Source organism: Streptoalloteichus hindustanus, from assembly GCF_900129375.1.
Lineage (GTDB): Bacteria > Actinomycetota > Actinomycetes > Mycobacteriales > Pseudonocardiaceae > Streptoalloteichus > Streptoalloteichus hindustanus.
The window spans coordinates 1-230,686 of record NZ_FQVN01000003.1; the positions used below are offsets into that span (position 1 = coordinate 1).

A 230,686-nucleotide genomic window follows, 5' to 3' on the forward strand; every position below is an offset into this window, starting at 1 on the left:
CGTTGACCAGAATCCCCAGCGGCCCCAACTCCCGCTCCACCCGGTCCACCACCGACTCCACCGCCGCCACGTCGCTCACGTCCGCGACGAACGGGATGACGCGCCCGCCGGCGGACGTGATCTCCTGGACGGTGGCGGAGAGGCGCTCGTCGCCGAGGTCCACGGCGGCGACCGCGGCGCCCTCGGCGGCCAGTGCCCGGACCACGGCCGCGCCGATGCCCTGCGCCGCGCCGGTCACCAGGGCGACCCTGCCGTCGATTCCCGTGAGGTCCATCTCGTCCTTCCTCGTCACGGGCCGGGCTCGCCGGTGGCGGTGCGCCGCCGGTCGGATCGCGGGCGTGCGGGAGCTCGGTGTCCTCCGGCCCTATGTCAAGGATCTTGCGCTCCGGGCGGGCGGGTCCACATTCCTGTCCCGTTCCTGCCGATCTGCCGCGGGTGGGACAGAAATCCCCGTCGTCGCGAGAAAGTCGTGGGTTTCCCGCGGTGACGGGCGCGGCTAGGGTGAGGTCGCCCCGCTCGACAGCCACCCACCCGGCCGCTCCACGCCCGTTCTCCCGCCCGCCCCTGGCAGGCGCGTGGCGCGGTCCGTTCCACGAAGAGGAGAACAGTGTCCGCAGACACAGATTCCGCCTCGGCGGGCGGAGACGTCCAGGACGGCAGACGGTGGAGCAGACGGGGCGTCGGCGCCCTGTTCGGCGCGGCCGTGGCGAGCACGGCGGTCGCCGGGAGGGCGGCGGCCGACAGCCCGCCGGAACGGGAGTTCCACGCGGAGGCCGGGCCGGGCACGTCGACCGGGCCAACGGGGCCGACTGGGCCAACCAGGGGACGCCCCAACGTCCTCGTCGTCCTCGCCGACGACATGGGCTGGGCCGACCTGAGTTGCTACGGATCTCCCGACATCCGCACACCGCATCTCGACGCACTGGCGCGCCAGGGAGTGCGCTTCACCAACGGCTACGCGGCGGCCGCCCAGTGCTCCCCCACCCGCTTCGCCCTGTACACCGGGCGTTTTCCCGGCCGACTGCGGGGAGGGCTGGCCGAGCCGATCGCCAGCCGTGACGAGCGGGAGGGAATCCCCGCCGACCACCCGACGCTGGCCTCGCTGCTCAGGGCCGCCGGGTACCGGACAGCCATGCACGGCAAGTGGCACTGCGGGTTCCTGCCCTGGTACAGCCCGACGCGGTGCGGGTGGGAGGAGTTCTTCGGCAACTTCGCCGGCGCGCTGGACTACTACTCGAAGGTCAACCACCTCGGCGAGCACGACCTCTACGAGGGCGAGGTCCCGGTGCGCTCGCTCGCCTACTACACCGACGCCCTCACGGACCGGACCGTGGAGTTCCTCCGCCGACCCCACGACCGGCCGTGGTTGCTGAACCTGAACTTCACCACCCCGCACAGCCCGTGGGAGGCGCCGGGCGACACCGCGGTGAGCGAGGAGCTCACCCGCCGCCAGCTCGCCGGCGACAGGTGGGCGATGTTCCACGTGGACGGTGGTTCCCTGACGACCTACGTGAAGATGGTGGAGAGCCTCGACACCGCGCTGGGCCGGGTGTTCCGCGCCCTGCGCGAGAGCGGGCAGGAGCGGAACACGCTGGTCCTCTTCGCCAGCGACAACGGGGGCGAGCGGTTCTCCTACCAGTGGCCGCTCAGCGGCGCGAAGGACTCGCTCCTGGAGGGCGGGATCCGGGTGCCCACGATCCTGCGGTGGCCGGCCCGGGTCCCGGGCGGCCAGGTCAGACACGCGCCGGTGGTGACGCAGGACTGGACCGCCACCATCCTGGAGGTCGCGGGCGTCGTGCCGGCGCCGACCCACCCGCTCGACGGCCGCAGCGTGGCCGGCCACCTCCTGCGGGGAGAGCCGGCGCCGGACCGGGACCTGTTCTGGCGGACGCGGCGGTTCCGGGCGTTGCGGCGCGGCCGGTGGAAGTACTACCGCGGTCCCGCCCTGTTCTCCGGCGAGGTGACCGACCACCTCTTCGACCTGGAGACGGACGTCCGCGAGCAGGCCAACCTCGCCGCGCGGCGTCCAGCGATCCTCGCGGACCTGCGCGCACGCTGGGAGAGAATCGACAGCGAACTGCTGCGCTATCCCTGATTTCGCTCTGGCACAAAGGAAAGGCTCCCCACCTCCGGGTGGGGAGCCTTCCTCGACCGGTGGGTCAACAGAGGCTGGGGAAAGTCGCCGGGCCAGCTTCGGACGTCGTGTCCACAGTGGACTGAACTCAACCGGGGCGGCGTGCCGGAGCCTGGGGGCGGAACAGGAAGTCGAGGCGCTCGACGCGGTCGGGCGGCAGGGCGTGCTCGGCGGGCACGGTGATCGGTTGGGAGCAGTGGGCGCACGACAGCATCGAGGAGAGCTGCCCCGAGGCGAACCCGATCGTCGTCGCGCGGGCGGTCAACACCGGGGCGGTCCGCACGGTCAGCGTGCGGGTCGCGGCGTCGTAGGAGTAGCCGGGTCCGCTGTGGCTGCCGCCGATCGCGGCCCCGTTCACCCAGACCCCGGTCGGCGGGTCGACGTCGCGGAAGCGCGCGGTCCACGAGCGCCGCGTGACCTGCCCCGGGTAGTAGCCGTGCGCCGCGCCGATGGTGAGGTTGCCGGCGTGCCGGCCGTTGTCCTGGTGGTAGCGGATCGGCGTCGTCGTGTGCTGGCCGTGCCGGTACCCCAGGCCCTCCCCCGCGTCCTCGTACAGGTCCAGGGCTCCCGCCCCGCCCTGCGCGACGTCGACGGTCACCGCCGTCATGGGACGTTGGTCGGAGTGGTCCACGTAGTCGGAGCGGGTGGTCAGGATTCCGCCGGCACGAAGGAAAACGGGCATCCTCGACAGGTCCGAGCCGATCGTCGCCGTGCCCGGTCCGGTGTACCGCCGGCCGGTGAAGTAGTCCACCCACGTTCCCGGCGGGAACCAGACCGGCGTCTCCACCACGCCCGTGCCGGGGCGGGTCACCGGCGCCACGAGGACGTCGTCGCCGTAGAGGAACTGGTGCGGGTGGGCGTACGCCTCGTCGTGCTCGGGGTAGTTGAGGTAGAGCGGCCGCACCATGGGCAGGCCGGTGTCGTGGGCCTGCCGGGCGAGCGAGTACGAGTAGGGCACGAGACTGGACCGCAGGCGCAGGAACCGCTCCGCGGATTCCTGCGCTGGGCCGGGATAGTCCCAGGGCAGTCGGAGACCGTGGTTGGAGTGCAGGCGCAGGACGGGTTGGAACGCCCCGAGCTGGACCCACCGCGCGTACAGGTCGTCCGGGAGGCGATCCCCGTTGTGCGCGCCGATGTCGTGGGTGACGTAGGGGTTCCCCGTGTTGCCGTGCGCCGCCGTGTAGGCCGCGGCGAACGCCAGCAGCTCCCAGGAGGAGTTGGTGTCGGCGGTGAAGTGGATGTTGTAGCGGTGCTCGGCCCACGGACCCTGCGGGTACTGCCGGCTCTCGCCGTAGCCCGTGAAACCGCTGCCACCACGGGCATAGGTGAAGCCGCGCAGCCCCCGGTGCTCGTCGCGGAGGGCGTACTGCGCGTTCAGCCAGGTGTCCGGGGTGACGCCGTCGATCTCGACCCGGCTTCCGTCGCAACACCAGTCGTTCCACCACGTCCGCACGCCCTGGTCCTCGAACGGCCGGTGGAGGTCGAAGTAGGCGCGGAGTTGCTGCTCGTCGCTCCAGTCGAAGACGAGGCACTCGGTGGGGCAGTCCCCCTGCGGGAGGTCCTTCCCCACCGTCGCCCGCACCTGGGCGTACTTCGGGTCGCGCGGGCTGATGCTGTTGTGGACGTTCAACGCCACCCGCAGGCCCTGTTTCCTGGCCCAGGACAGGAATCTCGTCGGCTCGGGGAAGAGGGAGGTGTTCCAGTTCCAGCCGTTCCACGCGTCGGGGGACTTGTAGTCGGTGTCGACGACCAGGACGTCCAGCGGGACCCGCTGCCGCCGGAACCGGGGCAGCAACTCGCGCTGGACGTCCGCGGCGGAGTACGGGTGGTAGCGGGAGAACCAGTTGCCGAAAGCCCAGCGGGGCAACAACATCGGTGGCCCGGTGAGGTCGCGCAGGTCCCGCAGGCCCTGCCGGTAGTCGTGGCCGTAGCCGAAGAAGTAGCCGTCCTGGTACTGGCCGGAGTGCGGCGGCCGGGGCGTGAGCGAACCGTCGTCGGACACCAGCGCGGTGCGGGAGTCGTCGAGCAGGTACCAGCCCTCGCGGGAGAGCAACCCGTCGTGCAGGGGCACCGGGCCGGACGCGGTGTCCAGGCTGCGGCGCCAGCCGCCGAGGTTGCCGGGGGACGGCGCGCCGGCCCCGCTGCCGTCGGCGAAGCTGGGGCGGGCCGTGACCGGCCGCTGGCCGGCCGCCAGGTCCACGGAGAGGTTGCCCGGCCCGAACGGCGTCCCGTCCTGCCGGTGGCGGAGGGTGAGCCGCTCGGTGCGGATGACCCGCGTCCCGTCCTCCACCCACGTGTCGAACGCGGCGCCGGGGAAGTCGCGGTTGACGGCGTTGAAGGACAACCGGTCCTCGAACCTGCCCTCCGGCGAGTACTCCAGCCGGACCAGCGTCGGGGACAGCACCATGAACCGGGTGGCGCCGTCGACAACCGTCGACTCCGGCGCCCGCGCGCGGGCGGGCGGCACGGACAGCACCGAGGTCGGTGTGGTGGCCGCCGCCGACAGCACCGTTCCGGGCGATCCGGCCAGGCTCAGCGGGAGCACCACCGTCATCAGCAACGCCAGTGCCCGACCCACAGTTCCGGCGACCCGACCCACCAGCCCATGGTGACACCCAAGCCCGCGCTCCACTCCGGACAGCCGCCCTGGCTGTCGCCGGAAAGGGTTAGCCCGCCGCCGGGTGCTCACGAGCTCGCCAGATCGTCCACTGCGGACTCGATCGCCCGGTGGAAAGTGGGGTAGGCGAACATCATCCGCCGCAGCCGGCTGGTGGGAACCTCCCCGTGCACGGCGACGGCCAGCGCGCCCAGCACCTCGCCGCCGTACGGGCCGACCACGGTCGCGCCGACCAGCACGCCCCGCTCGGCGTCCTCGACCACCTTGACCAGCCCGGGATGCCCGCTCCGGTGGATCCAGCCCCGCGCCGAGGTGGACAGGTCGGTCTGGCCGGTCCGCACCGTCAGCCCCCGCTCCCGGGCGGCGGCCTCGGTGAGCCCGACGGAACCGATCTCCGGGTCGGTGAACGTCACCCTCGGCACGGCGCGGTAGTCGGCAACCTCGCCGTCGCCGTCCTTCCCGTGACCGCCCTCGCCGAGGATGTCGGCGGCGGCGATCCTGGCCTGGTACATGGAGACGTGGGTGAACGCACCCCGCCCGGTGACGTCCCCGACCGCCCACACCCCCGGCGCGAGCCGCATCCGCTCGTCGACCGCCAGGGTCGCGGCCTGGTCGTCGACGCCCAGCACGCCCACCCCGAGCGCGGCGAGGTCGGTGCGGCGGCCGGCGGCCACGAGCAGGCGCTGCGCCTTGAGCTCCTCCCCGGACTCCAGGGTCGCGGTGAAGCCGCCGCCGGCGCCGTCGTGGTCGAAGCGGCGGACCTTCACGCCGGTGCGCACGTCCACGCCCTCGGCCCGGAACACCTCGGTGAGGATGCGGGACGCCTCGGGCTCCTCGGCCGCGACCAGGCGCGGTTTGACCTCCAGCACGGTCACCCGGCTGCCGAACCGGGCGAAGACCTGCGCGAACTCGCAGCCGACCGGGCCGGCGCCCAGCACCAGCAACGACTCCGGCGGGCGCTCGGCGGCCACCGCGTCCCGGTTGGTCCAGTACGGGACCTCGGCGAGGCCGGCCACCGGCGGAGCGGAGGGCTCGGTGCCCGGGTTGAGGACGATCGCACGGCGGGCCCGGAACACCTGCTCGCCGTCGGAGGTGGTCACGGTGGCCTCGCCCGGCGCGGTGATCCGACCCCGGCCCCGCACGAACCGGCCGCCGGCGTCGGCGAACCGCCGGACCGCGACCTCGTCGTCCCAGTCGTCGGTGGCCTCCCGGCGGATGCGGGCCGCGACCGGGCCGAAGTCCGGGCGCGTCTCGGCCGAGCCGGCCAGCCCGTCCACCCGGCGGGCCTCGGCCAGCGTTTCGGCCGCCCGCACCATCATCTTCGTCGGCACGCAGGCGTAGTACGGGCACTCGCCGCCGAGCAGCCGGGCCTCCACCCCCACGACGGTCAGCCCGGCGCGCGCCAGGCGGGAGGCGACGTGCTCGCCCCCCGGCCCCATCCCGACCACCACGACGTCCACGTCCTGCGCCGGCATCTGTCGCTCCTCCCGGGCCGGCCGCCCGCCGGGCGGGAGCACCGGCGGGCCGGCCCACACCGAGCAGCCCAGCACAGCGGGTGGGGGCGCGCAGCGAAGACCCCCGTCCGGGCGCATCACCCGCTTCGGCGGCGGCGGAGCACCGCCCAGGCCTGCGATGCTGCGGGTATGACCGTGGTCACCATTCCGATCCTGCCGAGCCCCGACCTCGACGCCACCGCGCGCTTCTACGCCACGCTGGGATTCACCACCCAGGAGCGGCATCCCGAGTACCTGCTCGCCAGTCGCCCCGACGGCGCGGAACTGCACTTCTACGAGCAGGAGAAGGTGGACCCCAAGACCGACGCCGGCGGGTGCTACCTCCGGTTCACCAGCGCGACCGAGGCCAGGAGCCTGCACGAGACGTGGTCGGCGCTCTCCCTCGACGGCGCCCGCCTGGACGCGCCGGTCGAGACCGACTACGGCCTGCTGGAGTTCGCGCTGGTCGACCCGCACGGCAACCTGGTGCGGGTCGGCGGTTTCCTGGGGCACTAGACGGCGGGTCAGGCCGGGATGGACCGGACCAGGCCGCCGTCGACCACCAGGTCCTGGCCGTTGACGTAGGCCGCGTCGTCCGAGGCGAGGAACGCCACCGCGGCGGCGACCTCCTCGGGGAGGCCGAACCGCTTCGCCGCGACCTGGCCGCGCAGCCGGGCCGCCTCCGCCGGATCCAGCGCGTCCTCCGGGTACATCGGCGTGTCGATGAAGCCGGGGCTGACCGAGTTGACCCTGATCCGGCGGTCGGCGAGGTCGGCGGCCAGCGTGCGCGCCAGGTTGTGCACGGCGGCCTTGGTCGCCGAGTACAGCGAGCACACCGGCAGGCCGCGGTGGAGCGTCCACGACGCGTTGATGACGATCGACCCGCCGTCCACGAGCAGCGGCAGCGCCTTGCGGATGGTCAGGAACACGCCCCGGAAGTTGACGTCGACCACGTGGTCGAAGTCCTCCTCCGTGAGGTCGGCGAACCGCTTGAACACCCCGACGCCCGCGTTGGCGAACACCACGTCCAGCCGGCCGAACCGCTCGGCCGTCGCGCGCACCAGCTCGTCGACGTCCGCGCCGCGGGCGACGTCGGAGCGGACCGCCAGCACGCGGTCCCCGCCGTCCAGCGACTCGACGGCCGTGCGCAGGCGCTCCTCGTCCCGACCGGTGATCACCACCCGCGCGCCCTCGGCGAGCAGCCGCCGCGCGGTCTCCAGCCCCATCCCGCTCGTGCCACCGGTGACCAGCGCGACCTTGTCCGTGAAACGCATCGTGCCTTCCTTCCTCCCCACCGCCTGCGGCGGAATGTCCGTTGTGGACGCCGTGTCAGTAGCGCGTGCCGACCGGCGGCGGCACGGCGTCCAGTTCCGCCAGGTCGTCGGCGGTGAGCACAAGATCCACGGCCGCGAGGTTGTCCCTGAGGTAACGCGGGTTCCTGGTGCCCGGGATCGGGATCACGTGCTCGCCCACGGCGAGGACCCAGGCCAGGGCCACCTGGGCGGGAGTGGCGTCGTGCCGGGCCGCCACCCGGCGGACGACGTCCACGATCCGCTCGTTGGCCGCGATGGCATCGCGCCGGAACCGGGGATTCGTGGCCCGGAAGGCGTTGTCCTCCAAGTGATCCACGCTGACCGTGCCGGTGAGGAAACCCCGGCCCAGCGGGGAGAACGGCACGAGGGCCACCCCGTTCGCCGCGCACCACGCGACCACGTCGCCGGAGTCGTCCGTCCCGGCGTAGGCCGCGTTCTCGTACCCGGGGCCGGGTTGGCCGAGCGCGTCCCTGGTCCACAGCGACAGCTCGGACTGGATCGCGGCCACCGGGTGGACCCGGCGCGCCCGCTCGGCCTCCGCCACGCTGACCTCCGACAGGCCCAGCCGACGGACCTTGCCCTCGGCCACCAACTCGGCCATCGCGCCCCAGGTCTCCTCCAACGGGACCTCGGGGTCGACCCGGTGGCGGTAGTAGAGGTCGATGACCTCGACCCCCAGCCGGCGCGGGCTCTCCTCGGCCGAGGTCCGGACGTGGCGGGGAGAGCCGTCGCGACGCATGGTCCGCGTCGTCAGGTCCTCGACGACGAGCCCGGTCTTGGTCGCGACCACCACGCCGTCGCGCAGGCCGGCGATCGCTTTCCCCACCAGGGATTCGTTGTGCCCGCCGCCGTAGACCTGAGCCGTGTCCACAAAGGACACCCAGCGTCTTGCGGGACACCCGCACCCGGTCGATGTCAGTGAGCGGAGAAGAACCATGGTCGCTCACCGACATCTCCACTTGCGACGGCCTTTCTGATCACAGTCACCGAGCGGTCGCCGTCGCGCTCGGACTCCGACTAGCCCCAGCTCATTCCCATGCAGCCCAAGCCGACCGCGCCCACCTCGGGGCCGTTCGCGCTTAACCGACGTCGTCGCACCACGTCGCCTCCTCGTCGCTCAGACCTGCCAGGTCGGCATGATCCGCAGGTCCGGCACGTTGACCCTGCCCGGCCGGGACGCCAGGAACGCCAGCACGTCGGCCAGGTCGGCGGCGGGCAGCGACGGCACCGCCTCGGCGAACTCGCGCAGCCCGGCTCGGGCCTCCGGGTCGCTCACGTGCTCCCGCAGCTCGCTGTCGATCATTCCCGGCTCGACGTTGGTCACCCGGACGCCCCGGACGCCCAGCTCGGCGCGCAGGCCGGCGGAGAGCTGCGTGACGGCGGCCTTGGTCGCGCCGTAGACGGCGTAGCCGGGGAAGACGACGTCGGCGGAGACCGAGGAGATGTTCACGAGGTCGGCGCGCTCCCCCGCCTCGGCCGTGGCCAGCAGCGCCGGCACGAACGCCCGCACGACCCGCAGGACGCCGGTGACGTTCAGGTCGATCATCCGCTGCCACTCGTCCGTCCGGCCCCGGTCGATCAGGGCCGGCAGCATGACTCCGGCGTTGTTCACCACGAGGTCGACCCGGCCCAGCTCCTCGGCCACGGTCGCGGCCGCCGCGTCCACCTGGTCGGCGTCGGTGACGTCCACCGCCACCGGCAGCGCGACGCCACCGGCCTCGGTGATCGTGGCGGCCAACGCCGCGAGGCGGTCGGCGCGGCGGGCCAGCAGGGCGACCTTCGCGCCGTCGGCGGCCAGCCGCGTGGCGACCGCCGCACCGATCCCACTCGACGCCCCTGTCACGACAGCCACCCGGCCGGCCAGCGGCCCGGACGTCGTGACGGTCACGGCGGACGACGGGTTCGTCATGTTCTTCACTCTCCGGAGGACTCAGAAGTCGTTGTGCCCCACCACAATGCGACCGTCCCAACCGGACAGGGAGATCCGCAGCCACCTAGGACGGCCAAGGCTGGTTCCGCCAGTACCACCCTCCGCCGGCGACGGCGGTGCACACTGTCCCCATGAAGCGAGGGGACCAGTTGGGGGACTTCCTGGCGTCGCGGCGCGCGAAGCTGCGCCCGGAGGACGTCGGTCTGCCGCCGGCCGGCCGCCGGCGGGTGCCCGGCCTGCGCCGGACCGAGGTCGCCCAGCTCGCGGGCGTGAGCGTCGACTACTACATCCGCCTCGAACAGGGCCGCGCCGCCCACCCCTCCTGCGAGGTGCTCAACGCGGTCTCCCGCGCGCTCCAGCTCGACCCCTCCGAGCACGACCACCTGTTGGCGTTGGCGCACAACAAACCCCGACGCCGACCCGCCCAGCAACGCAAGGTGCGCCCGCAGATCCAGCACCTGATCGACGCGATGGACCCAATGCCGGCGATCGCGCTGAACAACCGCATGGACGTCGTGGCGTGGAACCGGATGGCCGCCGCCGTGATCGTCGACTTTGGACGGTTGCCGGCCGCCGACCGCAACATGGCGCGCATGGTCTTCCTCGACCCGGCCGCCCGCGACCACTACCAGGAGTGGCAGAAGGTGGCCGAGGAGACGGTCGCGTACCTGCGCTACTCGGCCGGACAACAGCCCGACGACACGGGAATGGCCGCGTTGGTGGGCGAACTGTCGATGAAGAGCGAGGTGTTCGGGCGGCTGTGGGCCCGGCACGACGTGCGTGACAAGGCCCACGGCAGCAAGCGACTGCGACACCCGATCGTCGGCGAGATGACCCTTTTCTACGAAACGCTGGAACTGCCCGGCGACCCGGGTCTGATCCTGTGCACCTACAACGCGGAGCCGGGTAGCGACTCGGAAATTTCCTTGCGCCTGCTGGACTCTCTCACCGCCCGCGAACCCCGCGACGGCGCTTCCCTTCCGGGAGAGGCGGAATCCCCGGCGAGAAGGACCACGACCACCGGGACCTGAGCCCGCTCAGTCCTCCACGATGGTGATCGAACCGGTGTTGTCGCAGTTCCCGCAACCCTTGCCCTTGCAGTCACCGCACGTGACGGTCATGTCGGCCAGCATCGTTCCCTCCTCTCACAGCCGGAACTTCGCGAGGTGGTCGCGCGCCCACCGAACCCCGAAAAGCCGAAGCGTCTCAGCGCCCCACTCCCCCTCGATGGGCACGTTCTCGAACAACAGCAACGACTTGGCGAAGGTCCCGTGCCGGACGTCCACCTGGCCGGCCGCCTTCGGCCACACGAAGACGAAGTGGGCGTACATGAAAAGCAGGACCTCGTACCCGTCCCAGATTCCACGAAGGGGCCCCTCCGACGGAAAAGGCGCCCGGTACACGGTCGTGGTTCGCCCGTTCCGGTAGGTGAAGGTCTCCGCCCTCACCCCGGGCGGCAGATTCGCCGCGATTTCAGGGAAGTTCACGCCTACAACGATAGGAGCAACGCCCCTGCCCCGAAAGGCCGAGTCGCGTCATCGCATAAAGTCGCGCGCCACCGACCGCAGGAACGCGGCGGCCTCCTCACCCCTGACCGCATGCCCCAGGAAGAACTCGAACAACTCCAGGTGGTACGCGATCTCCTGCGGGTCCCGCAGAACAACCTCACCCGAGAACAACTCCACGGTCACCAACCGGTCGTCATAGACGACGAAGATGTTCATGGGCGGCTCGAGCACCTTCGCGGACTGGAGAATAATTCCGATCTCGACATTCGGCCGCTGCGACACCTCGGCCATGTGGACCGCCTGCCTCGCCATCACCTCGGAGGCGGTTGGTCGCCAACGAACCGCCTGCTCGGTCATCAGGAAGACGAACTTGCGGTCCGGATCATCCAGAACAGCCTGCCGCCGCAGACGAGCCTCAACCAGTCTGTCCAGGTCCCTATCCGACTTCACGGAAGCAATACGGGACAACAGGTCCCGTGCGTACTCGGGCAGCTGCAACAATCCGGTCGGGATAGCGGGCAGGAACTGCCTCACCATCGTGGACTTCTCTGTCAGAGAGCGAAGCTCGTCCTGCTTCCGCCAGATCCCGACACGCGCGTAACTCCGCCACGAGGTGTAATCCACGTTGGCCACACGCGCAAGACCTAACAACTCCTCCACGACCGACGGCGACACCTCAAGCGCCTTGAGAATGCGCTCGACGTCGATGACACTGGGGAGAACGCGGCCAGTCTCGATCCGACTGATCTTCGACTGGCTCATGTTGCAGCGCGCGGCCAGCCGTTGCCCGGACAGGCCAGAAGCCTGGCGGAGGCTTCGCAGCGCCTCCGCCAGGCTTCGTCGTTGGTCTTCCTGCCGCTCAGGCTCGATACTCACCGAACGGAACTGCCTCCGCCAGGGCCAGGTCCCGCCACCGCAGGTACTGATCAATATTTGACGGCGACTCTACCAGTTCCCGATCTCGGAGCGTGCCGTCGGGGTTGAAGTTCAACAGGAGCACAGTGGTCTCGTCAAACAACCAGAAGTCCTGCTGAGGCAGATCCACCTCACGGTCGGTCAGATCGAGAATTCGGTAGTCCTCACCCGCACGAACGTTACGAGGAACACCCCACTCCATCAGGTAGCGCGTGTAATCCGTGAAGGGGCGACGCACGATCTTCACCCGAGTCATGGTCTTGCCCGCGCCGGTGATCTCCTCCACGAGGCGGCGCCACTCCTGGATCGACTCGTCGTCCTTCGGCTGTCCGGCCAGGAACCGGCGCACCCGCTCAGCCTCGCTCGGGATCGTGTAGACCTGGTGTGTCTCCAGCCGGAAAGCCGACTTGACGAAGTTCCGGAAAAAGTTTCTCAAACCTGCCTTGTCAACGGGCACCGTTGGCCCCCTGGTTGTACTCGGCGAACGGAACTGCCTCCGCCAGGGCCAAGTCCCGCCACCGCAGGTACTGGCCAATATCCGCCGACTCCACCAGTTCCGGGTTGCGCGGAGTCCCGTCGGGGTTGAAGTTCAACAGGAGCACAGTGGTCTCGTCAAACAACCAGAAGTCCTGCTGAGGCAGATCCACCTCACGGTCGGTCAGATCGAGAATTCGGTAGTCCTCACCCGCACGAACGTTACGAGGAACACCCCACTCCATCAGGTAGCGCGTGTAATCCGTGAAGGGGCGACGCACGATCTTCGCCCGAGTCATGGTCTTGCCCGCGCTGATGTTGGAACGAACCAGGCCCACCCACTGCTGCGCCGACTCGTCGTCCTTCGGCTGTCCGGCCAGGAACCGGCGCACCCGTTCAGCCTCGCTTGCGATCGTGTACACCTGACGCGTTTCCAGCCTGAACGCCGACCGCACGAAATTCCGCAGGTAATCCCCGAGGTCCACGCCGTCAGCGGGCACCTTCGTCCTCCAAGGCGTACTCGGTGAAGGGCACCGACTCAGCCAGCGCGAGATCACGCCACTGCAAGTACTGGTTGATGCCCGTCGACTCCACCAGCTCCAGATTCAACAGCGTTCCGTCTGGATTGATGTTGACAAGGGCGACGGTCGACTCGTCAAAAAGCCAGAAGTCCTGCTCGGGCAGACCCACCTCACGGTCCGTCAGGTCCAGGATTCGGTAGTCCTCACCGGCCGCGACGTTATCCGGCACCTCCCACGACATCAGGTAGCGCGTGTAGTCGGTGAACGGTCGTCGCACGATCTTCACGCGCTGCATGGTCTTCCCACTCTCCACGTTGGAGCGCACGAGACTATGCCACTCGACATTGCCACCTTGCGGCTTCTCGCCACCGGAAAGGAACAGCCTGAGCTCCTCCACCTCGTCCGGCATGGTGTAGACCTGATGAACTTCGAGCCGAAATGCCGACCGCTCGAACGTGTTCAGGTAGCCCGACAGCTGCTCACCGGTCAAGAGCACGAAGAGCCTCCCGAACAAGCTCGACCGAGATCTGAACCGCCTGCTCGCCTTCGCCCAACTGCAGACCGTCCGCGTTCCGTACCGCGGCCCCCTGCACGACGAGACTTCCCGCGTCGTCCACGTAAACAGCCGGACAGGTCGACTGCTTGCAGTTGCCTGCCACCTTCGTGACCTTCACGTCGCCCCCTTTCTGAAGCAGTGATCGAGAGGCTACGCAGCGTGGTCAGAGGAGGGCAAGATCGGCTGGGGCGTTAGTCGCGTGTTCGCATAGACGTCGCCCGAACGGGTGAGTTGTTGCCACAGTGGACAGACGAGGACGCCCGGTGCGAGGTGCGCCGGGCGTCCCCTTCGGAGGAGCTTGTTCAGTTGGTGGCGGTGGGGCGGAAACCTCGCAGCCGCAAGCTGTTCGTGACCACGAAGACGGAGGAGAAGGCCATGGCCGCGCCGGCGATCATCGGGTTGAGGAGGCCGGTGGCGGCGAGTGGCAGGGCGGCCACGTTGTAGGCGAATGCCCAGAACAGGTTGCCCTTGATGGTTCCCAGGGTGCGGCGGGACAAGCGGATCGCGTCGACCGCCGCGCGGAGGTCGCCCCGCACCAGGGTGAGGTCGCTGGCCTCGATCGCCACGTCCGCGCCGGTTCCCATGGCCAGGCCGAGATCCGCCTGGGCCAGTGCGGCGGCGTCGTTCACGCCGTCGCCGACCATGGCGACCACGCGGCCCTCCGACTGCAACTTCCTGACCACGTCGACCTTGTCGGCCGGCAGCACCTCGGCGATGACCTCGTCGATGCCGACGGTGGCGGCGACCGAGCGGGCCACGGCCTCGTTGTCCCCGGTCAGCAGAACCGGGGTGAGGCCGAGCGCCCTGAGCTGCCGCACCGCCTCGGCCGAGGTCGGCTTCACGGTGTCGGCCACCACGAGCACGCCCCGGGCCTCGCCGTCCCAGCCGACCAGGACCGCCGTGCGGCCCTCGGCCTCGGCCGCGTCCTTGGCCGCCGTCAGGGTCTCGGGCAGGCGCAGGCTCCACTGCTCCAGCAGGGCGGCTCGACCGACGACCACGCCGTGCCCGTCGACCACGCCCTGCACGCCCAGGCCCTGGACGTTGCCGAACTCCTCGACGCCGGGCAGTTCCCCCACCCGCTCGGCCGCACCCTGAGCAACAGCCCGGGCGATCGGGTGCTCGGAGGCGTGCTCCAGCGCCCCCGCCAGCCGCAGCACGGTCTCGACGTCGGTGGACGGGTCGGCGACCACGTCCACCAGCGCCATCTGGCCGGTGGTCACCGTGCCGGTCTTGTCGAGCACGACGGTGTCGACGCGGCGCGTGGACTCCAGCACCTCCGGCCCCTTGATCAGGATGCCGAGCTGGGCGCCCCGACCGGTGCCGACCAGCAGCGCGGTGGGCGTGGCCAGGCCGAGCGCGCAGGGGCAGGCGATGATCAGCACCGCGACGGCCGCGGTGAAGGCGGTGGCCGCTGGCGCGCCGCCGCCGAGCCAGAAGCCGAGGGTGCCCACGGCGAGCGCGATCACGATCGGCACGAAGACCGCCGAGACGCGGTCGGCGAGGCGCTGGATCTCGGCCTTGCCGTTCTGCGCGTCCTCGACGAGCTTGGCCATCTGGGCGAGCTGGGTGTCGCCGCCGACCCGGGTGGCCCGCACGACGAGCCGGCCGCCGGCGTTCACCGTCGCGCCGACCACCTCGTCGCCGGGGCCGACCTCCACCGGCACCGACTCGCCGGTGAGCATGCTCAGGTCGACCGCGGAGCCACCCTCCTCGACCACGCCGTCGGTGGCGACCTTCTCGCCGGGCCGCACCACGAACCGGTCGCCGACCGCGAGCTGGTCGACTGGCACCCGCTGCTCCCGGCCGTCGCGCAGCACCGCGACGTCCTTCGCGCCCAGCTCCAGCAGCGCGCGCAGGGCCGCGCCCGCCCGCCGCTTGGAGCGGGCCTCGAAGTACCGGCCGGCGAGGATGAAGGTGGTGACGCCGGCGGCGACCTCCAGGTAGATGTTGCCGTCGCCGGACATCCGCTGAACGGTCAGGTCGAACCCGTGGCGCATCCCGGGAACCCCGGCGCTGCCGAGGAACAACGCGTACAGCGACCACAGGAACGCGGCCAGCGTGCCCATGCTGATCAGGGTGTCCATCGTGGCCGCGCCGTGCCGCAGGTTCACCCACGCCGCGCGGTGGAACGGCCACGCGCCCCAGAGGATCACGGGCGCGGCCAGCGCCAGGGACAACCACTGCCAGTAGGTGAACTGGAGCGCCGGCACCATGGCCAGCACGATGACCGGGACGGACAGCGCCGCGGACAGAAGAAGCCGGGTGCGCAGCGCCCTGGTCGGGTCCTCCTCCGCCGCGGTCCCCTCGGTGGCGGCCGCGGTCTCCTCGACGCGCGGCGTCGCCGTGTAGCCGGCGGACTCGACGGTCGCCACCAGCTCGTGCGGGTCCATGCCCTTGGGGAAGGAGACCTGCGCCTTCTCGGTGGCGAAGTTGACGGTCGCGGTGACCCCGTCCATCTTGTTGAGCTTCCGCTCGACCCGGGCGGCACAGGACGCGCAGGTCATCCCGCCGATCGCCAGCTCGATGCTGTCCGTCACGCCGGTTCGCTGGTCCAGTGCCGAACTCACCGCGTCCTCCCTGTCGTCCGTGCGCGTGTGCTGGGTCGTGCCCCGGCGTGCCGCCGGGCTGGTCGGTCCCGCCCCGGGGTTACCCGTGGCCGCCGTGCTGGTCACGGTGTTGGTCGCCCGAGTCTGGTCGCTGGTCACCACGCCTCTCCGTTCCGGCGGCGGGCGTTCGCGGCGGGGGCTCCTCGCCCCGGGTGGCCACGGTGAACTCCGCCGTGCGCACCACGTCGCCGTGCTTGAAGTCGAGGAACAGCCGGTAGGTGCCGGCCGTGGGCACCTCGGCGAAGAAGGTCACCTGCGGGCCGGGGGCGGTGCGGCTGTCGCCGGGCGTGCCGTCCGGGTGCACGTGCAGGTAGGCCAGGTCGCCCTGGCGGAGCGCGACGAGGTGCCCGTACGCGCCCAGGTAGGGCTGGAGGTCGGCCACCGGGCGGCCGCCCCTGGTCACGTCGAGGGTGAGCCGGGAGGCGTGCCCGGGGCGGAGGTCGCCGCCGAGCTCCACCCGGTAGCCGTCGACCTCGGCCGCCCTGGTCGGGAACGGCACGACCGGGTTGTAGGCGCCGGGCGCCTGGAGGTCGACCCCCAGCACGACGCCCTGGCCGCCGCGCGGCACGAAGTCCGCGAAGGCCCGGTAGCTGCCGGCGGCGGGCACCGTGACCGGCACGCGCCAGACGCCGTCGGCGGACATCTCGGGGTGCAGGTGCTGGTACGCCGCGCCGTCCCGCCGGACGAGCACGACGTGCATGCGCTTCTCGTGCGCCTCATCGAACTGGGTGACGGCTGCGCCACCCGAACCGGTGATGCGGAAGGCGAACTCCTCGGCGACGCCGGGAGTGAGCGTGGTGCGCTCGGGCACGAACGTGTAGCCGTCCCTGGCCGAGGCGAGGCCGTCCGGCTGGATGCCGGCCGACCCGCCGGGGGCGTGGGGGCCGGGCTCGGCCCCGGCCCCCACGGTGAGCGGTCCGGCGGCGGAGCCCGCCGCCCACGCTCCGGCGAACACGAGCACGAGCGCCGCGCCGTAGGCGGACAGCTTCGCTGCGGTGTTCATCGCCGTGTGCTCAGCTCGCGGCCAGCGCGTAGCCGGCCTCCTCGACGGCGGCGCGCACGTCGTCGTCGCTCAGCGGCGCCGCGCTGGTCACGGTCACCTGGCCGCTGGCCACGTCCACCGCGACGTCGCTGACGCCCTGGATCGCGCGCACCTCCTCGCTCACCGAGCTGGCGCAGTGACCGCAGGTCATACCGGTCACGGTGTAGGTGGTCGTGGTCATGATCGCCTCCTGGGGAATGGGGAGTGGACGGTCGGTCAGGAGCGGACGAGGCGGGCGATGGCGTCGCTGGCCTCCCGCACCTTCGCGTCAGCCACCTCACCACCCTCGGCGATCGCCTGCGCGACACAGTGCCGGAGGTGCTCGTCCACCAACCCCAACGACACCGCCTGCAACGCCTTCGTCGCCGCCGAGATCTGCGTCAGAACATCAATGCAGTACTCGTCGTTCTCAATCATCCGCTGCAACCCGCGCACCTGACCCTCGATGCGCCGCAACCGCTTCAGGTAGTCATCCTTCTCCTGGCTGTAGCCGCGCACGCCCGCCTCCCTCCCTCGTCGTCCGGTCCGTCCGGACCGGACATTTATACCCCTGGGGGGTAAGGGTAGGTCAAGTACCCGGGAGGGGTTCCCCCGCGTGACCGGCGCTACACGGGGCAGGAACACGGAAGGGGCCCCGACCGATGCGGTCGGGGCCCCTCCGGGAGACGCGTGGATCAGGAACGCACGAGACGCGCGATCGCGTCGCTGGCCTCCCGCACCTTCGCGTCAGCCACCTCACCACCCTCGGCGATCGCCTGCGCGACACAGTGCCGGAGGTGCTCGTCCACCAACCCCAACGACACCGCCTGCAACGCCTTCGTCGCCGCCGAGATCTGCGTCAGAACATCAATGCAGTACTCGTCGTTCTCAATCATCCGCTGCAACCCGCGCACCTGACCCTCGATGCGCCGCAACCGCTTCAGGTAATCGTCCTTGCCAGCCGTGTAACCGTGCATGCCCCGGCTCCCGTCCTCCCCGTTCCGCTCCGCCGTACGGTACGCGGGTACCGCTCCCGTCAAAAGCCGTTCGACCGGACCCATCAGGCCAAACGTCCCGTCCGGGACAGTTCCCTCCAAAGTGGACAACCCGGTGTCGGCGGTGGATTTCCCCTCCGGAGCGCCGTGTTCCGGCTCCCGCCCCGGCGTCCCACCCCGACGCCGACGTGATCACGACGCTCCGTGGTCAGCCCCCCGGGGGGCACATCGGGGACGAGAGCGACGAACAGCCATCGCTGGGCCATCTGGACCAAACGGACACCGCCGACCGGGCAGGTGGGTGCGAATGCACAGAGTCCCCCGGCTCTCCCCCATCCGGGTGGTGCCCTCTGCCAAGCTGCAGGCACAGGCCCGAGAACCACTGAGATGGGGGAAGGACGATGAGCAGCGCCGACGAGTGGTTGCGGAGCGCGTTCGAGGAGAACGAACGGATGCTCCGGGAGGCGACCACTCTGCAGGAGGCGATCGGCGGCGCGCGGGGCAACGCCCGCAGCGCCGACGGCATGGTGACCGCCACCGTGGCTCCCGGCGGCGCGCTGGTGTCGCTGGAACTGCACGAGCGCGCGGTCGAGATGGGGTCGCGCCGGTTGCAGGCGGCGATCGTCGAGACGATCCACCGCGCGAACGCGGACGCCGCCGCGAAGCTGGAGGAGGCGGTGCGGCCCTTCGTGGGCGACCGGTTCGACGACGCCATGGCCGCCGCCCAGGCCCAGGTGCCCCCGGTCCCCGGTCTGTCCGACCGGCCGGCGGCGCCCCGACCCGCCGCCGCCCAGCAGTCCGATGACGACGACCTGAGCGAGCAGACCGTCCTGAGGAGCGACTTCTGATGGACTTCACCCTCAAGCCCGCCGCGCTGAGCGCGAAGGCCCGGTACGAGCGCGAGCGCGCGGACGTGATCGACGCGCTGGCCGAGCAGGTGCAGCGCGCCAGGGCCACCGAGGACTGCTTCGGCCTCATCGGCCAGCAGGCCGGTTTCTTCACCGGCTACGACGACATGGTCAGCAAGGTCGAGGAGAACATCCGCAAGGCGGCGGAGTTCCTGCGCACCGCGGCCGACCGCCTCGACGACAGCACCGAGACCTACACCGCTGTCGACCAGGGATTCGCCGAGATGTTCAGCAAGGGCGCCGAAGGGTCGGGTGCGTAACAGTGACGAGTGGACAGCAGTTCTTCGAGCGCGCCGACCCGTGGCAGTCCAGCGGCCCCAAGGTGGACGCGGTCGACAGCTACGACAAGGCCAAGGAGAGCATCAGCAACTTCCAGGACGCCTCGTCGCTGCCCGAGGTCTTCGTCGCCGGCGTCGGCGCGAAGCGGGACGTGCAGGACCTGTTGTCCCACCCGATGCAGAGCTTCTGGGACAACGGGCTCGGTTTCCTCGTCGAGTGGTGCATGACCCCGTTCCGGCCGCTGTTCGAGCAGGTGACCGGCGACCCGGAGCAGATGCGGACCACCGGCGCGGGCTGGGAGAAGATGGCGGAGTTCGTCAACCAGCTCGCCGACCAGGACGCGCGGGAGCAGGAGGGCCTGGCGGCACACTGGGAGGGGCCGGCCGCCCAGGCGCAGGCCAAGCAGAAGGAGGAGTTCCAACAGGGACTGCGCTCGCTGGCCGACTGCTGCAAGCAGCTCAAGGAGCACCTGGACCAGGTCGCCGACTTCTTCGAGGGCCTGTGGGACATCCTCGTGGACATCGTCCGCGAGTTCGTCGAGGGCCTGATCATCACCTGGCTGGCGGCGCTGGCCACGAGCGCGATCTCCTTCGGCGCCTCGGTGGCCGCCGCGTGGGCGACCTCCGTGGCCCGGGTCAGCATCACGTTGTCGCGCATCCTGATGGCGATCAGCAAGGCGCTGCGGTGGCTCGTGCGCGCCCTCCAGGCGCTCAAGCGGCTGTCCACCACCATCCAGGACCTGATCAAGGCGCAGAACATCTGGGTCCGCGCCGCGCTCAAGGCCACCGGCGTCACCAGGGCGGTCCGGACCTACGGCGACCCCATGCGGCTCGTGGTCAAGGGCGCCACCGGTCTGACCGGGATGAAGGCCGGCAAGACGGCGATGCAGAGCGGCAGCGAGCTGGCGACGGACCAGGCCCTGACCGAGGCCGGTGAGTACGCTACGGGCAAGCAACAGCGCAACAACCGCAACCAGGGCAACATGGAGCGTGGGTTCACTTGGTAATCCCGACGGAGGAGGAAGCCGGTCTCGTCCGCGACCTCGCGACGCGGACCTGGCTGCGGGGCGACACCCTGCTCGCGACGGCCGGTTGCGGACCGATCGACAACGAGCGCTTCCGGGTTCCCGGGTTGGACGCCGAGGGCAACGAACGGCCGGTGGGCGGCCGGATCGCCGACGGGTTCATGGACGCGGTCCTGCCCGACGACAGCGTGGCCGGGCACAGCGTCGCCGTCACGGGCCCGCACGCGACGTGCCTCGCCGTCGGGTGTTACCGCGCGGCGCGGCAGCGCAACGCGTGGCTCGTCGTCACGTCCCACCGCGTGGCCGTCCTGCGGTTGCGGGACCTCCAGGGCGACACCGGCGACGCGATGAAGGAGTTCTCCGCGAGCCTGCACGAACCGGAGTCGGTGCGGGGCGTGCAGGGGCTGCGCCAGTTCGGCAAGTTCCTGAAGAACACGGCGGTGGAGGCCGTGCGGGAGGTCCGCCGTCCACCGTTGACCAAACGGCCGCAGGACGCGGCGCTGGTGGCCGAGTTCGAGGTCGGCCGGGCGGAACTGGTGCGGATCGACCGGTGGAAGCCCACGCTGGTGCCGAACCTCCAGCACGGGCCGCGGCACCTCCAGCTCCACTTCGGGGACGGCTCGTGGGCCCGGCTCCAGACCGACGTGGCCGGCGCGATCGCCATGGCGGGTCCGGAAACCGCCTGACGGCAAGGACATCGGGGACGTCCTGCGCGGCGCCGGGATTCACCCGGCGCCGCGCAGGACGTCCTTTCTTCTGCCGCCAACGGTTTCCCCGGGGTCTGGCGACCGCGGGGAACACCAGTCGTGGGAAGGAGATGTCGTGAGCGCGGACCCCGCCGAACTCCACGCCCGGGTCGAGGGCGTGACCGAGGAACTGCGCGCATGGGCGGGCCAGCGGTCCGACATCCGGGCGCTCGCCCTCGTCGGCTCCCACGCCCGGTCTCCGGGGCACGCGACCGCCGAGTCCGATGTGGACATCATGGTGCTCACCACCCGGCTGTCCTGGTACACCGACGGCACCAACCGATTCCCTGGCACCCTGGAGCTGCCGCCGCTGCGGGCGCGGCAGTGGGGCCCGGTCGCGGAGCGGCGACTGCGCCACCGCGCGACCGGACTGGTGGTGGAGCTGAACTTCGCGACCCCGGACTGGGCGGCGACCGAGCCGGCGGTGGACGCCGGCACGCTGCGGGTCATCACCGACGGCCTCCGCGCGCTGCACGACCCGCACGGCCTGCTGGCCCGCCTGGTCGGGACCTGCCGCGCCGTGGCGGGCCGCGAAGGCGGGAACCGGTGAAGTTCTCGGTGATCCGGCGGGAAACCGGGCCGCGCGGCGACGGGGAGCGGATTTCCCAGCGCCGGTCAGCATCACGCCCGGTCGGCCGGCGTCACAGGTAGTTCTCCGGGTGGAGCGGCGGGAACGGCAGCGGTGGGGGCGGGAACGCCGGGCTCGGGTGGCTGGCCGCGGGCGCCGGGACGTCCAGTTCGAGTCCCTCCACGACCAACAGGAACGCGAACGCCACGAGGGCGGCGCCGGAGATCGCCAGGCTGTGGCCCGCGCCGAGCGCGAGGGTCACGGCCGAGGACGGCGGGGTTCCGGTGTCGCCGAGCACCTCCAGCGCCGCGACGCCCAGTCCCGCCCCGAGCACCAACGCGCCCAGCGCCACGATGCCCAGCGGGGCGAGGGCGACGCTGTTCCACATGATCCGTTCCCGGCGGGACAGCGCGACCCTGGCGGAGGGCCGGCGGACGAGCAGCGCCACCACCACGCCACACGCGACGGTGAGCGCGAGCAGGTCGGCGGCCAGCGCGTCGCTGGCCCGGTGCCACCGCGTGGTGACCGTGCTGGCCCCCATCCCGGCCGCCCAGCAGGCGGACAGCAGCGCCGTGGTGATCCGGTGCCGCTGCGGGACGACCATGGTGAGGGCGCAGCAGATCGCCGTCGCGACGGCGGCCTGACCGCTCGGCAGGCTGTTCGGGTCGAGGTCCCGGCCGGCGGCCGAGTCCAGGTGGGGCCGGTCGAGCAGGAACCGCAGGCCCTCGGCCAGCCCGGCGGAGCCGACGACCACCGTCGCCGAGCCGACCCCGAGCGCCATCCGGCCGCGCAGCAGGCCGATGGTGAGCGCGAGCCCCACGGCGAGGCCGAGGGTCAGCACCGTGACGCTCTCCATCGCGTGCGACGCGGCGGCCCGTTCCCCCGCCCCCGAGGTCCTGCCGACCAGGGGGACGTTCTCCAGCCGCTGACCGGCGCTCGTCCACACCGCGACGAGGTAGACCGACACCGCGGCCGCGACACCGGCCACCACCCCCCAGACGGCGCGCACCGTCAACGGGTGGCCGCCGAGCCCGCGGTCCGGGGTCGTCTCCACCAGCACCGTCATCACCCCCTGGCGCCCGCCTGACCGGCAGGCTAACCAGCCGCCGTCACCCCCGCGTCCACGAAGGACGCTCGGCCGCTCGACAACCAACCTGTCGAGCGACACGGCCGGCGGTGGTGTGGGAGACGCGGTCGTCCTCGGAGCGCGCTCCCGGACGGTGACGACGAGACTGTCCCGCACGGCGGTCGGAGTCGGGAGGGACCGTGTGCCGGTGGCTGGCCTACTCGGGCGAACCGATCTTCCTGGACACGCTCGTGGTCCGGCCCAACCACTCGTTGATCGACCAGAGCATGTTCGCCAGGCAGAACTACGTGCCGAACTCCCCGACCACCCGCATGTTCCGGGACGAGGCGCTGCCCACCAACGGCGACGGGTTCGGCCTCGGCTGGTACGGCGAACGCGACTTCCCCGGCCAGTACCGGGACATCCGGCCCGCGTGGAACGACGACAACCTGCACCGGATCGCCGAGCAGGTGCGCTCTCCGCTGTTCCTCGCCCACGTGCGCGCCGCCTACGGCGGGACGATCTCGCGGGAGAACTGCCACCCCTTCTCCTGCCAGCGCTGGCTGTGGCAGTACAACGGCGAGATCGAGGGGTTCTCCCGCGTGTCCCGGGACCTGCGCTTCGACGTCGATCCGGAGCTCTACCCGCAGATCCAGGGCGACGCCGACACCGAGACGTGCTTCTTCCTCGCGCTGTCCCACGGTCTGACCGAGGACGCGCCCGGGGCGCTGACCCGCATGATCGAACGGGTGGAGCGGGCGCAACGCGAGCACCACGTCGACGGCGTGTTCCGCTGCACCGGGGCGACCACCGACGGCGAGACGATCTACGCGTGGCGGTACGCCTCGGACGACACCGCGAAGACCCTGTACTACAACGCGGGCGCCGCGGCGTTGCGCGCGGCCGGCGGGGACGAGATCCCGGTGCCGGAGCACGCGACGATCATCGTCTCGGAGCCGCTGGAACTGCACTACAGCCACCACTGGGTGGAGGTGCCGCCGAACACCCTGGTGATCGCCAGGCGGGGCGGGGAGGTCCACACGCGACCGTTGGAGATCTCCCGCTGACGCCAACCGCGCGGGGCCGCCCCGGCGGTCGCCCTGCGGGCCGGGGCGAGCGGGGCGACGATGTCCCCGCGGGACGCCCGCAGCTCCCACCGCGCCCACGAGCGGGGTGACGGCGCCCGAGGTGTTCGCGGGGGCCGGCGGGCGCGGGATGGAGGTCGCCATGTCCGCTCCGGTGCACGGGGCCGTCGTCGTGGGGTTCGACGGCTCGGAGATCTCCCGCCAGGCCGCGCTGTGGGGCGCGGCGGAGGCGGACAGCCGGCGTCGGTCGCTGCACCTGCTGCACGCCTTCCACTGGCCCGTGGTCGAGCAGATGCGGCTGCGGCTGCCGGCGGGGGTGGTGGCCGAGGAGCCGGTCCGCGAGTGGGTCGAGGGCGCGCTGGCCGACGTGGCCGACCAGTGCCGGGGCGCCCGGCCGGGGCTCGCCGTGACCACCGGGATCGCGGTCGGCGACCCGGTGGACGTCCTCAGCGGCGCCAGCGGGGACGCCGAGTTGGTCGTCGTCGGCCACGCCGGGCTCAGCGCCACGGAGCGGGTGCTCCTGGGCTCGACCGCGGCCGAGCTGGTGCGGCACGCCATCTGCCCGGTGATCGTGCTGCCCGCCGGGGCCACGCCGCCGACCGAGGCGCTGGGCCGCCGGGTCGTGGTGGGCGTCGACGGCTCCGAGGTGAGCCACCGCGCGATCGACTTCGCCTTCGACTTCGCCAGCCGGCACGAGCACGAGCTGGTGGCCGTGCACGCCTGGGCCGACCTGCCGCTGGACGCGTTGGCCCCGGTGCGGGTGTGGGACTTCGACTGGGACGAGGTGCGCTCGGAGGCGACCGAGCTGCTGTCGGCGTCGTTGGCCGGGTTCCAGGAGCGCCACCCGGACGTCCCGGTCCACCGGCTGGTCACCACCGAGCGGCCGATCGAGGCGCTGGTGGAGGCCGCGGCGAACGCCGCCCTCCTGGTCGTGGGCAGCCACGGCCGGGGCGCCCTCGGCAGGGCGCTGCTCGGTTCGGTGAGCCACGCGGTGCTCAACCGGGCCGACTGCCCGGTCGCGGTCCTGCGGCACACCTGAGCGCCCCGCCGCGGGGCCGCTGTGACGCTTTCCGGCCCGGCGCGGTGATCGGGGGCCGGTGTCGGACCGGTGTGCGAGGCTGGGGGACATGGGAACCACCGACCCCACCGACCCCACTGAGGACCCCGAGGTCCTGGCGCTCGCGGCGAAGCTGTTCGGGATGGCCCGCACGGGAGACACCTCGGCGCTCGCGGCCTACGTGGACGCGGGTGTGCCGGCCAACCTCACCAACGACAAGGGCGACACGTTGGTGATGCTCGCCGCCTACCACGGCCACGCCGAGACGGTGGCCGCGCTGCTGGCCAGGGGCGCCGACCCGAACCGGGCCAACGACCGGGGGCAGACCCCGGTGGCCGGCGCGACGTTCAAGGGCGAGGTCGAGGTGGTCCGGGCGCTGCTCGACGGCGGGGCGGACCCGTCGGCGGGTCAGCCCTCCGCAGTGGACACCGCCCGGATGTTCGGTCGGGACGACCTTCTCCGGCTCTTCGGCGCGGAGGGCTGACGCCGAAGATCCCACGAGACGGACCCGACCGGACAGCGCCGTTCGGACTGTGCCGACCGGCGCTGGCTCGCCCGGCGTTTGTGCGGACCAGCGCTGGCTGGACCAGCGCTGGGTGGATCAGCACTGTGTGGATTGGCACCGCGTGGATCGACACTGTGTGGATCGACACCGCGTGGATTGGCGCGGTGTGGATCGACCCGGTGTCGTCTAGACGGCCTGACGCGCGCATCCCCTCGGCAGGAACGGAACGCGGACGCCGTAGGGCAGCGGCACGGGCGCGGCGGGAACCGGGTCGGCGACCTCGAACCGGCCGGTCGCGGCCGAGCGGCGCGGCGTCATCCACTCCTTGACCCAGTGCGTGCGCCAGGCGTGGCGCACCGCCTCGATCCGCTCCGGGTGCAGCCCGCCGTTCCCGACCCTGGTCTCACCGTCCACGTCGATCCCGTGGAACAACGGGTGCCGGACCACCGGGGCGAGCTCGGTGTCCCTCCTGGCCGACGTCCCACCGGCGAGGAGGAACGGCCGGGTCAGCCGGTCGGCCACCCGCAGCACGGGTTCGGTCGGGGACTGCTGCCCCTGGCCGGACTGGCCGCCGCCGGGCTCGGCGTCGATCAGGAACAGGTCGACGCCGGCCCGTTCGTAGTCGGCGACGAGCGCGCGCTCCAGGCAGTCCCCATTCCGGACGCGCAGCACCTTGACCACTGTCACCGGCTCCTCCCACGGGCGGAAGGCCGACTTGAGCGCCCGCACCGCGCCCGGCGACTGGTGTCCGTGCAGCTGCACCCACCGCACGCGGGAGCGGGCGAGGACGTCGTGCAACCACGCCACGTCGTGCACCGTCGTGACCAGAACGGGCCGCAGCCGCCGGGTCGCCCTGACGTGGGCCGACAGTCGCAGGAAGGCATCGGCCGCCAGCTCCGACCGTCCGGGATGGACGGTGCGGAGACCGCCCCTGGCGCCCCCGATCCCGTGTCGCAGCCCGACCAGGTCGACATCCATCCCGGCGAGCAGCTCGACGTCCGCGGTCCTGACCGCGCCACAGATCTTGATTCGCATGACCCCACCCCGTCCGCGCTCAGTTCCGGCCACCGGCGACGTTCACCGGCGCCGAACGGGCCAGGACGGCATGGTCGGCGAAGAGCATCGGGTGCGCGGCGCGCAATCCCTCGATGACCATCCGGTAGGGCAGGTCGACGAACTCCCCGTAGAACCGCAGGAACTCCATGTGCTGTCGGCCCCGCGAGTCGTAGGGGTGGGGCAGTCCGTCCGAGCGGCCGTCGAACTCCGGCGGGGTGATGCCGAGCGCGCGGCACGTCGCGCGGTCGAACGCCGGCGACGCCTTGATCCACCGACCGTCCAACCACATCGACGTCAGGCAGTGGTAGTGCAGGACGTCCCCACCGAGGAGCAGGCGTAATCGCTGGCTGCTCAGGTGGTTCCGGACATCGGTGAGCACGAGCCGACTCGGCACTCCGGCGGCGCGCAGCACCGCCGCGTACAGCACGGCCTTGTGGACGCACATGCCCTGCCCCCGACGCAGGACGGCGCTCGCGCGCAGCCCCCTTCGTGACAGGTCAACGCCGTCGATCTCGTACCGGATGCCGTCCCTGACCGCCTGGTACAGGCGCACGGCGCGCTCGCGCGGGCTCGCGTGGTCCGGCGCGACGCCCCGGACGAACCGGCGCACCTCCCGGGTGTCGAAGTCCAGGAACTCGGTGGGCTGGGACGCGTTGGCGAACTTCTTCTCCCTCATGGGGTCTCCTCCACATCGGACGGCTCGGCTTCCTGCGGGACACCCGCACCCGAGCCTGGGCCGAGGACTCTCGCGATGCGGTCGCGCCTGTCCGCCGGGCGTCTGTTTGGCTGGTGTCTGTTTGGCTGGGGTCTTCCGGGTCGGGGCGCGGTGACGGCACCGCGTGGTTCCTGTTCCGGTCCGTGCCCCGCCGGGTGCCTTCGCCACCGAGACGCACACTGCGAACAGCGCTGAGAACACGGTACTCCCGGACACCCGTAGCTTGGCTATAGGCAAATTGGTCGTCATGTTCTCGTTGCGGCAGAAGAGTTTTCGTCCACCGCGGCCCTCGGGGCCGCCGGAGTGGACGGGATGACGGGACTCTCGGGCGGACGTACATAGTGGGCAGAAGATCAATCTCGGGCCGGTTCCCCGGTTCGGCGAACACCAGTCGCAGCGCGCCCCGTGCCCCCTTCGGACACCCCGCGCGCCGGAATCGCTTCGGCCGACACGGGATGCGCGCCCCGTCGCGCCAGCCCGCGCCGACGCTCTGGCCGTGCTCGCCAACGCGGTTGTCGTGGTTCCCAGTCCCCGCCGGGCAACGCCTTCCCCAACCCGGGCAACGCCTTGATCAAATCTCCGCGCCGACCGCCGCGACCCGCGCGGCCGCACGTCGGGCTCCACCGCCATGGCCAACTCCGTGCCCCCTCGCTCGACGTCCTTGTCCAGAACGGAAAACCGGTGTCGCACCGGCGCGTCCACAACTTTCCAGCGCAATCAAACCTGATCGCACGACCCGGTCAGAAAGTCCACAGTGGAGTGCCGAGGTGCTGGTGGAGGCCGGTGGCGCGAGGCGCCGCACGAGCCGGGAACAGCACACCGACCACCGCCGGGGACAGTCGCACGCCCGCGTCCCGCCCCCGCTGGGGGGGTGGACGCGGGCGTGCGACGCCGTCGCGCGAAGCGGCTAGGGAGTGCCCGAATAGTACGAATCCGCGACGTCCAACGCGACGTCGACCGCGGCCAGACCCCGGCGCAACTCGGCCTCCCGGATCACCAGTGGTGGCACGACGTGCAGGCGGTTCATGTGGACGAAGGGCCAGACCCCCTCGGCCCGGCAGGCCGCCGCCACCCGGGCCATCGGCTCGGCGGCCGGCCCGCTCGCGTTGAACGGCACCAACGGTTCCCGGGTTCCCCGATCGCGCACCAGTTCGAGCGCCCACATCAGGCCCCGACCCCGGACGTCGCCGACCGAGGGATGCCGATCGGCCATGGCGCGCAACGACGGCGCGACGACCTCGGAACCCATGCGCCGCACGTGGTCGAGCACGCCGTCCTCCTCGAACACCTCGATCGAGGCCACTCCCGCGGCGCAGGCCAACGGATGTCCCGAGTAGGTCAGCCCACCGGGATAGGCGCGGTCCGCGAAGGTCCCGGCGACCCGCCGGGACACCACGACACCGCCCAGCGGCACGTACCCGGAGTTCACCCCCTTGGCGAAGGCGATCAGGTCCGGGGTGACGCCCCACGCGTCCACGGCGAACCACTCGCCCACGCGTCCGAAGCCGGCCATGACCTCGTCGCAGACGAGCAGAATCCCGTGCTGGTCGCAGATCTCCCGCAGCCCGGCCAGGTATCCGTCGGGCGGCAGGAGAACCCCGTTGGTGCCCACGACCGTCTCCACCAACACCGCCGCGACGGTGCCCGGCCCTTCGAGTTGGACAACCTCGACCAGATGCGCCAGGGCGCGCTCGCACTCCTGCCGCTCGTCCGTTGCGTGGAACGGGGATCGGTAGGGGTACGGGCCGAAGAAGTGGACCACACCGGGGATTCCGGGCTCGTTCGGCCACCGCCTCGGATCACCGGTCAGTGTGAGTGCGCCAGCCGTCGCACCGTGGTAAGAGCGATAGCACGAAAGGACCTTGTGCCGTCCGGTGTGCAACCGCGCCATCCGCACGGCGTGCTCGACCGCCTCGGCCCCGCCGTTGGTGAAGAACACCTTGTCCAGATCGCCGGGAGCGCGTTCGGCGATCATCCGGGCGAGCTCTCCCCGCACGTCCACCGCGAACTGCGGCGCGACCATGCACAGCCGTCCCGCCTGCTCCCTGATCGCGGCCACCAGTCGGGGGTGCTGGTGCCCCAGGTTCATGTTGACCTGTTGCGACGCGAAGTCGAGGTACCGGTTCCCGTCGTGGTCCCAGAACCAGCACCCCTCGGCCCCCACGACCGCCAGCGAGCTCGCGCCGACCTGCCGCGCCCAACCGCGGAACACGTGCTCCTGGTCGTCGGCGAGAATTCGTTCGCTGCCCGCCACTTCGGCGTCCCCGCGCTCCGCGGGGCGCGGGGAGACGCCCGAACTTGCGCCGTCCTGCGGGGAATTGTCATCCTGGGCGCGCGAATCTCCCGTCGTACAAGCAGATTCGCGCAGGGACACGCGCTGGTCGCTGCTCATGGCCGCCCGTCACCTCCACGGCTTCCAGTGATCCACCCGACGATCGCGGCGACGACCTCGCGGCGGTGTGGCACGAGAAAGAAGTGGTCCCCGGGAAACACCCGGAGCCGGAACCGCCCGGTCGTGGCGTCCGCCCACGCGCTGACGGCGGTCAGGTCCGCGCCCTCGTCCCGATCCCCGATGAGGGCCAGGACGTCCACCGACAGCGGTGGCGCCGGCGCGGGCTCGTAGGACTCGATCAACCGGTAGTCGTTGCGCACCACGGGGAACAGCAGCGCGCGCAGCTCCGGGTCGGCCAACACCTCGGCTGGGGTGCCGCCGAGTTCCGCGAGGGCCTGGCCGAACCGCTCGTCGTCCAGCCGGTGCGTCATGTGCTCCACCGGGGTGCGCCGCTGTTCGCGCGGTCCGACCTGTCCGGACACGGCGAGCAGCTCGACCGCCTCCGGCCGCCGCGCAGCCAGTCGCCGCGCGACCTCGTAGGCCACCGAGGCGCCCATGCTGTGTCCGAACAACACCAACGGCCGCGTCAGGTCCCGCGCGAGGTCCTCGGCGACCGCGTCGGCCAGCTCCGCCATGTCCGAGACGAACGCCTCTCGCGTCCGGTCCTCGCGGCCGGGGTACTGCACGGCCACCAGCTCGACGTCGGCGGGCACCAGGTCCAGCCAGGAGCGGAAGAACCCGCCACCGCCACCCGCGTGCGGGAAGCACACCAGGCGCCGTCGGGCCAGGGGGCGCGGGCGGAACGCCCGGAGCGACCCGCTCCGCCCCGGAGCGGACGTGCTCGCGCCGCTCATCCGACACCCCGCCGCGCCCGGATCCTCGGCTCGGGCCCGGTGACCTCGTCCGGCCCGGCGGTTGAATCCGGTGCGGGGGCCGGGTCCGCCGCGGCGAGCAGGGACCGCACGATCTCTCCCGCCCGAACGGCCACGTTGGACAACAGGGTCGAGCCGATGCCGTGCGTGTGCTCGGTCGCTCCCTGGACGTAGATCCCGGCCGCCACGGACTCCACGGTCACCGCCCGGTAGTCCCGCTCGATCCGGAGCCGGCCCTCCCCGTCGCGCAGGCAGAGCTCGCCGACGGCGCCGAGGACGGTGAGCGGATCGACCGGGCGGTACCCGGTCGCGAAGATCAGCGCGTCGGCCTCGATCACGCTCAACGCCCCGCTGGGCAGGAACTCCACGGTGGCCCGGACGCTGTCCTCGGCCGGCCGCACGTCGACGACCCGCGACGCGTTGACGACGTGCAACCGCCGCTCGCCCCGCACCTTCTCCTGGTACTCCCTGCGGTACAGCTCGTCGATGAGGTCCAGGTCGACCGCGGAGTAGTTGGTGCCCCTGTGGTAGTTCCACAACAGCCGCCTGACGTCGTCGGACGCCTCGAAGAAGTGTTCCACCGCACCAGGATCGAAGATCCGGTTGGCGAACGCGCTGTCGTCGGCCGGCGCGTAGCCGTACCGCGCGAACACCGCGTGGACGTGCCCGTCGGCGAACCGGCTGTGCAGGTGTTGGGCGGTCTCGGCGGCGCTCTGCCCCGCGCCGACGACGACGAACGTCGGATGCTTCCGCGCGGTGAGCGACTCCAGGCGCGGCAGGAGGTCGCAGTTGTGCCAGATCCGGTCGGAGTTCGGCAGGTCCGGCGGGAGGAACGGCCGGAGTCCGGCCGCGACAACGACGTTGCGCGCCCGGCGCGTCGTCAGCGTCCCGTCGGCGGCGCGGGCGACCACGTCGACGCTGTCGACGACGCCGTCCCGTTCGACCGGTCGCACGTCGACCACCTCGCGGTCGTACTCGACCAGGTGGGCGAGCTGGCCGGCGGCCCACACAAGGTAGTCGTGGAACTCCAGGCGGGACGGGAACAACGCCTTGTGGTTGACGAAGTCCGCCAGGCGGCCCCGCTCGTGCAGATAGGCCAGGAAGCTGAACCTGCTGGCGGGATCGCGCATCGTGGTCAGATCCTTGAGGAAGGACACCTGCATCGTCGTGCCGGGCAGGAGCATCCCGCGGTGCCAGCCGAACCGGGGTTGGCGCTCAAGGAACAGCGCGCGCAGCTCGTCGTGCCGCGGGGCCTGCCGGTTGTGCTCCTCCACGGCGATGGCGAGCGCGAGGTTGGCCGGCCCGAAGCCGATTCCCACCACGTCGTACGGCGGACTCTCCGGTCGCGACATCACGTCCTCACTCCCCGTCCAGGTTCCGACGCCACTGGTCCCCCTCCACCGGCGGTCCGCCGCTCCGCGTCTCCACCGGCCCGCAAGCGTGACGGGCGTCGTGGTCACCTGCCGCGGACATCCCGGTGCGGGCCGAAGAGGGTGGCCTCGTCCGGCGTGACCGAGCGGATCGGGCGGGAGACGACGGTGTGGTTGAGGAAGTGCCGCCAGGTCACGTTCTCCGACTGGCTGCACCCGCCCCAGCTTCCGCTGGCCACGGTGGGGGTGAACGCCATCCCGTTGTCGAAGCTGCCGCTGTTGGACAACGTCGTCTGGTTGACCATCACCCTGGCCACCGGCATCCGCTCGGCCAGCGCCAGCACGCGGTCCTGGCGGCTCGTGTGGATGCCGCAGCTGTGGCCCCGGCCGTTGCGGTCGAGCACGGCCATGACCCCGGCGACGGCCGCCTCGAACCCGCGGTAGGTCAGCACGGCCAGCACCGGCGTCAACTTCTCCGTGAGCAACGGATCGGGCCGGTGGGCGTCCGCGACCGGGACGACGAGTACGGCAGTACCGTCCACATCGGACAGTTGAATGCCGGCGCCCGCCGCGATGACCACCGCCGAGCGGCCCACCAGTTCACGGTTCAACGACGTGCCGTCCGGCCACAGGGCCCGCCGCAGCCGGTCGGCCTCGGCGGCGTCGCAGAGGTGGCCGCCGCGCCGGGCGAGCTCGGCGAGGAACTGCCCGGCGACCGTCTCCTCGACGAACACGTTGCTCTCCGACGAGCAGGACGTGCCGTGGTTGAAGCTGGTGCCGACGGCGATCCTCTCGGCCGCGGCGGCCAGGTCCGCGGTCTCGTCCACGATGACCGTCGCGTTGCCCACGCCCGCGCTGATCGCCGGTGTGCCGCTCTCGTAGGCCCTGCGCACCGTTCCGGCCCCGCCCGCGGCGACAACGGTGTCCGCGGCCGACATGAGCGCGGTGACGGCCTCTCTTCCGCCAATCTCCAGGCACTGCACCAGGTCCACCGGCGCGCCGACCCCGTCCAGCGCCACGCGGACGAGGCGCACCGTCTCGGCCGCCGAGCGCCGCGCCCTCGGGTTGGGGCTGACGATCACCGCGTTGCGGGTCTTGAGCATCGGGATGACGTTGCCGGCCACCCCGGAACAGGGCGCGGTGGCCGGACTGGCCACGGCGATCACGCCCAGCGGCTTGGCCAGCCGGCGCAACCCCAGCTCCGGCACGTCCTCCACGACGCCGACGGTGGTCGCGCCGTGCACGTCCCGCATCGTGCCCAGCACCCGTTTGCGGTGCAGGCGGAACAGGTCCTCGGGGTTGCCGAACCCGGTCTCGCGGTACGCCAGCTCCGCCAGGCGCCGGGCGTTGTCCTCCCGGTAGCACTGCCACCCGACGGCGGCCACCACCTCGTCCACCCGCCGCTGCGACCAGAGCGCGGCCTCCGCCTGGGCGGCGCGCGCCCGTTCCACCGCCCGTCCAACAGCTTCCGCTACCACTGTGGCCTCTCCCGGCTCTCTCCTGCGCCTCGGGCCGGCGGACGCGGGGCACGCCCGCCGGGCGTCCCCCTCACTCCCGGCCGCCGGTGTGGACGGTCAGGGCCCCCAACGCCGCGAACCACAGTTCGGCCAGCTCGCGCACGGCCGACGCGGGCAGCAACGCGCCCGGCCACGACCAGCGCACGACGAGCTCGGGCCCCTCGGCGTGGTTGAGGGCGTAGGCGTTGACGTCGAGGGCGTAGCCGACCGGCATGTCCGGGTCCACGCCGTGGCCCAGCTCCGCGTTCTCCTCGGCGAGGCGGAACTCGGAGCGCGCGGTCTCGCCGGTGGCGAACCGGCCCAGGTAGTTGAACTCGATCTGGGGCGTGGGCAGGGCCCGCAGGACCGGCGCGGTCTCCGGGTTGAGGTACCGGAGCAGGCCGAAACCGACGCCGTTGTCCGGAACCGCCGCCAGGTGTCGCCGGACGCGGTCCAGCGCCTCGCCGGCGGCCTCGCCGCCGGCCATGGCCTGGTCGAGGTCCAGCCCGCCAACGTCCAGCCGCACCGGGTGGACGCTGGTGAACCAGCCGACGGTGCGGGACAGGTCGACCTCACCGGCGAGCCGCTCCTCCCGGCCGTGGCCCTCCAGGGCCACCAGCACCGAGCCGTCGCCCTCGTCGCGGCCCCGCCGGCGTCGCCACCGCGCGACGGCCAGGGCCAGCGCGGTGAGCAGCACGTCGTTGACGCCGACGCCGAACGCCGCCGGGACCGAGGTCAACAGGGGCCGGGTGCGCTCCACGGGCAGGTGCAGCGTCAGGTCCTCGACCGTTCCCGAGACGTCCTGCCCCGCCGACAGCGGCCGGTCGCCGAGCACCGGGTCCGGACCGTCCAGAGTGGACTTCCACCAGTCCAACTCGGCCACCCGGTCCGGCCGCCGGGCCGCCTCGTGGACGGCCGAGGCCCAGCGGCGGAACGACGTGCGGACCGGCTCCAGCTCGACCGGACGCCCCTCCCGCACGGCGGCCCACGCGGCGGCCAGATCGGGCAACAGGATCCGCCAGGAGACACCGTCCACCACGAGGTGGTGCACGGTCACGAGCAGCCGGCCCTCCGCCTCCGGTCCCGCGTCGAGCCAGGCGACCTGGACCATGACACCGGCGGCCGGGTCGAGCCGGCCCAGGGACTCCGCGAACTGCGCGGAGATCGCGGCGCGCAGGCCGTCGCCGTCCAGACCCGCCACGTCCACGCGGCGGACCACCGCCTCCGCCCGCACCGTCCCCACGGGCCGGACGTCAAGCAGCCAGTCGTCCCGGTCGGCGCCGGGAACCAGCCGGGCGCGCAGCACGTCGTGCCGGTCCAGCACCGCGCGCACGGCGGCGACCAACCCGTCCCGGTCCAGTCCGGCCGGCGCGACGAGCAGGTTCGACTGGGAGTAGCGGTCGAACGGGCCGCCCGTCTCGGCCAGCCACCGCATGATGGGCGTGGGGGCGAGCTCGCCCAGGGCGGTAGCGGCGTCGGTATCGGCAGCGTCGGCGGTCCGGTCCCCGGCCTCGCCGGCCACCGTCGCCAGCTCGCGAACGCTCCTCCGCTGGAACACGTCCCTCGGCGAGATCGCCAGACCCGCGGCGCGGGCCCGCGAGACGAGCTGGATGGAGACAATGCTGTCTCCGCCCAGCTCGAAGAAGTCGTCGTCCACCCCGACGCGCGCCAGGCCGAGCAGATCGGCGAACAGCTCGCAGAGCACCTTCTCTCGCGGCGTCTCCGGCTCCCCGCCGCCCACCAGCTCGGCGAGGTCGGGCGCGGGCAACGCCCTGCGGTCGAGTTTTCCGTTGGTGGTCAGGGGAAGCGCGGTCAGCGGGACGAACGCGGCCGGCACCATGTGCGACGGCAGCGCGGCGGCCACGTGGTCGCGCAACGCGCCGGCGGCCGGTGTCGCCCCGTCGACCCCGACAGCGCCAACCACATAGGCCACCAACCGCCGGACGCCGGGCTGGTCCTCCCGCACCACGACGGCGGCGCGCGAGACCTCGGCGTGCTCCTCCAGGAGTTTCTCGATCTCCCCCGGCTCGATGCGGAATCCCCGGACCTTCACCTGGTCGTCGGCGCGGCCCACGTAGTCGAGCCGGCCGTCTTCGGTCCACCGCACCACATCTCCGGTGCGGTACATCCGGGAACCGGCCTGGCCGAAGGGATCGGCGACGAAGCGGTGCGCGGTCAGCGCGGCACGCCGCAGATATCCCCGCGTGACACCGGCTCCGGCCACATAGAGCTCTCCGGCCACACCGGGCGGTACCGGGCGCAGTCCCGCGTCGAGCACGTAAACCCGGGTGTTGGCGATGGGCCGACCGATCACCGGGCGGTCGGTCTCGGCAACCCTGGCCACCACGGAGTCCACAGTGCACTCCGTCGGGCCGTAGAAGTTGTACGCCTCGGTGCCCTGGAAGGCCCGCATCCCGGCCCACTGCGAGGCGGGCACCGCCTCGCCGCCCACCCCGAGGACGGCCAGCGGGCACCGTCCGTCCCGGACGAGGCCGGAGGTGGCGAGCTGCGCGAAGTAGGACGGCGAGACCTCGATGAAGTCCACGCCGCGGTCGAGCAGCACCGCGACCTGGAGACGCGGGTCCCCGCGCACCTCGTCGGACAGCAACACGATCTCGTGCCCGCCGAAGATCCCGACCAACGGCTGCCAGGAGGCGTCGAAGGAGAACGACCAGCCGTGCCCGATCCGCAGCGGACGCCCGCCCACCGCCCGGCTCGCCGGCCCGTAGACGTGCTCCTGGTGGTTGTGGAACAGGTTCACCACGTTCTGGTGCGTCGCCACGACCGCCTTCGGCGTGCCGGTCGAGCCGGAGGTGTAGATGACGTAGGCCGCGTTGGTCGGCGACAGCGGAAGACGGCGGTCCGCGTCGGTCGGGTCGCGGTCCGACCGGCCGGCCAGGTCCGCCCGCAGCTCCGGCGAATCCAGTGCCACTGGGGAAAGGCCGGCCACCGGCGGCAGGGACGCCGCGATCTCCGCGGTGGTCAGGAGTGCGACGGGCGCGGCGTCGGAGAGCATGAAGGCGATGCGGTCGGCCGGGTAGTCCGGGTCGACCGGCAGGTAGGCCGCACCCGCCTTCTGCGCCGCCAGCAGGGAAACCACGATGTCCACCGACCTCGGCAGGACCAGCGCGACGACGTCCTCCGGCCCCACGCCCAGGTCGAGCAGCCACCACGCGAGCTGGTTGGCGCGGCGGTTCAGCTCCGCGTACGTCAGCTCCTCATCCTCGAAGACAAGCACCGTGTCGTGCGGGGTGCGCTCGACCTGGCGTTGGAACAACGCAGGAAGCGTGGTGGTGGGGACCGCGAGATCCGCGCCGTTCCAGTCGACGAGCAGCCGGCGGCGCTCCTCGTCGGACACCAGGTCGAGTTCGGTGACCGGCGCGTCCGGGTGCGTGACGATCCCGTCGAGCAGGCGCAGCAACCGCGCCGCGGTCCGCTCGACCCATTCCCGACCCACCAGGTCCGCCTGGTACTCCAGGCCCAGCCGCAACCGGCCGTGCACCACCAGCGGCACGAGCGTCAGCGGGTAGTGCGTCGCGTCGCGGTTCGCCAGCCCCCGCACCCGCAGCGCGCCGGCGGCGTGGTCGCGCTCCAGGCTCTCCGAGATCAGCGGCGCGTTCTCGAACACCACGAGGGTGTCGAACAGCTCGCCGAGCCCGGCCGCCCGCTGGACGTCGGTGAGGCTGAGGTGGTGGTGCGGCAGCAGAGCCGCCTGCTCGGCCTGGAGTCGGCGCAGCAGCGCGGAAACACTCTCCTCGGGCCGGACCCGCAGTCGCACCGGCAGGGTGTTGGTGAACAGCCCGATCATCGACTCCACGCCCGGCACGTCGGAGGGCCGGCCGGACACCGAGGCGCCGAACACGACGTCGTCGCGTCCGGTCAGCCGGGCCAGCAACAGACCCCACGCGGCCTGCACGACGGTGTTCACCGTGACGCCGTGCGCGCGGGCGCGGCCGGCGAGCCGCTCGGTGGCGGTCCCGTCGAGCTCCACCTCCACCTTCTCCGGTCGGGTCGGCACCCGGGTGGGGTCGGCCGACACGAGCAGGGTCGGCTCGGCCAGACCGGCCAGCGCGGTCCGCCACGCGTCCTCCGCCGCCGCCCGGTCCTGCCGACCCAGCCAGGCCAGGTAGTCGCGGTAGGGCGGTGCGGGAGGCAGGTCCGCGTCGAGACCGTTCCGCGCGTAGATGCCGAACAGCTCCCGCACCAGCAGGGGGACCGACCACCCGTCGAGGAGGATGTGGTGGGCGTGGACCACGAGCCGGTGCAGCTCGTCGTCGAACCGGTGCAGCGCGAACTCGACCAGCGGCGGGTTCGCCAGGTCGAACCGCCGGCCCCGCTCGACGTCCAGAACCCGGTCGAACTCCGGCTCCCGGTCGGCCGGCGCGTGACCGGACAGGTCGTGCTCCCGCCAGTGCGGGACGACGGCGCGCGGCACGACCTGCACCGGCCTCGGCACGCCCTCGCTGACGAAGGCGGCCCGCAGGTTGGGGTACCGGCGCAGGAGCCGTTCGGCCGAGGTCCGCAGCACCCGCGCGTCGAGCGGGCCGCGCAGCTCCAGGACGAGCTGCATGGTGTAGACGTCCTGGGCCCGTTCGTCGAACAGCGCCAGGAACAGCAAGCCCTCCTGCAGCGGCGACAGGGGCAGGATGTCCTCGATCCCCGCCTGGGCGCCCATCGCATTCCTCCACCGGTCGGTTCGGACGGGACCGCGCGCCGGCGACCGCCCCTCCCCCACAGCCGGCACCCGGCCGCCCGCGTTGCGGAAAACGCACGCGTGCGAACAGGTGACACCGGCCTCGGCGCCGTGCGACAAACAGCGTCTCTCAACGTCTATTCAGAAAGGAAAACGACAGACTCCCACCCGAGCCGCCCGACAACTTTCCCGCGCAAGCATGTGTTCGGTTTTCGCCGGTCACTCGGCGAGCGCGCGAGCGCGCCGTTCGTCAAACGGCTCAACGAGACCCCCAACTATCGGCGACACAACACAATTCAATCGCCTGGCCGCGCGCTCACGCTAACAGACGCACGAGGGCACGACGCTTGCACCGATCGGGTGACAGAGCGAACGAAGACGGTTTGCCTATACTCGTATAACTGTGATCGACGGCACGGTCACGACACCCTGTGAGCGCTCTCTCCCGCCCCGCGCGCCGACACCTGGGACAACGGCCGCCCCGGTCACCGGGAGCGACGTATCCGCTGGTAGAGGCACCACGAGCAGTCGCGGAGAACGCGACGAGCACCACACCCCGATCCTTTCCGAGAGATTTCACCGACCGCACCGGAGGGCGGCCGGGCGAGCGTACGTTTTTCGAACGCCACCCCCTGGTCGTCCGATCGTCCAACCATTCCAATCCCTGGTTCAGCGCCCCGCGCGAGGACGTCGGGGACGACGAGTCACGGCGTCGACGAGCCGTCCCCCTCACCCAGAAAGGCGTGGTCATCGTGGCCGAGCGAAATGAGCCGCCGACCGGGCGGCTCGCCGAGCAGAAGCGGCGGCTGTTGCGACGCAGGCTCGCCGAACGGGGGCTGGCCGGCGCTGCCCCACCCCGGGGTGTTCCCCGCCGGACCGGCCGCGACGCCCTTCCGTTGTCCTTCGCGCAACAACGCATGTGGGCCGCGCAGAGTATCGACCCCGCCAGCGCCGCGAACAACCTCTGCGTCGCTTTCCACGTCGCGGGCGAGCTGAACCACGAGGCGTTGCGCGTCGCGGCGGAGCGCGTGGTGGCGCGGCACGAGATCCTGCGCACCGTCTACCGGACCGACGCCGACGGCCGGCCCACCCAGGCCGTGCTGCCGGAGCCGACGACGTCGCCCGCACTGCCCGTGGTCGACCTCGCCGACCTCGCCGACCTCGCCGACATCATGCCGGCCGACCGGGAGGCGGCCATAGAGCAGGCCGTGCGGGAGGCGGCCAGCCAGCCCTTCGACCTCACCCGGGACCGCCCGCTGCGGCTGACCCTGCTGCGCCTCGCCGAGCGGGACCACGTCCTCGTGATCGTCGCGCACCACATCGCGCTCGACGAGGCGTGCTGGGAGATCCTGCTGCGCGAGCTGACCGCCTTCTACGGTGAGCACGTCACCGGCGAGCCCGCCGCCCTGCCGCCGCTGTCCCTGCACTACGGCGACTTCGCCGCGTGGGAACAGGAGCACGCGACCGACGAGGCGCACGCCGAGCACCTGGCGTACTGGGCGCGGCGGCTGACCCCGTGGCCCGAGCCGGTCGCGCTGCCCACCGACTTCGCGCGGCCGGCCGTGGCCGCCGAGGACAGCGCCGTGCGCACGCGGCCGGTGCCGGCCGAGCTGCACCGGCGGATCAGGGAGCTGGGCCGGGAGCACGGCGCGACGACGTTCATGGTGCTGTTGGGCGCGTTCTCCGCGCTGCTGCACCGGTACGGCGGCGTCACCGACATCGCGGTCGGGTCGCCGGCGATGAACCGCGACCGGTCCGAACTGGACGGTGTGCTCGGCAACTTCGCCAACACGCTGGTGCTGCGGACGGATCTCGACGGCGACCCGGACTTCACCGAGCTGCTGGGGCGGGTGCGGGAGGTCTGCGCCGAGGGCTACGCGCACCAGGGGACGCCGTTCGAGAAGGTCGTCGAGCACGTCCGTCCACACCGGACAGCAAGTCAGCACGCCCTGTTCAACGTCATGTTCCTGTTGCGCACCGAGCGGTTCGCCGAGTTCCGACTGCCCGACCTGACCCTCGCCAGGATGCCGGTGGGCGAGAGCGCCAACCAGTTCGACCTCACCATGGCCGCCGTGCTCGACGGCGACGAGCTGACCCTGGAAGCCACCTACCGCACCGACCTGTTCACCGAGTCCACTGTGGACCGCGTGCTCGTCCACCTGGAACAGGTGCTGTCCGGTGTGGCCGCCGACCCCACCGTGACGCTCGGCCAGCTCGACGTGCTCGGTCCTGGCGAACGCGAGCGGGTGCTGGTCACCTGGAACGACACCGCGCACGAGACCCCGTCGGCCACGCTGCCGGAGCTGTTCGAGGCGCAGGCGCGCCGAACCCCGGACGCGCCCGCGCTCGTCTTCGGCGAGGACGCGTACTCGTACGCGGAGCTGAACCACCTGGCGAACCGGCTGGCGCACCTGCTGATCCGGCGGGGCGCGAGCACAGAGGACATCGTCGGCCTGGCGCTGCCCCGGTCGGTCGACATGGTCGTGTCCGTGCTGGCGGTGCCGAAGGCCGGCGCGGCCTACCTGCCACTGGACCCGGACTACCCGCCGGAACGGGTCGCGTTCATGCGGGACGACGCCCGTCCGGTGTTGGTGCTCACCACCGCCGGCGCTCTCGCCGAGGACGCGGAGCGCGGTGGTGTGCCGCATCTGGCGTTGGACGCCGACGACACACTGGCCGTACTTCGCGACATGCCGACGGCGAACCCGACGAACGCGGACCGGAGTCGACCGCTGTCGGCGGCCAACGCCGCTTACGTGACCTACACGTCGGGCTCGACCGGCACGCCCAAGGGCGTGATCGGACTCCACAGTGGACTCGCCAACCGGGTGTCGTGGTTCGGCCACGTGTTCCCCGACCAGCGCGAGGCCACCGTGTGCGCCAAGACCTCGCTGAACTTCCTCGACTCGGCGACCGAGTTGCTCGGCGCCTGGCTGCACGGCGGGCGGGTCGTGCTCGCGGACCCGGTGGCGGCGCGGAACCCGCTGGACCTCGCCGAGCTGGTCGCCCGGTCCGGGGTGGACCGGATCACCGTCGTCCCCAGCCTGCTCAACGCGTTGCTGGAGCACGCCGACCCGGCGTCGCTCCGCCGCTGCGGGCTGTGGATCAGCAGTGGCGAGCGGCTGGACCCCGCGCTGGTGCGCCGCTTCGAGGAACTGCTGCCCGACTCCCGACTGCTGAACTTCTACGGGGCGTCGGAGGGCAGCGGCGACAGCCTGTTCGCGCCGTGCGTCGACGGCGACGCCCCGGTCGGCCGTCCGATCCACAACACCAGGGTCGTCGTGCTCGACCCGGCGCTGCGGCCGGTCCCGGTCGGTGTGGTCGGCGAACTGTACTTCGCCGGCGCGGGGTTGGGCCGGGGGTACCTGCGCCGACCCGAGCTGACCGCCGAACGGTTCGTGGCCGACCCGTTCGGCCCACCCGGGTCGCGGATGTACCGCACCGGCGACCTGGTGCGCTGGCGGGCCAACGGCGTGCTGGAGTACCTGGGCCGGGCCGACCAGCAGGTGAAGGTGCGGGGCTTCCGCATCGAACTGGGCGAGGTCGAGGCGGTGCTCGCCCGGCACCCCGCCGTCCGCCGGTGCGTGGTGGTGGCCAGGAGCGACGACCGCGGCGGCGCGCGACTGGTGGCCTACGTCGTGCCAACCGAGCCCGCCGGGACCGCCGGTTCCACTGTGTCCACTGTGTCCAATGTGTCCACTTCCGACAGTGCACGACCGGACGACGTCGAGCCGGCCGAGTTGCGCCGACACCTGGCCGACGCGCTACCGGACTACATGGTGCCGTCCGCGTTCGTGCTCCTCCCGGAGCTGCCGCTCACGCCGAGCGGGAAGCTGGACCGCCGGGCGCTGCCCGCACCGGACCTGTCCCCCACCACCACCGGACGCCCGCCGCGCACGCCCGACGAGGAGGTCCTGTGCCGGCTGTTCGCCGAGGTGCTGGGCCTGCGCGAGGTCGGGGCCGACGACGGCTTCTTCGCACTGGGCGGGGACAGCATCGTGTCCATCCAGCTCGCCAGCCGGGCCAGGGCCGCCGGAGTCCCGATCAGTCCGTGGGACGTCTTCCAGTACCAGACGGCGGAGGCGTTGGCCGATCTGGTGGCGAGAACCCGAGCGGAGACGGCGTCCACAGTGGAGGAGGAAAGCGGTGCCACCGGACCGGGAACGTCCCAGCACAGCGCCCTTCCCCTGACTCCGATCATGCGTGAGCGGCTCGACTCCCGGCAGTCCGCCGTCCTCACGACGCCGGCCGGCCTGACACCGGACGGCTTCCACGCGGCCGTGGCGGCGGTGCTGGGCCGACACCCGGTGCTGCGCTCGCGGATCACCACCGCCGGAGACCCGGGGAGCGCGTCCGGGGTGGAGGTGCTCCCCACCGCCGAGGCTCCCGCCCACGATCGCGCGTTCCGCGTCGACGCCTCCCGAACCGACGACGCGGAGATCGCCGAAGCCGTCGACCGCGCGCGCAAGGCGGAGGAGCCCTCCCCCGGAAGATCCACAGTGGACATCCGGTGGTTCGACGCCGGAGCGGAACGGGACGGCAGGGTTGTCGTGAACGTGCGCGGACTGCCGCTGGACGGGGAGTCCTGGCGTGTTCTGCTGTGGGATCTCGTGCGGTACTGGAGCGCCGCCGAACGGGGTGAGGCCCACAGGCCCGAACCGGTCGCCGCCTCGTTCCGCGAATGGGTGGAGCACCTGCCCCCGGAGCGCACCACCGAGCGGGAGGGCCCAGCCCCAGCCGAGGGAATGGCGTCCACCCTGGACGCGGAGCGTTTCCGTCCACTCTGGACGATTCTGCCGGAGCGCTTCCACACCACGCCCGACGAAGTCGTGCTGACGGGTCTGGCCCTGGCGCTGACCGCCACGGCCCCTCGGAGCGCCCTGGTCGTCGAGGTCGAGCGGACCGGCAGGGGTGCCGTGGGCGGCGACATCGACGTGAGCGGGGTGGTCGGCTGCTTTGGGCACCGGGTCCTCGTGCGACTCGACCTCGGATCAGTCGAGGTCTCCGACGCGCTGAGCGGAGGCGACGCCGCTGGCGCGGCCCTCAAGCGGGTCAAGGAGCTTCTTCGCACCGCGCCCGCGGCGGAGGCCGACGACCTGGACCCGGCCGAGATCAGCGTGCGCGTGGACCTCGTCGACCTCCAGCACGCGGACGGAGCCGCGCTGCCTCCTGGCTGGCGAGTGCTGGACCTGGACCTCGGAGCCGTCCCGGTGCCCCCGGGACACCTGTCCATCGAAGTCCAGGTCCTCGACGGCGGCTCGGGTCCCGCACTCTCCGTCACGTGTCGGTGGGCCACCGGGAGCAGCGCCGACGATGCGGTGCGGGAGTTGGTCGACACCTGGTTCCACGCGCTCGACGGGCTCGCGACCCACGGCGGCCGGGAGGACGCCGGCGGCCACACGCCCTCGGACTTCCCGATGGTGGACGTGAGCCAGTCCTTCCTGGACCAGTTGCGGACCCGCTGGGGGCAGTGACCCCGCATCGGACCGCCAGAGCAGTGTTGCCCCCGACCGTCGGCCGGGGGCAACACTGTCTTTTGTGGACCGTCTGGTTCGGACAGTCGCGATGTCGCCTATCCCTCGGGCCGTCGGCCCGGCAATTCGTCGGTCAGGCCGGGAACGCGGCGTCCGGGTCGGACGCGGCGTTCGACCGCCGTCCCGGCAGGATCAGGGCGCAGAGCGCGGCGACCACGAGCAGACCACTGGCGACGAGCAACGCCTGGGTGTACCCGGAGTCCACGGCCACGCGCGCCACCTCGCCCCGCGCGGAGAGCGAGGCGGTGTGCGCCGCCGAGATCGTCACCAGGGCGGCCAGGCCGAGGGACCCGCCGATCTGGCTCGCGCTGTTGAGCATTCCGGCCGCGAGGCCGGCGTCGCCCGCCGGGACGTCCCCGGTGGCCGCCGCCGCGAGCGGCACGTAGCACACGCCGACGCCCACGCTGGTGAGCACGCTCGGCAGGAGGATCTCGGCCAGGTAGCCGCCGTCCGGCGTCATCCGGCTGAACAACAGCAGTCCGACCGCGCCGACCAGCGTGCCGACGCAGATCAGCACGCGCGGCCCGGCCCGCCCCACGAGACGGGAGGCGATCTGGGCGCTCACCGTGAATCCGGCGGAGAACGGCAGGAACACCAGACCGGCCGCGGCCGCGCCGTAGCCCTGGATCTGCTGGAGGTGCAACGAGATGAAGTAGAACGACGCGTACTGCCCGGAGCAGAGCAGCAGCATCGCGAGGTTCGCGCCGGTCACCGAGCGGTGCGCGAAGATGTTCAGCCGCACCAACGGGTTTCGGGCGATCTTCGCCTCGTACCAGACGAAGCCGACCAGCAACGCGACCGCCACCGCGAAGGTCCCTGTGGTCGTCGCCGAACCCCAGGGGTGCTTGTCGGTCCGCACGACGGCGAGGACGAACGCCATCAGGCCGGAGGTGACGAGCACCGCGCCCACCACGTCCAGTCGGCGCTCACCGGCGCCGGCCGGCTCACGCGGCACCACCCGCGCGGCAAGGACGGTGAACACCATGATGGGCACGTTGATGAGGAGAACCCAGCGCCAGTTCAGGAACTCGGTGAGCAGACCGCCGAGCAGCACGCCGACCGCGCCACCGCTGGCGGCGCACGCGCTCCACACGGCGAGCGCCCGCGCCCGGCTCCGCCCTGGGGGAAACGTGGTGTTGAGGATCGTCAGCGCGCACGGGGCAAGGGCCGCCGCGGCCAGCCCCTGCAACGCCCGGGCCGCCACCAGGTGCCACGACTCCTGCGCGAGACCGCCGGCGAGGCTGGCGAGTCCGAACAGGACGGACCCCGCGCAGAGGACGAGCCGTCGGCCGTAGATGTCGGCGAACCGCCCGCCCAGCAACAGGAATCCGCCGAACGCGAGGCTGTACGCGTTGATCACCCACTGCAGCGCCGAGTCGCTGAAGCCCAACGCGTCGCGCATCGCGGGCAGCGCGACGTTGGCCACCGAGCCGTCCAGGGCGACGGTGAACTGGACGGTGCCCACGACCGCCAGCACCCAGCCCAGGCGTGCGGTCCCGGCCCCGGACTCCGTCTCCGTTGCGGTCATCCCGCTTCTTCTCCTTCGTCGTCTTCTCGTGCTCACGCCGACGGCCGGGGCGGCGGGGGGCGGCACGCCCTCCCGCCGGCCACGGCCGCCTCCGCTCGTACCCGTCCTGTTCGCCGCTCGGGAAGATCCGGGTGTCCCGGCCGCTCAGTCGTCCAGGTCGGCCTCGCCCCTGAGGACCTGGGCCTCGGTGACCCGGCCCTCGGCCAACGCCGCGCGCAGCTTGACCATGTCCTCCGCCGCCCACTCGTCGGTCGTCTTGCCCTGACGCCAGTACCCGGTCGCGCGCAGGCACCCGCGCTCCATGCCGCGCTCCCGCAGCAGGTGCCGGCGCAGGTCGCGCACCACGCCCGCCTCGCCGGCGACCCAGGCGTGCACCAGCCCGGAGGGCCACGTCAGCGACCGCACGACCTCGACCAGCGACGGCGTGCCCACCGCGGAGCGGTGCAGCCACTGGACGTCCGCGGTGGCCTCGGTGGCGAGTTCCTGCTCCTCGTCGGCGTCGGCGACCTCGATCACCGCGCGCACCGCGGCCCCGGGCGGCATGTGCTCCAGGATGGTGGCGATCGCCGGCAGGGCGCTGTCGTCGCCCACCAGCAGGTGCAGGTCGGCGTCGTCCGAGGGCAGGAACCCGCCCTTGGGGCCGGCGATGCCGAGCTGGTCGCCGGGCCGGGCCAGCCGGGCCCACTCCGAGGCCGCGCCGTGCCCGTGGATCACGAAGTCGACGTCCAGCTCGTTGGTCAGCGGGTCGTAGCGGCGCACGGTGTAGGACCGGGCGTGTGAGGGCGGGACGCCCTCCGGGTACCGCAGGCCGTTGGGCGTGAACGTCGGCAGCACCGGCACGCGCTCGCCGGGCGCGGGGAAGATGAGCTTGATGTGCTCGTCCGCCCCACGGCCGCCGGCGAAACCGGTCAGCTCGGGGCCGCCCACCCGCACCCGCGTCATCTTCGGGGTGACCTGCTCGACCCGCAGCACCGGGGCGAGGTAGGTCCTGATCTGCGCGAGCTGGCGCTGGACCTCGGCGCTGAACCCGATGCCGGGCTCGGTCTTCGGCTCGGTTTTCGGATCGGTCCTCGGCCCGGCCATCGGCGCGGTCGTCGGCTCGGTCATGGCGTGTCCTTCCCCCAAGTCCTGTTGTGGGCCTTCACGTGCGGCGCGGTCCGCTCACCCGGCGGCCGCCTTCTCGAACGCGGGCGAGAGCCGCTCGATCAGCCACGGGATGTTCGCGACCGTCGGGTGTTGCAGCGCGCTGGTCACGTTGATGTCGATGCCCAGGTAGGTGCCCCGCCGCACGGCGTTGAGCTGCTGGAACAGCGGGTGCGCCTCCAGCGCCTTCCGCGAGTCCGCCCCCGGGTAGCCGACGAGGACGAGGTCCGCGTCGAGCAGGCCGAGCATCTCCTGGCTGACCGCGCTGCCGGCGGACCCGACCTCCAGCTTCGCCACGGCCGGCGCGGGCGCGATCCCGAACTGGCGGAGGAACTGCGTGGTGTGGTTCCGCTCGTCGCCGATGGTGGCCATCCGGTCGACCGTGTAGGCGAACGTGTAGGTGTAGGTCTTGCCCGCCAGCGCGGAGAACCGGCTCTTCGCCGTCTCGACGGCCTTCTCCGTCTCGGCCAGGAGCTGCCGGGCGCGGTCGGGCACTCCGAGCACCTTGCCGAGCGTCGTCACCCGCTGCTGCCAGGAGTCGACGTTGTAGCCCTGCTCGTAGCCGACCAGCGGAGCGATCTGCGACAGCCGCTCGCGGTAGGGCTGGAGGCTGGGGCCGCCGCCGAGGATCACGTCCGGCCGCAGCGCGGCGAGCTGCTCGATCGACAGGTTGTTCAGGTCGACCAGCTTGGTCTTCTCCCGGTCCAGCCGGCCGGCCAGCCACGGCGGCACCCCGTCCTGGCCGAACTGGTCGCGGAAGGCGGCCACCGGCGTGATCCCCAGCGCGATCACGATGTCCAGGTCGGTCGGCATCAGCGCCACCACGCGGCGCGGCGGCGCCGAGAGCTGGGCCGTGCCGTACTCCTGCTGGACGCTCACCGGGAAGCCGGGGGCCGAGCCCTCCGACGGGGCCGACGTCCCGGCGCCCCCGGTGCAGGAGGCGGCCAGCAACACCCCCGCGAGCATCCCGATCCACCACACCCGGGACCGCTCGGGTGATGTCGTGCGCGTTCGCCACCGCTGTCGTGGCATCGCCACCTCCGTCCAAGGACCGACTATACGCGTATAGTAAGGCTAGGCTAACCTGTACCGAAAGCCCTGTGTCGGAAGTCCCACGGATTGCGGTGAAAATGGGCCGATGAACGCGCAGTCCCGCACCACGGGGCGAACGCCCCGGCTCTCCCGTCGCCGCATCGTGGCGCTGGCCCACGAGATCATCGCCGCTGAGGGCGTGGAGGCCCTGTCGATGCGGCGGCTGGCCCGCGAGGTGGGCACCACGCCGATGGCGCTCTACCACCACGTCCGGGACAAGGACGAATTGTTGTCGCTGGTGATGGAGGCGGTCGCGGAATCACTGCCCCGCCCGCCATTGCCGGAGGACCCGCGCGAACGCCTCATCGCTGTTTGCGTCCTGATGCGGAACGCGTTCCTGGAACACACGTGGGTGGTGCCGATCCTGGCCAGGGGCCACCTCGTCGGCCCGTCGGCGGTGTGGATGACCGAGGAGATCCTCAGCTGCCTGGTGGCCACCGGGCTGACCGTCGAGGAGGCGTTCGGCGCCCACCAGACCATCTGGAACTTCACCGCCGGCGAGGTGCTGGTGACCGCCAGGGCGCGGGTGGAGCCGGAGACCGCGTCCACCGCGCACTTCGTGGAGACCCAGGTCGCCCGGCAGGGCGCCGGGACGCTGCCCGTCCTCGGCGCGCTCGCCGGCCGCTCCCGCGAGCTGGAGGCCCGGTACAGCTACCGCGTGGGACTGGAGCAGATCCTCGACGGCGTCCTGCCGCGCCCCTGACCACCGGCCGGCCGGTGTTTCACCGAGGTGACGCGGCCGCTGAATCGATTTACCCCGACGTCACCGCGCACGCTGCCAGCGGCAACACGGACCGCCCACGCTCGTCGTCATGGCAACGCGCATCCAGCCCCATGCAACCGCCGCCTCGACCTCGGCCCACCGACACGGCCCGTGGCTGCGCGAGGTGGTCGAGCTGGCCGCCCTGTTCGTCACCGCCGGCGTGGCCCACCTGTTCGCCACCGGCGTCGGCCTGCACGCCTGGGGGCCGCTCGCCCTGGTCGGACTCGGCGGGACGATGGTGCTCGCGACCGCCGTCCACCGGTGGTGGCTGACCCGCCGCAGCCGACGCCACGCGGACGCTCCACCGGACGCGGCCGTGCTCTGGCGCCTGCGCGCCGCCGTCGACGACACCCCCGGCCGGCTCGCCGTGCTCGCCGAGAACCTCGCCCAACTGCGGGTGAACATCCGCACGATGCAGGCCCACCCCACCTACACCGGAACCGTCGACGAGTTCCTCGTGCACGCCCCCGCGACCGTGACCACCGACGACCTCGTACGCGCCGTCGCCCGCGCCGGCGCCAGGGACGCCCTGGTCACCCCGGCCGACGTGCACGACCTCAGCGACACCCCGACCAGGACCCTCACCCTCGCCACCCGACTGGCCCGCGCGCCGCGCGAGCTGCCCGCCGTGCTGGCCGCGTTGCTGGGCGCCGACGAGGTGCGCCGGCCGACACCGGAGGAGGCCGAGGACGACCTCGCCGCCGGGCCGGACGGCGCTGTGGGGAGCACGCTGCGCCTGACCACGCGCGACCAGGGCGTTCTGGTGCTGGCCCGGACGGGTATCCCGTTCACCCCCGCCGAGTTCGCCAGGGCGCGGGCGATGGCCGACCTGGCCGCGACGCTCACGCCGGCCGCCAGCGGGACGACCCGCGCCGAGGAGACGATGACCACGATCCGCCGGGCCCGGCCCGACGACCTGTCCGGGGTGCTCGACCTGCACTCCCGGTGCTCGGCCGAGGCGTTGTACCGGCGGTACCGCCAGGGCGGCCCGCCGCCCGAGCGGGAGCTCCGGCGGCTGCTCGCGCCCGAGCTGGGGCACGCCCTGGTCGTCGTGGACGACGCCGGCGAGGTGGTGGCGCTGGCGAACCTGATGTGGGACGGCGACCGCGGGGAGATCGCCCTGCTGGTGCGGGACGACCTGCACGGCCGGGGGCTGGGCGGCGCGCTCGCGCGCCGGCTGGTCGCGGAGGCCGGGTCCGCCGGGCTGCGGACCGTCTACGCGTGCACGTCCACCGAGAACACCGCCATGATCCACACGATGCGCGGCCTGGGCCTGCCGGTCGACAGCCGCGACGAGGGCGGCCAGCTCGTGCTCACGGCGCGACTGGCGGACGCCGCGCCTCGGCGGTGGTGACCGGCGGCTCCACCGGCACGTCGTGCAGGAGCTGGGCCAGCACCTCCACGCCGCGCGCCACCCTCGGCCCCGGCCGGTTGAAGTAGGCCGGGCCGTCCAGCACCCACACCCGGCCGGACCGGACCGCCGGCAGCTCCGCCCAGCCGGGCCGCTCGGTGAGCAACCTCAGCTCGGCCAGCGTGCGGTCCGGGGAGAACCCGCAGGGCATGATCACCACGACGTCGGGCCGCGCGGCCACGACCCGCGCCCAGTCGATCGGCTCGGTGTGCTCGCCGCTGCCGGCCAACAGCGGAACCCCGCCGGCCGCCTCGATCTGGTCGGGCACCCAGTGCCCGGCGGGCCACACCGGGTCCAGCCACTCGATCGCGGCCACCGTGGGCCGAGGCCGCCCCGCGACGTGCTCCCGCACCGCCGCCACCCGGGCCTGCAACCGCTCCGCCACCCCGGCGCCGACCTCGGGCACGCCCAACACCGAGCCCACCCGCACCACGCAGTCGAACACCTCGTCCAACGTCCTGGGCTCCAGGCTGACAACCCGCGTGTCACCCTCCAGCACCCGCACAGCGCCCTCGGCGCTCCGGTACGACACCGCGCACACGTCGCACAGGTCCTGGGTCAGCACCACGTCGGGCCGTAGCTCGGCGAGCCGCCCGGTGTCCAATGTGTACAGCGACGAGCCGCTGTGCCGCGCCCCGCCCACGGCATCCGAGATCTCCCGGCTGCCCATCCGCTCGGCGTCGATCCCACTCGCCGTCACGACGGGCACCGCCTCCACCCGCCCCGGCGGCCAGTCGCACTCATGGGTCCGCCCCACCAACTCGGGCAGCAACCCCAACTCCGCCACGATGTCGGTGGCCGCAGGCAACAACGACACAACCCGCACCGACCCACCCTATGCCCTAATCCACCACCGAGCCGCACATCGGGCACCCCTGTCCGTAGTACACACCCGTCACCCCAGACAACCCGCTTCACACAATCTGGTTCCGCCGTCAGAGAAACAGTCCTTCGCACTCGTCACCACGCCGCCCACCGCCTCCCGCGCTCGGGCGCGCAGGCATAGCGGACCCGCTTCATCCGGAAGGGAATGGCGAATCCTTACGGCGGTTCCCGGCAAACGGCTTGCGGGCGCCTCGCTCACGCGTAATGTGGCGCCATGATCGACTCTTGGGATCCAGCCGGGGCCGGGATTCTCCGGCTGCCCTCCGGCCGCCTCCTCAGGGGCCGAGGTCTGCGAAAACCACTGCCCCCGGGACCGACACCGACCTTCGCCGTCCACCTGCTCGGCAGCACACCCCCTGCCGTCCCGTGGGAGAGCCGCTGGCTGCGCTGGCCCGACTTCTGGCTGCCCACCGACCGGAACCAGGCACGCGAACTCCTGTGGGAAGCCTGGGACCGCGCCGAAACCGAACGCGTGGAGGTCGCCTGCGGCGGTGGCCGAGGCCGGACCGGCACCGCCCTGGCCTGCATCGCCATTCTCGACGGGGTTTCGCCCCGCGACGCGGTCGCCTACGTCCGCCACCACTACGACCGACACGCCGTCGAAACCCCGTGGCAGAAGCGCTACGTCGCCCGCTTCACCGCGCCGACTCTCCAGTAGTCCGAGAGACGGGAGCACGACGAGGCCAACACCGAGCCCCACAGTCCTCAGAGGACTGATCTGGAACCTGGGCCCCAGAACGGGATCCGCCAATTCTTCTGCGGATCAAGGAGTTCTGGCTCGGTGACACCCCGGCAACACCTGCCTGAGCCCCAAACGCCTCGTCGGCTCCCGCTCCGGTCGGCCACCACGCCCCTCAAGAAGAACACCCGAACCCCACGCTCACCTGATCCCCAGGCAGCGAGCGGGAAGCACCCCCGACGAAACCCACAACCAAGGCCACAGACGGCGAGCAAAAGGGTGCGACCCGGCCGGACTCAAGAATTCCCGCACAGCCTCGCGCGAAGCGCCGAGGCCCCAACCCACACCAGGCGGAGGACACAGGAGTTCTCGCGCAGCCTCGCGCGAAGCGCCGAGGCCCCGCCCGCGCAAGGGAAGCCGGCCTCCGGCGAAGCCGTGAGGCCAGAGAAGCCGTACGGGGCAAAAGCGAGCGGCCTCGCGCGAAGCGCCGAGGCCCACCAAAAATGACCAGCCGTTCGTGGGGGGTCTGGGGGCTCGGCCCCCCAAAACAACAGCGAAAGAGCCCTGTACCGACACCTCGGTACAGGGCTCTCCCAGCTCTGTAGCCCCGACGGGATTTGAACCCGCGCTACCGCCTTGAGAGGGCGGCGTCCTAGGCCGCTAGACGACGGGGCCTTGCTCGCTGACGTGGAGAACCGTAACAGACCGCGCGGAGGTGCTCCAAATCGGGGATCTCCGACCGGGGGGCTCGCCCGGTCGGGTGCGGGCCGACCGGGGGCGGAAGGCGTTGTGGCGCAAGGGAAGTGTGGTCAGCGGTCGCGGCGGTCGAGATCCAGGTCACGCAGTTGGCTGCGGGAGGTGACGCCGAGTTTGGGGAACACCTTGTAGAGGTGGTAACCGACGGTGCGGGGGCTGAGGAAGAGTTGGGCGGCGATCTGCTGGTTGGTCATGCCCTGGGCGGCGAACCGGACGATCTGGAGTTCGCGCGGGGTGAGCTGGGACACGGCGGCGGTGGCGGCGACCGGTTCGGCGCCCCGGTGGCCGGCGGCGCGCAGTTCGGCGCTGGCGCGCTCGGCCCATGGGGCCGCGCCGAGCAGGCGGAAGTGGGTCAGCGCGGTGTGCAGGTGCTCCCGGCCGGCCTTGACCCGGCGGCTGCGGCGCAGCCACTCGCCGAACAGCAGGTGGGTGCGGCCGACCTCGAACGGCGAGGCCGGCGACTCGTCCAGGGCCTGGCGGAACAGCCGTTCGGCCGCCGCGCCGGTGGCGACGAGGGCGGCGCAGCGCCGCAGCAGCCCCCGGTGCTGGGGCAGGTCGAGCACGCCGACGCGGTCCTCGAACTGGCGGAGCGCGGCCCGGGCCTGGGCGTGCTCGCCGGCCCGGGACAACGCCTCGACGAGGTCGGGCAGCACCAGCCAGGAGACCATGAAGTGCTCGGCGGGCTGGCCGGGCGCGAGCACCTCGCGCAGCAGGGAGGCGGCGTGCGCGGGCTCGCCCTCGCCGAGGGCGCACATCCCGAGCGCCCAGTGCGCGGTCGCGACGGCGGAGGCGATGCGCCGGGGGACGGCGGAGCGCAGCGACCCGTCGGCCAGCTCGCGGCAGCGGGCGAAGTCGCCCCGGACGGCGGCAACCCAGGCGAGTTGCGCGCGCAGGTGGCAGGCGGCCCCGAGCTGACCGGTGTCGTCGGCCAGCGCCAACGCCTCGCTGGCGTTGGCGATCGCGCTGGTCCACCGCCCGGTGGTGAGCTGGAGCGCGGTGAGGGGCGCGACGGCCATGGGCAGCGCGCCGGCGGCCCCGCGCGTCCGGAGCATCACGACCGCGCGGTCGTGCCCGTCCAACGCCGCCTCGGCGTCGCCCAGCAGTTGGGGCAGGAACGTGGGCGGCCAGACCCAAGGCTTCGGGTCCGAGCCCTGCAACCAGGCCAGCAGGCCGGCGTCGAGCACGTCGGCGGAGGCGGCCGTCTGCTCCCCCGCCGGCAGGCCGCCGAGGAACCGCAGGTGCTCGCGCAGTTCTCCGGCCGGGCCGCTCAGGACGGGGTCGAGCTGCCCGATCAGGCCGCTGATCTCGACCAGGGTGGCCGGGTCGCTGCCGACCCACGCCGAGCGCGCCGCCATGACCAGCATCTCGCCGGCCAACGTGGCGTCGGCCCGCATGACCAGGCGCGCCCCCTCCACCAGGATGCGGCAGGCGGTGGCCGGCGAGCTGCTGGCGTGGGTGATGGCGCCGCGCACGCGGGCGGCCCTGCCCCGCAGCGCGGGGTCGGTGGTCATCGACTCGGCCCGGTCGAGCAGCATCCCGGCCCGGCTGGCCTCGGCCGCCGACCACGCGCACTCGGCGGCCTGGACCAGCCAGCACGCGCGGGCCTTCGGCGACGACGCCAGGGCGGCGGCGCGCTCCAGCGCGCTGGTGGCCGCCGCCACGCCGCCCGCGCGCCGGGCGCGCCCCGCCACCTCGGCCAGCTCCTGGGCGACGCGGTCGTCGCTGCCGACGACGGCGGCCGCGCGGTGCCACACCCGCCGGTCGTCGTGCGGGTCCAGCGCCCCGGCCAACGCCAGGTGCGCGGCCTGGCGCTCGGGGAAGCTCGCCGCCTGGTAGAGGGCCGAGCGCACGAGGGGGTGCCGGAACCGCAGCTCCCGGCCGTCGACCGAGATCAGTCCGACGTCCACGGCCGGCGACAGCGCCTCCAGCCCACCGGGTCCGGCCCCGGCGGCGGCCAGGACGATGGACAGGTCGCCGCTGTCCTCCGCGGCCGCCAGCAACAACATCGCCCTGGTCCGCGCGGGCAGCCGGGTGGCGCGGTGCAGGAACAACCGTTGCAGCCGCTCGCTGAGCGGGAGGTGCTCGGGCAGCGGAGCGCTGCCCTGCAACTGCTCCGCGCTCAGCGCCGTGGGCAGTTCGAGCAGCGCGAGCGGGTTGCCGGCGGCCTCGTGCAGCAGGCGTTCCCTGGTCGCCGCCGCGGTGCCCGGCATGGCCTGGGCGAGCAGCCGCTGGGCCGCCGCCGCGGCCAGCGGCCCCACCCGCAGTTCGGGCAGGCCGGGCGCGCGGAACGGCCGGGCGTCGTCGTCCCTGGCGGCCAGGACGAGCGCGATGCCGTCGGCGTCGAGCCGCCGGGCCAGGAACAGCAGGACGTCGGCCGAGGCGCCGTCCAGCCAGTGCGCGTCGTCCACGAGCACCAGCAGGGGTCGGCTCTCGGCCGCGTCGGCGAGCAGGGTCAGGACGGCCAACGCCACCAGGAACCGGTCGGCGGGGGCGTTCTCCAACCCGAAGGTGGCCCGCAGCGCGGCGGCCTGCGGGCCGGGCAACCGGTCCACCCGGTCCAGCAACGGCCGCAGCAACTGGTGCAGCGCGGCGAACGGCAGGCCGGCCTCGGTCTCCACGCCGGCCGCGCGCAGCACGCCGACCTTGGTCGACGCCTGGCGGGCGAGGTCGTTGAGCAACGCGCTCTTGCCGATGCCGGCCGCGCCGCGCAGGACGAGGGCGCCGCTGCGGCCGACCAGGGCCCTGCTGACGAGCTCCGCCAGTTCCCGCTGCTCCCGCTCACGACCTACCAACACGAAGCGTAGTTTATCCACTACAGGGTGAATGCCAGTCGGGTGACTGATGACAGGTGGTCGCGGTTGCTCCGTTCAGGCGTAGTCGCCACTGCACAGGCTGGCACGGACGTCCCATTGCAAGACTCGTCAACAGCCAGATGCTTGCAACAACTGTCACTGCGAAGACTGGTACCCGCCACCACCACGGCGAGGGGAGGGCGGTCCAGCGGTGCGAACCTTCCGACCGACCTCGCGTGTCCTCCGGTGGCCGGTTCCGCGTGCGTCCGCCCCGCCCGGCGTCCCCTGCGCCGCCCACCCCGCTCGCGTCCCCCGCACCGCCGTCCGACCTGGAGGTCGACACCCGTGAGCCTCGACGCCCTGGTTCCTCCCCAACGCACACCTGGCTGGAGGAGTCGCGGGTCGCAGTCCCCACCGCGCGTCGACGTCCTCACCGGGTCCCACCCGCCGCACGAGGTGGAGCGGGTCGTCGACGACTCGGCCGGCGAGTTCGGGGCGGAGCCGGCCCGCGCGTGGCGCGACCGCCCGTCGCCCGGCACGACCACCGCCACCTTCGTCCTCGACGTGGACGGCGAGCGGGTGGAGGTGCACGTCGTCCCGCTGCACGGCGGGGCGCCGGAGACCGTGCGGGCGGTCGTGCCGCCGGTCTCGCGCTGGCAGGTCGTGATCCACGTCGCCGGTCAGCCCGGCGGGCGGGCCGAGGCGGTCGCGCGGTGGCTGGGCGCCGAGCTGCGGCAGCGCGGCGCGAGCTTCACCGACGCCGAGCTCAAGACCCTGTGGTCGGCCATGCCGCTGCTGGCCCACTACGCGACGCCCGAGCCCGCACTGGCCGACTGGGCGCTGGTCTTCCGCGACGCCTACACCGAGAACAGCGTCGGGTTCCTGCTCGCCGCCGAACGGGCCGGCCTGCGGCGCGAGTGGATCTACGCGTTGTCCACCGGCGACCAGACGCTGCGCAGGGACCGCGTGCACGCCTGGTTCCTGCGGCGCGGCTACCGCAGCGACGTGCTCGACGACCGGGTGACGGGCGGCGGCCTGGTCACCCCCGCCGACAGCCGGCAGGCCAGGGCCACCCGGGCCTCGGTGGAGGAGTTCACCCGCAGGGCGCACGCCGCCGGCCGGCGCGTGCTCGTCATCGACCACGGCGGGGCGCTGTCGGCCGGCGCCGGGCTCGGCGTGGGCCGACCGGACGCCGCCGTGGAGCTGACCTCCGCCGGGCTGGCCCGCGTCACCGCCGCCGACCCCGGTTTCCCGGTGTTCGACCTGGCGCACTCCCGCCTGCGAGCCCAGCTCGGGCACAGCGAGATCGCGGACGCGTGCCTGCGGCGGCTGCGGTCGCTGCTGCCCGGCGAGAAGTTCGTCGGCCGGCGGGTCCTGCTCGTCGGCTACGGCGCCCTCGGCTCCCGGCTCGCCGAACGCCTGAGATCCACCGGCTGCCGGGTGCTCGTCGTCGACCCCGACATCGGCGCGCTGGTCCAGGCCGCGGAGCGGGGGTTCGAGACGGCGCGCACGGTGCGCGCCGCGCTCGACCGGTCCCGGCCGTTCCTGGTCGTCGGCTGCCTGGGCAGCCCGGTGCTGGACCCCGCCGAGCTGTCCCTGCTGCCGGACGGTGTGCTGCTGGCCGGTTTCACCCCGCAGGACTTCGCGCCGCTGTCCGACGGCCGGGGCGAGCTGGCCGCGACGGCCGTGCCCGGGGTCGGGGTGCGCTACACGTCGGCGGGCGGAGCTGGAATGCTGTTGCTCGGCGACGGACGGTGGCTGGGCCTGTTCGAGGACGAGGGCATCCCGAACCGGGGCTCGGACGTGTTCCGGGCGGGACTGCTCATCGCGGCGCGGGAACTGTGCCGGCAGGCCGCCGACCTGCCGGCGGGCGTGCACCTGCGCCCGGTCGACGAGGCACTGGACGCCGCCGGCCTGTTCGACGCCTACTACGACGAGTACCTCGCCTGATCCCCGATCCCCAACCCCCGATCAGAGCACCGGTCAGATCGCCGGTCACCGCTCGGTCACCGCCGGTTCCCCCGTCCGGCCCCGCACCCGATCCCCGCCCGCTCTCTGCTGATCCCCGGCCCGCTCCCGAGGTTTCCGGAGACCCGATGACCACCAGGCTGGTCCCGTCCGCCACCCACGACCGCTCGCTCCGCCTCGCCGCCGTCCTGGACCGGTGCGCGATGAGCTGGGAGCGCACCGGCGTGCGGCACTTCGCCGAGCTGGCCCGGCGTCTGGTGCGGCACGCCGAGCCCCGCCCTGGAGACCACGTCCTGGACGTCGCCTGCGCCGCGGGGGAGGCCCTGGTGCTCGCCGCGGGGGCCGTCGGCCCGTCCGGGACGGTCATCGGCATGGACGTCTCGGCGCACATGACGCGCCGGGCCGCGCGGGCGGTGGTCGACCACGGCCTGGCCAACTGCTGGGTGGCGACGGGGGACGTGGCGGCGGGGCCGCCGCACCCGATCCCGTTGGCGGACGGCGCTTTCGACGTCGCCATGGCCGGGATCGCCACCTGCCTGTCGCCGTGGCCGGAGCGGGTGGCGGCGCGCTGCGCCGAGCTGTTGCGCGCGGGCGGCCGGTTCGCCCTGCCCTGGTGGGGGCTGCCGGACCCGAGGTGGATCGCCGCGCTGGACGCGAGCGTGCGCCACCACCAGGCGGAGTCCGCGCACTGGCTCGCCATGGATAGTCCTTTTTGGACGGTCGAGTCGGTGCACGAGATGCTGCGCGCCGCCGGGTTCGCCTCGGTGCGCACCAGCGAGGAACCGTTGCTGACCCGCTTCACCGGCCCCGAGCAGTGGTGGGCGTGGGTGTGGTCGACCCCGGCCCGCGAGTTCTTCGAGAGCCTGCCGCACCACCTCGTGCCGGTCATCCACCGCGAGGTCTGCGCGGCGCTGGCGGCCCTGCGCGAGCCGGACGGCAGCCTGCTGTGCCGCTCGGTCGCGCGGTTCACGGTGGCCACGACGCCGCGCTGACGCGACCCGCCCCGCGACCGGCACGCTCTGGGAAAAGGGTGACGGAAAAACCGCGCACCGCACCCGTCCGACCGGTTGCGCCGTGGACCGAACGACTGAACACCTCTTCCGAACCATCCATTTCCCGTGGCCCGTTCGGCCCCATTCTTTCGGAAAACAACTGCCACCGCGCGCCGGGGTGGTGATCATTCGCGGTGACGTCTCCTCGACAGATCTTTCCGTTGGGCCGAACCGGTGAGCCCGAAAGCCGAGCGCCCCCCTTTCGGCCCAGCCCCGGTGACTGCCCTGGCCAGACCCCGCACGTGAAGCCAGCCACCCCGCCTCCGAAGTGGCAGCTCAGCGCGCCGAATTCGACCGCAGCCGCCTGGGCCACACTGCTCCAGTCGAGCGATTCAATGGCTATACGTGTATACAAGAGGAGGGGGCGCACTATTGTCTGCGGCGTCGGAACGCGACCGACGGGGCCTTTGCCGATCCCACGGCGAACAGTGGTCGCGTGCCACCGCATCCGACTGCTTTGGGGGCTACCGAATGGGTTATCTGCACCGCGTCGTCGAAGGCCTGAAGGCCAATGCCGGAGGCGAGGCGCTCGTCTCGGCCGACCGCCGGCTCACCGGCGCCGAGACGCTTGAGGAGATCCACCGCACCGCACGCGCCCTCGCCGCCCAGGGCCTGCGGCCCGGCGACGGCGTGGTCACCCTGCACGGCAACGGGGTCGAGGCCGTGGTGCTGCGGATCGCCGTCCAACTGCTGGGCTGCCGGTACGCCGGGCTGCGGCCCGTCTTCGCCACCAGGGAGAAGGCGAACTTCCTCGCCGAGGCCGAGGCGGCCGCGTTCGTCTACCAGCCGGACATGGCCGACGAGGCCGCCGAGCTGCTGCGCGAGGTGCCGACCCCGCGCGTGCTCTCGCTGGGTCCCGCGCCGCTGGGCGAGGACCTGGTCGCCCTCGCCGGCGCGCAGTCCGCCGAGCCGGTGGAGTTCACCGCCGACGAGCGCGCGGCGACCGCCGTCGGCTTCACCGGCGGCACCACCGGGCGCGCCAAGGGCGTCTGCCGGGCGCCCTTCGACCTGGAGGCGTGCCTGGACGCCTCGCTGACGATCTTCGGCGAGGGGCCGTGGCGGTTCCTGGTCTGCATCCCCATCGCCGACCTCGGTGGGGAGATGGCGGAGTGGACGCTGGCCGCCGGCGGGACCGTGGTGCTGCGGGAGGACTTCGAGCCGGCCGACATCCTCGCCACCATCGGCGCCGAGCGGACCACGCACGTGTTCTGCGCGCCGGGCTGGGTCTACCAGCTCGCCGAGCACCCCGCGCTGGCCGACGCCGACCTGTCCTCGTTGACGCAGATCCCCTACGGCGGCGCGCCCAGCACGCCGGCCAGGATCGCCGACGCGCTGGAGAAGCTGGGCCGCCCGCTCCTGGTCCACTGCTACGGCTCGCAGGAAGGCGGGTGGATGACCTGGCTCTCCGCCGAGGACCACGTCCGCGCTGACCGCTACTTGCTCAACTCGGTGGGCAAAGCGCTGCCCGGCACGGAGATCGCCATCCGGGACCAGGACGGCGCGGACCTGCCGGTCGGCACCGTCGGCGAGGTGTGCGTCCGCTCGACGATGCTCATGCGCGGGTACTGGCGGCTGCCGGAGCTGACGGCCAAGACCGTGCGCGACGGCTGGCTGCACACCGGCGACCTCGGCCGGCTGGACACCGAGGGCTACCTCTACCTCGTGGACCGCGCCAAGGACGTGATCATCGTCGAGGCGTACAACGTCTACTCGCAGGAGGTCGAGCACGTCCTCACCGGCCACCCCGACGTGCGGTACGCGGCGGTGGTCGGCGTGCCCGACCACGACACCACCGAGGCCGTCTACGCGGCCGTGGTCCCCGCCGAGGGCGTCGGGGAGATCGACGTCGACGAGCTGCGCGCGCTGGTCCGCACCACCCTCGGCCCGGTGCACGAGCCCAAGCACCTCGACGTCGTCGACACGATCCCGACGACCCCGCGCGGCAAGCCGGACAAGTCGGCGCTGCGCACCCGGTGGCGCGCGGCGCAGCGCGCCTGACCCCGGTCCGGCCGCCGGGCAGCGCCAACGCCGGGCGCGCCGGACCCACGGCTCGCACACTTCCACCCGCGTGCCGACCGCGTCGGTCGGCAACGAGGGGCGACCCCGCGCGCGCCGCGCGTCCGCCCGGCGGGGCCGGCGCGCGCAGACTCTGGAGGACCTGTGTCCACTCAGGACTATCGCGAGGTGCTGGAGGAGATCCGACCGCGGCTGGTCGACCCGGCGGAGCGGGTCAGGGACACCCTGCCCGACCGCGTCCGGGCCGCCTTCGCCGCCCTGCCGAGGATCGGCGACCCGGACGACCCGTGGCTCGGCCAGCCCGAGCCGGACCGCTCGTGGCTGCGGGAGTACGAGCGGCTGCCCTCGGGGCCGACGGACGCGGACGAGGTGCTGCGCGCCGCGACCGCCGGCCTTGCCGGCCAGTTCCGGTGGTTCGCGCCCACCGCCATGTTCAACATCGGCCCGGCGCCGCTGGTGGACTCGATCGCCATCCGCGCGGTCGTCGACACCTACAGCCCCAACGCGTTGTGGGACTTCTGCTCCTCCGGCGTGCTGGCGATGGAGCGGCAGCTGGGCCGACAGCTCGCCGCGCTGGCCGGCTGGGCGACCGAGGAGGCGGCCGGCGTCACCACGTTCGGCGGCAAGACCGGCCTCACCTACGCGGTGCGGCTCGGCCTCAACCGCTGCTCACCCGGTGTGTCGAGCCGGGGGGTGGTGGCCACGACCGGGGGCCGGACCCCCGTGGTAATCGCCACCGACCACGTGCACGACTCGCTGGAGCAGGTGTGCTCGCTGCTCGGGCTCGGCTCCCGCGCCGTGGTGCGGGTGCCCAGCGCCGGGCCGGAGGTGCCCGTCGACCCGGGGGAGCTCGGCCGGGCCGTCGCGGACCTGGTCGGGCGGGGCGTGCCGATCGCGTGCGTCGTCCTGTCCGGCGGCGACATCGGCCAGAACGCGATCGACCCGGTGGGCGCGGTCGTGCGCGAGCTGGACCGGGTGCGCGCCGAGCACGACATGGCCTACCGGCCGTTCGTGCACTTCGACACCGCGGTGAGCTGGGTGTGGTTGTTCTTCCGCGACTACGACTTCGCGGGCAACCCGCTGGGCGTCGACGCGACCACCCTGGCCCAGTTGCGGACCGCGACCGCCGCGATCGCGGAAGTGTCCACAGCGGACTCGATGACGGTCGACTTCCACAAGACCGGCTGCGTCTCGTACGCGGCGACGGTGTACGTGGTCAGGGACGCGGCCGAGCTGTACTCGGTCAACGAGGACGAGCCGCGGCCGCACGAGTGGCGGCCGGAGGGCCAGAACCTGGTGCACCACACCATCGAGCACTCCCGCAGCGGCGCGCCCGTCCTCGCCTCCTGGCTGGCGTTGCAGAGCCTGGGCGTCGACGGTTTCCGGTCCTACCTGGCGAACATGCTCGCGACCAACAACAGGTACCGGGAACTCCTCCCCCAGTACGGGTTCGAGCTGCTGAACCCGGCCACCACCGGGCTGTGCTCGATCTACTGGCCGGTCGCGCCCGGTGGCCCGACGACGTTCGACGAACTGCTGGCCTCGAACTCGACCACGATCGACGACGCCAACCGCTACACCTACGCGCTGTACCGCATTCTCGGCGGTTTCGAGGGAAACCCGTACGCGAGGGTCGTCCTCGGCTACCTCCCCGCCCAGGGCCGGGGACGGGACGGCGACCCGGTCGCCGGCCTGCGGCTGCTCCCCTGCTCGGCCTTCACCGACCGGGACACCGCCGAGCTGCACGCCCAGCGGATGGGCGAGGTGAAGAAGGGCTTCGACGTCGCCGTCCGCTACCGCGAGGGGCGACTGGGCCGCGTTCCACTGGACCACGTCCCCGAGTGACCACGGCTTGGGATTTGTTGGCACAGCAGCGGAATACGTTCTCGGCCAGCGTAGAGCGCGTCATGCCGCCGGTGCGCCGAACGATCAGGCCTCAGCTGTCTGCAAAAGGACCAAAGACGGTCGATGCCTGGTTTCGGCCCACGCACCACGTGACCGGTTGCCGCGATCCCTCCACTGTGGAGGGATCGCGGCAACCGGGATGCTGACGGGTCACGCCGGCCCGCGATGCGAGCACGAGCACCGCCGCCGAGGGTGGGCCAGACCGAGGGTCTGACCGCACCACCGGCCACCACTCCAGCGGCGCGTGATCACCAGGGGCCGGGCGGCTGGGCCGAGCGGACCGCCTCGCGCAGGGCGTCGATCGTCGCCCGGACCGCCGGCACCCGCACGTGGTCGGGCCAGGCGACGATCGCGATCTCCCGGTGCGTCGTGGGGCTCAGCGGCCGGACGGCCAGGTCGGTCCGCCGCACGCTGCTGAGCACCAACGCGGGCGCGGCCGCGACGCCGAGGCCCTTGGCGACCAGGCTCTGCACGGCCACGTTGTCGTCGGTGGAGAAGGCGATGTCCGGGGTGAAGCCGGTCTCCTCGCACACCCGCACGAGGTGCTGCTGGCAGCGGGGGCAGCCGGCGATCCAGGACTCCCCCGCCAGGTCGGCGAGCCGCACCGAGGTCCGGTCCGTCAGCGGGTGCCCGCCCGGCAGCAACGCCACCAGCGAGTCGGACACCAGCGGCACGCGGACGAGGTCGGCGGTGTCGTCCCCGTCGTCGGCGTCGCCGGGGTAGGAGAACGTCAGCGCGAGGTCGCACTCCCCCTCCCGCACCAGCCGCACCGACTCCGGCGGCTCGGCCTCGGTCAGCGACAGCCGGATGCCCGGGTGCCGGGCCCGCATCGTCGCCGCCGCGCTGGGCACCATGGTCGCGCTCGCGCTCGGGAACGAGACCAGCCGGACGTGCCCCGACTGGAGGTTGGCCATCGCGGTGAGCGTCGCCTCGGCGGCGGCCACGCCGCTGAGGATCGCCTGGGCGTGCCGCACCAGCTCCCGCCCCGCCTCGGTGAACACGATCCGCCGCCCCGCCCTGGCCACCAGCGGCGTGCCGTAGCAGCGCTCCAGCGCCTTCATCTGCTGGCTGATCGCCGGCTGCGTGTAGCCGAGGTTCCGCGCGGCGGCGGAGTACGAGCCGGTGCGCGCGATCTCCCGCAGCACGCGCAGGTGGCGGAGCTCCAACATTCGTCAACCATTACCACGGCTTGGAGAGGGCGGCCCAGCCCGCACCCCGGCTAATAGGTCGCCCACCTGCTCCTATAAGCCGCGCTTGGGGAGGAGGAGGTGAAGGGTAATTGGACCGCGCGCGCGACGCGCCGCCATGCTCGGAGCCAGAACGCGGCGAACGGAGAGCGAAATGCTGACCCCGGCGATGCGGGAGTTCGTGGCCGATCTGGAGCGAATGCATTCCGCTGATCTCGACCCGGAAGCCAGGGCGGAACAGGCGGCGCGACGTCTCGGGGAACTGCTGCGGAACGAGAACGTCCTGGACGCTCGGCACATGGAGCCCGACCCGAAGGCATATCGGCAGCACCTGGTCCACGTGGACCCCGAAGGCCGGTTCTCGGTGGTGGCGCTGGTGTGGCTGCCCGGCCAGGAGACGCCGGTGCACAGCCACGTCTGCTGGTGCGTGGTCGGCGTGCTCCGGGGGCGGGAGCACGAGGTGCGGTACCACTTCGACGCCGAGGCCGGCGTGCTCACCGAGACCGGAGCCGAGTGGAACGACCCGGGCGAGGTCTGCTGGCTGGTGCCGCCGGACGAGGACATCCACAAGGTCAGGAACTGCGGCGACGCGCTGGCCGTGTCGATCCACGTGTACGGCGCGAACATCGCCGAGCGGGGGACGAGCATCAACCGGGTCTACGACGAGCCGGTCCGCGCGCACGCCTGAGCCCCCCCGGGCCGACGCCTCACCGGTTCGAGAGCGTCGGATCGCCTTGTCGGCGCAATATCGGCCCAACAACGTCACCCAGCGTCCGACAGCTCACCCCGAAAAGGGGATACGCCACTCGTGGCGAGGTCCGCCGTCAGGCGGATAGAGTCAAGCCCTTCCGACCTGGCGCACGGAAGGTGAAGACCGGTGGTAGGGCGCTGCCTGGACGCGGCGGGATTGCGCGACCCCCGTCTGCGGTCCGCCTACGGGGAATGTTTTCGGATCGGCCGGGAACGCGACTGCGGATACCGCGCTCTCCTGTTCTGGTTACCGCCGGTCAAACGACCGTACTATTCCGCGCTCGGCGCGTTCATCACCTACACCGACGACATTCTGGACGACGTCCGGGTGAGCGTGGAGCTGCGCGCCGAGCGCTACGACCGGTGGCTGCGCCGGCTCGGCGCGGTGCTCGCCGGCCAGCCCACCGAGCCCGCCCGCTCCGAGCACGAGCGCCAGGGCGAGCTGCTGGCGCGGGCGTGGGCGCACACCATGCGGACCTGGGACATCCCGGAGGACGCCGTGCACGCCGCGCTGACGGCGTGGCGGGCGGACCTCGACGCCATCGAGTTCGCGACCTACGGCGAGTTCGAGCGGTACGTGCACGCCGTGTCGTCGACGACCGCGGGCTGGGCCAACACCATGCTGGAGCCGCGCAGCGAGGACGCCGCCCGGCTGCTCGTGCCGATCAGCGTCGCGCTGCAGCTCATCGACTGCGTGCACGACCTCGTGGAGGACCTGGCGCTCGGCCGGCTGTACCTGCCCCTGGAGGACCTCTACCGGTTCGACCTGGAGCGCATCGACCTGGAGCGGGCGGCCCGCGAGGGGCGGTGCCCGCCCGGCGTGCGGGCGCTGTTCCGCTTCCAGGCGGCCCGCGCGCGCCGGTTGGTCGAGCAGGGCTGGGGCTACTGGGACCTGGTGCACCCCGCGAACCGGGAGTTCCCCTGGCTGTTCACCCACCTGTCCCTGCTGTTCCTGGACGAGCTGGAGCACGTCGACTTCGACGTGTTCGCCCCGACCGGGTGGCGGGACACCGCGCGCCGCGTCCGCGTGGTCGCCCGGTCCTACCTGCGTGCCGTGTGGTCGCGGCGGGCCGGCGCGTTCGGCCGCCCCACGCCCACCTCGGCGGGGTCGTGAGGCGCACGCCAGGCGGTCCGGCGGGCCCATCCCCTGTCCACAGTGGACATTCATGCCGGCGGGTCGGACGTCCTCGTCAGAACCCCGCGACGTGGCTCGGGTCGTCACAGGTGACCGGGGTGCGGGCCTCGGCGCGCAGGGTCACGGCCGGACCGGACCTCGTGCGCACCGTCTGCCAGATCGAGTCGCCCCTGCTGGCCACGATCAGGTTCGTCACGTGCCAGTACTCCATGGCGTCCTCGTCGTCGAAGTCGACGACCCGCCGGTCGTTCGGCGGCACCACCGGCAGGTCGGCCGCCCTGGCCTCCAGCTCCCCGCCCAGCCAGTTCGCGACCTCGTCGGGGCTGTGCAGCACGACGTAGCGCCGGCTGCCCTCCACGAAACCGTGCCAGTGCACGCAGTCCTCGACCCACGTCGACTCGATCGCCCGGGTGTGCAGCGGGGGCCACGGCGGAACGAACTCGGGATATCCGTCCACGCGAGGTTGCATCGGTCACCGGCCGGGTCGGGTGAAGCCCGGACCGGGGAAGATCGCCCAGGTGTCGGCGACCGGTGCGGACGACGGCGGCGGCCGGACCGCGCCGGATCGACGCGCCGTCACCGCCGGCTCGACCGCCCCGGTGCGGCCGGCCAACGCCCGGCGCAACGCCTCGTGGCGGGGCGCGTCCGCCGGAGCCGAGCGGGAGCCGCACAGCGCCGGAGCCGCCGACATTTGGTCCACTGTGGACACCAGCGCCCTGACCGGCGGAGCGGGCGTCCGCCGAGTGGCAGAACGGCGGCCACGCGGCGTAACCTCCGGCCGCTGGGTCGCCCACTGTCCACCGAGGCCGAGGAGGTCGCCGTGTCCGCTGCCACCCCACCCGAGCGGGTGGTGCTGCTGGACGAGCACCGACGTCCGGTCGGCACGGCGGACAAGCGGGAGGTCCACCACACCCGCACCCCGCTGCACCTGGCCTTCTCCTGCTACGTCTTCGACGGGCGCGGCAACGTGCTGGTGACCCGCAGGGCGCTGGCCAAGCGCACCTGGCCGGGCGTGTGGACCAACTCCTTCTGCGGCCACCCCGCGCCCGGCGAGGCCCTGCCCGACGCGGTGCGCCGCCGCGCCCGGCACGAGCTCGGCCTCGACCTGGCCGGCGTCGAGCTGGTGCTCCCCGACTTCGCCTACCAGGCCACCGCCCCGGACGGCACGGTGGAGAACGAGTTCTGCCCCGTCTTCCGGGCCGACGCCGCCGGCGATCCGCTCGCCAACCCGGACGAGGTCCTGGAGTGGCGGTGGATCCCCTGGCCCGAGCTGGCCGCGCTGGGCAGGGTCGCGCCGTGGACGCTCAGCCCGTGGGCCGCCGAGCAGCTTCCGCTGCTGGCCGAGGCGTTCGCCGACTGACAGCACCGCCAGGGGGCCACCCGGCGACCGTCAGGGACGCACGAGGTCGTCCAGCGCCGAGCGCCACAGGAACTCCGACAGGTCGGCCTCGGTCGGCGTCTGGTCACCCACCACGTCCCACAGGCAGGCGCACGAGGACAGCCCGCTGTCCAGGACGCACAGGACGACGCCCATCGCCCGCACCGCACTGGCCGTGGCCGTCACCCCGGCCCTGCCGGGCACCGCGATGTGCTCGGCCACCCGCGCGACCGCGAACCGCTCCAGCGTCGAGTTGCGCCGGAGCCGCAGCGCCTGTCGCACGACCGTGGCCGTGGCGACCCGCCGCCGGGGCCGCAGGCCCACCAGCACCCTGGCGACCAGCGCGAGCCGGCGGCAGCACGGCGCGCTCGGACCGGAGCGCAGGGTCTCCCAGATCGGGGCGCCGACCACGGCGACGAAGCGCTGGTGCGCGGCGCGGCGCCAGGCCACGCTCGCCGCTCGTTCCGCCACCGTGACGACACGGAACCGGTGCAGGTCGACCACGCCGTTCGTCGGCGTCGTCGGGGCTGTCGGCGGGCCGACACCGTTCGCCGACACCACGGTCGCCGGGGACGGTGTGGCGGGTTCCTCGCCGGAACCAGCCCCGGAACCAGCGCCGGCCTCGGCGTCGAGCTGGGCGTGGAGATGACAACGGCCCGTCGCCGGCGTCACCCGCCGGCGGCAAGGCCAACCCTTTCGGGTCGGGGCCTCGCACAGGTGCACCACCGCATGGTCGCACCGCGTGGCGTCGCCGTCATGTGCCGAACGTCGGCGAAAGGGGAGCAATCCGGGACTGGCGGCCACGCCGGCGGGCGTTCCCCCGTTCGCCGGCTGGCGCGGGCGCCGCCGGTCGTGATCAACCCGGTCAGGCCCGGACAACGCTGGTCCCGGGACCGCCGGCGACCGCCCCCGGCAGGGAAATGCGGGGCGAACCGAACACGAACAGTGGTGAACGTTGGGCCAGCCGGGAGCCGCGATCTCACCCCTTCCAGCGCCACCACCCTGCGTAACGAACCGAGCGCAATGGTTGAGAATGTGATGTGCATCGCAGAACCTCACGGCGGTGCGGTGGACGCGCCGGGACCCCGCGAGCCGGGGCAGCCCGACCGACGAGAAGGGAAGCGACAAGGCCATGTCCGCTCAGCAGTGGTCGACCCAGTGGTACGCGTTCAGCGCCGGCTCCACCGGGATCACGGGCGAGCCCCGGCGCGGGTGGGAGCCGGTCGCGGTCCAGGACTCCGTCGACCCGCTGACGCGGTGGGTGAGCCGGACCGCCACGGACGCCCCGGCCGTCGTCGAGGACACGACCCAGCTGTGGGAGACGCGGAACGCGTTCTTCACCGCGTGGGCGCGCACGAACACGTGGGGCGGCTTCACCACCGCTCTCAGCCCGCGCCGCTGACCACCCGACCAGCTTCGCCGGCACCGCGAACCACCAACCAGCCGGCGGAGAAACTGATCTTGGGCGCCGGCCGTCCCCGCCGCACCGCGCCGGAGGGGCGAGCGGGGATGGCCGGCGCCAAACCGCGACGCGTTGTCGTTCCGCGGAGCGCAGATCGTGCCCCCCACAACGAGCACGACGCCGACCCGGCGCTGGTCACGATCTCAGCGATCCCCGCGGAGCCGGTAGTCGGCACCACCTGATCTCCATCGCCCCCGGCAGCCCCTTGGCTGCCACGCTCACCACGCCGTGGTCGAACACTGCCGCGGACGCTTTCCTGTCCGCCCCGTCGCCGCCGGGTGCGCGACCGGCGAAGCCTCTACCACTTCCCGCACCATGATCGACAAAAAACGCCCGTTCGTGGAGCCAGTTGTCCACAGGCGTCGGAGTTGTCCCCAGCTCCGCGCTGGTCCCTGGGTTCGTGGGCGGTGACTGGATAGGCTGGAGCAGGGCTCGCCCCCCAGGGCGGGTGGGGGCTGTCCTCGTGGAGTGGGCGGATCGCCCGGCCCGAGCGGTTCCGCGCCGTCGTCACGATGGCGAAACCCGCCAACGCCGGACAACGCCGTCGGGATTCACCGACGACGCCCGCGCCGGTGGAGCCGACCGTCCACTTCGGACTCATGTCGTGGCCTGCCGGGATCCCGGTAACAGAATCCCGGCAGCACCACGGACATCCGGGCGGACAGCCGGACAAGTTGATCGCAGGGCGCTGCGCCATCTGGCCGAAGGCCTTGGCGCCAGCGGGTTCCGCTCCTCAGACGAGCTTGCGGACGCGCAGAGTGCGCAGGCGGTTCAACGCCGCCGCGACCTCGTGCCGACGCGGCACCACGAAGTCGTCCAGTGTCCGCTCCGCCAACACCGACACGCCGTCCGCGCCGAGGTCCGCGTCGAGCCGGTCCAGGACCTCGGCCAGCGTGGCCGTCCCGTCGAGGTGGCCGGCCCGCACGCAGCGCAGGATCGCCAGCCCGATCCCGGTGACCTGGCTGGGGTCCACGACCTGCTCGACCGCCCGCAGGTCCACATCGGTCTCGCCGAGGGTCAGCGCGTCCCGCCCCCTGGCCCGGACCCGGACCCGGCCGCCCGACTCGGCCTCGACCGAGTCGGGATCGGGTACCCGCCGCCGGGGACTGCCGAACCCCGCGCTCTCGACGTGCCGGCCGGTCGGGGTGGCGGCCACCTCCCTGGCCCGCTCGGTGACCTCGACCGGGCGGTAGGCGTCCATCATCACCACCCGGTCGGCCACGTCCAGGTAGTCGCCGGAGCCACCCACCACGAGCACCGTGGACACGCCGTGCTGCCGGTGCAGCGGCCGGACCAGGTCCACGAACGGCGTGAGCGGTTCCCTGTCCTTGGCCACCAACGCCTGCATCCGCGCGTCCCGGATCATCAGGTTGGTCGCGGCGGTGTCCTCGTCGACCAGCAGCACCCGGGCGCCCGCCTCCACCGCCTCCACGATCGACGCGGCCTGCGAGGTCGAGCCGGACGCGTTGTCGGTGGAGAAGTCGGTGGTGTCGGCGCCGGTGGGCAGGTGCGCGACGAACGGGCTGACGTCCACCCTGGTCACCCGCCGGCCGTCCTCGGCGCGGATCTTCACCGTGTCCGGCAGGGACACGACCAGCTCGCGCCCGTCCCCCGGCACGTGGTCGTAGACCCCCTTCTCCAGCGCGCGCAGGAGCGTGGACTTGCCGTGGAAACCACCGCCCACCACCAGCGACACGCCCTCCGGCACGCCCATGCCGGTCACCCGGCCCCGGTGCGGCAGCTCCACCTCGACCCGCAGCGACTCCGGAGACGCGAAGGGCACGCCGCCGCCGGGCAGCGGCCGGTCGTCCACACCGCTGCGGCGCGGCAGCACCGCGCCGTCGGCCACGAACGCCACCAGGCCCAGTTCCGGCAGGGCGCGCCGCAGCGCGTCGGTGTCCTCGACGGAGTCGACGAACGCCCGCGCCTCGCCCTGGTCCAGGGCCGCCCAGCGCAGCCCCTCGGCGACCGCCGCGGGCAGCTCGCGGCAGAGCATCCGCTCCGCGGCCCGGCCGTCGATCACCCGGCCCCGCCCCGGCAGGTCCATGCCGAGCCGGAGCACCACCCGGCCGTCCTCGACCCGGCAGGAGGAGCGGTCCAGCACCTCCTGGCCGCCCACGTCGAGCCGGAAGCCGTGCTCGGGCAGCAGCCGGCCGACCTGGCGCACCAGGTAGCCGGCCAGGGCGCGGGCCCGCACGGGGGTGCGCCACAGGTCCTCGGGCAGCTCGGCGACCTCGGCCGGCACCACGACGGCGAGCCGGCTCGGCGGGGCGTAGGGGTCGGCCTGGACTCTGGCCACCTCCAGGACGTGGCCGGGGAACCGCCACCGGCCGGTCAGTCCCCGGTACTGCCCGTACCGCCCGCCGTCGAGCCGACGCAGCTCGTCGGCCAACGCGGTGTGGTCCCCGCCGCCGCGCTCCCCGGTCACCGGGCCGGTCGACGCGCTGTCCCTTCGGGGCGCGCCCGGCCGGCGGCCACGCGCTCCCCAGCCACGATTCGTCACGCCCCAGTAGTACTCGATGCGCGGAAACGGCCGCTCGGCCGGCCGGGCGGCGGACCCCCGAGCGTCCCCCAACGCCGTTCCATCCCGCCGCCCAGCCGTCCGGCCGGCGACGACCGGTGACCACCGCGATCCCCCGTCGGTGGCACGTCTGTCGCCGCCGAGGCGACAGTAGGGGACGGTGTGACCACCCTCCGAAAGTGGAGGGTGCGGGATACCCCCGATCGGCGGGACTCGGACGCGGTTCGGGGAGGGCGCGCGAACGAGCCGCGCGCCCTCCCCGGACCGAGTGATCATCAGACGCCGGCGAGCTCCTGGACCCACTCGCGGAAGTGGGCCACATTGGCGTAGGTGGTGAACGACGAGCGGTCGCTGGTCGAGGCCACGCCGACCTGGTAGGTCTCCCCGTCGGAGCCCTCGGCGAACATCGGGCCGCCGGAGTCACCGCCGGCGGCGATGCCGTTCACGCGCCGGGCGCAGACGTTCGGGCCGCCGAGCTGGTTGCTGCACTCCGGGTCGGTGACCCGGACGTCGGCGACCTTCAGGTACCGGGACTGGTAGTTGATCTCTCCACTGGAGACCTTGCGGGTGGCGCCCCACCCGTAGATCTTCACCGTCTGGCCCTCGCGGACGTCGTCCGGCTTGCCCAGCTTCGCGTACGTGGTGTCGACCTCGCGGTCGATGTTCACGAGCGCGAGGTCCACGTCATCGCGGGTGTGGATGCCGCCGGGCTTGGCCTCGGCGTAGGTGCCGGCGGTCTGGTCGACGTTGCCGATCCGGAAGCTGAACGTGCCGGAGCCCTCGACGCAGTGCCGGGCGGTGAGGATCCAGTCCGGCGCGATGATCGACGCCGAGCACTGCTGCCGGCCGTTCAGGAACAGCCTGGCGGCCCACGGGCCGCTCTGGGCGTGTCCGCCGCCGATGATGTACGGCGTGGCCGACGGGCCGTCGGTCTCGGCCGTGGCGACCGGGGACCACGCCCCCAGCGACAGGGCCGCCGCGCCGGCGAGCGCGGTCAGGATGCGGGCGAAGCGCATTGCTCCTCCTCGTGAGGTCGACGCCGCGCGGCGTCGACTCGCAGGGGTTGAGGGAAGGTGCGCTCGGAGCATGCGAGGAGCGCGGCGGGGTGTGACACCCGACGGAAGTCGGGCGGCATTCTGTGTATGCGGCCACCCGAACAGCCCAACGACGATCGACCGCCCGTGACGGATCATGGACTTTTCGCCCGAGCGCCAACGTGATCGTCACGTCGGGTGGGGTGAGCCCGACGGACGCGACCGAAAGGCGTCGTGCCGGAGGTCCGGCGCCGGCCCGGCCGGCCAGCGGCCGGGTGCCCGCACCATGGCCCTACCGCCCCGGCCGGCGACGGGGCAAGCTCTACGCCCATGTCCGCCGTCCACGGCCCGCGCCGCCGGCCCACCCTGGACACGGTGGCACGCGCCGTCGGCGTGTCCCGGGCGACCGTCTCGAACGCCTACAACCGACCGGACCAGCTCTCCGCCCCGCTGCGGGAGCGCATCCTCGCGGTGGCCGAGCAGCTCGGCTACCCCGGCCCCGACCCGGTGGCCCGCAGCCTGGCCACCCGGCGCTGCGCCGCGGTCGCCTTCGTCCTCGGGACGCCGCTGTCCACGGCGTTCTCCGACCCCGCCCTGGCCACCGCGCTCGACGGGCTGGCGTCCACAGTGGACGGTCACGAGCACAGCCTGGTGCTGGTGCCGGGCGCCGGCGACGGCGGGCCGCGCCCGGAGGCGGTGGCCAGGGCCCAGGCCGACGTCGTCGTCCTCTACTCGCTCGCCGACGGCGTGCCGGCCGTCCGCGCCGCCGTCCACCGGCGGCTGCCGCTGCTCGTGATCGACCAGCCCGCGCTGCCCTCGGCCGCCCGGGTGGAGATCGACGACGAGGGCGGGGCGGCGGTCGCCGCCGAGCACCTGCTCGGCCTCGGCCACCGGCGGATCGCCGTGCTGGCCGTCCCGTTCTGCCCCGACCACGCCGAGGGGCCGGCCGACGCCGGTCGCGGGGCCACCGCGCGCCACCGCGTCAGCCGCGACCGACTGGCCGGCTACCTGCGCGCGCTCGGCGCCGCCGGGCTGGACCCGACCGCGCCAGCGGTCTGGGAGGCGCCCAGTTCGGCGCGGGAGGCCGGCCGGCGCGGCGGCCGGTGGCTGCTCGGCCTCGACCCCCGGCCGACCGCGGTGCTGTGCATGTCCGACGAACTGGCCCTGGGCGCGGTCCAGGCGGCCAGGGACCTCGGCCTGTCGGTGCCGGCCGACGTGTCCGTCGTGGGCTTCGACGACACCCACGCCGCCGCGGTCGGCGACCCACCCCTGACCACGGTCCACCAACCGCTGGTGGAGAAGGGCCGCCGCGCCGGCGAGATCGCCCTCGGCCTGCTCGCCGGCGCCCCGCCGGGGCCACCGGTCCGCCTCCCCACCCACCTCATCGTCCGAGCCTCCACCGCGCCGCCGCCGTGACCCGGCCGCACCGGAACGACCGAGTGTCCACTGGAGACGATCGAGCCGCCTCGCACGAGCTGGACTGAGCGATCAGTTCGGAACGATGCGCGCGGAGGCCCTGACCGAAGAGCTACGGGCACGACCGGATCAGCCACTCAGGACAGATGGCCGCCAGTGAATGACGGCCCGAGGAAGCACGGCAGCCCAAAAAGTTCTGGCATGACGGCCTTGCTTGCGGCGCAGTATGTTCCACGATCACACCGTGCGTCGGAGGACCTGACTGGCGAGCTGCGGCCATCGCTGGAGCCGCTGATCCCAGCACATCCACAACGTTTCCGCTGGTCCGACCGCACGCCGACGACCGGGCTGTGCTGGAGGGCATCCCGACCGTGGTGCGCACGAGCATCGGCTGTGAGCGGCCACCCGCGCGCTGGTCGACGCCTTGGGCGCGCCGTGGCGGCGGATGGCCGAATGGCATGAAGCCGGAGTCTGACAGCAGCTCCCTGCGCCGCCACAAACCCGTTCCGAACTTCCCCTTGGTCCACTGAGGATAGAGAGGCTCCAGAGAATGACGCTCAAGAAAACACGGCAGCTCAAAAAGGTCTGGCGTGACGGCCTTGCTTGCGGCGCGGAGTGTTCCACGATCACACCGTGCGTCGGAGGACCTGACTGGCGAGTTGCGGCCATGGCTGGAGCCGCTGATCCCGGCATGTCCACGACTTTTCCGCTGTCCTGCCGCACACCCGCCGTCGACCGGGCTGTGCTGAAAAGCGTCCTGTCCGTGGTGTGCAGGGGCATCGGCTGCGAGCGGCCGCCTGCGCTGGGCGGTGCCTCGGGCGCGCCGTGGCGACGGCTGGGCGAATGGCGTGAGGCTGGTCCCCGACAACAGCTGCATGAGCGGCTGCTCGCCCAGCCGGGCGGCCGGACTGCGGAACTCCTCGGCAGGCTCGCACAAGGGGTCACACCGGGTCGATCCCGGTCGACCGGCACAAGCCCGGCTCCCCACCATCCGCTCATCGAAGCGGGCGTCAATCCCCTGGGCGGCCACGCTCACCGTTGGGTACCGCAACGTTGCCGCCCCGCTGATTCCCCTGAAGCGAAGTGATCCCGCTGATCTGGGGCGTGGTCGGACAGCCCCACCGTTGACCTGGACACGGGACTGGCCGGGCCAGCGCGCCGAGCTGATGTTCACCGGGCCTTCCTCAGACCGGCCCGCTTGATTCTCCACCTCCGCGAACGCACGGCAGCCACAACGATACAGCGTGACGGCTTTGCTTGTGGCGCGGGAAGTTTCACGATCACGACATGCGTGCGGACCTGACGAACGAGCTGCGGGCGCTTCTGGAGCCATTGATCCCGGGGCGCGGTCGGCACGCCTCACCATCGTGACCACGTCCACTCAAGGTGGCCGAGCGTCCACTGAGGACAGACAAGGTGGCGCGCACAGGCCGGGCCGAACGGGACGGCGCACCGTTTCCGGTGCGATCAGGTCCGCAAAGACCGGGAAACCTCCCGCTCCCGGCCCACCGTGCTGTTCACGGTGGTGGGAGATCATGCCGGGCTCGAAGGACGGTTTCCGGTCAGCCGCGCGACGAGCAGCGCCGACGGGACCATGAGCGCGACCAGGCAGGCGACCGTCGTCAGGGCGGTGGCCAGCGACGTGGCCTGGGCGACCGCGCCGACCAGGGGCGGACCGCCGAGGAAACCACCGTAGGACAACGTCGTCACGAAACCGATCTCCCGCGCGCCGCCCTGGCCGCTGGCGTGCCCGACCTGCCCCGCCAGGCCCAGTGCCACCGGGAAGACACCGGCCAGGCCCGTCCCGGCCATGGCGAACCCGAGGTAGGCGGCCGGCGGCCAGGGCAGCGTGACGGCGAGCAGGAGGCCCGCCGCCGCGAGCGAACCGCTGCCGGCCAGCAGGCGGGCGGGGCCGAGCCGGCGCTCGACGCGTTCGCCGAGCAGCCGGGTGACCACCATCGCCACCGAGAACACCGCGTAGGCGACCGCTCCGGCGGACTCGCTCGTTCCCCGTTCCCGCACCAGGAACAACGCCGCCCAGTCGGAGGAGGACCCCTCCCCGACCGCCGAGCACAACGTCACCAGGCCGAGCAACCACAGCACCGGCTGCCGGGCCGGGGCCGGGCCGGTGCGGGGCAGCCGTCGCCCGCCCGGCGCCGTCTCCGGCACCGACCGCGCCACCAGCGCCAGCAGGAGCAGCCCCACCACGGTCACGAGCGGGAAGTGCCGGTCCGGCGTCAGACCGGCCGCCGCGGCCAGCGCCGCCCCGCCCGAGCCCAGCAGCCCGCCCAGGCTGAACCCCGCGTGGAAGAACGGCATCAGCGGGCGGTCCAGCTCCCGCACGGCGGCCACCGCGGCCACGTTCATGGCGACGTCGAGGGAGCCGGCGGACACGCCGAGCACGAACCACACGGCGCCCAACTGGCCGGGAGTGGCGGCGAACCCGAGCAGGGGCAACAACACCAGGTAGCTGACGGCGGCCGCGGCCACCACCCGCCGCGCGCCCAGCCGCGCCGTCACCCGGCCCGCCACCGGAGCGCCGACGACGAGGCCGATCATCATGCACAGCAGCGCGAGCCCGAGCGTGCCGGGGTCCGCGTGGGCGCGTTCGGCCAGTGCGGGCACCCGGCCCGCCCACGAGCCGTGGACGAGCCCGTTCGCGAGGAAGACCACGGTCACGGCGGTTCGCAGCGACACCATCGAGCACCTCCCGCCCCCGAAGCGGGGTCGGCGCCCCAGCATGCCCGACGTCGCGGTCCCGTCGGGTCCCCCAGAGGGGTCGCGGGGCGGTCCTGGTCACACCCGTTTGCCGGAAACCAGATCTGTCGCCGATCCGTACCATCCGGACAGCGCGGCGAGATGATCGCCGTGAGTTTGGGGGTTTTCGACAATGCCAGACGAGAGACCGGCACCCGACAGGGGATCGTCGGGCCGAGGGTGGAAACGCGCTGTCCTGGTCACGGGGGGAATCCTGACCGTGGGCATCGTGGTCGCCGGAATCACGGTGTTATGGCCATCCGACAAACGGAGGCCGGCCGAGGGCAGACCCGCCCCGACCACCGGCTCGTCCGAGCACGCGCCGACGAAGGTCGCGCAGCACTTCCTGACCGCGTTCGCCAACGGCGACGTGCCCACCGCCGCGTCGCTCACCGACGCGGAGACGACCGCGCAGGCGGCGCTGAAGGACGTCCGCGAGGCGTTGCGCCCGACCGCGGTCTCCGCCACGGCGCGCTCGGTTTCCGTCCAGGACGCCAAAGCCAGCGCCAGCTTCACCGTGAAGTGGCAGTTCGGCGGCGATCGCGCCTGGAGCTACGACGGCGCCATGGAACTCGTCCGCACCGACCGGTGGCGGGTCCACTGGTCGCCGTCGGTGGTGCACCCGACGCTCACCGCGAACCAGCGGCTCGGGCTGGGCGTGGACCAGCCCCGGCCGGCGTTGGTCGACCAGGCCGGCACCCCGCTGCTCACCTGGGACATCGGCGTCAGCGTTCTGCTCGACCGCGGGCAGGCCGGCAACCTCGACGACGTGGCCGGCCGGCTCGCCACCGCCCTCTCGCGGTACGACGCCACGGTGACCAAGAAGTCCATTGTGGATGGTTCGGCCGGGCTGCACCCCGGCACGCAGTACAAGGTGACCACCCTCAGCGACCAGGACTACCAGGAGGTCAAACCGCAGATCTACACCCTGCCCGGCGTCTCCTTCCCCACCCAGACCTCCTTGCGCGGCACCGATCCCGAGCTTCGGTCCTTCGTGATGGGCAGCCTGCACAAGGACCTCGCGACGCGGAAGCCGGGCAAACCGGGGTGGCGCGTGGTCGCCGTCGACACCACCACCAACAGCCAGACCGTGTTGCACGAGCAGCCGGGCGAGGAGACCCCCGGACCGGTCACCACGACGCTGCGCCCCGACCTCCAGAAGGCGGCGCAGAACGCCCTGCGCGGACAGGAGAAAGCCGCCGCGCTGGTCGCGGTCAAACCGTCCACCGGCGAAATCCTGGCCGTCGCGCAGAACGCGGCCGCCGACAAGCTCGGCGACGTCGCCCTCCTGCACCGGATGCCGCCCGGCTCGACGTTCAAGGTGGTCAGCGCCTCGGCGGTGCTCCAACACGGACTCGCGGCGGCGGACAGCCCGCTGCCGTGCCCGGGAGTCACGCACGTGGGCGGACAGCGGCTCCCCAACGAGAACCAGTTCGACCTGGGCACCGTGCCGCTGCGCACCGCGTTCGCCGCGTCCTGCAACACCACCTTCGCCGAGCTGGCGGTCAAGCTTCCCGCCAGGGCCCTGCCCGCCGCGGCGGCGCAGCTCGGCCTGCTCGCCGACTACGACGTCGCGGGAATCCGCACGGCCGCGGGTTCGGTTCCCGAGGCGGGCGAGAACAACCAGCGCGTGGAGGACGCCATCGGCCAGGGCAGGGTCGAGGCCACCCCGTTCGGCATGGCCGTCGCGACCGCCACGGTGGCCTCGGGGCGCTCCGTGACTCCGATCCTGCTGCGCGGCCAGGAAACCAGGGTGTCCGGCCCGCTGGCGCCACCGCCCCCGGGCGTCGTCGCCGCGCTGCGCGGCATGATGCGCGAGGTCGTGACGTCGGGCACCGCCAGGGAACTCGCGCGGTTCACCGGGCTGCACGGCAAGACGGGCACGGCGGAGCACGGCGCCGCCGGCCAGGCGCACGGCTGGTTCGTGGGCTTCCGGGGCGACCTGGCGTTCGCCGTGCTGGTGGTGGACGGCGGATCGTCCAAACCCGCCTTGCAGGTCACGGCGAACTTCCTCGACGCGGTGGGCTGACTCCTCCGAGAACCCGGCCCGTCGTTCCTCCCACGACCCCGCCGCCGCCGAGTTGACCCTGACCTCGGGTCAGGCCTCACACTCGCCGCATGGCTTTCTCGACCAGCTCGGTCACGTCGAGCGGGACAGGCATGGCACCGGTCGGCAACACCGCACCGACCGCGACCGACACCTTCGGGCCGGGCATCCGGGGGTGTCGGTCACGCGCTGTGCGAGATCGCCGCGAGCCGCGAGCAGGACGTCGGTTGAGGGGATGACGCGGATGACGACCCGTGGTGTCACGATCGGCCAGGCCGCGGCCTTCGCCGGAGTCACCATCAAGACCGTGCGGCACTACCACCAACACGGACTGCTCGACGAACCGCACCGCGACAGCTCCGGCTACCGCCGATACGGATCAGCCGACCTGCTGCGGCTGATCCAGGTCCGGACCCTGGCCGCCGCCGGCGTACCACTGGCCGAGATCGGCTCGCTGCTCGACGCCGACACCGAGCGGTTCGCCGCCGCGCTCACCGACGTCGAACAACGCCTCACCGACCGGATCGCCGACCTGATCGCCCGCCGCGACACACTGCGACAGCTCGCCGACGGCGACCGGCTCCTGCTGCCCGACCGCGCCCTGGCCGTCCTGGACCGGCTCACCGAACTCGGCTTCGACCCCGAGTACGTGGCCAGCAAACGAGAGGCCCTGGTGCTGGCCCGGGCCCTGGCGCCGGAGTTCCTCGACCTCTTCCTGACCCAGCTCGAACACCGGCTCGACGACCCCGAGTTCGTCGACCTGACCAAGCGCGCCTGGGACGCGCGGTCCTGGGACCCGCACGACCCGCGAATCGACGAGCTGGCCTCCGCACTGGCCGACAACCTGCTGGCCCACCACGAGCACCTGGCGGTACCGGCGGGCCTGCGGTCCCAGTCCGACGACGTCATCCGGTACGGATTGATCAACCACCACCGCGAGGACCAGGCGCCGACCTGGACACGGCTCAACGCGCTCGTCGAAGCCGAACTGCGTTCCGCGGGCGTACCCATCCCGTACCAATGACGGCGGTCCGACACCCCGGCCGGACGAGCGACGTCAAACCCAGTGCCAACCCAGCGGCCGACCTTCCGCCGCACTTGAGCAAATGACCCTGCGGTGCCCAAGTGCGGCGGAAATGCCCATCCTCACGGGGAACCGGTGCGGTCAGCGGATCAGCGCGGGTCCCAGGGGTTGGCCCGTTGGTCGTCGATGGCCACCCACGTGCGGGAGACGTTGCCCGAGGCCCACCAGCCCCACCCGCCACCACCGTCGTGGTGCTCGCCCATCCGCCACCCGGCGCCGAAGTGCAGCGCGCAGTAGGAGTCGGCGGCGGCGCGGGAGGTCAGCGAGGCACCGGCGATCGCCGGCGCGAGCCGGACCTCGCCCCCGGCCCACCCGTTGTAGTAGTCGAACGGGTTGAGCCCGCCCGGGTTCGCCCTGCCGTCCTGGCGGAGGCAGAGCACGGGAAGCCGGGCGCCGACCGGGGTGTCGCCCACGTAGCCCTCGCTGCGCTGGTCGGCGTGCACGTTGACCAGGTCGCGGTTCGTCTCCTGCCGGGCCACCACCCAGGTGTACGCCTTGCCGGTGGTGGTGTCCCACGGGTTCGACCGCTGGTTGTGCACGGAGGACCAGAACCGGTTGATGTTGCCGGCGGCCCACCAGCTCCAGCCGCCACCACCGTCGTGGAACTCGGCCATCCGGTAGCCGGCGCCGAACTGCCGCGCGCACAGGGCGTCGGCCGAGCCGCGCGAGGTCAGCGACCACCCGGAGACCGGGCGCGTGATCTGCACGGTGCCGCCGCTCCACCCGGCGTGGAAGTCGGGGGTGATCCCGGGCGGGACCGGCAGGTTCTGCTTCTCCAGGCACAGCACGGGAAGTTCGGTGTCGCACGGGGTGTCGCCCCGGTACGGGTCGCTGTGCTGGTCGTGGCCGACGTGGACGAGGTCGCCGGTCCAGCGCTGCTCACGGATCGTCCAGGTCATGCCGACGCAGGGGCCGGGACGCCGGGCGGACGGACCGGACGCCACCGCCCCCGACGGCGTCACCACCGCGAACGCGGCGATCCATGCCAGCATCACGACGACCGCGGTGAACGGTCTTCGGGTCACGGGTGCTCCTTCGACGCTTGCGGGCACGAAGGCACGGCGGGACGACGGGAGGGGCGAACCCGCGACCTCGGCCCGGAAACCCCGCCGGCGCCGCCGTGTCCGGTCGATCGGGTCCGTCGCGTCGTCGTGCCACTGACCGAACCACGGTAGCGAGCGCGCCGAGCGCCGAAACCGCTGTTCAGCAGCCGACCGAGCAGCCGTGCCCGCCTCCGGCGAAGAGCAGCGCGCCGGCTACTCGTCGTCGAGGGCGAAGTGGCCGAGGAGCTCGATCGCGATCGCGTGCTGGCTCACCTCGGTGAGCAGTTGCCGCGTCTCCGCGTCGATGGCCAGCGACGAGGTCGCGAAGCGCTCCGCGGCCAGGCTCAGGTCCCCGCCGGCCTGGATGAGCAGGAGGTAGTCGCCGTCTCCGGTTCGTTCGAGGAACATGCTCTCCCGCACGACTCCCTTGACCCGCAGCGACTCCGTCGCCTCGTCCCGCCGTCCGGCCCACCCGCGGAGGAACCCGCGCACCCGCTCGGCGGTTCCGGCCCGCAACCTGATGCGCACACACCGCACCTGCATGAGACTCCCCTCTCACCGGCGTGCCCAGCCTGCCGCATCCGGCGCGACACGCCACGTCCGACGCGTGCGTCGCGGCCGACCTCGTCGACGGCCCCCCGCTCATCTGTTGATTTCACAGTTCGTTCGTCGCCTTGTGGCCACCGGCGGGCAACGGCGATGTTGATCGGTGCTCACCCGACCGTTCCCCCTGCACGGAAAGGGAAGGCACTCATGTCCCGTGTGCTCTCCACGCGGCTGCTGCGCGTCGCCACGACGGTGGCGGGCATCGCCGCCCTGACGCTCGCCGCGCCGGCCGGCGCCAGCCCGACCACCACCGCGGCGCCCGACATCCCGGTCGCCAACGTCAAGGCCCACCTGCAACAACTCCAGACGATCGCGACGAACAACGGTGGCAACCGCGCCCACGGCAGACCCGGCTACAAGGCGTCGGTGGACTACGTCAAGTCGAAGCTCGACGCCGCCGGCTACCGCACGACGGTGCAGCAGTTCACCACCAGCGGCCGGGTCGGCTACAACCTGCTCGCCGACTGGCCGGGCGGCGACGAGGACTCGGTGCTGATGGTGGGCGCCCACCTCGACAGCGTCTCCGCCGGACCCGGCATCAACGACAACGGCTCGGGGTCGGCCGCGATCCTGGAGACCGCGCTGGCCGTGGCGCGCGAGAAGTTCCAACCCCGGCAACACCTGCGGTTCGCCTGGTGGGGCGCGGAGGAGCTCGGGCTGCGCGGCTCGCGGTACTACGTGAACAACCTGTCGAGGTCCGAGCAGTCGAAGATCAAGGGGTACCTGAACTTCGACATGGTGGGCTCGCCCAACCCCGGCTACTTCCTCTACGACGGCGACGACTCGGACGGGGAGGGCGCCGGCCCCGGCCCGGAGGGCTCGGCGGAGATCGAGAAGGTGCTTGAGGACTACTTCGAGTCGATCGGCGTGCCCACCGAGGGCACCGACTTCGACGGCCGGTCGGACTACGGGCCGTTCATCGCGGTCGGCATTCCCGCCGGCGGCACGTTCACCGGGGCCGAGCAGCGCAAGACCCGGGCGCAGGCCCAGAAGTGGGGCGGGCAGGCGAACGTCGCCTTCGACCGCTGCTACCACGCGCGCTGCGACACGGTGAACAACATCAATGACAAGGCGTTGGACCACAACAGCGATGCGATCGCCCACGCGGTGTGGACGCTCTCGTCCAACCCGCGGCTGCTGAAGCGGTGAGCGACGAGCCCGGGAGGCGCCGAAACACGAACCACACGTAGTTCTCCCAGGATGGAGGGTTGTGGCGGGGACGCGGTCCCCCGCCACAACTCTCCGTCGCGCGCGCACAAGTAGGCCGATCAGCCCTACCTGACCATCGTCCGCCCCAGTCATCCTCGACGTGCCGCCGCTGTACCAGTCGAGGAGAGACGATGGGCGTCCGAGGCGGCACAGTCGGGACGAGTGGCGACCGGGGGCGGCCGGATTCCGCTCCCCCGCCCGAGCGGCGGGCGGCCGCGGACGCCGGCCCCCTCGCCCCACCGGCGGCGGAGATCCCCGCCCGGCCGCGCACCCTGGCCGAGGTGCGGGACCGCGAGCTGGCGCGGGCGCTGCGTGACGGGTCGTTCCCGCACGCGCTGCGCGCGGCGATCAGGAACCGGGGCCTCGCCCTGGAGCGCATCCAACACCGGTTGCGGCAACACGGGGTCCAGGTCAGCCTCACGACGCTGAGCTACTGGCAACGGGGGCGCAGCCGACCGGAGCGCGCGGAGTCGTTGCGCGCCATCCACGTGCTGGAGGGCGTGCTCGGCCTCCCGCCGGACTCGCTGATCAGCCTGCTCGGACCGCGCCGGCCACGCGGGCGCTGGGTGGCGGCGGGGGCGATGGACGACGCGCGGCTGTGGGACGCCCAGTTGGCCGGGGTGATGGCCGCGGTCGACCCGGAGTGCCACCGGCGCGTCCACTCGATCAGCCTGCGGGACCACTACTTCCTCGGCGAGAACGGCGCCGAGCGGCGGCTCGTGGTCAGCCACGTGCTCCGCGCCAGGACGGACCGGGTCGACCGCTGGCTGGCCATCTACCGCGCGGACGAGCCCACCCGCGCGCTGCCCGTGGACATCCAGGTGCGCTACGGCCGCCTGGGCCGGGTCCACACGTTCCCCGAGTCCGGGTACTGCGTGCTGGAGCTCATCCTGGACCGGGTGCTGGACGAGGGGGAGACCGCGATCGTCGAGTACGAGCTGCGGTTCGCCGAGAACGGGGCGCCCACCTGGTGCTACGACAGGAGGTTGCGCGGCAACGTGCACCAGTACGTGCTCCAGGTGCACTTCGACCCGCGGGCGCTGCCGGTGCGCTGCGACCAGTTCCAGCAACGCGACGCCAGCGCGCCCCGGCACCTCGTCCGTCCACTGTGGATCGGAAGCTCGCACAGCGCGCACATGGTGCTCACCGGCTGCGCGCCCGGCGTGCACGGCATGTGCTGGGAGTGGACGTGAAACAACACGGCGACGCCCGTACGGCGGTCCGGTGTGGACAGTCGCCGTACGGGCGTCCTCCCGGTCAGCCGCAGGCGGGAGCGACCGGCTCGTTCGTGCCGGTGTCGACGAACGCGTCGGAGATCCAGTTGCCCGTGGTCAACCTGTCCCACACGTCGTTCTTGTTGCCCCACGGGCCGGTCAGCTCGTCACCGCGAGCGGTGCACGCGATCCGGACGACGTCACCGTCGCGAACCGTGCCGACCACGTCGTAGGACACTCCCGGGCCACTGCGCAGGTTCACCGTGCCACCCTTGTTGCGCACGGTCGCGCTCGGCGTGTTGTCGTCGTTGTCCGCGCCGTAGTTGACGATCCCGCCGCCGGGCAGGTTGATGCGCCGGCCGTTGCGCTCGGCGTAGCCGGAGTAGGGGCGGGACCCCTCGTAGAAGGTCCAGCCGCCGATCGTCCTGCCGTTCACCGCGACCGCCCGGTTGCCCTTCCAGAGCGTGAAGTGCACGTGGGCGCCGCTCGACCTGCCGCCGCACGGCAGCTCGTTCCCGGTCTGGCCGAGGAACTCGCCCGCGGCCACCTGCGCGCCGTCGCGCTTGTCGGTCTGGTTGCGGGTGTGGTAGTAGCCGGTCGTCCATCCGTTGTCGTGCACCAACTTGATGAGGTGCCACCGCGCGTTGGTGCAGAAGCGGTACAGCTTGCCGGCCCTCGCGGCCAGCACTCGGCTGTCGCCGCCGCTGAAGTCGATGGAGTTGTAGGGCCGCGAGCTGCCGGAGTCGCCGTGGACACCGGCCGAACCCCACGACTGCCCGCGCTTCCACGGCAGGGCCATGCCGAGGCCGGCCTCCTCGGCGGCGGGCGCGGCCGTGCTGGCCAGCGCCTCCCGCTCGTCGTCCGGCACGACCTCGGCCGGCGCCGAGCGGACCAGCGCGGCGAAGCCCGTCCCGCCCTCCAGCTCGACCCGCCACCGGCCGTCGACCCGGTGGCCCACGAACAACGCGGAGACCGGCGAACCGTGCGCCGTGCCCGGCATCCGCACCACGCTGCCGCCGAACACCCAGTTCCGGTCCCGGGACGCGCGCTTGCCCTCGACCAGGACGTCGCCGGCGGCCGGCCGGAACCCGGGCGCGTCGTAGGTGGCCGCGATCTGCTCGCCCTGGTCGGCGAGCAGCCGGCCGCTCACCGCCGAGGCGAGGGCGGGCTCGACCGCGACACCCCGGACCGGCTCGGCCATCGCCGGCGCGGCGCCGGCGAGCACGCCGGTGGTGGCGCCGAGCAGCGCCGCCGCGGCCAGGCCGGCCATCGCCGCGCCACGGCGCCCGCCCTGACGTCCGCCCGAACATCTCCCCGAACGCGGGATCAACTTTCCTGCCATGACTCACTCCAACAGGGGTGCAGGGGGTGACCGGGTGTCAGCCCGGCTGGCGGCGACGCTAGATCGAGTGATGAGACCTTCCCAAGGTCGGGGGAAAGAAAATCGACAGACAGTGAAGGGCGTCCGGACGACGGAGCACGCGCACCCCGCCCCGCCTGCGGCCACACGGCCCCCCGCACTGGCGGATCAGCCAACTCTGTTCACGTCCCGGTGTTGGAGCTTTCCACGAATCGTTTCCGCGACACGGAAGAAATATTCCGCAATAAGAACCACGGTGGTTCACTGCCGAGACCGGGCGGGCGGTGGCCCCGGCCCCGCCCCACCGCCCGGAGCCGGACCCAGCGGCGCGCGGGCGTCGCGACAGCCACGGGAGGTCGGCGTGGGACGAGCCACGACCACCGGAGCGGCTCAGCGGCCCCCGGTCCACCCGGTCGACGAAGTGCTTCCGCTCGGGCGAACCCTCACCCTGGGCCTGCAACACATCCTGTCGATGTACGCGGGCGTGGTCGCCCCCCCGCTGATCGTCGGGGCCGCCGCCGGGTTGCGCGGACCCGACCTGGCCTACCTCGTCAGCGCCGCGCTGGTCATGGCCGGCGTCGCCACCCTCGTGCAGACCCTGGGCGTGTGGCGGTTCGGCATCCGGATGCCCTTCGTCAACGGGCCGACCTTCGCCGCGGTGACGCCGATGGTGCTCATCGCGCACGGCGGGGGCGGGCTCCCGGCGGTGTTCGGGGCCGCGCTGGTGTCGTCCCTGCTGGGACTGGCCGTCGCCGGCCGGTTCAGCCGGCTGGTGCGGTTCTTCCCGCCCCTGGTCACCGGCACGGTGATCACCCTGATCGGCCTGTCGATCCTCAAGGTGGGCGTGCAGTGGAGCGCGGGCGGCGTGGGCGCGCCCGACTTCGGCTCCCCCCGCAACCTCGCGGTCGCGCTGGGCGTGCTGGCGTTCATCGTTCTGCTGCAACGGTTCGCGCGCGGCTTCGCCGGGCGGGTCGCGGTGTTGCTCGGCCTGCTCCTGGGCACCGCCGTCGCGGCTCCGCTCGGGATGACCGACCTCTCCGGCGTCGCGCGCGTCGACCTGGTCGGGATCACCACGCCGTTCCACTTCGGCGTGCCCCGCTTCGAACTCGCCGCCATCGTCTCGATGCTCGTCGTGCAACTGGTCATCCTCGCCGAGTGCACCGCGGACGCCCTGGCCGTCGGGGAGGTCGTCGGCCGGCCCGTGGGACCGGCGGAACTGGCCATGGCACTGCGCGCGGACACCGCCGCTTCGGCGCTTTCCAGTGTTCTCAACGCCTTTCCGTGCAGCGCCTTCGCTCAGAACATCGGTCTCGTCCAGCTCACCGGGGTGCGCAGCCGGTTCGTCGTGGCGGCGGGCGGGGGCGTTCTCGTGCTGCTGGGGCTGCTGCCCCCACTGGGCGCGCTGGTCGCCGCGGTTCCCGCACCGGTCCTCGGCGGGGCGGGGATCGCGTTGTTCGGGACCGTGGCGGCCAGCGGCGTCCGAACCCTCGGCCGCTCGGGTTTCCGGGGCCCGCACGACCTCGTGGTGGTCGGGGTGTCCCTGGGGCTCGGGATGATTCCCCTGGCGGTGCCCACCTTCTGGGAGCACCTGCCGGCCGCGGCGCGGACCGTGCTGGACTCCGGCATCTCGGTGGGGACCGTCGCGGCCATCGCGCTGAACCTCCTCTTCAACGGCCGACCGGGCGCCGGTTCTGCTTCCGCGCCACCACTTCCCGTCCCACGACCACCTTCGGAGGGAAGTGCCGCCGGAGCCGTGGACCGTCGGACCGTGCTCACCGGGTGCGCCGTCGCCACGCTCGACGACGCGGACGCCGAGTACGAGCGCGGGCACGTCGTCGTCGAGGGCGGCCGGATCGTGGCCGTGGGGCCGGGCGAGATCGAGCCCCGGCCCGGTGATCACCGGGTGGACGCTCGGGGTTGCCTTGCCACGCCAGGGTTTGTGCACCTCTCCCGCGATCTCCGGACCTCGGTCGCCCCCGGCCTGTCCCCGGACCGTCTCGCGACCCTGGACGACGAGTTCCGCATCGCGGTCGCTCGCGCGACGGCGGCTCGTCTGACGCTGACCGGCCACACCTGTTGTTCCCGTCCCGACGATGACGGTGTTTTCGCAGCAGCGGCACCGGAAATCGGAATCCGACTCTGTGAAACGCACAGCGCCATCGAGGCGCGCCCCACATCTCCCGTCACCGGTGACACGGCGCGGGCACGGCTTCGCGCGGCAACCCGGGACGCGGCCAGGCAGATCAGGAACGGCGACCAGCTCGGTTCGCTGGAACCCGGCAAGCTCGCCGACATCGCGGTCTGGCGGCTGGACGACCTGGCGCACGTCGAGTTCGACGACCCGGTCACGGCGCTGGTGGCCGCACCGCCGGCACGGGTGTGGCTGTCGCTGGTGGGCGGCCGGGTCGTGGTGCGGGACGGGCGGCTGGTCACGGCCGACGAGCAGGAGGTCGCGGACGCCGCCGCCCGGGCCGCGCGCGCCCTGCGGCAGCACACCGGGATCAGCGACTCCGTGACGTGAGCCACACTCAGGTGTTGATCTCCGTCCGGGGGATCACCCCTCCGGTGACGGGTCGCCCCCAACCCGTCGGGCCGCGCCGCCGGCGAGAAGAACCCCCGGACCGCCGGCGGCGCTCCGGCCCGTCCGCTCCCACCTGTCATCAGGACGCCCTGGTTACTCTCCGCACACAATCGGTAACATGCCGCGTTGTTGCGGTACTCCCGTGGTGCCGCGCCGGAGGTAGGGGGTTGAGGCGATGTCGGCCGACAGCGGCGTCCCCAAGCTGGTCGTGGCACCGGAGAACGTCGAAGGCGTGATCAGAGGGCTGGAGGAGGTCCTGGATCGATTGGATGAGATCAACGAGCACGCCCAGGCGTTGACCGCCATCGAGGCTCCGGGTTCCGGTGACCCGCACACCGCCTTCGCGATCCGGGAGATCAGCCGGCTGGCCTCCGACGAGGACGGCTGCCACGGCCAGGCCAACAGGGCGTACCGGCAGGCGATCCAGAACGTGATCGAGAACCTTCGGGCTTCCCTGGCCGCCTATCGGCAGGCTGAGCAGGCCAACACGATGCGGACGTGAGGGAAGAACTGTGCGTCGTCTCATCCTTGTTCTGACGGCCTGCGCCACAGCGCTGACCACGGTCTCGTGCGGCGGCAGCACCGCCGGCACACCACGCCCCACCAGTAACACCTCGGCCTCGGCGTCACGTCTTTCCCCGCCCCTGGCCCAGCCTCCGCTGGACACCTCCCGCTTCGAGGCCGATCCGTGCCAGGCACTGCGCCCCGAACAACTCACGCAGTTCGGCAAACACTCCCCACCGAAGGCACAGGAACCGGTCGCCGGACCGAACTGCGCGTGGGCAGGCGCGGACCCCACGGTCGACACAAGAGTCACGATCACCATCAACACCAGGTCAGGCGGGCTGGAAGGCATCTACCAGCGCCAGGACAAGTTCGGGCACTTCCAGCCCACCACCGTCGCCGGCTACCCCGCCGTCCAGGCCATCGACCACCGGGACGCGCCCAAACAGGGCGACTGCGTCACGCAGGTCGGGGTCGCCGAGGAACGCCTCGTCACCGCCTCGGTCAGGATCAGCGACCGCAAGCACCCGGACTACAGCTCGGCCTGCGAGGTCAGCGACCGGGCCGCGGCCCTGGTGGTCGAGAACCTGAAGGGGGCGAAATAGGCGGGGACGGCCGCGAAGGGGCGACCGGCACGACGTACCCTGCACGGGAGGGGGCTCGCCGACCGCGAGGAAGGCCGAGCATGACCACGGTCGAAGCGTCCGTCGTCGTCCCACTCGACCTGGACCGCACGTGGGACCTGTTCCACGGCGACGAGATGCGCCGCTACGTCGCCCTGTCGAACATCACGGTGGCCGTCGAGAACTACCAGCTCCGCCCGGACGGCACACCGCGCTACACGCTGGTCCGCAAGATCGGCCCCGTGCTGCTGCGGCAGACCGCCGACCACACCGTGTACGAACCGCCCCACCACGCCGAGCACCAGGTGCTGGACAGCCCGCTCGGCGGGACGTACGTCGTCGACCACGAGGCGACCGCCGGCGGCACGCGCGTGCGCCACCGGTGGGAGATCAGGTCGAGCAACCCGACCGTGGCCCAGATCCTGCCCGCCGCCGCTCCGCTGCTCGGTCGCGTGCTGCACGAGGACCTCAAGCTCGTGGCCCGCCGGGCGGTCAGCGGCGGGCCCGCGGGCTACCAGCCGCCGGCGTGGTGGGAACGCACCCTGATGACCCCGCTGGCCCGCCTGCTCGTCGGCCGGCTGGGCCGCGACTTCGACGACACCCAACTCCTGTGCGTCCCCGGCCGCCGCACCGGCCGGCTGCGGTCCACCCCGCTGAAAGTGGTGCGACTGGGCGAGGACCGCTACGTCGTGTCCCGGCGCGGCGAGTCGGACTGGGTGCGCAACCTCCGCGCGGAGCCGGAGGCGGAACTGCGCGTGGGCAGCCGCATCGAGCACGTGCACGCCGTGGAAGTGCCGCCGCCGCAAGCGGTTCCCGTGCTCCGCGAGTACGTGCGCGGGGCCGTGCTGGCCAGCACGCCGGCGTTGCTCGGCGTCGCCTCGCCGGACGCGCCGGACGCCGACTTCCTGCGCAGCGCGGGGGAACACCCGGTCTTCCGGCTCGACCCCCGCCGCTGAACGCGCGGAGTTCCGCCTACTTCACCGCCTACTTCACCAGGTCCTGCGGCACCGGCTGGTCGTTGCGCAGCAACTCGAAGAGCCGGCCCGCCCTGGTCTTGTCCCAGTGCACCACCGATCCCGCGTTGGGCGCGTTGCCGGTGCTGCCGATCGGGACCGTGGTCGTCACCGGGGAGCCGCTGAGCGCCCACCCCATCGCGGCGAGGTGGTGCAGGTGGTCGCCGTCGTTGAGCGACACCGCGCCGGGAACGCTGGTGACCAGCGGAACGACACGGAACGGGTTGACCAGCGTGCCGAAGCTGGTCGCCTTGGCCACCAACGCCGACAGGAACTCGCGCTGCCGCTGCACCCGGTCGAGGTCGGCCCGGGCGCTGGCGCGGGTGCGGACGTAGCCGAGCGCCTGCGCGCCGTCGAGCTCCTGGCAGCCGGCCGGGAGATCGATGCCCGCCAGCGGGTCCTTCATCGGCTCCTTGAGGCACATCTCCACGCCGCCCACGGCGTCGACGACGTCCCGGAAGCCCCCGAAGCCGATCTCGGCGTAATGGTCCATCCGCAGTCCGGTGGCCTCCTCCACGGTGCGCACCAGCAACTGCGGGCCGCCCCAGGCGAAGGCGGCGTTGAGCTTGTTCCGCCCGTTGCCCTGGATCGGCACGTAGGAGTCCCGGGGGAGGCTGACGAGCGTCGCCGGGCCACTGCCGTCGGGCAAGTGCACCAACATGATCGTGTCGGTGCGCTGGCCGGCGGCCCCGCCGGTGCTCAGCGCCTCGCGGTCCTCCTCGGACAGGCCCTCCCGGCTGTCCGAGCCGACCAGCAGCCAGTTGGTGCCGGCGCCCTTGGCCGGTCGGTTCGGGTAGTCGGGCAGCGCCGAGACCCGGCGCAACGAGCTGTCGAGGTAGATCCAGCCGCCCACGACCAGCAGGAGCAGCACGACGAACAACACGCCGATGACGCGTCCCACGCGTCGCTTCGGCTTGCGATACCCCTGGAAGCTGCCGGCAGCCATCTCCACCGTTCCGTGTTTTCCGTGTGCCCGACCAACTCGTGACTGGCCGACACCCCGCGAGGCGGAACGCGGCACCACGACCACCATACGCAGTCGGGTGATGTGAGCCGTGCGACATCCACCCCGACGTCACCGCCGGGCAGTGAACCGCCCTCGGTCGAGGACGACGTCGCCGGCGCCGTTCGCGGTGCGGAACAACACGTTTCCGTCGCCGGCGTCCCACAACGAGACGACCAGTTCCTCACCCGGCCAGACCGGGCGCGTGAACCTGCCGAACATCCCGGCGACCCCGTCGGGGTCCCCGCCACAGACCGCGTTCACGAGCAGCCGGCAGGTGATCCCGTAGGTGCACAGGCCGTGCAGGATCGGGCGGTCGAAGCCGCCCCGCGCGGCGAAGGCCGGGTCGGAGTGCAACGGGTTGCGGTCGCCGGTGAGCCGGTACAGCAACGCCTGGTTCACCGCCGTGCGGAAGCGCAGCACCTCGTCGGGTTCTCCGCGCGGCACGGACCACCCGGCGCTCGCGCCGCGCGGCCCGCCGAAGCCGCCTTCGCCCCTGATGAACACCGACGACCGGGTGGTCAACAGTGGACCGTCCACATCGGACCCTTCGGTCTCGACGACGACCAGCGCGCCCTTCCCCTTGTCGAACACGTCGACGACCTTGCGGCGCAACGTCATCCGCCCGGCGACGGGCAGCGGCCGCCGCAGGACGAGCGACTGCTCCGCGTGCACGAGCAGCGCCCGGTCGAAGTCACCGAGCCGGATCTCCTGCGGGCCGCCGAACTGGGCGAGGACGATGCCCAGGGTCGGCAGGGCGCGCTGCTCGACCCCCGTCGTGTTCTCCGTGCTGAGCGCCAGTTCGGCGACCGGGTCGTCCTGGCCGGCGCCGACGGCCACCGCGTACCGCAACGCGTCGTCGGCGGTCCAGCTCTGCTCCCATGGGCCCTCGGTCCGGCCGACCAGGTTCGGGTCCAGCGCCACGTCGTCTCCCCCTCAGCCGAGCACGCCGCCGACGGAAACGTGCCCCTTCAACAGGTTCCTGGCGATCGTGCGCCGCTGGATCTCGTCGGTGCCCTCGTAGATCCGCAACAACCGCAGTTCCCGGTACCACCGCTCGACCGGGAGCTCCTTGGTGTACCCCATGCCGCCGTGGATCTGGAGCACGCGGTCGACGATCTCGTTGGCCTTCACCCCGCCGTAGAGCTTGGCGACCGACTGCGCGTGCCGGGAGTCGATGCCGGCGTCGACCTGCCAGGCGGCGTGCAGCACGAGCCACCGCATCGCCTCGATCTCCACCCCGGACTCCGCGATCATCCACTGGATGGCCTGGCGCTCGGCGAGCGGTTCGCCGAAGGTGTGGCGGACGCGCGCGTGCTCCATGGCCATCTCCAGCAACCGCTCGCAGGCGCCCAGCGCCCGCGCGGGCAACAGGTAGCGGCCGCGCCCGATCCACCGCATGGCCAACGCGAAGCCCTGCCCCACCTCGCCGAGGACGTTGGCCGAGGGGACCCGCACGCCGTCGAACACCAGCGAGGCCGGGCCCCACTCGCCCATCGTCGCGATCGGCTCGGAGGTCCAGCCCGACTCGCGGTCCACCAGGAAGCAGGTGACGCCGCCGTCGGCGCCCCGCTCGCGGTCGGTCACGGCGAACACCATGGCGAAGTCGGCCTCGTGGCCGTGGGTGATGAAGGTCTTCTCACCGTCGATGACCCAGTCGTCGCCGTCGCGCCGCGCGGTCGTCCGGATCGCCTTGGCGTCCGACCCCGCGCCGGGCTCGGTGAGCGCGAAGCAGGACACCCGCTCACCGGCGATCGTCGGCAGCAGGTAGCGCCGCTTCTGCTCCTCGTCGCCGGAGTAGAGGATGTTGTCGGCCGATCCGCCGAACGAGAACGGCACGAAGGTGCGGCCCAGCTCCACCTCGACCAGCGCGGTGAGCACAGCCCCCAGCCCCATGCCGCCGTACTCCCGCGGCGTCTGCACACCCCAGAACCCCGCCGCCCGCGCGATTTCCCGCAACTGGCGCAGTTCCTCCGGCGGCAGTCCCGGCTCACCGCGCCGTTCCCGTCGCAGCACCTCCGGTTCCAACGGGAGCAGCTCGCGGCGCACGAAGGTGCGCACCCAGTCGCGGACGTCGCGTTCGGTGTCGGTCAGCCCGAAGTCCACAGTGGACCCTCCTGTTCGCGGGAACCGGCCTGCGGCGAGGCGGAGGAAGGCCAGGCCGCGTCCCGCCGACGGCGAACCCGGTGCGGCATGGCGACCTCGCTAAACTAACGACGTTAGTTTTGTTGCCGCACCCTAGGCCCGGGACACCGACGGGGACAAGGCCCGAACGCGCGATCACCACCCCGGCCGCTCCGGGCCCTCCTCGGTCGTCCCCCGAGCACCCGAGGACGCGATGCCCCGACCGAGCACGCCCCGGCTCTCACCGGACCTCATCCGCGCCGCCGCGCTCCGGATCATCGACGCGGAGGGGCTGGCCGCGCTGTCCATGCGCCGGCTCGCCGAGGCGCTCGGGGTGCGCGCGGCGTCGCTGTACAACCACGTCCGCACCAAGGAGGCGCTGCTCGACGACGTGGCCAACGCGATCGTCGCCGGCGTGGAGCCGCCCGACCCCGACACCGACGACTGGCGGGCGGCGGTGCTCGGCTGGGCCCGCTCCTACCGGGCGGCCCTGGCCGCGCACCCGCACATCGTCCCGTTCCTGGCCGGGGAACCGCTGGAGCGCGAGGCGTCCCTGCGGCTGGCCGACGCGGTCCACGGCGTGCTGGTCGGGGCGGGCTGGCCGCCGCGCCAGGCGACGATGATCGGCGCGGCCGTGCGTTACCTTGTGCTCGGTGCGGCGCTGGGGTCGTTCGCCGGCGGGTTCGTCGACGACGCCGACGTCTACGCGGAGCGGTTCCCGAACCTCGGCCAGGCGCACCGGCTGCGGGCCCACGCCGACGAGATCGACAGGGACAGCTTCGAGCTCGCCCTGGGGGCGCTGGTCGACGGCCTCGCGGCGCGACACCCCACCCGGGGGGCGTGAGACGAGGGGGCGGCGTGCGTTGGCCTGGCGGCGGGCTGGAGTCCGCGGTGATGGAGCAGCTCTGGGCTGCCGAAGAGACCCGCGCCGAGGAGTCCCACACCGGGGAGCCCCACGTCGGGCTCACCGTGCGCCAGGTGCGCGACCTGCTCGCGCCGAGCCGTCCCCTGGCCTACACCACGGTCCTCACCGTCCTCGACAACCTCTACAAGAAGGGGCTGGCGCGTCGCGCGCTGGTCGGCCGCGCGTACACCTACCGCGCCGTGGCCAGCCGCGAGGAGCACGCCGCCGAGCTGATGGCGCAGGCGCTGTCGGCCAGCGCGGACCGGTCCCTCGCCTTCCTGCGGTTCGTGGACCGGATGTCGGCGGAGGACATCGCGGCGCTGCGGAGCGCGTTGGACCGGGCGACGCGCCACCTGGACGAGGAGTCGTCATGAGCTGGCTGGCGGTGGGCGCGCTGGGCGGCACGACCACGCTCGCCCTCGCGGCCACGCCCGCGCTGTCCCGACTCCGGGTGCTGCGGGCCGTTCCGGGGGTCGGGTTGGTGGCGTGGCTGGGCACGTCGGCCGCGGTGGTCGGCGCCTCGCTCTTCGCCGGCCCGCTCACGCTCCTGCCCGGCCACGGCCCCGAGGGCGTGCGGGCCTGGGCGTCCTGCCTCCTGCACTGCCAGCACCCGATGCCCCACCACCACCTGGCGGTCGCGCTGCCGGTGCTGGTGTCCCTGACGGTCGCGGTGCGGCTGGTCGTCGTGACCGCGAGCCTCGCCCGGCGCAGGTCCGAGGCGGTGCGGCGGCACCGGGCGGCGACGGACCTCCTCGGCCGGCTCGACGAGCGGTCCGGCGCGCTCGTGGTGGACCACCCGACGCCGGTGGGCTACTGCCTCCCCGGCCGCCCCCGGCGGATCGTGCTCAGCAGCGCGGCCGTGGCGACGCTGGACGAACCCCAGCTCGCCGCCGTCGTGGCCCACGAACGGGCGCACCTGGACGGGCGCCACCACCTCCTCGTGGCCGTGGCCGCCGTGCTGGCCGGCGCCCTGCCCGGGCTGCCGCTCCTGCGGACGACCCGCGACCAGGTGGAGTTGCTGGTGGAACGCGCGGCCGACGAGAGCGCGGGCCGCCGGCACGGACGCCGCGTGCTGGCCGGCGCGTTGCTGCGGATGGCCGCCGGGCTCGTGCCCGACGCGTCGCCGGGCACGGCGCCCGACACAGCGCTCAGCGCCACCGGGGCGAACCTGGCGACCAGGATGGACTACCTGCTGACGCCGCCGCCCCGGCCGGTGGCGATGGCGTCCGGGGTGGCGGCCCTGGTTGCCGGCCCGGTCGCCGCGGCGCTCGTGGCCGGCGCGGGTCTGGTCGTCACGATGGCCCTGGTCTGCCAGGTGTTGTCGCTGCTCTGAGCCGCTGTCCGTTCTGGGCTGCTCCGCCCGCGTTCCGGGGCGCTCCGCCGCTCTGACCAGCGCGCCGCTCCCGGTATGTCGGGCGGGCGCTCTCGGCTCCACCACCCGACGACCGGTGCGAGTGGCAGGCGGCTCGGTCTGGGGGTCGCCGAGCCGCCCGCCACCGCGGGTCGTCCGCGCCGGGCGAGAGGGGGGAAACCGCCGATCGGTCACGCGGACGGGCCTACTATGCAGCCTAGTAGTTGAACTTGCAACCCCATCGGACGATTCAGTCATCACGGACCGCAACGCCAGCGCGGGGCTGCCCTCGACTCGCGGCACCCTCGTTCCACCTGGCCAGGCCCCTTCCGAACGCCAACCCCACCCCGGGTCGGCCTCGGGTCGGCCAATCACCCCGACAGGTTCTCTAAGCTCGGGTCGGGAGGACGTGGGGAGGAACCAGCTCGTGCAACCGCTGTCTGCGGACGATCCGGATCGCGTCGGAGGCTATGCGCTGCTCGGCCGACTGGGCCGCGGCGCGATGGGCGCGGTCTACCTGGCCCGGTCGCGCGGCGGCCGGCCGGTCGCGGTGAAGGTGGTCAAGGCCGAGCTGGCCGAGGACCCGACCTTCCGGGAGCGGTTCCGCCGCGAGGTCGCCAGCGCCAGGGCCGTTGGCGGGTTCTGGACCGCGGCCGTCGTGGACGCCGACACCGAGGCGCCCCGGCCGTGGTTCGCCAGCGAGTACGTCGCCGGCCCCACCCTGCACGAGGCCGTGACCCGGCACGGGCCGCTGCCCGAGCACGCGGTGCGCCTGCTCGGCGCGGGCCTGGCCGAGGCGTTGGCCGCCATCCACGGCGCCAACCTGGTGCACCGGGACCTCAAGCCGGGCAACGTGCTGCTGGGCGCGGACGGCCCGCGCGTGATCGACTTCGGCATCTCCCGCGCGCTGGAGCGCGCCGGCCTGACCATGACCGGGATGTTCTTCGGCACGCCCGGCTTCTTCTCCCCGGAGCAGACCACGGGCGAGGAGATCGGCCCGCCCAGCGACGTGTTCTCGCTCGGCGCGGTCCTCGTGTTCGCGGCCACCGGGGTCGGGCCCTTCGGCGACGGCCACACCACCGCGATGCTCTACCGGGTGGTGCACGCCGAGGCGGACCTCAGCCGGCTCAGCCCCGGCCTGCGGGCCCTGATCGGCCCGTGCCTGGCCAAGAACCCGGCCGCCCGGCCCTCCGCCGAGCAGCTCCTGGCCGCGATCGGCGACCACGGGGGCTCGACCCGCGAGGCGACCAGCTGGCTCCCCGCGGCCGTCACCACCCTCATCGACGAGCGCACCGCACTGGTCGCGGCCCCGCCGCCGCGACGCCCCACCCTGGTCGTCCCAGCGCCCGGGGTCCCAGCGCCCGGGGTCCCAGCGCCCGGGGTGCCAGCGCCCACCCGGGTCGGGCCGCCGGTCGGCCAGCCCACCCTGGTGGCGACCGCGGAGGCGCCGGTGGCCGCCCCGCCGCCCGCGCGGCTCCCCCCGCCGCCGTCGCCCAAGCCCCCGACGCAGGTCATGACCGCTCCGGAGGAGCCGCCCGCCGAGGCGGGCCCCCCGCTTCCGGTGGCAGCCGTGCAGGCGGTCTCCCGGGCGGTGGAGAAGGTGCGGGCCGGCAACGCCGCGCGCCAGCGCGCCAGGGCCGCGACGCAGGCGGCCGCCCAGCGGCTCGAACAGGCGATGGCCGGGGGCGTCCGCTTCGCCGCGGCCAAGGCCGGCTCGGTGTTCTTCGGCGTGCTCGGCCTGACCCTGGCCGCGGGCCTGGTGTACATGATCAACCTCCGGGGCACGCCGTCGAACCTGGGCGTGGTGCTCACCGCCGCGCTGGCCTGCGCGTACTTCGCCGGCAGCGGCGTGCTCTCCCTGGTCCGGGCGGCGCTGCCGTCGGTCGAGCTGGTGGTCAGCCCGGTCGGCGTGACCCTGTGCCAGGGCCGGCGGCGCCGGCACCTGGACTGGCACCACATCACCAGGATCGGCGTCGTCGGCCGGGGTCGGCGGCAGTACCTCGTCGCCTGGCTCGCCGCCGGCGTCGACGTCCCGAACGCGCTGGTCGGCCACCGGTTCCGGCCCCACCAGGGCGGCATCCGGCTGTTCCCGCTGGGCGGGGGCAACCGGCCGCGGCGCGAGGTCCGCCAGCACGCCAGGGACGTCCGGGCCGCGCTGGCCCACTACGCCCGGGGGTGCTACGACCCGCAGCTCTGATCGTTCGCCCTGCCGCGCGGGCGCCGGTGCGGTACACAGGCGGGGTGGACCCCGTGCGGGCGCTCCGCCTGATCGCGTACCACCTGGAGCGGACCGGCGCGGCGACCTACCGGGTGCAGGCCTTCCGGCGGGCCGCGGCGGTCGCCGAGCGGGCCGGCGTCGACGAGCTGCGGCACCGGGCGGAGACCGGCGCGCTCACCGGGCTGACCGGCGTCGGCCGCACCACGGCCGAGGTGATCGCGCAGGCGCTGGCCGGGCGGGAGCCGGACTACCTGGTCGAGCTGACCGGACGGGACGCGCCGGAGCTGACCGGGGGCCACCGGCTCCGGGCGGCGCTGCGCGGGGACTGCCACACCCACTCGGACTGGTCCGACGGCGGCAGCCCGATCGAGGAGATGGCGGAGACCGCGGCGGAGCTGGGCCACGAGTGGATCGCGCTCACCGACCACTCGCCGCGGCTGACGATCGCCAACGGCCTGTCGGCGGACCGGCTGCGCGCCCAGCTCGACGTGCTCGCCGAGCTCAACCGGCGGATCGCGCCGTTCCGGGTGCTCAGCGGGATCGAGGTGGACATCCTCGCCGACGGCCGGCTCGACCAGGACGAGCGGCTGCTCGGCGAACTGGACGTGGTGGTGGCCAGCGTGCACTCGGTCCTGCGGATGCCGGAGCGGGAGATGACCGAGCGGATGGTCACCGCGGTCAGCAACCCGCACGTGGACGTGCTGGGGCACTGCACGGGACGGATCGTCACCGGGCGGGGCCGCCCCGAGTCGGCGTTCGACGCCAAGGAGGTGTTCCAGGCCTGCGCCGACCACGGAGTGGCGGTGGAGATCAACTCACGGCCGGAGCGGCTGGACCCGCCCCGGCGGCTGTTGCGCGTGGCGGTGGAGCTGGGCTGCCTGTTCTCGATCGACAGCGACGCGCACGCGCCCGGCCAGCTCTCCTGGCTCGGCTTCGGCTGCCAGCGGGCCGAGGAGTGCGGCGTGCCGGCGGACCGGGTGGTCAACACCCGACCCGCCGACGAGCTGCTGGCCTGGGTCAGCGCGTCCGGTCCCCGCTGAGGTGGCGGGCGAGCTGGTCCTCGGCCCACCCCGCCCAGTCCTCGTCCGGGGAGAGCACCTCGACCGGGCAGCCGAAGATCCGCTGGCCCTCCTCGGCGTGCGCCCGGCGCTGGGCGGGCAGCTCGACGTCCACGACGTAGCCGATGCCCGCGCACCGCTCGGTGAGCTCGTCCCGCAGGGCCGTCAGGCGCTCCGCCTCGCGTCCGACCTCGTGCGGGACCCGGGGCGGGAACGCCACCACGACGAAGTGCCCGTCGTCGCGGACCTGCCGCTCCAGGGCGTGGCGCATGACCTCGGTCCACGGCCTGGGGTCCTCGCCCCGGCGGTTGTCCACCCGGGCGATGCGCGCGGCACGCGTGTCCATGTGGTGTCCCTCCTCCCGACCCCGACCGGACCGAGCTTAGGGACGCCTTCCCCGACCACCCAGGGTGATCTTGCCCAACCACTCGATCGGCCGGGCAGCACTGCCCTTTCGGGTGGCTAGCGCGAGGTCGGAGCGGCCGAGCAGGCGCCGAGCATCTCGTGCAGCGCCGCCTTCTCCTCCTGGGTCACCCACAGCCCGTAACCGCTCTTGACCGTGATCCACCGGGTCGCGTACTCACACCAGTAGGTCCGCGCCGGCGGCTTCCACTGGGACGGGTCCTGGTCGCCCTTGCTCCGGTTGGTGTTCGCCGTCACCGCGAGGAGCTGCGGGGCCTTCAGGTCGTTGGCGAACTGGCTGCGCCGCTCGTCGGTCCAGTCGGCCGCGCCGGTGCGCCAGGCGTTGGCCAGCGGGACGACGTGGTCGATGTCCAGCTCCTCGGCCTTCTCCACGGTCTTGCCGTCGTACACGCTGACCCAGGTGCCGGCGGTGGCCCGGCACTCCTTGTCCGTCTGCACGCCCTTCCCGTCTCGCCGCAGCACCGTCTCCCGCGTGTCGCAGCCCTCGCCCTGGGAGATCCAGTGCTTGAACCGGTCGCGGGAGTAGCCCGTCATCGGGTGCCACGCGGCCACCTTGAGCTTCTCCAGCTGCGCGGCGGCCTCCCCCGAGCCGGGCACGGTCGCGGCCGGCGGAGCGCTGGAGGGCGCGGGCCCGGTGGGACCACCGAGCCGGTTCCAGCCCCACACCGACCCGGCCACCACCAGGGCCAGGAGCACCAGTCCGAGCAGCACCTGCCGCTGCTTCTCGCCCACGCACGCTCCCCTACTCGATGATCACTCCAACGGGCGATCATCGTCGAGCGCGCGGGGGTGGCGACAGAGCCGGACGGGCGGTGTCGGTCACGTCCGGCCGGGCGAACGGGCGATATGTCCCCCGCGGGGCGGGTGGCCCCGCCCGGAAGGGGGACGGTAGCTCGCCGAGCGCGGTCAGCTCGCCGACGCGGACGCGAGCAGGTCGCGGTCGTAGGCCAGCGCCACCGCCTCCGTGCGGCTGGTGGCCCCCAGCTTCGCCATGACCCGGGACAGGTGGACGCTCACCGTCTTCTCGCTGATGTAGAGCTCGTCGCCGATCTGCCGGTTGGTGCGGCCGAGGGCGACCAGGCCGAGGACGGAGCGCTCGCGCGGCGTGAGCGGGTCGAGGATCTGACGCGGCTCGACCACCTCGGCGCCGGGGGCGGCCAGCGAGATCCGGGCGCGCCGCGCCAGGGCGCGGACGGCGTCGGCCAGCGGCGCGGCCCCCAACTCGTCGGCGACGTCGACGGCCAGCCGGAGCTGCTCGACGGCCCGCTCACGGTCCCCCGCGGCCAGCGACGCGTCGGCCCACCGCCAGCGCGCAACCGCCTGGAGGTAGCCGTTGTACTCGCCGAACAGCTCGACCGCCCGCTGCCACGCCTCCGGCCGGTCCGCCCCGTGCAGGCGGCCGAAGTCGGCCTCGGCGCGGGCCACCCACGCCTGCCCCTCGGGGCCGAGCCGGCCGATGCGGGGCCGCAGGTCGGTGGTGAGGCCGCGCAGGCGCGCCATCATCTCCTCGCCCGCGGCCACCGCCGCCCGCTCCCCCGCGCAGTCCCGGCGCTGCCGGGCGCGCCGGGCCAGCTCGGCGTACGCGGTGACGCCCAGGGCCGCGAGGCGCAGCCCGGCCGCGGCGTTCTCCTCCAACGCGTCGACCTGTCGCAGGGCCTCGACCGCGCGCCGCGCCGCTTCCTTGGGCCGGTCGCACCACAACGCCATCTCGACCCCGCACGCGCCGGTGCTCGACGCGACGTGCAGGTCCCCGGGGGCCATCGGCCGCAGGACGCGCAGCGACTCCGCGGCCGCCTCGAACTCGCCCCGCGCCACCCTGACGTCCAGAGCGGAAGCCGCCACGCGCGCGTCCACGGTGCCGGGAACGGAGCCCGGCTCCAGCTCGGCCGCAGCGGCGCTGGCGTCCCAGTCGCCCAGGGCGTACCGCGCGACGACCAGCAACCTCCGCAGCTCCAGGCCGTAGTTGCTCCACGCCATGCCGATGCTCTCGACCCGGCGCACGGCCTGCTCCAGGATGCCCGCGGCCTCGGCCACCCGGCCCTGCTCGTAGCGGTTGGCGGCGAGGTTGAACCACGCCCGCAGCTCCACCGACCACGCGCCGGTCTCCGCGGCCCTGGTCCTGGCCACGACCAGGCGGTCGCACGCCGCGTCGATGTCGCCCCGGCACTGGTCCAACACCGCGAGCGTGATCAACGCGTCCATCTCGGCGCCGGTGGTGCCGCTGGCCCTGGCGTCCAGGACGGCGGCCTCGGCGACGGGCCGGGCGGCTCCGTCGTCGTCGTGGTAGCGCGAGCACAGCACCCGCGCCCGGACGGCGAGCACCCAGGCCCGGGACGGGCTGGCCGGTCGGTCCCCGACCAGCTCCCACGCGCGCTCGATCATCTCGACCGCGTCCGCCAGCCGGGGTTCCGGGCTGCCCAGCAACTCCTGCGCGTAGCGACGCCGCAGGTCGGCGGCCAGCTCGGGTTCGGAACGCTCGTCGGTCATCGCGATGGCCGAGCGCACCAGCGCGAGCGCGCGCTCCGGCTCGCCCGAGACGCCGGCGAAGTAGGCCGCCCTGCGCAGCAACGTCACCTCGTCGGCGCCGGCCACCTCCGCCGGGTCCGGCACCGCGCCCCACAGCTTCAGCGCCCGCTCCAGGTGCCGCAGCGCCTCGGCCGGGGCGCAGCCCCTGGCCGCCTCGTCGGCGGCGCGCACCGACGCGGCGAGCGCGGTGGGCAGGTCGTGGCTCTCCATGCTGTGGTGGGCGAGCTCCGCGGCGACGCCGCGCACGCCCTCCTCGCCGGCCAGCAGCCCCGCGTACGCCGCGTGCCAGCGCGCCCGCTCCCCCGGCAACAGGTCGGCGTAGACGGCCTCGCGCAGCAGGGAGTGCCGGAACCGGTAGTCCTCACCGCTGTCACCGAGCACCAGCACGTGGTGGGTGACCGCCTCCCGCAGGGCCTCGTCGAGCTCGGCGTCGCCCAGCCCGGCGAGCGCGCGCAGCCGGTGGTGGCAGACCATCCGGCCGGCCACCGAGGCGAGCCGGACGACGCGCTGGGTGAGCGGGCTCAGCCGCTCGGTCCTGGCCAGCAGCACGTCGGCCAGCGCGGTCGGCAGACCGCACTCGGCGCACGCCGCGATCAGCTCCTCGGCGAAGAACGGGATGCCCTCGCAGCGGCGGGCGATCTCCCGCTCGACCTCGGCCGGCAGCGCGTCGTCGGCCAGCGCCCGGACGAACTCCAGGGTTTCGGCCGGGCCGAACGGGCGCAGCTCCAGCCGCTCCACGGCGGGCAGCCGGACCAGCTCGGCCAGCAGCGGGCGCAGCGGGTGCGTGCGGTGCACGTCGTCGCTGCGGTAGGTGGCCACGACCAGCACCCGGTGCGTCCGCAGCCGGGAGACCAGGAACGACAGCAGGTACCGCGTGGAGGCGTCGGCCCAGTGCAGGTCCTCCAACGCGAGCAGCACGCACTCCTCGTCGGCCAGGTCGGCCAGCAGGCGGCGGACCGCCTCGAAGAGCTGGAGCTGGCCCATGTCCTCGTCGACGCGGACCCGGGGCGGCTCCGCGGCCGGGTCCTCGTCGACCGAGCCCGGCAGCAGCCGGGCCAGGGCGGGCCGCGTCCTGACCTCGGCCAGCGCCTCGGCCGGGAGCTGGCCGATGGCCTCCACGAACGGCAGGTACGGCAGGCCGGTCTGGCCCACGTCCAGGCAGCGCCCGGTCAGCACGCGCACCCCGTCGGCCCTGGCGAGCTCGCTCAGCTCGGCGAGGAGGCGGGACTTGCCGACCCCCGCCTCCCCGGCGACCAGCACGGCGCCCGCCGTCCCCGCCCGCGCGCGCTCCAACGCCTGCCGGAGCGCGCGCATCTCCTTCTCGCGAGCGACCAGCGGAATCCCGGACCCCAGACGTGGCACGAACCGATGTTCGCACATGTCAGGCCGTGCACGTCCGGTCGCCGTAAGCGGCGGGGCGCTTCCGCCCGCCGAACCAGCGGGCGCCGAACCACTGCCGCGCCTGCCGGCGCTCGGGCCCCAACTCCGGGTCCGCGGCGTCGGCGTCCGCCTCCTCCGTGGTGGCCAGCTCCGCCTCCAACCGCTGGAGGGTCACCCACGACTGGGGCGGCCGGAGCCCGTTGGCCGCGACCGTGGCCGCCATCAGCAGCTCCCGGCGGTAGCCGACCTCGGCCTTCATGCCCTCGACGGTCCACCCGTTCATCTCGAGCCTCCTGATCTCGTGTCGTTGACGAGACCAAGACTCGTGCTGAGGCGCCCCCCGGCACATTGGGCGTTCGCCCACTGATGCGGCTGCGGACCCCTTACCCGGGGACGCCTGAGTGCGCCGAACGAGGGGGTAAGGGGGTCAGGCTGCGGGCGCGGTCTCCCTGGCCAGCCGGACCACCTTCCGCTCGGCCACGAAGGACACGAACGGGATGGTGCCGGCGACCAGCACGCCCAGGGTGCGGAGCACCGGCCACTTGCTCCGCACGGCGAGGTCGAAGGTGATCAGCAGGTAGACGGCGTAGAGGAAGCCGTGCACCGGGCCGACGACCTGCACCAGCAGCGGCTGGTCGGCGAAGTACTTCAGCGGCATCGCCACCAGCACCAGGGCCAGCAGTCCCACGCCGACCACGTAGGCGGCGATCCGGAACCGGGTCAGGGCAGCATTCATCGCGACTCGTCCAGCCTTCTCACGCGTCGACACGGCCTAGCGGCGGCCGTCGGGGTCCTGGGTACGGGCGTTGAGCTCGGCGAGGTAGCGGTTGTAGGCCGCCAGCTCGTCGTCCGGCTCCTCGTCCAGCACGACGACCGGCCGCGCCTTCCGGCGGGGTGGGGTCGCGGCGGCCGGCTCGGGCGCCGGGGTCGGTTCGGGCGCTGCGGTCGTGCCGGCCGGGGCGGTCAGCGACCCGACGGCCGGCTCGACGACGCCCTCGACCCGCTCCGCGCCCTCGGCACCCGCTGCTGCCGCGTCCTCGGCGAGCTGCCGCGCCTCCATCCGCATCATCCGCCACCACATGTAGACGAAGAACACGGCGAACGAGGGCCACTGCAACGCGTAGCCGTAGTTCTGGAGGCTTCCCCCCGCGGACCGGGCCCGGTCCCACTGCCACGTGCCGAGGGCGAGGCAGGTGATCACGGCGGCCACGAGCAGGACATGCAACACCAGCCACCGAGGGGTGAACAGGTAGCGGGGCACGCCCCGACGCTAGCACTGCCGCCCCCGGCCGCCGGCACCGACCCGTAGCGCGGCTACCCATGAGGGGCACCCGGCCCGCCTCAGTCGGGCCACCTCAGTCGGGCCACCTCAGTCGGGCCGCAGCCCGGCCAGCACGAAGTCGGCGATCTCCGCGCCGAGCTGGCCCGGCGGCTTCGGGCCGTCCGGCCGGTACCAGGAGGGGAGCTGGTTCACCACGCCGAGGGCGACCAGCGTGACGGTCTCGGCCGGCGGCTCGGCCCGGAACACGCCCTCCCGCTGCCCGCGCTCGACGACGCCCCGGAACGCCTCGTGGTAGCGCCGGCGGTCGGCGCGCACCGCCGCCATCCGCTCGGCGGCCAGCTTGTGCATCTCCCTGCCGAACACCGCGGCCTCGTCCACGTGGGCGGCGGTCGTCTCCACCAGGTCGACGACCAGGGCGCGCACCGTCTCCGCCGGACCGGCGCCGGCCGCCAGGATGCGCTCCGCGCCGGCGAGCTGGATGGCGATCAACGAGTGGTAGATCTCGTACAGCAGGTCGTCCTTGGACTCGAAGTAGTGGTAGAGCGCGCCCTTGGTGACCTCGGCGGCGTCGACGACCTGCTGCACGGTGGTGCCGTCGAAGCCCTGCTCGGCGAAGAGCCGCACGGCGGCGCGCATGATGCGGGCCTCGACCGGGGTCAGCTCCCCGGCGGCCCGTCTGGTCCGGCCCTCCGCCGCACGCGTCATGGTCGTTCCCGTTCTCCCCGCCCCGTCATCCCCGCACTGTCATCGCGCCGATTGTGCGTCACCGGACCGGGGCCACCGCGTCGCCGCGCCGTCGGGTGACAACGCGCGCACCACGCCGAACCGGTCTGCGCCGGTCGGGTCAGCGCCGACCTGCTCAGCGCCGGTCGGCAGCGGCATCAGCACGGGCGTGTCCACCCCGGCCGCCACGTACTCGCGCACCCGGTCGCGGCACCGCGCCGGGTCGCCGTGCACGACCAGGTCGTCGACCACCTCGTCGGGCACGGCGGCGGCCGCGGCGCGCCGGTCCCCGGCCGCCCACGCCTCCCGCACGGCCCGCAACGCCGGCCCCCTGCCCAGCCACTCGTGGAACTCCGCGTAGGCCGGCACGGTCAGGTAGGCGGCGACCAGCGAACGCCCGACGGACCTGGCCAGCTCGGCGTCCTCGGTGGGGCACACGAAGATCCGGGCCACCAGCTCGACGCCGGCGCCGAGCTCGGCCCGCACCCGGGGCACGTCGGCGGGCGCCAGCCAGTTCGTGATCGCCCCGTCCGCCTCCCGCGCGGCGAGGCGGAGCATCCCCGGGCGCAGCGCGGCGAGCAGCACGCGCGGCGGCGGCTCCGGCGGACGTTCGAGCCGGAACCGCCGCACCGCGAAGGTCTCGTAGCGCTCGTCGACCTTCTCCCCGGCGAAGGCGCTCCGCAGGAAGCGCAGGGTGTCGCGGACGCGGGCGTACGGCCGCTCGAACGGGAGCGCGTTCCACTGCTCCACGATCACCGGCGAGGACGCCCCGACACCCAGCGCGAACCGGCCGGGGGCCAGCTCCGCCACGGTCGCCGCGCTCATCGCGAGCAGCGCGGGCCCCCGGGTCTGCACGGGTGCGATGGCCGTGCCGAGCCGGAGGCGGGGCTCCCACTCCGCGGCCAGCGCCAGCGGGGTGAACGCGTCCGTGCCGGCGGTCTCGGCGGTCCACAGGTCGGTCCAGCCAAGATCGGGCAGCGCCCGCACGAGCTCGCGGTGCGCGGCCAGGGGCACTCCCGCCAGCGGCACGGTCAGACCCCACCGACGCATCGCGTCACCTCCCGCTCGACCCGGCGGCCGGGCCCGTGCTCCGCCGGTCGGCGGGGGCGGTCGGGCCCGCCGGCGCCGCCGGCTCCCCTGGCCTACAGCTCACCGCGCCGGCCGCACATCCCCCAGTCCGGTGTCGCTGGACCGTAGCGCGCCGACCGACCAGTCGGTACGTGCGTCCGCCACCACCCGCCCACCCGCCGGCCGCGGCGCGTCGGCCCGCGCCGCGACCTCAGATGATGTCCGCCGAACCGGCCGCGGTCGGCCGGACCAACGGCGGCCCGTCCTTCGGGCCAGCCCACCCCGACACCTGGTGGTGTTACGTCCAGCCGAGTGAATCCGGACGGCGGAACCAAAGGTCACGGAGAGATATCGCCTGCCGGGGTCTAGCGCGAAGCGTGCACGCACCAATACGGTGCGAAACCGTCCGTGATCATCAGCCGTGATGAGGAGGAGCGGATGGTCGGGGACTCCGAGATCGACCAGATCATCCGGGAGTGGACCGCCGAGCGGTCGGGAGACCCGGAACTCCGTGAGGCGGACCGCATCCGGTCCGAGTGGCTGTCGGAGGCGCCGCCAGCGCCACCGGCTCCGCCCAGGATCCCGGTCCAGCGCCGGTCCGCCGGCGGGCCGTTGGCCGTGGCCGAGCCCGCCGACCCGGCGTACGTCGCCGCGATGCGGCAACGGCTGCCGGAGGCGCCCCCCGAGCTGCTGGCCGCCGCGGCGAGCTGGTGGCAACTCGTCGGGGACGTGGCCGAGGCCGAGGGGTGGTGGGACGCCGGGGTGAGCCCGTTGGACCAACGCGCGCTGGACTGGCGGGCGGCGGGGCTCAAGCCGGGCGACCTGAGCCGCCGGCTGGGGCCGCTGACCGTCCTGGAGCACCTGCGTCGGGGCAGCGCGCCGGCGTGGTGCGTCGCCCGGCTGCAGCGGCAGCGCCGTGACGGCGCCGCCTGACGCCCCTCGCCGGGGTGTGGCCGAGTCCGGTCCGGGGCGCCCCGGCGGCCCGGACCGGCCCCAGCGGGCGGCCCGTGGCTGACCAGTCCCCGGCCGCCCGGCCCGCGTCCGCACGGCCCCGGCCGACCCGGGTCCGGCGGCTGCGGGCGGTGGTGGCCGGCCGCCTCCACCGGTGGCGGTACCCGGCGCCGGCCTGGGCGCGGCAGAGCGCCCGCATGGTCGACGACGTGGTCGACGTGGTCGTGGCCCGGATGGACGAGGTGCCGGAGGGGCAGCGGGCGGAAGTGGCTGAGAACCTGGCGGCCATGGTGCGCCGAGCGCAGCTGTACCACGACTACGGCAACGGCCGGATCAGTCGGCGCGAGTACACCAGACGGCTACGCGCGCTGGACTGAGCCGGACGCGTCGGCCCAGGGCCCACCGGCCCTGGTTCGCACGTGGCCGGACGTCGCCCCCGGAACCGCGTTCACTCGGGCTCGGCCGAGCCACCCGACGGACCGGGCGGGACGCGGCGACCGGCCAGGCCACGGCCGGGGCACGGCCTTGGCGTGCGGTCCCCAGCCGCACGCCGTCACCCCCGCCTGAGCTCGGCGTATGCGGAGTGAGCAGGCGGGCGTCGCCCAGCCGACGCGGCGCGACGGTTGCCCTGCCGCTGTTTCCGCGCGGGCGGGCGGCTGGCGCAGCGGGTCACGCCGCGTTCACCCGAACGCCGCCCCCGCGCGTCGTGCTGGCCGCAGCGACATCGGGCCACCGCCCGGGAACGCGCTGCCTCTCGCCCCGACGGTCTCGTTGGGGGCTGGATTTCAGATCGGGTGTGGGACCTGGGTGGCCGCGCTGGGCACCCCCCCACGACCTCAACCCCGGTGTGGCCGAAGAGCCGCGGGTGCGGGCGCTGAATGAAGAAGGGCGACCACGGGCTCCTCGCCGCCGACAGGGTTCGCCCCGGCTCCCGACACCACTTGGTCACCACCGACCACGACATCTCCCCGGCCGACGCGTTCCCGCCTGTTCGTTGCCTGCGAGGACCGTCCCCGCCGTCAAGGAGCGGGCCGCGACGGCGTCGCGGAATGATCGCGTCGCGCTGCCGGCACCGCCACATGGTCATCACACGAGCTCGGCACGGGAGAACTGGCGGAGGAGTGCCGGCGACCAACGTGCTGCTGGCCGAGGACCACGCGATGGTGCGGGACGCGCTGCCCTCCCTGCTCGACCGGGGGGGCCGGACCTGCGGGCGGTCGACGGGGCCGGGGGCCCGGGGCCAAGGCGCTGCGCCTGGCCGACCGGCTCACCCCGGCTCCCGACACAGCCTGATCACCGCCGGCCACGGCATCCCCTGATCGGCGCGATCCCGCCTGGTCGCCGCGCGAGGACGTCCCTGCCGCCGAGCCCCGCGAGATCGAGGGATCACGCCCGGATCGCACGGAAGAACACGATCCACAGCTCAGGCCTGGCAGGGCGCATTGGGTGGTGAAGCACGGGCGACGCCCTCAGCGCCGGGTGCTGGGCGCTCATGCCCTGGGGTCGCGAGGCGTTGCGGCTGGCCGTCGGCGCCGGTCCGGTCGTGGGGTTCGCCCGCCGGATGGGCCTGGCGGTAGGCGCCGAGTGCGCGACCGCCTGTCCTCGGCGATCGGCAGACTGAGGGCGGTGAACGGGCACGTCGCCGCGCGCGTCGCCACTGACCGGGGCTGGTGGGGAGAACGGTTGTTATACCCTCTCCGCCATGTTCGACCGGCGTGTGTCGTGGTGGTGGCCGTCCCCGCAGGCGGCCCACTGACCCGCGCCCACCCGGACGTGACCGACGGCCGCCTCACCGAGGCGGCCGTCGTCGTGTTCGGGGCGGCGGGCGCTCGGTGAGGCGGCGACCCTGGAGGAGGAAGTCCATGACCGGCGACGTCCCCACGCACGCCGAGCGGCCGCCCGACCGGGCCGGGCTGCGGCGCGAGCTGACCGGCCGGCAGGTCGGCATGATCGCCATCGGCGGCGCGATCGGCACCGGCCTGTTCCTCGGCTCCGGCCTGGCGATCTCGCTGGCCGGGCCGGCGGTGATCGTGGCCTACCTGGTGGCGGCGCTGGCCGCCCTGGTGGTGGCCTACACGCTGGCCGAGATGACCGTGGTGCACCCGGAGGCCGGCGGGTTCGGCGCGATCGCGCACCGCTACCTCGGCCCGGCCGCCGGGTTCGTCCAGCGGTGGATCTACTGGACCGCGCAGGTGGTCAACGTCGGCAGCGAGGTGGTCGCCGCCGGGCTGTACGTGCGGTTCTGGTGGCCGCAGCTCCCGCTGTGGCTGCCGGTCGTGGTGTTCTCCGTGGTCATGCTCGCGGTGAACGCGCTGTCGGTGCGGTTCTTCGGCGAGTTCGAGTACTGGTTCGCGATGATCAAGGTCGTCACGATCGTCGTGTTCGTGCTGCTGGGCGTGCTCGCGGTGACCGTGGGGCTGCCGGGGCGGCCGGCCGCCGGGCTGTCCGCGCTGACCGAGCACGGCGGGTTCGCCCCGAACGGGATGACCGGCGTCTGGCTCGCGATGACCGTGGTGACCTTCAGCTACATGGGCACCGAGGCGGTGGCGGTGACCGCGGCCGAGTCGAGGAACCCGGCCCGCGACCTGCCCAGGGCGGCCCGCCGGATGGTGCTGCGGCTGGCGTTGTTCTACGTGCTGGGCATGGCGGTGGTCGTCTCGATCGTGCCGTGGCGGGACGCCGCCAGCTCGGAGGGGTTGCAGTCGAGCCCGTTCGTGCGGCTCTTCAGCGCGGCCGGCGTCCCGGCCGCGGCCGGGCTGATGAACTTCGTCATCCTCACGGCGGCGTTGTCGGCGATGAACACGAACCTCTACGTCACGGCGCGGATGGCGCACTCGCTGGCCAGGGACGGCTACGCGCCCCGCTGGATGGGCCGGGTCAACCAGCGGGGCGTGCCGCGCAACGCGCTGGCGCTGTCGGCGACCGGCCTGGTGCTGGCCGCGGTGGTCTCGGTGACGGCGCCGGAGAGCGCGTTCCCGGTGATGCTGGGGATCGCGCTGTTCGGGGCGCTGGTCACCTGGTTGATCATTTTCGCCACGCACGCGGCGTTCCGCCGGCACCGCGCGTCGGCCGGGCTGCCGTCCTCCCCGATCCGGCTCCCCGGCGCGCCGGTCACCACCGCGCTGGCCGCGTTGTTCATCCTCGGGGTGCTGGTGACGACCGCGTTCACCCAGCAGTTCGGGCTGGCGTGGAAGGCCGGCCTGCCCTACCTGGCGCTGCTCGCGCTCGCCTACGTCGTGGTGCGGCGGTTCAGGAAGACGCCGACCGCGCCCACCGCGACCAGCGACAGCACGGGCACGAACGCCAGCCGGTAGGCGGACGGGCCGGCGGCCTGGAGCACCCAGCCGACGGCGAGCTGCGCCAGCACGGCGCAGCTGAAACCCCCCAGGTTGACGACGCCGGCCGCGGTGCCGGAGCGGTGCTCGGGGTTGGCGGCGCGGGCCGTGTCGAAGGCCAGCAGGGCCGAGGCTCCGCCGATCCCGAGCACCACCAGCACCGCGGCGACCACGGCGAGCGGCAGCCGCCCCGGCCAGAGCACGACGGTCAGCCAGCCCAGCAGGACCACGGGCGTGAGGATCTCGGTCACCCGCTGGCTGCGCCGGGGGTTGCCGGCGGCGATCCGGCCGACGACCGGGGAGGCGAGCGTGAAGGCCAGCACGCAGACCATGAGCAGCGTGGCGGCCTCGGCGGCCGAGTGGCCCTGGCCCGAGGTCAGCCAGGGCGCGCCCCACAGGGCGGTCAACGCGACGAACTGCCCCATGAAGACGAAGTGCGTCCAGAAGGCGTGCCGCGTGCCCCGCTCGGCGACGACGCCGCGCAGCGCCACGCGCACCGGCTCGGCGGGTCGGGTGGCGGTGACGGCCGGCACGCCCCGGTCGCGGACCAGCGCGACCGCGACCACCGCCAGGACCACGGTGACGCCGGCGGCGGCCAGGAACGTGCCGGTCCAGCCGACGTGGTGCAACGAGCTGGTCAGCGGCACCGTGGCCACGAGCTGGCCGGCGCCGCCGGCCAGGCCGGTCAGGGCCACGACCAGGCCGTACCGGCGGGGCGTGAACCAGTGGGCGGCCAGCCGCAGCACGTTGGTGAACATGAAGGCGTCGCCCGCGCCGACCAGGACGCGCGCGGCGATGCCGGCCGGCAGGGCCGTGCTGGCGGCGAACACCGCCGCGCCCAGCGCCATGGCGAGGGTGCCGCCGGTGAGCACGCGCCGGGGACCCCAACGGTCGGCGAGCACGCCGGCCGGGACCTGGAGCACGAGGTACACCCCGAGCTGGAGCGCGGTGAACAGGGCGAGCACGGCGGGGCCGGTGGCGAACCGGTCCAGCGCCTCCTGGGCGGCCACGCCCAGGCTCATCCGGTGGAACAGGGCCGCGACGTAGCAGGCCACGCCGGCGCCCCAGACCAGCCAGGCGCGGCCGGTGTCCCGGTGGCCGGGCCGGGCGGCGGCCACGCCGACGCCCTCCGGCGACGTGACGGCTGCTTCCGCGATCGACATGCGCACCTCCGCGGGCGAGCATAGATACAAGTTGTATCCATGCTCGCCGCGCTGTGGTGGCCCGCACAGCCGGGGCTGGGCATTCCGGGCTTTTCCGGCGTCGGTCCTGGGTCGGCCCTGCATCGGTCCGGCATCGGCCCGGGGCCGGCGCGCGGCTCGTCGCCCGGCCCGCGCGTGCCGAGGCGACCACCGCTGGCCTACCGTCTCGGCCGATGGCACCGCACCCCGCACTCTCCGGCGTCCTCGCCCGACGGCTCCGCCTCGCCGGGCTGCTCGTGGTCGTCGCGGTCCTCGCCACGCTGGCGTTCACCGTTCCGCTGCCCTCCCCCGATCAGGTGCGGGACTGGGTGCTGGGCACGGGCCCGTTCGCCCCGCTGACCTACCTCGCGGTCTACGTCGCGGCGACGCTCGTGCTCGTGCCGCGCCCGCTGCTCAGCCTCGCCGGCGGGTCGCTGTTCGGCGCCGCGGGCGGCACGGCCCTGGCGGTCGTGGGCGCCACCGCCGCGGCGCTCGCGTCGTTCTTCCTGGCCAGGGCGCTGGGCCGGGAGCTGGTGGCCGCCAGGTTGGAGCGCGGCGCGCTGGGCAGGGTGGACGCGCTGCTGCGCCGACACGGCTGGCTCGCGGTGCTCCAGCTCCGGTTGCTGCCGGTGATCCCGTTCAGCGCGGTGAACTACGCCTGCGGCGTGACCTCGCTGCGTCCCGCGCACTTCGCGCTCGGCACGGCCGTCGGCAGCGTGCCGGCCACCGTGCTCGTCGTGCTCGCGGGCGCGGCGCTCGACGACCCGACCTCGCCGGGTTTCCTCGTGCCGCTCGGGGTCGCGGTCGTCCTGGGCGCGGCCACCGCCGTCGTCGCCCGGCGGCGGTCCGCCGACCAGACGGCCGTTGAACCCGGGGAAACGGAAAAATGAACACATGACCCAGACCCGGGTGGGGGCGGCCTCCGCCGATCCAGCGGCCGCGCCACCGGCGGCGACACCGGCGGGGCCGGCCGCCTCCGCGATGGAGCGGGCCTACGCCCACGTCAAGGCCCGGCTCCTCGACGGCAGCTACGCCGACGGGGAGCTGCTGTCCGAGGGCGAGGTGGCGTCCGCCCTGGAGATGTCGCGGACGCCGGTCCGGGAGGCGTTCCTGCGGTTGCAGGCGGAGGGCTTCCTCCGGCTCTACCCCAAGCGGGGCGCGTGGGTGGTGCCGATGAGCCCGGCCGAGGCACAGGCCGTGCTGGAGGCGCGGCTGGTGATGGAGACCTTCGCCATCGACAAGCTCGCCGCCATGGGCCGGGACGCGCTGCGCGCGGTCGGCGCGGACCTGGCCGGCCAACCCGCCGCCGACGGCGGCGCCCGGCTCGGCTCCGGCGAACTGCACGCCGCCGACCGCGACTTCCACGCCCGCCTGGTGGCCGCCGGCGACAACCCGTTGATCAGGGACCAGTACGACGCGCTGCGCGACCGGCAGGTGCGGCTCACCGCGACCGCCGGTCGGACCGACCCCGACCACGCCGTCACGGTCGTCGGGGAGCACGCCGCGATCGCCGCCGCGCTGCGCGACGGCGACCCGGAACGCGCGAAACGCCTGCTGCGCGCCCATCTCCGGGGGTCGCTCCTGCGGCTGGGCCTCACCCCGGGACCACTCCTCGCCGAACCTCCGGACACCTCGACCGACGGCTGACGCGCTGCCACCGGCCATCCGGGCGACGTCGTGCCCCTCAACGAGGGGTACCTAGCGCGATCAGTGGTCGTTTGGCGGACAGAGCCGGGAGACATTGAGCGATCGGAACTCCGATGCCGTCGCACGGTGCGTCCGGCCGCGCTGTTCGAGGTCGATTTGAGCAGCGGCTTGCCGGGATACGCGGGCAGCGGTCGAGTTCGCGGGAGACGTAGCCCTTGTCGACGGTGATCAGCAGCCGACGGCGGTACGGGCCAGGGGTAGCCGCAGCCCTCAGAGCCAGCGCGAGTACGAGTGGCAGTAGCGGAGACGTTGCTCTTGCCGGCGGTGATCAGCAGGCCGGGGCGGTCGGTGAGCGGGCGGGCCGGTGGACGCGGGTCGCCATGAGCGGGTCGGCCAGTGCTCAGGAGACTGTGAGCCTGGGGTGGGAACGCGCGCTCCAGCGTGCGAGGCCGGTGTTCCAGATCCGGTCGGGTCCACAGGTCGGGGTGGCGACCAACAGGCGATCGTGGGACTCCAGCAACGCTGCGTCACCGTGGGGTGACCAGCTCCGCGTGTCGTCACGCCTGGGCGACCGATCCATTCGGAGCCGGCTCGCCGGGTAGTTGTCGATCTTGGGGTGGAGTGCGGCGAGAAGAAACGCGCTTCGTCCGTCTCCGGGCACCACCCCGACTTACGCATTGCTCGTCCAGCCTTCAACCAGCCGCGGCAGAAGTGTGGTGCTCCTTTGTCATCCATTCGTGGACTAGCGAACGGGGGCCGTTGTCCCGCACCGTCGCGGTACCGGCGTGCGTCGCCGCCGGTCCGAGGGGAACTGGGGACACCTTGGGGGACAAGATGCGCATTCGCAGGTACTGGCCGAGACTCGCGGACTTCCTCGCCAAGCCGTTCTGCGCTCCGCTGGCAGCCGTCCCGGGCTAGCGAGCACGAGACCGGACCGAACGAGGAGCCGAACAGACGACACCGCCCCCTGGCGCGTGCCAGGGGGCGGTGTCCCGGTCAGGGTCGGCGCGGTCAGTGACGGCAGAGCCGAGAGGCCAGGTGGTCCAGGTAGTCGTGCTCGGCCCGCACCAGCCGGTCCACCTCGATCACGTCGGGCAGCGGGCGGCCGGGGTGCACCTCGACCAGGGCCCGCACCGCCGCCTCCACCGCGCGGGGGCCGTCCAGTTCGTCCTGGCAGTACTCCCGCGCGACCAGCTTGGCGAGCAGCCAGTGCGGCAGCAGCACCCGGTGCTCCCCACCGTCCACGGTGGCCACGTACTCGTTCTCGTTCACGGCCCGGATCGGACCCACCGCGATCCGCGTGGCCTGCTCGGTGCTCACGTCATCGCTCCTGGCGTCATCGGTCCTGGGAGATCTCGCCGACGACCGCGCCGGCCTGCCGGTCCGGCATCGCCCGCGCCACGTCGGCCTGCGAGACGATCCCCACCAGCCGCTTGTTCTCCAGCACGGGAACGCGGCGGATCTGGTTGTCGGACATAGTCTGCATCACCTCGTCCACCGACGCGTCCACCTCCACCCAGACGAGGTCGCCCTCGCCCTGGGCGAGCTGACCGACGGTGGTGTTGCTCGCGTCGGCGCCCTCCGCGACACACCGCACGACGATGTCGCGGTCGGTGAGCATGCCCTTGAGCCGGTCGTCGGTGCCGCAGATCGGCAGGGCCCCGACGTCGAGGTCCCGCATCATGCGGGCGGCGTCGACCAGCGTCTGCTGCTCGCCGACGCACTGGCAGTCGGGGGTCATGATGTCCCGTGCGGTCGCCATTACTGCTCTCCTTCCGGGTCGGCCGCGGCGGCCGACGGTCGCGGCGGAGCACCGCGGCCCGGGGGTCGCGGCGCGCCCGCTCCTCTTGCCCGGGCGGTCGCGCGTACCGACCGCCCGGTCGTTCCGGGGGCTCGCGCGGGCCCTACATGCCCTCCACCTGCTCGGACGGGGTCGTGCCGGGCGGGGCGCGGTGCTCCCCCTCGTCCGAGCCGGGCAGCTCCGGGTCCCGGCCCTCCTCGTCGATCGGCAGGTTCGGCTCGTCGCGCACGCTCAGCGCCTCGGGCGACCCGCCCGGCGAGGCGTGCCGGTAGGCGCCCCGGCTCAGGTCCTCCGCCGGCTCCTCGCGCCGGTCCCTCGGCCGGCGGTCCCCGAAGTCGGGCTCCTCCTCGGCCAGCCGCTGGTCCAGCGTCTCGCCGTGGGTCTCCTCGAACGGGGTGAGGCCGGGCTTGGTCGCCCCGGTCCAGTCGTCGGCCGGGTCGCGCCCCTCCTCCAGCGGGTCGACCCCGAGCCGGTCCTCGTCGAGGTCCTCCGCGCTCTGCAGGTTCAGCGCGTCCTCCGGCTCCTCGGGGCTGGGCGGCGTCTCGTCGCCGGGAGGGCTGGTCGGCTCCCTGCCGTGTTCGTCCGGCCGCGTCATGCTCTCCTCCACCGCTCCCTCAGCTCGCCGCCAACGCCATGTCCCGGACCCTGGGCAGCACCTCGTCCCGCCACAGCGCGAAGAACCGCTCCTGGTCCGGCCCGATCTGCCGCACGTACACCTCGTCGAACCCGGCCTCGGCGTAGGCGCGCACCCTGGCGATCTGGGGTTCCGGGTCCGGGCCGCACGGCACCGCCTGGCGCAGCGCCTCGTCGGTCACCATCCCGGCCGCCTGCTCGAAGTGCCGGGGCTCGGGCAGGACCTGGGACAGCTCGCCCGGGATGCCCTCGTTGGGCCACAGCCGGCGGACCGTGGCCACGCCCTGCTCCTCCGTCGGCGCCCAGCACACCTTGAACCCGGCCTGCGCCGGCAGCCCCTCGCCCCCGCACTCCCGGAACCGCGCGACGAGCTCGCGGTTCGGCGAGGTGCTGATGTAGCCGTCGCCGATCCGGCCGGCGAGCGCGGCGGACTTGGGCCCGAAACCGGAGACGTAGATCGGCACCGGCTCGTCGGGCAGGGTGTAGATCCGGGCGTTCTCCACCTCGTAGTAGACGCCGCGGTAGGTGACCCGGTCGCCCCGGTGCAGCGCCCTGATCAGCTCGACGGCCTCCTCCAGCATCCCGAGGCGGATGTCGGCCGGCGGCCAGTGGTCGCCGAGGATGTGCTCGTTGAGGTACTCCCCGCTGCCGACGCCCAGCACGAACCGCCCCTCGCACTGCACGGCGGCGGTGGCCGCGGCCTGGGCGATCACGGCCGGGTGAACGCGCACCGTGGGGCAGGTGACCGCCGTGGTGATCGGCAACCGGGTGACCTGGGACAACGCCCCGATCACCCCCCACACGAACGGGCTTTGCCCCTGCGCGTCCACCCAGGGGTGGTAGTGGTCGGAGATCCACAGCCGCTCGAAACCGGCCTCCTCGGCCCAGCGGGCCTGGCGCACCAGCTCGTGCGGGCCGGACTCCTCACAGGACAGGAAGTAGCCCACGCTGACCATGACTGGGGGCTACCCGGGAGGGAGGCGGGGAAACCCCGACCGGACGGACGGACGAGCCCGTCCGGCCGCGCCGGGTTGAGCCACGCGCCGCTGGGTAAGCCGGGGGTGTGACACGCGTGCGGGTGCGGCGCACGGCGCGCCGGTGTGACGACGTGCCGGCCGGCCCGCGGGCCGCCGAGCAGCGGGAGGAGACGTGACGACCCCCAGCGGGACCGCCGGTCCCAACCTGGTCGCCGAGCTCACCGCCGACCACCGCGCGGTGGAGCGGGTGTTCGAGGAGCTGGAGTCCGGCGAGGGCCAGCCCCGACGCCGGCGGGAGCTCGCCGACCACGTGATCACGCTGCTGGTCCGGCACTTCGTCGCCGAGGAGGCCCACCTGTACCCGGCGGTGCGGGGCGCGCTGCCGGACGGCGACGCCGTGGCCGACCGGGAACTGGGCGAGCACGCCGAGGCCGAGCGGACGATGCGGCAGCTCGACGGGATGGACCCGGTCGACCCCCGGTTCGACGAGCTGTGCCGCAAGCTGATGAGCGAGGTGCGCAACCACGTCCACGAGGAGGAGCGGGAGCTCCTGCCCCGGCTGGCCGCCCGGTGCCGGCAGGACGAGCTGGACGCGATCGCCGCGGGCGTCCGCCGGGCCAGGGAGACGGCCCCGACCCGGCCGCACCCCTCGGCGCCGGACCGGCCGCCGTGGAACCGCCTGCTCGCGCCGGGCGCCGCGCTCGTAGACCGGGTGCGGGACGCGCTCGCCGCACGCACCGAGCCCGCCGCTGCGGCCGGCCCCGGCCCCGCGGCGGGACGCCGAGACCAGGAGGACGGGAACGACCATGGCTGAGGAACACCCTGGCCAGACCCAGGTGACCACGGACCCCGACGTCATCCGGAAGTGGGCGGAGGAGCGGGACGCCACCCCCGCCACGGTCCCCGGCACCGAGCACGGCGACCACCTCGGCGTGCTGCGGTTCGACTTCCCCGGCTACGGCGGGGACAAGCTGGAGCACGTCGACTGGGACCAGTGGTTCGACACGTTCCGGGAACGGGACCTGGAGTTCGTCTACCAGGAGCACATGAGCAGCGGGAAGCAGAGCAACTTCTTCACGCTCCGCCGACGCGGCGGCGACGAGGAGAAATGAGGAGGGGGGCGGCATGGACATCGCCGCGCTGACCGAGATCGTCCGCCGGCCGGGCCCGTTCGCGTCGGTGTACTACGACGCGTCGCACGACACCGAGGACGCCGAGCACGCCATCGAGTTGCGCTGGCGGGACCTGCGGGGCCAGCTGGCCGAGCAGGGCGCCGACGACGACATGCTCCGGGCGCTGGACCTGGCCGCCGACACCGGCATCCCCGCCGTCGGCCGCGCGGGCCGCGCGCTCGTCGCGACCGGGGGCGAGGTGGTGCTGGACGCCGAGCTGCCCGACCCGCCGCCGCGGCAGGAGGCCCGGTTCGGGCCGCTGCCGCACCTGATGCCCCTGCTCGCCCAGATGCCGCCGGCGGTGCCGCACGTGGTGGCCGTCGTCGACCGGGTGGGCGCGGAGATCCGGGGCTACCGGGTCGTCGGCGAGCCGGTGATGACCAGGGAGGTGCGGGGCGAGGAGCACCCCGCGCACAAGGGCGGCGACGGGGGCTGGTCGCACCGCAAGATGCAGCAGCGGGTGGAGAACCTGGCCGAGCACAACGCCGCGCGCATCGCCGGCGACATCGACCGCATGGTGCACGACATGTCGGCCCGGCTGCTGGTGGTGGCCGGCGAGGTGCAGGCGCGCAAGGCGGTGACCGCGCGCCTGAGCCCCGCGTGCCGGTCGATCGCGGTGGAGGCGGAGGCCGGCGGGCTCGCCGAGGGCATGGACCCGGAGGCGCTGGCCACCGAGGTGCGCCGGCTGGTCGGCGACCGGGTGGACGCGGAGCGGGCGGAGAGCATGGACCGCTTCGTCGCCGAGTCGGGCCGCGCCCGCTCGGGGGAGTCCGGTCGGGCGGTCGCCACCGTGCGTGACGTAGTCGCCGCGTTGCGCGACGGACAGGTGGACACGCTCCTGCTGCTGGGAGACGCTACGGAGGACCGCGAGCTGTGGGTCGGCGCGGAGCCGACGCAGGTGGCCGTCGACGAGGACGAGCTGCGCGCGCGGGGCGCCAGCCGACCGGTCAGGGACCGGGCGGACGCGGCGCTGCTGCGCGCGGCGTTGGACACCGGAGCCACCGTGCGCGTGGTCACGGAGGACCGGGCGGAGGACCTGCCGGAGGGTGTCGGCGCGTTGCTGCGCTACGCCCCCACCCCCGCCGGCGCTGGCACGGGAGGTGGTCGTCGTGCACCGCGGCAGTGACAAGCACGGGCCGAGGCAGGACGACAAGCTCAAGCACGACGTCGAGGGGATGGTGCGGGGCAACCGGCCGTCGCGGGTCGAGGAGGGGCGCGACCCGGAGCCGCCGGCCGACGACGACCCGGAGATCGGGTTCGAGCGCCGGCTGGACACCGAGGAGACGACGGAGGGAGACCGGTCGGAGCCGGCGGACGGGGCGCGGCCGCCGCGACCGGAGGGCGAGTGAGGTGGTTCCCCCGTGCCCGACCCGACCCGGCGCGCCGTCCGCGCACCGGGGCCGGGGCACCGTGAACCGGTTGGTGAATCGGTTGGTGAATCGATCAGGAGCCGGGGCGTCGTCGAATCGACTCGGCTCCCCGCGGTGTGACGGGAATCATGGTCGTGCCGGCGTCGCTGGCCGTCGAGCCAGCCCGGGTCGTCGGCGGACGCACAGGAGGTGGTCGCCGTGCAGCGGGGTAGTGACCAACGCACCCCCCGACAGGACGAGCAGGCGTCGGACGGTCCCCCGGCCGTGCCGGTGACGGACGGTGTGGTCAGCGGGTTCCGTCCGTCCTGGATCATGCGGGACTGGGTTCCCCGGCCCCGACCGCGCGACGACCTGCTGGCGTTCCACTCGCACGCCGAGCCCGCGGGGGGTGAGGCCCAGCTCCCCGAGACCGACTGAGGTGGTCCGCCACCCGTCACCCACACGTGGGTAATCGGGGGCGCCGCGCGGCGGGCGCGCGGGAGTGGTGACAACGCCGTTGGGGCCGGTCAGGTACCGGTCCCGACGGCGTTTTCGCTGTCCTCACAGGAAATCGGGACTACGCCGAGGATCGGCCGAGGTCGCGGGCGGACGAGCGGGGCACCGCGAAGTCACACGGACGGGCCACGGACCACGGGTCCCTGTGGTCACAGAAGGAACACGATTCCCCCTCTCCTCGCGCGGACTCCCGCGCCCGTGCCCCCACCGCCGACCCGCGCGCGGGCGTCCGCGGGCTGAACGCCGGGCGAATCCCGGGCGACGGACCGGACCCACCGGAGGACTTCGTCCCCGGTGCTCCGACCGTGGTGGATCACCCTGATGCCACAGGGGTTTCGTGACACCTGGTGGCCGCACCTCGTTCACCCGGGCGACATTCCCCGGCAGACGCGCCACGCTGCCGACCGCGCCTGTGGACCTTGTTGCCCCGCCCACTATCTTGCGCGGTGACGGGGATTCCCCCACTGGAACCACACGGATGGCTTTCCGCCCCGGACGGGAACACCGGGAGCGGCGGCTCCCGCGCGGACCGAGTGTCCACTGAGGACAGTCAGGAGGGACGACATCCTACACGCCGCCCGTGAACGGCCGGTGATCGCGGAATGCCCGTCCCCGGACGGGAAAACGACCGGTGGATGCCGCCATTCGGTGGACAGGCGGAAACTCCTGGGCCCCCGGACGCGATGCACCTGGGGTCGGACCCGTCGCTCGGCACGCATCGCCTCGGCCCCCGTGGTCGTTGCCAGTGTGTCCGAGCACGTGGTGGCGTCGAACGGAGCTCCGGAGGAACGAGTGCCCCGCCGACGCCCCGCCGGGTCCGACGGGTCGTCGCCGACCTCCTGACCCAACGCTGAGAGGATCTTGGTCGTGCCGTGGAGCTACTGGCACCGGATCGAGCTGTACCGGATCGATCGCGGGCAACGGGTGCTGATGCGCTCACAGGAGGTCGACGACCACGGACCCTACGTGTGTCGTGGTGTCGAGGAGTGGGCGCAGATCGTCGCCGAGGACTACCTGTGGCGGTGGGAGCTGCCGCACGGCCGGTGGCTGGTGGTGGTCTGGCGGCTGGGCTCCGGCAAGGGCCAGCTCGACAAGCCGGAGAAGCTCTGCGAGGTCCAGTTCACCTGGACCGGGTCGCCGGAGACCTCCACCACCGGACAGGGCCTGGCCGGCTCGCTCTAGACCCCGCCGCGGCGGAAGGCCACGCGCGGCGGAAGGCCCGGGAGTGCCTAACCGAGCACACGCACGGCGAGCAGCACGACGTCGTCCTGCCGAAGGTCGCTGTGCATCGCGGTGAGCACGCGGTCGCAGACCTCCTCCACGGGGCAGTCCGCCGCCAGGCTCGCCACGACCTCGCGCAGCCGCGCGGTGCGCTCGTCCGGATCGGCGCCCCGCAGCTCGATGATCCCGTCGGTGTAGAGCAGCAGCAGCGAGCCGTCCGGGCAGTCGACCTGGTCCTCGCCCCGAGGCCCGCCGAGCACCGCCCCGAGCAACGGGGAACGCCGGCCCACCAACCACTCGGTGTTCCCGTCCGGCGTGCGCAGCAACGGCGCGGGATGGCCGGCGTTGGCGAACCGCAGCCGGCGCAGACCCGACCCGTCCCTCGGCTCCAGCCGCAGGCACACCGCCGTCGCCATCGCGCCCACGCCCAGCCCCTGCACCATCTCGTCCGAGCGGTCCAGCACCACGCCGGGCGGCGAGCCCTCCCACGCGCAGGCCCGGAGCAGGCCGCGGATCTGGCCCATCGCCGCCGCCGCGCGCAGGTCGTGGCCGACGACGTCGCCGACGACCAGGCCCACCGCGCCGTCGGGCAGTTGCAGCACGTCGTACCAGTCGCCGCCGACCTCGGCCTCACCCGCGCCCACGAGGTAGCGCGCGGCCACCGCCAGGCCCGGCACCGGCGGCGGCGCCGGCAACAGGCTCTGCTGCAACGTCAACGCCGCCTCGTGCTCCCTGGCGTAGAGCCGCGCGTTGTCCACCGCGAGCGCGACCCGACTGGCCAGGTCGGAGGCGATGTCCAGGTCGCTGTCGGCGTACCGCCGGCCGTACGGGCGCTCGGTGCACAGGGTGAGGGCGCCGAGCACGCGGCCCCGCGCGCGCAACGGCACGATGATCATCGACAGCGGGCGGAGCTGGAGGTCCAGCTCGGCCAGCTCGGCGGCGCACCGGGGCTCGGCGGTCTCCCCGTAGACGTCGGGCAGCAGCACCGCGCGGCCGCCGGACAGCACCCGGGACACCCGGTCCGGCCCGCCGATGCGCGGCCCGACCAACTCGCCCTGGCGGTGCAGCAGCGACACCTGGTCGCCGCGCCGGTGGCTGGCCGCCACCCGGGTGGCCGCGCCCGCGCCCGGCTCGTCGAGCAGGTCGACGCAGCAGTAGTCGGCCAGGGCCGGCACCACGAGCTGGGCCAGCCGGCGGGCGGCGTCGCTGGTGTCCAGGGTCGCGCTCAGCGCGGCCGTCGCCTCGGTGAGCAGGCGCAGGTGGTGCCGGTCCTCCTCGGCGGCGGCCAGCGCCGCCTGCCGCTGGTGCTCCAGCAGGACGCGCTCGGTGACGTCGGACTGGACCGCGACGAAGTGGGTGAGCTGCCCGGTCGCGTCCTGGACCGGGCTGATGGTGAGCTCGTTCCAGAACGCCACGCCGTCCTTGCGGTAGTTGAGCAGCACCTCGGTGACCGGCCGGCGCTCCCGCAGTGCCCGGCGCACCCGGTCGACGGACTGGGGGTCGGTGTGCCGGCCCTGGAGCACGTTGACGCTGCGGCCGATCACCTCGTGCGGCTCGTAGCCGGTCATCCGGGTGAAGGCCGGGTTGACCCAGAGCACGGGGTAGTCGTGCCGGCGGGCGTCGCTGATCACGACGGACACGTCGGTCCCGGCCAGCGCGCGCCCCCTGACCAGCTCCAGGCGCTTGTCGGCCAGGCCCTCGGGCTCGGCCAGCCGCACCAGCAGCACCATCGCCGCGCCCAGCGGCCCGATCTGGCTGGGCAGCGGGACCGAGGTCAGCCACAGCACGTCCCGCTCCGAGCCGCCGAGGGTCACCGCCTCCCCGGCGACCCGCTGGCCGCCGGCCGCGCGGTGCAGCGGGGACCACGGGTCGTCCAGCGGGCGGCCGTCGACATCGGTGAGGCCGGCGGCCTTGCCCCAGGCGTCGACGTCCACCGGCAGCCGCACCCCGGGGGCGAGCGCGGCCGCGGCCTCGTTCGTCTCGACCACGGTGCGCGTCGCCAGGTCGACCACGAGCACCGGGGTCGCGCAGGACGCGATCCCCTCGGACAGTGCCGCCAGGCCGGGACTGCTCATCGGGGTCCCTCAGGTCAGGTCGTCCTGGGTGGACGCGCTGATCAGCAGCTTATGCCCGGATTCGGCGGAAGGCAGCCCCGCATCAGGTGGCGCATGCACGGTCAAGCAGTCCGGCTCACCCGGCCGGCGCGGCTCCCGTCGGTTCCGGCGTTCCGGCTGGTGGTCGCGGCTCCCGAAGCGCCTCTTCCGCCACGTTCCGCTCGGAGTCCGGCGGGGAACCTGCCGGTGTTCCGGCGTGGGTCCGGCGCGGCCCGCCTGCGGGCGTCAGGGCACGACGTCAGGGCTTGACGCCGCCGCCGGCAGCACCGGGGGGAAGCGGGTGGCCCGAGGTCGTGGTGGGTGGCGGCGTCGACGCCGACGGGGCGGTGATGTTCCCGAGTTGGACCAGCGGCTTGTCGTCGTCGACCAGCGTGACGAGGGTGGCGGACAACGCCACCACCGCCATCGTCCCGAGCACCGGCTCCAGCCACTGCCCCGCGCCGCTCCCCCGAGCTCGCCGCGTCCTGCCGTGCCTGTCGCACCTGCCGTGCCTGCCCACGTCGGCCCCACCTCCGACCGTCGGTCTCCCCTCTCCGGACAGTCGGAAGACGGGCCGCGGCCGGGGATGTTGCCCGCCTGCGACTCAGCTCACCCGCACGTTCACCAGCACCGACCGGGTCCCGTCAGGGGACCGGGCCGTGTCGCCGGCGTCTGGCGTGGGGGCCGCGTCAGTCGGTTTCCCGTTGCGGTGTCAGGCGTTTCCGCCCGTCGGCGATGACGTCGTACGCCTGCACGCGCCGGTCGGGCACGGTCGTCGGCGACTCCAGGTGCACCGCCCCGCTGGGCAGGATTCCCGCGCCACCGCGCGCCGCCATCACCCGCCACTGCGCGAGCACGTCCTCCCCGGCGTGCTCCGGCGGCAGGTCGCGCCAGAAGTCGAACCCGCCCACGGACTCCAGGACCTTCCGGTCGTACAGGACGCAGCCGCCGACCCAGGCGACCTTGTAGGCGCGCCACTCCCCCGGCCGCAACGCGAGGCGCTGCGCGAGGTGGACCGGGTTGGCCGCGTTGTGCAGGGTCCAGCGCCGCCACTCCGGGGACCCCGGGCGCACCCGCTCCGGGCACGGGGCGTCCGCCCACTCCTCGTACGGCTCCAGCTCGCCCGGCCGCACGTCGTCCACATAGGACAGTCCCTGCACGGCGGCGCCGACGAAACCGCACCGCAGCACCCGGATCGCCCGGTGCAGCCTGGCCAGCGTCCCCGGTTCCAGCCAGACGTCGTCGTCAAGGAACAACACGTGCGGGGAACGCGCCATGGCCAGCAGGTGCGCGCGGTGCTCGGCGAGACCGCGACGCGGGAGGTGCCGGTCGAAGATCACCGGGCGGCCGCGCAGCCGCAGGGCGCTCGCCATCGCCTGGGCGGGCGGGTTGGCGTAGGAGGGCGGCCCGTCGGACTGGTCGCTCACCAGCACCCGGAACGAGGGGCCGTCCTGCGCGGCCAGGCCCGCCAGCGTGGTGGCCAGTTCGGCCGGCCGGTCCCGGGTCGGGACCAGCACGTCGACCTCGTGTCCCGTCATCGCACCGCCTCCCCGGACCGGATGCGGGCGATCACGGCGGAGGTGGAGTGGTCCGGCACGTAGTCGAGGATGCGCACCTCGCCGCCGAGCCGTCGCACGAGCCCGGCCTCGGCCAGCATCTGCGCCGTGTAGTCGCCGCCCTTGACGTAGACGTCCGGCCGCAGGCGCTCCAGCAGCGCGGCCGGGGTGTCCTCGGGGAACACCACCACGTGGTCGACGCAGCTCAGCGCGGCCAGCACGGCCGCCCGGTCCACCGCCGGGTTCACCGGCCGGTCCGGCCCCTTGAGCCGGGTCACGCCCGCGTCGTCGTTGACCGCGACCACCAGCACGTCGCCCAGGCGCTTGGCCTGGTTCAGGTAGGCCACGTGCCCCCGGTGCAGGACGTCGAAGCAGCCGTTGGTGAAGACGATCCGGCGGCCGGCGGCCCGGTGCTCGGCCACCAGCCGCGCCAGGTGGTCGGCGTCGACCGGGCCGTTGCGGCCCAGGCGCTCCGCCAGCTCGACGGCCGTGCACACCGAGGTGGCCGGGCGGCGCACCACCACGTCCGCCGCGAGTTGGGCCAGCTCGACGGCCGTGGCCAGCGGCAGGCCCGTGGCGACCGCCGCGGTCATGGTGGCCACGAAGGTGTCGCCGGCCCCGTTGGCGTGGCTCTCCGGCGCCGGCTCGGCCCAGGTGCGGTGGGCGGGGTGCTCCTCCGGGTCGGGGCCGGCCAGCAGCACCGCGCCGACCCGGTCCAGGGTCACCACGGCCGCGCCCGCGCCGCAGGCCAGGAGCAGCTCGGCGCGGGCCCGCTCGACCGCGGCCACCCGCCGCTCGGCGTCGGTCGGGTCGGCGGAGGCGGTCAGCCCCTCGGCCAGGCCGTCGTCGAGCAGCGCGGCGGCCTCGCTCGCGTTGGGCGTCACCAGGTCCGGACGCACCCTGGCCCACGGCCGCAGGTCGTGCGCGTCCACCACCAGCGGCGGCAGCTCGTCCCGGTGGTCGAACAGGGCGTCGAGCACCTCAGGGCAGCACACGCCGAGCCCGTAGTCGGCGACCAGGATCGCGTCGGCGTCCGCCGCCGCCCGCAGCACGAGCGCGGCCAGGTCGGCGGCGCGTTCCCGGGGCGGCCCCACGTCGCCCTCGTCCAGACGGGCGACGAGCTGCTCGCCGGCGACCAACCGGCGCTTGGCGACCGTGCGCCGGCCGGGCTCGACCAGGACGCGCGCCGTGGACACGCCGCAGTCGCGCAGCGCCGTCACCAGCCGACGCCCGTCCGGGTCGTCGCCGACCACCGTCACCAGCTCCGCGGTCGCGCCCAGCGCCGCGAGGTTCGCCGCGCTGTTGCCGGCCCCGCCGGGGGCGCACGCGTCGCTGCGCACCTCCAGCACGGGCGCGGGGGCCTCCCGGCACAGCCGCCGGCACTCGCCGGACAGCCACCCGTCGAGAATCGCGTCGCCCAAGACCACCACGCGCGGCCGGCGTTCGGCCAACCGCAGCGGCAGGTCGGCGGTGAGCGGGGTCGTGCTCATCCGCTCCTCCCCTCTCCGGCCGACACCGGTTCCCGTCGCCCGCTCCGACCGCCCGCCAACCGCAGCGCGGCGACCGAGAGCTCGTCGGGCTCGATGTCCAGGCACTCCAAGGCATAGGGACAGCGGAACTGCCGACACGGCGAACACGGCACGGACCGCCGCAACAACGCGGCCGGCACCGACCGGGGGCGCATGTCGCCCAGCCGCTCGGAACCCGAGTACGCCACCACCACCGGGGTGCCCAGGGCGTCGGCGAGGTGCAGACAGCCGGAGTTGTTGCAGAGCACGACGCGCGCGCTGGCCACGATCGCCGCGAGCACCGGCACGCCCACCTGTCCCAGCGCCCGCACCGAGGAGTGCCCCGCCGCCGCCACGACCTGGGCGACCAACGCGTCCTCCCGGTGCGATCCGGTGACGATCGTGGGCAGTCCGGCCTCGGCCAACTGCCGGGCGGCGACCGCGAACCGCTCCGCGGGGTAGCGGCGGGTCGCGCAGGACGCGCCCGGCGCGAGCAGGGCGAACGGCGCGCCCGGTGGCAGGCCGGCCCGGCCCAGCGCGGTCGTGGCGGCGACCTCCGCGTCGGCGGGCACCCGGAGCTCCAGCTCGCGGCCGGCGTCCGGGACGCCGAGCGCGGACAGCAGGTGCAGGCACCGGTCGACCTGGTGGTACCGGTCCGACGGCGGGGTCACCCAGTGCGTGGCCACGGCCCCGGCGAACTCGGTGGAGTGCACGGCCCTGACCCCGATGCCCGCGAGCATGCCGACGTGCGCGGCCGGCCACGGCGACTGCCGGGCCGAGGTGAACACGACCATCGCGTCGTAGTCCCGCGCCGCGACCATCTTGACCAGGGCGTGCTCCCGCCACGCCGCCCGGACCGGGTCGGCCTCCGGCTGGCCGGAGGCGTCCTGCCAGGACGGGGACACCACGAGCATCCCGTCGACCCCGGGCAGCAGCTGCCGCGCGGCGGCGCCGGCCGGGGAGGCGAGCAGGTCGACCCTGGCCTCGACGGGCAGCGCGCGCCGCAGCGCCCGCAGCGCGGGGGTGAGCATGACGACGTCGCCGAGGTTGTCCGGCCGGACGGCGAGCACCCGGCGCAGCCGCGACCAGGGCACCGGCCCGCCCTGGTCGGCGGCGGGATGCCGGTGCGGCCTGGCTCGTCGCCGGGCCACCCCGCGCACCACCGTCGACTGCCGGGCGGGCACGCGCTGTCCGGGGATCACGGCTCACCTCCGTGCTGGGTGCTGGCGCCGCCGCGCCGGGTGGCGCGGGTCGGCGGGACAGGGGCTGACGGAACTGGGAACGCGGGCGGTGGTGCGCTGGGTGGAGCTGCGGCGGCCGCGCGGGTCCCGCCCGTCGGCTCCCGTTCTCGCGCGACGGCACGGGGAATCTCGTGTGGTCACCGGGTGTCACGAACACCGTCACCCGCGCCAGGACCGCACTTCTGCGGTGCCCCCTTTTCCGGCGAGTGAAACCCGCTCGCACGTCGCAGCGTCGTGCGCCGGCGGGGCAGCAGCAACCCGGAAGAGCGGTTGTCACCCTTGTCGCGCCTCCGTACCGTGGGCAGCGCGACGGCTGGGCGGACAGCCGTGGCGGCGGCCACGAGGCCGAGGGACGTCGTCGACCGGACGTGTCGGCGGCCGGTCCGCCACCGGACAGGGGGACTACGGCCTGGCCAGTCCTGGTCCTGGCCCCGGTCCTGGTCGGCAGTCGTCCGGCTGGGGTGACACGCGCCTCGGCGCCGGCGGCGCCCGCGGTGCTCGTTCTCGATCGCGCTCGTTCTCGACGGCGCGCGTTCTCAGCGGCCGGGACGTGACCGCGCCCGGGTCGCAGTGCCCGCCGCGCGAGGACTTCCGTCCCGGGGGTCGGGCGTCCGGGCGGCGTAGTTTCGAGGTCGGCCGGTCAGTCGGCCGGGTCGTCCGGCGGGTCGTACCGTCGGGTCGGACGACAGCGCAGGACACCGCCCGCGACCACCCTGAGCAGGAGCGGCCCGGTTCCGGGGAGGGCGCGGCGGACGACAGGCGAAGGCAGCAGGCGAACGGCAGACGCGCGGACCAGCGCGAGGCGGCCGCCGGAGACGGCCCCCGGGACAGTCCCCAGGACGGTCGCGGAGACGATCCCCACGGCCCCGAGACGGCACGGAGGAGTCGAGATGAACCCGGACCAGCACCCCGCGCCCCCGTCCGACGTCCCGGCCAGCGACGCCGTGCCCGAACAGGTCATCGACCTCGGCGTCCGCCAGCTCGACGGCGCCCTGGTGGTCGCGGTGAGCGGCGAGGTCGACATGCTCACCACGCCCACCCTGCGCGCCCACCTCCAGCACCACATGGAAGCCCACCCCGACCTGCTGGTCGTCGACCTGTCCGGGGTGACCTTCCTCGGCTCCAGCGGCCTGGCCGTCCTGGTGGCCGCCGCCCAGCGGGCCAAGGAGTCCGGCATCCCGTTCCGCCTGGTGTGCACGACCAGAGCGGTGATCCGCCCGTTGACCGCCACCGGCCTGGTCGACGTCCTCGACATCCGGCAGACGGTGCGGGAGGCGTTGGGCGACGCCGCGCCGACCGGCGGCTGAGCCCGCAGGGGCGCCGGGTCGCCGCTTCCCACCGCCCCTCCACAGCCACAGCGCCGCCTACCGGCTCCCCGTTCGGGGAAGTCCCATGTGGACGACCTTGGTCCTGGTCATCTCGTCCAGCAGCTCCGGGCCGTAGCCGTACCCGGTGCCGCTGGCGCCCCTGGGCTGGGCCGCCCCGCCGGGCGCTCCCCCGAACACCGCGTTCACCTTGACCGTGCCGACCGGCAGCTCCCGCCACGCGAGCTGGGCGTGCGCCATCGAGGGCGTCAGCACGGTGGCGGCCAGCCCGTACCGGTCCTCCGCGGCCTCGGCCAGCCCCTGGGCGAAGTCGTCCACCACGCGCACCGGGGCGACCGGCCCGAAGGTCTCCTCCCGCAGCACCGTCATGCCCGGCACGCAGTCGGTGAGGACGGTGGCCGGGTAGTGCGCGCCGGGGCCCTCCGGCACCTCGCCGCCGACGAGCACCCTCGCCCCGGAGCGCACCGCGTCGGCGACGTGCGCGTGCACCCGCTCGCGCTGGCCGACGTCGACCAGCGGTCCCATCTCGATCTCCTCCGGCCGCGCCGGCTCGCGCACCCGGCGGCGGGCCTGGGCGGCCAGCGCCTCGACGAACTCGTCGGCCAGCCGCCGGTGGACGTAGATCCGCTCCACGGAGGTGCAGATCTGGCCGGCGTTGGTGAACGCGCCGACCGCCGCCTGCTCGGCCGCCCACCTCGGGTCGACCCCCTCGTCCACCAGCAGCGGGTCGTTCCCGCCGTTCTCCAGCAGCGCCTTCGCGCCGGTCCTCGACGCGGACTCGGCGATCGACCTGCCGGTCGCCGTGCTCCCGACGTGCGCGACGAGCTGGACGCCCGGGTGTCCGGCGAGCTGGGCGCCCACCAGGCCGTCGCCGCACAACGACACCAGCACGCCCCTGGGCAGCACCTCGCAGATCAGCTCGTTGAGCAGCAACCCGGTGTGCGGGCACTTCTCGCTGGGCTTGTGGATCGCGGTGTTGCCGGTGACCACGGCCGCGCCGACCAGGCCGCAGGCGATGGCGACCGGGTCGTTCCACGGGGTCAGGGCGACGACGACGCCGTAGGGCTCCGGCGTCATGAGGTCCGTCGCGTCCCAACCGCCCAGCAGGGAACGGCCCCGGTGCAGCGGCCCGAGTTCGGCGTACTGGGCGAGGGTGCCCGCCCCGGCCCTGGCTCCGGCCAGCGCCTCGGCCAGCGGTCGGCCGGTCTCGCGGTGCTGGAGGTCGGCCAGGCGCTCCGCCGCGTCCGCCACCGCCGAGGCGGCCTCCCGCAGCAGGCGACCGCGCTCCGCCGGATCGGTGCGGCGCCACGTCGGCAGCGCGGCGTGGGCGGTGGCGACCGCGGCGTCCACCTCCTCGGAGCCGGCGATCGGGACGCGCCCGACCTCGCTGCCGTCGGCCGGGTTGGTCACCAGGAGCGTCTCCCGGCCGCCGGTCGCCGAGCGGACGGCCTCGGCGGCGGCTGTGCCGGCGACGGTCGGATGGCGTGCGGCGAACGTGCTGGTCATGGCACCTCCGTGAGCAGGCGGGACAGGCGGGTGACGAGCGTCGTGCGCGGGCCGTCTCCCCCGTGCCGGCGGCCGGTCGCCGACCCCGGCGAGGGGAACGTCGCGGCGGCGGAATACCCGGGTGGGGCCACCGCCATGCGGCCGGGGCGCCGGTTTGACGCGGGAGGGCGGGGGAACCCGCCCGACAGGAGGTGGTCGGCCGTGCACGTGAGCCCGTACGAGATCACGACGAGAGCGGACGCCGGCTGGTCACCGGACCCGGCCCGCGCCGTGGGCCGGCTCGGCGCCCGGGTGCCGGGCGTGGAGCGGATAGCCGTGCTCCGGGGCGGCGGACTGGGCGATCTCGTGTTCGCCCTGCCGGCGGTGCACGCGCTGCGCGAGGCTTACCCGGACGCGGAGATCGTGCTCTACGGCCCGGCGTGGCAGGAGGAGCTGTTGGCCTCCCGCCCCGGACCGGTGGACCGCGCGATCACCCTGCCGCCGGTGAAGGGCGTGCACGAACCGGGTCCGGACGCGCGCGGCGATTCGTTGTCGCTGCGGCGTTTCTTCGCGCGGACACGGGCCGAGCGGTTCGACCTGGGCGTGCAGCTCCACGGCGGCGGCCGGTGGTCCAACCCGTTCCTCCACCGGTTCGGGGTGCGCTGCACCGTGGGCGCGCGGACGCCGGACGCCGCGCCGCTCGACCGCTGGCTGCCGTTCAGCTACTACCAGCACGAGGTGTTGCGGATGCTGGAGATCGTCGGCCTGGTCGGCGCGACGCCCGCCGCCCTGCAACCCTGGCTGGCCGTCACCGAGAACGACCTGACCGAGGCCGACGAGGCGCTGCGCGACCTGCCCCGGCCGCTGCTCGTGGTGCACCCGAGCGCGGGCGACGCGCGGCGCTGGTGGCCCGCCGCGCACTTCGCGCGGATCGCCGCCGTGGCGGTGCAGGAGGGCGCGGGCGTCGCGGTGATCGGCACCGACGCGGACGCCGGGCCGGCGGCCGAGGTGGTCGGCGAGTGCCTGGCCATGCTGCCGGTGCACCAGCGGAGCGCGGTGCGCTCGCTGGTCGGGCGGCTGAGCATGAGCGGCCTCGTCGGCGTGCTCGCCAGGGCCACCGCGGTGCTGGCCAATGACAGCGGGCCGCGGCACGTGGCCCAGGCCGTGGGCACGCCCACCGTCTCCGTCTACTGGTGCGGCAACGTGATCAACGCGGGACCGTTCGGCAGGGGCGACCACCGCGTGCACATCGCCTGGACCACGAGCTGCCCGGAGTGCGGTGTGCCCTGCACGGACCCGGCGGGGCCGCGCTGCCCGCACGACGTGTCGTTCGTGGCCGACGTCGACCCGGCCCCGGTGTCCGCCGACGTGCTGGAGCTCCTGGGCGACGACGCGGAGAAGCGGGGAATCCCCTCCGCCCGGGACCAACGGCGAACCGCGCCGCGCACCACCGAGTAGCAGAACCCGAGCAGAACCCGAAGGAGGGCAACCAAATGCCAGGCCGCGAGGAACTCCCGTCCACTGTGGAGCGCTCGCCCAAGAAGGCCCAACGGACCTGGATCAAGGCGCACGACTCGGCGGTCGAGACCTACGGCGAGGGCCAGCGCGCCCACCGCGTCGCCTTCGCGGCGCTCAAGCACACCTTCGAGAAGGTCGGCGACCACTGGGAACCCAAGAAGGAGAAGGGCCCATCGGACGCGCAGGCCGAGCGCGGCGCGAAGCGGAAGGGCGGCGCCCGGCCGGGCCAGGCCGAGGTCCCGCGCCAGCGCACCGAGGAGGGCGTGGACGCCAACGCCAGCAAGGACCACCTCTACCGGATCGCCCAGAAACTCGACATCCGCGGCCGCTCCACGATGTCCAAGGACCAACTCGTGGAAGCCATCAAGAAGGCCAACGCCCGCCAGACCGCCAAGGCCCGCGCCTGACCACGCTCCCCACCCGAGCCCAGGGGGACCCCCGATCCCCCTGGGCTTTCCCTTGCCCAGAACGAGAAACACCCGAATTCCGTGTCCGGCTAGGAACTCCCGCTCGTACCACCGTTCCCGGCCGAGGGCGTAGTCGTCTTGGCCGACGGCCCGACGGCCCAACATCCTGGCATCACCTGACTCCGCACCGGTGATCAAGTAGCTTCGATCAGCGCCAAGGGGCAGATCCGCACGGGGCCATGACCTTCCTCGTGCGGGACATGACTCGAAGGGGGCGAGGTTGGAGACTGATCAGAAGCAGGTCAACCGGAGGAGCAGAACCGTCGCGGTCCTACTCCTGATGGCAAGCATCGTCGTCACGACGGTGGGCCTCGCGGGAACCGGTCGAGTAGGCCACACAGCACAGATGTGGTCACACTGGTTGCTGCCCCTGGCCGTGAGCCTCGCCCTCCTGTTCGGCGGTAGCCGACTCGCCCCCGAACTGCGTCCCCGCCTTCTCTTTTTCTTCGCCTGTGCTGACATCGGAGCCCTGCTGGCACGGGGACTCCACAAGTTCGTCAGCCTCGGCTTCGCCTGATCACCTCTTCTCGCCGAGGACGACGAGACAAGGGCACCGGCGGACACCTTCCGACCGGTCGGTGAGCTGCCCGCCGGCGGTGACAGCGAGGAATGACGCGCGGCAATTGTCTATTGTGGACACGGCAGTACCCGTGCACGGGCCAGCCGCCGGGGAAGCCGTTCGCACGGCGGTGTTCCCCGGTGGCTGGCCCGTGTTGTCCTCGCGATGTTCGGTTCCGACGGCCGGCAACGCCTCTAGCCGGGGTGGCGCGGGGCTTTGCCGGCGGGGTGGGGGAATCAGGGCCAGGAGGTTTCGGAGGTCGGGCAGACGACGAGCTCTCGGACCTCGCAGCCCGGGGGTTGGGTGAGGGCGAGGAGTACCGCCCTGGCGACGTTCTCCGGCGCGTTGAGGACGCTTTCGTCGGCGGGGCGGTACTTCTCGTCGCGGTCGGCGAAGAAGTTCGTGCGCATTCCGCCGGGCACCAGGAGCGTCACGCCGACCTCGCCGGCCAGCTCCGCCGCGAGCGCGCGCGTGAAGCCGACGACGCCGAACTTCGCGGCGCAGTAGGCGGTCGCGTCGCTGACGGCTCGTAGGCCCAGTGTCGACGCCACGGTGATGACATGGCCGCGGGAGCGCATCAGGTAGGGCAGCGCCGCACGCACGACGGCCGCCGTGCCGAGCAGGTCGACGGCGACCACGTTGTCCCAGTCCGTGCCGGGAACGTCGGCGAGCCGGCCGCAGCGGTCGATGCCGGCGGCGGTCACCACCGCGTCCAGGCCGCCCGCGCTCTCGGCCAGTTCCCGCACTGCGCGTTCGGTGGCGCGGGTGTCGGCCACGTCCACCCGCGCGAAGTCCTTTCCGTTCCCGTTGTCGTCGGGCTTGTTGCGGTCGAGCACCAGCGGTCGGCCGCCGGCCAGGCGCACGGCCCGCACGATGGCGGCGCCCAGTCCGGACGAGCCCCCGCTGACCAGGACCGTGCCCGGGTCGTCCCGGCCCTTCCGGTCCCTGATGGCGATTCCCAGGTCCTGCGGACGAATCGTCACTCGTTTGCCTCCCCTCACTCGGACAGGGCGCGCACCAGCCCCGTCGTGGACCGTCCCCGGTGGTAGGGCACGACGACCGCCTGGCCGCCCCAGCTGCGCACCAGCTCCGCCTCGGGCAGCCGGTCGGCGGAGTAGTCGCCGCCCTTGACCCACACGTCCGGTCGCAGCCGGGCCAGCGCCGCCTCCGGGGTGTCCTCGTCGAACACCACCACGGCGTCCACTGAGGACAGAGCGCGCAGCAGCTCGGCGCGGTCGTGCTGGTCGATGATCGGGCGCGACGCGCCCTTGAGCCGACGCACCGACGCGTCGGAGTTCAGGCACACCACCAGGCAGTCGCCGAGCGCCCGCGCCGCCGCGAGCGTCCTGGCGTGCCCGGCGTGCAACAGGTCGAAGCAGCCGCCGGTCGCCACGACGACGCCGCCCCGGGCCCGCGTCGCCGCGACCAGCCGCTCGGCGTCCGCCATGCCGTCCACCGGCGCGGGGCGGGCCCGCCCGTCAGCGGTGGCGTCGAGGGAGTCCACGCCGCCCGCCGCCAGGTACTCCCCGGCCGCCGTCACGGCCGCCGCGACGGCCTCGTCGGTGGGCGAGCCCTCGCGCAGCCAGCGCGCGGCGGTGGCGGCGAACCGGTCCCCGGCGCCGCACGGGTCGGACACCGACACCCGACGCGCGGGCGCCGCGACCGGCCCGGGGCCGCCCTGGTCCAGCAGCGCGCCCCGCTCCCCCATCGTCACCGCGACCGCCCTGGCCCGCCAGCGCCGCCGCAACGTCGCGGCGCACCGCTCGGCCACGGCCAGCTCGGTGCCGCCCTCCTCGCCGCTGAACTGCCTGGCCTCGGCGAGGTTCGGCGTCACCAGCCGCACGCCGGGCACGGGCTCGCCGCCCCTCGGGTGCGGGTCCCACACGACCGGAACGCGCGCGGCGAGGTCAGTCAGCAAGGCGCGCAGCGCGGGGTCGTCGACGAGCCCCCGCCCGTAGTCGGCGACCAGCACCGCGCCGGCCTCCCGCAGCGCGGAGAGCATCGGCACCGTGCACGAGGGGCGCACGCCCTGGTGGCCGCCCCGGTCGATGCGGGCCAGCGAGTGCCCGTCGCACCGCAGCCGGGTCTTCACCGGCGTCGGGCCGGCCGCGCGCCCGACGACCAGGCGGACCCGGTGCCGCAGCAGCGCCTCCAGCCGGCGCCCCGCCTCGTCGTCGGCCAGCGCGGTGACGAGCACGACCGGGACGCCGTCGGCGGCGGCCAGGCTGGCCGCCAGCCCGGCCCCGCCCGGTCTCGCCCGCTCCCGCCGCACGTCGAGCACCGGCGCCGGCGCGTCCGGGCAGACCCGGGTGACCGACCCGACCACGTCCACGTCCAGCAGGGCGTCGCCCACGACCACGAGCGGTCCGGTCATGACACCCTCCTCGCCGTCACCGGGTCGCCCCGGCCCTGCCGGCCCGGCGCGCCTTCACCGTCCACAGTGGACAATGCGGTCTCGAACGCCGAACACATCATGTGTATCGCCACGAGCTGCGCCTCCTGCACACTCGCCGTGCTGCCGGGCAGACACAGCGCCTCGTCCACGAGCTCAGCCAGCGGGTTGGGCCGGGCGCCGGTCATCGCCCACGTCGTGGCGCCGCTCCGGCGGGCCGCGCTCGCCGCGTACAGGAGGTTGCGGCTGCGCCCGCTCGTGGAGAGCAGCACCACCACGTCCCTCGGCCGCGCGTGCGCCTCGACCTGCCGGGCGAACACCTGGTCGTAGCCGTAGTCGTTACCGATCGCGGTGAGGCTGGAGGTGTCGGCGTGCAGGGCGATCGCCGCGAACGGCCGCCGGTCGGCGGCGAACCGGCCGACCAGCTCGGCGGTCAGGTGCTGGGCCTCGGCCGCGCTGCCGCCGTTGCCCGCCGCCAGCAGCCGCCCGCCGGCCACCAGCCGGCCGGCCAGCACCGCGCCCCACCGGGTGATCGTGGGGGCGTCCCGCCGCAGGGCGGCCAGCGTCACGGTCAACGCGTCGACGTGCGCCTTGGCCGGGAGGTCGGACAACGCCGGCACCCGGTGGTCGAGCTCGCCCCGTCCCTGGTTCCCGGCCGCCGTCATCGCGAACCACCAGCCACCTGGTCGGCCGTCTCGCGCGGCCGGGCCTCGGCGACCGCGCGCTCGTAGACCCGACGGGTGTCCTGCGCGATCCGGTCCCAGGAGTACCGGGAGCACGCCCGGTCCCTGCCGGCCGCGCCGTAGGCCGCCCGCCGGCCGGGATCGCGCAGCAGCGCGCGCAGCGCGCGGGCCAGCTCGTCCGGCCGCCGGGGCGGCACGTGCAGGCCGGTGATCCCGTCGACGACCGTGTCGGTCAGCCCGCCCACGGCGGCGGCCACGACCGGCACGCCGCAGGCCATCGCCTCCAGCGGCACGATGCCGAACGGCTCGTACCAGGGCGCGCACACCACCGCGTCGGCCGAGCGCAGCAGCGCCGGCATCTCCGCGCGGGAGAGCTGCCCCAGCAGGTGCACCCGGTCGGCCACGTCCTCGGCGGCGGCGTGCTCCCGCAGCCGCCGCGCCTCCGGGTCGCCGGCCAGGGCCTGCCGCTCCGGGCCGCCGGCGATCACCAGCTCGGTGTCCGGCAGCCGGCGCAGCGCGCTGATGATCGTGTCGAAGCCCTTCCTCGGCACCAGCCGGCCCACCGAGACCAGGCGGAACGGCGCGCCGCTCGGCGCGCGCTCCCCGCCGGGGCTGAACATCTCGGGGTCGACGCCGCACGGCACCACGGAGATGTTCGACCGCCGCACGCCCATCCGCGCCAGCTCGAAGACCTCGTCGGAACAGGTCGCGGCGACCCGGGTGACCCGCTGGCCGATCTGGCGCTCCAGCGCCACCCGCTCGGCCGGGCTGGTGTCCTGGGCGCCCTGGTGCCGCCGCTTGACCGCGCCCAGGGCGTGGAACGTCTGCACGACCGGCAGCCGGTGGTCGCGGGCGCCCAGCAGGGCGGCCAGGCCGGACATCCAGAAGTGGGCGTGCACCACGTCCGGCCGGTCCCCGGCCCACTCGGCGGCCAGCACCTCGGCGAACGCGCCCATGTGCGGCAGCAGGTCGTCCTTGGGCAGGTGGCGCGCCGGTCCGGCCGGCACGTGGACCACGGTCACCCCGGGGCCCGCGACCACGCGCTCCGGCAGGCTCCGCGCGTCCCGCCTGGTGTAGACGGTCACGCTGTGCCCCGCCCGGGCCAGCGCGGCGGACAGCTCCGCCACGTGCAGGTTCTGGCCACCGGCGTCAACCTCGCCCAACGCGGCCAGCGGGCTGGCGTGCTCGGACACCATCGCGATCCTCATGATCCACTCCCTCCGGTGGGGACCGAGGCCGGGGCCGGGGCCGGCACCGGAACCGGCGCCGAGCGTGCGGGGCGCGCGGTCTGCGCGGCCGTGATCGTCAACAGCCGGTCCCAGTCGGCCAGGAACGGCGCCAGGCCGTACCGGTCGAGCGCCGCGCGCCGGGCGGCGTGGCCCAGCGCGGCCGCCGCCGCCGGGTCCGCCAGCAGGTCGCGCACCGCGTCGACCAGGCCGTCCACCCTGGTCGAGATCACCCCGGCCCCCGGGGGCACCGCCTCCACCACCTCCGTGGTGGCCAGCGCGACCACCGGCATGCCCAGGTGCATCGCCTCGATCAGGGACAGCCCCAACGAGGTCCAGCGCACGGGGTGCACGTACACCCGACGCCGCGCGAGCTGGTCGTGCAGCTCGCGCGGGCGGAGGTTGCCCACCGCCCTGACCTGCCCGTCCAGCGCGCCGAGCGGGCCGACGGCGCCGAGTTCGGCGAGCCGGCCGGGCAGCTTCTCGGCGCCGATGCCGAACACGTCCACCGGGCCGGCGGCGGCGAACCTCGGCAGCAGGTCGGTCCCGGTCACCCGCCACCGCCGCACCGGCTCGTTGATCACCACCGCCGCGCGTTCCAGCTCGCCTGTGTAGCGCTCGCCGGGGTCGGCCACGCCGTGCTCCACCACAACCGTCGGCGCGCGCCCGGAGTCCCACATCAGCTCGTTGAAGTGGGTGACGTGCACCAGGCAGATGTCGTCCCGGTCGGCGACCGGGTGCCGCGTGTCGGGCACCCCGCCCTTCGGGGTGTTGTGCTCGACGTACACCGCGGGCACGTCCAGCCCCGGTCGGCGGCGCAGCCACCGCTCGGCGAGCGCGAGCTCGTCGGGGCGCTGGAGCACCACCACGTCCACGTCCAGGTCGGCCAGCTCGTCCGCCGGCACCTCGACGACGCCCGGCCAGTCCCAGCCCGCCCGGCCCCCGCCCCAGGGTCCCCCCTCGGGCAACACCGGCATGAGGTACTCGTGCCGGCCCCGGACGAACGCGTCGGTCCACGAGCCGTGGACGTGCCACAGCAGTACGCGCAGCCGTCGATCGGTCACGCCGCGACTCCCTTCGCCAGTCGTTGCACGGCCGCCACCACGTCCCCCGCGGTCACCGAGCCGAGGCAGGGGTGCCCCGGCACCGGGCACCGGCGGGCCCGCGTGCCCCGGCAGGGCGCGTCCTGCTCGCCGAGCAGCACGTGCGGCACCGCGTAGGGCGCCCACCGCGCCGCCGGCACCACCGGGGCGAACAGCGAGACGACCGGGGTGCCCACGGCGGCGGCCAGGTGGGCGGGCCCGGTGTTGCCGACGACGACCGCGTCCGCGCCGGCGAGGACCCCGGCGAGCTGGGCGAAGGTGGTCGCCCCGCCGAGGTCGAGTCCGTGCCGGCCCGCGACTCGGGCCGTGAGCTCCCGTTCCCCGGGAGCGCCGGTGACCACCACGCGGTGGCCGGCCGCGGTCAGCGCACGCACCGCCTCGGCGCAGCGCTCCGGCTGCCACGCCCTGGCGGGCACGGTCGCGCCGGGGTGCAGCACGAGGTAGGGGGCGCGGCCGACGAGGTCGGTCACGTCCGGCGGCGGCGTCACGGCCAGGCCGCCGTCGTCGCCCGGCGGCAGGCGGAACCCGGCGGACGCCGCGACCGCCAGGGCGCGCTCCGGCTCGGGCAGGTCCTCGTCGACGTCGACGTCCGGGCGCAGCCGGTGGTCCAGCAGGGCACCCGGGTAGTCGGTGGACACCGCCGCGATCTCCGGCACGCCCGCCAGCCGCAGCAGCAGTGCGAGCGGCAGCGGGGACTGGTGGAACGAGGTGAGCACCAACGCGACCGCGGGGCGCAGGCGTGCCACCCGGTCCACCAGCCGGGCCACGTCCGCCGGCCGCACGGGTTCGGGCTCGGGGTCGATCCACGGGCAGGGCCAGGTGAGCACCTCGGCGACGCCGGGCAGCAGCCGCGCGGCCTGCTCGCCCCGGGGGGAGCAGAGCAGGGTCACCTCGGCGGGTTCACCCCGCCCGGCGGCCGCGGCGCGCACGGCGGGGCCGGCGAGCAGGACGTCGCCGTCGCTGTCCAGCCGCGCCACCAGCACCCGGTCGGTCATCGCGCGCCCCCCAGCACCAGCAGGACGGCGGTGAGCAGGTCCGGGGCGGTCATCGGGGCGGCCAGCACCTCGGCGGGCCGGGTGACCGGGGTGGGCACCAGGACCCCGCGCGCGCCGGCCGCTCGCGCGGCGTCCACGTCGCTGCCGATGTCCCCGATGACCACGACCTCGGCGGGCGGCACGCCCAGCCGGGCGGCGGCCTGGAGGACCAGCCCGGGCGCGGGCTTGCGGCAGGCGCAGCCGTCCTCCGGGGCGTGCCGGCAGATGGCCCAGACGTCGAACGGGCCGAGCAGCTCCTCCACCCGCCTGTTCACGGCGCGTAGCTGCTCCTCCGCGATCAGACCGCGGGCGACGCCGGACTGGTTGGTCACCACCCCGACCGGGATTCCCCGCCGCCGCAACACCCCGAGCGCGGCCTCCGCGGCGGGCACCGGGCGAACGCGGGTCGCGTCGCCGTTGTACGGCACGTCGTGCACCAACGTGCCGTCCCGGTCGAACAGGACGGCCGCCGGCCAGCCGACCGGGGCCGGCCGGCAGGGGGTCGTGGAGATCCGCGTCGGCTTCACGTCATGAGGAGTTGCTCTTCACCGCAGCGGTAAACCCCATCGGCCGAACTACTACTCTTCGTATCCGACTCGCCGGCGGTTTCGTGCCTGGTCGCGCCTGAACGGGTTAACCCTCGGTGGCGGCACTGTCGGGGTCGTCCGTGCCGTCCGTGGTGGCGTCGGCCGCGCTGTCCACTGTGGACGAAGAGGGTCCGGGGCCGCCGGCGCGCCCCGCGCCGTCCCGGCCGACCCGCTCCCGCCATCGCCGCTCGGCGGTCGGGCTGTCGTCCGCCGGACCGAAAGCCGCCGGACCGGGTGCGCTCTGACCGCTGGCGACCGCGCTGGCGGCGGTCTGGGCAGCGCTGGGCTGAGCCACGCTGGGCTGCGCCGCGCCGATCTGGGCTGTGCCGATCTGAGCTGGGCCGATCTGAGCTGGGCCGATCTGAGCTGGGCCGATCTGAGCTGGGCCGGTTTGATCGACAGCGGACTGAGCGGCGGTGGCCCACGCCTCCGCGCTCCCGCGACCGCTCGCCACGACGTCGGCGATCTGGTGCAGCCCGGCGAGGCTGACCGCCTCGGCCACCGAGCTGCCGGCCGGGGCCAGCACCGTCAGCCGTTGGCCGACCGCCGAGGCCGCCTCGGCGACGTCGAACAACGCGCGCACCGCGCCGTCGGAGACCTCACCCACGCCGGTCAGGTCGACCAGCACCGGCAGGGCCCCGCCCCGCGCGGCGTGCAGCAGCGCCCGGCGCAGCGTCGGGCCGGTCCGCTCCGGCAGCTCGCCCCGCACGACCACGCGCCCCGGCTGGCTGCGCACGTCGAGGCTGAACGACTCCGGCTCGGCCTCCAACTCCTCGCCCCCAGCCGGCCCCTCGCGCCGCGGGGTCCGGCGCAACGTCACCGTGGTGCCGGCCGGCGACGGGTCGACCACCACCCGGTCGACGCACTCCTGCATGAGCAGCAGGCCGCGGCCGCGCAGCCCGGGGTCGGCCCGCGGCGGGCGCCACCGGCCGCCGTCGGCCACCGCCACCTGGATCGTGCCGTCCCGCTCGACCGAGCCCGTCACCCGGACCAGGCCGTCCTGCCCGTCGGGGTAGGCGTGCTCCACCGCGTTGGCGGCGGCCTCGCCGACCGCCTGCTCGACGCCCTGCGCGTCGTCCTCCCCCGCCCCGATCTCGGCCAGCCAGCGGCGCAGCTCGTCGCGCACCCCCGGCAACCGGCCGGGCCGCGCGGGGAAGGTCACGGTGAGGGTCGGCGGCGGCGGCTCCGGCGTGACGGCCAGCAGGACGGCGCCCAGGCCGCCGAGGCCCACCGGCTGCCGCCCGATCCGCTCGGCCATCCGCTCGCACAGCGCCTCGGGGTCGGCGCCCGGCAACCGGGCCACCAGGTTCGCCAACCGGCGCGCCGGGCTTCCCCCGCCCGGGCAGCGCCGGGCGGCGCCGACCGTGTGCAGCAACAGCACCTCACGGGCGGCGAGGGCCGGGTAGACGGTGGCGGCCGGCGTGCCGGGAAGCGCCCCCACTCCCAGGGGGCCGCTGCGGTCGCCGACGAGCTGGCGCACCACCCCACCCGGTCCGACCGCCAACGGCGCCGGCGAACCCGCACAGGCCGACTGGACGATCGCGGTGGCGGGATCGAACAGCACCATGGTCAGCGTCGTGCCCCGCAACTCGGGCAGGACCTCGGCGAACCGGTGCAGGGCGAGCAGAGCGCGCGTGGGGCCGGAACCGTGCAGCAGCTCCATGGCCAGCGCTCCGCGCAGGCGCTCCACCGCGCTCCCGGACACGACCGGGTCGGGCAGCACCGGGAGGTGGCCGACCGTCAGCGCGAGCCGCCCGCCGTCCAGCGCGAGCACGTCGTAGAAGTCGCGGCCGGCCCGGCGCTCCAGCCCCGGTACCAGCCGCACCGCCACCCGGGCGCCGGGTACGGACGGCACGGCACTCGTCTCGGGGGCGCGCGCCCACACGGTCCTCTCGTCCGTCACGTCCGCTCCCTGGTCCACTCCGCCCGTCGGGGGTTTCCCAGCACAGCGCGGCACGGACGACCTCGCGACCCTCTCGTCGCTCCTGTCGTGCGTCGTCCCGCCACGCCAGGACTTCCCGACGGGCGGGACGACCAAACTCGACCGGATCAGCCGGCGTACGACCAGGTGAGGCGCGACCAGGCGGCGCACGACCAGGCTGGGCCGGACCGGACGGGCTCTGGCCGGCCGACGGCGCGCCGCCGCGCGGTGATTCGCCGGCCGTCCGGTCGACCACCCGATCGGTCAGCCGACCGGCCGGCCGCCCTCGTCGTCGTCGCCGTCGTCGCCGGCGGACTCACCGCCGGCGGCCGGAGCGGACCGGCGGAGGCAGCGGCGCGACCTCGCCGTCGGCCAGCCGGTCGGCCAACGCGCACTCCATGCGGTGCAGGGCGTCCTCCAGGCGGCGCTGCGGATCACCGGCGAACTGCCGGACCAACCCGCGCCCGGGGCGCCACCACATCCTGGCGTGCACGCGGGTGGTGTGCGGCCAGGGTCCCGGCCGCAGCCGGAGCTGCACCCCGCCCACCCCGGGGTGGCCGCCCGCGCGCCACGCCACGAGCTGCTGGTCCCGGTCCGCCGTGCGCTCCACGGGAACCACCAGCGGCACCCCGTTGACGCCGACCAGGTGCACCCGCATCCGGCGGTCGTCCACCCGCTCGATGCGGCGGATCTCCGTCACCAGGTCCGCCAGCACGCAGGCGTCCCGGCAGTACCGGTACACCGCGTCCAACGGCTCGCCCACCGTCCAGTCCGTGACCACCTCGCGGCCCCGCACGGAGGCGGCGAGCCGGTCCAGCGGCCGCGCGGGAGCCCTGGCGACCGCCACGGCCGCCACCGCCGCCAACGGCGCGACCCAGCGAAGTCGCCGCCCCCACCCTCGCCCTCGTTTCGTCCGGTTGCGCATCACACCGCCCTCCGACCTCGGCGTGCGCCCTGGAACCAGCCGCGACCTCAGTCCCGGGCGGCCGACAACCAGTGCACACCCACCTCCCGGGAAGCGCTACCCACGACCGGCGCGGGTGTAACCGCCCGACGCGAGGGGTAGCCGGCGGAGGAGTGGCCCCGGCGCCGGTGGTCGCCCCCGACGGGCGGGACCGCGGTCCGCACCGGTGACCGTCGGCCACGGGAGGGAGACCCACGTGACGACCATCGTCAAGTCCGTCGACGTCGAGGTCCCGGTGCACACCGCGTACAACCAGTGGACCCAGTTCACGACGTTCCCGAAGTTCATGGCCGGTGTGCGGCGGGTGGACCAGCTCAGCGACACGGTGACGCACTGGGACACCGAGATCGCCGGTGTCCACCGCGAGTTCGACGCGCGGATCACCGAGCAGCTGCCGGACGAGCGCATCGCGTGGCGGGCCGTCGACGGCCCCGAGCAGAGCGGTGTGGTGACCTTCCACCGCCTCGACGACACCCACACGCGGGTGCACCTGCAGATGGACTTCGAACCGTCGGGCTTCACCGAGCTGGCCGGCACGGCGCTGGGCCTGGTGGAACGCAGGGTGCAGGGCGACCTGGACCGGTTCAAGACGTTCATCGAGGACCGCGGTCAGGAGACCGGCGGGTGGCGCGGCCACATCGAGCGGCCGCCGCAGGCAGGGGAGGCCCGGTTCACCGAGCACGGCCCGGGCCCGGTGCAGCCGCCGGGCACGTCGCCGCCCCGCTGACCGACTCCGCCGCCCCGACCCGCGAGGCCTTCGCCGCGGGCGGGTCGGCTGGCGGACGCGCCGTCGCGACCGGCCGGCGGCGCGCCCGCCCCCACGTCCGGGGCGCGGGCCGCCGCACCGAGACGCCGAATTCGAGACGCGGAATTTGAGACGCCGAACCGAGACGCCGAGCACGGCGGGTGGAAGGGGAGACCATGACCGTGACGGCGAGCGGCTCGCCCGGTGCGTCCACGGCGCCCTCGGCGCGGTCGGCGGCACCGAGCCCCGAGGCGCTGTGCCGCTACCGCAGGGCGGCCGACTTCGTGGCCGCGGGGATGATTTACCTGCGGGACAACGTGTCGCTGCGCGAGCCCCTGCGACCGGAGCACCTCAAGCCCCGCCTGCTCGGGCACTGGGGAACCTGCCCCGGCATCACGTATGTCTACAGTGGACTGAACGCGTTGGTCAGGCGCACGGGACGGCGAACCCTGTACGTCGTCGGCCCCGGCCACGGCGCGCCGGCGGTGCACGCCAACCTGTGGCTGGAGGGCACCCACGCCGACCACGACCCCGCGCTGGGGCGCGACGGCGCCGGCATGGCCGAGCTGGTGCGCCGGTTCTCCTGGCCCGGCGGCTTTCCCAGCCACCTCTCCCCCCAGGTGCCGGGGGTGATCCACGAGGGCGGCGAGCTGGGCTACGCCCTGTCGACCGCGTTCGGCGCGGCGCTGGACGACCCCGATCTGCTGGTCGCGTGCCTGGTCGGCGACGGCGAGGCGGAGACCGGCCCGACGGCCGGGTCGTGGCACTGCCCGAAGTTCCTCGACCCGGTGCACTGCGGCGCGGTGCTGCCCGTGCTGCACCTCAACGGCTACAAGATCTCCTCGCCCACCGTCTACGGGACGATGGACGACGAGGAGCTGATCGACTACTTCCGGGGCGCGGGCTGGGAACCGCACCTCGTCGACGTCACAGCCGTCACCGCCGACACCGCTGCGGCGGCCGGCACGGACGGCACGTCCGGGACCGACTCGACCACACTGTCCACTTCGGACTCACCGGACGCCGCGCGTGCCGACCGGCTGCTGGCCGAGACGCTGGACGCCGCGCACGCCGAGATCACCGATCTGCAGCAACGGTGTCGCGACGGCGACTGGCCGAAGCGTCCGGTGTGGCCGATGCTCATCGTGCGCAGCCCCAAGGGATGGGGCGCTCCGGAGCGGGACAGCCGGGGCGTTCCGCTCGCCGGGACCTTCCACGCGCACCAGGTCCCGCTGCCCGACGTCGCCAGCGATCCGGACCAGTTGGAACTGCTGGAGCGGTGGCTGCGCTCCTACCGGCCGGAGGAGCTGTTCGACGAGGACGGCCGCCCCGCGCCGGACCTGCTGGCGGTGCCGCCCGAGGGCGACCTGCGCCTCGGGTCCGTTCCCCAGGCCAACGGCGGGCGGCTGCGTCGCGATCTCCCGCTGCCGCCCCTGCGCCCGCACGCGGTGGACGTGCCCTCCCCCGGCGCCGCCCGGGTCGGAGCGACCGACACCGCCGGCCGGTGGCTCGCCGACCTCGTGCGGGCCACCGAGGACCGCAGGGACTTCCGCGTGGTCTGCCCGGACGAGCTGGAGTCCAACAAGCTCGGCGCGCTGCTCTCCGTCACCGGACGCGCCTACACCTGGCCGGTTCCCGGCTACTCCGAACACCTGGCCAGGGACGGCCGCGTGATGGAGGTCCTGTCGGAGCACCTGTGCCAGGGTTTCCTGCAGGGCTACCTGTTGACCGGCCGGCACGGCCTGTTCCCGTGCTACGAGGCGTTCGTGTCCATTGTGGACGGAATGGTCAACCAGTACGCCAAGTTCCTCAAGATGGCCGGCGAGGTGGCCTGGCGCGCGCCGGTTGCCAGCCTGAACTACCTGCTGACCAGCGAGGGCTGGCGGCAGGAGCACAACGGGTACAGCCACCAGGGTCCGGGCTTCATCAACAGCCTGCTGAACAAGAAGGCCTCGGTCAGCCGGATCTACCTGCCGCCCGACGCCAACACGCTGCTCGTCGTGCTGCGCCACTGCCTGGGCACCACCAACCGGATCAACGTGGTGGTGGCCGGGAAACAACCGGCGCAGCAGTGGCTGGACCTCGACGCCGCCGAGGCGCACTGCCGGGCGGGCGCGGGAGTCTGGGAGTGGGCCTGCAACGACGCCGAGCGGGGACGGAATCCCGAACGGCCCGACGTGGTGCTCGCGTGCGCCGGCAACATCCCCACCGTGGAGGTGCTGGGCGCCGCGTGGCTGCTGCGCCGGCACGCGCCCGACCTCCGGGTCCGGGTGGTCAACGTGGTCGACCTCCTCGTGCTCTCACCCGCGCGCCGCCACCCGCACGGCATGGACGACGAGGAGTTCGCCACCTGCTTCGGCGACGGCGTGCCAGTGGTGTTCGGTTTCCACGGCTACCCGTCCGCCGTGCACGAGCTGCTGCACGGGCGAGCCGACCCGAACCGCTTCCACGTCCACGGCTACCTGGAGGAGGGCACCACGACCACCCCCTACGACCTGTTGGCCAGCAACCGGATGACGCGGCACGACCTGGCCGCCGACGCGGTGTCCCGCGCGCGGGGCTGGTCGTCCCGGGGCGGCGCGGTCGCGGAGGCGCTGCACGCGGAACGGGACGAGATCCTGCGTCGCGCGCACCGGGACGGCGAGGACCCCGAGGAGATCACCGGATGGCGGTGGACGGCATGACCGAACCCGTGGCGGTGCTGACCGTCAACGGCGGCTCGTCGAGCCTGCGGCTGCACCTGGTGCGCATCGACAGCGAGAACCACGGCGAGAACCACGGTGAGGGCCGCGGTGAGGGCCCGGAGGCGACCGAGACCGTCATCGCCGAGCACACCGTCGAACACGCCCCCGACACCCCGCCGGCGACCAAGGCCCTCAACGACTTCGTGCGCTGCGTCGGCATGGTCTCCATCCGAGGGGTCGGCCACCGGCTCGTGCACGGCGGGCCCCGGCTGCGCCGCCCCACGCTCGCGGACGACGAGGCGGTGGCGGCCGCCCGCGAGGCGGCCCCGCTCGCGCCCGTGCACGTGCCGTCCGCGCTCCGGCTGCTCGGCACCACCCGGACGTTGCTCCCCCACGTGCCGCACGTGCTGTGCCCGGACACCGCCTTCCACGCCGACCTGCCCGAGGTGGCCAGCACCTACCCGCTGCCGAAGTCCTGGCGCGACCGCCACGGCCTGCGCCGCTTCGGCTTCCACGGCCTGTCCTACGCGTGGGCGGTCCGCCGGGCGGCCCAGCTCCTGGACCGGCCCGTGGCCGACCTCCAGCTGCTGCTCACCCACCTCGGCGGCGGCTGTTCGGTGTGCGCGGTGCGCGGCGGGCGCAGCGTGGACACGTCGATGGGGTTCACGCCGCTGGAGGGCGTGCCCATGACCAAGCGGTCCGGCAGCGTGGACCCCGGCATCCTGCTGTGGTTGCTGGAGCGGGGCGGGCTGACCCCGGAGGAGCTGAGCGACGGCCTGTACCAGCACTCCGGGCTGATGGGCCTGTCCGGAGAGCGGTCCGCCGACACCAGGGAGCTCGTCCCCGCCGCCGAGCGCGGCGACGCCGCGGCCCGCCTGGCCATGGACGTGTTCGCCCACCGCCTGCGGCGCGAGCTCGCCGCCGCGGCGACCAGCCTGGACCGGATCGACGCGGTCGTGTTCACCGGCGAGATCGGCTGGGACCAGCCCGAGGTGCGGGAGGCCGCCTGCGCCGGGCTCGGCCTGCTCGGCGTGCGCGGCGGGCTGGCCGGCAACCGGGAGGACGACGGGCCGGTGAGCGCGCCGGGGGCCGCGGTGCCGGTGCTCGTCGTCCGCCCCCGCGAGGAGCTTCAGATCGCCCGGGACACGCGGACGGCACTACCGTCGGAGCGGAATCCGTCGGGAGTCGTCGGGCGCCGCGCGTGACGACGCGATCAGGCGAGTGGTGGAGGTCAGAAGGTGTCGAGTGCGCATCACGTCGAGGGCGCCGACGAAGCCGAGAGCCGGCGGGAGGCCCACCGGGGCCCCGACCGGGCCAGCCGGGTCGACCTGCGCATCGAGGCGCGGCCCGGTCAGCTGTCCGTCGTCCGGGCGGTGGCCGCCGACCTGGCCATGCACCAGGACTTCGACCTCGACGCGATCTCCGACCTGCGCCTGGCCGTGGACGAGGCGTGCGCCGAGCTGATCGGCCTGGCGACCGGGGACAGCGGGCTGCACTGCCGGTTCGAGGTGCGGCCGCAGGAGATCCGGATGGCCGCCGAGGTGCTCTCGGCCGACAGCAGAGCGCCCCGGCAGGACAGCTTCGGGTGGCGGGTGCTGGCCGCCCTGGTCGACCACGTCCGGGCGACGACGGCGCCCGCCGCGGCCGACCCCGGCGGGCACCTGGTCCGGATCGAGCTGGTCAAGCGGCGAACCCGGGAGGTGGACGGGTGAGGCCACCGACCGGCCGCGACACCAACTCCCGGTCCCCCGACTACGACCACCTGGCGCCGCTGTTCCACGAGATGGCGGCGCTGACCGACACCGACCCCCGCCGCGCCGTGCTGCGGGAGAAGCTGGTCACCGAGCACCTCCCCGTCGCGCAGCACATCGCCCGCCGGTTCAGCAACCGGGGCGAGCCGCACGAGGACCTCGTGCAGGTCGCCACGCTCGGCCTGATCAACGCCGTCGACCGGTTCCAGCCCGACCGCGGCGTCGACTTCCTGTCCTTCGCGGTGCCCACGATCATGGGCGAGGTCCGGCGGCACTTCCGGGACACCGGCTGGGCGGTCCGGGTCCCGCGCCGGCTCAAGGAGCTGCACCTGTCGATCAACGCCGCGATCGGGGAGCTGTCCCAGCGGCTCGGGCGCGCGCCCACCCCCAGCGAGCTGGCCGGGCACCTGGGCATCTCGCAGGAGGAGGTCTTCGAGGGGCTGGAGGCCACCAACGCCTACCGCAGCGCCTCGTTGGACGACATGCTCGTCGCCGACGACGACTCGGTGTCGCTGGGCGACGCCATCGGCGAGGTCGACACCGAGCTGGCGCAGGTCGAGTACCGCGAGACGCTCAAGCCGTTGCTGGCCCGCCTGCCCGAGCGCGAGCGCACGGTGCTCGTGCTCCGCTTCTTCGGCAACATGACGCAGACCCAGATCGCCGAGCGCATCGGCGTGTCCCAGATGCACGTCTCCCGCCTGCTCGCCAGGACGCTCGCGCAACTGCGCGAGGAGCTGCGCGATGCGACGGGATGAGCACGGGGACGCGCTCCCGCCGCGCGTGGTGGTGCTCCGCTCGTTGAAGCTCGGCGACCTGCTGGTCGCGGTGCCCGCGTTGCGCGCGTTGCGCCGGGCGTTCCCCGAGCACCTGCTCCAGCTCGCCACGAGCGGGTGGCTCGCCCCGGTCGTGCGGCTGACCGGCGCGGTCGACCAGGTGCTGCCCACCAGGGGCCTCGCGCCGCTGGGGCCGTTGGCCTGGCGGCCGGACGTGGCGGTCAACCTGCACGGCGCCGGCCCCCGCAGCAGCGAGGTGCTCGACGCGGTGCGCCCGCGCCGGCGCATCGGGCACGCCGGAGCCGGGTGGACCGGCCCGGCGTGGCGGGACGACATCCACGAACGCGACCGGTGGTGCCGGCTGCTCGCGGCGCACGACGTGCCCGCCGACCCGGCGGACCTGGGACTGGCCCGGCCCCACGTGCCCAGCCCGGCGCCGGGCGCCGTCGTGCTGCACCCCGGCGCCGCGCACGGCAGCCGGCACTGGCCGGTCGAGCGCTTCGTGTCGGTCGCGCGGACGCTCGTCGGGCGCGGGTTGCCGGTGGTGGTCACGGGCGCGGAGCGGGAGCGCGACCGGGCGGTGGAGGTCGCCGAGCGCGCCGACCTGCCTGGCGCTTCGGTGCTGGCCGGGCACACCGACCTCTCCCAGCTCGCCGCGCTCGTCGCCGACGCCAGCCTGGTGATCTCGGCGGACACGGGTGTCGCGCACCTGTCCTACGCCTATCGCACACCTTCGGTGGTGCTCTTCGGCCCGGTGCCAGCCGCCTGGTGGGGGCCGCCGGCCGGGGGGCCGCACGTGGCGTTGTCCGACGACGCGGTGCGGCGGGGCGACCCGTTCGCCGCCGACCCCGACCCGGCGTTGCTCGGGGTCGGCGTGGGCGACGTGCTCGCCGCCGTGGACCGTCTCCTGGCCGGCCACCGCTGAGCCCCGTGGGCGGAATTCGCTCTGTGCTTCGAGTTGCCGCGCCCTGATCTGGGCTGAACGCGCACGCGCGTGACTACTGCTCTGAAGTAAGGGGGAACCCCCACTTCAAACATCCCACGCAGGTCTGACAAAAACGCCGCTGTCAGGGGTCGGAGACCAATAGATCACCCGAAGTGGGACCGCACCTCCACAGGTACGCACGCGCGCGTGACTACTGGCCTGTAGTAAGGGGGACCCCCACTTCGAACATCTCACGCGGGCCTGACAAAAACGCCGGCGCCAGGGGCTGAAGGCCGATAGATCACCCGAAGTGGGACGGCACTTCCTCAGGCGTACGCGCGCGGGGCGAGGAAGACAAATCCAAGCAGGACCGCCCGACAGTCGATGGCTCGACGCCCCCGAGCAGCTCGCAGCGGACATCGGCGTACGCGCGAACGCGCCACACCCGGGAAAGACCCGGATGCGCGCGTCGTCACGCCTGCCGCGTCAGCCCGCCGCGAGCTCAGCCCCGCCCGAGAAGTCGGTCGCGGAGCTCGGTGAGGTAGCTGTCGTCCGCCCGGTAGAGCTGGTCGGTGTCGATGTCGTGCGACAGGGCCGTGCCCGGCTCCCGGTCCAGCAGGTACCCGATCGTCTCCTCGACCAGGTGGCGTTCGTCGACCTCCGGGATCTGGAGGTCGGCGAGCACCTGCTCGGCGACCGTCACCCGGTGGTGGGTGATCTCCTGGCCCTCGCCGACAGTCGCCGCGAACTCGTGCGGCCCCATCGGCAACACCTCGATCGTCTGACGCACGTCTCACGCTCCCATCTCGCCCTGGCTGCCCGAAGTGACCAGCCTGCGCAGGTCGTCCGGCAGCGAGTCGCCCAGCTTGCTCATCACGGTCGGACCGGTCGCCTCGCCCACCACCTCCATGACCACGCGGGTGTGGAACGCCGCCTGGGGACGGTCCTCCCCGCTGCGCCGCACGACCCGGTTCAGGAACTCGTCGAGATCGAACCGCTCGCCGGTGCCCTGCCCGCCGAAGACCTCGGTCCGGCGCAGGTGCTCGGCGATCTCCTGGGGGAGCTGCCCGGCCACCGACTCGCAGAGCCCCTCCGGGATGCGCTCGCCCAGCGTCTCCAGCGCCGCCCTGGTGACCCGCTCCGCCGCGCCCCGGCTCCCGAGCCGAGCGCGGTTCTGCACCTGGCCGATGAACTCGTCGTGCCGCATTCCGCCCTCCTTCCGGGTGTCCCCCCCGGCCTACCCCCATCGGGGAGGGCGCACACCGCGAATGCGGGCCCGCCGGCCGGGTACCCCCGGGTATGACCACTTCGCCCGATCCCGATCCGAACAACACACCCGGCCTGGAGCCGGGCGGCGGGGTCCGGCCGGGGGACACCCCACCCGGGGAGAGCAGCACCCACGGGCTGTCCCACCGCGAGCCGACCCCACCCCGCTGGGGCAACGCGGTCACCATCGCGCTGGCCATCATCGTCACGCTCGCCGTGCTGGCGGTGATCATCGTGGTCGTCGTGCGGATGATCACCGTCATCTGACGGCCAACGCCGCCCCGCCCCACCGGCGCGTCCGGCGGGCGGCACGAGGACGTCCGCCCGCGCCCGCTCCCCCACAACGCCCGCACCCCGCAGAACCTCGCAGAACCTCCCAGCCCCCATCGGTGAATCGCCGGCCACGCCACACCAGTGCGAAGTGGACAGACGAGGAAGGCCGACGAAGCCACCCGCCCCGGGAGGCAACCCCGACCAACCCCACCGCGTCACTCTTTCGAGTGAGCGCGGGGGCAGCGGACACAACAGCGTCGGGCACAACGGGGGGCGACATGCGGGACAGGTGGCGGGTCTGGTTGCTCCGGGCGGCCGTCGGCGCCGGAGTCCTCAGCATTCTGCTCGCGGTGCCCGCCGCGTGGGTCCGGCTCAGCGCGTCGCCCCACCTTCGCGACGTCGACTCGGTGCCCGACGCGCCGGTCGCCCTGGTGCTGGGCGCCGGGCTCTTCGGCGGCGAGCCCTCGCCCTTCCTGGCCGGCCGCCTCGACGTCGCGGCCGAGCTCTACGCGCGTGGCAAGGTCCGGGCGGTGTTGGTCAGCGGCGACAACAGCCGCTCCGACTACGACGAGCCGACCGCCATGCGCCGGTACCTGGCCCGGCACGGCGTCCCCGAGCGGGCCGTGGTCGCCGACTACGCGGGCTTCGACACCTGGGACTCGTGCGTCCGGGCGAAGAAGATCTTCGGGGTCGATCGCGCGATCGTGGTCACCCAGCAGTTCCACCTGCCCCGCGCGGTCACGTTGTGCCGCGAGGCCGGTGTGGACACCGACGGCGTCGGGCACGACTCGTCCGTGATCAGCCGCACCACCACGGCCTACGGCGAGTTCCGGGAGTTCGTCGCCAGCAGCAAGGCTTTCTGGGACGGGGTGCTCGTCAACCGCGACCCCCGGTTCCTCGGTCCCCGCGAGTCCACCTTGGACACCGCGCTCCAGAAGTGACCCCGCGGAAAATCGTCCGATAGTGTGTCATCCGTGTGGCGGAGCCTGCTCGATGAGGCGGTGGACGACGTTCGGTTCCTCCCGCCAGCTGACCCGGAGGAGATGACGGCTGCCGAGCGCGTCCTCGGACATCCGCTGCCCGAGGACCTGGTGTCGCTGCTGAGCGAGACCAACGGCATCGGCGACGAGTACGACGTGGACAGCATCGTGTGGCCGCTGCACCGGATCGTCGAGGAGAACCTCCACCTGCGGGGCGACGACCTCCTCCGCACCCTCTACATGCCGTTCGACCCGCTGCTGTTCTTCGCCGACGCGGGCAACGGCGACCTGTTCGCCTTCGTGCTGCGCGACGGCCGGCGGGACATCTTCGTGTGGGACCACGAGACCGACAGCCGCAGCATGCTCGCCAGCTCGCTGGAGCGGTTCCTGCTCGGCTGGTGCACCGGGAAGCTCAACGTCTGAGGACCGAGCGGCGGTATCCCGGCCCCCGTCCGCTGATTAGCGTCCCGGCGCATGAAGCTCCTCGCCGCCGGAGTGCTCGCTGTCGTCCTGGGGTCCTGGGCCCCCGCTTCCGCCGTCGCCGCCCCGCCGGCGACCGAGGTGCTCTCGTGGCGACCCACCCCGACCGGCGTCTCGGCCCGGCCGCGCGGACTGTCCGCCGCCGACCTCCAGTTCCACCACGTCGAGGCGTTCGACGTCGACCACGCGGTCGTCCCGGCGATCGGCCCGGGCGAGGCGTCCACCACCGACGACGGCGTGAGCTCCGCCGACCGGCGGCGCGGTCTCGTGCTCGGCGACCCGGTCGACGACCAGCTCCACGTTGTGTCCACTGAGGACGGTGAACGGAGCTGGCGGTCACTGCCGGTCGACGGGGCGGCCGCCGCGATCGCCGAGGAGGGCGCGTTCACCGCCGGCGGGCTGACGTGGCGCGCGCCCGACACCTCGCTGACGAGCGGTCCGAGCGCGGGCGGGAACGCCGTGGCGTTCCGCGCCCTCCTTCCCGGCGTGATCGTGCGGGGTGCCTTCACCGCGCCCACGGCCTCCGCCCGGGTCGCGGCGCGCACCTCCGACGGCGACGGCGGCGACGGCGGCGACGGCTGGCGCGAGCCCGTGGCCGGTCCCCCCAGTTCCCGCTCGGTGATGGCGTGGCTGCCGCACGCGGGGCCGGCGGCGATCACCGTCGACCGCACCCCCGACGGGGCCTGTTGGGCGGACGGCGAGGCGGGCCGGGTCGCGCGGCTGGGACTGGGCGGCTGACACCGAGGGAACCGGGCCCCGGGTCTGCGGCGTCCGATCCCTCGATGATCACCCGATCCGTGGGTTCCGGGGATCGGACGGAACCGGATCTGCCCATGCCGCGTACCAGGTTGAGCGACACTCACGCGGGTAGCGCGCGGGCCGCTCACCCCACCACCGCCAACAAGGAGGTCCCGATGGGCGCTCCCCCCGCCGCCCAGGTCACCCCCACCGGCGGCCAGACCATGACGGACAGCGACGAGCTGAACTCCCTGCTCCACCGGCTCCGCGCGACGACCCGGTGCCGGGTGCTCGCCGTCCTCACCGGACCGCAGCCGGCGCACGCGCTCCTCGCCCAGCTCCGCCGCGCCCTGGCCACCCGTCGGGAACGCCGGATCGAGGTGTGGCTGCTGTGCTCGCCCGCCTGGCTGGCCCAGCAGTCGGTCCGGGACCAGCTCCACGACCTGGTCGCCTCGGGCGTGCAGGTCCGGACCTCCGACACCCCGCCGCAGTCGCTCATGGTGTTCGACCAGTCGACGGCCCTCATCGCGGTGGACGGCCGCCGACCGGCCTCGGGGGTGCGGATCGTGGAGGACCCGATCGTCGTGCGCGGCCTGGAGGCGTTGGCCCGGGCCCTGTGGGAGACCGGCCGGTCGCCGGACGACGACGAGCCACCCCCCTCGGCGGTGGAGCACCGGGTGCTCCGGATGCTCGGCCTCGGCGTCACCGACGAGACCGCGGCCCGCCGGCTGAACATGTCGGAGCGCACCTTCCGCCGGCACGTGGCGCGGCTGATGGCCCGGCTCGGCACGAGCAGCCGTTTCCAGGCGGGCGCGGAGGCGGCGCGGCGCGGCTGGATCTGACCGGCCCGCCCGACCGGACATTCACGACGACCGGCGCCGGTTGGTGAATTCCCAGCAGGAAAGGAAAACGCGGCCGACGGCGTTCTGTCACGTCCGGCCTCGTTCCGCCGGCTTATCGCGTTAGCCCGACCGGGCGCGCTCCCGTCGCTCCACCGACTACTCCGTCGGGGTTGTCCTTTCCTCACTCAATCGGCGCACCAGCGGCCGAAAGCACAGCTCATGCCGCCGGCCATCCGGAAACAAATATACGATCCACGTATTTCGACCCCTCGTCAGGTTTTTCCGGGACTAGTGTGACGTGCGGCTCGACGAGTTCGACGACGTTCCTGGCGAGATCTTGATGGTGATGCCCGGTGACCGTCCCCGATGATCCCTACCCCCCGGCCGGTCCGCTCGGCCCGACCGAACAGACGTCCGATCCCGACAGCGCCGGAGACGACGGCGGTCGGAGACGGTCGCGGTGGTCCCTGCGGAGCCAACGCCGCCCGTCCGCCCCAACGACCGTCGGGACCACCGGCGCCCGGTTCGGTCCCCCGTCGGCACGCCGTCCGGTCCACGACGAGCCCCTCGGCGCCGAGGTCGCCGCGGCCGCGGCCGCCGACGACCCGTTCGTCGGCCTGACCGGCGCGCGGTTCGGGTCGTCGTCCCTGCGCCGGCGCTGGCACGAGGACCTCACAGGCCCCCAGGAGAACGCGCCCCACCGGGCGACCCAGGACCCGCGCGACGACGCGCGGCGCGTCGACGACGACCCGGTCGAGGAACAGGAGACGCTGCGGACGCTGGTCCGCCCGTACACGTGGACCGGCGGCCGGACCGCGCCCCAGTACAACCTGGCGCTGGAAACCCTGGTGTCCACCAACGACAACGCGGTGTCCTGGGACGAGGAGCTGACGAGCGCGGAGATCCGGCGGGTGGCCGCGCTCTGCGCGCGTCCCCGGTCCGTCGCCGAGGTCGCGGCCTCGCTGTCGATCCCGTTGGGCGTCGCCCGCGTCCTGCTGGCGGACATGGCCCTCGCGGGCAGCATCGTCGTGCACCGGGCGGCCACCAGGGACGGAACCCCGGACCTCGCGCTGATGGAACGGGTGCTCCACGGCCTTCGCCGGCTGTAGACCGGCTCCGCGCAGCGGACTTCGCGGGCAGGCGCCGGTTTCCCGGTGTCAGCCCTCGCGGGCCACGAGCTTCTCGATGACCTCGAGAACGCGCGTCGCGCCGTTCTCCTGCTCCAAGCGGCGTGCGATGTCGGCGGCACGCTCCCGGAAGAGCGGATCGCCGACGGCGGTGGCGAGAGCGCCGGCGAGTCGTTCCCCCGTCAACTGCTTGGTGGGCAACGCGCACGGGGCCACGCCGAGAGCGACCAGCCGGTTGGCCCAGAACGGCTGGTCGTGGGCCAACGGCACGGGCACGGCCGGAACCCCGGCACGCAGGCCCGCCGCGGTGGTGCCGGCGCCCGCGTGGTGGACGACCGCGGACACGCGCGGGAAGAGCCAGTCGTGCGGCACGTGGTCGACGGGCAGGATGTCGTCGCCCTCCACGGCGAGTTCCGCCCAGCCCCGGTGCACGATCGCCCGAAGTCCGCTCTGCGCAAGGGCTTCCCGGACCACGGTCTCCAGTTGCGCTCGCCGGTTCGCGCCCATGCTGCCGAAGCCGACGTAGACCGGGGGTGGGCCGGCGGCGAGGAAGTCGACCAGCTCGGCCGGGGGCTCCCAGCCCGCGGGGCGCGGCGGCCACCAGTAGCCGACCATCTCCGTCGTCTCCGGCCAGTCGGCCGGCCGGGGAACCACGACCGGGCTGACCCCGTGCAGTGACCGGAGCGGGATGGCCTCGTAGCGGCGGCGGACGGCGGAGGGCGACAACGGGGGCAGTCCGACTCGGGCTCGCAGGTCGCGAACGACTCCCGCGAACATCCGGTATCCGCCGCGCGCGACCATCTTCGCCACGGCGACGTTCAGCGCCGGCCCCAGATTCCGCCCGCCCAGCACCATCGGGCCGAGATACCTGGATGGCTCCCCCGGTTGCAGCGGCAGCACCGCACAGGGAATCCTCGCCGCCTCCGCGATCTGCCGTCCGAAGAGGACAGTCGGGTGCGAGCACAGGAGCACGTCGGCCTGCCGCACCGCCTCGACCATCTCCGGCAGCTGCCGCCGGAAGACCTCGACCCCGAGCCGGATGAGCGCGAAGGCGGCCTTGGCGCCGGTGTTGTTGGCGGCGTCGGCCGTCTCGGACACCACCTTGTCCTGGACATCCAGGTCAGGGAGGGAATGACATGCCAGTCCCGCCCCGGTGACCAACTCGTGGAACCGCTCTGACACCGCGATGGTGACGTGGTGGCCGGCGGCCCGTAACTCCACGCCCAATCCCACGTACGGCGCCACGTCACCGTGGCTGCCGGCGGTCAGGATCACGACCCTGCTCATCGAACCTCCTTCGTGAGAATGTCTTCCTTGCCAGTCAACGAATCTTTGTTCCCGGCGCGGCTCGTCACCGAGACCCGGGCGCGCTCCGGTACGCCTCCATGCCGTCCAGCAGACAGCCGAACGCGAAGTCGAACCGCGCCGCCCACACGTCCTCCCGGTCCGGCGGGTCGACGGCGAACCGCGCGGCGGTCAGCAGCGGGTACCGCTCGGCGATCCTGCGCGCGTACTCGGCCGCCCCCGCCCGCCACTCCGCGTCCCCGGCCTCGTCCGCCGCCACGCCGTCCCGCCAGGCCGCCTCGAACACGACCGCGCCGACGACGAGCTGGTTGAGCGCGCTCATCGCGGGATCGAGCACGGCCTGGGCGAAGCCGGCGCGCGTGAGGACGCGCATCGTGTGCTCCGCGGCCCGCAGGGCGTTCGGCCCCAGCGTCCGGCCGGTGCTCAACAACGGAATCATCCAGCGGTGGCGCAGCATCACCGCCCGATGGGCCTGCGCGGCGGTCAGCAACGCCTCTCGCCAGTCCGCCATGCGCTCCGCGGCCTCGATATCCACCTCGCCGAGCACCGCGTCGAGCGCGAACTCGACCATCTCGTCCTTCGTCTTCACGTGCCAGTACAGCGAACCCGGCGTCACCCCGAGCCGGTCGGCCACCCGACGCATCGACAGGCCCTCGTGCCCCTCGCCGTCCAACAACTCGACGGCGGCCCGCACGATCCGCCCCCGGCTCAACTGCCGGTCCCGCCCCTGCCGCTCCGGGCGCAACCACACCGACCAGGACTCCCGCCCGTTCCTCCGCCCCACCACACCACCAACCTACCCGCTAACCAAACATCGTTCAATCCCCCAAACATCGTTTACTTAAGCCGGACGACATCCATCCCAGGCGCCCGCTCTCAGCGGGGGCGCACGTCAGGCAGCACCCGGCCCACCCGGATCGTCGATCTGGATCCCGGTCCCGGGCGAGTAGTGCCCCTTCCACTCGTAGAGGGCGTCCTCGATCGTGACCGAGAACGGAAGGACCATTGGTCGCGGTGGGAAGGTGTTCCCCCCGGGGACCAAGGTGAACGACCAGCCGACCGAGACGCACATTCCGCTCTCGGAATGGCTCAGGTGGAGAGAGTGGAACCGCCCGTGAGACAGGCCAGGTACCCCGGCGTTCGGCTTCAGGTGCTGTCGGCGGTCGAGTCGCTGGCCGACCGGGAGCACCAGGAGCGGGTCTGGGTCCGCCGCGAACTGCCGCATCCCGACGAGGTCGTGCCGCTGCGGCGGCTGGGTGAGGTGTTCGGCCTGTTGGTCGACGAGCTCGGGGACGAGCCGGACGAGGTGTACCTGGCCGATCCGCGGTGGGAGGAAGTGGTCAACCGCTCCGCCGAGGCGCTGGCGGTGATGCGAGCCAACGAGAGCACCCTGCCGATGGATCTCAGCGACAGCTGACCGTCCCCCGCGCGGGCCGCACACCTCGTTCCAGGAGGTCTGCGCGGCTCGCGCGGGGCCGGGGTCCCGAGCCAGCCGCCCGGGGCCTGGTCAGCGGGGTGTCAGCACTCGATGACGTTGACGGCGAGGCCGCCCCGGGCCGTTTCCTTGTACTTGACCTTCATGTCGGCGCCGGTCTCGCGCATGGTCTTGATGACCTTGTCGAGGGAGACGAAGTGGTTGCCGTCGCCGCGCAGCGCCATGCGGGCCGCGGTGATGGCCTTGATCGAGGCCACGGCGTTGCGCTCGATGCAGGGGATCTGCACGAGGCCGCCGACCGGGTCGCAGGTGAGGCCGAGGTTGTGCTCCATGGCGATCTCGGCGGCGTTCTCGACCTGCTCCGGGGTGCCGCCCAGGACCTCGGCCAGGCCGGCGGCGGCCATGGAGCAGGCCGAGCCGACCTCGCCCTGGCAGCCGACCTCGGCGCCGGAGATCGAGGCGTTCTCCTTGAACAGGACGCCGATCGCGCCGGCGGTGAGGAGGAACCGCACGATGCCGTCGTCGTTCGCGCCGGGCACGAAGCGGTGGTAGTAGTGCAGGACCGCCGGCACGATCCCGGCCGCGCCGTTGGTCGGGGCGGTCACCACCCGGCCGCCGGCCGCGTTCTCCTCGTTGACGGCGAGGGCGAACAGCGACACCCAGTCCATGACGCGCAGCGGGTCGGTGGTGTAGTGCTCGCTGGTGAGCCCGCGGTGCAACTCGGCGGCGCGCCGCCGGACCTTCAGCCCGCCGGGCAGCACGCCCTCCTTCTCGCAGCCGCGGTTCACGCAGTCCTGCATGACGCCCCAGATGCGCAGCAGGCCGGAGCGCACCTCGTCCTCGCTCCGCCAGGACAGCTCGTTGGCGAGCATGATCCGGCTGATCGGGTCGCCGGTCGCCCGGGTGCGCTCAAGCAGTTCCACGGCGGTGCGGAACGGGTACCGGACGGGGGTGTCGTCCTCCTTGATCCGGTCGGCGCCGGTCGCGCTCTCGTCGACGACGAACCCGCCGCCGACGGAGTAGTAGGTGCGGGCCCGGAGCTCGGTGCCGTCGGCGTCGAAGGCGGCGAAGCGCATCCCGTTCGGGTGGAAGGGCAGCGACTTGCGCCGGTGCAGCACCAGGTCGCGGTCCGGGTCGAAGTCGATCTCGTGGTGGCCGGCGAGCGGCAGCCGGCGGGTCGAGCGCGCCAGCGCGACCCGCTCGTCGACGGTCTCGGTGTCGACGGTCTCCGGGTCCTCGCCCTGCAGGCCGAGCAGCACGGCGCGGTCGCTGCCGTGACCGTGGCCGGTGGCGCCGAGCGAGCCGAAGAGCTCGGCGTGCACCCGCCGCACCTCGCCCAGCCGGCCGTCGGCGGCCAGGCCGGCGACGAAGGTCGCGGCGGCCTTCATCGGCCCGACGGTGTGCGAGCTGGACGGCCCGATGCCGATCTTGAACAGATCGAAGACACTGATCACGGTGTGCTCCTGTCGGCCAAAGCGGGAATCGGCTGACTGGTCGGTCGTCCAGCCAGCCCCGGTCTCCCCGCTCTGTCGGAGTACCTGTGAGCTTCGCCGCACGACCGCGCGACTTGCACCGTGGGTGAGACGGCCCGTGCCGTCTGCTTTCCAGAGTTCGCCTCGCCCGGGCGGTTGGGGTGCCTGAGAGTTTCCGGGGAGTGGTTGCTCCTTCGGCGCCCCGCCACGTCGTCGGGGTCTCTCCCGCTCGGGTTCCAGCGGCGATGTGTTCGTTTGTGCTGTGTCTGGGCACAGCCTACGAGGCAACCCCGCGTTCGTCATACATCCGCCCGCTCGGCGCCCGGCAACGAAGATCAACTGAGCTCGCGCGGGTCGCCGCGCGCCCCCGCTCGACGACGCCCCGGAGAGCCGCGCCAGCGGCGTCGAAGCCCACCACCGCCGCGAACAACGCCGCGGCCTTCCTTCGTCCACTCCGCGTGACACGGGGAGACATCCGGCGTTCACCGACGGCCGAGGAGGTCGTCTGGGCGGGAGATCGGCCTGTGAGGCGCGACACGCCGACAGGAACGCGACGGAGCCGCCGTGCCGGGAAGGCACGACGGCTCCGCGGAGAACGAACCGGAGGGTGGTTCAGCAGGCGCCGGCGTCGCTCCAGACGCCCCACTGACCGGTGGTGCCGGGCTCGTCACCCTGCGTCCACCACTTCGCCCGCCACTTGCGGCCCTTGTGCGACACGGTCTCGCCGCCGTTGTAGGCCTTCGCCCGGTCCCACGCCGGCGCGTTGCACACCGGCGGCGTGGTCGTGGTCGTCGTGGTCGTGGTGGTGGTCGTCGTCGTGGTGGTCGTGGACGACGAGCTGGAGCTGGTCGGGTTCGGCCCGCCGACGCCCCGGCCCTGGTCCTGCGTGCTCGCGTAGGTCTTGCCGCCGAAGCTCAGCGTGTAGTTCGCCGGGCCCGAGATCGGCAGGTAGTAGGTGAGCTGCACCTCCGCGGTCTGCCCCGGAGCCAGGGTCTGCCAGCTCGGGAACTTCAGCGACACCCGGTGGAAGTCGCCCTTGATCCCGCCGACGTTCGGCCCCGTGTGGTCGCTCCGGATCACCGACAGGCTCCACCCCGACTGCTGGACCATGTTGTTCGGCGCCGCGGTCGGGTAGTCGAACTGGATCTCGGTGCCGCCGGGCAGCGTCGTCTGCGACTTGTTGGTGATCCGCAGCTTCGGGCTGATCGGGTAGTTGCTGTCGCCGAGGGCGAAGCCGGTGAGCTCGAACCGCACGTCCAGCGCCTCGGCCGGCGTCTTCTGGTTCGACCGGCTCGCGCCGTAGGGGGACGCCGACTTGAAGGCGTCGTGGAAGGCCGACGTCAGCGTGGTCCCCATGCCGTACTCCTTGCGGGAGTCGTCCCACGCGTAGTCACCGGCCAGCTCCCAGAACATGACGCCGCCGAGGCCCTTGTCCACGACGTACTTCGCCTTGGCCGCCACCGACTGCTCGTCCTCGGTGGACAGGAACACCTTCTTGTCGTTGTTCCACAGCCACGGGGCGACGAGCGTGTTGTCGTAGTGCCGGGTGTAGCTGCCGGTCAGCTTGTCCTCGGGGTCCTTCTCCGGGTCCAGGCCGTAGGCCTTGAGGTAGCTGCCCGGGATGCCCTTCTCCAGGTTCTTGGCGTGCCACATCGGGTTCGACCCGGCGCCGACCTCCTTGCCCTTCTCGAGGTCGTGCCAGATGTTGTCGATGCCGCGCGCGCCGTCACCGCAGGAGGTGAGGCCCTGCGGGCAGTTGGCGGTGTTGCCGACCGACTTGCCCCACAGGCCGTTCGTGCCGCCGTTGACGTTGCGCCAACCCCGCGTGTAGTAGGGCAGGCCGATGTTGATCCGACCCGCCTGCACGCCGCCGCGGAAGTAGTGCACCGACCAGTCGGTGTTCAGGTAGCCGAGGCCGCCGTACTGCGGGGTGTTGTAGTAGTTCCACCGGATGAGCTCGGCGTCCTTGCCGTCGTCGTACAGCGCGGCGTTGGGACCCACGAACTCGTTCCACGCCCCGTGCAGGTCGTAGGTCATCAGGTTGATGTAGTCCAGGTACTGGAAGACCTGGAAGTGCTCCATGCCGCGCAGCAGGTAGCCCGAGGACGGGGCCGCCACGGTGAGCATGTAGTACCGGCCGTCGGCCGCGCTGGCGGCGTCGAGCTTCTCCCGCAGCGTCTTCATCAGCTCGACGTAGCCCCGCATGAGGCTGCCGCGCCGGCCGTTGGCCAGGCTCCAGTCGAGCGGGTTGCCGGCGTCCTTCATCGACGTCGGGTACTCGTAGTCGATGTCGACGCCGTTGAAGCCGTAGGTGCGCAGGAACTCCACCACGGAGTCGGCGAAGGTGTTGATGCCCGCGGTGTTGACGCTGTTGTCGGCGTTGGTGGTCATGCTGTAGAAGCCGCCGCTGTCGACCCGCTTGCCCGAGTCGTCGAGGTAGCCGCCGGTCTCCGCCCAGCCACCGACCGAGACGAGCGTCTTGACGTCGGGGTGCTTCTTCTTGAACTTGTTGAGCAGGTTGAAGTGGCCCTTGTAGGGGAGGGCGGGGTCCATCTCCGCGCCCGGCACGCCGGGCCACTCCATCCCGGTCGCGGGGTTGTCCGCGCCCGCCCCGCCCACCGAGATCTTGTTACCGCCGTCGACGTGCGCGAAGGCGTAGTTGATGTGGGTGAGCTTGTCCCAGGGGATGTTGTTGGCGAGGTAGGCCGGCTGGCCGTTCTTGCCGGTCCGCCAGCTCGTGAAGTACCCGATCACGCGGCGGGCCGTCCGCATCTTCTCGCGGCCCTCGCTGTCGTAGATCTGGCAGTAGGGCGCGGTGACGCCCGGGGTGCGGTGCAGCCCGTCGGGGCGACACTGTTCGTGGTCGGCGGCCTCCGACCGCCCGGTGGTGCCCACCACCAGCAACCCGGCCAACAGGCCGAGCAGCGCTAACAAGGGCAGTGTTCGTCTGGCCACAGGGGTGACCTCCCGTCCAGGAGATCCAGCAGGGGAAGACCGCCGTGCCGGGCGGGGGGGTGACCCCAGTCACGGCGCGACGGTGCCGCGACCGTAAAGAGGTCTAGACCTTCGTGTCAATAGGTCTAAACCAGCGAGGGGCTGGCGGGTGAACGGCGGACTACCGTGGGGCGCATGGCCGGGCGCTCCTCACGACTGCTCCGACTGGGCCTGGTGCGCAACGCGCACGCGGCGACCCACCTGGACACCTTCGTGGTCTCCGGGGTGACCACCGTGCTCGCCACCCGCGGCTACCTCGCGCTGACCAACTACCCGCAGATCGGCGGCCGCACCCTGCACATCGCGCACGTGCTGCCCGGCGGCCTGCTCATGCTGGTGGCGTTGTTCCTGCTGCTCTCCTACGTCGGCCCGGTCGTGCGACCGGCGGCCGCGGTGCTCGGCGGCGTCGGCTTCGGCCTGTTCATCGACGAGGTCGGCAAGTTCGTCACCCGGGACAACGACTACTTCTTCCGGCCGGCGGCCTCGATCATGTACGTGGTGTTCACCCTGCTGGTGCTCGCGGTGCACACCCTGCACAAGAAGCGCCCGCTCGACCCGAGGGAACACCTCGCGAACGCGGTCGACCACGCCGTGGAGGGGGTCGCGGGCGGGCTGTCGCCCCGGCGGCGCGCCGAGGCCGAGGGGCAGCTCCGCCAGGCCGGGGCCGTGCCGGGCGTCGCGGAGGCCGGCGCGCTGGTCGCCCGGTGCTCGCCCGACGCCGTCGAGCTGCCCGCCCCCGTGCTGGCCGCCAAACACGCCCTGCGGCGCGCGTTCACGCGGCTCGCCGCGCGCCGCGCCGTGCGCTTGGCCGTGGTGGCGTTGCTGGTCGTGCAGGCGCTGGGCGCGCTCGCCGTGGCCGTCCAGGGCCGGGTGGACGGCGACGGCACGAGCCTGGTCGGCTTCCGCGGCGTCCTCGCCGGCAGCGCCGGCTCCGCGCTGCTCATCGTCGCCGGCCTGGTCCGCCTGCGCCGCGACCGCCAGGCGGCGATCCGCGCCCTCCAGCTCTCCGTGCTGGTGTCGCTGCTGGTCACCCAGGTCTTCCAGTTCGCCGACGCCGAGTTCGCGGCGCTGGGCGGGCTGGTCGTCGACCTGCTGCTCCTCGGTGTGCTCGGGGCCGAGGCCGAGCGGCTGCGCCGGCTGGTCGAGCTCAGCGCCGACGCGCGCTCCGCGCCGTGAGCCGAACCCGCCGGGGACCAGCAGTCGAGGGCCAGCGGCCGGGGACCAGTGGCCGGGGTTCAGCGGCGGGGTTCAGCGGCCGAGCTGGACGAGGTGGCACGGGTAGGCGTCGAACCGCTCCGGCCGGGTCCTGCGCAGGACGGGCAGCAGCACCCGGTATCCCCAGGGCAGCTGGCGGCGCAGGTCGGGCGGCGGCTCGGCGATGGTGCGGCTGTCCAGCACCTGCACGTCCAGGTCCCACTCGGACAGCTCCCGCACGTCGTCGCACGCCCACCGCAGCGTCGCCGCCATGTCCGCGAGCACGTCGTGCTGGTCCTGGGTGTCGACCATCCGCCGCGCGGCGGTCTCGAAGGCGACCCGCGCGCCAGGGAAGTTCCCCGCGACCAGGCCCAGCGCCTCCCGCACCTGGTCCCTGGCGAGGTAGATGAGCACAGCCTCGACGGCGAAGAAGTACGGGCCCGGCCGGCTCCGCACCACCTCGGCCCATGACGGGTCCAGCACCGACGCGGCGACCATCTCCCGCCGGTCGCCGTCCTCGAAGAACCGGCGGCGCAGGGCCATCGAGTCGGGCAGGTCGATCTCGACCCAGTGCGCCATGCCGTTGTCCAGCCGCTCGTACCGGGTGTTCAGGCCGGCGCCGACCTCGACGACCGTGCCCGTGGGGTGGTCCTCCAGGAACCGCCGCACCCACACGTCGAACAACGCGGTCCGCAGCACCGACCCGACCAGGCTGCGCTTGCCCGCGAACCGGCCGAAGTCGTAGTCGATGGCCCGCACCATCGAGACCGCCTTGGGGTCCCGCAGGATCGGCCGCCGCTTGGTGCTCTCCACGGCCCGGCCGTAGAGCGGGATCAGCAGCGTCTCCTGCACGTCCCCCAGCTCGACGCGCACCTTCTTCGACGCCATCGCGCGCCTCCAGTCCCCGCGGGGCGCCCACCCGGGTCGTGCGCGGGGCGCCCGCACCGCCTCGCCCGCGCCGGCCGTCGACCGCGCGGCTGGTGCTCGACCGCCGTGGCGGCCGGCGCCGCTCCCGTCCCCGGGGCCGGGCACAAGATCGTCGCCCCCGTTTTCTACCACCACGACGCGGATCGGTCGCAGATCTCCCACCGACACGGCGGGAGCGCCGCGCGCTCCGGCGGAACGCGCGGCGCCGACGGGCCGACGGCCGTCCGGCCTAGAGGCCGAGCTGGCGGGCGATCAGCATGCGCTGCACCTCGCTGGTGCCCTCCCCGATCTCCAGGATCTTGGCGTCCCGGTAGAACCGGCCGACCGGGTACTCGTTCATGAAGCCGTAGCCGCCGAAGATCTGCGTGGCGTCCCTGGCGTTGTCCATGGCCGCGTTGGAGGCGACCAGCTTGGCGATCGCGGCCTCCTTCTTGAACGGCTCGCCGCGCAGCATCTTGGCCGCCGCGTGGTGGTAGGCCAGCCGCGCGGTGTGCGCGCGCACCTCCATGTCGGCGATCTTGAACTGGATGGCCTGGTACTCGCCGATCCGGTGGCCGAACGCCTCGCGCTCCCCCGCGTAGCGCAGGGACTCGTCCACGCAGCCCTGCGCCAGGCCGACCGACAGCGCCGCGATGGCCACCCGGCCCTCGTCGAGCGTCCGCAGGAACTGCGCGTAGCCCCGACCCCGCTCGCCGAGCAGGTTCCCGGCGGGGACGCGGCAGTCCGCGAAGGACAGCTCCCTGGTGTCGGAGGCGTTCCAGCCGACCTTGGAGTACTTCTTGGACACGGTGAAGCCGGGGGTGCCGGCCGGCACGATGATCGAGGAGTACTCCGGCCGACCGTCCTCGGCCCGCCCGGTCACGCAGGCGACGGTGACCATGGACGTGATGTCCGTGCCGGAGTTGGTGATGAACGCCTTGGTGCCGTTGATGACCCACTCGTCGCCGTCGAGCCGGGCCGTGGTGCGCATGCCCCCGGCGTCCGAGCCGCTCCCCGGCTCGGTCAACCCGAACGCGGCCAGCCGCTCCCCCGCGCACAGCGCGGGCAGCCACTCCCGCCGCTGCTCGTCGGTGCCGTACCGGTACACGGGCATCGCGCCGAGCGACACCCCGGCCTCCAGGGTGATCGCCACCGACGAGTCCACCCTGGCCAGTTCCTCCAGCGCCAGGCACAGCGCGAAGTAGTCGCCGCCCATCCCGCCGAACTCCTCCGGGAACGGCAGCCCGAACAGGCCCATCGCGCCCATCTTGCGCACGATCTCGTAGGGGAACTCGTCGCGTTCGTAGAACTCGCCGATGACCGGCGCCACCTCCTGGCGCGCGAACTCCTCGACGGTCTTGCGGAGCGCCTCGTGCTCCTCGCTCAGGCGGTGGTCCATGGTTGCTCCCATGCTCACGCCTCCTCGTGGGGGGCGACGACTGCCAGGGGTTGGCCCAGGCCGACCGACTGACCGGCCCGCGCGTGCAGTTCGGAGACGACGCCGTCGACGGGCGCGGTGATGGTGTGCTCCATCTTCATCGCCTCCACGATGAGCAGCGGCTGCCCGGCGACCACGGCGTCGCCGGCGGCGACCTTCACCACGAGCACGGTGCCGGGCATCGGGCTGGTCACCGGGCCGCCGGCCGCCGCCGCCTCGTGCCGGGCCGCGGCCAGCCGCTCGGTCTCGGTCAGCGCCCAGGCGTGTCCGTCGGCGCCGAGCCAGGTGACCTCGCCGTCCCTGGCGCATGCGTAGCGCCGGGTGCGGCCGCGGTGGGTGAGGACGAGGTCGCCGCCCTGCCACCGGGCGCTGGCCGGCTCCGGTTCCCCGTCGCCGACGGCCACCTCGGCGTCGGCGGCGCGCCCGCGCACCCGCACCTCCACCGCGGGGCGCTCCGCCGTCTCGATGCGCCAGGTCGCCCACGCCGGCTCGCCGATCCGCCAGCCGCCCGGCACGTCCCACGGGTCCACGACCGACCCGCCGGGCTCCAGCGCCAACGCCCGCTCCAACGCGGCCGCGACGAGCACCTCGTGCGGGAGGTCGTCCTGGACGAGCGCGTCGAGCCGACGCTCGACCAGGCCGGTGTCCAACCGGCCGGCCACCACGTCCTCGTCGCCGAGCAACGCGCGCAGGAACGGGATGTTGGTCGTGACGCCCAGGATCTCCGCGCGGGACAAGGCATCCCGCAGCCGGCGCAGAGCCTCCGCGCGAGTGGCGCCGTGCGCGACGTACTTGGCCAGCATCGGGTCGTAGTCGCTGCCCACCCGCTGGCCCTCGACCAGGCCGGAGTCCACCCGCACCCCGGCCGGCTCGCGCAGCGCGAGCACCGTGCCGCCGGTGGGCAGGAAGTTCCTGGCCGGGTCCTCGGCGTAGATCCGCGCCTCGACCGCGTGGCCCACCAGCCGGACGTCGTCCTGCGCCAGGGGAAGCGGCTCGCCGGCGGCGACCCGGAGCTGGAGCTCCACCAGGTCGAGCCCGGTCACCAGTTCGGTCACCGGGTGCTCGACCTGGAGCCGGGTGTTCATCTCCATGAAGTAGTACGTGTCCGGCGCGTCCGCGCTGACGATGTACTCGACGGTGCCCGCGCCGACGTAGCCGACCGAGCGCGCCGCCTCCACGGCCGAGGCGCCCATCCGCGCCCGGGTGCGCTCGTCGACCAGCGGCGACGGCGCCTCCTCGACGATCTTCTGGTGCCGGCGCTGCAGGCTGCACTCGCGCTCGCCCAGGTGCACGACGTTGCCGTGCGCGTCGGCCATCACCTGGACCTCGATGTGCCGGGGGTTGAGCACGAACCGCTCCAGGAGCAGCGTGTCGTCGCCGAACGCGGCGGCGGACTCGCGCCGGGCGCCGGCGATCGCGTCGGCGAGCTGGTCGGCCTCGGTCACCAGCCGCATGCCCTTGCCCCCGCCACCGGCGGACGGCTTGAGCAGCACGGGAAAACCGACCTCCCCGGCCGCCTCGACCAGGTCGGCGTCGGAGAGTCCCGGCTCGCTGCGGCCGGGCACGACCGGGACGCCGGCCGCGCTGACCGTCCGCTTGGCGCGGATCTTGTCGCCCATGGCCTCGATCGCCTCGGCCGGCGGGCCGACGAACACCAGCCCGGCGTCCGCGCAGGCGCGGGCGAAGGCCGCGTTCTCGGCGAGGAAGCCGTACCCGGGGTGCACGGCCTGTGCGCCGGAAACCCTTGCCGCGTCGAGAATCCGCTCGATCGACAGGTAACTCTCCCGCGCGGCGGCCGGGCCGAGCCGCACGGCGGTGTCGGCCTCCCGGACGTGCCGCGCTCCGGCGTCGGCGTCGCTGTAGACGGCGACGGACCGGACGCCCATGCGTCGCAGGGTGGCGATGACGCGGACGGCGATCTCGCCGCGGTTGGCCACGAGAACGGTGTCGAACATGCCCCTCACATCCGGAAGACGCCGTAGCTGACCGGCTCCAGCGGCGCGTTGGCCGAGACCGAGAGCGCCAGGCCGAGCACCGTGCGGGTGTCCTTCGGGTCGATGACCCCGTCGTCCCACAGCCGCGCGGTGGAGTAGTAGGGATGGCCCTGGTGCTCGTACTGCTCGCGGATGGGCCGGCGGAACTCCTCCTCCGCCTCGGTCGGCCACTCCTCGCCGCGCGCCTCAAGCTGGTCGCGGCGGACGGTGGCGAGCACCGAGGCCGCCTGCTCCCCGCCCATCACCGAGATCCGGGCGTTGGGCCACATCCACAGGAACCGGGGCGAGTAGGCCCGGCCGCACATCGAGTAGTTGCCGGCGCCGAAGGACCCGCCGATGACGACCGTGAACTTGGGGACGCGGGCGCAGGCCACCGCGGTCACCATCTTCGCGCCGTGCTTGGCGATGCCGCCGGCCTCGTACTCCCGGCCCACCATGAACCCGGTGATGTTCTGCAGGAACACCAGCGGCACCGACCGCTGGTCGCACAGCTCGATGAAGTGCGCGCCCTTCACGGCCGACTCGCCGAACAGGATGCCGTTGTTGGCGACGATCCCGACCGGGTGGCCGTGGATGCGGGCGAAGCCGGTGACCAGGGTCGTGCCGTACTCCCGCTTGAACTCCTGGAACCGCGAGCCGTCCACGATCCGCGCGATGACCTCGCGGACGTCGTAGGGCGTGCGGGAGTCGGTGGGCACGACCCCGTAGAGCTCGTCCGGGTCGACCGCCGGCTCCTCGACCGGCTCGACGTCCCACGGCCGGGCGGCGCGCGGCCCGAGCGTGCCGACGATCGAGCGGACGATCTGCAGGGCGTGCGCGTCGTCCTCGGCCAGGTGGTCGGTGACGCCGGAGGTGCGCGAGTGCAGCGCGCCGCCGCCCAGCTCCTCGGCCGTGACCACCTCGCCGGTGGCGGCCTTCACCAGGGGCGGGCCGCCCAGGAAGATCGTGCCCTGGTCACGGACGATCACCGCCTCGTCGCTCATCGCCGGGACGTAGGCGCCGCCGGCGGTGCAGGAGCCCAGCACGGCGGCGATCTGCGGGATGCCGCGGGCGGACATCGTGGCCTGGTTGTAGAAGATGCGCCCGAAGTGCTCGCGGTCCGGGAAGACCTCGTCCTGCTTGGGCAGGAAGGCGCCGCCGGAGTCGACGAGGTAGACGCACGGCAGGTTGTTGTGCAGCGCGACTTCCTGCGCCCGCAGGTGCTTCTTCACGGTCATCGGGTAGTACGTGCCACCCTTGACCGTCGCGTCGTTGGCGACCACGACGCACTCGCGGCCGGCGATCCGGCCGACGCCGGTGATGATCCCGGCGGCCGGCGCATCCCCCTGGTACATCTCGTGGGCGGCCAGCGGGGACAGTTCGAGGAAGGGCGATCCCGGGTCGACCAGGGCGTCGACGCGGTCCCTCGGCAGCAGCTTGCCCCGCTCGACGTGGCGCTGGCGGGCCCGCTCCGGGCCGCCGAGCCGGGCGGCGGCGAGGTTCTCGCGCAGGTCGGCGACGAGCGCGGCGTGCTCCTCGGCGTGCCGCAGGAAGCTCTCGGCGCTCGGGTCGGCCGAGCTGCGCAGGACTGGCGCATCCATCACGTGGTCGCGACTCCCTGGTCGGGGCGCCTTCGACGGCGACATCTGTTAGCGGTCGTTAACGTGAGCTGATGTTAACGTCCACTAACCGCGTCGTCCACCCCTCGGGAGTGGGGAGGACCCGACCGGTGAGGGCGCCCCGCGTGCCGGACCACGCGGTCGTGCGAACCACCCGAGTGAACGCCGCCCGCCGGCCGCTCCCCGATCGCGCGGCCAGGAGGCGTTCGAGGGTGGTGGAGGCCACTTCCACCAGGTGGGAGTGGGTTAACGGCGGCTAACGCCTGGTTAGCATGGCGGGGTGACCCGACAGCCGACCGCTGCCGAAGCGGCCCCCTCCGGGCAGCCCAAGCCCACCCGCCGGGAGCAGATCCTGGCCGCCGCCGCGGAGCTGTTCGCCCTCCGCGGCTTCCACGGCGTGGGCATCGACGACATCGGCTCGGCCGTCGGCATCTCCGGCCCCGGCCTGTACCGGCACTTCCGCAGCAAGGACGCCATGCTCGGCGAGATGCTCGTCGCGATCAGCGAGAAGCTGCTCGCCGGCGGGCTGCGGCGGGTCGAGCTGGCCGACGCGCCGGCCGAGGCGCTGACCGAGCTGGTGCGCTGGCACGTCGACTTCGCCCTCGACAACCAGGCGTTGATCACGGTGCACGAGCGGGACCTGGCGAACCTCGCCGAGGACGACCGGCGGCGGGTGCGCGCGCTCCAGCGCCAGTACGTCGAGGTGTGGGTGGAGGTGATCCGCGAGGTCGTGCCGGCCACCGACGAGCCCACCGCCAGGGCGGCGGCGCACGCGGTGTTCGGCCTGCTGAACTCGACCCCGCACAGCAAGCACCTGGACCGGGATGCGATGGCCGTCCTGCTGCACCGCATGGCGCTGGCCGCGCTCACCGGCCCCGGCGCGCTCACCGGGCTCACCACGTCCGCCTGAGCCCCGGCGCCGGTCGCCGGGCGGCTCCCCGCGCCCCACGCCGCGGCGGGAGCGCGGAGAACCTGCCGGACGTCAGAACGCGCTGTTCGCCAACCAGTCGTCGAGGACGGACCCGTCGCCTGTGACCTCGACGCCCGGGGCGCCCACCGGAAGCCGCCGCAGGACGACCAGCAGCAGCTCCTTCGCCGGGCCGCGGACCACCACGTCGGCCTGGGCCTCGGCGGCGCCGTCGCGCTCCATGCGCACCCCGTCCTGGCCGCGGTTCAGCAGCCACCGGCGGGGGCCGTCCCCGTCCGCGTCGGTCACCTCGAAGCGGAGCGACTGGGGGCGCTCGGACCGCACCGCCGGGCGGCGCGCCAGCATCGCCGGCAGGGACACCAGGGAGAACCACTCGTCCAGCCCGTCCGCGGCGACCGCCACGTCGACCTGGAACGGCCGTCCGAGGGCGAGCGCGGCGTCCGCCCGGTGCACCAGGGTCTCGTGCGTCATCCGCCGCGCCCAGAAGATCGCCCGCGGGTCGTCCGAGAAGTTCCAGACGGCGGCGTCGGGACCCGCCTCCCGGATCACGGCCACGAGATCCGCCGCGCCGGCTCGCAGCCACGCGTCCCGCTCGGCCGGGCCCTCGGGGAGCGCGGCGTCCGGAACGGCGTCGCGGGACGGCATCTCGGTGGCGCGCGTGGCCACGATCGTCCGCGCCCAGCGGTGGGCCTGCCCGACGTGCTCGGCCAGCTGCGCCAGCGTCCACTCGGGACAGGTGGGGACGGCGACCCCGTGGTCGGCGCCGTCGATGGTCTCGGCGAAGCGCGCGCCCTCGCCCTTGAGCTCCGCGTAGTAGCGGTCCGCGCTGAACGTCATGACAACCCCCAGGTCGTGATCTCCGGTCCTGATCGAGTTTGCCCGACGCGGGTGACGAGCCGCCGGCCGTCCCCCGCCACCGGCGCCCACGCCGTCCCCCGTCCGACGGGCCTGCCAGCGCGAACACCGTCCGAGAACTCCCAGGTGAATTCCCGGGGTCGTCGCATCACAGGCCGACCAACGGCAGGAGCCGGACACGACGGCGGGGCGGAGGACCTGGTGGTCCTCCGCCCCGCCTGACGAGCGCGCCCGCACCGCGACCGGAGCGGGCGGAACCGGTGTTTCTCAGTTGCCGGAGGGCTCCAGCTCGCGCGCCTCGCCAGAGCCGGTGCCGGTGCTGGTGCCGGCGGCCGCTGCCCGAGCCGCCCGACGCCGCTTCACGAGCACCACGATGGCCACGACCAGGACCAGGACCGCGATCAGGATCCAGCTCGCCCGGCCCAGGACCTTCTCGATGGCCTTGGCCGAGGCGCCGAAGGCCGCCCCGATCCCGATGTGCAGGCAGGACCAGCCGATGGCGCCGAGCAGCGAGGCCGGGAGGAACTTCCGGTAGGGCAGTCCGGACGTGCCGGCCGCCGCCGGGGTCAGCGTGCGCACCACGGGCAGGAAGCGGGCGAAGAACACCGCGCGCGCGCCGTGCTTGCGGAGCAGCTCGCCCGCCCGGTCCCAGTGGTGCTGGCCGAGCTTGCGCACCACCCGGCTCTCCCGCATCCTCGGCCCGAACCGGTGGCCGAGGTAGTAGCCCACCGAGTCGCCCAGCGCGGCGCACACCGCGACGACCAGGGCCATGATCACGAAGGTCGGGCGGTCGGTGACCGCGGTGGACGCGATCAGCAGGCCGGCCTCACCGGGCACCAGGAAGCCCAGGCCGAGCGTGCACTCCCCGAAGGCCAGGGCGCCGGCCGCAGCGATGACCGCGGGCTTGGGCAGCTCGGCCAGATGCTCCAGGGCGTCGGTCAGCAGTGCCACGAAGTTCCTCCTCCTGCGCGGCTGGCCGGCTGCCGTCCGCGGTCTGTGCGTCAAGGTAGCGGTCCGCCCGGTGCGCCCGGATCGGCTCCCGGGACCCCCGGTCATCCACCTGAGGTCTGATATCCGCCCCCGAACGGACCAGGGGTCATCGGGGGGCGTTGCCGGACGGGACGGGCGCGCGCCGCGAGCCCGCGGTCACGACCCTCCTGGCCCGGACGCGGGCCACGTGCTCCGACTCGCGCGGGGCGGTCGCGGTTCCCTCGGGTACCCCGGACAGCACGGGCGGCACAGGGGGCACAGGGGGCGCGGAGGACGTGGCCGGCACAGCCGGCGTGGACGGCTCCGGGACCGTCGTCGGCTCCTCGGCGGGCTCCGGACGGGCACGCCGCGCCAGCGCCCACGCCAGCAGCGCGCCGAGGCCCGCGGCCGCCCAGTGCTCGCTGGCGGTGAGTCCGTCGCTGTAGACCAGGTCGCCGACGAGCACCAGCCCGATCACCACGGCGAACCCGCGCCGGCGCAGCGACACGACCAACGCCCCGCACGCGCCGGCGACCGCGGCCGAGGGGCCGTAGTCGGCCCTGGCGAGCCAGTCGGCCAGCCCCAGCGACCACGACACGGCGAAGGCGAGCAGGGTCGGCACGAAGTGGCCGACGAGCAGGGCGAGGAGCGCGGAGCGCGCGCCGGCCGTGGCCTCCAGCACCGCCACCACGAACACGACGGTGAACACCACCCACCCGACGTGGAGGAGGTGGTAGGCGCCGAACGGGCTGGTGAACAGCCGCCACCAGGTGTCGCGCACCAGGTCGTCGCCCCGGTACTGGGTCGCCCACCGCGCCGCCGGCCCGGTCCACGGCAGCACGCCGAGCAGCCCGCCGACGGTGGTGGTGACCAGCGTGACGGTGGTGACCGGGAGGCGGCGCAGCGCGGCCAGGCGGCCGGAGCCGGCCAGCCGGTCGCGGACCGGGCCGAGGTGCCGGGCCACCGCGCCGGTCACGGCGCCGGCCACGAACGTCGCCGCCCGCCGCAGGCCCGCCCTGAGGTGGCGGGCCCGCGGCCGCACCAGGAAGCCCTCGACCCGCGCCATCGCCAGCCCCACCCGCACCAGGTCGAGCCGGGACTCCAGCAGGACGTAGCGGGGTGCCCAGCTCGGCCCGAACTTCCGGTTGAACCGGTACAGCGACTGGATCTGCGCCCACCGGGACGCCGTGAGCACCACCGTCCGCCACAACCGGCCCCACGGGCCCCTCGCCTCGCCGGCCAGCGAGCGGCGCTGCACGGCGAAGTTCAGCGAGAGCCGCCGCAGGCCGGTGGCCGCGAGCCGCAGGGCGGCCTCCACCACCAGGAAGTCGTTGAGGATCGCCGGAGCCTCGCGCAGCCGGCGCATCACGTCCAGGCTCATCCCGTCCGCGGCCCACGGCACCAGGTGCAGGAACCCGTGCACCCGGCCGTCGGCCCCGCGGCCGAGCACGACCAGGCAGTCGGGGTCGCGCGGGTCGAACAGCCGCGACAGCGCCATGGAGAAGCCCCGCTCGGCGGCGTCGCCCCGCCAGTCGGCCGACACCTCGGCCAGCTCCGCTCGGTCGGCCGGGGTGAGGTCGCCGACGCGCCGCACCTCGGCGGTGTAGCCCGCCCGCTGCGCCCGGCGCCAGCTCTGCCGGGCGATGCGCAGCGTCCGGCCCTCGGTGCTGAACGAGGTCAGGTCGAGCACGGCCTCGCAGCCGAAGTACAGGGGCAGGAAGCCGGCCCTCCGGTAGGCCGCCGCGGCGCGGGCGCCGGCGCCGATCACCGCCGGGACCCGGCCCTGGCGCAGCGCCTCGGCCCGCAGCTCGCGCACCGCCGCCGGCCAGGCCGTCGGGTCGCCGAGCGGGTCGCCGCTGGCCAGCAGGACCGAGCCCACCGGCCGCGCGGACACGGCGGCCTCGCCGGCGTCCCCGGCGCGCAGCAGGGTCCGGTCGTCGCGGGTCGTGAAGTACCCCAGGGAGTCCGGGCAGTCGCGGAGCTCGCGCCGGGACGGGGAACTCGGGAGCGGCCGGTCCCCCGGGCGCGGGACAGCCGGGAAGGCGCGCCAGCACGCGGCCAGGACGGCGGTGAGGGCCGCGACGGCGGCGGCGAGCAGCGGGCGCCCCGTGACGAGCAGCGCGGTGGCGACGGCGGCGCCAGCCGCGGTCGCGGCGAGGTGCCCTGCGCGCAGCCGGCGGCGCAGGACCCAGCCCAGGGGGATCAGCGCGGTGGCGGTCACCGCCGACCAGAGCCCGAGCGCCGGGGACAGCGCCAGGGACAGCACGCCCGCCGCGCCCACGCCGCCGGCGGCCAGCCGGGGCGCCACCGCGACGCCCCGCGGCCATCGCGTTCGGCCCGCCCCGCCCGTGTCCCGCGCGCGCTCCGTCGCGTGCATGGTCGCCCCCACTCTCCCCGGATTCGGTGTCCACCGGTCGGCGAGAGCCACCTGTCGCGCGCCGGTCGTCCCTGACCAGGACAGCGGAGCCCGATCACCCTGACATCAGCCGATCGGCCAGCCCGAACCGACCGATGGGCGAGGCATGCCCGGCCGATGGGCCACGGGCGAGTGGACCACCACAGCCAGTGACGGAGGGTCCAGAACCACGCCAAGCGGGGGTGAAAGTACCCACCCAAGTGGCTGATCTCAGCGGGAGGACTTCCCATACCGCCGCAAAGATTGAGTAAAGACGTCATTACCTGTGCGGGACAGGAGCGGGCACCCGCCGCGTTCGCCCCCGCGCCGGCCACGCCGCCAGCTGGCCACGCGGACGAACACCCGCAGCGCACGACCGACCCGGCCGGTCCCGACCAGGGGCCACCGCCGACCCGCCGCCCGACCCCGGCGCGCGCCAGTCCAGTCCAGCCGCCGACCAAGCCGCCGAACCAGGTTGCCGAACCAGGTTGCCGAACCGGGCCAGCCGCCCAGCCCGTCAACCCGACTGTCCGAACCGGACAGTCCAGTCCGGACAGTCCCGTCCAGACAGCGCGACCCGGGCGGTCCGGCACCGACCAGCCAGCGCTGGACCAGCACAGCGCCGACCGCGCCCGACCCGGAGGTGTCCGATGGCCGCCACGACAGCGCTCCGCGCCGCGGCCGGGCAGAACCCCGAGCCGGACCACGGCACCCGGAACCGGGTGGCGCCCGCCCGGCCGACCCGGCGTCCGACCCGTCGGCCCGGCCTGACGAGACCGCACCGCCCCCCGCCGTCCGCGGCTCGCCCCCACCCGCACCCGGCCGTCGGCCGCGGCAGCGGCAGACCGGGCGCCGCGCACGGCAACCTCCCCCGGCGAGGCGACCCGAACCCGTCCCACCCGGCCCGGCCACCCCTGCCGCGGCCCGCGACCACGGTGTCCCCCGCCGTTCGCTGACCGGGCGAGCGCGCCCCCTCCGCCGCCCGGCGCCCCTCGACCCCGCGCCTCGCCGCGTCGCCCGCGGCGGGGACGCCCACCACGCCCCGACCCGGCCTCGGACCGCCACCCCGGCGGCCCGCGGTCGACCGACCCCACTTCCGGATGGAGGCCGCCATGACCACCCCCCGCCGCCCCCGCGACCGCGCGGAGCACCACAGCACCGCCGGCCCGCCCACCGCGTCCCCGCCGTCCGCCGCCCCCGGCGACGGCAGCCCGCCCGGCCCCCGGCTGGCCGCGCACCTGCTGGCGAACCTGCGCCACGACCTGCCGTCCTCCCTGGTGGTCTTCCTCGTGGCGGTGCCGCTGTCGCTCGGCATCGCGGCCGCCTCGGGCGCGCCGCTGATGGCGGGCCTGCTCTCGGCCGCGGTCGGCGGCGTGGTGGCCGGCGCGCTGGGCGGCGCGCCGCTCCAGGTGACCGGGCCGGCCGCCGGGCTCACCGTGGTGGTCGCCGACCTGGTGACGCGCTTCGGCTGGGCGGCCACGGCCGGCATCACGGCGGTGGCCGGCCTCGTGCAGCTCCTGCTCGGCGTGACCAGGGTGGGCCGCGCCGCGCTGTCGCTGTCGCCGGCCGTGGTGCACGGCATGCTCGCCGGCATCGGCGCGGTGATCGCGGTGAGCCAGCTGCACATCGTGCTGGGCGGGCAGCCGCAGAGCTCGGTGCTGGCGAACCTGCGGGACCTGCCGGCCCAGCTCGTCGGCCACCACGACGCGGCGGCGCTGGTGGGCGCGGTGACGATCGTCCTGATGCTGGTGTGGCCCCGGCTGCCCGTGGTGGCGGCGGTGCCCGCCCCGCTGGCCGCCGTGGCCACCGCGACGGTCCTCGCGGCGGCGCTCGACCTCGACCTGCCGCGGGTGGCGCTGCCCGACGACCTGTTGTCCGGGCTCACCCGGCCGGAGCTGCCGGACGCGCCGCCGACCGCGATCGTCGTCGCGGTGCTCACGATCGCCGCGGTCGCCAGCGTCGAGTCCCTGCTGTCGGCCGTGGCGGTGGACCGGCTGCACGACGGCCCCCGCGCCGACCTGGACCGCGAGCTGGTCGCGCAGGGCGCGGCCAACCTGGCCGTCGGCGCGCTCGGCGGCCTGCCCGTCACCGGCGTGATCGTGCGCAGCTCCGCCAACGTCAACGCCGGCGCGCGCACCAGGATGTCCGCGATCCTGCACGGGCTGTGGATCACGTTGTTCGTGGTCACGCTGACCTCGCTGCTGGAGCGGATCCCGCTCAGCGCGCTCGCCGCGGTGCTCGTGGTCATCGGCGTGCGGCTGGTCAACCTCGCGCACATGCGGCTGCTGTGGCGGCACCGCGAGTTCGCCGTCTACGCCACGACGTTCCTCGGCGTGGTGCTGCTGGACCTGATGAAGGGCGTGCTGCTGGGCATCGCGGTCGCCGTCCTGCTCGCCCTGTACCGGCTCACGCACACCACCATCCGCGCGGAGGACCACGGCGACCAGGGCTGGCGCCTGGTGCTGCGGGGGTCGCTGGTGTTCCTCTCCGTCGGCCGCCTGGTCCGCGAACTGCGGCGGATTCCCGACGGGCGGCGGGTGCTGGTGGAGCCGCACGTCGACTTCATGGACCACGCGGCGTTCGAGGCGCTGCACGAGTGGCGGCTGGGCTACACGAGGCGGGGTGGCCTGGTCGTGGTCGAGGAGGTGCAGGACACCTGGTACGAGCGGGCCGCCAGGGGCCGCCCCGAGCAGCGGCGGTCGCTGCCCGACCTGTCGCCGCGCTGGTTCGCGCCCTGGTCGCACTGGCAACGCCTGCACGAGGAGCCGTCGGCCGCCGCCGCGCCGCCCGAGCGGAACGGCCCCGAGCGGAACGGCCCCGACCCGATGCTCCTGGGCCTGCACGAGTTCGAGCGCCGGTGCGCGCCGCTGGTGCGCCCGTTCCTCGCCGAGTTGGCCGCCCGCCAACGCCCCACGCAGCTGTTCCTCACCTGCGCGGACTCGCGCGTCGTGCCGAACCTCATCACGACGAGCGGGCCGGGCGACCTGTTCTGCGTGCGCAACATCGGCAACCTGGTGCCCAGGGCGGACGACGGGGACGACTCCGTGGGCGCCGCCGTCGAGTACGCGGTGGACGTCCTCGGGGTGACCACCCTCGTCGTGTGCGGGCACTCCGACTGCGGGGCGATGAAGGCCGTGCTCGGCGGTCCCCCGCCCGGCGACTCGCACCTCGCGGGCTGGCTGCGCCACGCCCAGCCGAGCCTGATCCGCTTCCACGACAACGGGTTGCCGCCGGTGCGCGGCGCCGGGGCCGCGGAGCGGCCGAGGCTGGAGCGGCTGTGCGTCGCGAACGTGGTGCAGCAGCTCGACAACCTGCGCACCTACCCCGTCGTGCGGCGGGCGGTCGAGGACGGGCGGCTGGGCCTGATCGGGATGTACTTCGACATCTCGGAGGCCCGCGTCTACCTCGTCGACCAGGACACCGGGGCGCTCGCCCCGGTGGAGGACCTGGCCACCTCGTGACAGTCGGCCGGTGCGGTGCCGCCCGGCACCGCACCGGCCCTCACACGCGGTGCCTCACGCGCGGCGGGGCCGCCGTCGGCGCGCCGGTCCCCGGTCCCGGTCCCGAACTCGGACCCGGACCCGGACCCGGTCCCGGTCGTCGGCGGCCGCCCGCCGACCGCCGACGACCAGGAGCAGCCCGACCAGGACGCCGGCGAGGTAGGTGGCGTTGCCCGGCCACCCGAGGTCGAGGTGGTCGCCGAAGGGCAGGCGCACCATGCCGGCGATGGCGGTGACGAGCACCGCGTGCGCGGCGAGGACCGCCAGTCCGAACACCCGCACGCCGGCGGGGCCGCGCAGGACGACGAAGCGCAGCAGCCCCAGGCCGATCTGGGCGAGGTGGACGCCCGTTCCCACCGGCCGCCCGGCCACCACCGCGCCGACCCCCACCGCCGAGGCCAGCCCGCTCACCCCCAGCACCAGGTACCCGAAGCCCAGCGCGGCGCCGAGCACCCTGGGCAGGTCGGCCGGTCCGTGCCGGCGCTCTCCCGCGGTCATCGCCGACCACCTCGCTCCCCTGACAGGGCCGCTACCTGCTCCCGGTGGTGGCGATGCCCTGGACGAAGTACCGCTGGGCCGCGAAGAACAACAGCACCATGGGCACGGTCGCCAGCACGTTGGCCGCCAGCACCAGGTCCCACCGCATCTCCCCGCCCTGGCCGAACCGGTCGAGCACCACCTTCAACCCCCTCGGCAGGGTGAACAGGTGCGGCTCCTGCAGGTAGACCAGCGGCTTGAGCAGGTCGGTCCAGCTCGCCCTGAGCTCGAACACCAGGCTGATCACCAGGGCCGGCCGGCTCAGCGGCAGCACGACGTGCCGGAACAGGCCGAGGTGGCCCAGGCCGTCCACCCGGCCGGCGTCGAGCAGCTCCGGCGGCAGCGTCAGGAAGAACTGCCGCAACAGGAAGACGTAGAAGGCCGAGCCGAACAGGTTGCCGGCCCACAGCGGGACCTGCGTCCCGGTGAGCCCCATGGCCTCCCAGATCGCGTAGGTGGGGATCAGCGTGACGGCGGCCGGCAGCATCATCGTGGCGAGCACGAGCCCGAAGAGGAGCTCCCGGCCGGGGAAGCGGAGGAACGCGAAGGCGAAGGCCACCAGGGCGCTGCTCGCGGTCACGGTCACCGCGGCCGCCGCCGCGACCGCTCCCGTGTTCAGCAACCAGGTGAGCAACGGGATCTCGCGGAAGACGGTGACGTAGTTGTGCCACACGAAGGTGCTGGGCCACGGCGAGCCGTCGAACACCTCCGCGCGGGGTTTCAGCGAGGCGCCGACCATCCACACCAGGGGGTAGGTGAAGACCACGGCGAGCACCGCGAGCGCCGCGACGGCCACCACACCGCCGCCGCCGCGTCGACGCCCGCCAGGTCGACGCCCGCTGACCCGCGCCGCGGCCGGAGGAGGGCGCTCCGCGCCCGTCACCGCCGCCACGGTCACCGCCTCCCCTCGTAGTGCACGAAGCGCCGGGAGAGGCGGACCTGCGCGAGCGTGACGAGCAGGATCACCAGGAACAGCAACCAGGCCAACGCCGAGGCGTAGCCCATGTCCAGGAACTCGAACGCCTGGCGGAACAGGTAGACGACGTAGAACAGCCCCTCCTCGGCGCCGGCCGAGGTGCGCGCCGTGCCGAAGTACATCGTGTAGACCTCGGCGAACACCTGGAACGAGGCGATGGTGTTCACGACCAGGGTGAAGAACAGCGCGCCGCTGATCATCGGCAGCGTCACGTGCCGGAACCGCTGCCAGGCGTTCGCCCCGTCCAGCCGGGCCGCCTCGTAGAGCTGCTCCGGCACGTTCCGCAGCGCCGCGTAGTAGATCACCAGCGTGGTGCCGAAGCTCCACAGGCCCATCAGCACGATGCCCGGCTTGATCCACGCGGGATCGCTGGTCCACTGTGGACCGTCCACTCCGAACAGTCTGAGCGCCCGGTTCACCAGGCCGCTCTGCCCGTTGAGCAGCAACAGGAACAGCACTCCCACGGCTACCGGCGGGGTGACCGCCGGGACGTAGAACACCGTGCGGAACAGCGGGCCCCACCGGCCGGCGGCGACGAGCAGCGACGCCAGGCCCAGCGCCAGCGCCATGGTCAGCGGCACGTGCAGCACGGTGTAGAACAGCGTGTTGCCCAGGCTCTTCAGCACCAGCGGGTCGCGCGCCAGCTCCCGGTAGTTGTCCGCGCCGACCCAGCGCGGCTCGCCGATCGCGTCGTAGGACGTGAACGACAGCCACAGGCTGGCCAGCAGCGGCCCCGCCGTGAACACGGCGAAACCCACCAGCCACGGCGACAGGAAGCCCAGCGCCGCGCGGGCCTCGGCGCGGCGGAGCGCCGACCGGCGGCTCATCGCGCGCCCGCCCGCGCCAGAGCCGCCGTCGCCCGCTGCTGCGCCTCGCGCAGCGCGTCGGCCGGGCTGGCCCGCCCGCCCAACGCCCGGGTCGCGGCGTCCTCCCACGCCCGTTTGACCTCCGCGCCGGCCGGCGAGGCGGGCAGCGCGAACGCCACGCCCTGCGCCCGCTCGATGACCGCGATCCCCTCGTCGAGCCAGCCGATGCCCGTCGGCCGCAGCACCTCGGCCCTGACCCGCTCGTCGGCGACGACGTGGGCGGTGTAGGTGCCGGTGTAGGGCAGGTTCCGCGCCAGCCTGGCGTCCCGCTTGGCCGTGGCCGCCGCCACCCACGCGTCCGGCGTGGTCATCTCGCGCACCATCCGGCAGGCGGCGGCGCGGTTGCGGGCGCCCTGGGGGATCGCCCAGGCCAGGCCGGTGGCCCAGGACAGCGGGCGGTGGTCCCGGTCGACGAACGGCAGCACGGCCACCGGCGCGGTGGGCGAGTTCTGCGCGAGCACGTTGAGGTACCAGTCCTCCATCGGCGACGCGCCGAGCTGCCCGGCGGCGAAGGGGTTGCGCGCCCCGAACAGGTCCCAGCCGTCGCGGAAGGCCTGCACCACGCCCTGGCCGCCGGCCTGGTCCACGATCCGCCTGGCCAGCTCCAGCGCCTCGACGGCCTCCGGCGAGTCCAGCCGCGCGGTCCGGCCGTCCGCGGCGAGCAGCTCACCGCCGGCCGCGCGCACCCACAGCGGGAAGAAGTCGGGGATCTTCGGGTCGACGCCCAACCGCAGCAGGCGCGAGCCGTCCGCCCGGGTCATGGCCCGCGCCCACCCGGCCAGCCGGCCCCAGTCGGCGGTGTCGAACCCGGCCAGGTCGATCCCGGCCTCGGCCAACACCGCGCGGTTGACCATCACCAGGCGGACGACGAAGAACTCCGGCACGCCGAACGGGCGGCCCCGGTACCGCACCTGCGCGGCGGCGGCCGGGCGGAACTCGGCGAGGTCGAGGCCGGTGACCGCGAAGCACTCGTCCAGCGGCAGCAACGCGCCGCGCGCGGCGTAGCTCGGCAGGTCGGCGCGGTCGAGGTAGACCAGGTCCGGCGGGTTCCCGCCGGCCAGCGCGGACAGGAACTGCTGCTCGTCGAAGGCGCCCTCGTTCAGCCGCAGGTCCACCGCCGGGTACCGCTGCCGGAACCGGTCGACCCGGACCCTGGCCACCTCGTCCGGCAGGCTGTAGCCCATCGTGCTCAGCGGACCGGCCGGCTCGTCGGCGAACCCGGTGCGGACCTCGGCCCGGTGCGCGCCGAGGCCGCCGCAGCCGGTGAGCACCAGCACCACCACCAGCAGCGGCGGGAGCGCCGCCCGTGGCCGCATCCGCCCCTCCCTCCGCCCGTGGAGATCGTGTTCCCCACGGGGCGGGGTTTAACCAACCGCCTCCTATCGGTGGACCGGGTTCACCCCCGCCGGTGGGTGGGGCCACCCACCGGCGGGGTGATGCGGGCGCAGCGGGGTCAGCAGGCCCCGGCCCAGGTGCACTCCAGCGCGGACTCGTCGATCCGGGTCGTCGGCCGGTCCGCCTGCGGCGCCGACCGCGGCGCGAGCTGCTCCGGGCTCCGCGCGACCCGCCGGTCCTCGTCGCCCCGGAAGCTGGCCAGCCGGACCGCCAGCGCGTCCTCCAGGGGCTTCGTGGAGGACACCACGAAGTTGTTGAACACGGCGGAGAACGCCAGCGGGCGGCCGTCGGCCGCGGTGACGTAGCCGGACAGCGCGCTGACCGAGGTCATCGACCCGGTCTTGGCCCGCAGGTTGCCCTCGGCGGGCGTGCCCCGCATCCGGTTGCGCAGCGTGCCGCCGACCAGCCGGTCGGGCTTGCCGGCGACCGGCAGGGCGGCCTCGAACGCGCCGAACCACGGCCGGTTCCGCGCGGCCACCAGGAAACCGGCGAACTGCTGGGCGCCGACCAGGTCCATCCGGGACAGGCCGGAGCCGTCGAAGACCTGGTAGGTGCCGGCGTCCACGCCCAGACCGGCGAGCTTGTCCCGGACCACGCGCAGCCCCGCGTCCCAGCTCCCGACGCCGTGCACGGCCCGGCCCATCGCCTTGACCAGCGTCTCGGCGTGCCCGTTGTTGCTCAGCTTCAGGAAGGGCACCAGCAACTCGGACAGCGGGATCGACTGGCGCTCGGCCACCCGGGTCGCCGACGCCGGGGCCGCGCCCTGCCCGGTGGTGCGGTCGATGATCCGCACCCCGCGCGCGGCGAGCGCCCGGCGGAACACGTCGGCGGCGTAGCCCGTCGGCTCCCAGACGCTGCTCAGCTCCGCCACCGGCTGGCCACCGGCCGGCACGGACCCGGACACGACGATCGTGTTGCCCCCGTGCTCCCGCTCCACCGAGACCGCCGCGCCCGACCCGGCCGCGCCCGTCGTCGCGCGGTTGTCGATCCGGACGTGCCCGGTCGGCGGGTCGACCTCCACCACGGCCGGACCGCCCGCGGCGCCCGGCTTCACGTTGACCGACACGGTGCCGGCGTCGTAGGTGGTGTTCGGCGACACGGTGAGCGCGGAGATCTGCGCCGAGAAGTAGTAGGGCTCGTCGTCCCACGCCCAGCCGGTGCCGAGGCGGGTGCGGTCGAACCAGGAGTCGTCCGCGACGAGCCGGCGCACGACGCGGATGCCGGAGTCGGCCACCTGGCCGGCCAGCCGCTCGTAGTCGGCGGCGAGCACCGTGGGGTCGCCGGTGCCGTGGAGGTAGAGGTCGCCGTCCAGGAACTCCCCGCGCCGCTGGCCGGCGGCGAGGACGCTGGTGGTGAAGCGGTAGTCGGGGCCGAGCGCCTCCAGGGCCGCGGCCGCCGTGAGCAGCTTCGCGTTCGACCCCGGCGCCAGGCGGTCGCCGCCACCGCGGTCGTAGAGCACCTCGCCGTTGGCGGCGTCGCGGACCACGACGCTGCTCCGCCCGCCCCGCATCCGGGGGTCGGTCAGGATCCGGTCGAGGTCGGCGACGAGGGCGGCCCGGCCGACGGGCTCGGCGACCGCGTCGCTCGCGGACAGGACGTTGACCGCGGCGACCCCGGTGCCGAGCAGGAGTCCGCTCAGGGCAACGGAAAGCAGCGCTCGTCTGCGCGTTCTCGGGAGAGTCGACCGGGAGCGGGCCTCCCGAGGGGGCTTCGATCGGCTGGACATGGCATTCCTCCGACAGCCAAACGGTCGTGGACACGGACTCGCGTTCCGGCGGGAACCGGCGGAGCGTAGTCAGGCAAGATCAGCAGGGTCAACGGATCATGTTGTTACGGCAACAAACAGCGCGGGGCCCGCGACGGGGGCCACTGTTTGCAGAACGTTCCGGTTCCCATACCCTGCGCGTCATGCCCGAGCCCACTGGCGTGACGACCGAGGCCGAGGTGATCGCCGGACAGGCGATGTACACGAGGTGGACGCTGCCCGCCTACGACGTGGCCGTGCTCGGGATCGCCAGTCCGCTCGTGTGGGGTTGCGGCCGGCGGAGGTTGTTGCGCAACTACCAGGACAACATCGGCGCGCGGCACGTCGAGTTGGGCGTGGGCACGGGTTGGTTCCTCGACCACTGCTCGTTCCCGGTGGCCCGCCCCCGGATCACCCTGGTCGACCTCAACCCGACCGCGTTACGGCACACGGCGGACCGACTGGCGCGCTACAACCCCACGCCGGTGCGGGCCAACGTCCTGGAACCCCTCCCGGTGCCCGCGCGGGAGCACGACTCGGTGGGGCTGAACTACCTGCTGCACTGCGTTCCCGGCGACCTCAGGACCAAGGGCGTGGTGCTGGCGCACGCGGCGGCCGCGACCCGCTCCGGCGGACGGGTCTTCGGCTCGACGGTGTTGACGCACGGCGTCCGACCGCGACCCCAGGCCCGGCTGTTCCTCCGCGCCCTCAACGCCCGCGGGGTGTTCCACAACGTGGACGACCGGCTCGACGACCTGCGAGAGCAACTGGAACAGCCGCACTTCGCCAGCTACGACCTCACCGTGCACAGGTCGATCGCCGTGTTCAGCGCCGTCGTCCGCTGAGACGCGCGGCGTCGGGGGTGGGTGCCACGCTGCTTGAGACGTTCTCGTCCACGACGAGCTACCGCGAGCGCACCGCGCGCCCGAGACGCCGCCCGAAGCCTCCCCTCGCCCGGGTTCCGCTGATCCTCAGCCCTGGTCGAGCGACTGGCCGAGATCCCGGTCCGGGTGGCGCGCCTCGCCCTGCTCGTCTAGGCGGGCCTGGTAGTAGGCGGCTCGTTTGGCGTAACGGGTAGCCAGACCGCGGAACTGCTTGAGCCGGTTGAAACAGCGTTCCACGACGTTGCGCTGCTGGTAGCGCTGGCCGTCGAAGGTCGGTGGCCGCCCGCCACGCGATCCAGGCTCGCGCGGTGGGCGATCTGGTCACCGCGTTCCGGACAGGTGAACGCGACGCGCCGGGTTGCGCAGCGCTGTGCGGGTTGACCGGTGCGAGTACGCCTTGTCCGCGATCACCGCCTCGGGCCGGACGCGGGGGTGTCCCGTCCGGGCGGGCAACACCGATGCCGTCGAGCAGTGGCAGCGGTTGCGGGTTGTCCCCGGCCTGACCTGGTGTGATCAGGATGCGCAACGGCAGAGGCGCGTCCCCCTTTTTTTCCAGGCACCGGCGGCGTGGTGGTGCCTCATGCGATCGAGGGTGCGCTGCCAGGTGCCGTCCGCGGTCCACAACCGCAGCCGCTCGTGCGCGGTCTTCCACGGTCCGTACCGGTCGGGCAGGTCCCGCCACGGAGCGCCGGTGGCAGCTACCACAGGATCGCGTTGATCACCTGGCGGTGATCCCGCCACCCGCGACCACGCCCCGACACCGGTAACAGCGGCTCGATGGCCGCCCACGCCCGATCGGTCGTTCACCACGCCCAACCGTGCGCCAGAACCACCAGACACCCTGATCACCGACTCACAGGACACCGCCTAGGCGCCCACCGCGCGGCGCACGCCGCGCCCGCGCCGCCGGGCGAGGTGCTGTGGGCGTGGCGGCGTCTGCGCGACACCGCCGGCGGTCGTCGTGCACGAGCTGGCGCGGGAGATCGGCTGGCGTCGGCGGCACTTCGCGGCCCGGTTCCACGAGCACGTCGGCCTGCCGCCGAAGGCGCTGGCCCGGCTGCTGCGGTTCCGCCGGCTGTCCGGCCGCACGCTGCGTGACTACCTCGCGGCCCGCCTTCCCGACGGCGGTGGAGTGCTGGGCTGAGGACGCGTTCGTCCAAGCGGCCTGCCGGCGACCGCCTTACGGTCGGGCCATGCAGAACATCTTCCCCACGCTGACCTACCGGGACGCCGACGCCGCGATCGCCTGGCTCCAGCGCGTGTTCGGCTTCACCGAGCACGCCGTGCACCGCGGCGAGGACGGCCAGGTCGTTCACGCCGAGCTAGCCTGGCGCGGCGACCTCGTGATGCTCGGCGTCGCCAGGGACGAGCCCCGACCGAGCGCGCTCTACCTCGTCGTCGACGACGCGGACGGCGCGCACAGCAGGGCGGTCGAGGCCGGCGCCAGGATCACCCGGCCGCTGACCGACACCGACTACGGCTCCCGCGACTTCTCCGTCGAGGACCCCGAGGGCAACACCTGGCACCTGGGCACCTACCGGCCCGCCTAGCCGGCTCGCTGACCGCGCGGCCCCGGTCACCTCTCCCTGGTCATCTCTCCCCGGTCACCGGCGTCCGCGCCAGCTCCAGCCGCACCGGTTCCGGCACGCCCCGCGCGGTGCCCACCAGGACGAGCCGATCCCCCGCCAGCTCGTAGGTTCCGCGGAACACCTCGCCGTCCTTGTCCGCGCCCTTGTCCAGCCACCGCTGCCACACCTGGAGTTCCCCGCGCGGGGTCCACCTCGAAATGGTGCGTGTCCCACCGGTCGGCGAACCGGAACACCACCATGTGGGCGCGCTCGCGCTCGAAGTAGACGCGGTCCAGCGGCCACGCCGCGTCGACGGGGCGGTACTGGCCGGACACAACCCGCCAGGCCCCGTCGACCGGCGTCGGCGCGGTTGTTCTCGTTGGCCAGCCAGAACGTGCCGGCGCCGGCGGAGACCAGCAGGACCACCAGGAGGGCCATCTTCCCCGCCTTCGGCAGCCGCGGCCCCGCCTCCGGCGGGCGCTCCCGGTTCTGCTCCGTCCACAGTAGACGGACGAGTTCCCTGCGGTGCCGGGACACCACGAACCCCAGCGCGGCGAAGGTGTGGAGCGCCGTGAAGGTCCCACCCGGACCGACCCCGTACGTCAGGTCGACCAGGACGACCACCCCGGTCATCGCCGGGCCCGGACAGTCGGCGAGCAACGACGTCCGCCGGAAGAACAACAACGCTCCGACACCGATCTGGACGGCCGCGACGAGCGAGCCGAACAGCGGGAAGAACCCGAAGTAGTGCCAGGTCAACCAGAAACCCGACACCTGGCCCATCGGCCGGTCCAGCTCGGAGTCGAGCACCGTGAACCGGGAGCCGGGCGCCCGTCGCCGGCGGCGGTCAGAGCCGGGCCAGCAACTCCGCCTTCTTCCGCTGGAACTCGTCGTCGGACAACAGGCCGGCGTCCCGCAGCTCGCCGAGCTTGCGGATCGTCGCGATCACCTCGTCCGGGTTGACGCCGGACTCCGGAGCGGACACCGACGGCGGTGGGGGCGCCAGCACGGCCGAGGGGAGCGCGGCCGGCGGGGCGGGCGGAACCGGGGCGACCGCGGGCGCGGGGGCGACCGCCCGGTGGTCGGCGATCGCGACCAGCACCGAGGCCGCGAAGGTCAGCGACTCGTGGGTGAGGCCGTAGCCCACCCCGAAGGTCAGCGCCCGGGGGTCCTGGTCGGGGTCCTCGCTCCGCGTCGGGTCGTCGCCGCGCAGCCGCACCCGCAGGTGGCCGCTGAGCACGCCGGGGGCGGCCCACTCGACGTCGACGATCTCCGAGACCGGGAACACCTGGTCCCCCGCCCGCCACTTGGCGCTGCTCGCGCCCGACCACGCCCAGCGGAACATCACGGTCGAGCCGTCGAACACGCCCTCGCCGTCGTAGGCCTTCACGTGCCGGGGTGGGGGCGGCGCCGGCAGCAGGAACCGCTCGGCGGGGCGGTCCGCCTCGGGGTTGAGCGCGGCCCGGCCGCGGAGGTCCTCGGCGTAGATGTCGGCGAGGTCGGCCTGGTCGGCCCGCAGCACCAGGCGGTACGGGTCCGCCCCCTCCCCGAGCTGCCCGGCCGCCGCCTCCAGCAGCGGGCACGCGCCCCGCCGCAGTCGCATCTGCAGGGTGACCTTGCGGTTCCCGGCGGAGACGGCCGCGCCGGCGAGCGCGGTGTCCGGGACGACGAGCTCCTTGAGCTCCTTGAGCAACGCGGGCACGCGCAGACCCGTGGCGTACCGGACGCGGACGGCGCCCGCCTCGAAGAACCAGGTCGCGTTCTGCCCCCGCAGCTCCAACCCCATCCCCATGGGGGCACGGTAGCGCGAGACCGCACACCTGTATCAGGTGACCGGCCGTCCCGGGCCGGAGGGTGACCGGGGCCACCGGAAAGTTGGGTATCGATTCGACCAACTCACCCACATGGCGGTCCCCCGGTGGTTACGTTCCTCCCCCACTTGCCCGAACGAGTGAGAGACACCATGACTCCCCCGCAGCAGCCACCCGGCCCTCCGCCCCCGCCCTTCGGCGGCCCGCCCCAGGGGTTCCCACCCCCGCCGGGTGGCGCGCCCCCTCCCCCGCCCTTCGGCGGTGCGGGCGCGCCGCCGCCCGCCCAGGGCGGGTTCCCCCCACCTCCCGGGCCAGCCCAGCCCGGACCGGCCCAGCCCGGCCCCGGCTTCCCCGGTCAGCCGGAGGGCGGTTTCCCGCCCCCCGCCGACTTCGGGCAGCAGGGCGGCCCCGGTGGATTCCCGCCGCCCCCGCAGCCGGGTCCCGGCGCACCGCAGACCGGTCCCGGTTTCCCGGCCCAGCAGGCCGGTGGGTTCCCCCCGCCACCCGGACCCGCCCAGCCCGGCCCCGGCGGCTTCCCCCCGCAGCCGCCGAAGAAGAAGGGCCCGTTCGCCAAGATCCTGGTGTTCGCCGGCGTCATCGTGGTCGCCCTCGGCTTCATCGTCGTGCGCGGCGTCGTCAAGAGCGCCACGCGCAGCGCGCTGCGCAGCACGCCCAGCCACAGCGCCTCGCCGGCGCCCGGTTCGACCAGCTCGTCCAGCCCAGGGGCGGGCCACGACGACGGGGCCGAGCTGGACAGCCTGAAGGCCGGCGACTGCGCGACCATCACCGGCACCGGCAGGGCGGTGAAGTTCCAGGAGCTGAGCTGCGGCGACCCCACCGCGACGTTCAAGGTCACGAAGCGGGTCGAGCGCTTCGCGAGCTGCCCGACCGGAACGCCCAGCAGCATCGAGCGCACCCGGAACGAGATCCGGCAGTTCACGATCTGCTTCACCCTCAACGCCAACTCCGGCGACTGCTTCGCCGTCCCCGAGAACGAGGGCGACATCAAGAAGGTCCCCTGCACGGACGCCTCGGCAACGAGGAAGGTCTCCACGGTCCTCAACGGCGCGCAGGACCACAAGCAGTGCCCGCCCGGCAAGGACAACAGGTACGGGTACTTCATGGTCTCGGAGCCGCCGCACGTCATCTGCATGGTGCCGCCGAAGGGCTGACCGCCGCACCCCGAACGGCACAGCACGGGACGACACCAAGCAGGGCAGCACCGCACGACGAACGGCACAGCACGACGAACGGCCCTGATGCCAGCTGGCGTCAGGGCCGTTCGCGATTCCGTGCGGCGCCCTCGGCGGTGCGAGGGGTCAGGGCATGACCCGGAGCAGGCCCTCCTGGACGACGGTCGCCACCAGGCCACCGTCCCTGCCGAAGAACCGACCGGTGGCCAGACCCCGCGCGCCGGAGGCGCTGGGCGACTCGCAGTCGTAGAGGAACCAGTCGTCGGCGCGGAACGGGCGGTGGAACCACATGGCGTGGTCCAGGCTCGCGCCGATGACCTTGTCGGTGCCCCAGTACACGGCGTGCCTGGCCAGCACCGAGTCCAGCAGCGTCAGGTCCGAGGCGTAGGCCAGCAGGCAGACGTGCAGCAGGTCGTCGTCGGGCAGCCGCCCGTCGGCCCGCATCCACACCTGGTTGCGCGCCTCGCGCGGGCCGGCCTCGCGCGACACCCACGCCGGCTCGGTGACGTAGCGGAGGTCGATGGGCCGGGGCGCACGCGCGAACCAGCCGAGCCGCTCCCGGTACGGGGCGATGCGCTCGCTGTAGGTCGGCAGGGTCTCCGGGGCCGGCACCTCGGGCATCGGCTCCGCGTGGTCCATCCCGGACTCGGGGAGCTGGAACGACGCCGACAACGAGAAGATGGCCTTGCCGCGCTGGACCGCGACCACCCGCCGGGTGGTGAACGAGCGGCCGTCCCGGATGCGGTCCACCTCGTAGACGATCGGGATGCTCGGGTCGCCGCCCCGGATGAAGTAGGCGTGCAGCGAGTGCACCTTGCGGTCGGCCGGCACGGTGCGGCCGGCGGCCACCAGCGCCTGGCCGGCGACCTGCCCGCCGAAGACCCGCACCGGGGACTCCGCGGGGCTGACGCCCCGGAAGATGTTCTCCTCGATGCGCTCCAGGTCGAGCAGGGCCACCAGGCGGTCCAGCACGGGCTGCCCGTGCGGCACCCCGTCCGGGGTCAGCGGCACGGGCTCGGGGGCGTGCGCGGCGGCGGGGTCCGCCGCCGCCGCGCGAGCTACCTCGGTCACGCGGCTTCCTTGTCGTGGTTCGCCGCCGGCGGACGGGCGGAGAGCGGGACCGGGAGCCCGGTCACGCGTGGTCCTCCTCGCCCAGCCGGTGGACGCGGATCAGGTTGGTGGAGCCGACCGTCCCCGGCGGGGAGCCGGCCACGATCACCACCAGATCGCCCGGCTGGTACCGGCCGATCGACAGCATCGCCTGGTCCACCTGGCGGATCATCTGGTCGGTCGAGTCGACCTTAGGCACCAGGAAGGTCTCCGTCCCCCAGGTGAGAGCAAGCTGACTCCGCACCTCCTGCTCGGGGGTGAAGGCCAGCAGCGGCAGCGGGGTGTGCAGCCGGGCCAGCCGGCGGACGGTGTCGCCGGACTGGGTGAAGGCGACCAGGGCCTTGGCGTTGAGCCGCTCGCCGATGTCACGGGCGGCGTACGAGATCACGCCCCGCTTGGTGCGCGGGACGTGGCTGAGCGCGGGCGCGGCGGTCGACTCGGACTCGACGGCCTCGATGATGCGGGCCATGGTCTCGACCGTGTGGATGGGGTAGCGGCCGACGCTGGTCTCGCCGGAGAGCATCAGCGCGTCGGCGCCGTCGAGCACGGCGTTGGCGACGTCGGAGGCCTCGGCCCTGGTCGGCCGGGAGTTGCCGATCATCGAGTCGAGCATCTGGGTGGCCACGATGACCGGCTTGGCGTTCTCGCGGGCGATCTGGATGGCCCGCTTCTGCACCAGCGGCACCGCCTCCAGCGGCAGCTCGACGCCGAGGTCGCCGCGGGCGACCATGACGCCGTCGAAGGCCAGCACGATGGCCTCCAGGTTGTCCACCGCCTCCGGCTTCTCCAGCTTGGCGACGACCGGCAGCCGGCCGGTGCCGACCCGGTCCATCACCTGGTGCACCAGGTCGATGTCGGCCGGCGAGCGGACGAAGGACAGCGCGATGAAGTCCACCTTGAGCCCGAGCGCGAACTCCAGGTCCTCGATGTCCTTCTCGCTGAGGGCGGGCACCGAGACGTCCATGCCGGGCAGCGACAGGCCCTTGTTGTCGCTGACCGGGCCGCCCTCGACGACCTCGGCGACCACGTCGTTGCCCTCGACGGCCCTGACGACCAGGCCGACCTTGCCGTCGTCGACGAGCATGCGGTCGCCGGCCCTGGCGTCGTTGGCCAGGCCCTTGTAGGTGGTGGAGACCCGGTCGTGGGTGCCGGGCACGTCGTCGACGGTGATGCGGACGACGTCGCCGGTGCGCCACTCGACCGGGCCGCCCGCGAACCGGCCCAACCGGATCTTGGGGCCCTGCAGGTCGGCGAGGATGGCCACGGGGCGACCGGACTCGGCGGCCGCCTCCCGCACCATCTGGTACACCTGCTCGTGGTCGGCGTGGCTGCCATGGCTGAAGTTCAGCCGCGCCACGTCCATGCCGGCGCGGACGAGCTCGCGGACCTTCTCCGGGGAGGCCGTCGCGGGCCCCAGGGTGCAAACGATCTTGGCACGGCGTGTCACATTGACGCAGCCTAGCGCCGACTGCTTGACCGATCAGGCCGCCCGGCGGACGCACTGCGAGGATCTTCGAACGTGAGCGTGCGTCAACTCCCGTTCGTAGTCGCGATGTTGCTGAGTGTACCGATCTTGTTCACCCCGGAGTCGGGCGTGCCCACCGCGCCGCCGGGAACCGACAAGGTCGTCCACTTCACCCTGTTCGCCGCAATGGCCCTGACCGGCCTGTATGCCCGGCTTCCCCGCCTGCCGCTCGTGGTCGGCCTCGCGATCTACGCGCCCCTGTCGGAGATCCTTCAGGTCGCGCTCCCGCTCGGCCGGTCCTTCGGGGTCGACGACATCGTGGCCGACCTCGTGGGCCTCGCGGCCGCCGTGCTCGTCGGCTGGCTGCTCGCGCGGCGCGCCGCCCGGCGATCCACCGGAAGGAGTGACAGCGACTCCTCCCGTCGGCCCGGGTGAGGGCGGGCCGGGCGGCAGGCCTCGCCGCGATCCTCGGCGCTCGCGGGCGCGTGATCGTATGCGATAACCGCTCCCTGCCACCGGCAGCGCCGGATCGTATGCGATATTCGATATTCGATCGCGGGAGATGCGGGATCGTATGCGATATACACCACGCCCGAAAAGATCCGTGATCGTATGCGATCGACGATCTGGCCGGGGCGCTCACCGCTGACCTCCGGGCCCGTGACCGTGCCCGCTAGCCGGAGCCTCCCCAGGCGTCAGCCGGGATTCCCGGCGGGGCCGTCAGCGGGCCACGACGCGGATCGTGTGCAGTTCCGGGTCCGCCGAGTCCGGGACGTACATCCCCGCGTCCAGGCCGCTGCGCAGGTACTCCACGACCGGCCGGGTGATGACCTCGCCGGGCAGGAGCGCCGGCACCCCCGGCGGGTAGGGGCTGACGACCTCGGCGCAGACCCGGCCCACCGCGTCGCGGGCCGGCACGTCCTCCGTCGGGCCGAAGAACGCGTCGCGGGGCAGCACCGCCTGCTCCAGCTCCAGCTCGCCGGGCTCGGGCAGGGCCACCGGCCGGGCGGGCGGCACCTCGTCGACGTGGTCGACCAGGGAGCGCAACGCCGTCACCAGCCGCCCGGTCGTGTCGTCGTCATCCGCGACCGTGAGTTGCGCGCCCACCCGCCGGTGGTCGGACAACCCGACATCCACCCGGTGGTGTTCACGCAGCCACTCGTTGGCCTGGTAACCGGCGACGCCCAGCTCGTGCAGGTCGACGATGATCTTCAGCGGGTCGTGGTCGTCGGCCAGCTCGGGCCCGACCAGGTCGTCGGCGGACATCACCCGCAGGCCGGGAATCTTCGTGATCTCGGCGCGCACGTCCCGCGCCCGCCGCAACGCCGTGTCGAGCAGCTCGCGGCCCTGCTCGACCATCTGCCGGCGCCAGCCGTCGAGCACGGCGAGGACCAGCACCGACGGGCTGGTGGTGCCCAGCAGGTCCGCCCGCGCCTGCAACACCTTCGGGTCCACCCGGTCGCCCCGGACGTGGTACACCGAGCCCTGCTCCAGCCCGCAGCCCATCTTGTGCACGCTGGTGACGCAGAGGTCCGCGCCGGCGTCCATCGCCCACGACGGCAGGTCCGGGTGGAACGGCAGGTGCGCGCCCCACGCCTCGTCCACGATCAGCGGGCGGTCGTGCTCGTGGCAGGTCTCGGCGGTCTCCCTGATCGCCGCGCACCCGCCGTAGTCGGTCGGCGTGATCAGCAGCAGGCCCTTGGCGTCCGGCTCGCGGCGGAACGCGGCGCGCACCGCGTCCGGCCCCGGCGGGTGGGCCAGGTGGTGCCGGGCGTCCCAGCGCGGGTGCACCCACACCGGCTCCACCCCGCTGATGATCAACGCGGACACCACGGACTTGTGCGCGTTCCGGGAGACCAGCAGCTTCTCCCCCGGCCCGGCGACGGCGAGCATGGCGCTCTTGACCGACAGCGAGCTGCCGCAGGTCGAGAAGTGCGCTTCGTCGGCGTCGACCGCGTCGGCCATCAGCTCCTCGGCGCGGGCGAGCAGGCCCTGGCTCATCCGCCGGTCGTCCAGGCCGTTCATCAGGATCGTGTCGGAGGCGAACACGTCCCTGCCGAGCACGGCCAGCACGCGCGGGTCCACGCCGCGCCCCTGCTTGTGCCCCGGCGGCAGGAACGGGTGGTGCCCCAGCCGGTGGTACGCCTCCAACGCCTCCAGCAGGGGTGCGCGCGAATGGTCCATGGAGGCCGAATGCCCTTCGGCTCGCCGGGGCAAACGAGTGGAGCGCCACTCCCGGCGGGGCTCAGCCCAGCGGCCCGCCCACGTGGTCGGCCACCCACTCGTTGAGGGGCCGCAGCGCCCGCCACGCCTTCCGGACGCGGTCCACGCACTCGGGCGAGTGCAGCACGTCGTCCGGCGGCCAGTCCCGCTCCGCGTACAGGGTCCGGTGCCGGAGCAGCTCGATCCGGGGGTGGTCGGCCGGAAAGCCCCTCGGCCGGCTCCGGAGCTGGTTGCCGCCCCGCCGCCAGCCGGCCCGCTCCAGCCGGTCGAGGCGCCGGCGCAGGTCCTCGCCGAGCCGGTCGTCGGCCACCGCCTCCCGGAACCGGCGCACGAGCTCGGCGTCGTCCACGTAGAACCCGCCGGCCACGAGCATGCCGTCCGCGCTGACTTCCACGTAACACACGCCCTCGCCCCTGCCCGAGCCGACGACCGCGCCGCAGTGCGTCTTGTAGGGCGACTTGTCTCTGGCGAACCGCACGTCCCGGTAGGGCCGGAAGACCCGGCCCTGCCCGAACTCGTCGGCGAGTTCGGCGATCAACGCGTCCATCGGCTCCCGCACGTGTTCCTGGTACACGTCGCGGTTGTCGTTCCAGTACGCCTTGGAGTTGTCGGCCGTGAGCCCCTCGAAGAAGTCCACGAGCCGCTCCCCGAACCCGGTGAAGGCCACGCCCCCAGCCTAGGCGGCCCGACCGCCTGTCGAACCAGTGGAGAGGAAACCGTTCCCGGGAACGGGGAATCACCCCTAGGTTCGACCACTGTGGACGACATCTACCGTTACGACCCCGACCTCGACGGTGAGGAGGCCGTCGTGCTCACCGGTGTCGGCGGAAGCTTCCTGCGCTTCTACCGCCCCAACCGGTCCGAGCCCGGCGTCCTCCGCTGCCGCGTGGAGGTTGGCGGCGTGGGAATGCGGGCCGCGCTGCACGACACCGTCGCCTACCCCTTCTTCTGGGATGTGGTCGCCTTCCTCGACGATCTCGGCAAGATTGTCGCTCCCTGGGAGGGAATCCGGTCCTGGTGCAGTCGCGACGGCGCCCTCCGCGTGGACGCGGTGTTCGGCACGGGCGGGCATATCGCGTTGACGTGGGCGGTGGGGGAACCGCGATCCTGGTCAGCGTCGATCACCACCGAGATCGAGGCAGGGGAACAGATGCGCGCCCTCGCCACCGACCTCCACCACTTCCTCAGACCCTGACGCACTCCGAACCTCGAACGGACACAAAGAGATGCCTGGAAACTGCCAGTACGACCCCGACCTCCACGGCAGGAACACAGTCATCCTCCATGGCTACCAGGGAAGCTACCTCCGCTTCTACAACCACCGCCGACCTGACCACTACGTCATCTACTGCTGCGTCGAGGTGGGCGGACCGGGAATGCACGCCGAGCTCCACAACCTCGCGACCCACACGAACTGGCACCCCGCCGGTTTTCTCGCCGAACTGGGGCGGGGGTTCGCGGCCTGGGAGGGGACCCGCTCATGGCACTCCCCGGATCGGGACCTGCTCGTGGACGCGGTCGTCACCGACGAGGGGCACGTCGAATTGACCTGGACGATCCGACCGTGGCGGCACAGCATCTTCGGATACTGGTCCGCGTCGGTCACGACCGACGACGTCGAGAGCCCCGAGCGAATGCTGGCCCTCGCCGCCGACCTGCGCCGCTTCCTCGATCCGGACGGGGACCCGCGGCCGGAGGACGAGGGACGCCACCGGTGCGCTGGGATCGAGCCGTGACGAGGCGGGCTCTCAGGCCGGGGCGAGGACGATCCACACCGGACCGACCGCGAACAACGCCGGTTCGCCGGACGGGAGGGTGAAGGAGGTGCCGGCGGACTCCTCCGGGCGCGACCACCGGGCGTCGTAGGCCCGCCCGTCCCGCAGGACGACCGCGTCGCCCTCGCCGACGGTGTCGACGATGGGCGAGGGGAACCCGGCGACGTCGGAGATGGACGACCGGTGGACGCGCACCCGTTGCACGACCGCCGTGGTCGCCTCGGCCCGTCGGTCGTCGCTGAGGGTCAGCGGGCGGCCGTCCAGGGACACCGCCCAACGCCCCGAATCCGCCTCCCAGTCGAAGCGCACCCGCGCGCCCAGGTAGCTGACCGTGTGGTCGTTCGTCGGCTCACCGCCCCGGGGCGCGGCCCCGAACCGGAAGCCGATGTCCCGTGGCCGACTGGGGTCGTCGTCCTCGGCCGCCGCCAGCAGGCGGTCCGGCCACGCGTAGAGGTTGTACGGCGGCACGCGTGCGTGCTCCCGGAAGAACGCCCCGCCGGTGCGCGCCTCCGTCAGTCGCACCAGCGGCGCGTCCCGGAGGGCGGGATCCAGCTCGGGGGCGGAACCGGAGTAGGCGAGCACCGGCCGGCCGAACTGGGCCAGCAGCGCGATGTCGGACTCGCGGGCGCTGCGCACCGGGCCGACGACCTCGGGCCGCCGCGCCGCGAACACCACCACGAGTCGGACCTCGCCGCCCTCGACGGGCTCCACGTAGACCAGGTCGGCGGCGTCCAGTCCGGTCGGGGGGCGGGCGGAGGGGACGACGTCCACCTTCACCGCCAGCACCGGCTGGTCGAGGTCGACGTGCTCCCCGGTCAGCGGCGAGTTCCCGGCGGCCGGTGGCGGCCGGCGCTCGGGCGGCCCCTCCGTGGTGCAGGCCGGCGACGAGGCCAGGAGCAACCCCACCGCGAGGACCAAGGCCCCCGCGATCCGCGCCAGACCGTGTTCGCCCACCGTCTTCGACGGTACGCCGGCCCCGGGCCCCGGTCGGCCCGCCTCGTGGGGACGGCCAGGCACGAGCGGTGAGCACTGCCCGCCGCCGATGACCCGACCGGCGGTACTCGACACGTCGTCACCTTTCGTAGCGTCGTCCGTCACGGACCGCTGACGGAGTGGGTCGATCACGCGGAGGAGGAATGCCTCTTCCCGGTTGGTTCCGCCGGACCGGCGGTGCGCGGGCGCGTCGTGCCCGCCGCCTACGAGGACACTCCCGAACGAGGCGAGCAGTCACTGTGCCAAGTGGTCCTCACCCCGCCCACCACGGAGAGCGGCCGCGCACGAGGAGCGGGCGATGAGCGCGGGGCGAGGCGGGACCAGGCCGGAGGACGGGCGGGCCGAGCCCCGGTCGGCGCTGTCCGCCGCGGCTCGGGCCGTCGAACAGCGCTCCATCGACTGGGTGCCGTACGAGGAGCGCCACGGGCGGGTCTCCGGCCTCGGCTCGATGTGGTTCGCCAGCAACGTCAACCTGACCGCGATGGCCACCGGCGTCACCGCGCTGTCCGTGGGCGCTCCCCTGGCCTGGACGCTGGTCGCGAGCGTGCTCGGCGCCCTGTTCGGCACGTTCTTCATGGCCGTGCACTCCGCGCAGGGCCCCCGCCTGGGCCTGCCCCAGCTCGTGCAGTCGCGCCCGCAGTTCGGCTACCTCGGCGCGTCCCTCACCGTCTGGGTGTTCGCCCTCGTCAACTACCTCGCGTACAACACGTCCGACGCGATCCTGGCCGGCTCGGCCGCGCACGCGGTGTTCGGCGTGCCGACGACCGCGGGCTACCTGGCGTCGGCGGCGGTGGCCAGCGTGGTGGCCTTCTTCGGGCACGACTGGATCCACCGCGTCAACCGCTGGCTCACCTGGCCGCTGGTCGCGCTCCTGGTCGCGCTCAGCGGCGCGGCGCTGACCAACGAGGCGGTGCCGCCGCTGTCGCTGGCCGGGTTCGACCCGGCCCCGGTCATGACGGTGTTCGTGATCTCCTCGGGCTTCCAGCTCGGCTGGGCGCCCTACGTCTCCGACTACTCGCGGTACCTCGCGCCGGACGTGCCCGCCCGCAGCGCCTTCTGGTGGACCTACCTGCCCAGCGCGCTCTCCGCGGTGTGGGTGTTCCTCCTCGGCGCCGCGATGTCCGCGGCCGCGCCCGGCGCGGAGCCGGTGACCGCGTTCGTCGCGGCCGCCGACACGCTGTTCACCGGGTTCGGGCGGATCACGGTGGCGGCCTTGCTGCTCGGGCTGCTGTCGGTGATGTCGGTCAACCAGTACGGCGGGGCGCTCACCATGATCGCCATCAGGGACTCGTTCCGCCCGGTGCGCCCGACGCGACGCGTTCGGGCCGTGGCGGTCGGCACGATGTTCGCGATCGTCTGGCTGGTCTCGCACCCCGTCGGCGCGGAGCGGTTCACCGCCTTCTACGGCAACGCCCTGATCTTCCTGGCCTACCTGTTCACACCGTGGACCGCGGTCAACCTCGTGGACTACTTCCTGGTGCGCCGCGGGTGCTACGTCATCTCCGCGATCTTCGACCCGGACGGGGTGTACGGCCGGTGGGGCTGGCGCGGCAACACCGCCTACCTGCTGGGACTGGCCGCGATGGTCCCGTTCATGGTGACCGCGCCCTACACCGGCCCGGTGGCCGCCCTCCTCGGCGGCGTGGACTGCTCGGTCCTCGTCGGCCTGCCGGTCTCCGCCCTCGCCTACTGGTTCCTCACCCGCTCGCTCGACCTCGCCGCGGAACGCCGGCTCGCCCTCGCCGAAGGAATCCCGCGGCCCCGCTGACCCGCTCCTCGGGAGGAAGCGAAGTGCCCATGCTGGTCCTGGGAATCAACTGCACCCTCTCCCCCACCCACGCGGACTTCATGGCGCGGTGGTGGCCGCTGCACTACCACGACGCCGCCGCGGCGCTCGTGCGCGACGGCGAGGTGGTGGCGGCCGTCGAGCAGGAGCGCCTGAACCGGATCAAGCACACGACCGCCTTCGCGGGGGACGCCATCCAGGCCTGCCTGGAGTTCGCCGGAGCGTCGCTGACCGACGTCGACCGGGTCGCTTTCTTCTTCGGCGAGCACTACACCGACCGCGAGCTGTACCGGTTGTACGCGCGATCACCGCGCCTTCCGGTCCGGTCCAGCCGCGAGCTGCTGGCCGAGCGCCTCCAGGAGCGTTTCGACACCGCACTTCCCGACGAGGTGCTCCAGTTCGTCGAGCACCACACCGCACACGCTTTCACCGCCTATCCCCAGTCGGGATATGACGACGCCCTGGTCGCCGTGCTCGACGGCGCGGGCGAGGAGAACGCCATCTCCGTCTACAGTGGACACGGCCCCGCCATGGAGCTGCTGACCAGCCACGACATCAGCCATTCCCTGGGCTACCTCTACCTCACGGGCACGGAACTGCTCGGCTACGGCCTCGGCGACGAGTACAAGGTCATGGGCCTGGCGCCGCACGGGAACCCCGCAACCTACCGAGCGGTCTTCACCGAGCTGTACGACCTGTTGCCCGACGGGGACTTCCGGCTGAACTACGAGGACCTGCACGCCGCCTTCGCCAGGGTGGGCTTCACTCCCCGCCGGAAGGGAGAGCACTTCACACCGGCGCACCGGGACTTCGCCGCAGGACTCCAGGAAACCCTGGAGTCCATCGCCTGGCACGTCATCACTCATTGGCAGAGGGCAACGGGACACCGCCGCCTCGCCATCGCCGGTGGCGTGGGCCAGAACTGCACGTTCAACGGGAAGTTGCTGCTGCGCAACAGGTTCGACGAAGTCTTCGTCCACCCAGCGGCGCACGACGCCGGCGCCGCGTTGGGAGCCGCGCTGAAGGCGCACGTCGACCTGGGCGGCGCCGTCCCCCGGCGCCGCGTACGTCAGGTCTTCTGGGGTCCGGCGCTTCCCGCCCCGGACGAGGTGACAGACCTCCTCACGCGGTGGAAGAGGTTCGTCCGCTTCGAACGCTCGACCGACGTCGCCCGCGACACGGCGTCGCTGCTGGCCGAGGACCGGGTGGTGGGCTGGGTCCAGGGCCGCTCGGAGTTCGGCCCGAGGGCGCTGGGAAACCGGAGCATCCTGGCCGACCCCCGCCCGGAGCGGAACCGGGACCGCGTCAACCGGATGATCAAACAACGCGAGGGCTACCGTCCCTTCGCCCCGTCAGTGCGCGCCGAGGACCTGCACACGTACTTCGAGTTCCCGCGGACGATGCCCACACCCGACTTCATGGTGTTCACGGTCCCGGTGCGCGCGGAACACCGCGCCGAGTTGGGCGCGGTCACGCACGTGGACGGAACAGCCAGGGTCCACGCGGTCGACCAGGAGGTCAACCCGCTCTACTGGCGCCTCCTCACCGAGTTCGGAGCGCACACGGGAGTTCCCGTTCTGCTCAACACCTCGTTCAACAACCACGCCGAACCCATCGTCGACTCCGCCGAAGACGCCCTGCGGTGCTACCTCACCACCCAGATCGACCACCTGGTCATCGGCGACCTGATCGTCACGAAGCTGCCCTGGTCCCACGCCGACCTGTGCTCCCTGGCCCCGACGCTGTCCCCCAACGCCAAGCTCGTGCGCGAGGACACCCCCGGCCAACCACCAACGCTGGCAATCACTTTCGCCTACGGGAGCACCAAGGAAGCGCCACTGGAACCCGACGTGTACGAAGTGCTCCGCCGCGCCGACGGCGTCTCCTCCCTGCACGCACTCGGCGTCGCGGACGACGAGTCGGGCCACCACATCGCCGCAACAGTCCGCGATCTCTGGAGCGAGCGCTTCATCGACCTCACTCCACCCCCGCGCAGGTCCACAATGGATTGATCCGTGGGCGCGCCGGAAGCACGGCCCCTCAACCTCGGCCCGGTCAGCTGTCGAAGTCGAACTCCCCAGCCTTCACCCCAGCGACAAACGCCGCCCACTCCGCACGCGAGTACAGAATCACCTCAGCCTCAGGCCGCCGACTGTGCCGCACCGCCACCCGACCCGAACCATCCCCCAACGGCCCAGCCTCAACACAGCTGCCACCGCCGCTCGTGCTGAAGGTGCTGATGTGCCAAGCGACGCCGTCGAACTCGTTGTGCCCCGCACCCGTCGTGCTCACTCAAGATCCTCCGCCGCTGCCGCGATCAGTGCGACCGTCTCCTCCGGTCCCAGCGCGATCTCTTGCAGTCGAGCATACGCAGCGACAAGGCGTTCCGATACGGGTGGCTCCACGTAAATCGCGCCCGCCAAGGTCTCGATGTAGCCGACCTGAGGGTACGGGTCATCGAGCAGGATGACATGCAGGTAGCCGCAGGGACCGGTGTGCGCGCCGGCGGACAACTGCAGGACGCGCACCTCGACGTTCGACCGGCGCGCCATGTCCGCGAGATGAACGAGCTGCTCCCGCATGACGTCTGCCCCACCCACTTCACGGCGAAGGACGCTCTCGTCCAGCACCACCGACAAGCGCAGCGGATCTTCTCGGTAGAGGGCTTTCTGACGGGCCAGCCGAAGTTCGAGCCACCGTTCGACCTGCTCGTCAGTCGCCGTTGGCTCAGCCGCTGTGATCGCCGCCCTGGCATAGCCGGGCGTCTGAAGGAGTCCGGTCACCAGAATCGTTTCGAAGGTCCGGATCTCCTGGGCTCGTGACTCCAACCAGACGTAGTCCACGAACTTCCGGTCGACTTCGTCGGCGTATCCATCCCACCAACCCTTCTGCCAGGTCTCCTGGTTCAGCGCGAGCAACGCCTCGCGCTGCTTGCGGTCGTCCACACCGTAGAAGTCCAGCAGCGCCAACAGATCCGGCCGGCGCATCGGAAACTCGCCGGTCTCGAACCGGCTCACCGTCGAGCCATCTCGTTGCAGGACCTCACCCGCCTGCCTGAGGGTGAAGTTGGCTTCCTCCCGCAGGTCGCGGAGCTGCTGCCCTAGCCACTGCGCCCGCAGAGTGGGTCCCTGACGCTTCGCCATGGGCTCATGCTGGGCCCACGACCAAGATCTGCCAACCTTCGTCATCCAAAAGAGCGAAGTTCAAACTTGCGAGGGGAATCCTTGATGAAGGTTGTGTCATCGTAACCGGCACGATTCAGTCGTTGTCGCGGGTCGAGGCGGGCGCAGGTTGGCGCCAGGAGCCCGCCTCGACCCAGCGGCCGAGCCCAGAGGGGGAGCCGTGTCCGAGGCCCCGAAGCCCGACCACTCCACTGTCTACCAAGCCATCGACGAAAAGCCACGCCTGTTCGCCCTCTGCTATGCGGACGCGGTAGCCCTCGTCGCCGAAGGGGAACCGATCTACGAGGTCGACGTGGTCGGCTGGGGCTTCGAGTTCAGCGACAAGACCGTCGTTGTCCTTCGCAGCCCGGGGTCGGGCATACGCAGCATGGGCACGTTCGGCTCGGCTGAGCGCGCCCGCGCTCTCTTCAGCCGGGCGCGTCGAGAACCGCTGGAAGTCGTCTACCAGTGACCGCGCGTCGGGCGCGTCGGGCACTATCTGTCCACTATGGACATGTTAGTGCCCGACGCGCCTCACCTGCCGAGTTCCGCGCGCAGCTCGGACAACCGGGTCGCCAGCAGACGACGGTCGGCGGGAGCCACCACGAGCCAGTCCGGCCCCGGATTCCCGCGCCGCCGCTGCACAATCCAGCGACCGTCCACTGTGTCCAGTACGGTCAGCGGCCTGTCGACACGGCGTCGTTGCCCGTAGCTGTCCCGCGCGGCCGCGTACAGCTGGGCCATTCCCCTCCGCTCGGCCGACATCACCTGGCGGAACCGCGCCACGTCCCCACCGCCGCCACGTCCCGCCGCTTGGTGCAGGAACGATCCGGAGACACCGTCCCCCGCCGAGCCCGACACAGCGTCCATCGGGACGCTCAGCGCGTGCCCGCGTGCCGGCGCGACCTCGGGCAACGCCGAGACCACCGTGTCGGCCAACGCTTCTGGCCGAACCGGGTGGAGGTCAAGCCTGTCGTTGGCGAACACCGCCAGCACACCGGAGGGCCCCGACGCCGTCGCCAGCACCGACCAGTTCCCGCGTTCCGCGCTCACCCAGGCGAACAGCTCCACGGAGGGACTGCGCAGCAGATGCAGCGCCTCCACCAAATCCTCGTCGGCCCGGCCGCGCCGGGCGAGCCCAGCCTGCTCCAGTTCGCCCCAGGCCCGGCGTTCCAGCTCCGCCCGTTCCTCGTAGGTCGCGCCCGGCGAAGGACAGCTCAGCGGAGTGGGCTTGTCCCCCAGTTCCTCGTTCTGCCACAACACGTCGAAGGCCAACGCGGACAGCGCCACGCTCGCACGCAGCATGATCTGTTCTTCTCCCGGTGGTGGTCTCGTCTCGGTTTCCCGGTGGCGCTACTGCTGGGGCCGCTCACCGATCACCGGAGGCGCGACCAACTGGTCGGTGCCGAACACGTCGTCCATCTCCACCAGGTAGTCCGGCCGCTGGCGCTCCTGATCCTCACCACCCGCGCCCTTGCCCGCGCCGGCACCACCCGGCGCACCAGCCGGACCAGCCGCACCCGCACGCCCGGCACCGCCGGCCTGACCCGCACCCTCCGGCCCAAAGCCTCGGATTCCACCGGGACCACCCGCACCGGACTGCCCGCCCGCACCCAGCGGACCACCGCCCTGCGGCCCGAAACCACCAGCACCAGGACCGAATCCACCGCGAACGGCACCGCCACCAACACCACCGCCGCCAGTGGGGCCAAAGCCACGGCCCCCACCGCCGGCGCCGGGACCACCACCGGGGCCGGGACCGGGACGACCAATCGGCGGCCGCATCCCCGGTCCGCCAGCAGGCGGGCGCATGCCGGGCGGCTGGATCGGATACGGACCCGGCCCAGGTGGGTACGGCCCAGGCGGCGGAGGAGACGGCGGCTGCGGCGGGAACGGCCTCTGCTCCGGAGGCCGCACGCCCCCACCATCCCTACCCCAGGACGGGTCCGTGACGGTCGACCCACCACCCGAACCACCCCCGGGGCCGGGGCCTGGACGGTGACCAGGCGGGGGCGGTGGCGGGGGCGGTGGCGGAGGAGGCGTCACGGGACGCTGGTTCTGCCCGAAGTTCGTGCTCCGCTGGTTGCTCCCCCCGACCACCACGTTCCCACGATCCACGTTGTGGTCCCGGTAACCGGGGTCGACCTGCCTCGTCTCGGTCTGCGAGACATCCATGTTGACCGCCGACGGCGGAGCGAACGTCGGCAACGTGCTCACGTGCGCGTCGGTCGAGCTGCCGTACTGCTGGAAAACACGCTGGTTGTGCTCGTCGTCCGCGCTCTTCCGCGCGACCCGCTTGTCGTAGTCGGTGTCGAACGGCGAGAGGTCGTTGTACCAGGGCTTGTCGGCCGGACTCACCTTCTCCGGCTGCTTCACGCTGTTCTTGGCGTCGAAGTACGACTGCCCCTGCTCATTGATCGTCTTCGCGACGCCCTCGGAAACCCGCTTGGCCTCGTCCGCCCACGCGGCCAACGGCGACACCTGCGACGCCATCGCATCCGCCGCCGCGCCCTCCCAGCTCGACTTGGACTTCGCCAGCGCCTTTTCCACCATCGTCCTGACGGCGTCGTAGCGCCCGCCCAGCTCACGCCACCCGTCGGCGGTCTGGTTCGTGGTCTGCCCCGGCCCCTTACCGTCCCGGAACCACGTATAGATCTGCTCGCCGTCGATCCCAGCGGGCCGTGGAGTCCCCGCCACCACCCGTGCCATCACAACCCCCTAGACGTTTCCAACCCTCAGAGCCCACCCCGGCTCACACGGTCACTTCGCGGCCTTCAGGTTCTGAATCACCAACTCAGCGACCCGCCCAGTCACCCGGCACGACGTCGCGTAATCCGGGTTCCCCTCCTGAACATGGACAATGACCGAGAACGATGTCTTTTCAGAAACCCCAACCCAGGAACCGCAATTACCCATCGACTCGGCCTTCGCGCTCTCGTTAGCGTGCACCGCAGGATAACCGCCCACCTGAAAAACCCTGAAATCCGCATACTTACCGCGATTCAGGTATATGGCCTCCAAGCCGTAGATGTCCTTGACCCGCAGGCCGACATTGATCGACGTGTCCCGAACGGTGTCAGCACCGCGCCACGAGCACTCCGGTCCCAGGATGCTGTCTCCCGGCTTGGGTGGTTTCGCCTTCGTCAAACTCGCCACTTGCTCAGGCTTCAACAACTCGCACGGCCTACCCTCGAACGGCTTCACATCCAACGCCGGCTGACTCAATGGCGGCGACAACCGTTCCTTCCCGGACCCACTCAACGTCGCCGATCCCGATCCGGCACTCGAAGCGCCGGGCTGACCCGCTACACCCGCTGAACACCCCGCCAGCGCCACCAACGCGACGCCCGCCACCATCAACGCAACAACACGACGCACACTCAGCCCCAGAGTTACAGCACGTCCCTTACTTGGCTGCTTTCAGATTCTGGATCACGAACTCCGCTACACGCTCCGTTATCCGACACGAGGTCACAAAGTCCGGGTTCCCTTTATTGGCATGGACAATAATGTACAGTGCCGTGGAGTCAGACACACCTACCATTGACTTGCAGATCCCGTTCATGGGACCCTCACGATCCTCACTCGCATGCACCCCCGGATAACCCTCGACCCTAAAATCGCGAAAGAAGGGGAACGTAGATCGACGCAGATAAGCGCCTTCCAAACCCTCCCCAGTCTTGACATTAAGAGCCACAAAGATTCGCGTATCTCGGACGGGATCAGCCGCAGGCCACGCGCACTCCGGCCCCAGATTGCCGTCTGCAGGCTTAGGTGGATTTGACTTCGTCAAACTCGCCACCTGCTCAGGCTTCAACAACTCACACGGCCTAGCATTAAAAGGTTTAAGATCCAAGGGTTGCTGATTCAACGGCGGTGACAAACGTTCCTTCGCAGACCCGGCCGACGGCGACGAGCCCACGCCAGCACCCGAAGCACTAGGCTGCCCGGATACACCCGACGAACAGCCGGCGCTCAGCGCCACCAGTCCGACACCCACCACCATCAACGCAACAACCCGACGCACGTTCAGCCCTTCACTCGCGTGGTGTTGGCCTGCTCCGCCTCGCGGTAGGCCTTCAACGACGCCTCCAAGTTGGCGATCGTCGCCTTGATCGCCTCCTGGTAGGCACGGTTCGCCTGCTCATGGCAGCCGTCCCTGCCCACCGCGACCTTCGCGATCTCCTGCGCGGCTCGCTGGCTGTGCATGTCCTCCGCCGGCGGTCTGACATACGCGAGTGAGCTTGCCTGCTCGTTGATCGCAGCCAACTCCGTCACAACTGCATTGAGGTCGTCGATGAGCTGCTGGGCGTTGGCCGGGTCGACCGTGAACTTGCCACCACCCGCGACCATCGCCCCGCCCGCGACTGCTCCGCCCGCAGCGCCCATGACGGGAAGGCCGGCGGTGAACGAGAGCCGGTCCAGGAAGCTCTCTGACATGACTATGTCCCCCTAAGCACACAAGATCCGCAGGGCAGTCTCGCACAGGAGACAGGGCAGGCTGTGACGTTTGGTCACGTGTGGACCACAAGGAGTAGTCCATATGGAAGCGCCCCGCCGGACGGGAACCGGCGGGGCGCTGAGGAGAAGCGCTTAGCGGACGGCGAGTGGCAACGCGGTGGGGTGGACCGGAGCCGGGAGGTCCGACGAGCCGGTGAGGAAGCTGTCCACGGCGTGCGCCACGGACCGCCCCTCCGCAATGGCCCACACCACGAGCGAGGCGCCGCGGTGCGCGTCGCCGCAGACGAAGACGCCCGGCGCGGTGGTCTGCCAGTCGGCGCCGCAGGAGATGGTGCGACGCCGGCTGAGCTGGATGTCCAGACCGTCCAGCAGGGCCATCGGCTCCACGCCCTCGAACCCGATCGCCAGCAGGGCGAGGTCGCAGGGCAGCTCCTCGACCTCGTCGGAGATCGGGATCACCTGGCGGCGGCCGTCCGCGTCCTTCTCCACCCGCACCTTCCGCAGGTGCACCGACCGCACGTGCCCGGCCTCGTCGCCGACGAACCGCTCCACGGCGACCGCGAACTTCCGCTCGCCGCCCTCGTCGTGCGCGGGGTAGCTGCGCAGGAGCAGCGGCCACACCGGCCACGGCGACAGGTCGTCGTCGCGGACCAGCGGCGGCTCGGGGTACTGGTCGAGCTGGAGGACGCTCGCCGCGCCCTGCCGGTGCGCGGTGCCCAGGCAGTCGGCCGCGGTGTCCCCGCCGCCGATGATCACCACGTGCCGGCCGTGCGCGTCGATCGCGGTCGGCCCGTCGCCCTCGCAGAACCGGTTGGCCGGCACCAGGTGCTCCATGGCCAGGTGCACGCCCGCCAGCTCCCGGCCGGGCACCGCGCGGTCGTCCCTGCCGCGCAGCGCGCCGACGGCGAGCACCACGGCGTCGAAGCCGGCGCGCAGCTCCTCGACCGTCAGGTCGACGCCGACCTCGCAGTTGGTGACGAACCGGGTGCCCTCGGCCCGCATCTGGGCGAGCCGGCGGTCCAGCACCGACTTCTCCAGCTTGAACTCGGGGATGCCGTAGCGGAGCAGCCCGCCCAGCCGGTCGTCCCGCTCGAACACGGTGACGTCGTGGCCGGCCCGGGTCAGCTGCTGCGCGGCGGCGAGCCCCGCCGGGCCGGAGCCGACGACGGCGACGCGCCGCCCGGAGGACACCGCGGCCGGCATCGGCCGGACGGTGCCCTCCTCCCACGCGGTGTCGGCGATGGTCTGCTCGACCCGCTTGATGGTCACCGCCCCGCCGGACAACGGCGAGATCGCCAGCACGCAGGCCGACTCGCACGGCGCCGGGCACAGCCGACCGGTGAACTCCGGGAAGTTGTTGGTGGCGTGCAGGCGTTCGCTCGCCGCCTCCCACTGTCCACGTCGGACCAGGTCGTTCCACTCCGGGATGAGGTTGCCCAGCGGACAACCGGCCGTTCCCGAGTGGCAGAACGGAATGCCGCAGTCCATGCAGCGGGTCGCCTGGTCGCGCACCTGCCGGTCGCGCACGTCGCGCGGCTGCTCGACGTAGACCTCGGCCCAGTCGGCGGTCCGCTCCGCGACCGGGCGCTTGGCGCCCTCGGCCCTGGCGTGCTTGAGGAAACCGTACGGGTCAGCCACGGGACGCCTCCATCATCGCCTCGTCCTCGTCGCGGCCCTCGGCGCGCGCGATGCGCACCGCCTCCAGGACGCGCTGGTAGTCGCGGGGCATGACCTTGGTGAACGCCGTCGAACGGCGCGGCCAGTCCCCGAGCAGCGACGCGGCCACCGCGGAGCCGGTGAACCGGTGGTGGCGCTCCACGACCTCCCGCAGCCAGCGCAGGTCCTCCGCGCTAAGCGGTTGGAGCTCCACCATGTCGCCGTTGACCCGCACCGGGTCCAGGTCGAGCACGTAGGCGATGCCGCCGGACATGCCCGCCGCGACGTTGCGCCCGGTCGGCCCGAGCACGACCGCCCTGCCTCCGGTCATGTACTCGAAGGCGTGGTCGCCGACGCCCTCGGCCACCGCCACCGCGCCGGAGTTGCGGACGCAGAACCGCTCCCCGACCCGGCCGCGCAGGAAGATCTCGCCGCTGGTGGCGCCGTACCCGATGACGTTGCCGGCGATCACCTGCTGCTCGGCCCGGAACGGCGCGTCCTCGTGCGGGCGCACCACGATCCGGCCGCCGGACAGGCCCTTGCCGACGTAGTCGTTCGCGTCGCCGACCAGGTCGAGGGTGACGCCGCTGGGCAGGAACGCGCCCAGCGACTGCCCCGCCGAGCCGGCCAGCGTCACGTGGATGGTGTCCTCCGGCAACCCCGACCCGCCGAAGCGGCGGGTCACCTCGGCGCCCAGCAGGGTGCCGACCGTCCGGTTGACGTTGCGCACCGGCAGTTCCAGCCGCACCGGGCGGGCGTCCTCCAACGCCGCCTCGGCGAGCTGGATGAGCGTGCGGTCCAGCGCCCGGTCCAGCCCGTGGTCCTGCTCGCGCACCCGCCGGGGCGCGGTCAGGTACGGCGTCTCGGGCACCGCGAAGATCGGCTTCAGGTCGAGGCCGCCGGCCTTCCAGTGCGACACGGCCTCGTCCACGTCGAGCAGCTCGGCGTGGCCCACGGCCTCGTCCAGCGAGCGGAAGCCCAGCGCGGCCAGGTGCTCGCGGACCTCCTCGGCGACGAAGTAGAAGAAGTTCTCCACGAACTCCGGCTTGCCGGTGTAGCGCTTGCGCAGCTCCGGGTTCTGCGTGGCCACGCCCACCGGGCAGGTGTCGAGGTGGCAGACCCGCATCATCACGCAGCCGGCGACGATCAGCGGCGCGGTGGCGAAGCCGTACTCCTCCGCGCCGAGCAGCGCGGCCACCACCACGTCGCGGCCGGTCTTCATCGCGCCGTCGACCTGCACGGTGATCCGGTCGCGCAAACCGTTGAGCAGCAACGTCTGCTGCGTCTCGGCGAGGCCGATCTCCCACGGCGTTCCCGCGTGCTTCAGGGAGTTCAACGGCGAGGCGCCGGTGCCGCCGTCGTGGCCGGAGATCAGCACGACGTCGGCGTGCGCCTTGGCCACGCCGGCCGCGACGGTGCCCACCCCGACCTCGCTGACCAGCTTCACGTGGACCCGCGCCTGCTCGTTGGCGTTCTTCAGGTCGTGGATGAGCTGGGCCAGGTCCTCGATGGAGTAGATGTCGTGGTGCGGCGGCGGCGAGATCAGCGAGACGCCCGGCGTCGAGTGCCGCGTGCGGGCGATCCACGGGTACACCTTGTACCCGGGGAGCTGGCCGCCCTCGCCGGGCTTGGCGCCCTGCGCCATCTTGATCTGGATGTCGGTGGCGTTGACCAGGTACTCGCTGGTGACGCCGAACCGCCCGCTCGCGACCTGCTTGACGGCGCTGCGCCGCTCCTGGTCGTACAGCCGCTCGGGCTCCTCGCCGCCCTCGCCGCTGTTGGACCGGCCGCCGAGCCGGTTCATGGCGATCGCCAGCGTCTCGTGCGCCTCCTGCGAGATCGACCCGTAGGACATGGCGCCGGTGTTGAACCGCTTGACGATCGCGCTGGCCGGCTCGACCTCCTCGACCGGCACCGGCGGGCGCGCCCCGTCGCGGAACCGGAACAGCCCCCGCAGCGTCCCGCCGAGCCGCGACAGGCGGTCGCACTCCTCGGTGTAGCGGCGGTAGACCTCGGCCTGCCGGGTCCGGGTGGCGTGCTGGAGCAGGAACACCGTCTCCGGCGTGAACAGGTGCAGCTCGCCCTCGCGGCGGTAGGCGTACTCGCCGCCGACCTCCAGGCGCCGGTGCACCCGGTCGGTCGGGTTGTCCGGGTGGGCCTTGCGGTGCCGGGCCGCCGCCTCCTCGGCGAGCACGTCCAGGCCGACGCCGCCCAGTTTCGAGGTGGTGCCGCAGAAGTACTCGTCCACCAGGTCCGTGGACAGCCCGACGGCCTCGAACACCTGGGCCGCGGTGTAGGCGCCCACCGTGGAGATGCCCATCTTGGACATCACCTTGAGCACGCCCTTGACCAGCGCGGCGACGTAGTTGCGGATCGCCCTGCGCGGCTCGATGCCGGTGATCAGCCCCTGGCCGATGAGGTCCTCGATCGTCTCGAAGGCCAGGTAGGGGTTGACCGCCGCGGCGCCGAACCCGAGCAGCAGCGCGATGTGGTGCACCTCGCGGGCGTCGCCGGACTCCACGACCAGCGCGACCTTGAGCCGCTCCTTCGTGCGCACCAGGTGGTGGTGCACGGCGGAGACCAGCAGCAGCGACGGGATCGGCGCCATCCGGTGGTCGGAGTCGCGGTCGGACAGCACGATGATGCGCGCGCCGGCGGCGATCGCCTCGGACGCCTCCCGGCGCACCCGTTGGACGGCGTTGGCCAGCGCGAGCCCACCACCGTCCACTTCGTACAGTCCACTGAGGACGGTGCAGGCGAAGCCGGGCAGGTCCCCGTCGTCGTTGATGTGGATGAGCTTGGCCAGCTCGTCGTTGTCGATGACCGGGTACGGCAGCTCGATGTGCCGGCAGGACGCCGGACCCGGTTCGAGCAGGTTCTGCTCAGGGCCCATCACCCGCGACACCGAGGTGACGATCTCCTCGCGGATCGCGTCCAGCGGCGGGTTGGTGACCTGGGCGAAGTGCTGCTTGAAGTAGTCGTAGAGCAGCCGGGGGCGCTGCGACAGCGCGGCCACCGGGGTGTCCGAGCCCATCGAGCCGATCGGCTCCGCGCCGTTCACGGCCATCGGGGTGAGCAGGATCCGCAGCTCCTCCTCCGTGTAGCCGAAGGTGAGCTGCCGGCGCACCACCGAGTCGTGGCTCTGCACCACGTGCTCGCGGTCGGGCAGGTCGGCCAGCTTCAGCAGGCCCGCGTGCAGCCACTCGTCGTAGGGCAGCTGCGCGGCCAGCTCGGCCTTGACCTCGTCGTCGTCGACGATCGTGCCCCTGGCGGTGTCCACCAGGAACATCCGGCCCGGCTGGAGCCGACCCTTGGCCACCACCTGGTCCGCGGGCACGTCGAGCACGCCGGTCTCGCTGGCGAGCACCACCCGGTCGTCGGCGGTGCGCCACCACCGGGCCGGGCGCAGACCGTTGCGGTCCAGCACCGCGCCGACCAGCGTGCCGTCGGTGAAGGTCACGCAGGCCGGGCCGTCCCACGGCTCCATCAGGCTGGCGTGGAACTGGTAGAACGCCCGCCGCGCCGGGTCCATCTCGACGTGGTTCTCCCACGCCTCCGGGATCATCATCAGCACCGCGTGCGGCAGGCTGCGCCCACCCAGGTGCAGCAGCTCCAGGACCTCGTCGAAGGAGGCCGAGTCGGAGCCCTCCGGCTCGCAGATCGGGAACAGCCGGGACAGGTCGCCGGGGACGAGGTCGCTGGCCAGCAGCGCCTCCCTGGCCCGCATCCGGTTCCGGTTGCCGCGGATGGTGTTGATCTCGCCGTTGTGCGCGACGAACCGGAACGGGTGCGCCAGCGGCCACGACGGGAACGTGTTGGTGGAGAACCGGCTGTGCACCAGGGCGATCGCCGAGGTGAGCCGCTCGTCGGTGAGGTCGGGGAAGAACGCGGGGAGCTGGCCGGTGGTCAGCATTCCCTTGTAGACCAACGTCCGCGCGGACAGCGACGGGAAGTAGACGCCGCAGCCGGCGATGACGCTCTCGTGCTCGGCCCGCTTGCGCAGGCAGAACGCGAGCCGGTCCAGGGCGATGCCGGCCGGCGCGGCGTCGTCGGACGCGCCGGGGGCGGGCAGGTTGGCCCCGGCCACGAACAGCATCGCGAAGTGCGGCATGCACGCCCGGGCCGTGGGGCCCACGTCGGCGGCGTCCGCGTCGACCGGCACGTCGCGCCAGCCGAGCACGCGCAGCGACTCCTGCCCGGCGATCTTCTCGACGAGCCGGACGGCGGCGGCGCGCCGCTCGGGGTCCTGCGGCAGGAACGCGATGCCCGCGGCGTAGCGGTGCTCGCCTTCCGGGCCGGGCGTCGGCAGGGCGATCCCCAGCTCCGCGGCCTCGGCGCGCAGCAGTTCATCGGGGAGCTGGAGCAGGATTCCGGCGCCGTCACCGCTGGTCGGCTCGGCGCCCGCGGCGCCGCGGTGCTCCAGGTTCGCCAGCGCGGTGAGGGCGTCCACCACGATCCCGTGGGACCGTCGGCCACGGACGTCCGCGACCATCGCGACACCGCACGCGTCCCGCTCTTCACGCGGGTCGTACAGGCCGGTCGGGCCGGGGAGGGCGGAGAAGATCACGGGCAGACCTCCTTCGTCGTCCTCGGGCTCCGCTCACCGGGAGCGGAGCTCCATGGGTGGGGATGGACGGGACGACGATGGCCCGCAAGGAAAGGCCCGCGAGACAACCGCGGGCGACGTTGCGGCGACTGTAACAGCCAGGAAACCGCAAATCACCCCCTCATGAGTGAACCTGCCCATGCGGGTGTAACGATTTGAGTGACCTGAACGACAAAGCACCCGACACACGCCCCGCCGCGGACCGCGGGTCCGCACGGCGGCGGCGCGCTCTCGTTCACCCTACGTCCTGGTAACGTTCCCCCGCTGACGACCGGTGGGGTGGCGAGGCTCCCACCGCTGGTCAGCGGCGTCGCGTGGCAGCGGAGCCGGGTGGTCCCGGCCCCGTCGAACCCGCAACGGAAGTGCCGCGCCGCGGCCACTCCCCACGGTGTCCGGCCGAGGTCGGCTGCCCGCGCGCCGAGACCGAACCACCGCGCGAGCGAGGTCGCGGCGCCCACCGCCTCGTCCGCGGGCCGCGTCCCGCCCGCCGACCGACTGACGAGGAACTATGACCGGGCACTCCACCCACCCTGGACGTCGCACGCGCGGCCGCCGGCTGGTCGCCGGCGTCGTCGCCCTGTTCACCCTGGCCGGGCTGACCGCCTGCGCCAACCGCGAGCAGGCCGCCGACCCGGGCGCCACCAGCTCCGCCCCCACCTCCACCAGCGCGTTCCCGGTCGAGGTGTCCGTGCCCGGCGGCCGGCCGGTCCGGCTGGAGAAGAAGCCGCAGCGCATCGTCTCGCTCAGCCCGACGACCACCGAGATGCTGTACGCCGTCGGCGCGGGCAAGCAGGTCGTGGCGGTGGACAAGCTGTCCAACCACCCGGCCGAGGCGCCCAGGACCGAGCTGTCCGGCTTCAACCCCAACGTGGAGGCCGTCGCCGGCCAGACCCCCGACCTGGTGGTCGCCTCCGACGACCGCAACAACCTGGTGTCCGGGCTGGCCGCGGTGAAGGTGCCGGTCCTGCTGCTGCCGGCCGCGACCACCCTGGACGGGACCGCCGAGGAGCTGCGGGCGCTGGGCAGGGCCACCGGGCACGCGGCCGAGGCCGACGAGGCGGCCCGCGGGATGCGGTCCGAGATCGAGAAGATCGTCAGGGACACCCCGAAGCCGGCCAGGCAGCTCAGCTACTACCACGAGCTGGACAGCAAGCTGTACTCCGTCACATCGAAGACCTTCATCGGACAGGTCTATGCCATGTTCGGGCTGCGCAACATCGCCGACGCGGCCAACTCGGCGGCCGGCGACTACCCGCAGCTGTCGGCCGAGCACGTGGTCAACGCCAACCCCGACCTGGTCTTCCTCGCCGACCTGGAGACGCCGCAGGCCGTCGCGGCCCGCCCGGGCTGGCAGGGCGTGACCGCCGTCCAGCGCGGCCACGTCGTGTCGCTGGACCCGGACACCGCCTCCCGCTGGGGGCCGCGCGTGGTCGAGCTCGTCCGCCAGGTCGCGGCCGCGGTCGCCAAGGCCGGGAAGTAGACCCCGAGAAGCCGGCCCTGGAACAACCAGGGCGAACAAGCAGCCAGGGCGAGCAGACAGGGAAGCAGGCGCCGGGCCGGTGCGGGAGGGACCTGACCCTCCCGCACCGGCAGGCCGCCACCTCATGATGTCGACGACCTCTCACACCTCCGACCACCCTCCGGGCGCGCGGGAGCGCCTGCCCAGGGCGACCCGGCTCTCGGCGCGGCACGTGGCGCTCGCCGCGGCGCTCGTGGCCGCCGTCGCCACCGGCTCGGTGCTGCTCGGCGCGATCGACCTCGGCTGGCAGCGGGTGCTGGGCGAGGTGGTCGCCCAGCTCACCGGCGGCACGTCGCCGCTGTCCGAGCGCGAGGCGGCGATCCTGTGGCAGCTGCGGGTGCCGCGGGTCGTGCTCGCCGGCCTGGTGGGCGCGGCGCTGGCCGGCTCCGGAGCCGCCTACCAGGGCGTGTTCCGCAACCCGCTGGCCGACCCCTACCTGCTCGGCGCGGCGGCCGGCGCCGGGCTGGGGGCGACCCTGGTCCTGGTGGTGGCGCCCGGCGCCGGCCACGGCGCGCTCGGCCCGCTGCCGCTGGCCGCGTTCGTCGGGGCGGTCGGCGGGGTGGCCCTGAGCTGGGTGCTGGGCCGCTCCGCCGGCAACGGCACGGCGACGCTCGTGCTGGCCGGCGTCGCGGTGAGCGCGTTCCTCACCGCCGCGCAGACGTTCGTCCAGCAGTTGCGCGGCGAAACGCTGCGCGAGGTCTACACGTGGATGCTCGGCGGCCTCGGCACCACCGGGTGGGACGAGGTGCTCGTCGTGCTGCCCTACCTGGCGGCGGCCGCGGTCGTGCTGTGCCTGTCCGGCCGGCTGTTGGACCTGCTCGCGCTGGGCGACGAGGAGGCCGGCGCGCTGGGCCTGCGGCCCGGGGTGGTCCGGGTCGTGGTGCTCGCGGCGGCCTCGCTGGCCACGGCGGCGGCGGTCGCGGTGAGCGGTCTGATCGGGTTCGTGGGCATCGTCGTGCCGCACCTGGTGCGGCTGGCGGTGGCCGGGAGCTACCGCGTGGTGCTGCCGCTGTCGTTGCTGGGCGGCGCCGGGTTCCTCGTGCTGGCCGACACGGTGGCCAGGACCGTGCTCGCGCCGGCCGAGCTGCCGGTCGGCGTGATCACGGCGTTCGCCGGCGCGCCGTTCTTCGCGCTGGTGCTGCGCAGGACGAGGGGACGGGTGCGATGACGGTGGCGGCGGACGGCTCCGCGCTCGAACTCCGGGGGCTCAGCGCCGGCTACCGCGGCCGGTGGGTCGTGCGGGACGTCGACGTCGCGGTGCGCCGCGGTGCCTGGGTGGCGGTCATCGGCCCCAACGGGGCCGGCAAGTCCACCCTGCTCAAGGCGGTCGCCGGCCTGGTGGACCACACCGGGGAGGTGTTGCTGCACGGCGAACCCCTCTCCCGGCTGGGACCCCGGGCGCGGGCCAGAGCCGTCGGGTACGCGCCGCAGACGCCCGAACTGCCCGAGGGGCTCACCGTCACCGACTACGTCCTGTTCGGCCGCACACCCCACCTCGGGCCGCTGGCCAGGGAGAGCCGCGCCGACCTGGAGATCGTCGCCGACGCCCTGGACCGGCTCGACCTGAGCGCGCTCGCGCACCGGCCGCTGCGGACGTTGTCCGGCGGCGAGCGGCAGCGGGCGGTGCTCGGCCGCGCGCTGGCCCAGCGGGCCGACCTGCTGCTGCTCGACGAGCCGACCACCGGCCTGGACATCGGCCACGCGCAGGCGCTGCTCGACCTGGTCGACCACCTGCGCAGGGCGGACGGCACCACGGTGGTGAGCACCCTGCACGACCTGACGCTGGCCGCCCAGTACGCCGACGAGCTGGTCCTGGTCGACCGGGGCCGGGTGGTGGCCGCCGGCCCACCGGCCGACGTGCTCACGGCCGAGTTGCTCGCCGCCCGCTACGCGGCCCGCGTCACGATCCTCACCACTCCGGACGGCGCTCCGGTCGTCGCGCCCGTCCGCTGACCGGGCGACCGCAGGCGGCCCGACGCGACGCGAGGCGATGGAGACGACGCGCTCGGGGCGCGTCGGCGACCAAAACTCACTTCGTACAGAATGTACAGTTTTCGCATGAGCACGACGCCGTACGAACTCCCGCTGACCGAGGCGCGCGCCCGGCTCGGCGAGTTGGTGGACGAGGCCGAGCACACCGGGCGGGTCACGTACCTGACGCGCCACGGCCGGCGCGCAGCGGCGATCGTCCCGGTGGCGATGGTCGACGGGGACGAGCTCGCGGACCGGCTCGCCGTCCGCGAGGCGACGATCGCCGAGGTCATGACCGAGGAAGCGGAGCTGATGAGGAGGCTGGCCGAATGAGCGGGGACCCGCGTTACCCCACCCTCGACGACGCGGTCGCGCTCGCCACCGCGTTCCTCGGCGAACCTCCGGAAGTGCGCGACTGGGGCATGCTCCAGGCGGCGCTGGACCGCCCCCGGACGACGTTGTTCGGCGCGGACGCCTATCCCGAGCTCGCGGACAAGGCCGGGGCGCTGCTGCACTCCCTCGCGCGCAACCACCCGCTGATCGATGGGAACAAGCGGCTGGCCTGGATCAGCGTCAAGTACCTCGTCCGCCTGAACGGGCACAACATCCACCTCCCGAGCACCGACGACGGCTACGACCTCGTGATCTCGGCCGCCGAGGGGACGGCGGACGCCGCCGGGCTCTCCCGGACGATCGGCGGGTGGATGAGGCCGCTGCCCCAGCGGTGAGGGCGGGCTCGCCGACCCCCCAGGGGTTGGCGAGCCCGCCCTCGTGCGGCCAGACGCGGCGTCAGCGCGCCTTGGCGGGCTCCTGGGACGGGCGGTCGGCCTCGGCATCACCGGAGCCGGCGTCCGAGCCGGCGCCGGGGCCGTGCTCCGCCCGCATCAGGGCGTCGACGTCGACCAGGTCCGGCTTGTCCAGCACCGCGCGCAGCCGGGCGAGGTCCAGCGCCCCCTGCCAGCGGGCCACGACCATGGTCGCCACGCCGTTGCCGACCAGGTTGGTCAGGGCGCGGGCCTCGGACATGAACCGGTCGATGCCCACGATCAGGGCGATGCCCACCACCGGGATGGTGTCGCCGAAGGCCTGCAGCGACGCGGCCAGCGTCACCAGGCCGGCGCCGGTCACCCCGGCCGCGCCCTTGCTGGACAGCAGCATGAACAGCAGCAGGCCGAGCTGGGCGCCGATCCCGACCTCGTGGCCGGTGGCCTGGGCGATGAAGATCGCGCCCATGGTCAGGTAGATGCAGGTGCCGTCCAGGTTGAACGAGTAGCCGGTGGGGATGGTCAGGCCCACCACCGACTTCTGCGCGCCCGCCGCCTCCAGCTTCACCAGCACGCGCGGCAGCACCGACTCGCTGGAGGACGTGCCGAGCACGATCAGCAGCTCGTCCTTGAGGAAGCGCACGAACTTGACGACGCTGAACCCGGCCAGCCTGGACACCACGCCCAGCACGACGAACACGAACAGCGCGCAGGTCAGGTAGAAGGCGCCCATCAGGTACGCGAGCTTGGTGAGCACCTCGTTGCCGTACTTGCCGACGGTGAACGCCATGCCGCCGAAGGCGCCGATGGGCGCCGCGTACATCACGACCTTGATCACGCCGAACATGACCTTGGCCGTGGTGTCCAGCGCGTCCACCACCCGGCGGCCCCGCTCGCCCATGCCGGCGACGGCCACGGACACCAGCACGGCCAGCACCAACACCTGGATGAGCTGGTTGTCGGTGAAGGCGCCGAGGAACGACTTCGGAATCAGGCCGAGGATGAACCCGGTGAGCCCGCCGGCCTCCGCCTCGCCGGCCTTCTTGATCGTCTCGGCGGCGGCCTTCTCGTTGACCACGATGCCCAGGCCGTCGCCCGGCCGCAGCACGTTGACCACCACGAGCCCGATGGCCAGCGCCACGCTGGTCATCGCGGTGAAGTAGCCGATGGTGCGCAGGGCCAGACCGCCGGCCTTGGCCAGGTTGCCCAGCCCGGCGATGCCGACCACGACCGTGCAGAAGATGGTGGGCGCGATCACGATCTTGACCAGGTTCACGAACAGGTCGGCCAGCCACTTCATCTGGGCCGCCTGCTTCGGGAACCCGATGCCGACCAGCACGCCCAGCGCGATCGCCGCGAGAACCCAGAAGTACAGGTGCCGGTAGAACTTCCTGCGTGGCTTCGTCACGCCGTCGGGGGTGCCGCCCACTGATCCTCCTCACCGGTCCGGAGCACGTTCTCCGGCCGGTGATGCTGGTTACACCCGCCTCAGTGCGGCAAGTCACACAGCGGAAACTTGGGACTGCCCTGACATTGCCGCAACCGACGCGTAACCGGGGGCGGGGCGGCGCTCAGAGGTGTTCGAGCTGGTGGCGGGCCCACACGGTGACGAACCCACCGGTGTCCAGGCGCACGCGGCACTGGACGTCGACCCGCAACCGGGGGCTGCGCGCCCGGCGCAGCGACTGGAGGTCGGTCCCGGCCTCGTCGGCCGGCGGCGGACCGAAGACGATCACCCGCTCGGTGCGCTGCACGGTGCCCTCCAGCCCCGCCGGCAGCCAGCAGTCCTCGGTGAGCGGCAACTCCACGGCGAGGCGGCAACGATCTCCCTCGCGGAACACGTCCCCAACGTCCCTTCCCAGCCCCGCCGGCCCGTTCACCTCCCCGGGTGGGGCCGACCGGCCGATCCGCCCCTCACCCCTGACGACGCGCGAGGCGGATCGACGTTCCGGTCGGGCGGTCGCTGCCACCCGAACAGCCCAAACCCGCGTCGACCCGGGTTAGCCTCCGCCCCGTGGACAGGACAGCCAGTCGCCGCGCGGTGCTCCTCGGCGCGGTGGGGGTGGCAGGGGGGGCGCTGGCCGGCTGCGCCGCGCCCGCCGCTCCCGTCCCGGAGGAGCTCGTCCTGTCCACCGGCCCGCAGGGCGCGGTGTTCCGGGAGATCGGCGCCGCCCTCGCGGCCGCGCTGGCCGACCACCTGCCGCGGACCAGGGTGGTCGCGCGGGAGAGCAGCGCCTCGGTCGAGAACCTGAACCGGCTGGCCGCCGGCGAGGCCCAGCTCGGCCTGGCGTCCCTGGACGCCGTGATGACCGAGCCGGGTCGACGGCCGCCCGGCCTCAGCGCGGTCGGCCGGCTCTATGACAGCTTCCTGCACCTGGTGGTGCCGGCCGGGTCGGGCGTGCGCGCGCTGGCCGACCTGGCCGGCCGGCGGGTGGGGGTGGGGCTGGCCCAGTCGGGGACCGCGTTCACCGTGCGCCGCCTGCTGCCCCTGACCGGGTTGCGGTTCCAGGAGGCGCGGCTGAGCCAGGCCGACGCGGCGAACGCGCTCGCCGCCGGCGACCTCGACGGGTTCCTCACGCTCACCGGCATCCCCACCCCGGCCATCAGCCAGCTCGCCGCGCGGGTGCCGGTTCGGCTGGTCCCGTTGGCGGAGGAGGCGGTGGCGCTGGCCAACGCCCACCCCGGCCCCTACGTGCCGGCGACCATCCCGGCGACCACCTACCCGGAGGTGCCGCCCTGCCCCACGGTCGCGGTGCCGAACCTGCTGCTGGCCAGGGACGACCTGCCCGCCCCCGTCGTCGAGACGGTGACCGACACCGTCTTCACCGACGCGTCCCGCATCGCCGCCGGGCACCCCGAGGCCCGGCGGATCAACGTCCGCACCGGCATCGCGACCGGCCCGGTGCCGCTGCACGCGGGGGCGGCGGCCTGGTTCCGCTCCGCCAAGCGCTGACCGGCGCCGCGGGCACCACCGTCACCGCCGTCACCGCCGGAGCCGCACCACGACGTCCAAGCCGTGCGGGGTCGCCGGGCGCAGGCTCAACTCCCCGCCGGCGCCGGCCACCAGCTCGGCGACGATGGCCAGGCCGAGGCCGGTGCCCGGCACGTTCTGGTGCCGGGGCGAGCGCCAGAACCGGCGGGTCGCGGCCGCCCGCTCCTCGGCGTCGAGCCCGGCCCCGTCGTCGACGACGTGCAGCACCACCGCGTCGTCGACGGGTTCGGCCCGCACCTCGACCCGGGTGCCGCCGGAGAGCCGCAGGGCGTTGCCGACCAGCTCGTCGAGCACGCTGCCCAGCCCGCCGGGCGGCGCGAGGACCCGGAGCCCGGCCGGCACCTCGACCCGCAGCGCCATGCCCGCCTGCCCGGCCTGGGCGTGCCAGCCGGGCTCGTGCGTGGCCACCAGCGCGTCCACCTCCACCGGCTCGGCCGCCGCCGCGCTGTCCAGCCGGGTCGCGGCCAGCAACGCGTCGAGCACCCGGCCCATCTCGGCGGTCTCCTCCACCGCGAACTGGTGCGCCTGCCGACCGGCCGCCCCGACCAGGTGCGGCTCCAGGTTCTCCACGGCCAGTCGCAGGCTCGCCAACGGGTTGCGGAGCTGGTGCGAGGCGTCGGAGACGAAGGCCCGCTGCCGGCGCAGCGCCCGCCCCACCACCTCGACCATCGCGTTGAACGACCGGGCGAGCCGGCGCAGCTCGGGCGGGCCGTCCACGTCGGCCCGCACGTCGAGCCGGCCGCCGGCCACCTCGGCGGTGGCCTCGTCCAGCCGCCGGACGGGGCGCAGCACCCACCACGACACCGGCCAGGCCACCGCGACCAGCCCGAGCAACGGCACCAGCCCGACCAGCGCCAGCAGGCCCCACTCCCGCCACACCTGGCCCCGGAGCCCGTCGGTGGGCGAGACGGTGACGACGGCGGCCACCACCTCGCTGTCCCTGCCCACCGGCTCGACCACCACCAGCGAGCCGGACCGCCACGGCCACACCACCTCGGGCGCGTCCGGCCGGTAGCCGGCGAACGCCGCGTCCAGCCCGGCGACCGCGTCCGAAGTGGACAGATCCACCGAGTCCCTTGAGGACAACAGGACGCGCCCGCCCGGGGCGACCAGCGCGGCGGGAATGCCGTAGAGCTCGTCGTACCGCGCCAGTTCGTCCCGCAACGCGGTGGTGCGCCCCGAGGCCAGGGCGTTCTCCGCCAGCGAGGCGAACCGGCCCGCGTCCGCCAGCCGGTCGAGGTAGGTGGACTGCGTCTCGCGCTGCGCCACCGCGACCGCGAGCGGCACCCCCAGCGCTCCGGCGAGGAGCACCAGCAGCGGCAGCAGCACGAGCAGCAGGCGTCGCAGCACCTAACCGTCCACTTTGGCCAGTCGGTAGCCGACGCCCCGCACCGTCTCGATCCGCACCCGCTGACCGAGTTTGCCGCGCAGCGCGGCGATGTGCGTGTCCAACGTGCGGGAGGGAGCCTCCCAGGTGGACTGCCACACCTGGTCCACGATGCGGTCCCGGTGGACGACGCTGCCGGCGTGCGCCGCCAGCATCGCCAGGACGTCGAACTCCTTGCGGGTCAACGACAACGCCTGCCCGGAGACGGCCGCGCTGCGCGCTCCGGTGTCCAGTTCCAGCTCGCCGACCCGGAGCACCGAGCCGGCGGGCGCGCCGGCCCGGGCGGCCCTGGTCCGCCGCAGCACCGCCTCCACCCGGGCCAGCAGCTCCGCGGTGCCGAACGGCTTGACCACGTAGTCGTCGGCGCCGCTGCGCAGCCCGGCGACCCGCTCGCGTTCCTCCCCTCGCGCGGTCACCGCGATGACCGCGGTGCTCTCGGCGCGGCGCAGGCGACGCAGCACTTCCAGCCCGTCGATGTCGGGCAGGCCGAGGTCGAGCAGCACAACGTCGGCCGGGGCGGCCCGCAGGGCGGCCGCGCCGGTCCCGACCCGGTGCACCTCGTAGCCGGCGTGCTGGAGCGCCATCACCAGGCCACGTGCCACCCGGTCGTCGTCTTCGACGACGAGGATGCGCATGACTGCCGATCGTAGGTCGTGCCGGGCCGGGCTGAGGCCAACCGGCACCACCCCCGCCAGGTCAGACCCCGGTCATCCCGGTGGGCCACCGAGCACGGCAGCGGTTCCGCGACGGCGCGCGGACTCGCCGTGCACTCAGCTCGCCGGGCCGTTGGTCCGCGTCTCCGGTCGGGGCTCCGCGCCTCCCTCAACCGTCTTCTCGACCGCCTTCTCGGCCGGCTGGCCGGCATCCGGGGTGGGACCGGACGCGGGCTCGCCGGGCTTGTCCTTGGCGGTGCCGTCGGCCCCAGCACCGGCGGTTCCGCCCGGCGTGGTAGTGGCCGGTGTGGTGGCGGCCGGTGTGGTTTCGGCCGACGCGCCGTCGATGGCGGCGGTGTCGCCTTCAGCCGCGACCGGGGGCAGCTCCTCCCGCGAACCACGCACCAAGAGCAGGTACGCGACGGCGGCGAGGAACACCACGATCGACGTGATGACGTTGATCCGCAGGCCCAACACCATCGTCGCCTCGTCGGTGCGCATCATCTCGATCCAGCACCGGCCCGCCGTGTAACCCGCGACGTAGAGGGCGAACACGCGGCCCCGACCCATCCGGAACTTCCGGTCCGCCCACACCAGCAGCAGTGCGACGCCGAGGTTCCACAGCAGCTCGTAGAGGAACGTCGGGTGGACGATCTTCTCCGGCGTGTGGTTGAGGGCGACCCCGCCGAGCGGGTCCTCCAGCCCGGTCGCCTCGTCGATCCGGGTGTAGATCTCCAACCCCCACGGCAGGGTGGTCGGGCCGCCGTAGAGCTCCTGGTTGAAGTAGTTGCCGAGGCGGCCGACCGCCTGCGCGGTCACCAGGCCCGGGGCGATCGCGTCGGCCACCACCGTCAGCGGGATGCCCCGCCGGCGGCAGGCGATCCACGCGCCGAGCGCGCCCAGGGCGACCGCGCCCCAGATGCCCAGTCCGCCCTGCCAGATCTTGAGCGCGTCCAGCGGGTTCTTGCCGGGCCCGAAGTACTTGTGCCAGTCCGTGGCCACGTGGTAAAGCCGACCGCCGACCAGGCCGAACGGCACCGCGAACACCGCGATGTCGGTGATGGCGCCGGACTGGCCGCCCCGGGCGACGAACCGCTTCTCCCCCCACCAGATCGCCACGACGATGCCGGCGATGATGCACAGGGCGTAGGCCCGGATCGGGATCGGGCCGAGGTGCCAGACACCGCGGTCGGGGCTCGGGATGGTGGCGAGGAAGGCCGTCAGACTCACGGCCACCACCGTAGCGACCGCGGCCAGCGCTCCCGCACGACGGACTCCACCGCCGCCCCCAATCGTTACTGACGCCGCTCCGCGAGGTCGAGCGCCAGCGGGAACGGCCGCTCCACCCGGAGTCGCCCGTCCCGGGACCGGCCGACCTCGCGATAGCTGCCGCCGCGCAGGTCGAAGGCGACGATGACGGGTGGCTGGGGCCGGGACCCCGGGTCCGCGAACAGGAAGTGCGGAATCCCCGCCTCGGTGTACAACTCGCGCTTCAGCGTCAGGTCGTAGACCCGGGTCGAGGGGGACGCGACCTCGACGGTGAGCAGCACCTGGTCGCCCGGGAAGCAGACGACGTCGGCGCCGGGCTCCGTGACCACCGCCAGGTCCGGAACCAGCAGGCGGGGACCCGACAGGACCACGTTCACGCCCCACAGCGGCTCGTAGTCCGCCGGGGTGTCGGTGTCGAAGGCGGACAGGAGCCGTCGCAGGACCCGCTGGTGTCTCGTTCCCAGCGTCGGGCTCACGACCAACGCGCCATCGACGAGCTCCACGCGATGCCCCCGGTCCTCGGGGAGCGCCAGCACCTCGTCGAGGGTTCAGGGCTCCGCGCGGTGCGGGAACGGGAGCGCGGGCAGGGTCATGACCGGTCGCCTCCACGGCTCGGCCCGGCAGGGCTCGGGATGTCAGAAAACGCTCGTTCGTCGACATACCGCGACCCTGCCGGGACGGACCGACAGAAAAGCCCCCCGCTCAGCGCCTCCGGCGCGAGATCACCCGGTCGCGGCGACCCGGCGGCGGACGCCCTCGGCGAGCTCGGCGGCGAGGGCCCGCACCGCGGCCTCGCCCCCGTCGCCCGGGTCCCGCGCGACCTGGGACACGAACGCCGAGCCGACGATGACCGCGTCCGCGAACCCGGCGACCTCGGCCGCCTGGGCGCCCGAGCGCACCCCGAGCCCCACCCCGACCGGCAGGTCGGTGTGCGCGCGGACCCGGGCGACCAGCTCGGGCGCGGCGTTGCTGACCGCGTCCCTGGCGCCGGTGACGCCCATGGTGGACGCCGCGTAGAGGAAGCCGCTGCTGGCGGCGGCGGTCATGGCGATCCGCTCCTCGGTGGAGGACGGCGCGACCAGGAAGATCCGGTCCAGGCCGTGCTCCGTGCTGGCCGCCAGCCAGTCCTCGGCCTCGTCCGGGATCAGGTCCGGCGTGATCAGGCCGAGCCCGCCGGCCGAGGCGAGGTCCCTGGCGAAGGCGTCGACGCCGTACCGGAACACCGGGTTCCAGTAGGTCATCACGACCGCGTGCCCGCCGGCCGAGGCCACCGTCTCCACCACGGAGAACAGGTCCCGCAGCCGGAACCCGTTGCGCAACGCCCCCTCGGCGGCCGCCTGGATGGTCGGCCCGTCCATCACCGGGTCCGAGTAGGGCACGCCGACCTCGACCAGGTCGCAGCCGGCGTCGAGCATCGCCGACAGGACGCGGCGCGAGCCCTCGACGGTCGGGAACCCGGCGGGCAGGTAGCCGACCAGGGCGGCGCGGCCCTCGGCCCTGGTCGCCTCGAAGAGCTGGTCCAGTCGCGACATCAGGCCTCTCCCCGCTCGTTGCTCCCCCGGCCGGCGGCGCTGGCGCCGGCGTCGTCGGCGTTGTCGGTGTTGTCGGTGTTGTTTTCTGACAACCCGAACCACGCCGCCGCCGTGTCGACGTCCTTGTCCCCCCTGCCGGACAGGTTCACCAGGACGACCGCGCCCTCGCCCAGCTCGCGACCCAGCTCCAGCGCGCCGGCCAGGGCGTGCGAGGACTCGATGGCCGGGATGATGCCCTCGGTGCGGGACAGCAGCCGGAACGCCGCCATCGCCTCGGCGTCGGTCACCGGCCGGTACTCGGCCCGCCCCTGGTCCTTCAGCCAGGAGTGCTCCGGCCCCACCCCGGGGTAGTCCAGGCCGGCGGAGATCGAGTGCGCCTCGGTCGTCTGCCCGTCCTCGTCCTGGAGCAGGTAGGAGCGGGCGCCGTGCAGGACGCCGGGGGTGCCGGCGGTGAGGGTGGCGCCGTGCCGGCCGGAGCCCACCCCCTCGCCGCCGGGCTCGCACCCGACCAGGCGGACCGAGGGGTCGTCCAGGAAGCCGTGGAAGATGCCGATGGCGTTGGACCCGCCGCCGACGCAGGCCACGACCGCGTCGGGCAGCCGGCCGACCCGCTCCAGCACCTGCGCCCGCGCCTCCACCCCGATCACGCGGTGGAAGTCCCGCACGATGAGCGGGAACGGGTGCGCGCCGGCCGCCGTGCCGAGCAGGTAGTGGGTGGTGTCCACGTTGGTCACCCAGTCCCGCAACGCCTCGTTGATGGCGTCCTTGAGGGTCCGGGAGCCGGTGGACACCGGGATCACCTCGGCGCCGAGCAGCCGCATCCTGGCCACGTTCAGCGCCTGGCGCCGGGTGTCCACCTCGCCCATGTAGACGACGCACTCCAGGCCCATCAGGGCGCACGCGGTCGCCGTGGCGACGCCGTGCTGGCCGGCGCCGGTCTCGGCGATGACCCGCTTCTTGCCCATCCGCTTGGTCAGCAACGCCTGGCCCAGCACGTTGTTGATCTTGTGCGAGCCGGTGTGGTTGAGGTCCTCGCGCTTGAGCAGCACGCGGGCCCCGCCCGCGTGCTCGGCGAACCGCGGCGCCTCGGTCAGCAACGACGGCCGGCCGGCGTAGTCGCGGAGCAGGCGCTGGAACTCGCCGACGAACTCCGGGTCGAGCCGGGCCTTGTCGTACTCGGCCGCCAGCTCGTCCAGGGCCGCGATCAACGCCTCCGGCATGAACCGCCCGCCCCAGGGCCCCCAGTGCCCGCGCTCGTCCGGGTCGTGCGGGGTGGGGCGCAGGGCGGAACTCATCGGCATCTCCTGACTTCGTTGACTCGCGACGCCCGCCGACCGGTCCTAGCGGCCGGGTCGCGGGCAGGCCGGGTGGGAACCGGCGGTCACCAGCTGGGTGACGGCCATCCGGGGGTCATCGCTGGTCACCAGGCCCTCCCCGACGAGCACGGCGTCGGCGCCCGCGCCGGCGTAGGCCATCAGGTCGCTCGGTCCCCGCACCCCCGACTCGGCGATCTTGAGGGTCTCGCTGGGCAGCCCGGGGGCGATCCGGCCGAACACGTCCCGGTCGACCTCCAGCGTGCGGAGGTTGCGGGCGTTGATGCCGATGACCTTGGCGCCTGCCTCCAGCGCCCGGTCCGCCTCCTCCTCGGTGTGCACCTCGACCAGCGCCGTCATCCCCAGCGACTCGACCCGGTCGAGCAGCGACACCAGGGCGTTCTGCTCCAGCGCCGCCACGATCAGCAGCACCACGTCCGCGCCGTGCGCCCGCGCCTCGTGCACCTGGTAGGGCGTGACGACGAAGTCCTTGCGCAGCACCGGCACGTCCACCACGGCGCGCACCGCGTCGAGGTCGGCCAGCGAGCCGCCGAAGCGGCGCCGCTCGGTCAGCACGCTGATCATGCGCGCGCCGGCGGCCTCGTAGTCCCTGGCCAGCGCGGCCGGGTCGCCGATCTCGGCGAGCGAGCCCCTGGACGGGCTGGCGCGCTTCACCTCGGCGATGACGCCGACGCCCGGCGCCCACAGCGCCGCGACGGCGTCCCGCGCCGGCTCGGCCCTGGCGGCCCGCTCCTTGATCGTCTCGAACGGCACCAGCGCCTCGCGCTCGGCGAGGTCGGCCCGCACCCCGTCGACGATCGCGTCCAACACGCTCTCGTGTCGCGTGGCCCGCTCGTTCACGCGGCCTCCCCCTCGGCCATGGCGAGCGTGCTCGCGACGATCCCGACAGGCCCGGTGGGCCCTCCGTGCCCGGGGCTCCGCGGGCCCCCCGCACCGGAGCCCGATGTTCGCTGGTCGCGCTCGCTCACGACACTCCCCTTCCCCGCCGCCGGGTCGCCTCTGGATGCTAACCCCGGCCATCCCCCGGTCCGGGCACCGGGTAGCCGAATCCGCCCTGCGTAGCAAGGCCCTTCCCCCTCCTGGCAGCAGGACTGACCAGCTCCGGGGGACGGCCTTGCCCGATCGGCGGGCAGGCCGCTGAACGATCATGAACTCCGGGGGTGGCACCGGTGTCGGCGGGGTGTCAGCGGGCCGCCCGGACCCCCTTCGACACCCCGGGACAGCGGACCCGCCCCCAGCCCTCCAGCACACCCTCCAGTACTGACATCGCTGTCCGATGTCAGCATTCCCCAGGACGCCGTCGCCCGAGGGGTGTTCGCGGAAAGAGGACCCCGGCCGGCCGAACCTCGCGGTCAGTCGGTCCGCTCCCGCCCGGCCGTGGGGTCGTCGCCCGCGTCGAGCGCGTCCCACATCCGGCGCTGCGGGTCCACCGGCCGCGTGCTCGCCGACGGGGTCCGGTACTTCTCCCCCATCCGGGGCATGCGGTGCCCGCGCAGCACGAGCAGCACGCCCGCCGCGAGCACCAGCCCGCCGCCGGCCCCGGCCAGCGCCATGGCCCACGGCCGCTGGGCGTCGGCGTCCCGCACCTTCGCCACCTGCTGCGCGCCGAGGTGGTCGGACCAGCCCGAGCCCGGCCCCGGCTGGAGCACCGTGAGCCACAGCGCCGCGCCGGCGACCACCACGAGCAGCGCCCCGAGGACCCGACGCGCCCAGCCGCCGGTGGCCACGGCCGCGGCGATCGCGGCCAGCGCCAGCAGGGCCAGCGGCACCAGCGCGGGGTTGTGGTCGGCGCCCTCGCGCACCGTGACGCCCACGCCGCCGCCCGGCCGCTCCACCACCTCGGCCAGCCAGGCCAGACGCGAGGAACCCCAGAGCGCCCCGGCGGCGAGCACCAGCAGCAGCACGACGACCCACAGGGGGCGCCGCCCGCCGGCGCCGCCGTCAGGCGTCGCCCCCGCCGTCTTCCCGGTCCCCTCGTCCATCGGACTCCGTCTCCTCACCGCGGTGTCCCGCTCCTGGGCCACCCCGAAGCACCAGTGCCGTCCCCGCCACGACGTGCGCCGCAGCGCCCACGGCGACGAGCAGGCCGAGAAGCTGACCCCACCCGCCCGTGACCATCTCGTCGGCGAACCGCTCCTGGCTCAGGAACCGCGGTCCCGGCCGGGCGGTCAGCGAGGGCCACAGCCGGTCGCACCAGACCGCGAGCCCGAACGCCGCCGACAACGCGCCCACCAGCCGGGCCGGCCACCCGGCGAACCGCGCGGGCAGCGGCAGGCGGGGAACCGCCTGGAGCACCCCGGCTACGACCAGGGACACCCCGAGCAACGCGCAGAGCGGCGGGAGCCACCCGCGCTCCCCCGCCACCGCGAATTCTAGGACGGCCTGGAACGGGCCCGACGAGCCGAAGGACTTCGGCCGGTCGCCCAGCACGCCGACCACGCCGAAGACGGCGGCCAGTGCGGTCCACACCAGCCCGCAACCCGCGGACGCGAGCAGCACGCCGACCACCGGCCGCGCCCGCGGGGCGGAGGGGTCAGACACCCCGCTCGGCCTCCACCGCGGTCGGGCTCCCGTTCCCGTGCGGGGCGGGCGCGACCCCGGTCAGCGGCGTCAGCGGAACCGTCGTGGCGAGTCGGAACGTCTCGGCGGTCGCCACCGCGTTGAGCACGGCCCGCGCCTTGTTCAGGCATTCGTCGTCCTCGGCCGCAGGGTTGGAGTCGGCGACCACGCCGGCGCCCGCCTGCACGTGGGCGACGCCGTCGCGGACCACAGCCGTCCGGATGGCGATGGCGGTGTCCGCGTCCCCGGCGAAGTCCAGGTAGCCGACCACGCCGCCGTACAGGCCGCGCCGCGTCGGCTCCAGCTCCTCGATCAGCTCCATCGCCCTGGGCTTGGGCGCGCCGGAGAGCGTGCCGGCCGGGAAGCACGCCGCGATCGCGTCGAACGCCGTGCGCCCCTCGGCCAGCTCACCGGTCACGGTGGACACGATGTGCATGACGTGGCTGTACCGCTCGACGCGGAAGAAGTCGGCGACGCGCACCGAGCCCGGCCGGCAGACCCGGCCCAGGTCGTTGCGGGCCAGGTCGACGAGCATCAGGTGCTCGGCCCGCTCCTTCTCGTCGTGCAGCAGGTCCTTCTCCAGCAGCAGGTCCTCGTCCGGGTCGGCCGACCGCCACCGGGTGCCCGCGATCGGGTGGGTGGTGGCCTTGCCGTCGCGCACGGTGACCAGGGCCTCCGGACTGGACCCGACGATGTCGAAGCCGTCCAGCCGCAGCAGGTACATGTACGGGCTCGGGTTGGTCGTGCGCAGCACGCGGTAGACGTCGAGCGCGTCGGCCTCGGTCGGGAGGTCGAAGCGCTGGGAGACGACCACCTGGAACGCCTCGCCGGCGCGGATCGCCTCCTTGGCGCGCTCCACGGCCGCCCGGTACTCCTCCGAGGTCCGCCGACGGGTGAACCGGGGCGGCGCGGCGGTGAACGCGACCGCGCTGGGCGGCGTCGGGGTGCACAGCGCGGCGGTCATCGCGTCCAGCCGGGCGACCGCGTCGTCGTAGGCGGCGTCCACTCGCTCGTCGGTGTCGTCCCAGTTCACCGCGTTGGCGATGAGCGTGATGGTGCCCTCGTGGTGGTCCAGCGCGGCCAGGTCGGTGGCCAGCAGCATCACCGTCTCGGGCAGCCGCAGGTCGTCCTCGGCCAGCTCGGGCAGCCGTTCCAGCCGCCGCACGGCGTCGTAGCCGACGTAGCCGACCATGCCGCCGGTCAGCGGGGGCAGCCCGGGCAGCGGGTCGGTGCGCAGCGCCTCGACGGTGGCGCGCAGGGCCTGGAGCGGGTCACCGCCGCCGGGCAGCCCGACCGGGGGGTTGCCCACCCACGCGGCCTCGCCGTCGACGACGGTCAGGGCGGCGGCGCTGCGCACGCCCACGAAGGACCACCGCGACCAGGAACGCCCGTTCTCCGCGGACTCGAACAGGAAGGTCCCCGGGCGGTCGGCGGCCAGCTTGCGGTACACGCCCACCGGCGTCTCCCCGTCGGCGAGCAGCCGCCGCACGACCGGGATCACCCTGCGGCCCGCGGCCAGCGCGCGGAACTCCTCCCGGCTGGGCGAGACCGGCCCGACCCCCAGGGCGGCGCGGACGCCACTGCCATTCGCGCTGAGCATGCGCGTCATTGTGCCCACCCGGGGTCCCCCGCCCGGCTGGCACCCCGGGCGAGGCCCCGGCGCTTCCCACGCAGTGGAACGAACCAGCACCGGACGGCGTTGACCCCACCCCGTCTCCGACCTACATTTCACTATCTGTTGAAAAGGTGTGTGGACGAGCCGGCAACACCCTCCGGCCTGGCCACACGCCCCCCGATCCGACGGACCGAGCCGCCACCGCGCACCGGTCCCGCGCCGGCGAGTACGCGGGGCACGTAGTTCCTCCGATGTGGTCAGCTCGGAACACCGGAGATGATGACGAGGTGGTTGGAGGCGCTGAGCACCGTGACGCCCGCGAGGCGGACGGCGGACGGGACGACGTGGTGGGCGAGCACGACGACGAGGGGCGGGCGGGCGCGGTGAGACCTGATCCTGGTCATGCCCCGGACGCCGCTCTCACCGGCGACGCCGCCCAGGAGAGCGATGCCGGCCAGGAGGAGAGCGCCCCACAGGACCCCGGCGGGGTCCGGCCGCGGCGCCGGGGTCGGCGGCCGGCGGGCGAGGACACCCGGGCCGCGTTGCTGGCGGCCGCCAGGGCCGAGTTCATCGAGCAGGGCTACGACGGTGCGACGGTGCGGGCGATCGCCCGCAGGGCCGGCGTGGACCCGGCGATGGTCAACCACTGGTTCGGCGGCAAGGAGGGGCTGTTCACGGCGTCGGTCATCCGGCTCCCGATCCGCCCGAGCGAGATCATCCGACGGCTGCTGGACGGACCGCCGGACGCCGTCGGCGAACGGATGGTCCGCACCTTCCTCACCGTGTGGGACGCCAGCGGCGGAGGGCAGTTCACCGCGCTTGTCCGCAGCGTCACCGGCACTGAGATGGCGGCCACCGCGCTGCGGGAGGTGTTCGTGCGCAAGGTGTTCCGCCGCGTCGTCGACGAGCTGGGCATGGCGCAGGGCGACCTGCGCGCCACCCTCTGCGGCAGCCAGATCGTCGGTCTGGGCATGGCGCGGTACGTGCTGAAGCTGGAGCCGCTCGCCTCGACCGACATCGAGACCGTGGTCACCGCGATCGCGCCGAACCTCCAGCGCTACATCACCGGGGACATCGGCGTGGCCGACGGCGGATGAGCGCCGGGCCCGCGCAAAGCGCCAGGGCCGCCGGATCTGAAATGATCCGGCGGCCCTGGCGTTAGTAGCGGGGACAGGATTCGAACCTGCGACCTCTGGGTTATGAGCCCAGCGAGCTACCGAGCTGCTCCACCCCGCGTTGACATGGAGAACACTACACGAGCGAACTCAGGAATCCAAAACGGGGGTGCCGCCAGAGGCATCGCCGCTGGTCAGGACCGGTTTTCCAGAATCGGCGCCGGCCTCGGCGGCGAGCAGCACATCGGTGTCGAAACACGTCCTGGTCCCGGTGTGACAGGCCGCGCCGACCTGGTCGACGACCACCAGGAGCGTGTCGCCGTCGCAGTCCAGTCGGACCTCGTGCACGTGCTGGGTGTGCCCGGAGGTCTCGCCCTTCACCCAGTAGCTCTGCCGGGACCGCGAGTAGTAGGTGGCCCGCCGGGTGGCCAACGTGCGCCGCAGCGCCTCGTCGTCCATCCAGGCCACCATCAGCACCTCGCCGGTGCCCCGCTGCTGCGCGACCGCGCACACCAGCCCGTCGGCCGTGCGCTTGAGCCGCGCGGCGATCGCCGGGTCGAGTCCAGGACCGCTCACCGGGCCCCCATCTCCTCGTGGTCCGCCCCCGCACGCGCGGGACCGGTGTTGAGCAACACGAACACGTAGACCTGGGACGCCGCCAGCAGGCCCGAGAGCAGCCGCGCCCACCACGCGCCGCCGCCGAGCGCCAGCAGCAGGTGCAGCACGGCCGCGACACTCGCGACCACCATGCCGACGATCCGCGCGGCGCGGTGCGCGGTCAGCACCGCCGCGCCCGCCGCCACGCCGAGCACGGCCAGCGCACAGGGCAACACGAGCACGTCCGCCCCGCCCTCGGCGCTCCACCGGCCCAGACCGAGCGCCAGGAACGCCAGGCCGGCGCCGGCCAGCAGCGCGCCGGCCACCCGCAGCTCCAGCGGGACGCCGGAGAGCCGGGTCACCGAACCTCCACCCCCGCCGCGCGCAAAGCGCCCTTGACCTCGCCGATGCGGAGCTGACCGAAGTGGAACACGCTGGCGGCGAGCACCGCGTCCGCGCCGACCTCGACCGCCGGCGCGAAGTGGTCCAACGCGCCCGCGCCGCCGCTGGCGATCAGCGGGACGTCCACGACCGCCCGCACCCTGCGCAGCATCTCCAGGTCGAAGCCGGCCTTGGTGCCGTCGGCGTCCATGGAGTTGAGCAGGATCTCGCCGACCCCCAGCTCCTGGCCGCGCTCGGCCCACTCGACCGCGTCGATCCCGGTACCGCGCCGGCCGCCGTGCGTGGTGACCTCGTAGCCCGATGGTGTCGGCCGCTCGCCCTCGGGCACCCGACGGGCGTCCACCGACAGCACCACGCACTGCGCGCCGAACCGCTGCGACGCCTCCCGCAGC

206 protein-coding genes, 2 tRNA genes, 3 pseudogenes and 1 riboswitch (1 of these 212 cut by a window edge) are annotated in these 230,686 nt (G+C 73.4%); of the genes and pseudogenes, 87 read left to right on the plus strand and 124 right to left on the minus strand.

Annotated elements, in window-relative coordinates:
* Positions 1-292, minus strand: a 292-nt coding sequence (locus tag BUE43_RS09205; protein ID WP_234995634.1) for an SDR family NAD(P)-dependent oxidoreductase, incomplete at its 3' end; no start/stop codon positions are given.
* A gap of 315 nt (positions 293-607) precedes the next feature.
* On the opposite strand from BUE43_RS09205, the gene BUE43_RS09210 reads away from it, so the two are divergent.
* Complete coding sequence (locus tag BUE43_RS09210) at positions 608-2,095, plus strand: sulfatase-like hydrolase/transferase (protein ID WP_083959520.1); 1,488 nt, start codon at positions 608-610, stop codon at positions 2,093-2,095.
* A gap of 127 nt (positions 2,096-2,222) precedes the next feature.
* On the opposite strand, the gene BUE43_RS09215 is transcribed toward BUE43_RS09210, so the two are convergent.
* Together BUE43_RS09215 and BUE43_RS09220 are read right to left on the minus strand one after the other, a co-directional pair.
* Positions 2,223-4,733: a TIM-barrel domain-containing protein gene (locus tag BUE43_RS09215; protein WP_073481078.1), complete on the minus strand. Its 2,511-nt coding sequence runs from the start codon at positions 4,731-4,733 to the stop codon at positions 2,223-2,225.
* A gap of 86 nt (positions 4,734-4,819) precedes the next feature.
* The gene (locus tag BUE43_RS09220) at positions 4,820-6,226 is read right to left on the minus strand and encodes a dihydrolipoyl dehydrogenase family protein (protein WP_073482476.1); all 1,407 of its coding nucleotides are present in this window, start codon (positions 6,224-6,226) and stop codon (positions 4,820-4,822) included.
* Positions 6,227-6,394: 168 nt separating this feature from the next.
* On the opposite strand from BUE43_RS09220, the gene BUE43_RS09225 reads away from it, so the two are divergent.
* Positions 6,395-6,760: a bleomycin resistance protein gene (locus tag BUE43_RS09225; protein WP_073481081.1), complete on the plus strand. Its 366-nt coding sequence runs from the start codon at positions 6,395-6,397 to the stop codon at positions 6,758-6,760.
* An 8-nt stretch (positions 6,761-6,768) separates the two neighbouring features.
* Here the strand turns inward: BUE43_RS09225 and BUE43_RS09230 are convergent, their stop codons facing one another.
* From BUE43_RS09230 to BUE43_RS09240, 3 genes are all read right to left on the minus strand, one after another.
* Complete coding sequence (locus tag BUE43_RS09230) at positions 6,769-7,518, minus strand: SDR family NAD(P)-dependent oxidoreductase (protein WP_073481083.1); 750 nt, start codon at positions 7,516-7,518, stop codon at positions 6,769-6,771.
* 55 nt (positions 7,519-7,573) lie between these two features.
* Positions 7,574-8,428 (minus strand): aldo/keto reductase, encoded by an 855-nt coding sequence (locus BUE43_RS09235; protein WP_200797444.1) that lies wholly within the window; start codon positions 8,426-8,428, stop codon positions 7,574-7,576.
* Positions 8,429-8,674: 246 nt separating this feature from the next.
* Complete coding sequence (locus BUE43_RS09240) at positions 8,675-9,466, minus strand: SDR family oxidoreductase (protein ID WP_073482478.1); 792 nt, start codon at positions 9,464-9,466, stop codon at positions 8,675-8,677.
* A gap of 152 nt (positions 9,467-9,618) precedes the next feature.
* Here BUE43_RS09240 and BUE43_RS09245 point away from each other — a divergent pair, with 152 nt between their 5' ends.
* Complete coding sequence (locus BUE43_RS09245) at positions 9,619-10,518, plus strand: helix-turn-helix transcriptional regulator (protein ID WP_073481085.1); 900 nt, start codon at positions 9,619-9,621, stop codon at positions 10,516-10,518.
* A 114-nt stretch (positions 10,519-10,632) separates the two neighbouring features.
* On the opposite strand, the gene BUE43_RS33355 is transcribed toward BUE43_RS09245, so the two are convergent.
* The 11 genes from BUE43_RS33355 to BUE43_RS09300 all read right to left on the minus strand — a co-directional run bounded on the left by BUE43_RS33355 (position 10,633) and on the right by BUE43_RS09300 (position 18,065).
* A complete protein-coding gene (locus tag BUE43_RS33355; RefSeq protein ID WP_143174064.1) occupies positions 10,633-10,974 on the minus strand; it encodes a hypothetical protein in 342 nt (113 codons plus the stop codon).
* 48 nt (positions 10,975-11,022) lie between these two features.
* Positions 11,023-11,871, minus strand: a complete 849-nt coding sequence (locus tag BUE43_RS09255; RefSeq protein ID WP_073481087.1) for a helix-turn-helix domain-containing protein — start codon at positions 11,869-11,871, stop codon at positions 11,023-11,025.
* Complete coding sequence (locus BUE43_RS09260; RefSeq protein ID WP_073481089.1) at positions 11,855-12,367, minus strand: DUF6879 family protein; 513 nt, start codon at positions 12,365-12,367, stop codon at positions 11,855-11,857. The genes BUE43_RS09255 and BUE43_RS09260 overlap by 17 nt, the downstream gene beginning before the upstream one ends.
* Positions 12,357-12,869, minus strand: coding sequence for a DUF6879 family protein (locus BUE43_RS09265; protein WP_200797473.1), 513 nt, complete (start codon positions 12,867-12,869; stop codon positions 12,357-12,359). The genes BUE43_RS09260 and BUE43_RS09265 overlap by 11 nt, the downstream gene beginning before the upstream one ends.
* Before the next feature lie 4 nt (positions 12,870-12,873).
* Positions 12,874-13,401: a DUF6879 family protein gene (locus tag BUE43_RS09270; RefSeq protein ID WP_073481093.1), complete on the minus strand. Its 528-nt coding sequence runs from the start codon at positions 13,399-13,401 to the stop codon at positions 12,874-12,876.
* The gene (locus BUE43_RS09275; RefSeq protein WP_073481095.1) at positions 13,385-13,579 is read right to left on the minus strand and encodes a hypothetical protein; all 195 of its coding nucleotides are present in this window, start codon (positions 13,577-13,579) and stop codon (positions 13,385-13,387) included. The genes BUE43_RS09270 and BUE43_RS09275 overlap by 17 nt, the downstream gene beginning before the upstream one ends.
* A gap of 184 nt (positions 13,580-13,763) precedes the next feature.
* Positions 13,764-15,965: a heavy metal translocating P-type ATPase gene (locus BUE43_RS09280; RefSeq protein WP_083959605.1), complete on the minus strand. Its 2,202-nt coding sequence runs from the start codon at positions 15,963-15,965 to the stop codon at positions 13,764-13,766.
* Positions 15,966-16,107: 142 nt separating this feature from the next.
* On the minus strand, positions 16,108-17,070 hold the full coding sequence (locus BUE43_RS09285; protein WP_073481097.1) for a hypothetical protein: 963 nt from the start codon (positions 17,068-17,070) through the stop codon (positions 16,108-16,110).
* 10 nt (positions 17,071-17,080) lie between these two features.
* Complete coding sequence (locus BUE43_RS09290; protein ID WP_073481099.1) at positions 17,081-17,290, minus strand: heavy-metal-associated domain-containing protein; 210 nt, start codon at positions 17,288-17,290, stop codon at positions 17,081-17,083.
* A 35-nt stretch (positions 17,291-17,325) separates the two neighbouring features.
* Positions 17,326-17,607 carry a metal-sensitive transcriptional regulator gene (locus BUE43_RS09295; protein ID WP_073481101.1) on the minus strand — a complete coding sequence of 94 codons (282 nt, stop codon included), beginning with the start codon at positions 17,605-17,607 and terminating at the stop codon, positions 17,326-17,328.
* Positions 17,608-17,783: 176 nt separating this feature from the next.
* Positions 17,784-18,065, minus strand: a complete 282-nt coding sequence (locus tag BUE43_RS09300) for a metal-sensitive transcriptional regulator (RefSeq protein WP_073481103.1) — start codon at positions 18,063-18,065, stop codon at positions 17,784-17,786.
* A 419-nt stretch (positions 18,066-18,484) separates the two neighbouring features.
* Between BUE43_RS09300 and BUE43_RS09305 the strand changes: the two genes are divergently transcribed.
* The 5 genes from BUE43_RS09305 (at position 18,485) to BUE43_RS09325 (ending at position 21,590) form a co-directional block, all read left to right on the plus strand.
* Positions 18,485-18,931, plus strand: a complete 447-nt coding sequence (locus tag BUE43_RS09305) for a YbaB/EbfC family nucleoid-associated protein (protein WP_073481105.1) — start codon at positions 18,485-18,487, stop codon at positions 18,929-18,931.
* A complete protein-coding gene (locus tag BUE43_RS09310; protein WP_073481107.1) occupies positions 18,931-19,251 on the plus strand; it encodes a hypothetical protein in 321 nt (106 codons plus the stop codon). Before BUE43_RS09305 ends, BUE43_RS09310 begins: the two co-directional genes overlap by 1 nt.
* A gap of 2 nt (positions 19,252-19,253) precedes the next feature.
* Entirely contained in the window at positions 19,254-20,276 is a 1,023-nt protein-coding gene (locus BUE43_RS09315; protein ID WP_073481109.1) for a WXG100 family type VII secretion target, read from the plus strand.
* Positions 20,270-20,980: a hypothetical protein gene (locus BUE43_RS09320; protein WP_073481111.1), complete on the plus strand. Its 711-nt coding sequence runs from the start codon at positions 20,270-20,272 to the stop codon at positions 20,978-20,980. The genes BUE43_RS09315 and BUE43_RS09320 overlap by 7 nt, the downstream gene beginning before the upstream one ends.
* 136 nt (positions 20,981-21,116) lie before the next feature.
* Positions 21,117-21,590: a nucleotidyltransferase domain-containing protein gene (locus BUE43_RS09325; protein ID WP_073481113.1), complete on the plus strand. Its 474-nt coding sequence runs from the start codon at positions 21,117-21,119 to the stop codon at positions 21,588-21,590.
* Between the two features lie 91 nt (positions 21,591-21,681).
* On the opposite strand, the gene BUE43_RS09330 is transcribed toward BUE43_RS09325, so the two are convergent.
* The gene (locus BUE43_RS09330; protein ID WP_143174065.1) at positions 21,682-22,668 is read right to left on the minus strand and encodes a phosphatase PAP2 family protein; all 987 of its coding nucleotides are present in this window, start codon (positions 22,666-22,668) and stop codon (positions 21,682-21,684) included.
* Between the two features lie 206 nt (positions 22,669-22,874).
* Between BUE43_RS09330 and BUE43_RS09335 the strand changes: the two genes are divergently transcribed.
* The 3 genes from BUE43_RS09335 (at position 22,875) to BUE43_RS09345 (ending at position 25,300) form a co-directional block, all read left to right on the plus strand.
* Positions 22,875-23,741, plus strand: coding sequence for a class II glutamine amidotransferase (locus tag BUE43_RS09335; RefSeq protein WP_073481116.1), 867 nt, complete (start codon positions 22,875-22,877; stop codon positions 23,739-23,741).
* A gap of 160 nt (positions 23,742-23,901) precedes the next feature.
* Entirely contained in the window at positions 23,902-24,798 is an 897-nt protein-coding gene (locus tag BUE43_RS09340) for a universal stress protein (RefSeq protein WP_073482484.1), read from the plus strand.
* An 88-nt stretch (positions 24,799-24,886) separates the two neighbouring features.
* Positions 24,887-25,300: an ankyrin repeat domain-containing protein gene (locus BUE43_RS09345; RefSeq protein WP_073481118.1), complete on the plus strand. Its 414-nt coding sequence runs from the start codon at positions 24,887-24,889 to the stop codon at positions 25,298-25,300.
* A gap of 207 nt (positions 25,301-25,507) precedes the next feature.
* Here BUE43_RS09345 and BUE43_RS09350 read toward each other — a convergent pair whose 3' ends face one another.
* The 7 genes from BUE43_RS09350 to BUE43_RS09380 form a co-directional block, all read right to left on the minus strand.
* Entirely contained in the window at positions 25,508-26,356 is an 849-nt protein-coding gene (locus BUE43_RS09350) for a hypothetical protein (RefSeq protein WP_073481120.1), read from the minus strand.
* Between the two features lie 19 nt (positions 26,357-26,375).
* A complete protein-coding gene (locus BUE43_RS09355) occupies positions 26,376-27,053 on the minus strand; it encodes a transglutaminase-like domain-containing protein (protein ID WP_073481122.1) in 678 nt (225 codons plus the stop codon).
* 946 nt (positions 27,054-27,999) lie between these two features.
* Complete coding sequence (locus BUE43_RS09360; protein ID WP_083959521.1) at positions 28,000-29,484, minus strand: aspartate aminotransferase family protein; 1,485 nt, start codon at positions 29,482-29,484, stop codon at positions 28,000-28,002.
* The gene (locus tag BUE43_RS09365) at positions 29,481-30,278 is read right to left on the minus strand and encodes a thioesterase II family protein (RefSeq protein WP_073481127.1); all 798 of its coding nucleotides are present in this window, start codon (positions 30,276-30,278) and stop codon (positions 29,481-29,483) included. The genes BUE43_RS09360 and BUE43_RS09365 overlap by 4 nt, the downstream gene beginning before the upstream one ends.
* The gene (locus tag BUE43_RS09370) at positions 30,275-31,648 is read right to left on the minus strand and encodes a lysine N(6)-hydroxylase/L-ornithine N(5)-oxygenase family protein (protein WP_073481129.1); all 1,374 of its coding nucleotides are present in this window, start codon (positions 31,646-31,648) and stop codon (positions 30,275-30,277) included. The genes BUE43_RS09365 and BUE43_RS09370 overlap by 4 nt, the downstream gene beginning before the upstream one ends.
* 104 nt (positions 31,649-31,752) lie before the next feature.
* Positions 31,753-33,144 (minus strand): aldehyde dehydrogenase family protein, encoded by a 1,392-nt coding sequence (locus BUE43_RS09375; protein ID WP_073481131.1) that lies wholly within the window; start codon positions 33,142-33,144, stop codon positions 31,753-31,755.
* Positions 33,145-33,214: 70 nt separating this feature from the next.
* Positions 33,215-37,837: a non-ribosomal peptide synthetase gene (locus BUE43_RS09380; protein WP_073481133.1), complete on the minus strand. Its 4,623-nt coding sequence runs from the start codon at positions 37,835-37,837 to the stop codon at positions 33,215-33,217.
* A 770-nt stretch (positions 37,838-38,607) separates the two neighbouring features.
* Here BUE43_RS09380 and BUE43_RS09385 point away from each other — a divergent pair.
* Positions 38,608-43,329, plus strand: a complete 4,722-nt coding sequence (locus BUE43_RS09385; RefSeq protein ID WP_143174066.1) for a non-ribosomal peptide synthetase — start codon at positions 38,608-38,610, stop codon at positions 43,327-43,329.
* 133 nt (positions 43,330-43,462) lie between these two features.
* Here BUE43_RS09385 and BUE43_RS09390 read toward each other — a convergent pair whose 3' ends face one another.
* The 3 genes from BUE43_RS09390 to BUE43_RS09400 all read right to left on the minus strand — a co-directional run bounded on the left by BUE43_RS09390 (position 43,463) and on the right by BUE43_RS09400 (position 47,092).
* On the minus strand, positions 43,463-44,917 hold the full coding sequence (locus BUE43_RS09390; RefSeq protein ID WP_073481137.1) for an MFS transporter: 1,455 nt from the start codon (positions 44,915-44,917) through the stop codon (positions 43,463-43,465).
* 144 nt (positions 44,918-45,061) lie between these two features.
* Positions 45,062-46,024, minus strand: coding sequence for a siderophore-interacting protein (locus tag BUE43_RS09395; protein ID WP_073481139.1), 963 nt, complete (start codon positions 46,022-46,024; stop codon positions 45,062-45,064).
* 54 nt (positions 46,025-46,078) lie between these two features.
* Entirely contained in the window at positions 46,079-47,092 is a 1,014-nt protein-coding gene (locus BUE43_RS09400) for an ABC transporter substrate-binding protein (protein ID WP_083959522.1), read from the minus strand.
* 106 nt (positions 47,093-47,198) lie between these two features.
* Between BUE43_RS09400 and BUE43_RS09405 the strand changes: the two genes are divergently transcribed.
* On the plus strand, positions 47,199-47,855 hold the full coding sequence (locus tag BUE43_RS09405; RefSeq protein WP_073481143.1) for a TetR/AcrR family transcriptional regulator: 657 nt from the start codon (positions 47,199-47,201) through the stop codon (positions 47,853-47,855).
* A gap of 109 nt (positions 47,856-47,964) precedes the next feature.
* Positions 47,965-49,269 (plus strand): GNAT family N-acetyltransferase, encoded by a 1,305-nt coding sequence (locus BUE43_RS09410; RefSeq protein ID WP_073481145.1) that lies wholly within the window; start codon positions 47,965-47,967, stop codon positions 49,267-49,269.
* On the opposite strand, the gene BUE43_RS09415 is transcribed toward BUE43_RS09410, so the two are convergent.
* Positions 49,229-50,152 (minus strand): cobalamin-binding protein, encoded by a 924-nt coding sequence (locus BUE43_RS09415; protein WP_073481147.1) that lies wholly within the window; start codon positions 50,150-50,152, stop codon positions 49,229-49,231. The two genes, BUE43_RS09410 and BUE43_RS09415, sit on opposite strands and share 41 nt — an antisense overlap.
* A 273-nt stretch (positions 50,153-50,425) precedes the next feature.
* Between BUE43_RS09415 and BUE43_RS09420 the strand changes: the two genes are divergently transcribed.
* Complete coding sequence (locus BUE43_RS09420) at positions 50,426-50,869, plus strand: protein-tyrosine phosphatase family protein (RefSeq protein ID WP_073481150.1); 444 nt, start codon at positions 50,426-50,428, stop codon at positions 50,867-50,869.
* Positions 50,870-51,492: 623 nt separating this feature from the next.
* Here BUE43_RS09420 and BUE43_RS09425 read toward each other — a convergent pair.
* Positions 51,493-51,565, minus strand: a tRNA-Glu gene (locus tag BUE43_RS09425).
* A gap of 134 nt (positions 51,566-51,699) precedes the next feature.
* Positions 51,700-54,441, minus strand: a complete 2,742-nt coding sequence (locus BUE43_RS09430; protein WP_073481152.1) for a helix-turn-helix transcriptional regulator — start codon at positions 54,439-54,441, stop codon at positions 51,700-51,702.
* A 342-nt stretch (positions 54,442-54,783) separates the two neighbouring features.
* On the opposite strand from BUE43_RS09430, the gene BUE43_RS33360 reads away from it, so the two are divergent.
* The 4 genes from BUE43_RS33360 (at position 54,784) to BUE43_RS09450 (ending at position 61,319) form a co-directional block, all read left to right on the plus strand.
* On the plus strand, positions 54,784-56,388 hold the full coding sequence (locus BUE43_RS33360) for an NAD(P)-dependent oxidoreductase (RefSeq protein WP_143174067.1): 1,605 nt from the start codon (positions 54,784-54,786) through the stop codon (positions 56,386-56,388).
* A gap of 146 nt (positions 56,389-56,534) precedes the next feature.
* Positions 56,535-57,398, plus strand: coding sequence for a class I SAM-dependent methyltransferase (locus BUE43_RS33365; RefSeq protein WP_073481156.1), 864 nt, complete (start codon positions 56,535-56,537; stop codon positions 57,396-57,398).
* A gap of 531 nt (positions 57,399-57,929) precedes the next feature.
* A complete protein-coding gene (locus tag BUE43_RS09445; protein ID WP_073481158.1) occupies positions 57,930-59,456 on the plus strand; it encodes an AMP-binding protein in 1,527 nt (508 codons plus the stop codon).
* Positions 59,457-59,618: 162 nt separating this feature from the next.
* Complete coding sequence (locus BUE43_RS09450) at positions 59,619-61,319, plus strand: pyridoxal phosphate-dependent decarboxylase family protein (RefSeq protein ID WP_073481160.1); 1,701 nt, start codon at positions 59,619-59,621, stop codon at positions 61,317-61,319.
* A 308-nt stretch (positions 61,320-61,627) separates the two neighbouring features.
* Here the strand turns inward: BUE43_RS09450 and BUE43_RS09455 are convergent, their stop codons facing one another.
* Positions 61,628-62,548, minus strand: coding sequence for a LysR family transcriptional regulator (locus BUE43_RS09455; protein ID WP_073481162.1), 921 nt, complete (start codon positions 62,546-62,548; stop codon positions 61,628-61,630).
* A gap of 172 nt (positions 62,549-62,720) precedes the next feature.
* Here BUE43_RS09455 and BUE43_RS09460 point away from each other — a divergent pair, with 172 nt between their 5' ends.
* Both BUE43_RS09460 and BUE43_RS09465 read left to right on the plus strand, forming a co-directional pair.
* Positions 62,721-63,254, plus strand: a complete 534-nt coding sequence (locus tag BUE43_RS09460) for a cysteine dioxygenase family protein (RefSeq protein WP_143174068.1) — start codon at positions 62,721-62,723, stop codon at positions 63,252-63,254.
* 189 nt (positions 63,255-63,443) lie between these two features.
* Positions 63,444-64,430, plus strand: a complete 987-nt coding sequence (locus BUE43_RS09465; RefSeq protein ID WP_083959523.1) for a phytoene/squalene synthase family protein — start codon at positions 63,444-63,446, stop codon at positions 64,428-64,430.
* Positions 64,431-64,506: 76 nt separating this feature from the next.
* Here the strand turns inward: BUE43_RS09465 and BUE43_RS35015 are convergent, their stop codons facing one another.
* Together BUE43_RS35015 and BUE43_RS35020 are read right to left on the minus strand one after the other, a co-directional pair.
* The gene (locus BUE43_RS35015; RefSeq protein WP_073481168.1) at positions 64,507-64,908 is read right to left on the minus strand and encodes a hypothetical protein; all 402 of its coding nucleotides are present in this window, start codon (positions 64,906-64,908) and stop codon (positions 64,507-64,509) included.
* 15 nt (positions 64,909-64,923) lie between these two features.
* The gene (locus BUE43_RS35020; RefSeq protein WP_073481170.1) at positions 64,924-65,142 is read right to left on the minus strand and encodes a hypothetical protein; all 219 of its coding nucleotides are present in this window, start codon (positions 65,140-65,142) and stop codon (positions 64,924-64,926) included.
* Positions 65,143-65,271: 129 nt separating this feature from the next.
* On the opposite strand from BUE43_RS35020, the gene idi reads away from it, so the two are divergent.
* Positions 65,272-65,811, plus strand: a complete 540-nt coding sequence (gene idi, locus BUE43_RS35025; RefSeq protein WP_073481172.1) for an isopentenyl-diphosphate Delta-isomerase — start codon at positions 65,272-65,274, stop codon at positions 65,809-65,811.
* 30 nt (positions 65,812-65,841) lie between these two features.
* On the opposite strand, the gene BUE43_RS09485 is transcribed toward idi, so the two are convergent.
* Positions 65,842-66,501, minus strand: coding sequence for a hypothetical protein (locus tag BUE43_RS09485; RefSeq protein ID WP_143174069.1), 660 nt, complete (start codon positions 66,499-66,501; stop codon positions 65,842-65,844).
* A gap of 391 nt (positions 66,502-66,892) precedes the next feature.
* Here BUE43_RS09485 and BUE43_RS09490 point away from each other — a divergent pair, with 391 nt between their 5' ends.
* Positions 66,893-67,231: a hypothetical protein gene (locus tag BUE43_RS09490; protein ID WP_073481176.1), complete on the plus strand. Its 339-nt coding sequence runs from the start codon at positions 66,893-66,895 to the stop codon at positions 67,229-67,231.
* A gap of 793 nt (positions 67,232-68,024) precedes the next feature.
* Here the strand turns inward: BUE43_RS09490 and BUE43_RS09495 are convergent.
* Both BUE43_RS09495 and BUE43_RS09500 read right to left on the minus strand, forming a co-directional pair.
* Positions 68,025-69,866, minus strand: coding sequence for an ABC-ATPase domain-containing protein (locus BUE43_RS09495; protein WP_327083434.1), 1,842 nt, complete (start codon positions 69,864-69,866; stop codon positions 68,025-68,027).
* A gap of 221 nt (positions 69,867-70,087) precedes the next feature.
* Entirely contained in the window at positions 70,088-70,828 is a 741-nt protein-coding gene (locus BUE43_RS09500) for a S1 family peptidase (RefSeq protein ID WP_073481178.1), read from the minus strand.
* A gap of 348 nt (positions 70,829-71,176) precedes the next feature.
* Here BUE43_RS09500 and BUE43_RS09505 point away from each other — a divergent pair, with 348 nt between their 5' ends.
* The gene (locus BUE43_RS09505) at positions 71,177-72,262 is read left to right on the plus strand and encodes a LacI family DNA-binding transcriptional regulator (RefSeq protein ID WP_083959525.1); all 1,086 of its coding nucleotides are present in this window, start codon (positions 71,177-71,179) and stop codon (positions 72,260-72,262) included.
* A 1,533-nt stretch (positions 72,263-73,795) separates the two neighbouring features.
* Here the strand turns inward: BUE43_RS09505 and BUE43_RS09510 are convergent.
* Positions 73,796-74,962: an MFS transporter gene (locus tag BUE43_RS09510; RefSeq protein WP_073481180.1), complete on the minus strand. Its 1,167-nt coding sequence runs from the start codon at positions 74,960-74,962 to the stop codon at positions 73,796-73,798.
* A 277-nt stretch (positions 74,963-75,239) separates the two neighbouring features.
* Here BUE43_RS09510 and BUE43_RS09515 point away from each other — a divergent pair, with 277 nt between their 5' ends.
* Together BUE43_RS09515 and BUE43_RS09520 are read left to right on the plus strand one after the other, a co-directional pair.
* Positions 75,240-77,048: a penicillin-binding transpeptidase domain-containing protein gene (locus tag BUE43_RS09515; RefSeq protein WP_073481183.1), complete on the plus strand. Its 1,809-nt coding sequence runs from the start codon at positions 75,240-75,242 to the stop codon at positions 77,046-77,048.
* A 262-nt stretch (positions 77,049-77,310) separates the two neighbouring features.
* Positions 77,311-78,090 (plus strand): MerR family transcriptional regulator, encoded by a 780-nt coding sequence (locus BUE43_RS09520; protein ID WP_200797447.1) that lies wholly within the window; start codon positions 77,311-77,313, stop codon positions 78,088-78,090.
* A 149-nt stretch (positions 78,091-78,239) separates the two neighbouring features.
* Here the strand turns inward: BUE43_RS09520 and BUE43_RS09525 are convergent, their stop codons facing one another.
* Both BUE43_RS09525 and BUE43_RS09530 read right to left on the minus strand, forming a co-directional pair.
* A complete protein-coding gene (locus BUE43_RS09525) occupies positions 78,240-79,175 on the minus strand; it encodes a hypothetical protein (RefSeq protein ID WP_073481187.1) in 936 nt (311 codons plus the stop codon).
* 231 nt (positions 79,176-79,406) lie between these two features.
* On the minus strand, positions 79,407-79,736 hold the full coding sequence (locus BUE43_RS09530; protein ID WP_073481189.1) for a DUF6176 family protein: 330 nt from the start codon (positions 79,734-79,736) through the stop codon (positions 79,407-79,409).
* Between the two features lie 210 nt (positions 79,737-79,946).
* On the opposite strand from BUE43_RS09530, the gene BUE43_RS09535 reads away from it, so the two are divergent.
* Positions 79,947-80,948 carry a M28 family metallopeptidase gene (locus BUE43_RS09535; protein ID WP_083959527.1) on the plus strand — a complete coding sequence of 334 codons (1,002 nt, stop codon included), beginning with the start codon at positions 79,947-79,949 and terminating at the stop codon, positions 80,946-80,948.
* Between the two features lie 191 nt (positions 80,949-81,139).
* Positions 81,140-82,201 carry a hypothetical protein gene (locus tag BUE43_RS09540; RefSeq protein ID WP_083959528.1) on the plus strand — a complete coding sequence of 354 codons (1,062 nt, stop codon included), beginning with the start codon at positions 81,140-81,142 and terminating at the stop codon, positions 82,199-82,201.
* A 64-nt stretch (positions 82,202-82,265) separates the two neighbouring features.
* Here BUE43_RS09540 and BUE43_RS09545 read toward each other — a convergent pair whose 3' ends face one another.
* The gene (locus BUE43_RS09545; RefSeq protein WP_083959529.1) at positions 82,266-83,564 is read right to left on the minus strand and encodes a peptidoglycan DD-metalloendopeptidase family protein; all 1,299 of its coding nucleotides are present in this window, start codon (positions 83,562-83,564) and stop codon (positions 82,266-82,268) included.
* A 379-nt stretch (positions 83,565-83,943) separates the two neighbouring features.
* Here BUE43_RS09545 and BUE43_RS35035 point away from each other — a divergent pair, with 379 nt between their 5' ends.
* The 4 genes from BUE43_RS35035 to BUE43_RS32645 all read left to right on the plus strand — a co-directional run bounded on the left by BUE43_RS35035 (position 83,944) and on the right by BUE43_RS32645 (position 88,246).
* On the plus strand, positions 83,944-86,103 hold the full coding sequence (locus tag BUE43_RS35035) for a solute carrier family 23 protein (RefSeq protein ID WP_234995635.1): 2,160 nt from the start codon (positions 83,944-83,946) through the stop codon (positions 86,101-86,103).
* Positions 86,104-86,338: 235 nt separating this feature from the next.
* Positions 86,339-86,665 carry a hypothetical protein gene (locus BUE43_RS09555; RefSeq protein WP_073481195.1) on the plus strand — a complete coding sequence of 109 codons (327 nt, stop codon included), beginning with the start codon at positions 86,339-86,341 and terminating at the stop codon, positions 86,663-86,665.
* A gap of 10 nt (positions 86,666-86,675) precedes the next feature.
* Positions 86,676-87,272, plus strand: coding sequence for a DUF3558 domain-containing protein (locus BUE43_RS09560; RefSeq protein ID WP_073481197.1), 597 nt, complete (start codon positions 86,676-86,678; stop codon positions 87,270-87,272).
* 80 nt (positions 87,273-87,352) lie between these two features.
* Positions 87,353-88,246, plus strand: coding sequence for a nitroreductase/quinone reductase family protein (locus BUE43_RS32645; protein ID WP_083959531.1), 894 nt, complete (start codon positions 87,353-87,355; stop codon positions 88,244-88,246).
* Between the two features lie 28 nt (positions 88,247-88,274).
* Here the strand turns inward: BUE43_RS32645 and BUE43_RS09570 are convergent, their stop codons facing one another.
* From BUE43_RS09570 to BUE43_RS09580, 3 genes are all read right to left on the minus strand, one after another.
* Complete coding sequence (locus BUE43_RS09570) at positions 88,275-89,249, minus strand: LCP family protein (protein ID WP_073482495.1); 975 nt, start codon at positions 89,247-89,249, stop codon at positions 88,275-88,277.
* Between the two features lie 129 nt (positions 89,250-89,378).
* On the minus strand, positions 89,379-90,230 hold the full coding sequence (locus BUE43_RS09575; protein WP_073481199.1) for a MaoC/PaaZ C-terminal domain-containing protein: 852 nt from the start codon (positions 90,228-90,230) through the stop codon (positions 89,379-89,381).
* Between the two features lie 12 nt (positions 90,231-90,242).
* Positions 90,243-91,412 carry an acyl-CoA dehydrogenase family protein gene (locus BUE43_RS09580; RefSeq protein WP_073481201.1) on the minus strand — a complete coding sequence of 390 codons (1,170 nt, stop codon included), beginning with the start codon at positions 91,410-91,412 and terminating at the stop codon, positions 90,243-90,245.
* A gap of 232 nt (positions 91,413-91,644) precedes the next feature.
* Between BUE43_RS09580 and BUE43_RS09585 the strand changes: the two genes are divergently transcribed.
* From BUE43_RS09585 to BUE43_RS09605, 5 genes are all read left to right on the plus strand, one after another.
* Positions 91,645-92,274, plus strand: coding sequence for a TetR/AcrR family transcriptional regulator (locus tag BUE43_RS09585; protein ID WP_073481203.1), 630 nt, complete (start codon positions 91,645-91,647; stop codon positions 92,272-92,274).
* 14 nt (positions 92,275-92,288) lie between these two features.
* Complete coding sequence (locus tag BUE43_RS09590; protein WP_234995636.1) at positions 92,289-92,708, plus strand: BlaI/MecI/CopY family transcriptional regulator; 420 nt, start codon at positions 92,289-92,291, stop codon at positions 92,706-92,708.
* A complete protein-coding gene (locus BUE43_RS09595) occupies positions 92,705-93,667 on the plus strand; it encodes a M56 family metallopeptidase (protein ID WP_073481205.1) in 963 nt (320 codons plus the stop codon). Before BUE43_RS09590 ends, BUE43_RS09595 begins: the two co-directional genes overlap by 4 nt.
* Before the next feature lie 445 nt (positions 93,668-94,112).
* The gene (locus BUE43_RS09600) at positions 94,113-95,882 is read left to right on the plus strand and encodes a serine/threonine-protein kinase (protein WP_073481207.1); all 1,770 of its coding nucleotides are present in this window, start codon (positions 94,113-94,115) and stop codon (positions 95,880-95,882) included.
* A 44-nt stretch (positions 95,883-95,926) separates the two neighbouring features.
* Entirely contained in the window at positions 95,927-96,943 is a 1,017-nt protein-coding gene (locus BUE43_RS09605; protein ID WP_073481210.1) for a PHP domain-containing protein, read from the plus strand.
* Here the strand turns inward: BUE43_RS09605 and BUE43_RS09610 are convergent.
* From BUE43_RS09610 to BUE43_RS09645, 8 genes are all read right to left on the minus strand, one after another.
* Positions 96,921-97,307, minus strand: a complete 387-nt coding sequence (locus BUE43_RS09610) for a hypothetical protein (protein ID WP_073481212.1) — start codon at positions 97,305-97,307, stop codon at positions 96,921-96,923. The two genes, BUE43_RS09605 and BUE43_RS09610, sit on opposite strands and share 23 nt — an antisense overlap.
* A gap of 116 nt (positions 97,308-97,423) precedes the next feature.
* On the minus strand, positions 97,424-98,116 hold the full coding sequence (locus BUE43_RS09615) for an HNH endonuclease family protein (RefSeq protein ID WP_073481214.1): 693 nt from the start codon (positions 98,114-98,116) through the stop codon (positions 97,424-97,426).
* A gap of 174 nt (positions 98,117-98,290) precedes the next feature.
* Positions 98,291-101,272 carry a helix-turn-helix transcriptional regulator gene (locus tag BUE43_RS09620; protein WP_327083435.1) on the minus strand — a complete coding sequence of 994 codons (2,982 nt, stop codon included), beginning with the start codon at positions 101,270-101,272 and terminating at the stop codon, positions 98,291-98,293.
* 19 nt (positions 101,273-101,291) lie between these two features.
* Positions 101,292-101,573: a hypothetical protein gene (locus BUE43_RS09625; RefSeq protein ID WP_073481218.1), complete on the minus strand. Its 282-nt coding sequence runs from the start codon at positions 101,571-101,573 to the stop codon at positions 101,292-101,294.
* A 144-nt stretch (positions 101,574-101,717) separates the two neighbouring features.
* On the minus strand, positions 101,718-102,026 hold the full coding sequence (locus BUE43_RS09630) for a DUF3817 domain-containing protein (protein ID WP_073481220.1): 309 nt from the start codon (positions 102,024-102,026) through the stop codon (positions 101,718-101,720).
* Between the two features lie 36 nt (positions 102,027-102,062).
* A complete protein-coding gene (locus BUE43_RS09635) occupies positions 102,063-102,551 on the minus strand; it encodes a hypothetical protein (RefSeq protein WP_073481222.1) in 489 nt (162 codons plus the stop codon).
* Positions 102,552-102,659: 108 nt separating this feature from the next.
* A complete protein-coding gene (locus BUE43_RS09640; protein WP_073481224.1) occupies positions 102,660-103,277 on the minus strand; it encodes a TetR/AcrR family transcriptional regulator in 618 nt (205 codons plus the stop codon).
* A 39-nt stretch (positions 103,278-103,316) separates the two neighbouring features.
* Entirely contained in the window at positions 103,317-104,345 is a 1,029-nt protein-coding gene (locus tag BUE43_RS09645) for an LLM class F420-dependent oxidoreductase (RefSeq protein ID WP_073481226.1), read from the minus strand.
* A 456-nt stretch (positions 104,346-104,801) separates the two neighbouring features.
* Between BUE43_RS09645 and BUE43_RS09650 the strand changes: the two genes are divergently transcribed.
* The 4 genes from BUE43_RS09650 to BUE43_RS09665 all read left to right on the plus strand — a co-directional run bounded on the left by BUE43_RS09650 (position 104,802) and on the right by BUE43_RS09665 (position 108,628).
* The gene (locus tag BUE43_RS09650; RefSeq protein ID WP_073481229.1) at positions 104,802-105,296 is read left to right on the plus strand and encodes a transcriptional regulator; all 495 of its coding nucleotides are present in this window, start codon (positions 104,802-104,804) and stop codon (positions 105,294-105,296) included.
* 74 nt (positions 105,297-105,370) lie between these two features.
* Positions 105,371-105,691, plus strand: coding sequence for a hypothetical protein (locus tag BUE43_RS09655; protein ID WP_073481231.1), 321 nt, complete (start codon positions 105,371-105,373; stop codon positions 105,689-105,691).
* Positions 105,692-106,435: 744 nt separating this feature from the next.
* A complete protein-coding gene (locus tag BUE43_RS09660) occupies positions 106,436-106,633 on the plus strand; it encodes a hypothetical protein (protein ID WP_073481234.1) in 198 nt (65 codons plus the stop codon).
* Between the two features lie 543 nt (positions 106,634-107,176).
* Positions 107,177-108,628: an amino acid permease gene (locus BUE43_RS09665; protein WP_073481236.1), complete on the plus strand. Its 1,452-nt coding sequence runs from the start codon at positions 107,177-107,179 to the stop codon at positions 108,626-108,628.
* Here BUE43_RS09665 and BUE43_RS09670 read toward each other — a convergent pair.
* A complete protein-coding gene (locus BUE43_RS09670) occupies positions 108,544-109,812 on the minus strand; it encodes an MFS transporter (RefSeq protein ID WP_073481239.1) in 1,269 nt (422 codons plus the stop codon). The two genes, BUE43_RS09665 and BUE43_RS09670, sit on opposite strands and share 85 nt — an antisense overlap.
* 212 nt (positions 109,813-110,024) lie before the next feature.
* Between BUE43_RS09670 and BUE43_RS09675 the strand changes: the two genes are divergently transcribed.
* Both BUE43_RS09675 and BUE43_RS09680 read left to right on the plus strand, forming a co-directional pair.
* Positions 110,025-110,720 (plus strand): TVP38/TMEM64 family protein, encoded by a 696-nt coding sequence (locus BUE43_RS09675; RefSeq protein ID WP_073481241.1) that lies wholly within the window; start codon positions 110,025-110,027, stop codon positions 110,718-110,720.
* Positions 110,721-110,724: 4 nt separating this feature from the next.
* Positions 110,725-111,477 (plus strand): GntR family transcriptional regulator, encoded by a 753-nt coding sequence (locus BUE43_RS09680; protein ID WP_083959532.1) that lies wholly within the window; start codon positions 110,725-110,727, stop codon positions 111,475-111,477.
* 1,011 nt (positions 111,478-112,488) lie between these two features.
* Here BUE43_RS09680 and BUE43_RS09685 read toward each other — a convergent pair.
* The 4 genes from BUE43_RS09685 to BUE43_RS09700 form a co-directional block, all read right to left on the minus strand.
* Positions 112,489-112,797, minus strand: coding sequence for a hypothetical protein (locus tag BUE43_RS09685; protein WP_073481243.1), 309 nt, complete (start codon positions 112,795-112,797; stop codon positions 112,489-112,491).
* Positions 112,798-112,813: 16 nt separating this feature from the next.
* Positions 112,814-113,239 carry a CBS domain-containing protein gene (locus BUE43_RS09690; RefSeq protein WP_073481245.1) on the minus strand — a complete coding sequence of 142 codons (426 nt, stop codon included), beginning with the start codon at positions 113,237-113,239 and terminating at the stop codon, positions 112,814-112,816.
* Between the two features lie 142 nt (positions 113,240-113,381).
* A complete protein-coding gene (locus tag BUE43_RS09695) occupies positions 113,382-113,873 on the minus strand; it encodes a hypothetical protein (protein WP_073481247.1) in 492 nt (163 codons plus the stop codon).
* Between the two features lie 19 nt (positions 113,874-113,892).
* Positions 113,893-114,867, minus strand: a complete 975-nt coding sequence (locus BUE43_RS09700) for a TIGR03557 family F420-dependent LLM class oxidoreductase (protein ID WP_073481249.1) — start codon at positions 114,865-114,867, stop codon at positions 113,893-113,895.
* Between the two features lie 193 nt (positions 114,868-115,060).
* On the opposite strand from BUE43_RS09700, the gene BUE43_RS09705 reads away from it, so the two are divergent.
* The 6 genes from BUE43_RS09705 to BUE43_RS09730 all read left to right on the plus strand — a co-directional run bounded on the left by BUE43_RS09705 (position 115,061) and on the right by BUE43_RS09730 (position 119,107).
* Positions 115,061-115,702 (plus strand): hemerythrin domain-containing protein, encoded by a 642-nt coding sequence (locus BUE43_RS09705; protein WP_073481251.1) that lies wholly within the window; start codon positions 115,061-115,063, stop codon positions 115,700-115,702.
* The gene (locus BUE43_RS09710; protein ID WP_073481253.1) at positions 115,695-116,000 is read left to right on the plus strand and encodes a hypothetical protein; all 306 of its coding nucleotides are present in this window, start codon (positions 115,695-115,697) and stop codon (positions 115,998-116,000) included. The genes BUE43_RS09705 and BUE43_RS09710 overlap by 8 nt, the downstream gene beginning before the upstream one ends.
* A gap of 13 nt (positions 116,001-116,013) precedes the next feature.
* Complete coding sequence (locus BUE43_RS09715) at positions 116,014-117,186, plus strand: Rv2629 family ribosome hibernation factor (RefSeq protein ID WP_073481255.1); 1,173 nt, start codon at positions 116,014-116,016, stop codon at positions 117,184-117,186.
* On the plus strand, positions 117,170-117,409 hold the full coding sequence (locus BUE43_RS09720) for a hypothetical protein (RefSeq protein ID WP_073482501.1): 240 nt from the start codon (positions 117,170-117,172) through the stop codon (positions 117,407-117,409). The genes BUE43_RS09715 and BUE43_RS09720 overlap by 17 nt, the downstream gene beginning before the upstream one ends.
* 219 nt (positions 117,410-117,628) lie before the next feature.
* Positions 117,629-117,847, plus strand: coding sequence for a hypothetical protein (locus BUE43_RS09725; protein ID WP_143174071.1), 219 nt, complete (start codon positions 117,629-117,631; stop codon positions 117,845-117,847).
* 945 nt (positions 117,848-118,792) lie between these two features.
* Positions 118,793-119,107, plus strand: a complete 315-nt coding sequence (locus tag BUE43_RS09730; protein ID WP_073481259.1) for a hypothetical protein — start codon at positions 118,793-118,795, stop codon at positions 119,105-119,107.
* A 47-nt stretch (positions 119,108-119,154) separates the two neighbouring features.
* On the opposite strand, the gene BUE43_RS09735 is transcribed toward BUE43_RS09730, so the two are convergent.
* From BUE43_RS09735 to BUE43_RS09755, 5 genes are all read right to left on the minus strand, one after another.
* Positions 119,155-121,221, minus strand: a complete 2,067-nt coding sequence (locus BUE43_RS09735; RefSeq protein ID WP_083959533.1) for a SpoIIE family protein phosphatase — start codon at positions 121,219-121,221, stop codon at positions 119,155-119,157.
* 277 nt (positions 121,222-121,498) lie between these two features.
* The gene (locus BUE43_RS09740; protein ID WP_143174072.1) at positions 121,499-121,759 is read right to left on the minus strand and encodes a hypothetical protein; all 261 of its coding nucleotides are present in this window, start codon (positions 121,757-121,759) and stop codon (positions 121,499-121,501) included.
* A gap of 169 nt (positions 121,760-121,928) precedes the next feature.
* Positions 121,929-122,777 (minus strand): glycosyltransferase, encoded by an 849-nt coding sequence (locus BUE43_RS09745; protein ID WP_073481264.1) that lies wholly within the window; start codon positions 122,775-122,777, stop codon positions 121,929-121,931.
* The gene (gene rfaE2 / locus BUE43_RS09750; protein ID WP_073481266.1) at positions 122,774-124,285 is read right to left on the minus strand and encodes a D-glycero-beta-D-manno-heptose 1-phosphate adenylyltransferase; all 1,512 of its coding nucleotides are present in this window, start codon (positions 124,283-124,285) and stop codon (positions 122,774-122,776) included. The genes BUE43_RS09745 and rfaE2 (BUE43_RS09750) overlap by 4 nt, the downstream gene beginning before the upstream one ends.
* A complete protein-coding gene (locus BUE43_RS09755; protein WP_200797448.1) occupies positions 124,282-125,505 on the minus strand; it encodes a glycosyltransferase family 9 protein in 1,224 nt (407 codons plus the stop codon). The genes rfaE2 (BUE43_RS09750) and BUE43_RS09755 overlap by 4 nt, the downstream gene beginning before the upstream one ends.
* Positions 125,506-126,434: 929 nt before the next feature.
* Here BUE43_RS09755 and BUE43_RS09765 point away from each other — a divergent pair.
* Entirely contained in the window at positions 126,435-126,851 is a 417-nt protein-coding gene (locus BUE43_RS09765) for an STAS domain-containing protein (RefSeq protein WP_083959534.1), read from the plus strand.
* 57 nt (positions 126,852-126,908) lie between these two features.
* Here BUE43_RS09765 and BUE43_RS09770 read toward each other — a convergent pair whose 3' ends face one another.
* On the minus strand, positions 126,909-128,375 hold the full coding sequence (locus BUE43_RS09770) for an aldehyde dehydrogenase family protein (RefSeq protein WP_083959535.1): 1,467 nt from the start codon (positions 128,373-128,375) through the stop codon (positions 126,909-126,911).
* Between the two features lie 201 nt (positions 128,376-128,576).
* Here BUE43_RS09770 and BUE43_RS09775 point away from each other — a divergent pair, with 201 nt between their 5' ends.
* From BUE43_RS09775 to BUE43_RS09785, 3 genes are all read left to right on the plus strand, one after another.
* Positions 128,577-129,812 (plus strand): glycosyltransferase family 9 protein, encoded by a 1,236-nt coding sequence (locus BUE43_RS09775; RefSeq protein ID WP_234995637.1) that lies wholly within the window; start codon positions 128,577-128,579, stop codon positions 129,810-129,812.
* A 35-nt stretch (positions 129,813-129,847) separates the two neighbouring features.
* Positions 129,848-130,279, plus strand: a complete 432-nt coding sequence (locus BUE43_RS09780) for a ChaB family protein (RefSeq protein WP_073481270.1) — start codon at positions 129,848-129,850, stop codon at positions 130,277-130,279.
* A 340-nt stretch (positions 130,280-130,619) separates the two neighbouring features.
* The gene (locus BUE43_RS09785; protein ID WP_073481272.1) at positions 130,620-130,856 is read left to right on the plus strand and encodes a hypothetical protein; all 237 of its coding nucleotides are present in this window, start codon (positions 130,620-130,622) and stop codon (positions 130,854-130,856) included.
* 278 nt (positions 130,857-131,134) lie between these two features.
* On the opposite strand, the gene BUE43_RS09790 is transcribed toward BUE43_RS09785, so the two are convergent.
* The 9 genes and pseudogenes from BUE43_RS09790 to BUE43_RS09830 form a co-directional block, all read right to left on the minus strand.
* The gene (locus BUE43_RS09790) at positions 131,135-131,848 is read right to left on the minus strand and encodes an SDR family oxidoreductase (protein WP_073482515.1); all 714 of its coding nucleotides are present in this window, start codon (positions 131,846-131,848) and stop codon (positions 131,135-131,137) included.
* A 47-nt stretch (positions 131,849-131,895) separates the two neighbouring features.
* On the minus strand, positions 131,896-133,272 hold the full coding sequence (rfaE2, locus tag BUE43_RS09795) for a D-glycero-beta-D-manno-heptose 1-phosphate adenylyltransferase (RefSeq protein WP_073481275.1): 1,377 nt from the start codon (positions 133,270-133,272) through the stop codon (positions 131,896-131,898).
* Positions 133,269-133,955: a D-sedoheptulose-7-phosphate isomerase gene (locus BUE43_RS09800; protein ID WP_083959536.1), complete on the minus strand. Its 687-nt coding sequence runs from the start codon at positions 133,953-133,955 to the stop codon at positions 133,269-133,271. Before BUE43_RS09800 ends, rfaE2 (BUE43_RS09795) begins: the two co-directional genes overlap by 4 nt.
* Positions 133,952-135,181: a glycosyltransferase gene (locus BUE43_RS09805; protein ID WP_073481277.1), complete on the minus strand. Its 1,230-nt coding sequence runs from the start codon at positions 135,179-135,181 to the stop codon at positions 133,952-133,954. The genes BUE43_RS09800 and BUE43_RS09805 overlap by 4 nt, the downstream gene beginning before the upstream one ends.
* Entirely contained in the window at positions 135,178-136,248 is a 1,071-nt protein-coding gene (locus tag BUE43_RS09810) for a glycosyltransferase (RefSeq protein ID WP_073482521.1), read from the minus strand. Before BUE43_RS09810 ends, BUE43_RS09805 begins: the two co-directional genes overlap by 4 nt.
* A gap of 11 nt (positions 136,249-136,259) precedes the next feature.
* Entirely contained in the window at positions 136,260-137,297 is a 1,038-nt protein-coding gene (locus BUE43_RS09815; RefSeq protein WP_073481279.1) for a glycosyltransferase family 9 protein, read from the minus strand.
* A complete protein-coding gene (locus BUE43_RS09820; RefSeq protein WP_083959537.1) occupies positions 137,294-137,863 on the minus strand; it encodes a D-glycero-alpha-D-manno-heptose-1,7-bisphosphate 7-phosphatase in 570 nt (189 codons plus the stop codon). Before BUE43_RS09820 ends, BUE43_RS09815 begins: the two co-directional genes overlap by 4 nt.
* Before the next feature lie 544 nt (positions 137,864-138,407).
* A pseudogene (locus BUE43_RS34120) lies at positions 138,408-140,015 on the minus strand (ATP-binding protein); the annotation flags it as partial.
* A gap of 145 nt (positions 140,016-140,160) precedes the next feature.
* Complete coding sequence (locus BUE43_RS09830; protein WP_143174073.1) at positions 140,161-140,691, minus strand: hypothetical protein; 531 nt, start codon at positions 140,689-140,691, stop codon at positions 140,161-140,163.
* Between the two features lie 313 nt (positions 140,692-141,004).
* On the opposite strand from BUE43_RS09830, the gene BUE43_RS09835 reads away from it, so the two are divergent.
* The 6 genes from BUE43_RS09835 (at position 141,005) to BUE43_RS09860 (ending at position 147,686) form a co-directional block, all read left to right on the plus strand.
* The gene (locus BUE43_RS09835; RefSeq protein ID WP_073482524.1) at positions 141,005-141,535 is read left to right on the plus strand and encodes an SRPBCC family protein; all 531 of its coding nucleotides are present in this window, start codon (positions 141,005-141,007) and stop codon (positions 141,533-141,535) included.
* 194 nt (positions 141,536-141,729) lie between these two features.
* Positions 141,730-144,237, plus strand: a complete 2,508-nt coding sequence (locus tag BUE43_RS09840; protein WP_083959538.1) for a phosphoketolase family protein — start codon at positions 141,730-141,732, stop codon at positions 144,235-144,237.
* Positions 144,234-145,442, plus strand: coding sequence for an acetate/propionate family kinase (locus BUE43_RS09845; protein ID WP_200797449.1), 1,209 nt, complete (start codon positions 144,234-144,236; stop codon positions 145,440-145,442). The genes BUE43_RS09840 and BUE43_RS09845 overlap by 4 nt, the downstream gene beginning before the upstream one ends.
* 33 nt (positions 145,443-145,475) lie before the next feature.
* Positions 145,476-145,949 carry an ATP-binding protein gene (locus BUE43_RS09850; RefSeq protein ID WP_143174074.1) on the plus strand — a complete coding sequence of 158 codons (474 nt, stop codon included), beginning with the start codon at positions 145,476-145,478 and terminating at the stop codon, positions 145,947-145,949.
* Positions 145,946-146,743 carry a SigB/SigF/SigG family RNA polymerase sigma factor gene (locus BUE43_RS09855; RefSeq protein ID WP_073481287.1) on the plus strand — a complete coding sequence of 266 codons (798 nt, stop codon included), beginning with the start codon at positions 145,946-145,948 and terminating at the stop codon, positions 146,741-146,743. Before BUE43_RS09850 ends, BUE43_RS09855 begins: the two co-directional genes overlap by 4 nt.
* Positions 146,730-147,686: a glycosyltransferase family 9 protein gene (locus tag BUE43_RS09860; protein ID WP_073481289.1), complete on the plus strand. Its 957-nt coding sequence runs from the start codon at positions 146,730-146,732 to the stop codon at positions 147,684-147,686. Before BUE43_RS09855 ends, BUE43_RS09860 begins: the two co-directional genes overlap by 14 nt.
* 502 nt (positions 147,687-148,188) lie before the next feature.
* Here BUE43_RS09860 and BUE43_RS09865 read toward each other — a convergent pair.
* Both BUE43_RS09865 and BUE43_RS09870 read right to left on the minus strand, forming a co-directional pair.
* Complete coding sequence (locus BUE43_RS09865) at positions 148,189-148,476, minus strand: hypothetical protein (RefSeq protein WP_073481291.1); 288 nt, start codon at positions 148,474-148,476, stop codon at positions 148,189-148,191.
* A 3-nt stretch (positions 148,477-148,479) separates the two neighbouring features.
* The gene (locus BUE43_RS09870) at positions 148,480-148,893 is read right to left on the minus strand and encodes a DUF2267 domain-containing protein (protein ID WP_073481293.1); all 414 of its coding nucleotides are present in this window, start codon (positions 148,891-148,893) and stop codon (positions 148,480-148,482) included.
* A 92-nt stretch (positions 148,894-148,985) separates the two neighbouring features.
* On the opposite strand from BUE43_RS09870, the gene BUE43_RS09875 reads away from it, so the two are divergent.
* From BUE43_RS09875 to BUE43_RS35045, 6 genes are all read left to right on the plus strand, one after another.
* Positions 148,986-149,219: a DUF6480 family protein gene (locus BUE43_RS09875; RefSeq protein ID WP_073481295.1), complete on the plus strand. Its 234-nt coding sequence runs from the start codon at positions 148,986-148,988 to the stop codon at positions 149,217-149,219.
* Positions 149,220-149,503: 284 nt separating this feature from the next.
* Positions 149,504-150,166, plus strand: coding sequence for a SanA/YdcF family protein (locus tag BUE43_RS09880; protein WP_073481298.1), 663 nt, complete (start codon positions 149,504-149,506; stop codon positions 150,164-150,166).
* Positions 150,167-150,199: 33 nt separating this feature from the next.
* Entirely contained in the window at positions 150,200-150,628 is a 429-nt protein-coding gene (locus tag BUE43_RS09885; protein ID WP_073481300.1) for an SMI1/KNR4 family protein, read from the plus strand.
* Between the two features lie 51 nt (positions 150,629-150,679).
* Entirely contained in the window at positions 150,680-151,423 is a 744-nt protein-coding gene (locus tag BUE43_RS09890) for a hypothetical protein (protein ID WP_073481302.1), read from the plus strand.
* Positions 151,424-151,599: 176 nt separating this feature from the next.
* Entirely contained in the window at positions 151,600-152,265 is a 666-nt protein-coding gene (locus BUE43_RS35040) for a helix-turn-helix transcriptional regulator (RefSeq protein WP_073481304.1), read from the plus strand.
* A 353-nt stretch (positions 152,266-152,618) separates the two neighbouring features.
* On the plus strand, positions 152,619-153,374 hold the full coding sequence (locus BUE43_RS35045) for a DUF742 domain-containing protein (RefSeq protein ID WP_234995638.1): 756 nt from the start codon (positions 152,619-152,621) through the stop codon (positions 153,372-153,374).
* A gap of 48 nt (positions 153,375-153,422) precedes the next feature.
* Here the strand turns inward: BUE43_RS35045 and BUE43_RS09905 are convergent, their stop codons facing one another.
* Together BUE43_RS09905 and BUE43_RS09910 are read right to left on the minus strand one after the other, a co-directional pair.
* Positions 153,423-154,679, minus strand: coding sequence for a glycosyltransferase (locus BUE43_RS09905; protein WP_073481306.1), 1,257 nt, complete (start codon positions 154,677-154,679; stop codon positions 153,423-153,425).
* Between the two features lie 64 nt (positions 154,680-154,743).
* Positions 154,744-155,484, minus strand: a complete 741-nt coding sequence (locus BUE43_RS09910) for a TetR/AcrR family transcriptional regulator (RefSeq protein ID WP_083959539.1) — start codon at positions 155,482-155,484, stop codon at positions 154,744-154,746.
* A gap of 327 nt (positions 155,485-155,811) precedes the next feature.
* Here BUE43_RS09910 and BUE43_RS09915 point away from each other — a divergent pair, with 327 nt between their 5' ends.
* Complete coding sequence (locus BUE43_RS09915; RefSeq protein WP_143174075.1) at positions 155,812-156,114, plus strand: hypothetical protein; 303 nt, start codon at positions 155,812-155,814, stop codon at positions 156,112-156,114.
* Between the two features lie 101 nt (positions 156,115-156,215).
* On the opposite strand, the gene BUE43_RS09920 is transcribed toward BUE43_RS09915, so the two are convergent.
* Positions 156,216-157,586: an L-serine ammonia-lyase gene (locus BUE43_RS09920; protein WP_073481312.1), complete on the minus strand. Its 1,371-nt coding sequence runs from the start codon at positions 157,584-157,586 to the stop codon at positions 156,216-156,218.
* Positions 157,587-157,747: 161 nt separating this feature from the next.
* A riboswitch (glycine riboswitch) is annotated at positions 157,748-157,842 on the minus strand.
* 374 nt (positions 157,843-158,216) lie between these two features.
* Entirely contained in the window at positions 158,217-160,559 is a 2,343-nt protein-coding gene (locus BUE43_RS09925; RefSeq protein ID WP_073481314.1) for a chitinase C-terminal domain-containing protein, read from the minus strand.
* 174 nt (positions 160,560-160,733) lie between these two features.
* On the opposite strand from BUE43_RS09925, the gene BUE43_RS09930 reads away from it, so the two are divergent.
* Positions 160,734-161,774 carry a hypothetical protein gene (locus tag BUE43_RS09930; protein WP_073481317.1) on the plus strand — a complete coding sequence of 347 codons (1,041 nt, stop codon included), beginning with the start codon at positions 160,734-160,736 and terminating at the stop codon, positions 161,772-161,774.
* Positions 161,775-161,846: 72 nt separating this feature from the next.
* On the opposite strand, the gene BUE43_RS09935 is transcribed toward BUE43_RS09930, so the two are convergent.
* The 4 genes from BUE43_RS09935 to BUE43_RS09950 all read right to left on the minus strand — a co-directional run bounded on the left by BUE43_RS09935 (position 161,847) and on the right by BUE43_RS09950 (position 167,710).
* Entirely contained in the window at positions 161,847-162,680 is an 834-nt protein-coding gene (locus BUE43_RS09935; protein ID WP_073481319.1) for a class I SAM-dependent methyltransferase, read from the minus strand.
* 268 nt (positions 162,681-162,948) lie between these two features.
* Entirely contained in the window at positions 162,949-164,109 is a 1,161-nt protein-coding gene (locus BUE43_RS09940; RefSeq protein ID WP_234995639.1) for an acyl-CoA dehydrogenase family protein, read from the minus strand.
* 2 nt (positions 164,110-164,111) lie between these two features.
* Positions 164,112-166,091: an acetyl-CoA carboxylase biotin carboxylase subunit gene (locus BUE43_RS09945; RefSeq protein WP_073481323.1), complete on the minus strand. Its 1,980-nt coding sequence runs from the start codon at positions 166,089-166,091 to the stop codon at positions 164,112-164,114.
* Positions 166,092-166,096: 5 nt separating this feature from the next.
* On the minus strand, positions 166,097-167,710 hold the full coding sequence (locus BUE43_RS09950; protein WP_073481326.1) for a carboxyl transferase domain-containing protein: 1,614 nt from the start codon (positions 167,708-167,710) through the stop codon (positions 166,097-166,099).
* Positions 167,711-168,008: 298 nt separating this feature from the next.
* Here BUE43_RS09950 and BUE43_RS09955 point away from each other — a divergent pair, with 298 nt between their 5' ends.
* Positions 168,009-168,638 carry an SACE_7040 family transcriptional regulator gene (locus tag BUE43_RS09955; protein ID WP_073481328.1) on the plus strand — a complete coding sequence of 210 codons (630 nt, stop codon included), beginning with the start codon at positions 168,009-168,011 and terminating at the stop codon, positions 168,636-168,638.
* Positions 168,639-168,710: 72 nt separating this feature from the next.
* Here BUE43_RS09955 and BUE43_RS09960 read toward each other — a convergent pair whose 3' ends face one another.
* From BUE43_RS09960 to BUE43_RS09970, 3 genes are all read right to left on the minus strand, one after another.
* Complete coding sequence (locus tag BUE43_RS09960) at positions 168,711-169,493, minus strand: maleylpyruvate isomerase family mycothiol-dependent enzyme (RefSeq protein ID WP_073481330.1); 783 nt, start codon at positions 169,491-169,493, stop codon at positions 168,711-168,713.
* A gap of 285 nt (positions 169,494-169,778) precedes the next feature.
* The gene (locus tag BUE43_RS09965; protein WP_073481332.1) at positions 169,779-170,462 is read right to left on the minus strand and encodes a DedA family protein; all 684 of its coding nucleotides are present in this window, start codon (positions 170,460-170,462) and stop codon (positions 169,779-169,781) included.
* A 145-nt stretch (positions 170,463-170,607) separates the two neighbouring features.
* On the minus strand, positions 170,608-172,857 hold the full coding sequence (locus tag BUE43_RS09970) for a phosphatidylglycerol lysyltransferase domain-containing protein (RefSeq protein WP_073481333.1): 2,250 nt from the start codon (positions 172,855-172,857) through the stop codon (positions 170,608-170,610).
* A gap of 1,130 nt (positions 172,858-173,987) precedes the next feature.
* Between BUE43_RS09970 and BUE43_RS09980 the strand changes: the two genes are divergently transcribed.
* A complete protein-coding gene (locus tag BUE43_RS09980; protein ID WP_083959615.1) occupies positions 173,988-176,336 on the plus strand; it encodes a SulP family inorganic anion transporter in 2,349 nt (782 codons plus the stop codon).
* Between the two features lie 54 nt (positions 176,337-176,390).
* Here BUE43_RS09980 and BUE43_RS09985 read toward each other — a convergent pair whose 3' ends face one another.
* The 5 genes from BUE43_RS09985 to dacB all read right to left on the minus strand — a co-directional run bounded on the left by BUE43_RS09985 (position 176,391) and on the right by dacB (position 181,875).
* The gene (locus tag BUE43_RS09985; protein WP_073481337.1) at positions 176,391-176,873 is read right to left on the minus strand and encodes a hypothetical protein; all 483 of its coding nucleotides are present in this window, start codon (positions 176,871-176,873) and stop codon (positions 176,391-176,393) included.
* 31 nt (positions 176,874-176,904) lie between these two features.
* On the minus strand, positions 176,905-177,810 hold the full coding sequence (locus BUE43_RS09990; RefSeq protein ID WP_234995640.1) for a carbohydrate ABC transporter permease: 906 nt from the start codon (positions 177,808-177,810) through the stop codon (positions 176,905-176,907).
* On the minus strand, positions 177,807-178,715 hold the full coding sequence (locus BUE43_RS09995; RefSeq protein ID WP_073481341.1) for a carbohydrate ABC transporter permease: 909 nt from the start codon (positions 178,713-178,715) through the stop codon (positions 177,807-177,809). The genes BUE43_RS09990 and BUE43_RS09995 overlap by 4 nt, the downstream gene beginning before the upstream one ends.
* The gene (locus tag BUE43_RS10000) at positions 178,712-180,070 is read right to left on the minus strand and encodes an ABC transporter substrate-binding protein (protein WP_073481343.1); all 1,359 of its coding nucleotides are present in this window, start codon (positions 180,068-180,070) and stop codon (positions 178,712-178,714) included. The genes BUE43_RS09995 and BUE43_RS10000 overlap by 4 nt, the downstream gene beginning before the upstream one ends.
* Positions 180,071-180,207: 137 nt before the next feature.
* Positions 180,208-181,875, minus strand: coding sequence for a D-alanyl-D-alanine carboxypeptidase/D-alanyl-D-alanine endopeptidase (gene dacB / locus BUE43_RS10005; protein WP_083959541.1), 1,668 nt, complete (start codon positions 181,873-181,875; stop codon positions 180,208-180,210).
* Positions 181,876-182,057: 182 nt separating this feature from the next.
* Between dacB and BUE43_RS10010 the strand changes: the two genes are divergently transcribed.
* Positions 182,058-182,738 (plus strand): class I SAM-dependent methyltransferase, encoded by a 681-nt coding sequence (locus BUE43_RS10010; protein ID WP_083959542.1) that lies wholly within the window; start codon positions 182,058-182,060, stop codon positions 182,736-182,738.
* A 126-nt stretch (positions 182,739-182,864) separates the two neighbouring features.
* Here the strand turns inward: BUE43_RS10010 and BUE43_RS35760 are convergent.
* A pseudogene (locus tag BUE43_RS35760) lies at positions 182,865-183,577 on the minus strand (transposase); the annotation flags it as partial.
* Between the two features lie 161 nt (positions 183,578-183,738).
* On the opposite strand from BUE43_RS35760, the gene BUE43_RS10025 reads away from it, so the two are divergent.
* A complete protein-coding gene (locus tag BUE43_RS10025; RefSeq protein ID WP_073481345.1) occupies positions 183,739-183,921 on the plus strand; it encodes a hypothetical protein in 183 nt (60 codons plus the stop codon).
* Between the two features lie 49 nt (positions 183,922-183,970).
* Positions 183,971-184,327 (plus strand): VOC family protein, encoded by a 357-nt coding sequence (locus tag BUE43_RS10030; protein ID WP_073481347.1) that lies wholly within the window; start codon positions 183,971-183,973, stop codon positions 184,325-184,327.
* Between the two features lie 40 nt (positions 184,328-184,367).
* Here the strand turns inward: BUE43_RS10030 and BUE43_RS34130 are convergent, their stop codons facing one another.
* Entirely contained in the window at positions 184,368-184,532 is a 165-nt protein-coding gene (locus BUE43_RS34130; protein ID WP_159447720.1) for a hypothetical protein, read from the minus strand.
* A gap of 192 nt (positions 184,533-184,724) precedes the next feature.
* Between BUE43_RS34130 and BUE43_RS10035 the strand changes: the two genes are divergently transcribed.
* The gene (locus BUE43_RS10035) at positions 184,725-185,093 is read left to right on the plus strand and encodes a hypothetical protein (protein ID WP_143174076.1); all 369 of its coding nucleotides are present in this window, start codon (positions 184,725-184,727) and stop codon (positions 185,091-185,093) included.
* A gap of 99 nt (positions 185,094-185,192) precedes the next feature.
* On the opposite strand, the gene BUE43_RS10040 is transcribed toward BUE43_RS10035, so the two are convergent.
* On the minus strand, positions 185,193-186,137 hold the full coding sequence (locus BUE43_RS10040; RefSeq protein WP_234995641.1) for a DUF4429 domain-containing protein: 945 nt from the start codon (positions 186,135-186,137) through the stop codon (positions 185,193-185,195).
* Between the two features lie 171 nt (positions 186,138-186,308).
* On the opposite strand from BUE43_RS10040, the gene BUE43_RS34135 reads away from it, so the two are divergent.
* Positions 186,309-187,328 (plus strand): LppU/SCO3897 family protein, encoded by a 1,020-nt coding sequence (locus BUE43_RS34135; protein ID WP_159447721.1) that lies wholly within the window; start codon positions 186,309-186,311, stop codon positions 187,326-187,328.
* Between the two features lie 147 nt (positions 187,329-187,475).
* Here the strand turns inward: BUE43_RS34135 and tesB are convergent, their stop codons facing one another.
* Positions 187,476-188,420, minus strand: coding sequence for an acyl-CoA thioesterase II (tesB, locus tag BUE43_RS10050; RefSeq protein WP_073481356.1), 945 nt, complete (start codon positions 188,418-188,420; stop codon positions 187,476-187,478).
* 61 nt (positions 188,421-188,481) lie between these two features.
* Complete coding sequence (pyk, locus tag BUE43_RS10055) at positions 188,482-189,906, minus strand: pyruvate kinase (RefSeq protein ID WP_073481358.1); 1,425 nt, start codon at positions 189,904-189,906, stop codon at positions 188,482-188,484.
* Positions 189,907-189,978: 72 nt separating this feature from the next.
* On the opposite strand from pyk, the gene BUE43_RS10060 reads away from it, so the two are divergent.
* Positions 189,979-190,359 (plus strand): VanZ family protein, encoded by a 381-nt coding sequence (locus BUE43_RS10060; protein ID WP_234995642.1) that lies wholly within the window; start codon positions 189,979-189,981, stop codon positions 190,357-190,359.
* A 285-nt stretch (positions 190,360-190,644) separates the two neighbouring features.
* Here the strand turns inward: BUE43_RS10060 and BUE43_RS10065 are convergent, their stop codons facing one another.
* Both BUE43_RS10065 and BUE43_RS10070 read right to left on the minus strand, forming a co-directional pair.
* Positions 190,645-192,108 (minus strand): aminotransferase class I/II-fold pyridoxal phosphate-dependent enzyme, encoded by a 1,464-nt coding sequence (locus BUE43_RS10065; protein WP_073481363.1) that lies wholly within the window; start codon positions 192,106-192,108, stop codon positions 190,645-190,647.
* 61 nt (positions 192,109-192,169) lie between these two features.
* On the minus strand, positions 192,170-192,814 hold the full coding sequence (locus tag BUE43_RS10070) for a DUF2461 domain-containing protein (protein ID WP_073481365.1): 645 nt from the start codon (positions 192,812-192,814) through the stop codon (positions 192,170-192,172).
* A gap of 90 nt (positions 192,815-192,904) precedes the next feature.
* Between BUE43_RS10070 and BUE43_RS10075 the strand changes: the two genes are divergently transcribed.
* Together BUE43_RS10075 and BUE43_RS10080 are read left to right on the plus strand one after the other, a co-directional pair.
* Positions 192,905-193,342, plus strand: coding sequence for a DUF6228 family protein (locus tag BUE43_RS10075; RefSeq protein WP_083959545.1), 438 nt, complete (start codon positions 192,905-192,907; stop codon positions 193,340-193,342).
* A 31-nt stretch (positions 193,343-193,373) separates the two neighbouring features.
* Entirely contained in the window at positions 193,374-193,883 is a 510-nt protein-coding gene (locus BUE43_RS10080) for a DUF6228 family protein (protein WP_073481367.1), read from the plus strand.
* Between the two features lie 12 nt (positions 193,884-193,895).
* On the opposite strand, the gene BUE43_RS10085 is transcribed toward BUE43_RS10080, so the two are convergent.
* The gene (locus tag BUE43_RS10085) at positions 193,896-194,876 is read right to left on the minus strand and encodes a DUF3048 domain-containing protein (RefSeq protein WP_073481369.1); all 981 of its coding nucleotides are present in this window, start codon (positions 194,874-194,876) and stop codon (positions 193,896-193,898) included.
* A gap of 337 nt (positions 194,877-195,213) precedes the next feature.
* Here BUE43_RS10085 and BUE43_RS10090 point away from each other — a divergent pair, with 337 nt between their 5' ends.
* Together BUE43_RS10090 and BUE43_RS10095 are read left to right on the plus strand one after the other, a co-directional pair.
* Complete coding sequence (locus BUE43_RS10090) at positions 195,214-196,683, plus strand: purine-cytosine permease family protein (RefSeq protein ID WP_083959546.1); 1,470 nt, start codon at positions 195,214-195,216, stop codon at positions 196,681-196,683.
* A gap of 29 nt (positions 196,684-196,712) precedes the next feature.
* Complete coding sequence (locus BUE43_RS10095; RefSeq protein WP_073481371.1) at positions 196,713-198,713, plus strand: carbamoyltransferase family protein; 2,001 nt, start codon at positions 196,713-196,715, stop codon at positions 198,711-198,713.
* Between the two features lie 43 nt (positions 198,714-198,756).
* Here the strand turns inward: BUE43_RS10095 and BUE43_RS10100 are convergent, their stop codons facing one another.
* Both BUE43_RS10100 and BUE43_RS10105 read right to left on the minus strand, forming a co-directional pair.
* Positions 198,757-198,993, minus strand: a complete 237-nt coding sequence (locus BUE43_RS10100) for a DUF397 domain-containing protein (RefSeq protein ID WP_073481373.1) — start codon at positions 198,991-198,993, stop codon at positions 198,757-198,759.
* Positions 198,990-199,844, minus strand: coding sequence for a helix-turn-helix domain-containing protein (locus tag BUE43_RS10105; RefSeq protein WP_073482546.1), 855 nt, complete (start codon positions 199,842-199,844; stop codon positions 198,990-198,992). The genes BUE43_RS10100 and BUE43_RS10105 overlap by 4 nt, the downstream gene beginning before the upstream one ends.
* Before the next feature lie 199 nt (positions 199,845-200,043).
* Between BUE43_RS10105 and BUE43_RS10110 the strand changes: the two genes are divergently transcribed.
* Complete coding sequence (locus tag BUE43_RS10110) at positions 200,044-200,334, plus strand: hypothetical protein (protein WP_073481376.1); 291 nt, start codon at positions 200,044-200,046, stop codon at positions 200,332-200,334.
* Positions 200,335-200,396: 62 nt separating this feature from the next.
* Here the strand turns inward: BUE43_RS10110 and BUE43_RS10115 are convergent, their stop codons facing one another.
* From BUE43_RS10115 to gltB, 8 genes and pseudogenes are all read right to left on the minus strand, one after another.
* Positions 200,397-201,167, minus strand: coding sequence for an ESX secretion-associated protein EspG (locus tag BUE43_RS10115; protein ID WP_073481378.1), 771 nt, complete (start codon positions 201,165-201,167; stop codon positions 200,397-200,399).
* Positions 201,168-201,238: 71 nt separating this feature from the next.
* Positions 201,239-201,580, minus strand: coding sequence for a hypothetical protein (locus BUE43_RS35060; protein ID WP_234995643.1), 342 nt, complete (start codon positions 201,578-201,580; stop codon positions 201,239-201,241).
* A gap of 697 nt (positions 201,581-202,277) precedes the next feature.
* Positions 202,278-202,571: pseudogene (locus tag BUE43_RS35945) on the minus strand (PPE domain-containing protein); the annotation flags it as partial.
* 51 nt (positions 202,572-202,622) lie between these two features.
* The gene (locus BUE43_RS10125; RefSeq protein ID WP_073481382.1) at positions 202,623-203,219 is read right to left on the minus strand and encodes a DUF3558 domain-containing protein; all 597 of its coding nucleotides are present in this window, start codon (positions 203,217-203,219) and stop codon (positions 202,623-202,625) included.
* Positions 203,220-203,268: 49 nt separating this feature from the next.
* Complete coding sequence (locus BUE43_RS35950; protein ID WP_407697115.1) at positions 203,269-203,868, minus strand: DUF3558 domain-containing protein; 600 nt, start codon at positions 203,866-203,868, stop codon at positions 203,269-203,271.
* Positions 203,869-203,891: 23 nt separating this feature from the next.
* Positions 203,892-204,302, minus strand: a complete 411-nt coding sequence (locus BUE43_RS10135) for a hypothetical protein (RefSeq protein ID WP_073481386.1) — start codon at positions 204,300-204,302, stop codon at positions 203,892-203,894.
* Between the two features lie 153 nt (positions 204,303-204,455).
* A complete protein-coding gene (locus BUE43_RS10140; protein WP_073481388.1) occupies positions 204,456-205,961 on the minus strand; it encodes a glutamate synthase subunit beta in 1,506 nt (501 codons plus the stop codon).
* Positions 205,954-210,546 (minus strand): glutamate synthase large subunit, encoded by a 4,593-nt coding sequence (gltB, locus tag BUE43_RS10145; protein ID WP_073481391.1) that lies wholly within the window; start codon positions 210,544-210,546, stop codon positions 205,954-205,956. The genes BUE43_RS10140 and gltB overlap by 8 nt, the downstream gene beginning before the upstream one ends.
* A gap of 547 nt (positions 210,547-211,093) precedes the next feature.
* On the opposite strand from gltB, the gene BUE43_RS10150 reads away from it, so the two are divergent.
* From BUE43_RS10150 to BUE43_RS10170, 5 genes are all read left to right on the plus strand, one after another.
* Complete coding sequence (locus tag BUE43_RS10150; protein ID WP_073481393.1) at positions 211,094-212,065, plus strand: ABC transporter substrate-binding protein; 972 nt, start codon at positions 211,094-211,096, stop codon at positions 212,063-212,065.
* A 127-nt stretch (positions 212,066-212,192) separates the two neighbouring features.
* Entirely contained in the window at positions 212,193-213,272 is a 1,080-nt protein-coding gene (locus BUE43_RS10155) for a FecCD family ABC transporter permease (RefSeq protein ID WP_073482549.1), read from the plus strand.
* Positions 213,269-214,057 carry an ABC transporter ATP-binding protein gene (locus BUE43_RS10160; protein WP_073481395.1) on the plus strand — a complete coding sequence of 263 codons (789 nt, stop codon included), beginning with the start codon at positions 213,269-213,271 and terminating at the stop codon, positions 214,055-214,057. The genes BUE43_RS10155 and BUE43_RS10160 overlap by 4 nt, the downstream gene beginning before the upstream one ends.
* Positions 214,058-214,162: 105 nt before the next feature.
* Complete coding sequence (locus BUE43_RS10165; RefSeq protein WP_073481397.1) at positions 214,163-214,408, plus strand: type II toxin-antitoxin system prevent-host-death family antitoxin; 246 nt, start codon at positions 214,163-214,165, stop codon at positions 214,406-214,408.
* Complete coding sequence (locus BUE43_RS10170) at positions 214,405-214,803, plus strand: type II toxin-antitoxin system death-on-curing family toxin (RefSeq protein ID WP_073481399.1); 399 nt, start codon at positions 214,405-214,407, stop codon at positions 214,801-214,803. Before BUE43_RS10165 ends, BUE43_RS10170 begins: the two co-directional genes overlap by 4 nt.
* Positions 214,804-214,864: 61 nt before the next feature.
* Here the strand turns inward: BUE43_RS10170 and dctA are convergent, their stop codons facing one another.
* Positions 214,865-216,268 (minus strand): C4-dicarboxylate transporter DctA, encoded by a 1,404-nt coding sequence (gene dctA / locus BUE43_RS10175; RefSeq protein ID WP_073481401.1) that lies wholly within the window; start codon positions 216,266-216,268, stop codon positions 214,865-214,867.
* 142 nt (positions 216,269-216,410) lie between these two features.
* Positions 216,411-216,680 (minus strand): hypothetical protein, encoded by a 270-nt coding sequence (locus BUE43_RS10180; protein WP_143174078.1) that lies wholly within the window; start codon positions 216,678-216,680, stop codon positions 216,411-216,413.
* Positions 216,681-216,853: 173 nt separating this feature from the next.
* On the opposite strand from BUE43_RS10180, the gene BUE43_RS10185 reads away from it, so the two are divergent.
* Positions 216,854-217,792, plus strand: coding sequence for a TAXI family TRAP transporter solute-binding subunit (locus BUE43_RS10185; RefSeq protein ID WP_200797450.1), 939 nt, complete (start codon positions 216,854-216,856; stop codon positions 217,790-217,792).
* 30 nt (positions 217,793-217,822) lie between these two features.
* Here BUE43_RS10185 and BUE43_RS10190 read toward each other — a convergent pair whose 3' ends face one another.
* The 10 genes from BUE43_RS10190 to BUE43_RS10235 all read right to left on the minus strand — a co-directional run bounded on the left by BUE43_RS10190 (position 217,823) and on the right by BUE43_RS10235 (position 228,165).
* Positions 217,823-219,181: a sensor histidine kinase gene (locus BUE43_RS10190; protein WP_073481407.1), complete on the minus strand. Its 1,359-nt coding sequence runs from the start codon at positions 219,179-219,181 to the stop codon at positions 217,823-217,825.
* Positions 219,182-219,853 carry a response regulator transcription factor gene (locus tag BUE43_RS10195; RefSeq protein ID WP_073481410.1) on the minus strand — a complete coding sequence of 224 codons (672 nt, stop codon included), beginning with the start codon at positions 219,851-219,853 and terminating at the stop codon, positions 219,182-219,184. It lies immediately after the preceding gene.
* A 135-nt stretch (positions 219,854-219,988) separates the two neighbouring features.
* On the minus strand, positions 219,989-221,095 hold the full coding sequence (gene lgt / locus BUE43_RS10200) for a prolipoprotein diacylglyceryl transferase (protein ID WP_073482551.1): 1,107 nt from the start codon (positions 221,093-221,095) through the stop codon (positions 219,989-219,991).
* A 71-nt stretch (positions 221,096-221,166) separates the two neighbouring features.
* The gene (locus tag BUE43_RS10205) at positions 221,167-221,676 is read right to left on the minus strand and encodes a Uma2 family endonuclease (RefSeq protein WP_083959548.1); all 510 of its coding nucleotides are present in this window, start codon (positions 221,674-221,676) and stop codon (positions 221,167-221,169) included.
* A gap of 186 nt (positions 221,677-221,862) precedes the next feature.
* Positions 221,863-222,672 carry a tryptophan synthase subunit alpha gene (gene trpA / locus BUE43_RS10210; RefSeq protein WP_073481413.1) on the minus strand — a complete coding sequence of 270 codons (810 nt, stop codon included), beginning with the start codon at positions 222,670-222,672 and terminating at the stop codon, positions 221,863-221,865.
* Positions 222,672-223,967 (minus strand): tryptophan synthase subunit beta, encoded by a 1,296-nt coding sequence (gene trpB / locus BUE43_RS10215; protein ID WP_200797451.1) that lies wholly within the window; start codon positions 223,965-223,967, stop codon positions 222,672-222,674. Before trpB ends, trpA begins: the two co-directional genes overlap by 1 nt.
* Before the next feature lie 45 nt (positions 223,968-224,012).
* Positions 224,013-224,846 (minus strand): indole-3-glycerol phosphate synthase TrpC, encoded by an 834-nt coding sequence (gene trpC / locus BUE43_RS10220; protein WP_073481416.1) that lies wholly within the window; start codon positions 224,844-224,846, stop codon positions 224,013-224,015.
* A gap of 512 nt (positions 224,847-225,358) precedes the next feature.
* Positions 225,359-225,988, minus strand: coding sequence for a Trp biosynthesis-associated membrane protein (locus tag BUE43_RS10225; protein WP_073481418.1), 630 nt, complete (start codon positions 225,986-225,988; stop codon positions 225,359-225,361).
* Positions 225,948-226,547: a hypothetical protein gene (locus BUE43_RS10230; protein WP_073481421.1), complete on the minus strand. Its 600-nt coding sequence runs from the start codon at positions 226,545-226,547 to the stop codon at positions 225,948-225,950. The genes BUE43_RS10225 and BUE43_RS10230 overlap by 41 nt, the downstream gene beginning before the upstream one ends.
* Positions 226,540-228,165, minus strand: a complete 1,626-nt coding sequence (locus BUE43_RS10235; protein WP_083959617.1) for an anthranilate synthase component I — start codon at positions 228,163-228,165, stop codon at positions 226,540-226,542. The genes BUE43_RS10230 and BUE43_RS10235 overlap by 8 nt, the downstream gene beginning before the upstream one ends.
* A gap of 398 nt (positions 228,166-228,563) precedes the next feature.
* Here BUE43_RS10235 and BUE43_RS10240 point away from each other — a divergent pair, with 398 nt between their 5' ends.
* Complete coding sequence (locus BUE43_RS10240) at positions 228,564-229,277, plus strand: TetR/AcrR family transcriptional regulator (protein WP_234995686.1); 714 nt, start codon at positions 228,564-228,566, stop codon at positions 229,275-229,277.
* A gap of 65 nt (positions 229,278-229,342) precedes the next feature.
* Here BUE43_RS10240 and BUE43_RS10245 read toward each other — a convergent pair.
* From BUE43_RS10245 to hisF, 4 genes are all read right to left on the minus strand, one after another.
* Positions 229,343-229,416 (minus strand) — tRNA-Met (locus BUE43_RS10245).
* 29 nt (positions 229,417-229,445) lie between these two features.
* Positions 229,446-229,871: a phosphoribosyl-AMP cyclohydrolase gene (gene hisI / locus BUE43_RS10250; protein ID WP_083959551.1), complete on the minus strand. Its 426-nt coding sequence runs from the start codon at positions 229,869-229,871 to the stop codon at positions 229,446-229,448.
* Positions 229,868-230,254: a hypothetical protein gene (locus BUE43_RS10255; protein WP_073481423.1), complete on the minus strand. Its 387-nt coding sequence runs from the start codon at positions 230,252-230,254 to the stop codon at positions 229,868-229,870. Before BUE43_RS10255 ends, hisI begins: the two co-directional genes overlap by 4 nt.
* On the minus strand, positions 230,251-230,686 hold the 3' portion of the coding sequence (gene hisF, locus BUE43_RS10260; RefSeq protein WP_073481426.1) for an imidazole glycerol phosphate synthase subunit HisF. 338 nt of this gene lie beyond the right edge of the window; only the last 436 of its 774 coding nucleotides appear in the window; the start codon falls outside the window, past its right edge; the stop codon is at positions 230,251-230,253. The genes BUE43_RS10255 and hisF overlap by 4 nt, the downstream gene beginning before the upstream one ends.

Coding starts and splice junctions, on each gene's coding strand:
- BUE43_RS09280 (WP_083959605.1), bottom strand. CDS start 15,965: ATGACCTGCGCGTCCTGTGCCGCCCGGGTCGAGCGGAAGCTCAACAAG.
- BUE43_RS09500 (WP_073481178.1), bottom strand. CDS start 70,828: ATGCGCTTCGCCCGCATCCTGACCGCGCTCGCCGGCGCGGCGGCCCTG.
- BUE43_RS09745 (WP_073481264.1), bottom strand. CDS start 122,777: ATGACGGGACACGAGGTCGACGTGCTGGTCCCGACCCGGGACCGGCCG.
- BUE43_RS09370 (WP_073481129.1), bottom strand. CDS start 31,648: ATGTCGCGACCGGAGAGTCCGCCGTACGACGTGGTGGGAATCGGCTTC.
- BUE43_RS09360 (WP_083959521.1), bottom strand. CDS start 29,484: ATGAGCAGCGACCAGCGCGTGTCCCTGCGCGAATCTGCTTGTACGACG.
- BUE43_RS09870 (WP_073481293.1), bottom strand. CDS start 148,893: ATGCGGCACGACGAGTTCATCGGCCAGGTGCAGAACCGCGCTCGGCTC.
- BUE43_RS09805 (WP_073481277.1), bottom strand. CDS start 135,181: ATGAGGATCGCGATGGTGTCCGAGCACGCCAGCCCGCTGGCCGCGTTG.
- BUE43_RS09220 (WP_073482476.1), bottom strand. CDS start 6,226: ATGCCGGCGCAGGACGTGGACGTCGTGGTGGTCGGGATGGGGCCGGGG.
- BUE43_RS33365 (WP_073481156.1), top strand. CDS start 56,535: ATGACCACCAGGCTGGTCCCGTCCGCCACCCACGACCGCTCGCTCCGC.
- BUE43_RS10080 (WP_073481367.1), top strand. CDS start 193,374: ATGCCTGGAAACTGCCAGTACGACCCCGACCTCCACGGCAGGAACACA.
- BUE43_RS09310 (WP_073481107.1), top strand. CDS start 18,931: ATGGACTTCACCCTCAAGCCCGCCGCGCTGAGCGCGAAGGCCCGGTAC.
- BUE43_RS09770 (WP_083959535.1), bottom strand. CDS start 128,375: ATGACCAGCACGTTCGCCGCACGCCATCCGACCGTCGCCGGCACAGCC.
- BUE43_RS09815 (WP_073481279.1), bottom strand. CDS start 137,297: ATGACCGACCGGGTGCTGGTGGCGCGGCTGGACAGCGACGGCGACGTC.
- BUE43_RS34135 (WP_159447721.1), top strand. CDS start 186,309: ATGACTCCCCCGCAGCAGCCACCCGGCCCTCCGCCCCCGCCCTTCGGC.
- BUE43_RS09860 (WP_073481289.1), top strand. CDS start 146,730: ATGCGACGGGATGAGCACGGGGACGCGCTCCCGCCGCGCGTGGTGGTG.
- BUE43_RS09690 (WP_073481245.1), bottom strand. CDS start 113,239: ATGGCGACCGCACGGGACATCATGACCCCCGACTGCCAGTGCGTCGGC.
- BUE43_RS09735 (WP_083959533.1), bottom strand. CDS start 121,221: ATGAGCAGTCCCGGCCTGGCGGCACTGTCCGAGGGGATCGCGTCCTGC.
- BUE43_RS10160 (WP_073481395.1), top strand. CDS start 213,269: ATGACGGTGGCGGCGGACGGCTCCGCGCTCGAACTCCGGGGGCTCAGC.
- BUE43_RS10000 (WP_073481343.1), bottom strand. CDS start 180,070: ATGCGGCCACGGGCGGCGCTCCCGCCGCTGCTGGTGGTGGTGCTGGTG.
- BUE43_RS09230 (WP_073481083.1), bottom strand. CDS start 7,518: ATGCGTTTCACGGACAAGGTCGCGCTGGTCACCGGTGGCACGAGCGGG.
- BUE43_RS10155 (WP_073482549.1), top strand. CDS start 212,193: ATGTCGACGACCTCTCACACCTCCGACCACCCTCCGGGCGCGCGGGAG.
- BUE43_RS10095 (WP_073481371.1), top strand. CDS start 196,713: ATGCTGGTCCTGGGAATCAACTGCACCCTCTCCCCCACCCACGCGGAC.
- BUE43_RS10125 (WP_073481382.1), bottom strand. CDS start 203,219: ATGGTGGCGGGCGTCGCGTTGGTGGCGCTGGCGGGGTGTTCAGCGGGT.
- BUE43_RS09405 (WP_073481143.1), top strand. CDS start 47,199: ATGAACGCGCAGTCCCGCACCACGGGGCGAACGCCCCGGCTCTCCCGT.
- BUE43_RS09640 (WP_073481224.1), bottom strand. CDS start 103,277: ATGACGCGTGCGGCGGAGGGCCGGACCAGACGGGCCGCCGGGGAGCTG.
- BUE43_RS10170 (WP_073481399.1), top strand. CDS start 214,405: ATGAGCGGGGACCCGCGTTACCCCACCCTCGACGACGCGGTCGCGCTC.
- BUE43_RS09460 (WP_143174068.1), top strand. CDS start 62,721: ATGCTGACCCCGGCGATGCGGGAGTTCGTGGCCGATCTGGAGCGAATG.
- BUE43_RS09510 (WP_073481180.1), bottom strand. CDS start 74,962: ATGGTGTCGCTGCGAACCGCCGTGACCGTGGTCTTCCTCGCGAACGGG.
- BUE43_RS09585 (WP_073481203.1), top strand. CDS start 91,645: ATGCCCCGACCGAGCACGCCCCGGCTCTCACCGGACCTCATCCGCGCC.
- BUE43_RS10115 (WP_073481378.1), bottom strand. CDS start 201,167: ATGCTGCGTGCGAGCGTGGCGCTGTCCGCGTTGGCCTTCGACGTGTTG.
- BUE43_RS09700 (WP_073481249.1), bottom strand. CDS start 114,867: ATGGTCAGCGTGGGCTACTTCCTGTCCTGTGAGGAGTCCGGCCCGCAC.
- BUE43_RS09970 (WP_073481333.1), bottom strand. CDS start 172,857: ATGCACGCGACGGAGCGCGCGCGGGACACGGGCGGGGCGGGCCGAACG.
- BUE43_RS35040 (WP_073481304.1), top strand. CDS start 151,600: ATGGGCGCTCCCCCCGCCGCCCAGGTCACCCCCACCGGCGGCCAGACC.
- BUE43_RS09785 (WP_073481272.1), top strand. CDS start 130,620: ATGGCAAGCATCGTCGTCACGACGGTGGGCCTCGCGGGAACCGGTCGA.
- BUE43_RS09240 (WP_073482478.1), bottom strand. CDS start 9,466: ATGACGAACCCGTCGTCCGCCGTGACCGTCACGACGTCCGGGCCGCTG.
- BUE43_RS09800 (WP_083959536.1), bottom strand. CDS start 133,955: ATGACGGCGGCCGGGAACCAGGGACGGGGCGAGCTCGACCACCGGGTG.
- BUE43_RS09225 (WP_073481081.1), top strand. CDS start 6,395: ATGACCGTGGTCACCATTCCGATCCTGCCGAGCCCCGACCTCGACGCC.
- BUE43_RS09780 (WP_073481270.1), top strand. CDS start 129,848: ATGCCAGGCCGCGAGGAACTCCCGTCCACTGTGGAGCGCTCGCCCAAG.
- BUE43_RS10065 (WP_073481363.1), bottom strand. CDS start 192,108: ATGGACCATTCGCGCGCACCCCTGCTGGAGGCGTTGGAGGCGTACCAC.
- BUE43_RS09610 (WP_073481212.1), bottom strand. CDS start 97,307: ATGGACACGCGTGCCGCGCGCATCGCCCGGGTGGACAACCGCCGGGGC.
- BUE43_RS09905 (WP_073481306.1), bottom strand. CDS start 154,679: ATGAGCAGGGTCGTGATCCTGACCGCCGGCAGCCACGGTGACGTGGCG.
- BUE43_RS09630 (WP_073481220.1), bottom strand. CDS start 102,026: ATGAATGCTGCCCTGACCCGGTTCCGGATCGCCGCCTACGTGGTCGGC.
- BUE43_RS09350 (WP_073481120.1), bottom strand. CDS start 26,356: ATGCGAATCAAGATCTGTGGCGCGGTCAGGACCGCGGACGTCGAGCTG.
- BUE43_RS09410 (WP_073481145.1), top strand. CDS start 47,965: ATGGCAACGCGCATCCAGCCCCATGCAACCGCCGCCTCGACCTCGGCC.
- dacB (WP_083959541.1), bottom strand. CDS start 181,875: ATGTCCAGCCGATCGAAGCCCCCTCGGGAGGCCCGCTCCCGGTCGACT.
- BUE43_RS09305 (WP_073481105.1), top strand. CDS start 18,485: ATGAGCAGCGCCGACGAGTGGTTGCGGAGCGCGTTCGAGGAGAACGAA.
- BUE43_RS09930 (WP_073481317.1), top strand. CDS start 160,734: ATGGCCGGGCGCTCCTCACGACTGCTCCGACTGGGCCTGGTGCGCAAC.
- BUE43_RS09445 (WP_073481158.1), top strand. CDS start 57,930: ATGGGTTATCTGCACCGCGTCGTCGAAGGCCTGAAGGCCAATGCCGGA.
- BUE43_RS09245 (WP_073481085.1), top strand. CDS start 9,619: ATGAAGCGAGGGGACCAGTTGGGGGACTTCCTGGCGTCGCGGCGCGCG.
- rfaE2 (WP_073481266.1), bottom strand. CDS start 124,285: ATGAGCACGACCCCGCTCACCGCCGACCTGCCGCTGCGGTTGGCCGAA.
- BUE43_RS09355 (WP_073481122.1), bottom strand. CDS start 27,053: ATGAGGGAGAAGAAGTTCGCCAACGCGTCCCAGCCCACCGAGTTCCTG.
- BUE43_RS10165 (WP_073481397.1), top strand. CDS start 214,163: ATGAGCACGACGCCGTACGAACTCCCGCTGACCGAGGCGCGCGCCCGG.
- BUE43_RS09400 (WP_083959522.1), bottom strand. CDS start 47,092: ATGCCACGACAGCGGTGGCGAACGCGCACGACATCACCCGAGCGGTCC.
- BUE43_RS09940 (WP_234995639.1), bottom strand. CDS start 164,109: ATGGGAGCAACCATGGACCACCGCCTGAGCGAGGAGCACGAGGCGCTC.
- BUE43_RS10225 (WP_073481418.1), bottom strand. CDS start 225,988: ATGGACGAGGGGACCGGGAAGACGGCGGGGGCGACGCCTGACGGCGGC.
- BUE43_RS09840 (WP_083959538.1), top strand. CDS start 141,730: ATGACCGTGACGGCGAGCGGCTCGCCCGGTGCGTCCACGGCGCCCTCG.
- BUE43_RS09680 (WP_083959532.1), top strand. CDS start 110,725: ATGACCCAGACCCGGGTGGGGGCGGCCTCCGCCGATCCAGCGGCCGCG.
- BUE43_RS10040 (WP_234995641.1), bottom strand. CDS start 186,137: ATGGGGATGGGGTTGGAGCTGCGGGGGCAGAACGCGACCTGGTTCTTC.
- BUE43_RS10010 (WP_083959542.1), top strand. CDS start 182,058: ATGCCCGAGCCCACTGGCGTGACGACCGAGGCCGAGGTGATCGCCGGA.
- BUE43_RS10150 (WP_073481393.1), top strand. CDS start 211,094: ATGACCGGGCACTCCACCCACCCTGGACGTCGCACGCGCGGCCGCCGG.
- BUE43_RS09715 (WP_073481255.1), top strand. CDS start 116,014: ATGGACATCGCCGCGCTGACCGAGATCGTCCGCCGGCCGGGCCCGTTC.
- BUE43_RS10030 (WP_073481347.1), top strand. CDS start 183,971: ATGCAGAACATCTTCCCCACGCTGACCTACCGGGACGCCGACGCCGCG.
- BUE43_RS09395 (WP_073481139.1), bottom strand. CDS start 46,024: ATGACCGAGCCGACGACCGCGCCGATGGCCGGGCCGAGGACCGATCCG.
- BUE43_RS09290 (WP_073481099.1), bottom strand. CDS start 17,290: ATGACCACGACCACCTACACCGTGACCGGTATGACCTGCGGTCACTGC.
- BUE43_RS09645 (WP_073481226.1), bottom strand. CDS start 104,345: ATGCGTCGGTGGGGTCTGACCGTGCCGCTGGCGGGAGTGCCCCTGGCC.
- BUE43_RS09670 (WP_073481239.1), bottom strand. CDS start 109,812: ATGTCGATCGCGGAAGCAGCCGTCACGTCGCCGGAGGGCGTCGGCGTG.
- BUE43_RS09570 (WP_073482495.1), bottom strand. CDS start 89,249: ATGGCTGCCGGCAGCTTCCAGGGGTATCGCAAGCCGAAGCGACGCGTG.
- BUE43_RS09285 (WP_073481097.1), bottom strand. CDS start 17,070: ATGAACACCGCAGCGAAGCTGTCCGCCTACGGCGCGGCGCTCGTGCTC.
- BUE43_RS09345 (WP_073481118.1), top strand. CDS start 24,887: ATGGGAACCACCGACCCCACCGACCCCACTGAGGACCCCGAGGTCCTG.
- BUE43_RS09765 (WP_083959534.1), top strand. CDS start 126,435: ATGAACCCGGACCAGCACCCCGCGCCCCCGTCCGACGTCCCGGCCAGC.
- BUE43_RS09980 (WP_083959615.1), top strand. CDS start 173,988: ATGACCACCCCCCGCCGCCCCCGCGACCGCGCGGAGCACCACAGCACC.
- BUE43_RS09675 (WP_073481241.1), top strand. CDS start 110,025: ATGGCACCGCACCCCGCACTCTCCGGCGTCCTCGCCCGACGGCTCCGC.
- BUE43_RS09960 (WP_073481330.1), bottom strand. CDS start 169,493: ATGACGTTCAGCGCGGACCGCTACTACGCGGAGCTCAAGGGCGAGGGC.
- trpA (WP_073481413.1), bottom strand. CDS start 222,672: ATGTCGCGACTGGACCAGCTCTTCGAGGCGACCAGGGCCGAGGGCCGC.
- BUE43_RS09880 (WP_073481298.1), top strand. CDS start 149,504: ATGCGGGACAGGTGGCGGGTCTGGTTGCTCCGGGCGGCCGTCGGCGCC.
- BUE43_RS09665 (WP_073481236.1), top strand. CDS start 107,177: ATGACCGGCGACGTCCCCACGCACGCCGAGCGGCCGCCCGACCGGGCC.
- BUE43_RS09540 (WP_083959528.1), top strand. CDS start 81,140: ATGGGCGTCCGAGGCGGCACAGTCGGGACGAGTGGCGACCGGGGGCGG.
- BUE43_RS09555 (WP_073481195.1), top strand. CDS start 86,339: ATGTCGGCCGACAGCGGCGTCCCCAAGCTGGTCGTGGCACCGGAGAAC.
- BUE43_RS10235 (WP_083959617.1), bottom strand. CDS start 228,165: ATGCTCAGCGCGAATGGCAGTGGCGTCCGCGCCGCCCTGGGGGTCGGG.
- BUE43_RS09710 (WP_073481253.1), top strand. CDS start 115,695: ATGGCTGAGGAACACCCTGGCCAGACCCAGGTGACCACGGACCCCGAC.
- BUE43_RS09890 (WP_073481302.1), top strand. CDS start 150,680: ATGAAGCTCCTCGCCGCCGGAGTGCTCGCTGTCGTCCTGGGGTCCTGG.
- BUE43_RS10135 (WP_073481386.1), bottom strand. CDS start 204,302: ATGTCAGAGAGCTTCCTGGACCGGCTCTCGTTCACCGCCGGCCTTCCC.
- BUE43_RS09595 (WP_073481205.1), top strand. CDS start 92,705: ATGAGCTGGCTGGCGGTGGGCGCGCTGGGCGGCACGACCACGCTCGCC.
- BUE43_RS09420 (WP_073481150.1), top strand. CDS start 50,426: ATGATCGACTCTTGGGATCCAGCCGGGGCCGGGATTCTCCGGCTGCCC.
- BUE43_RS09530 (WP_073481189.1), bottom strand. CDS start 79,736: ATGCAGGTGCGGTGTGTGCGCATCAGGTTGCGGGCCGGAACCGCCGAG.
- BUE43_RS09455 (WP_073481162.1), bottom strand. CDS start 62,548: ATGTTGGAGCTCCGCCACCTGCGCGTGCTGCGGGAGATCGCGCGCACC.
- BUE43_RS35020 (WP_073481170.1), bottom strand. CDS start 65,142: ATGTCGGCGGCTCCGGCGCTGTGCGGCTCCCGCTCGGCTCCGGCGGAC.
- BUE43_RS09625 (WP_073481218.1), bottom strand. CDS start 101,573: ATGAACGGGTGGACCGTCGAGGGCATGAAGGCCGAGGTCGGCTACCGC.
- BUE43_RS10195 (WP_073481410.1), bottom strand. CDS start 219,853: ATGCGCATCCTCGTCGTCGAAGACGACGACCGGGTGGCACGTGGCCTG.
- BUE43_RS09300 (WP_073481103.1), bottom strand. CDS start 18,065: ATGCACGGTTACACGGCTGGCAAGGACGATTACCTGAAGCGGTTGCGG.
- BUE43_RS10090 (WP_083959546.1), top strand. CDS start 195,214: ATGAGCGCGGGGCGAGGCGGGACCAGGCCGGAGGACGGGCGGGCCGAG.
- BUE43_RS09365 (WP_073481127.1), bottom strand. CDS start 30,278: ATGAGCGGCGCGAGCACGTCCGCTCCGGGGCGGAGCGGGTCGCTCCGG.
- BUE43_RS09380 (WP_073481133.1), bottom strand. CDS start 37,837: ATGGGCGCCCAGGCGGGGATCGAGGACATCCTGCCCCTGTCGCCGCTG.
- rfaE2 (WP_073481275.1), bottom strand. CDS start 133,272: ATGACCGGACCGCTCGTGGTCGTGGGCGACGCCCTGCTGGACGTGGAC.
- BUE43_RS32645 (WP_083959531.1), top strand. CDS start 87,353: ATGACCACGGTCGAAGCGTCCGTCGTCGTCCCACTCGACCTGGACCGC.
- BUE43_RS09995 (WP_073481341.1), bottom strand. CDS start 178,715: ATGAGCCGCCGGTCGGCGCTCCGCCGCGCCGAGGCCCGCGCGGCGCTG.
- BUE43_RS09875 (WP_073481295.1), top strand. CDS start 148,986: ATGACCACTTCGCCCGATCCCGATCCGAACAACACACCCGGCCTGGAG.
- BUE43_RS09950 (WP_073481326.1), bottom strand. CDS start 167,710: ATGGATGCGCCAGTCCTGCGCAGCTCGGCCGACCCGAGCGCCGAGAGC.
- BUE43_RS35950 (WP_407697115.1), bottom strand. CDS start 203,868: ATGGTGGTGGGTGTCGGACTGGTGGCGCTGAGCGCCGGCTGTTCGTCG.
- BUE43_RS09650 (WP_073481229.1), top strand. CDS start 104,802: ATGGTCGGGGACTCCGAGATCGACCAGATCATCCGGGAGTGGACCGCC.
- BUE43_RS09845 (WP_200797449.1), top strand. CDS start 144,234: ATGACCGAACCCGTGGCGGTGCTGACCGTCAACGGCGGCTCGTCGAGC.
- BUE43_RS09520 (WP_200797447.1), top strand. CDS start 77,311: ATGACGACCCGTGGTGTCACGATCGGCCAGGCCGCGGCCTTCGCCGGA.
- BUE43_RS09695 (WP_073481247.1), bottom strand. CDS start 113,873: ATGACGCGGCCGGACGAACACGGCAGGGAGCCGACCAGCCCTCCCGGC.
- BUE43_RS09535 (WP_083959527.1), top strand. CDS start 79,947: ATGTCCCGTGTGCTCTCCACGCGGCTGCTGCGCGTCGCCACGACGGTG.
- BUE43_RS09340 (WP_073482484.1), top strand. CDS start 23,902: ATGTCCGCTCCGGTGCACGGGGCCGTCGTCGTGGGGTTCGACGGCTCG.
- BUE43_RS09390 (WP_073481137.1), bottom strand. CDS start 44,917: ATGACCGCAACGGAGACGGAGTCCGGGGCCGGGACCGCACGCCTGGGC.
- BUE43_RS09985 (WP_073481337.1), bottom strand. CDS start 176,873: ATGACCGCGGGAGAGCGCCGGCACGGACCGGCCGACCTGCCCAGGGTG.
- trpB (WP_200797451.1), bottom strand. CDS start 223,967: ATGAGTTCCGCCCTGCGCCCCACCCCGCACGACCCGGACGAGCGCGGG.
- BUE43_RS09945 (WP_073481323.1), bottom strand. CDS start 166,091: ATGTTCGACACCGTTCTCGTGGCCAACCGCGGCGAGATCGCCGTCCGC.
- BUE43_RS09935 (WP_073481319.1), bottom strand. CDS start 162,680: ATGGCGTCGAAGAAGGTGCGCGTCGAGCTGGGGGACGTGCAGGAGACG.
- BUE43_RS10105 (WP_073482546.1), bottom strand. CDS start 199,844: ATGGCGAAGCGTCAGGGACCCACTCTGCGGGCGCAGTGGCTAGGGCAG.
- BUE43_RS09545 (WP_083959529.1), bottom strand. CDS start 83,564: ATGGCAGGAAAGTTGATCCCGCGTTCGGGGAGATGTTCGGGCGGACGT.
- BUE43_RS09505 (WP_083959525.1), top strand. CDS start 71,177: ATGTCCGCCGTCCACGGCCCGCGCCGCCGGCCCACCCTGGACACGGTG.